At 67.2% G+C, this 230,686-nt stretch carries 205 protein-coding genes, 4 tRNA genes and 5 pseudogenes (2 of these 214 cut by a window edge); 106 read left to right on the top strand and 108 right to left on the bottom strand.

Annotated features, from left to right (window positions below):
• The 10 genes and pseudogenes from AC5Y5Z_RS11500 to AC5Y5Z_RS11455 form a co-directional block, all read right to left on the bottom strand.
• Positions 1-58 carry the start of a PPOX class F420-dependent oxidoreductase gene (locus AC5Y5Z_RS11500; protein ID WP_499925194.1) on the bottom strand. 329 nt of this gene lie to the left of the window's left edge, so only the first 58 of its 387 coding nucleotides appear in the window; the start codon lies at positions 56-58; its stop codon lies beyond the left edge, outside the window.
• 55 nt (positions 59-113) lie between these two features.
• Positions 114-959, bottom strand: coding sequence for a TauD/TfdA dioxygenase family protein (locus AC5Y5Z_RS11495; RefSeq protein ID WP_499925192.1), 846 nt, complete (start codon positions 957-959; stop codon positions 114-116).
• 26 nt (positions 960-985) lie between these two features.
• Entirely contained in the window at positions 986-1,321 is a 336-nt protein-coding gene (locus AC5Y5Z_RS11490) for a hypothetical protein (protein WP_499925191.1), read from the bottom strand.
• A 2-nt stretch (positions 1,322-1,323) separates the two neighbouring features.
• Positions 1,324-2,592: an aromatic ring-hydroxylating oxygenase subunit alpha gene (locus AC5Y5Z_RS11485; RefSeq protein ID WP_499925189.1), complete on the bottom strand. Its 1,269-nt coding sequence runs from the start codon at positions 2,590-2,592 to the stop codon at positions 1,324-1,326.
• A gap of 13 nt (positions 2,593-2,605) precedes the next feature.
• Positions 2,606-3,349: an SDR family NAD(P)-dependent oxidoreductase gene (locus AC5Y5Z_RS11480; protein ID WP_463826050.1), complete on the bottom strand. Its 744-nt coding sequence runs from the start codon at positions 3,347-3,349 to the stop codon at positions 2,606-2,608.
• Positions 3,346-3,621: pseudogene (locus tag AC5Y5Z_RS11475) on the bottom strand (2Fe-2S iron-sulfur cluster-binding protein); the annotation flags it as partial. The gene AC5Y5Z_RS11480 and the pseudogene AC5Y5Z_RS11475, both read right to left, overlap by 4 nt.
• 98 nt (positions 3,622-3,719) lie before the next feature.
• Positions 3,720-4,166, bottom strand: a complete 447-nt coding sequence (locus tag AC5Y5Z_RS11470) for a MarR family winged helix-turn-helix transcriptional regulator (RefSeq protein WP_463826415.1) — start codon at positions 4,164-4,166, stop codon at positions 3,720-3,722.
• Between the two features lie 23 nt (positions 4,167-4,189).
• Positions 4,190-5,434, bottom strand: a complete 1,245-nt coding sequence (locus AC5Y5Z_RS11465) for a metal-dependent hydrolase family protein (RefSeq protein WP_499925187.1) — start codon at positions 5,432-5,434, stop codon at positions 4,190-4,192.
• Entirely contained in the window at positions 5,431-5,766 is a 336-nt protein-coding gene (locus AC5Y5Z_RS11460) for a hypothetical protein (protein ID WP_499925186.1), read from the bottom strand. The genes AC5Y5Z_RS11465 and AC5Y5Z_RS11460 overlap by 4 nt, the downstream gene beginning before the upstream one ends.
• Positions 5,766-7,034: an aromatic ring-hydroxylating oxygenase subunit alpha gene (locus AC5Y5Z_RS11455; RefSeq protein WP_473138577.1), complete on the bottom strand. Its 1,269-nt coding sequence runs from the start codon at positions 7,032-7,034 to the stop codon at positions 5,766-5,768. Before AC5Y5Z_RS11455 ends, AC5Y5Z_RS11460 begins: the two co-directional genes overlap by 1 nt.
• 82 nt (positions 7,035-7,116) lie before the next feature.
• Between AC5Y5Z_RS11455 and AC5Y5Z_RS11450 the strand changes: the two genes are divergently transcribed.
• Positions 7,117-8,502 carry an aldehyde dehydrogenase gene (locus AC5Y5Z_RS11450; RefSeq protein ID WP_499925184.1) on the top strand — a complete coding sequence of 462 codons (1,386 nt, stop codon included), beginning with the start codon at positions 7,117-7,119 and terminating at the stop codon, positions 8,500-8,502.
• 4 nt (positions 8,503-8,506) lie between these two features.
• Here the strand turns inward: AC5Y5Z_RS11450 and AC5Y5Z_RS11445 are convergent.
• The 3 genes and pseudogenes from AC5Y5Z_RS11445 to AC5Y5Z_RS11435 form a co-directional block, all read right to left on the bottom strand.
• A pseudogene (locus AC5Y5Z_RS11445) lies at positions 8,507-8,686 on the bottom strand (response regulator transcription factor); the annotation flags it as partial.
• Positions 8,687-8,778: 92 nt separating this feature from the next.
• Positions 8,779-9,807: a non-homologous end-joining DNA ligase gene (gene ligD / locus AC5Y5Z_RS11440; protein ID WP_463826055.1), complete on the bottom strand. Its 1,029-nt coding sequence runs from the start codon at positions 9,805-9,807 to the stop codon at positions 8,779-8,781.
• A 75-nt stretch (positions 9,808-9,882) separates the two neighbouring features.
• A complete protein-coding gene (locus AC5Y5Z_RS11435; RefSeq protein WP_499925183.1) occupies positions 9,883-10,956 on the bottom strand; it encodes an ATP-dependent DNA ligase in 1,074 nt (357 codons plus the stop codon).
• Positions 10,957-11,112: 156 nt separating this feature from the next.
• Here AC5Y5Z_RS11435 and AC5Y5Z_RS11430 point away from each other — a divergent pair, with 156 nt between their 5' ends.
• Positions 11,113-11,544 carry a hypothetical protein gene (locus AC5Y5Z_RS11430; protein ID WP_463826057.1) on the top strand — a complete coding sequence of 144 codons (432 nt, stop codon included), beginning with the start codon at positions 11,113-11,115 and terminating at the stop codon, positions 11,542-11,544.
• A gap of 9 nt (positions 11,545-11,553) precedes the next feature.
• A complete protein-coding gene (locus AC5Y5Z_RS11425) occupies positions 11,554-11,958 on the top strand; it encodes a hypothetical protein (RefSeq protein WP_463826058.1) in 405 nt (134 codons plus the stop codon).
• On the opposite strand, the gene AC5Y5Z_RS11420 is transcribed toward AC5Y5Z_RS11425, so the two are convergent.
• Positions 11,955-13,181, bottom strand: coding sequence for a cytochrome P450 (locus tag AC5Y5Z_RS11420; protein ID WP_499925181.1), 1,227 nt, complete (start codon positions 13,179-13,181; stop codon positions 11,955-11,957). The genes AC5Y5Z_RS11425 and AC5Y5Z_RS11420 overlap by 4 nt on opposite strands.
• Positions 13,182-13,287: 106 nt before the next feature.
• Entirely contained in the window at positions 13,288-13,776 is a 489-nt protein-coding gene (locus tag AC5Y5Z_RS11415) for an NUDIX hydrolase (protein WP_473138583.1), read from the bottom strand.
• Positions 13,777-13,901: 125 nt separating this feature from the next.
• Between AC5Y5Z_RS11415 and AC5Y5Z_RS11410 the strand changes: the two genes are divergently transcribed.
• The 6 genes from AC5Y5Z_RS11410 to AC5Y5Z_RS11385 all read left to right on the top strand — a co-directional run bounded on the left by AC5Y5Z_RS11410 (position 13,902) and on the right by AC5Y5Z_RS11385 (position 18,432).
• Positions 13,902-14,531: a VC0807 family protein gene (locus AC5Y5Z_RS11410; RefSeq protein WP_463826416.1), complete on the top strand. Its 630-nt coding sequence runs from the start codon at positions 13,902-13,904 to the stop codon at positions 14,529-14,531.
• A 119-nt stretch (positions 14,532-14,650) separates the two neighbouring features.
• A complete protein-coding gene (locus AC5Y5Z_RS11405) occupies positions 14,651-15,736 on the top strand; it encodes an NAD(P)H-dependent amine dehydrogenase family protein (protein ID WP_473138584.1) in 1,086 nt (361 codons plus the stop codon).
• Positions 15,733-16,551, top strand: a complete 819-nt coding sequence (locus AC5Y5Z_RS11400) for a glucose 1-dehydrogenase (RefSeq protein ID WP_499925180.1) — start codon at positions 15,733-15,735, stop codon at positions 16,549-16,551. Before AC5Y5Z_RS11405 ends, AC5Y5Z_RS11400 begins: the two co-directional genes overlap by 4 nt.
• Positions 16,548-17,045, top strand: coding sequence for a VOC family protein (locus AC5Y5Z_RS11395; RefSeq protein ID WP_499925178.1), 498 nt, complete (start codon positions 16,548-16,550; stop codon positions 17,043-17,045). The genes AC5Y5Z_RS11400 and AC5Y5Z_RS11395 overlap by 4 nt, the downstream gene beginning before the upstream one ends.
• The gene (locus tag AC5Y5Z_RS11390; RefSeq protein WP_499925176.1) at positions 17,042-17,827 is read left to right on the top strand and encodes an SDR family NAD(P)-dependent oxidoreductase; all 786 of its coding nucleotides are present in this window, start codon (positions 17,042-17,044) and stop codon (positions 17,825-17,827) included. The genes AC5Y5Z_RS11395 and AC5Y5Z_RS11390 overlap by 4 nt, the downstream gene beginning before the upstream one ends.
• Positions 17,824-18,432 carry a TetR/AcrR family transcriptional regulator gene (locus AC5Y5Z_RS11385; RefSeq protein ID WP_499925174.1) on the top strand — a complete coding sequence of 203 codons (609 nt, stop codon included), beginning with the start codon at positions 17,824-17,826 and terminating at the stop codon, positions 18,430-18,432. The genes AC5Y5Z_RS11390 and AC5Y5Z_RS11385 overlap by 4 nt, the downstream gene beginning before the upstream one ends.
• Positions 18,433-18,449: 17 nt before the next feature.
• Here AC5Y5Z_RS11385 and AC5Y5Z_RS11380 read toward each other — a convergent pair whose 3' ends face one another.
• The 7 genes from AC5Y5Z_RS11380 to AC5Y5Z_RS11350 all read right to left on the bottom strand — a co-directional run bounded on the left by AC5Y5Z_RS11380 (position 18,450) and on the right by AC5Y5Z_RS11350 (position 26,598).
• On the bottom strand, positions 18,450-19,433 hold the full coding sequence (locus tag AC5Y5Z_RS11380; RefSeq protein ID WP_499925173.1) for a D-2-hydroxyacid dehydrogenase family protein: 984 nt from the start codon (positions 19,431-19,433) through the stop codon (positions 18,450-18,452).
• A 9-nt stretch (positions 19,434-19,442) separates the two neighbouring features.
• The gene (locus tag AC5Y5Z_RS11375; RefSeq protein WP_499925171.1) at positions 19,443-20,942 is read right to left on the bottom strand and encodes a carboxylesterase/lipase family protein; all 1,500 of its coding nucleotides are present in this window, start codon (positions 20,940-20,942) and stop codon (positions 19,443-19,445) included.
• 20 nt (positions 20,943-20,962) lie between these two features.
• A complete protein-coding gene (locus AC5Y5Z_RS11370; protein WP_499925170.1) occupies positions 20,963-22,327 on the bottom strand; it encodes a flavin monoamine oxidase family protein in 1,365 nt (454 codons plus the stop codon).
• Positions 22,328-22,407: 80 nt separating this feature from the next.
• A complete protein-coding gene (locus AC5Y5Z_RS11365; RefSeq protein ID WP_463826069.1) occupies positions 22,408-23,019 on the bottom strand; it encodes a TetR/AcrR family transcriptional regulator in 612 nt (203 codons plus the stop codon).
• Between the two features lie 133 nt (positions 23,020-23,152).
• Positions 23,153-24,061, bottom strand: a complete 909-nt coding sequence (locus AC5Y5Z_RS11360) for an HpcH/HpaI aldolase/citrate lyase family protein (protein WP_499925168.1) — start codon at positions 24,059-24,061, stop codon at positions 23,153-23,155.
• A 13-nt stretch (positions 24,062-24,074) separates the two neighbouring features.
• Complete coding sequence (locus AC5Y5Z_RS11355) at positions 24,075-25,259, bottom strand: CaiB/BaiF CoA transferase family protein (protein ID WP_499925166.1); 1,185 nt, start codon at positions 25,257-25,259, stop codon at positions 24,075-24,077.
• Positions 25,252-26,598: an LLM class flavin-dependent oxidoreductase gene (locus AC5Y5Z_RS11350; protein ID WP_499925165.1), complete on the bottom strand. Its 1,347-nt coding sequence runs from the start codon at positions 26,596-26,598 to the stop codon at positions 25,252-25,254. The genes AC5Y5Z_RS11355 and AC5Y5Z_RS11350 overlap by 8 nt, the downstream gene beginning before the upstream one ends.
• Positions 26,599-26,659: 61 nt before the next feature.
• Between AC5Y5Z_RS11350 and AC5Y5Z_RS11345 the strand changes: the two genes are divergently transcribed.
• The 3 genes from AC5Y5Z_RS11345 to AC5Y5Z_RS11335 are packed head-to-tail and all read left to right on the top strand — an operon-like array spanning position 26,660 to position 32,542.
• Positions 26,660-27,304, top strand: coding sequence for a GntR family transcriptional regulator (locus tag AC5Y5Z_RS11345; protein WP_463826073.1), 645 nt, complete (start codon positions 26,660-26,662; stop codon positions 27,302-27,304).
• 10 nt (positions 27,305-27,314) lie between these two features.
• Positions 27,315-31,235, top strand: coding sequence for a Pls/PosA family non-ribosomal peptide synthetase (locus tag AC5Y5Z_RS11340; protein ID WP_499925164.1), 3,921 nt, complete (start codon positions 27,315-27,317; stop codon positions 31,233-31,235).
• Positions 31,232-32,542: a M1 family metallopeptidase gene (locus AC5Y5Z_RS11335; protein ID WP_499925162.1), complete on the top strand. Its 1,311-nt coding sequence runs from the start codon at positions 31,232-31,234 to the stop codon at positions 32,540-32,542. The genes AC5Y5Z_RS11340 and AC5Y5Z_RS11335 overlap by 4 nt, the downstream gene beginning before the upstream one ends.
• Here the strand turns inward: AC5Y5Z_RS11335 and AC5Y5Z_RS11330 are convergent, their stop codons facing one another.
• On the bottom strand, positions 32,543-32,929 hold the full coding sequence (locus AC5Y5Z_RS11330) for a DUF2237 family protein (RefSeq protein ID WP_463826417.1): 387 nt from the start codon (positions 32,927-32,929) through the stop codon (positions 32,543-32,545).
• A 115-nt stretch (positions 32,930-33,044) separates the two neighbouring features.
• Here AC5Y5Z_RS11330 and AC5Y5Z_RS11325 point away from each other — a divergent pair, with 115 nt between their 5' ends.
• Positions 33,045-33,434: a hypothetical protein gene (locus AC5Y5Z_RS11325; RefSeq protein ID WP_463826076.1), complete on the top strand. Its 390-nt coding sequence runs from the start codon at positions 33,045-33,047 to the stop codon at positions 33,432-33,434.
• Positions 33,435-33,515: 81 nt separating this feature from the next.
• Here the strand turns inward: AC5Y5Z_RS11325 and AC5Y5Z_RS11320 are convergent, their stop codons facing one another.
• The 3 genes from AC5Y5Z_RS11320 to AC5Y5Z_RS11310 are packed head-to-tail and all read right to left on the bottom strand — an operon-like array spanning position 33,516 to position 36,494.
• Positions 33,516-33,986 carry a VOC family protein gene (locus AC5Y5Z_RS11320; RefSeq protein WP_499925161.1) on the bottom strand — a complete coding sequence of 157 codons (471 nt, stop codon included), beginning with the start codon at positions 33,984-33,986 and terminating at the stop codon, positions 33,516-33,518.
• Entirely contained in the window at positions 33,983-35,179 is a 1,197-nt protein-coding gene (locus AC5Y5Z_RS11315) for an MBL fold metallo-hydrolase (protein ID WP_473138924.1), read from the bottom strand. Before AC5Y5Z_RS11315 ends, AC5Y5Z_RS11320 begins: the two co-directional genes overlap by 4 nt.
• Positions 35,180-35,234: 55 nt before the next feature.
• Positions 35,235-36,494: a sulfotransferase family protein gene (locus tag AC5Y5Z_RS11310; RefSeq protein ID WP_499925159.1), complete on the bottom strand. Its 1,260-nt coding sequence runs from the start codon at positions 36,492-36,494 to the stop codon at positions 35,235-35,237.
• Between the two features lie 79 nt (positions 36,495-36,573).
• Here AC5Y5Z_RS11310 and AC5Y5Z_RS11305 point away from each other — a divergent pair, with 79 nt between their 5' ends.
• The 6 genes from AC5Y5Z_RS11305 (at position 36,574) to AC5Y5Z_RS11280 (ending at position 41,394) form a co-directional block, all read left to right on the top strand.
• The gene (locus AC5Y5Z_RS11305; RefSeq protein ID WP_499925158.1) at positions 36,574-36,948 is read left to right on the top strand and encodes a hypothetical protein; all 375 of its coding nucleotides are present in this window, start codon (positions 36,574-36,576) and stop codon (positions 36,946-36,948) included.
• A 316-nt stretch (positions 36,949-37,264) separates the two neighbouring features.
• Positions 37,265-38,401, top strand: a complete 1,137-nt coding sequence (locus AC5Y5Z_RS11300; RefSeq protein WP_473138598.1) for a glycoside hydrolase 5 family protein — start codon at positions 37,265-37,267, stop codon at positions 38,399-38,401.
• Positions 38,402-38,532: 131 nt separating this feature from the next.
• The gene (locus AC5Y5Z_RS11295) at positions 38,533-38,733 is read left to right on the top strand and encodes a hypothetical protein (RefSeq protein ID WP_463826081.1); all 201 of its coding nucleotides are present in this window, start codon (positions 38,533-38,535) and stop codon (positions 38,731-38,733) included.
• A gap of 10 nt (positions 38,734-38,743) precedes the next feature.
• Positions 38,744-39,973, top strand: coding sequence for a cupin domain-containing protein (locus AC5Y5Z_RS11290; protein WP_499925156.1), 1,230 nt, complete (start codon positions 38,744-38,746; stop codon positions 39,971-39,973).
• Positions 39,973-40,851, top strand: coding sequence for a ferredoxin family protein (locus AC5Y5Z_RS11285; protein WP_499925155.1), 879 nt, complete (start codon positions 39,973-39,975; stop codon positions 40,849-40,851). Before AC5Y5Z_RS11290 ends, AC5Y5Z_RS11285 begins: the two co-directional genes overlap by 1 nt.
• A gap of 18 nt (positions 40,852-40,869) precedes the next feature.
• Entirely contained in the window at positions 40,870-41,394 is a 525-nt protein-coding gene (locus AC5Y5Z_RS11280) for a hemerythrin domain-containing protein (protein ID WP_499925153.1), read from the top strand.
• Positions 41,395-41,567: 173 nt separating this feature from the next.
• Here the strand turns inward: AC5Y5Z_RS11280 and AC5Y5Z_RS11275 are convergent, their stop codons facing one another.
• Complete coding sequence (locus AC5Y5Z_RS11275; protein ID WP_499925151.1) at positions 41,568-41,756, bottom strand: hypothetical protein; 189 nt, start codon at positions 41,754-41,756, stop codon at positions 41,568-41,570.
• Positions 41,757-41,838: 82 nt separating this feature from the next.
• Positions 41,839-42,846 carry an HNH endonuclease gene (locus tag AC5Y5Z_RS11270; protein WP_499925149.1) on the bottom strand — a complete coding sequence of 336 codons (1,008 nt, stop codon included), beginning with the start codon at positions 42,844-42,846 and terminating at the stop codon, positions 41,839-41,841.
• 140 nt (positions 42,847-42,986) lie between these two features.
• On the opposite strand from AC5Y5Z_RS11270, the gene AC5Y5Z_RS11265 reads away from it, so the two are divergent.
• From AC5Y5Z_RS11265 to AC5Y5Z_RS11255, 3 genes are all read left to right on the top strand, one after another.
• Positions 42,987-43,178, top strand: a complete 192-nt coding sequence (locus tag AC5Y5Z_RS11265; RefSeq protein ID WP_499925255.1) for a hypothetical protein — start codon at positions 42,987-42,989, stop codon at positions 43,176-43,178.
• A 613-nt stretch (positions 43,179-43,791) separates the two neighbouring features.
• Positions 43,792-44,190: a hypothetical protein gene (locus tag AC5Y5Z_RS11260; RefSeq protein WP_499925148.1), complete on the top strand. Its 399-nt coding sequence runs from the start codon at positions 43,792-43,794 to the stop codon at positions 44,188-44,190.
• A complete protein-coding gene (locus tag AC5Y5Z_RS11255; protein ID WP_499925146.1) occupies positions 44,187-44,726 on the top strand; it encodes a GvpU-like protein in 540 nt (179 codons plus the stop codon). The genes AC5Y5Z_RS11260 and AC5Y5Z_RS11255 overlap by 4 nt, the downstream gene beginning before the upstream one ends.
• Positions 44,727-45,209: 483 nt before the next feature.
• On the opposite strand, the gene AC5Y5Z_RS11250 is transcribed toward AC5Y5Z_RS11255, so the two are convergent.
• The 3 genes from AC5Y5Z_RS11250 to AC5Y5Z_RS11240 all read right to left on the bottom strand — a co-directional run bounded on the left by AC5Y5Z_RS11250 (position 45,210) and on the right by AC5Y5Z_RS11240 (position 46,314).
• Positions 45,210-45,299: transfer RNA gene (locus AC5Y5Z_RS11250), tRNA-Ser, on the bottom strand.
• 29 nt (positions 45,300-45,328) lie between these two features.
• Positions 45,329-45,796, bottom strand: a complete 468-nt coding sequence (locus tag AC5Y5Z_RS11245; protein WP_499925145.1) for a nucleoside deaminase — start codon at positions 45,794-45,796, stop codon at positions 45,329-45,331.
• Positions 45,793-46,314, bottom strand: coding sequence for a tRNA adenosine deaminase-associated protein (locus tag AC5Y5Z_RS11240; RefSeq protein ID WP_463826123.1), 522 nt, complete (start codon positions 46,312-46,314; stop codon positions 45,793-45,795). Before AC5Y5Z_RS11240 ends, AC5Y5Z_RS11245 begins: the two co-directional genes overlap by 4 nt.
• Positions 46,315-46,390: 76 nt before the next feature.
• On the opposite strand from AC5Y5Z_RS11240, the gene AC5Y5Z_RS11235 reads away from it, so the two are divergent.
• The gene (locus AC5Y5Z_RS11235; protein WP_463826124.1) at positions 46,391-47,350 is read left to right on the top strand and encodes a prephenate dehydrogenase; all 960 of its coding nucleotides are present in this window, start codon (positions 46,391-46,393) and stop codon (positions 47,348-47,350) included.
• Here AC5Y5Z_RS11235 and AC5Y5Z_RS11230 read toward each other — a convergent pair.
• From AC5Y5Z_RS11230 to AC5Y5Z_RS11210, 5 genes are read right to left on the bottom strand one after another with little or no spacing between them, the layout of a single operon-like run.
• The gene (locus AC5Y5Z_RS11230; protein ID WP_463826419.1) at positions 47,313-47,867 is read right to left on the bottom strand and encodes a putative glycolipid-binding domain-containing protein; all 555 of its coding nucleotides are present in this window, start codon (positions 47,865-47,867) and stop codon (positions 47,313-47,315) included. The genes AC5Y5Z_RS11235 and AC5Y5Z_RS11230 overlap by 38 nt on opposite strands.
• 46 nt (positions 47,868-47,913) lie before the next feature.
• Positions 47,914-48,648: an ABC transporter permease gene (locus tag AC5Y5Z_RS11225; protein ID WP_499925143.1), complete on the bottom strand. Its 735-nt coding sequence runs from the start codon at positions 48,646-48,648 to the stop codon at positions 47,914-47,916.
• Positions 48,645-49,313, bottom strand: a complete 669-nt coding sequence (locus AC5Y5Z_RS11220) for an ABC transporter permease (RefSeq protein ID WP_499925142.1) — start codon at positions 49,311-49,313, stop codon at positions 48,645-48,647. Before AC5Y5Z_RS11220 ends, AC5Y5Z_RS11225 begins: the two co-directional genes overlap by 4 nt.
• A complete protein-coding gene (locus AC5Y5Z_RS11215; RefSeq protein ID WP_499925140.1) occupies positions 49,313-50,404 on the bottom strand; it encodes an ABC transporter ATP-binding protein in 1,092 nt (363 codons plus the stop codon). The genes AC5Y5Z_RS11220 and AC5Y5Z_RS11215 overlap by 1 nt, the downstream gene beginning before the upstream one ends.
• Complete coding sequence (locus AC5Y5Z_RS11210; protein WP_499925139.1) at positions 50,401-51,330, bottom strand: ABC transporter substrate-binding protein; 930 nt, start codon at positions 51,328-51,330, stop codon at positions 50,401-50,403. Before AC5Y5Z_RS11210 ends, AC5Y5Z_RS11215 begins: the two co-directional genes overlap by 4 nt.
• Positions 51,331-51,402: 72 nt before the next feature.
• On the opposite strand from AC5Y5Z_RS11210, the gene AC5Y5Z_RS11205 reads away from it, so the two are divergent.
• Positions 51,403-51,771: a LapA family protein gene (locus AC5Y5Z_RS11205; protein WP_473138608.1), complete on the top strand. Its 369-nt coding sequence runs from the start codon at positions 51,403-51,405 to the stop codon at positions 51,769-51,771.
• Here the strand turns inward: AC5Y5Z_RS11205 and AC5Y5Z_RS11200 are convergent.
• On the bottom strand, positions 51,768-52,814 hold the full coding sequence (locus AC5Y5Z_RS11200) for a phosphotransferase family protein (RefSeq protein ID WP_499925138.1): 1,047 nt from the start codon (positions 52,812-52,814) through the stop codon (positions 51,768-51,770). The genes AC5Y5Z_RS11205 and AC5Y5Z_RS11200 overlap by 4 nt on opposite strands.
• Positions 52,815-52,890: 76 nt before the next feature.
• On the bottom strand, positions 52,891-53,499 hold the full coding sequence (locus tag AC5Y5Z_RS11195; protein WP_463826131.1) for a histidine phosphatase family protein: 609 nt from the start codon (positions 53,497-53,499) through the stop codon (positions 52,891-52,893).
• Between the two features lie 49 nt (positions 53,500-53,548).
• Between AC5Y5Z_RS11195 and AC5Y5Z_RS11190 the strand changes: the two genes are divergently transcribed.
• From AC5Y5Z_RS11190 to AC5Y5Z_RS11170, 5 genes are read left to right on the top strand one after another with little or no spacing between them, the layout of a single operon-like run.
• A complete protein-coding gene (locus AC5Y5Z_RS11190) occupies positions 53,549-54,616 on the top strand; it encodes a phosphotransferase family protein (protein ID WP_499925136.1) in 1,068 nt (355 codons plus the stop codon).
• Position 54,617: 1 nt separating this feature from the next.
• The gene (locus AC5Y5Z_RS11185) at positions 54,618-55,382 is read left to right on the top strand and encodes an SDR family NAD(P)-dependent oxidoreductase (RefSeq protein ID WP_499925135.1); all 765 of its coding nucleotides are present in this window, start codon (positions 54,618-54,620) and stop codon (positions 55,380-55,382) included.
• A gap of 16 nt (positions 55,383-55,398) precedes the next feature.
• The gene (locus AC5Y5Z_RS11180) at positions 55,399-56,706 is read left to right on the top strand and encodes an acyl-CoA dehydrogenase family protein (protein ID WP_499925134.1); all 1,308 of its coding nucleotides are present in this window, start codon (positions 55,399-55,401) and stop codon (positions 56,704-56,706) included.
• A complete protein-coding gene (locus tag AC5Y5Z_RS11175) occupies positions 56,703-57,305 on the top strand; it encodes a TetR/AcrR family transcriptional regulator (protein ID WP_499925132.1) in 603 nt (200 codons plus the stop codon). The genes AC5Y5Z_RS11180 and AC5Y5Z_RS11175 overlap by 4 nt, the downstream gene beginning before the upstream one ends.
• Positions 57,305-58,276, top strand: a complete 972-nt coding sequence (locus AC5Y5Z_RS11170) for an NADPH:quinone oxidoreductase family protein (protein WP_499925131.1) — start codon at positions 57,305-57,307, stop codon at positions 58,274-58,276. Before AC5Y5Z_RS11175 ends, AC5Y5Z_RS11170 begins: the two co-directional genes overlap by 1 nt.
• A gap of 70 nt (positions 58,277-58,346) precedes the next feature.
• Here the strand turns inward: AC5Y5Z_RS11170 and AC5Y5Z_RS11165 are convergent, their stop codons facing one another.
• The gene (locus AC5Y5Z_RS11165) at positions 58,347-60,221 is read right to left on the bottom strand and encodes an alkyl/aryl-sulfatase (protein WP_499925129.1); all 1,875 of its coding nucleotides are present in this window, start codon (positions 60,219-60,221) and stop codon (positions 58,347-58,349) included.
• A 152-nt stretch (positions 60,222-60,373) separates the two neighbouring features.
• On the opposite strand from AC5Y5Z_RS11165, the gene AC5Y5Z_RS11160 reads away from it, so the two are divergent.
• Positions 60,374-60,850, top strand: coding sequence for a lipoprotein LpqH (locus tag AC5Y5Z_RS11160; RefSeq protein WP_463826138.1), 477 nt, complete (start codon positions 60,374-60,376; stop codon positions 60,848-60,850).
• Here AC5Y5Z_RS11160 and AC5Y5Z_RS11155 read toward each other — a convergent pair.
• The 4 genes from AC5Y5Z_RS11155 to AC5Y5Z_RS11140 all read right to left on the bottom strand — a co-directional run bounded on the left by AC5Y5Z_RS11155 (position 60,834) and on the right by AC5Y5Z_RS11140 (position 63,624).
• The gene (locus AC5Y5Z_RS11155) at positions 60,834-62,357 is read right to left on the bottom strand and encodes a sensor histidine kinase (RefSeq protein WP_473138614.1); all 1,524 of its coding nucleotides are present in this window, start codon (positions 62,355-62,357) and stop codon (positions 60,834-60,836) included. The two genes, AC5Y5Z_RS11160 and AC5Y5Z_RS11155, sit on opposite strands and share 17 nt — an antisense overlap.
• Positions 62,335-63,039 (bottom strand): response regulator transcription factor, encoded by a 705-nt coding sequence (locus tag AC5Y5Z_RS11150; protein ID WP_463826420.1) that lies wholly within the window; start codon positions 63,037-63,039, stop codon positions 62,335-62,337. Before AC5Y5Z_RS11150 ends, AC5Y5Z_RS11155 begins: the two co-directional genes overlap by 23 nt.
• Before the next feature lie 155 nt (positions 63,040-63,194).
• Entirely contained in the window at positions 63,195-63,350 is a 156-nt protein-coding gene (locus AC5Y5Z_RS11145) for a DUF6131 family protein (RefSeq protein ID WP_463826140.1), read from the bottom strand.
• Positions 63,351-63,360: 10 nt separating this feature from the next.
• Positions 63,361-63,624: a hypothetical protein gene (locus AC5Y5Z_RS11140; RefSeq protein ID WP_463826141.1), complete on the bottom strand. Its 264-nt coding sequence runs from the start codon at positions 63,622-63,624 to the stop codon at positions 63,361-63,363.
• A 355-nt stretch (positions 63,625-63,979) separates the two neighbouring features.
• On the opposite strand from AC5Y5Z_RS11140, the gene AC5Y5Z_RS11135 reads away from it, so the two are divergent.
• Entirely contained in the window at positions 63,980-64,807 is an 828-nt protein-coding gene (locus AC5Y5Z_RS11135) for a hypothetical protein (protein WP_499925127.1), read from the top strand.
• Between the two features lie 8 nt (positions 64,808-64,815).
• Here AC5Y5Z_RS11135 and AC5Y5Z_RS11130 read toward each other — a convergent pair whose 3' ends face one another.
• Complete coding sequence (locus tag AC5Y5Z_RS11130) at positions 64,816-65,754, bottom strand: class I SAM-dependent methyltransferase (protein ID WP_499925126.1); 939 nt, start codon at positions 65,752-65,754, stop codon at positions 64,816-64,818.
• 129 nt (positions 65,755-65,883) lie between these two features.
• On the opposite strand from AC5Y5Z_RS11130, the gene AC5Y5Z_RS11125 reads away from it, so the two are divergent.
• Entirely contained in the window at positions 65,884-66,918 is a 1,035-nt protein-coding gene (locus AC5Y5Z_RS11125; RefSeq protein WP_499925124.1) for a phosphotransferase family protein, read from the top strand.
• A gap of 234 nt (positions 66,919-67,152) precedes the next feature.
• On the opposite strand, the pseudogene AC5Y5Z_RS11120 reads toward AC5Y5Z_RS11125, so the two are convergent.
• A pseudogene (locus tag AC5Y5Z_RS11120) lies at positions 67,153-68,169 on the bottom strand (DUF5933 domain-containing protein); the annotation flags it as partial.
• A gap of 113 nt (positions 68,170-68,282) precedes the next feature.
• Between AC5Y5Z_RS11120 and AC5Y5Z_RS11115 the strand changes: the two are divergent.
• A complete protein-coding gene (locus AC5Y5Z_RS11115) occupies positions 68,283-68,666 on the top strand; it encodes a YchJ family protein (RefSeq protein ID WP_499925123.1) in 384 nt (127 codons plus the stop codon).
• A gap of 15 nt (positions 68,667-68,681) precedes the next feature.
• Here AC5Y5Z_RS11115 and AC5Y5Z_RS11110 read toward each other — a convergent pair.
• Positions 68,682-68,754: transfer RNA gene (locus AC5Y5Z_RS11110), tRNA-Arg, on the bottom strand.
• 32 nt (positions 68,755-68,786) lie between these two features.
• Positions 68,787-68,878: transfer RNA gene (locus tag AC5Y5Z_RS11105), tRNA-Ser, on the bottom strand.
• Positions 68,879-68,961: 83 nt separating this feature from the next.
• Between AC5Y5Z_RS11105 and AC5Y5Z_RS11100 the strand changes: the two genes are divergently transcribed.
• Both AC5Y5Z_RS11100 and AC5Y5Z_RS11095 read left to right on the top strand, forming a co-directional pair.
• On the top strand, positions 68,962-70,032 hold the full coding sequence (locus AC5Y5Z_RS11100) for an aromatic amino acid aminotransferase (RefSeq protein WP_499925120.1): 1,071 nt from the start codon (positions 68,962-68,964) through the stop codon (positions 70,030-70,032).
• A complete protein-coding gene (locus AC5Y5Z_RS11095) occupies positions 70,029-70,490 on the top strand; it encodes a DUF4334 domain-containing protein (RefSeq protein ID WP_499925118.1) in 462 nt (153 codons plus the stop codon). The genes AC5Y5Z_RS11100 and AC5Y5Z_RS11095 overlap by 4 nt, the downstream gene beginning before the upstream one ends.
• On the opposite strand, the gene AC5Y5Z_RS11090 is transcribed toward AC5Y5Z_RS11095, so the two are convergent.
• On the bottom strand, positions 70,472-71,074 hold the full coding sequence (locus AC5Y5Z_RS11090) for a TIGR03086 family metal-binding protein (protein WP_473138621.1): 603 nt from the start codon (positions 71,072-71,074) through the stop codon (positions 70,472-70,474). The genes AC5Y5Z_RS11095 and AC5Y5Z_RS11090 overlap by 19 nt on opposite strands.
• A 23-nt stretch (positions 71,075-71,097) precedes the next feature.
• Between AC5Y5Z_RS11090 and AC5Y5Z_RS11085 the strand changes: the two genes are divergently transcribed.
• The gene (locus AC5Y5Z_RS11085; protein ID WP_463826149.1) at positions 71,098-71,922 is read left to right on the top strand and encodes a crotonase/enoyl-CoA hydratase family protein; all 825 of its coding nucleotides are present in this window, start codon (positions 71,098-71,100) and stop codon (positions 71,920-71,922) included.
• Here AC5Y5Z_RS11085 and AC5Y5Z_RS11080 read toward each other — a convergent pair.
• A complete protein-coding gene (locus tag AC5Y5Z_RS11080) occupies positions 71,909-72,289 on the bottom strand; it encodes a hypothetical protein (RefSeq protein WP_463826150.1) in 381 nt (126 codons plus the stop codon). The genes AC5Y5Z_RS11085 and AC5Y5Z_RS11080 overlap by 14 nt on opposite strands.
• Positions 72,290-72,328: 39 nt before the next feature.
• Here AC5Y5Z_RS11080 and lipE point away from each other — a divergent pair, with 39 nt between their 5' ends.
• Positions 72,329-73,570: a lipase LipE gene (gene lipE / locus AC5Y5Z_RS11075; protein ID WP_499925116.1), complete on the top strand. Its 1,242-nt coding sequence runs from the start codon at positions 72,329-72,331 to the stop codon at positions 73,568-73,570.
• A 1-nt stretch (position 73,571) separates the two neighbouring features.
• Here the strand turns inward: lipE and AC5Y5Z_RS11070 are convergent, their stop codons facing one another.
• The 3 genes from AC5Y5Z_RS11070 to AC5Y5Z_RS11060 form a co-directional block, all read right to left on the bottom strand.
• Positions 73,572-73,721 carry a hypothetical protein gene (locus AC5Y5Z_RS11070; protein WP_463826152.1) on the bottom strand — a complete coding sequence of 50 codons (150 nt, stop codon included), beginning with the start codon at positions 73,719-73,721 and terminating at the stop codon, positions 73,572-73,574.
• Between the two features lie 561 nt (positions 73,722-74,282).
• A complete protein-coding gene (locus AC5Y5Z_RS11065) occupies positions 74,283-74,702 on the bottom strand; it encodes an Hsp20/alpha crystallin family protein (RefSeq protein ID WP_463826153.1) in 420 nt (139 codons plus the stop codon).
• A 167-nt stretch (positions 74,703-74,869) separates the two neighbouring features.
• Positions 74,870-74,956, bottom strand: a tRNA-Ser gene (locus tag AC5Y5Z_RS11060).
• A gap of 33 nt (positions 74,957-74,989) precedes the next feature.
• Between AC5Y5Z_RS11060 and AC5Y5Z_RS11055 the strand changes: the two genes are divergently transcribed.
• Positions 74,990-75,967 (top strand): NAD(P)H-quinone oxidoreductase, encoded by a 978-nt coding sequence (locus AC5Y5Z_RS11055; protein ID WP_499925114.1) that lies wholly within the window; start codon positions 74,990-74,992, stop codon positions 75,965-75,967.
• A 2-nt stretch (positions 75,968-75,969) separates the two neighbouring features.
• Here the strand turns inward: AC5Y5Z_RS11055 and AC5Y5Z_RS11050 are convergent, their stop codons facing one another.
• Positions 75,970-76,899 (bottom strand): FHA domain-containing protein, encoded by a 930-nt coding sequence (locus AC5Y5Z_RS11050; protein ID WP_499925112.1) that lies wholly within the window; start codon positions 76,897-76,899, stop codon positions 75,970-75,972.
• 72 nt (positions 76,900-76,971) lie between these two features.
• Positions 76,972-78,168: a cysteine desulfurase-like protein gene (locus AC5Y5Z_RS11045; protein WP_463826156.1), complete on the bottom strand. Its 1,197-nt coding sequence runs from the start codon at positions 78,166-78,168 to the stop codon at positions 76,972-76,974.
• A 129-nt stretch (positions 78,169-78,297) separates the two neighbouring features.
• Here AC5Y5Z_RS11045 and AC5Y5Z_RS11040 point away from each other — a divergent pair, with 129 nt between their 5' ends.
• The 14 genes and pseudogenes from AC5Y5Z_RS11040 (at position 78,298) to AC5Y5Z_RS10975 (ending at position 95,087) form a co-directional block, all read left to right on the top strand.
• Entirely contained in the window at positions 78,298-80,313 is a 2,016-nt protein-coding gene (locus AC5Y5Z_RS11040; RefSeq protein ID WP_499925110.1) for a DUF6541 family protein, read from the top strand.
• Positions 80,314-80,399: 86 nt separating this feature from the next.
• Positions 80,400-80,870 carry a bacterial proteasome activator family protein gene (locus AC5Y5Z_RS11035; RefSeq protein WP_473138925.1) on the top strand — a complete coding sequence of 157 codons (471 nt, stop codon included), beginning with the start codon at positions 80,400-80,402 and terminating at the stop codon, positions 80,868-80,870.
• Between the two features lie 3 nt (positions 80,871-80,873).
• Complete coding sequence (gene wzt / locus AC5Y5Z_RS11030; protein WP_473138626.1) at positions 80,874-81,701, top strand: galactan export ABC transporter ATP-binding subunit Wzt/RfbE; 828 nt, start codon at positions 80,874-80,876, stop codon at positions 81,699-81,701.
• Positions 81,694-82,608: a galactofuranosyltransferase GlfT1 gene (gene glfT1 / locus AC5Y5Z_RS11025; protein ID WP_499925109.1), complete on the top strand. Its 915-nt coding sequence runs from the start codon at positions 81,694-81,696 to the stop codon at positions 82,606-82,608. The genes wzt and glfT1 overlap by 8 nt, the downstream gene beginning before the upstream one ends.
• A complete protein-coding gene (gene wzm, locus AC5Y5Z_RS11020; protein WP_463826160.1) occupies positions 82,605-83,435 on the top strand; it encodes a galactan export ABC transporter permease subunit Wzm/RfbD in 831 nt (276 codons plus the stop codon). The genes glfT1 and wzm overlap by 4 nt, the downstream gene beginning before the upstream one ends.
• 104 nt (positions 83,436-83,539) lie before the next feature.
• Positions 83,540-85,350: pseudogene (locus AC5Y5Z_RS11015) on the top strand (PE family protein).
• Positions 85,351-85,416: 66 nt separating this feature from the next.
• On the top strand, positions 85,417-85,884 hold the full coding sequence (locus tag AC5Y5Z_RS11010) for a GTP cyclohydrolase I (RefSeq protein WP_473138628.1): 468 nt from the start codon (positions 85,417-85,419) through the stop codon (positions 85,882-85,884).
• Positions 85,881-86,411, top strand: coding sequence for a 6-carboxytetrahydropterin synthase (locus tag AC5Y5Z_RS11005; protein ID WP_463826163.1), 531 nt, complete (start codon positions 85,881-85,883; stop codon positions 86,409-86,411). Before AC5Y5Z_RS11010 ends, AC5Y5Z_RS11005 begins: the two co-directional genes overlap by 4 nt.
• A 111-nt stretch (positions 86,412-86,522) precedes the next feature.
• Entirely contained in the window at positions 86,523-87,008 is a 486-nt protein-coding gene (locus tag AC5Y5Z_RS11000; RefSeq protein WP_473138631.1) for a GreA/GreB family elongation factor, read from the top strand.
• A gap of 77 nt (positions 87,009-87,085) precedes the next feature.
• Positions 87,086-87,451 carry a GtrA family protein gene (locus AC5Y5Z_RS10995; protein WP_463826422.1) on the top strand — a complete coding sequence of 122 codons (366 nt, stop codon included), beginning with the start codon at positions 87,086-87,088 and terminating at the stop codon, positions 87,449-87,451.
• Positions 87,452-87,538: 87 nt separating this feature from the next.
• Positions 87,539-88,921, top strand: coding sequence for a decaprenylphosphoryl-beta-D-ribose oxidase (dprE1, locus tag AC5Y5Z_RS10990; RefSeq protein ID WP_499925107.1), 1,383 nt, complete (start codon positions 87,539-87,541; stop codon positions 88,919-88,921).
• On the top strand, positions 88,922-89,704 hold the full coding sequence (gene dprE2, locus AC5Y5Z_RS10985) for a decaprenylphospho-beta-D-erythro-pentofuranosid-2-ulose 2-reductase (protein WP_463826166.1): 783 nt from the start codon (positions 88,922-88,924) through the stop codon (positions 89,702-89,704).
• A gap of 2 nt (positions 89,705-89,706) precedes the next feature.
• Positions 89,707-91,803 (top strand): galactan 5-O-arabinofuranosyltransferase, encoded by a 2,097-nt coding sequence (locus AC5Y5Z_RS10980; RefSeq protein ID WP_499925106.1) that lies wholly within the window; start codon positions 89,707-89,709, stop codon positions 91,801-91,803.
• Positions 91,803-95,087: an arabinosyltransferase domain-containing protein gene (locus AC5Y5Z_RS10975; RefSeq protein WP_499925104.1), complete on the top strand. Its 3,285-nt coding sequence runs from the start codon at positions 91,803-91,805 to the stop codon at positions 95,085-95,087. The genes AC5Y5Z_RS10980 and AC5Y5Z_RS10975 overlap by 1 nt, the downstream gene beginning before the upstream one ends.
• A gap of 6 nt (positions 95,088-95,093) precedes the next feature.
• Here AC5Y5Z_RS10975 and AC5Y5Z_RS10970 read toward each other — a convergent pair whose 3' ends face one another.
• Positions 95,094-96,143 (bottom strand): GGDEF domain-containing protein, encoded by a 1,050-nt coding sequence (locus AC5Y5Z_RS10970; protein WP_499925103.1) that lies wholly within the window; start codon positions 96,141-96,143, stop codon positions 95,094-95,096.
• 196 nt (positions 96,144-96,339) lie between these two features.
• On the opposite strand from AC5Y5Z_RS10970, the gene AC5Y5Z_RS10965 reads away from it, so the two are divergent.
• Positions 96,340-99,666: an arabinosyltransferase domain-containing protein gene (locus tag AC5Y5Z_RS10965; RefSeq protein WP_499925102.1), complete on the top strand. Its 3,327-nt coding sequence runs from the start codon at positions 96,340-96,342 to the stop codon at positions 99,664-99,666.
• The gene (gene embB / locus AC5Y5Z_RS10960) at positions 99,663-102,875 is read left to right on the top strand and encodes an arabinosyltransferase EmbB (RefSeq protein ID WP_499925100.1); all 3,213 of its coding nucleotides are present in this window, start codon (positions 99,663-99,665) and stop codon (positions 102,873-102,875) included. Before AC5Y5Z_RS10965 ends, embB begins: the two co-directional genes overlap by 4 nt.
• Positions 102,876-102,984: 109 nt before the next feature.
• On the opposite strand, the gene AC5Y5Z_RS10955 is transcribed toward embB, so the two are convergent.
• Positions 102,985-104,421, bottom strand: a complete 1,437-nt coding sequence (locus AC5Y5Z_RS10955) for an arylsulfotransferase family protein (RefSeq protein ID WP_499925099.1) — start codon at positions 104,419-104,421, stop codon at positions 102,985-102,987.
• Positions 104,422-104,521: 100 nt separating this feature from the next.
• Between AC5Y5Z_RS10955 and AC5Y5Z_RS10950 the strand changes: the two genes are divergently transcribed.
• The 3 genes from AC5Y5Z_RS10950 to AC5Y5Z_RS10940 all read left to right on the top strand — a co-directional run bounded on the left by AC5Y5Z_RS10950 (position 104,522) and on the right by AC5Y5Z_RS10940 (position 107,972).
• The gene (locus AC5Y5Z_RS10950) at positions 104,522-105,394 is read left to right on the top strand and encodes an SGNH/GDSL hydrolase family protein (protein WP_499925098.1); all 873 of its coding nucleotides are present in this window, start codon (positions 104,522-104,524) and stop codon (positions 105,392-105,394) included.
• A 425-nt stretch (positions 105,395-105,819) separates the two neighbouring features.
• Positions 105,820-106,164, top strand: a complete 345-nt coding sequence (locus AC5Y5Z_RS10945; RefSeq protein ID WP_463826174.1) for a hypothetical protein — start codon at positions 105,820-105,822, stop codon at positions 106,162-106,164.
• 35 nt (positions 106,165-106,199) lie between these two features.
• Positions 106,200-107,972, top strand: a complete 1,773-nt coding sequence (locus AC5Y5Z_RS10940) for an acyl-CoA dehydrogenase family protein (protein WP_499925097.1) — start codon at positions 106,200-106,202, stop codon at positions 107,970-107,972.
• A gap of 25 nt (positions 107,973-107,997) precedes the next feature.
• On the opposite strand, the gene AC5Y5Z_RS10935 is transcribed toward AC5Y5Z_RS10940, so the two are convergent.
• Both AC5Y5Z_RS10935 and AC5Y5Z_RS10930 read right to left on the bottom strand, forming a co-directional pair.
• Positions 107,998-110,865 carry an MMPL/RND family transporter gene (locus AC5Y5Z_RS10935; protein ID WP_499925253.1) on the bottom strand — a complete coding sequence of 956 codons (2,868 nt, stop codon included), beginning with the start codon at positions 110,863-110,865 and terminating at the stop codon, positions 107,998-108,000.
• Complete coding sequence (locus AC5Y5Z_RS10930; RefSeq protein WP_499925095.1) at positions 110,862-111,290, bottom strand: MmpS family transport accessory protein; 429 nt, start codon at positions 111,288-111,290, stop codon at positions 110,862-110,864. Before AC5Y5Z_RS10930 ends, AC5Y5Z_RS10935 begins: the two co-directional genes overlap by 4 nt.
• Positions 111,291-111,615: 325 nt before the next feature.
• On the opposite strand from AC5Y5Z_RS10930, the gene AC5Y5Z_RS10925 reads away from it, so the two are divergent.
• From AC5Y5Z_RS10925 to AC5Y5Z_RS10915, 3 genes are read left to right on the top strand one after another with little or no spacing between them, the layout of a single operon-like run.
• Positions 111,616-112,914, top strand: coding sequence for an aminotransferase class I/II-fold pyridoxal phosphate-dependent enzyme (locus AC5Y5Z_RS10925; protein ID WP_499925094.1), 1,299 nt, complete (start codon positions 111,616-111,618; stop codon positions 112,912-112,914).
• A gap of 15 nt (positions 112,915-112,929) precedes the next feature.
• A complete protein-coding gene (locus AC5Y5Z_RS10920; protein ID WP_499925092.1) occupies positions 112,930-114,585 on the top strand; it encodes a fatty acyl-AMP ligase in 1,656 nt (551 codons plus the stop codon).
• Complete coding sequence (locus tag AC5Y5Z_RS10915) at positions 114,582-114,833, top strand: acyl carrier protein (RefSeq protein ID WP_463826179.1); 252 nt, start codon at positions 114,582-114,584, stop codon at positions 114,831-114,833. Before AC5Y5Z_RS10920 ends, AC5Y5Z_RS10915 begins: the two co-directional genes overlap by 4 nt.
• Before the next feature lie 8 nt (positions 114,834-114,841).
• Here AC5Y5Z_RS10915 and AC5Y5Z_RS10910 read toward each other — a convergent pair whose 3' ends face one another.
• The 11 genes from AC5Y5Z_RS10910 to glf form a co-directional block, all read right to left on the bottom strand.
• Positions 114,842-116,416, bottom strand: coding sequence for an acyl-CoA carboxylase subunit beta (locus AC5Y5Z_RS10910; RefSeq protein ID WP_463826180.1), 1,575 nt, complete (start codon positions 116,414-116,416; stop codon positions 114,842-114,844).
• A gap of 34 nt (positions 116,417-116,450) precedes the next feature.
• A complete protein-coding gene (pks13, locus tag AC5Y5Z_RS10905) occupies positions 116,451-121,775 on the bottom strand; it encodes a polyketide synthase Pks13 (protein ID WP_499925090.1) in 5,325 nt (1,774 codons plus the stop codon).
• Positions 121,776-121,783: 8 nt separating this feature from the next.
• The gene (gene fadD32, locus AC5Y5Z_RS10900; protein WP_463826182.1) at positions 121,784-123,673 is read right to left on the bottom strand and encodes a long-chain-fatty-acid--AMP ligase FadD32; all 1,890 of its coding nucleotides are present in this window, start codon (positions 123,671-123,673) and stop codon (positions 121,784-121,786) included.
• Between the two features lie 277 nt (positions 123,674-123,950).
• The gene (culp6, locus tag AC5Y5Z_RS10895) at positions 123,951-124,964 is read right to left on the bottom strand and encodes a carboxylesterase Culp6 (protein ID WP_473138643.1); all 1,014 of its coding nucleotides are present in this window, start codon (positions 124,962-124,964) and stop codon (positions 123,951-123,953) included.
• Between the two features lie 154 nt (positions 124,965-125,118).
• A complete protein-coding gene (locus AC5Y5Z_RS10890) occupies positions 125,119-126,030 on the bottom strand; it encodes an esterase family protein (protein WP_463826184.1) in 912 nt (303 codons plus the stop codon).
• 152 nt (positions 126,031-126,182) lie between these two features.
• Entirely contained in the window at positions 126,183-127,217 is a 1,035-nt protein-coding gene (locus AC5Y5Z_RS10885; protein WP_463826185.1) for an esterase family protein, read from the bottom strand.
• Positions 127,218-127,573: 356 nt separating this feature from the next.
• Positions 127,574-129,565 (bottom strand): terminal beta-(1->2)-arabinofuranosyltransferase, encoded by a 1,992-nt coding sequence (gene aftB / locus AC5Y5Z_RS10880; RefSeq protein WP_499925087.1) that lies wholly within the window; start codon positions 129,563-129,565, stop codon positions 127,574-127,576.
• The gene (locus AC5Y5Z_RS10875) at positions 129,552-130,487 is read right to left on the bottom strand and encodes a decaprenyl-phosphate phosphoribosyltransferase (RefSeq protein WP_499925085.1); all 936 of its coding nucleotides are present in this window, start codon (positions 130,485-130,487) and stop codon (positions 129,552-129,554) included. Before AC5Y5Z_RS10875 ends, aftB begins: the two co-directional genes overlap by 14 nt.
• Positions 130,487-131,041: a phosphatase PAP2 family protein gene (locus AC5Y5Z_RS10870; RefSeq protein ID WP_499925083.1), complete on the bottom strand. Its 555-nt coding sequence runs from the start codon at positions 131,039-131,041 to the stop codon at positions 130,487-130,489. The genes AC5Y5Z_RS10875 and AC5Y5Z_RS10870 overlap by 1 nt, the downstream gene beginning before the upstream one ends.
• A complete protein-coding gene (locus AC5Y5Z_RS10865) occupies positions 131,034-132,932 on the bottom strand; it encodes a glycosyltransferase (RefSeq protein ID WP_499925081.1) in 1,899 nt (632 codons plus the stop codon). The genes AC5Y5Z_RS10870 and AC5Y5Z_RS10865 overlap by 8 nt, the downstream gene beginning before the upstream one ends.
• The gene (glf, locus tag AC5Y5Z_RS10860) at positions 132,929-134,128 is read right to left on the bottom strand and encodes a UDP-galactopyranose mutase (protein WP_499925080.1); all 1,200 of its coding nucleotides are present in this window, start codon (positions 134,126-134,128) and stop codon (positions 132,929-132,931) included. The genes AC5Y5Z_RS10865 and glf overlap by 4 nt, the downstream gene beginning before the upstream one ends.
• Before the next feature lie 229 nt (positions 134,129-134,357).
• Between glf and AC5Y5Z_RS10855 the strand changes: the two genes are divergently transcribed.
• The 3 genes from AC5Y5Z_RS10855 (at position 134,358) to AC5Y5Z_RS10845 (ending at position 139,058) form a co-directional block, all read left to right on the top strand.
• Positions 134,358-135,380, top strand: a complete 1,023-nt coding sequence (locus AC5Y5Z_RS10855) for a hypothetical protein (protein WP_499925079.1) — start codon at positions 134,358-134,360, stop codon at positions 135,378-135,380.
• Between the two features lie 156 nt (positions 135,381-135,536).
• On the top strand, positions 135,537-137,132 hold the full coding sequence (locus tag AC5Y5Z_RS10850) for an N-acetylmuramoyl-L-alanine amidase (RefSeq protein ID WP_499925251.1): 1,596 nt from the start codon (positions 135,537-135,539) through the stop codon (positions 137,130-137,132).
• Positions 137,133-137,141: 9 nt separating this feature from the next.
• Positions 137,142-139,058 carry a spermine/spermidine synthase domain-containing protein gene (locus AC5Y5Z_RS10845; RefSeq protein ID WP_499925077.1) on the top strand — a complete coding sequence of 639 codons (1,917 nt, stop codon included), beginning with the start codon at positions 137,142-137,144 and terminating at the stop codon, positions 139,056-139,058.
• On the opposite strand, the gene AC5Y5Z_RS10840 is transcribed toward AC5Y5Z_RS10845, so the two are convergent.
• A complete protein-coding gene (locus AC5Y5Z_RS10840; protein WP_499925076.1) occupies positions 138,997-140,424 on the bottom strand; it encodes an HNH endonuclease signature motif containing protein in 1,428 nt (475 codons plus the stop codon). The genes AC5Y5Z_RS10845 and AC5Y5Z_RS10840 overlap by 62 nt on opposite strands.
• A gap of 62 nt (positions 140,425-140,486) precedes the next feature.
• A complete protein-coding gene (locus AC5Y5Z_RS10835) occupies positions 140,487-141,503 on the bottom strand; it encodes an AraC family transcriptional regulator (RefSeq protein ID WP_499925075.1) in 1,017 nt (338 codons plus the stop codon).
• A 73-nt stretch (positions 141,504-141,576) separates the two neighbouring features.
• Here AC5Y5Z_RS10835 and AC5Y5Z_RS10830 point away from each other — a divergent pair, with 73 nt between their 5' ends.
• Complete coding sequence (locus AC5Y5Z_RS10830; RefSeq protein ID WP_499925074.1) at positions 141,577-142,887, top strand: cytochrome P450; 1,311 nt, start codon at positions 141,577-141,579, stop codon at positions 142,885-142,887.
• An 83-nt stretch (positions 142,888-142,970) separates the two neighbouring features.
• Positions 142,971-144,479, top strand: a complete 1,509-nt coding sequence (locus AC5Y5Z_RS10825) for a PE family protein (protein ID WP_499925072.1) — start codon at positions 142,971-142,973, stop codon at positions 144,477-144,479.
• Here the strand turns inward: AC5Y5Z_RS10825 and AC5Y5Z_RS10820 are convergent.
• The 7 genes from AC5Y5Z_RS10820 to AC5Y5Z_RS10790 all read right to left on the bottom strand — a co-directional run bounded on the left by AC5Y5Z_RS10820 (position 144,476) and on the right by AC5Y5Z_RS10790 (position 150,135).
• Positions 144,476-144,934, bottom strand: a complete 459-nt coding sequence (locus AC5Y5Z_RS10820) for a DUF350 domain-containing protein (protein ID WP_463826196.1) — start codon at positions 144,932-144,934, stop codon at positions 144,476-144,478. The two genes, AC5Y5Z_RS10825 and AC5Y5Z_RS10820, sit on opposite strands and share 4 nt — an antisense overlap.
• Before the next feature lie 13 nt (positions 144,935-144,947).
• The gene (locus AC5Y5Z_RS10815; RefSeq protein ID WP_463826197.1) at positions 144,948-146,114 is read right to left on the bottom strand and encodes a glutathionylspermidine synthase family protein; all 1,167 of its coding nucleotides are present in this window, start codon (positions 146,112-146,114) and stop codon (positions 144,948-144,950) included.
• The gene (locus AC5Y5Z_RS10810; protein ID WP_499925071.1) at positions 146,111-146,893 is read right to left on the bottom strand and encodes a hypothetical protein; all 783 of its coding nucleotides are present in this window, start codon (positions 146,891-146,893) and stop codon (positions 146,111-146,113) included. The genes AC5Y5Z_RS10815 and AC5Y5Z_RS10810 overlap by 4 nt, the downstream gene beginning before the upstream one ends.
• 61 nt (positions 146,894-146,954) lie before the next feature.
• On the bottom strand, positions 146,955-147,773 hold the full coding sequence (locus AC5Y5Z_RS10805; protein WP_473138654.1) for an HAD family hydrolase: 819 nt from the start codon (positions 147,771-147,773) through the stop codon (positions 146,955-146,957).
• 16 nt (positions 147,774-147,789) lie between these two features.
• The gene (locus AC5Y5Z_RS10800; RefSeq protein WP_463826200.1) at positions 147,790-148,575 is read right to left on the bottom strand and encodes a lysophospholipid acyltransferase family protein; all 786 of its coding nucleotides are present in this window, start codon (positions 148,573-148,575) and stop codon (positions 147,790-147,792) included.
• A gap of 15 nt (positions 148,576-148,590) precedes the next feature.
• On the bottom strand, positions 148,591-149,352 hold the full coding sequence (locus AC5Y5Z_RS10795; protein WP_499925070.1) for a lysophospholipid acyltransferase family protein: 762 nt from the start codon (positions 149,350-149,352) through the stop codon (positions 148,591-148,593).
• Between the two features lie 3 nt (positions 149,353-149,355).
• Positions 149,356-150,135 (bottom strand): lysophospholipid acyltransferase family protein, encoded by a 780-nt coding sequence (locus tag AC5Y5Z_RS10790; RefSeq protein ID WP_463826202.1) that lies wholly within the window; start codon positions 150,133-150,135, stop codon positions 149,356-149,358.
• Positions 150,136-150,324: 189 nt separating this feature from the next.
• On the opposite strand from AC5Y5Z_RS10790, the gene AC5Y5Z_RS10785 reads away from it, so the two are divergent.
• Both AC5Y5Z_RS10785 and AC5Y5Z_RS10780 read left to right on the top strand, forming a co-directional pair.
• On the top strand, positions 150,325-151,875 hold the full coding sequence (locus AC5Y5Z_RS10785; protein WP_499925067.1) for a Rieske 2Fe-2S domain-containing protein: 1,551 nt from the start codon (positions 150,325-150,327) through the stop codon (positions 151,873-151,875).
• A 5-nt stretch (positions 151,876-151,880) separates the two neighbouring features.
• A complete protein-coding gene (locus tag AC5Y5Z_RS10780) occupies positions 151,881-152,210 on the top strand; it encodes a hypothetical protein (protein WP_463826425.1) in 330 nt (109 codons plus the stop codon).
• On the opposite strand, the gene AC5Y5Z_RS10775 is transcribed toward AC5Y5Z_RS10780, so the two are convergent.
• Positions 152,207-153,775, bottom strand: a complete 1,569-nt coding sequence (locus AC5Y5Z_RS10775; protein WP_463826204.1) for a phytoene desaturase family protein — start codon at positions 153,773-153,775, stop codon at positions 152,207-152,209. The two genes, AC5Y5Z_RS10780 and AC5Y5Z_RS10775, sit on opposite strands and share 4 nt — an antisense overlap.
• A gap of 47 nt (positions 153,776-153,822) precedes the next feature.
• Entirely contained in the window at positions 153,823-154,455 is a 633-nt protein-coding gene (locus AC5Y5Z_RS10770; RefSeq protein WP_463826205.1) for a TetR/AcrR family transcriptional regulator, read from the bottom strand.
• A 69-nt stretch (positions 154,456-154,524) separates the two neighbouring features.
• Here AC5Y5Z_RS10770 and AC5Y5Z_RS10765 point away from each other — a divergent pair, with 69 nt between their 5' ends.
• Positions 154,525-155,019 (top strand): DUF2834 domain-containing protein, encoded by a 495-nt coding sequence (locus AC5Y5Z_RS10765; RefSeq protein WP_463826206.1) that lies wholly within the window; start codon positions 154,525-154,527, stop codon positions 155,017-155,019.
• Here the strand turns inward: AC5Y5Z_RS10765 and AC5Y5Z_RS10760 are convergent.
• A complete protein-coding gene (locus AC5Y5Z_RS10760; RefSeq protein WP_463826207.1) occupies positions 155,016-156,119 on the bottom strand; it encodes a GGDEF domain-containing protein in 1,104 nt (367 codons plus the stop codon). The genes AC5Y5Z_RS10765 and AC5Y5Z_RS10760 overlap by 4 nt on opposite strands.
• A gap of 62 nt (positions 156,120-156,181) precedes the next feature.
• A complete protein-coding gene (gene serS, locus AC5Y5Z_RS10755; protein ID WP_463826208.1) occupies positions 156,182-157,438 on the bottom strand; it encodes a serine--tRNA ligase in 1,257 nt (418 codons plus the stop codon).
• Between the two features lie 110 nt (positions 157,439-157,548).
• Between serS and AC5Y5Z_RS10750 the strand changes: the two genes are divergently transcribed.
• The 3 genes from AC5Y5Z_RS10750 (at position 157,549) to AC5Y5Z_RS10740 (ending at position 159,573) form a co-directional block, all read left to right on the top strand.
• Positions 157,549-158,940 (top strand): septum formation family protein, encoded by a 1,392-nt coding sequence (locus AC5Y5Z_RS10750; protein ID WP_499925065.1) that lies wholly within the window; start codon positions 157,549-157,551, stop codon positions 158,938-158,940.
• Between the two features lie 5 nt (positions 158,941-158,945).
• Positions 158,946-159,296, top strand: coding sequence for a metallopeptidase family protein (locus tag AC5Y5Z_RS10745; RefSeq protein ID WP_463826210.1), 351 nt, complete (start codon positions 158,946-158,948; stop codon positions 159,294-159,296).
• Positions 159,297-159,360: 64 nt separating this feature from the next.
• The gene (locus AC5Y5Z_RS10740) at positions 159,361-159,573 is read left to right on the top strand and encodes a hypothetical protein (protein ID WP_473138660.1); all 213 of its coding nucleotides are present in this window, start codon (positions 159,361-159,363) and stop codon (positions 159,571-159,573) included.
• Here AC5Y5Z_RS10740 and AC5Y5Z_RS10735 read toward each other — a convergent pair.
• A complete protein-coding gene (locus tag AC5Y5Z_RS10735) occupies positions 159,550-160,260 on the bottom strand; it encodes a histidine phosphatase family protein (protein WP_473138661.1) in 711 nt (236 codons plus the stop codon). The genes AC5Y5Z_RS10740 and AC5Y5Z_RS10735 overlap by 24 nt on opposite strands.
• Entirely contained in the window at positions 160,257-161,186 is a 930-nt protein-coding gene (gene pheA, locus AC5Y5Z_RS10730) for a prephenate dehydratase (protein ID WP_499925064.1), read from the bottom strand. Before pheA ends, AC5Y5Z_RS10735 begins: the two co-directional genes overlap by 4 nt.
• Positions 161,187-161,284: 98 nt before the next feature.
• Here pheA and AC5Y5Z_RS10725 point away from each other — a divergent pair, with 98 nt between their 5' ends.
• On the top strand, positions 161,285-162,070 hold the full coding sequence (locus tag AC5Y5Z_RS10725; protein ID WP_463826214.1) for a DUF2470 domain-containing protein: 786 nt from the start codon (positions 161,285-161,287) through the stop codon (positions 162,068-162,070).
• A gap of 50 nt (positions 162,071-162,120) precedes the next feature.
• Positions 162,121-163,245, top strand: a complete 1,125-nt coding sequence (locus tag AC5Y5Z_RS10720) for an LCP family protein (protein WP_499925062.1) — start codon at positions 162,121-162,123, stop codon at positions 163,243-163,245.
• Positions 163,246-163,267: 22 nt separating this feature from the next.
• Here the strand turns inward: AC5Y5Z_RS10720 and AC5Y5Z_RS10715 are convergent, their stop codons facing one another.
• Both AC5Y5Z_RS10715 and AC5Y5Z_RS10710 read right to left on the bottom strand, forming a co-directional pair.
• The gene (locus AC5Y5Z_RS10715) at positions 163,268-164,086 is read right to left on the bottom strand and encodes a glycerophosphodiester phosphodiesterase (RefSeq protein WP_463826215.1); all 819 of its coding nucleotides are present in this window, start codon (positions 164,084-164,086) and stop codon (positions 163,268-163,270) included.
• A gap of 4 nt (positions 164,087-164,090) precedes the next feature.
• Entirely contained in the window at positions 164,091-165,122 is a 1,032-nt protein-coding gene (locus AC5Y5Z_RS10710) for a DUF4328 domain-containing protein (RefSeq protein ID WP_499925060.1), read from the bottom strand.
• Positions 165,123-165,508: 386 nt separating this feature from the next.
• On the opposite strand from AC5Y5Z_RS10710, the gene AC5Y5Z_RS10705 reads away from it, so the two are divergent.
• From AC5Y5Z_RS10705 to dinB, 10 genes are all read left to right on the top strand, one after another.
• Positions 165,509-165,661 carry a hypothetical protein gene (locus tag AC5Y5Z_RS10705; protein ID WP_463826217.1) on the top strand — a complete coding sequence of 51 codons (153 nt, stop codon included), beginning with the start codon at positions 165,509-165,511 and terminating at the stop codon, positions 165,659-165,661.
• A gap of 138 nt (positions 165,662-165,799) precedes the next feature.
• The gene (locus AC5Y5Z_RS10700) at positions 165,800-166,423 is read left to right on the top strand and encodes a superoxide dismutase (RefSeq protein WP_499925059.1); all 624 of its coding nucleotides are present in this window, start codon (positions 165,800-165,802) and stop codon (positions 166,421-166,423) included.
• Positions 166,424-166,628: 205 nt separating this feature from the next.
• Positions 166,629-167,162: a peptidase gene (locus AC5Y5Z_RS10695; protein ID WP_463826219.1), complete on the top strand. Its 534-nt coding sequence runs from the start codon at positions 166,629-166,631 to the stop codon at positions 167,160-167,162.
• Between the two features lie 561 nt (positions 167,163-167,723).
• A complete protein-coding gene (locus AC5Y5Z_RS10690) occupies positions 167,724-168,122 on the top strand; it encodes a transcriptional regulator (RefSeq protein WP_463826220.1) in 399 nt (132 codons plus the stop codon).
• A gap of 100 nt (positions 168,123-168,222) precedes the next feature.
• Positions 168,223-168,879, top strand: a complete 657-nt coding sequence (locus tag AC5Y5Z_RS10685) for a DUF6474 family protein (protein WP_463826221.1) — start codon at positions 168,223-168,225, stop codon at positions 168,877-168,879.
• Positions 168,880-168,884: 5 nt separating this feature from the next.
• On the top strand, positions 168,885-169,118 hold the full coding sequence (locus AC5Y5Z_RS10680; protein WP_463826222.1) for a hypothetical protein: 234 nt from the start codon (positions 168,885-168,887) through the stop codon (positions 169,116-169,118).
• Positions 169,119-169,200: 82 nt separating this feature from the next.
• Positions 169,201-169,629, top strand: a complete 429-nt coding sequence (locus AC5Y5Z_RS10675; protein ID WP_463826223.1) for an Rv3852 family protein — start codon at positions 169,201-169,203, stop codon at positions 169,627-169,629.
• Between the two features lie 8 nt (positions 169,630-169,637).
• Positions 169,638-170,132: a ribonuclease E activity regulator RraA gene (gene rraA, locus AC5Y5Z_RS10670; protein ID WP_463826224.1), complete on the top strand. Its 495-nt coding sequence runs from the start codon at positions 169,638-169,640 to the stop codon at positions 170,130-170,132.
• Positions 170,133-170,214: 82 nt separating this feature from the next.
• Positions 170,215-170,862: a TetR/AcrR family transcriptional regulator gene (locus AC5Y5Z_RS10665; RefSeq protein WP_463826225.1), complete on the top strand. Its 648-nt coding sequence runs from the start codon at positions 170,215-170,217 to the stop codon at positions 170,860-170,862.
• A 54-nt stretch (positions 170,863-170,916) separates the two neighbouring features.
• A complete protein-coding gene (dinB, locus tag AC5Y5Z_RS10660) occupies positions 170,917-172,116 on the top strand; it encodes a DNA polymerase IV (protein ID WP_499925055.1) in 1,200 nt (399 codons plus the stop codon).
• A gap of 246 nt (positions 172,117-172,362) precedes the next feature.
• Here dinB and AC5Y5Z_RS10655 read toward each other — a convergent pair whose 3' ends face one another.
• The 3 genes from AC5Y5Z_RS10655 to AC5Y5Z_RS10645 all read right to left on the bottom strand — a co-directional run bounded on the left by AC5Y5Z_RS10655 (position 172,363) and on the right by AC5Y5Z_RS10645 (position 174,030).
• On the bottom strand, positions 172,363-172,491 hold the full coding sequence (locus tag AC5Y5Z_RS10655; protein ID WP_463826227.1) for a hypothetical protein: 129 nt from the start codon (positions 172,489-172,491) through the stop codon (positions 172,363-172,365).
• 109 nt (positions 172,492-172,600) lie between these two features.
• Positions 172,601-173,605 carry a PHP domain-containing protein gene (locus AC5Y5Z_RS10650; protein WP_499925054.1) on the bottom strand — a complete coding sequence of 335 codons (1,005 nt, stop codon included), beginning with the start codon at positions 173,603-173,605 and terminating at the stop codon, positions 172,601-172,603.
• Positions 173,605-174,030 (bottom strand): hypothetical protein, encoded by a 426-nt coding sequence (locus AC5Y5Z_RS10645; protein ID WP_463826229.1) that lies wholly within the window; start codon positions 174,028-174,030, stop codon positions 173,605-173,607. The genes AC5Y5Z_RS10650 and AC5Y5Z_RS10645 overlap by 1 nt, the downstream gene beginning before the upstream one ends.
• A gap of 39 nt (positions 174,031-174,069) precedes the next feature.
• Here AC5Y5Z_RS10645 and AC5Y5Z_RS10640 point away from each other — a divergent pair.
• Positions 174,070-174,916: pseudogene (locus AC5Y5Z_RS10640) on the top strand (LLM class F420-dependent oxidoreductase).
• A 333-nt stretch (positions 174,917-175,249) separates the two neighbouring features.
• Here AC5Y5Z_RS10640 and AC5Y5Z_RS10635 read toward each other — a convergent pair.
• Positions 175,250-176,716, bottom strand: coding sequence for a glutamate synthase subunit beta (locus AC5Y5Z_RS10635; RefSeq protein WP_463826231.1), 1,467 nt, complete (start codon positions 176,714-176,716; stop codon positions 175,250-175,252).
• A complete protein-coding gene (gene gltB, locus AC5Y5Z_RS10630) occupies positions 176,709-181,292 on the bottom strand; it encodes a glutamate synthase large subunit (RefSeq protein WP_499925052.1) in 4,584 nt (1,527 codons plus the stop codon). Before gltB ends, AC5Y5Z_RS10635 begins: the two co-directional genes overlap by 8 nt.
• Positions 181,293-182,018: 726 nt before the next feature.
• On the opposite strand from gltB, the gene AC5Y5Z_RS10625 reads away from it, so the two are divergent.
• Positions 182,019-183,434 carry a MinD/ParA family ATP-binding protein gene (locus AC5Y5Z_RS10625; protein ID WP_499925051.1) on the top strand — a complete coding sequence of 472 codons (1,416 nt, stop codon included), beginning with the start codon at positions 182,019-182,021 and terminating at the stop codon, positions 183,432-183,434.
• A 15-nt stretch (positions 183,435-183,449) separates the two neighbouring features.
• Here the strand turns inward: AC5Y5Z_RS10625 and AC5Y5Z_RS10620 are convergent, their stop codons facing one another.
• Positions 183,450-183,740 carry a WhiB family transcriptional regulator gene (locus AC5Y5Z_RS10620; protein WP_463826234.1) on the bottom strand — a complete coding sequence of 97 codons (291 nt, stop codon included), beginning with the start codon at positions 183,738-183,740 and terminating at the stop codon, positions 183,450-183,452.
• Between the two features lie 514 nt (positions 183,741-184,254).
• Between AC5Y5Z_RS10620 and AC5Y5Z_RS10615 the strand changes: the two genes are divergently transcribed.
• The 14 genes from AC5Y5Z_RS10615 (at position 184,255) to eccD (AC5Y5Z_RS10550) (ending at position 201,154) form a co-directional block, all read left to right on the top strand.
• Positions 184,255-185,112 carry an ESX-1 type VII secretion system transcriptional regulator EspM gene (locus AC5Y5Z_RS10615; RefSeq protein WP_463826427.1) on the top strand — a complete coding sequence of 286 codons (858 nt, stop codon included), beginning with the start codon at positions 184,255-184,257 and terminating at the stop codon, positions 185,110-185,112.
• Between the two features lie 205 nt (positions 185,113-185,317).
• Positions 185,318-186,556, top strand: a complete 1,239-nt coding sequence (locus tag AC5Y5Z_RS10610; protein WP_463826235.1) for an EspA/EspE family type VII secretion system effector — start codon at positions 185,318-185,320, stop codon at positions 186,554-186,556.
• 90 nt (positions 186,557-186,646) lie between these two features.
• Positions 186,647-186,955: an ESX-1 secretion-associated protein gene (locus tag AC5Y5Z_RS10605; protein WP_463826236.1), complete on the top strand. Its 309-nt coding sequence runs from the start codon at positions 186,647-186,649 to the stop codon at positions 186,953-186,955.
• A 2-nt stretch (positions 186,956-186,957) separates the two neighbouring features.
• Positions 186,958-187,806 (top strand): ESX secretion-associated protein EspG, encoded by an 849-nt coding sequence (locus AC5Y5Z_RS10600; protein ID WP_463826237.1) that lies wholly within the window; start codon positions 186,958-186,960, stop codon positions 187,804-187,806.
• Between the two features lie 44 nt (positions 187,807-187,850).
• Positions 187,851-188,402 carry a DUF2694 domain-containing protein gene (locus AC5Y5Z_RS10595; RefSeq protein WP_463826238.1) on the top strand — a complete coding sequence of 184 codons (552 nt, stop codon included), beginning with the start codon at positions 187,851-187,853 and terminating at the stop codon, positions 188,400-188,402.
• Complete coding sequence (gene eccA, locus AC5Y5Z_RS10590; RefSeq protein ID WP_499925048.1) at positions 188,399-190,129, top strand: type VII secretion AAA-ATPase EccA; 1,731 nt, start codon at positions 188,399-188,401, stop codon at positions 190,127-190,129. The genes AC5Y5Z_RS10595 and eccA (AC5Y5Z_RS10590) overlap by 4 nt, the downstream gene beginning before the upstream one ends.
• A gap of 3 nt (positions 190,130-190,132) precedes the next feature.
• On the top strand, positions 190,133-191,578 hold the full coding sequence (eccB, locus tag AC5Y5Z_RS10585) for a type VII secretion protein EccB (RefSeq protein WP_463826240.1): 1,446 nt from the start codon (positions 190,133-190,135) through the stop codon (positions 191,576-191,578).
• On the top strand, positions 191,575-193,818 hold the full coding sequence (eccCa, locus tag AC5Y5Z_RS10580) for a type VII secretion protein EccCa (RefSeq protein WP_473138672.1): 2,244 nt from the start codon (positions 191,575-191,577) through the stop codon (positions 193,816-193,818). The genes eccB and eccCa overlap by 4 nt, the downstream gene beginning before the upstream one ends.
• Positions 193,815-195,563 (top strand): type VII secretion protein EccCb, encoded by a 1,749-nt coding sequence (gene eccCb, locus AC5Y5Z_RS10575; RefSeq protein ID WP_463826242.1) that lies wholly within the window; start codon positions 193,815-193,817, stop codon positions 195,561-195,563. Before eccCa ends, eccCb begins: the two co-directional genes overlap by 4 nt.
• 212 nt (positions 195,564-195,775) lie before the next feature.
• On the top strand, positions 195,776-196,879 hold the full coding sequence (locus AC5Y5Z_RS10570; protein ID WP_463826243.1) for a PPE family protein: 1,104 nt from the start codon (positions 195,776-195,778) through the stop codon (positions 196,877-196,879).
• 91 nt (positions 196,880-196,970) lie between these two features.
• Positions 196,971-197,273: a type VII secretion system ESX-1 WXG100 family target CFP-10 gene (gene esxB / locus AC5Y5Z_RS10565; protein ID WP_065144405.1), complete on the top strand. Its 303-nt coding sequence runs from the start codon at positions 196,971-196,973 to the stop codon at positions 197,271-197,273.
• Positions 197,274-197,313: 40 nt separating this feature from the next.
• Positions 197,314-197,601 carry a WXG100 family type VII secretion target gene (locus AC5Y5Z_RS10560; protein ID WP_463826244.1) on the top strand — a complete coding sequence of 96 codons (288 nt, stop codon included), beginning with the start codon at positions 197,314-197,316 and terminating at the stop codon, positions 197,599-197,601.
• A 116-nt stretch (positions 197,602-197,717) separates the two neighbouring features.
• Positions 197,718-199,622: a MinD/ParA family ATP-binding protein gene (locus tag AC5Y5Z_RS10555; protein ID WP_499925045.1), complete on the top strand. Its 1,905-nt coding sequence runs from the start codon at positions 197,718-197,720 to the stop codon at positions 199,620-199,622.
• Positions 199,619-201,154, top strand: a complete 1,536-nt coding sequence (eccD, locus tag AC5Y5Z_RS10550; protein WP_499925043.1) for a type VII secretion integral membrane protein EccD — start codon at positions 199,619-199,621, stop codon at positions 201,152-201,154. The genes AC5Y5Z_RS10555 and eccD (AC5Y5Z_RS10550) overlap by 4 nt, the downstream gene beginning before the upstream one ends.
• 3 nt (positions 201,155-201,157) lie before the next feature.
• On the opposite strand, the gene AC5Y5Z_RS10545 is transcribed toward eccD (AC5Y5Z_RS10550), so the two are convergent.
• The 6 genes from AC5Y5Z_RS10545 to mycP (AC5Y5Z_RS10520) form a co-directional block, all read right to left on the bottom strand.
• On the bottom strand, positions 201,158-201,949 hold the full coding sequence (locus AC5Y5Z_RS10545) for a hypothetical protein (protein ID WP_499925041.1): 792 nt from the start codon (positions 201,947-201,949) through the stop codon (positions 201,158-201,160).
• A gap of 114 nt (positions 201,950-202,063) precedes the next feature.
• Positions 202,064-204,355, bottom strand: coding sequence for an EspK C-terminal domain-containing protein (locus tag AC5Y5Z_RS10540; protein ID WP_499925039.1), 2,292 nt, complete (start codon positions 204,353-204,355; stop codon positions 202,064-202,066).
• A 299-nt stretch (positions 204,356-204,654) separates the two neighbouring features.
• Complete coding sequence (locus AC5Y5Z_RS10535; protein ID WP_463826428.1) at positions 204,655-204,987, bottom strand: YbaB/EbfC family nucleoid-associated protein; 333 nt, start codon at positions 204,985-204,987, stop codon at positions 204,655-204,657.
• Positions 204,988-204,992: 5 nt separating this feature from the next.
• Complete coding sequence (gene espB, locus AC5Y5Z_RS10530; RefSeq protein ID WP_499925037.1) at positions 204,993-206,393, bottom strand: EspB family ESX-1 secretion system-associated protein; 1,401 nt, start codon at positions 206,391-206,393, stop codon at positions 204,993-204,995.
• Positions 206,394-206,472: 79 nt separating this feature from the next.
• Complete coding sequence (gene eccE / locus AC5Y5Z_RS10525; RefSeq protein ID WP_499925035.1) at positions 206,473-207,861, bottom strand: type VII secretion protein EccE; 1,389 nt, start codon at positions 207,859-207,861, stop codon at positions 206,473-206,475.
• A complete protein-coding gene (gene mycP, locus AC5Y5Z_RS10520; protein WP_463826251.1) occupies positions 207,858-209,210 on the bottom strand; it encodes a type VII secretion-associated serine protease mycosin in 1,353 nt (450 codons plus the stop codon). The genes eccE (AC5Y5Z_RS10525) and mycP (AC5Y5Z_RS10520) overlap by 4 nt, the downstream gene beginning before the upstream one ends.
• Positions 209,211-209,519: 309 nt before the next feature.
• On the opposite strand from mycP (AC5Y5Z_RS10520), the gene AC5Y5Z_RS10515 reads away from it, so the two are divergent.
• Positions 209,520-210,695, top strand: a complete 1,176-nt coding sequence (locus AC5Y5Z_RS10515) for a thiolase family protein (RefSeq protein WP_473138680.1) — start codon at positions 209,520-209,522, stop codon at positions 210,693-210,695.
• Between the two features lie 35 nt (positions 210,696-210,730).
• Here the strand turns inward: AC5Y5Z_RS10515 and eccA (AC5Y5Z_RS10510) are convergent, their stop codons facing one another.
• The 10 genes from eccA (AC5Y5Z_RS10510) to AC5Y5Z_RS10465 form a co-directional block, all read right to left on the bottom strand.
• Positions 210,731-212,572 (bottom strand): type VII secretion AAA-ATPase EccA, encoded by a 1,842-nt coding sequence (gene eccA / locus AC5Y5Z_RS10510; RefSeq protein WP_499925034.1) that lies wholly within the window; start codon positions 212,570-212,572, stop codon positions 210,731-210,733.
• Entirely contained in the window at positions 212,569-214,107 is a 1,539-nt protein-coding gene (gene eccE, locus AC5Y5Z_RS10505) for a type VII secretion protein EccE (protein ID WP_499925032.1), read from the bottom strand. The genes eccA (AC5Y5Z_RS10510) and eccE (AC5Y5Z_RS10505) overlap by 4 nt, the downstream gene beginning before the upstream one ends.
• Positions 214,104-215,744 carry a type VII secretion-associated serine protease mycosin gene (gene mycP, locus AC5Y5Z_RS10500; RefSeq protein WP_499925031.1) on the bottom strand — a complete coding sequence of 547 codons (1,641 nt, stop codon included), beginning with the start codon at positions 215,742-215,744 and terminating at the stop codon, positions 214,104-214,106. The genes eccE (AC5Y5Z_RS10505) and mycP (AC5Y5Z_RS10500) overlap by 4 nt, the downstream gene beginning before the upstream one ends.
• Positions 215,741-217,243, bottom strand: a complete 1,503-nt coding sequence (gene eccD, locus AC5Y5Z_RS10495; protein WP_499925029.1) for a type VII secretion integral membrane protein EccD — start codon at positions 217,241-217,243, stop codon at positions 215,741-215,743. The genes mycP (AC5Y5Z_RS10500) and eccD (AC5Y5Z_RS10495) overlap by 4 nt, the downstream gene beginning before the upstream one ends.
• Complete coding sequence (locus AC5Y5Z_RS10490) at positions 217,243-218,256, bottom strand: MinD/ParA family ATP-binding protein (protein ID WP_499925027.1); 1,014 nt, start codon at positions 218,254-218,256, stop codon at positions 217,243-217,245. Before AC5Y5Z_RS10490 ends, eccD (AC5Y5Z_RS10495) begins: the two co-directional genes overlap by 1 nt.
• A gap of 36 nt (positions 218,257-218,292) precedes the next feature.
• Positions 218,293-219,126 carry an ESX secretion-associated protein EspG gene (locus tag AC5Y5Z_RS10485; protein WP_499925025.1) on the bottom strand — a complete coding sequence of 278 codons (834 nt, stop codon included), beginning with the start codon at positions 219,124-219,126 and terminating at the stop codon, positions 218,293-218,295.
• Positions 219,127-219,188: 62 nt separating this feature from the next.
• Complete coding sequence (locus tag AC5Y5Z_RS10480; protein ID WP_463826259.1) at positions 219,189-219,479, bottom strand: WXG100 family type VII secretion target; 291 nt, start codon at positions 219,477-219,479, stop codon at positions 219,189-219,191.
• A 56-nt stretch (positions 219,480-219,535) separates the two neighbouring features.
• A complete protein-coding gene (locus AC5Y5Z_RS10475; RefSeq protein ID WP_463826260.1) occupies positions 219,536-219,862 on the bottom strand; it encodes a WXG100 family type VII secretion target in 327 nt (108 codons plus the stop codon).
• A gap of 199 nt (positions 219,863-220,061) precedes the next feature.
• Positions 220,062-220,571 carry a pullulanase gene (locus AC5Y5Z_RS10470; RefSeq protein ID WP_463826261.1) on the bottom strand — a complete coding sequence of 170 codons (510 nt, stop codon included), beginning with the start codon at positions 220,569-220,571 and terminating at the stop codon, positions 220,062-220,064.
• A gap of 146 nt (positions 220,572-220,717) precedes the next feature.
• On the bottom strand, positions 220,718-222,169 hold the full coding sequence (locus AC5Y5Z_RS10465) for a CCA tRNA nucleotidyltransferase (RefSeq protein WP_473138686.1): 1,452 nt from the start codon (positions 222,167-222,169) through the stop codon (positions 220,718-220,720).
• A 299-nt stretch (positions 222,170-222,468) separates the two neighbouring features.
• Between AC5Y5Z_RS10465 and AC5Y5Z_RS10460 the strand changes: the two genes are divergently transcribed.
• The 6 genes from AC5Y5Z_RS10460 to trxB form a co-directional block, all read left to right on the top strand.
• Positions 222,469-223,203 (top strand): NUDIX hydrolase, encoded by a 735-nt coding sequence (locus AC5Y5Z_RS10460; RefSeq protein ID WP_499925022.1) that lies wholly within the window; start codon positions 222,469-222,471, stop codon positions 223,201-223,203.
• Positions 223,200-225,590, top strand: coding sequence for a DUF6049 family protein (locus AC5Y5Z_RS10455; protein WP_499925020.1), 2,391 nt, complete (start codon positions 223,200-223,202; stop codon positions 225,588-225,590). The genes AC5Y5Z_RS10460 and AC5Y5Z_RS10455 overlap by 4 nt, the downstream gene beginning before the upstream one ends.
• 164 nt (positions 225,591-225,754) lie before the next feature.
• Entirely contained in the window at positions 225,755-229,222 is a 3,468-nt protein-coding gene (locus AC5Y5Z_RS10450; RefSeq protein WP_499925248.1) for a lipid II flippase MurJ, read from the top strand.
• 36 nt (positions 229,223-229,258) lie between these two features.
• The gene (sigM, locus tag AC5Y5Z_RS10445) at positions 229,259-229,870 is read left to right on the top strand and encodes an RNA polymerase sigma factor SigM (protein ID WP_463826265.1); all 612 of its coding nucleotides are present in this window, start codon (positions 229,259-229,261) and stop codon (positions 229,868-229,870) included.
• A complete protein-coding gene (locus AC5Y5Z_RS10440) occupies positions 229,833-230,540 on the top strand; it encodes an RsmA family anti-sigma factor (protein ID WP_499925019.1) in 708 nt (235 codons plus the stop codon). Before sigM ends, AC5Y5Z_RS10440 begins: the two co-directional genes overlap by 38 nt.
• 100 nt (positions 230,541-230,640) lie before the next feature.
• Positions 230,641-230,686, top strand: the 5' portion of a protein-coding gene (gene trxB / locus AC5Y5Z_RS10435) for a thioredoxin-disulfide reductase (RefSeq protein WP_463826267.1). The gene runs 944 nt beyond the window's last position; 46 of the gene's 990 nt are visible here — the first part of the coding sequence; it begins with the start codon at positions 230,641-230,643; its stop codon lies off the right edge, out of view.

Below are 230,686 nucleotides of genomic sequence, written 5' to 3'. Positions count from 1 at the left end.
TGAAGGTGGTCAACAGCAAGTACTTGGACTGGATCACGTCCTTGAATCCCAGAGACATGCCGAGACAATTCCCGCTGATCGAGCTGTCTAACCGTGCTGTCGGCCACATGGCCTCACTGAATAGGTTCGTCACCCAGGACGGTGGTACGCAACATCTCGCGGGGCGAATCCGGGTCGTACGGCGCGGCCCGATGCAAGACGCCGCGGTTGTCCCAGATCACGGTGTCCCCGACCGACCAGTTGTGGCTGTACACCCGCTCGGGCACCGTGGCCCGTTCCAGCAGCTCCGCCAACAGATTTCGGCCCTCATCAAGATCCATACCGACCACATAGTCAGCAGAAGCGCCGAGCACCAACGACTTTCGGCCACTGCGATGCGTCCACACCAACGGGTGTTCGTGGGTGCGCCGGGACCGCCAGCGCGCCAGCTGCTCCGGGGTGGGGTCGGGTGTCACCCGCCGTTGCGAGGCCTCCAGCGAGTGGACCACCCGCAACGCGCCGTAGCGCTGTTTCTCTTCTTCGGTCAAGGCATCATATGCCGCATAGGAATTGGCGAATTCGGTCTCACCGCCCCACTCGGCAACCTGGACGGCCGACAACACGGTGGCCTTCTGTGGGCACTCGTCCCCAATGGGGGTGCACCCGTCGATGTGCCAGTCGAAGGTCGCCTTCAGGTAGGCGGCTGACGCGTTCTTGGCCGGGTCCAATGTGATCGGATAGATGCCGGCGACGGGGTGGTGGCCGTCGGAAGAGTGGTCGACCTCGCCGAGACGACGGCAGAAGGCCACCTGCGCCTCCGGGTCCAGTCGCAGATCCCGGAAAACCAGAACTCCGTTGTCCTCCAACGCATCCAGGATCGCCTCGGCGCTGGTGTCGTCGGAGGCCAACCGACCCGGGTCCAGGCCGGTGACTTCGGCGCCGACCGATTGGTTGAGCTTGGTGATGGTGAGCAGACTCATGTCGGTGTTCCCCTCGGAGTACGTGATCAGGGCGTTGGTTCGCCGGTGCGGACCATCACCGCGTCCGCGGCGTCGGTCGGGGCAGGTTGATGCATGATCTCCACGGCCATGGCGACCATGATCAGCGAATAGATCAGGTGGAGCAGATTCAGCACGTCCTCGGGCAGGTCGTGGAGGGCGAACTTGTCGCAATACTCGATCGCCTCTTCCAGGCGCGGGAAGAACGCGTCGTAGAACTGACGCATCTCGGGCATGGTGCTGGCCAGTCGCTGGTTCCACCGTTCGGTTTCGGTGGCCAGACACCAAATCTTGGCGTAGTCCTCCAGCTCGGCAAATGCACTGGGCAGCAATGGTTCCGGCACGATCACACCCCTGCCGGCGCCGGTGCGATTTCGCGCTGATACGACTCCACCCAGTCCACCACGACCTTGTGCAGATGGCGTACCAGGATCTCCTGGTCGTTGAGCGGGAAGTCGTCGACGATCCCGTATTCGAGCGCGGCCTGGGTGCCGCCGAGCATGCCCGCGTCCTGCAACGCGAATTCCTTGAGCACCACCGAGGCGACTTCGTGCTCGATGCGTTCCCGCACCGTGCTCGCCGGAGAGAAGTAGGTGTAGGCCTCGAATCGATGGGTGTTGTAGGAGGTCGGCCAGTACCGGTAGAGCAGATACCAGCCGCCGTAGATCAGGATCTCGGTGTTGGGGAAGATCTGGAAGTTGCTGATCCCCCACGGGTCGATGCCACCCGGGTTCAGACCGGCGGGTAGTTCGCCGATGTCCGGGGTGCGCCAGGGACCGACCAGCCCGCTGCGGGTGGCGCGCTCGATCGGGTACATGTACTCGGGCGGCAGCAGCCAGCGACGCCGCCCCGCCGTCGACACCAGCCGGTGCGGTCCGTCGAGTTGGAAATGACCGCAGGTGAATCCGGCGTTCGGGTCGCGAACCTCCGGGGGCACCTGCTGGGTGTGCAGCGAGGGCACGTGGTAGTACTCCTGGAAGGCGTCGGCGAAAATCTTCCAGTTGCTGTTGTTGTGCGCGACCCACTCGTAGCGTTCGGTCAGCTTGCCGAAGGGGTAGTCGTCGAGGCCGGTGATCATCGGGCCCAGGAATTCGCGCAGGGTCTGTCGCGGTTCGGGGTCGAAGTTGATGAAGACGAACCCGTTCCACACCTCGCAGTGCACCGGGGCCAGACCGTGCTCGGCGGGATCGAGGTCGAAGAACTCCGAGGACTGCTGCACGTATTTCAGCGCACCGTCCAGGCCGTAGCGCCAGCCGTGATACTTGCAGGTGAACTGGCGGCAGGTGCCGCGGGTCGGTTCGTTGGGAAAGTCGTTCCACACCAGCTTGTTTCCGCGGTGCCGACACACGTTGTAGAAAGCTCGGATGACCTCGTCACGACCCTTGACCAGGATGATCGAGACGCGCGCGACCTCGATCTCCTTGGTCAGGTAGCTGCCGATCCGGGGCAGTTCCTCGACGCGGGCCACGTTGAGCCAGGCCCGTTTGAACACGGCTTCGCGTTCCAGCTCGTAGAACTCCGGCGACGTAGAGTCAGCGAAAGAGACTGGGCCGGTGCCCAATTCGGGATAGTGCTCGGTCCAGGAGCCCTCAGCCGGTCTGCCTTCTCGCGTCATCGGTCCACCTCTCTCACATCACCGCTCCGCCATTGACTCCCAACACCTGCCCGGTGATGAAGCCGGCTTGTTCTGAACACAGGAATCCGACGGCCGCGGCGATGTCGGCGCCGGCGCCCAGCCGGCCCATCGGGATATTTGCGGCGATCTCCTCGTTGGATTTGAGGTATCCGGCCGCCTGCGCGCGATGCTGCATCGGCGTCTCGATGCCCGACGGCGGAATGTTGTTGACGGTGATTCCCTGCGCTGCGTATTCGCGCGCCAACGCTTTGGTGAGCGTGATGACCGCACCCTTGGACGACGCGTAATGCGCGGCGAAGGGAGTGCCCCGCTGGGCGCTGGACGACGAGATCATCACGATGCGGCCCCAGTTGGCGGCCAGCATGTCCGGCAGGGCCACCTGGCAACAGTGGAAGGTGCCGTTGAGGTTGACGTCGACGATCTGGTTCCAGGATTCGGGGGTGATTTCGAGGAACGGTGCCAACCCGAACAGGCCGGCGCTGGTCACCAGGACCGAGACCGGTCCGAGTTCGCTGCGTACCTGGGCGAATGCCCGCTCGACGGCGGGTCGGTCGGTGACGTCGGCCTGCACCCCGAGGGCGGTGCAGCCTTGTGCCCGTAGGTCTTCGGCGACGCGGTGCGCCGCCTGCTCGTCGATGTCGAGAACGGCGACCCGGTGCCCCAGCCGACCCAGTTCGTGGCAGGTCGCTTCACCCATGCCCGAGGCTCCGCCGGTCACCACCGCCACCCGGCTCACTCGTACACCACCCGCACGGTGGGAGTGGTGGGCAAGGCCTGGCAGGTCAGCACCCAACCTTCGGCCACCTCGTCGTCCTCGAGCGCGTCGTTGTTGATCATCCGGGCGCACCCTTCGGTCAGTTGGGCCATACACGTTCCGCAGGAACCGATTTCACAGGACGACGGCGGTTGCAACCCGGCCATGCGGGCGGTCTGCAACAAGGTGTCCCCGGCACTGTAGGAGACGGTGGTGGAGCGTCGGTTCAGCTCGATGGTCACCTCTTCGGTGACTGTGCTGTCGGCTACAGCCGGCGTGGGATCAGGCATGATGCTCCCACAGTATCAAGTACTTGCGATAGGTATCAAGTACTGAAGACACTGACGGCCGATCAGACGTGGTCTTTGACGAGTTCGTGGCCGGTGCCCTTCTCGACGACGCGGCTCAGCAGGTCACGCAGGGTTTCCTGCTCGTCGCCGGTAAGCACGCCGAACACCTCCTCGTGCGCGGCCACCGCGTCGCTGACCACCGTGGTCACCACGTTTTTCCCCTGGTCGGTGAGGTGCGCCCGCAGGATGCGCTTGTGTTGCGGATCTTGGCGGCGCTCCACCAGTCCGCGGCGTTCCAGCGCGGTCAGCGCGAGCTGCACTCCCTGCGGCGTGATCAACAACCGTCGGGCCAATTCGGCGCCGGACAACCCCGGTTCGTTGAGAAGCTGACGCAGCACACCGATCTGGGCGGTGCTGACGCCGTGCGAACTCACCGCGTCGTTGACGGTGGTGAGCGAGAAGTAGAACGCCTGTTTGAGCAACCACAGCAGGTTCTCGGTGAGCTCCATCGCCGGATCCTGGTCCTGGGCGATCATGTCGGCACCTTGACCAGCTGGCCGTCTTTCATCACGAATGACACCTCCAGGGTGGTAGCGATGTCGCGGGACGGGTCGCCGGGCACCGCGATGATGTCGGCGAGGTAGCCCGGCGCGAGGCGGCCGAGTTCGTGGTCGGCCTCGACGAGTTCGGCGGCCACCACCGTGGCCGACCGGATGGCCTGCATGGGCGTCATGCCGCGCGAGACCAGCGCCCCGAGTTCCTTGGCATTCTGGCCGTGCGGGATGGCTGGTGCGTCAGTGCCGCAGGCGATCCGGACCCCGGCGGCAATCGCCCTGGGCAACATGGCCTTTGCGCGGGGAAAGACTTCTTCGGCCTTCTTGCGCAACTCGGGTGCGATCCGGTCGATCGCCATCGCCTCGGTGAGGTAGGTGGTGGAGACCAGAAAGGTGCCGTGGTCGACCATCATCTGGATCGTGTCGTCGGAGGCCAGGAAGCCGTGCTCGATGCAGTCGATACCGGCTCGGATGCACGCCCGGATCGCACTGTCCCCGACCGCATGCGCGGCCACCCGCACCCCGGCGCGGTGCGCCTCGTCGGCGATCGCGGCGAATTCGGCATCGGAGTACTGCTGGGCACCCGGAGCGGTGCTGTGCGACATCACTCCACCGGAGGCCGAGACCTTGATCAGTTTGGCGCCGTGCCGGACTTGGTAACGCACACAAGCGATCACGTCGGGCACGCCGTTGGCGATGCCCTCGGCGATCGAGAGCGGCATGATCCCGGGCGCCAGGCGCTGAAAGACGGTCGGGTCGAGGTGCCCGCCGTAGGGCGTGACGGCGTGGCCGGCCGGATAGATCCGCGGGCCGGCGTGCCACCCCTGCTCGACGGCGCGCTGCAGAGCGACGTCGAGCAGGTAACCGCCTGTCTTGACCATGAGCCCCAGGTTGCGCACCGTGGTGAAGCCGGCTTCCAGCGTGGTGCGCGCGTTGACCGCGGCGCGCAGCGTGCGATAGGCAGGGTCATCCTGGACGCCGTGCATCGGGGCCGGCAAACCCTCCGGGCCGCCGGGACCGCCGATGAACAAGTTCAGTTCCATGTCCATCAGCCCGGGCAACAGCGTCACGTCCCCGAGGTCAATGACCTCAGCCGAATCCGGCAGTGCGCCTTCGGGATTGACGGCCAGGATGCGATTCCCGTCGACCACCACCACTGCGGGTGAGCGGACCTGCCCGGCATCGACGTCGGCCCAGCGCTCGGCCCGCAGGACGGTGCTCACGGGTAGGGCTCGGACACGCAGTCCAGGGTGGAGGCACCCGAGTCGGGCACGCGTGGCTGCTTCCAGCACTCCACCGGGAACGACACCATGATCATCGAGTACAGCAGGTGCATCAAGTTCAGGACGTCCTCGGGCAGGTCGTCGAGCGGGAACTTGTCGCAGTAGCTCAACGCCTCTTCGGCGCGCGGGGTGATCGCGTCGTAGAACGCCTTCATCTCGGTCATCGAACTGGCGAGCCGTTTGGCGTAGCGCTGCGGTTCGGTGGGCAGACACCAGTCGACGAAGGGTTCCAGATCGGCGAATTCGACTGGCAGAACCGGGGACTCGATCATCAGACGCGCACCCCGGCACGCTGTTGGTAGTCCTGGATCCAGGCCGCGGTCTCGGTATGCAGATGCCGGATCAGGATCTCCTGATCACAGAGCAGGAAGTCGTTGATGACGTTGGACTCGATCATCGACTGAGTCGCTTCGAGCGTGTTGGCGTCCTGCAGCCCGTACTCCTTGAACGACACCGCGGCCAGCTCTTGCGCGACCCGCTCGCGCGGGGTGCGCGGCTGCGGAAAATACAGTGTGCCTTCGAAGATGTGGCTGTTGTACGACGTCGGCCAATAGTGGTAGGTCAGATACCACCCCTGCCCCCAGAACAGGATGACGAAATTGGGGAACAGCTGGAACGAGTCCAGGCCCCACGGTTCACATTTCGCGGGATTCAGACCGGCCGGCATCTCACCCAGATCCTGCTTGTCCCACGGCCCGAACAGCCCACTCTGGCAGATGTCCTCGATCGGCTTGCGCATTTCTTCGGCCATCTCCCAGGCCCGCACCCCCGAGGTGCTGACCAACCGGTGCGGACCCTCCAGCCGATAATGCGGGGCCTCGAATCCGGCTTCGGCCGCGGCTTTCGAGTACGCGGTGGGCGACTGGTTCGCATGCAATACCGGTGCGTGGTAGAACTCCTGGAACGCATCCATGTAGAGCTTCCAGTTCGCCTTCACCTCTGAGCGGTAGTACCAGCGCGAGGTCATCAAATCGAATGGATAACCTTCCAGCGCCGTCACCATCGGACCCAGGAACTCGCGCAACGACTGTTCGGGCTGCTTGGCGAAGTTGACGAAGATGAAGCCTTCCCAGACCTCGCAGTGCACCGGCACCAGGCCGTACCGACTCTTGTCGAGGTCGAAGAACTCCTCCTCCTGCTGGACGAAAGTCAGGTTCCCGTCCAGGTCGTACCGCCACGCGTGGTACTTACAGGTGAATTGGCGACACACCCCGCGGGTCTCCTCCAGCGGCATGTCATTCCACACCAGCTTGTTACCGCGGTGCCGGCAGACATTATGGAAAGCGTTGATCTCACCGGACGTGTTGCGCACCAGGATGATCGAGGTGTTGGCTACCTTCAGTTCTTTGGTGAAGTAACTGCCCTTACGTGGAAGTTGTTCTACCCGACCGACATTGAGCCAGGCGCGTTTGAAGATTGCGGCGCGCTCCAGGTCGTAGATCTCGGGGCTGATCGAGTCCTCGTAGGACACCGGACCGGTGCCCAAGTCGGGGTAGTGCTGGGTCCAGCTGCCCTCCGGGGGCTTGGGGAATCGGGGCATAACGGCTCCTGTCCATACTCCGTCGGGCCGACGGTATATGCTCGTCCCGGTAATCGCAAGTAGTTGATACTGGAGGGTCTGGATGGGATCGCAGGTTTTCGAGGTCATCTCCCCGCACACCGAGAAGCCGATCGCCGAGCTGACTGCCGCCGGGGCCGCCGACGTCGACGCCGCCGTGCAGGCAGCGCGGGAGGCCGCCGACGCATGGGGACGCACCGAGCCGTCTCAGCGCATCGCCGCCGTGCGCCGGCTCACCGAGATCTACCAGGAACGGCGCAAGGAGATGGCCCAAACCATCAGCTCCGAAATCGGCGCTCCCATCACCTTCGCCAAGCGTGCGCAGGTAGGCCTGCCCGCGATGATGATGGGTGCGTTCTGCGACCTGGCCGAGCGTCACCCGTGGGAAGAGGCCCGCGCCGGCTACTTCGGGGCCGACGTGCGCGTCCGCAAGGAACCGGTGGGTGTCGTCGCCGCCATCGTGCCGTGGAACATGCCGCAGTTCCTGATCGTCACCAAACTGGTGCCCGCACTGCTGGCCGGTTGTGCGGTGGTACTCAAGCCGGCACTCGAATCACCCTTGGACGCACTACTTTTGACTGAAATGCTGGGTTCGGTCGACCTACCGCCCGGTGTGGTCAGCGTCGTCCCCGGCGACCGCGAAGTCGGCGAGCTGCTGGTCTCGCACCCCGGTGTGGACAAGGTGTCGTTCACCGGATCCACCGCGGCCGGGCGCGCTGTCGCGGCCGCGTGCGGTGCCAACCTCACCAAGGTCAGCCTCGAACTCGGCGGCAAATCCGCAGCGGTTGTCCTCGACGATGCGGCACCCGACAAGGTCGCCGCCGGAGTGCGATCGGCCAGCCTGGCCAACAGCGGCCAGATCTGCAACGCGTTGACCCGGGTGCTGGTCCCCGAGCACCGCCAGGACGAGTACGTCGACGCGCTTGCGGCCGAGATGAGCGGGCTGCGGGTGGGCGACCCCGACGACCCCGAAACCCAACTCGGCCCGCTGGTCTCCCAGCGCCAGCAGAGCCGCGTGCGCGATTACATCGAGCTTGGCCAACAGGAGGGCGCGCGACTGGTCATCGGCGGTACCGAGATGCCCGACGGCCTCGACACCGGCTGGTACGTCAAACCCACCCTGTTCGCCAATGCCGACAACAGCATGCGCATCGCGCGCGAGGAGATCTTCGGTCCGGTCATCACCGTCATCGGATACCGGGACGAAGACGATGCGGTGGCCATCGCCAACGACTCCGACTACGGCCTGGCCGGCTCGGTCTTCACCGGCGACACCGACCGGGCGCTGGCGATCGCGCGCCGCATCCGCACCGGAACCCTTGGCATTAATCAGGGCTACACCATGGACCCGTTCGCGCCGTTCGGCGGCGTGAAGGGCAGTGGCTACGGGCGGGAGCTGGGCCCGGAGGGCCTGGACGCCTACCTGGAGACCAAGTCCATCGCCATCTGAGCACTCAGGGGTGGCGGGCGGCTTCTTGCACCAGTTGCACCCGGGAGCTCAGGCTCAGCTTCTGGTAGACGTGCGTCAGGTGGGACTGGACCGTGCGGGGTGAGACGAAAAGCCTTGCGGCGATGTCGTTGTTGCCCAGTCCCTCGGTGACCAGTCGCACCACGTCGCGCTCGGTAGGGGTCAGCTATTCCCGCCCGCTGGCCGATTGGAATACCGCGCGTAAAACATCGGCGCAAACGCGGAGATTGCAGACTCAGGGACGCGGAGGTTCGGGCTCTAGGCCTTCTTCCGGTCGGTATCCCGACTGGGCTGGACGCGTTTGGGTTCGCCCGGCATCTTCGGATAGTTGGGCGGATACGGCATATCCCCCAGGCCGCGCTCTTCGTCGGTCTCGACAAGCTCGAGCAACGGCGTCAGCGACTGCGCGTGATCGTCCATGCCGGCCCACGGATCGTCCCGGGCGGCGACGAAATCCGGCACCGTGGCCATGGTGTAGTTATCCGGGTCCGCCTCGGCCAGTTCGTCCCAGCTCAGCGGCATCGACACGGTCGCGATCGGGGTGCGCCGCACCGAGTACGGCGACGCCATGGTGCGGTCGCGGGCGTTCTGGTTGAAGTCGATGAAGATCCGCTCCCCCCGTTCTTCCTTCCACCAGGACGTGGTGACCGCGTCCGGCGCACGCCGTTCCACCTCGCGGGCCAGTGCGATGCCGGCGCGGCGCACCTGAATGAAATCCCAGTCGGTGGCGATGCGCAGATAGACATGCACGCCGCGGCCTCCGGAGGTCTTCGGATAACCCACCAGCCCGAGTTCGTCCAGCAGCGGCCGCAGCACGTCCACCGCCACCGTGCGCGCCTCGACGAAACCGGTGCCGGGCTGCGGATCCAGGTCGATGCGCAACTCGTCGGGGTGCTCGGTATCGGGGCAGCGCACCTGCCATGGATGCAGCGTGACGGTACCCATCTGCGCCGCCCACACGATCGCCGCCGGATGGGTCACCTGCAACGCATCGGCCGTGCGTCCGGACGGGAAGGTGATCCGGCAGGTTTCCAGGTAATCGGGATGGTGTTGCGGCACCCGTTTCTGGTAGATCTCTTCGCCGTCGATGCCGTCGGGAAAACGTTGCAGGTGCGTGGGGCGGTCACGAAGCGCCGCCAGCATCGGCCCCCGGGCCACCGCCAGGTAGTACTCGACGAGTCGGCCCTTGGTGCCTTCCGTCCCGAGTTCGGGGAAGTACATCTTGTCCCGATTGGTCAACCGCACGGCGATGCCGTCGACATCGAGCTCTTCTGCCTTGGCCGCCATGAGTCGATTCCAGCACGCCGAGTTAGCAGCAGACCATCCCGCGGGGGTCGAAGCAGCTTCACGCCCCCGGTTCGCCTAGCCGAGGCCCGGCACAATGTCCCCCAGGCTGAAGGTCAGTGGCTGCTCCAGCTGTTCGTAGGTGCACGACCGTGGGTCACGATCGGGGCGCCAACGGTTGAACTGCGCGGTGTGGCGGAACCGTCGGCCTTCCATGTGGTCGTAGCGAACCTCGACGACTCGCTCCGGGCGCAGCGGCACAAAGGACAGGTCCTTGCCCGCGTTCCAGCGGGAGAACTCGTTCTTGCGGGGAGTGCGTTCACCCGCCTCATGTGCCGCCCAATTCCAGGGATGGCCATCGAAAGTGGTGACCAGCGGCTGCAATTCGGTGAACAACCGTCGACGCTCGGCCATCGGGAACGCACCGATCACGCCGACCGAGGCCAGCTGTCCTGAGGGGCCACCATCCTCGTAGAGTCCGAGGAGCAGCGAACCGATAGCGTCACCGCCGGACTTGTGCACCCGGTAGCCGGCGACGACGCAGTCGGCGGTGCGTTCGTGCTTGATCTTGAACATGACTCGCTTGTCCGGCAGGTAGGTGCCGGCGATCGGCTTAGCGATGACGCCGTCGAGGCCGGCTCCCTCGAATTCTTCGAACCACCGCTGAGCGGTGGCCGGATCCGTGGTGGCCGGCGTGACGTGGATCGACGGACCCGACCCGGCCAGCGCCTCGACCAGGGCGGCACGCCGCTCGCTGAACGGCCGCTTCGTGTAGTCCTCATCGTCAAGGGCCAGTAGGTCGAACGCGATGAAAGACGCCGGAGTGCGCTCGGCCAGCATCCGCACCCGCGACTCGGCCGGATGGATGCGTTGTTGCAATGCTTCGAAATCCAGGCCCTGTGCGCCGGCGATGACTATCTCGCCGTCGATGACGCAGCGTCGCGGCAACTCGGCTTTGACTGCCGCGATTAACTCCGGGAAGTAGCGGGTCAACGGCCGTTCGTTGCGGCTGCCCAGCTCGACCTCGTCGACATCGCGGAAACAGATTGAGCGGAAACCGTCCCATTTGGGCTCATACGAGGCCCCGGGCGGAATCGACTTCACCGACTTGGCCAGCATCGGCGAGACCGGCGGCATCACGGGTAGCTCCATCAGTTCATTGTGTTCACGCCGGCCAGCGCAGGACGCGCCGGGTCTTGTCGGATGAACGACCTGGCGCCGCTGAATGTTCGCGCGCGGTACGCCGGTCGGCGACGGGTACTGCATCGCGATCGCGGACCTGGCCTGGCCCGCACTTAGGATGTCGTGATGCTGCACGTGTGTGCGTTGTTCGTTGCACGTACTGCCGCGTTCGACGAACACGGCGCGATCAATGCCACGTCCATTCCGATGGCGTGGTTTCAGGTTGACCAAATGCCCTTGTGGGCAACAGTTCCCGTGGTCTTGGTGGTGCACGCACCTGCAGGTGGCGACTACGACCCTGACCTGCACGTCGTGTGCAAGGATCCATCCGGGCAACCGCTGGGATCCCTGCGGGCGACGTGGCACTGGCCCGATGACGCAAAGCTCGCGTCGAAGTACCGGTGTTTCACCCAGGAACTCTCGTTCCAGGTGGCGTCCGAAGGCGAGTACACGGTCGGGGCGTACTACGACGCCGACGGGAAATTCGAGTTGTCCACGCCGGTGCCGATTTCTATCGTTTTGCCCGATGCCACCCCAGACGCCGACAGTCCCGAATAGGCTGGCGCGATGCACGTTGCCGCATTGCTCGTGGCGGGCTCCGCCAACATCGACGACTCCGCTATCGACGCCACCCGTTTGCCGATCACCAGCTACGACGTCAACCAGGTTCCGATTTGGCTGACGGTCCCGCTGGTGCTGGTGGTCCATGCACCGGCAGGTGGGGATTTCGACCCGCAGTTGTTCATCGTCTGCAAAGATCCGGGCGGGACGATCCGCGGCACCGTCCGGTCGGCCTGGCAGTGGCCGGACGAAGAGGGCAAGCCGTCGAAGTACCGGTGCTTCACCCCGCAACTGTCGTTCGCCATCGAGACCACCGGTGAATACACCATCGGCGTCTACCGCGACGCGGAAGCCCTCGATCCGGTAGGCACTCCGATACCGCTGTTGATCAGCCTGGCCGGGCGCCGTTAAACCTCGACCCGCAGTGTCGACAGACCCCGCAAGTTGATGTTGGGTTTGTAGAGCGGTTCGCCGGCGAGCCGGGCGTTCGGGAAGCGGGCCGTCACCGCTGAGAGCGCCACCGTCGCTTCCAACCGAGCCAGCGGGGCCCCTAGGCAGTAGTGGACACCGCGACCAAATCCCAAGTGCCGCAACGAGGTTCGGTCCGGATCAAAGCTGTCCGGTCGATCGAACTCGTCGGGATCGCGATGCGCGGCGGCCAGCAGCAACAGCATCACGTCACCCCTGGCGACTTCGGTATCGCCAATCCTGATGTCGTCCAGGGCAATTCGACTCAACTGCTGCACCGGCGGGTCGTAACGCAGGGTTTCCTCGACGATCGCCGCGGCCCGACCGGGATCAGCGCCGAGCGCACCCCACTGGCGGCCGTCGCGCAACATCGCCAGGATCGCATTCCCGATCAGGTTCACCGTGGTCTCGTGTCCGGCCACCAGCAGCAGCAGGCAGGTCGAGACGATCTCCTCCTCGGTCAGTTGATCGCCCGATTCGTTGACGGCCACCAGCGCAGACAACAGGTCGTCACCGGGTTGGGCACGGCGACGGTCGATCTGGCCGTGCAAGTACTCGCGCAAACTCGCCCCGGCATCCAGCGATTCTTCGACACCGTCGTCTTGATCGTCGACCAGGAACGGGTCCAACGCCCTGGCCACCACCGCGGAGGCGCGGCTGAATTGCGGCTCATCCGCCAAGGGCACCCCGAGCAACCGGCAGATGACTGCCACCGGCAATGGGTAGGCGAAGTCTGCGACCACGTCGAAACTCCCCCGCTCGGCGATCCGGTCCAGCATGCCATCCACCAACGCGCTGATCTCGGGTTGCAGCGCACTCACCACCCGGGGCGCGAACGCTTTGCTGACCAATTTGCGCAGCCGGGTGTGATCGGGTGGGTCCAGGAACAGGAAGCCCGGCGGCACTTCCCGGCGCATCGCCTGGTCCGCCTCGATCATCTGCTGCGCCGCGGTCGACTTGAACTGGTCGCTGCTCGAGGCCGGATGCCGCAGCACCTCGTCGCAGTCGCGGTAGGTGGAGAACAGGACGAAGTTGCCGCCCGGCAGCTCGATGGGTCCGAGCTCGCGCAGCTCCGCGCACACCGGATACGGATTGGCGCGGTTTGCCTGGTCCAGCAGCCTTAGCAGCAGCGTCTGCGAGTCGGCCTGGGTTGGCGTCGATGGCATGCTGCCCATTGTGCACGGGGCGGCCGCGCCGCCCGGCGCACGTTGCATCAACGGGCTGTCGCGCGCCGCTGGCTGACCCGCGAAAGTGGTTGTCCGACACAGTCGCTCACGGAGCATCCTGACCCGACCCGGGCAGGCCGGGTTGGGCCAGCAGGCGATCGAGGAAGACCCGCTGCCCCTTGAGTAGCTTGCTTCGGGCCTGGGCCACCGGAAACCAGCCGACGCGATCGACCTCGGGGAACTCGCGAATCTTCCCCGACCCGCGCGGCCACTCCATTTCGAAGGTGTTGCTACGCGCATCGGTGATGTCGAGGTCCCCGCGGACGGCGAAGGCGGTGACCACTTTGCCACTGGGTTGTCGCACCGCACCGAGGTCGGTCCGCGGTCCGTCGGGCACCGGCAGCCCGATCTCTTCGGTGAACTCGCGCTGCGCCGTGGCCCACGGATCGTCGGAGTCTGCGTACTCGCCTTTCGGGATCGACCACGCGCCGTCGTCCTTGCGCGCCCAGAACGGGCCGCCCGGGTGCGCTATCAAGACGTCGACGACCCCGGCTCGTGTCCGGTACAACAGCAGACCGGCGCTCAGCTTCGCCACCCGCTCGATGTTAGGTGTACCTAACGTTCGGCTACCCTCGAACCGTGTCTCACCAATCCGAGCCCGTGACCATCGAAGCCCCCAACGCGGGGTTCGATGCACCGAAGAGCTTGCGCGAGTACGCCATGACCACCGTCGTCAACATGGTCCCGCCGGTGTTGGCTTACTACGGCCTGCGCCTCTTCGGCGTCACGCCCTACCTGGCCCTGGTGGGTGCGATCGTCGTCGCGACCCTGCAGGGTCTGTACTCGGTGGTCCGCAAGCGCAAGGTGGAGTTTCTCAACGTGGCTGTGCTGGTGTGCGCCGCCGTCTCCCTCGCGGTCGCGTTCACCACTAAAAATCCGCGCATCGTCCAGGTCACCGAGCTCATTCCGGCCACGTTCCTGGTGTGGTCGGTGGTCGTCAGCGGTGTGCTGCGCAAACCAAGTTCCAAGGTGATCACCGGTGCGATCGTGCCCAGCCTCGCGGAAGCGGCGCTACCGCAGCGCGGCTGGTCGGAGCGGGAGATCCGCGACTGGCACAGCCTGCACACCCGCCTGTGCGTGCAGCTCGGACTGGTCTGCGGGATGTTCCCGATCGCCGCGGTCGCGTGCATCTTCGCTCTGCCGGTCGACATCTCGCAGATCCTGATCGTCACCACCGGCCCGATCCTGCTGGTCGCCTGCATCGGGACCGCCACCACCCTGCTGCGCCGATTCGTCCGCCGCACCGATCAGGCGGCTGCCGAGCGCGCCGCCGTCACCCCACAGGCGTAACACCGCGGTCGGGTTCGGACCGTCCAGTAGCGGCTGGTTTGTGCCGACGGTATTGACAGTCACTGCCATATCGTCATACATTGCCACCACTGCCCTCAGTTCCGTCGGAAAGGTGTCCCATGATCGCTGCGCCCACACTTCGCGTCATCCAGTGGGCGACCGGGGGCGTCGGGAAAGCCGCCGTCCAATGCGTGCTGAACCATCCGCAACTCGATTTGGTGGGTTGCTGGGTCCACTCCGCGGACAAGAACGGCCGAGATGTCGGCGAGATCGTGGGAGTCGACCCCATAGGTGTCACCGCCACCACCAACGTCGACGAGATCCTGGCTCTGGACGCCGACTGCGTCGTTTACAGCCCGCTGATCCCTAACGACGACGAAGTGCTGGCGATCCTGCGGTCAGGTAAGAACATCGTCACCCCAGTCGGCTGGGTCTACCCGGACCTGACCCATCCCCGACACCGGGCCGTCGCCGACGCCGCACTCGAGGCCGGGGTCACGTTGCACGGGTCGGGGATTCACCCCGGCGGGATCACCGAGCGCTTCCCGCTCATGCTGTCCGGGCTGTCCTCGGCGGTCACCCACGTGCGCGCCGAGGAATTCTCGGACATCCGCACCTACAACGCCCCGGACGTGGTGCGACACATCATGGGATTCGGCGGCACCCCCGAGGAGGCTGTGCAGGGACCGATGGCCGCGCTGCTGGAGCAAGGCTTCAAAATGTCGGTCCGGATGATCGCCGACCACATGGGTTTCCGCATCGATTCCGGCATCCAGACGCTTCAGGAGATCGCGGTAGCCACCGCCGAGATCGACTACGAGCCATTCGCCATCACTGCGGGAACCGTTGCCGCACGGCGGTTTCGGTGGCAAGCGACCGTCGACGGCGAACCGGTCATCACCGCCGCGGTCAACTGGCTGATGGGCGAGGAGAACCTGGAACCCGCCTGGAACTTCGGCGGCGAAGGCGAGCGGTTCGAGGTCGAGATCACCGGTGACCCCACCGTGAACCTCACCTTCAAGGGGCTGCAACCGCCCAGCGTCGCCGAGGGTCTGATCCGCAATCCCGGCGTGGTCGCCACCGCCAACCACTGCGTCAACGCCATCCCCGACGTGTGCGCGGCCGAGCCCGGTATCAAGACCTACCTGGACCTGCCGTTGTTCGCCGGACGTCCGGCGCCGCACCTCGCGGGCGGCAACCGATGATCCTGGACTCCTTTCGCCTGACCGACCGCGTCGCCATCGTGACCGGCGCCGGCGCCGGGATCGGTCGCGACATCGCGGTCGCGTTCGCTGAGGCGGGTGCGGACGTCGTCGTGGCCGCGCGCACCAGGTCCGATCTGGACGAAACCGTGCGGCTGATCGAAAAGACCGGTCGCCGTGGCCTTTCCGTCGTCACCGACGTGCTGGTCGAGGACGACCTGGAGCGGCTGGTCGCAGTGACCGTCGAGCACTTCGGCCGACTGTCCATCCTGGTCAACAACGCCGGCGGAACCCAGCCGCGCCCGGCCATGCAGACCTCCTCGCGGTACCTGAGCACCGCGCTGCAGTTCAATGCCGTCGCACCGTTCGTGTTGAGTCGCCTAGCCGCGCAGGCCATGGTGGACACCGACGGATCCGGATCGATCGTGAACATCTCATCCCGGTCCGGTGACATGGCGATGCGCTGCATGACGGCCTACGGCGCGGGCAAGGCGGCGCTGAACATGATGACTCAGGACATGGCGGCCGACCTGGCGCCCCTGGTGCGGGTCAACGCGATCGGTGTCGGTGGGGTGGCGACACAGTCGATGGATTTCGTGACGACCAACGACGCGCCGCGCACCGAGTTCGTGGCGAACACCCCGATGGGCCGTATCGGGACCCCACGCGACATCGCCGCCGCGGCGCTCTATCTCGCCTCGCCCGCCTCGTCCTGGGTGACCGGGGTGATCCTGCGGGTCGACGGCGGCACCACCAAGCCCTCGTTCGATCTGCCTGCGCCACCGCTGGTTTCGGCTCGCGCGCGGGAGAAGCCATGAGCGTGCTCGAGGATGTTTCGTTCTGTCACCTGGTCGTCGGGGTGACCGACATGGACCGCGCGCTGGGGTTCTATCGCGACCTGCTCGGCCTCGACGTGGTGTTCGACCAGACCATCTCCGGCGAGCCGTTCGACGCCGTCCTGCATTCCACCCGCAAGCAGCAGGGCCGGGTGGTCGGTGGGCTGCTGGGCGGGCTGATGATCGAACTGCTCTCGCTGGGGCCGGCCGCGCCGCACCACCAGCCGGCCCGTCCCGGCATCGCCGGCATACACAACCTGTCCCTGTCGGTCACCGATTTGGACGACACCCACCGCCGGGTTCGGGACGCCGGCTATGCCCCAGAGCAGGAGCCTTTCGAAATCAGCGGTGTGCGAATGTTTTTCGTCAAGGACCCGGACGGTACCGCGGTCGAGTTCATCGAACTGCCGGGCGCGGTACGCAGCACCTACGAGTTGCATCGTGGGGTGCCCCTGCGATTGGGCCCAGCCGGATGAGTTACTCGCACCCGGACTCGCTGCGCGGGCAGGTCGTCGTCGTCACCGGCGCCGCGCAGGGCATCGGCAAAGGGGTGAGCGCCGCACTGCTGGAACGGGGTGCCTCGGTGTTGCTGGTGGACATCCAAGACGACAAGCTCTCCGCGACCGCGGCTGAACTGCGAGCGGAATTCGATTCCGGAGAACGGGTTTCGACGCTATCGGCCAACCTGCGGGACGTGGACAGTGGGCCGCAGATCGTGGCCGCCGCCGTCGGCACATTCGGCGCCGTGCACGGCCTGGTGAACAATGCGATCGCCAGCAACGAGCCCAAGCCGTTCGTCGACATCACCCCCACCGACCTGGCACTCGGCTACGACGTCGGTCCGCGCGCCACGTTTCTGCTGATGCAGGCGGTATACCCGGTGATGGTCGCTGCCGGTGGCGGCTCGATCGTCAACCTCGGCTCGGGTTCGGGCACCGGCGGCGAACCCAAGTTCGGTGGATACGCCGCCGCCAAGGAAGCGATCCGCGGCCTGTCGAAGGTCGCGGCGCTGGAGTGGGGCCGCGACAACATCCGGGTGAACGTCATCTGCCCGTTCGCCGAATCCGACGGCGTCAAGCTGTGGAAGCAGCTCGCTCCCGACGACTACGCCAAGGCAGTCGGACGGGTCCCGATGAAGCGGATCGGGGACGTGCGTACCGATGTGGGTGCACTGGTTGCGTTCCTGCTGGGCGCCGATTCGACGTTCCTCACCGGGCAGACCATCCATGTCGACGGTGGGATCGGCAGCTTCCGGTGAGTGTCTCGGGGGAGTCGCTGCGGGACCGCCAGCGTGCCCAGATCCGCGCCGACATCCGTCGCGCTGCGTTCAGATTGTTCGCCGAACGCGGCTACGACGGTGTGACGACGGATCAGATCGCTACCGCCGCAGGCGTTTCCACGCGCACCTTGTTCCGGCACGTGACAACCAAGGAGGATCTGCTGCTGGCGCCGGCACGGCATGGCGGAGCCGAAGTGGTAAGCCTGCTCGAACAGCAGCCGGCCACCGAATCACCGGATGTCGCACTGGCCAATGCCATCGTCGGTCGCACCCGATCCTTCGGTGCGGCCGATACCGAGGAGTGGCGGTCGGCGCTGCTGGTGGCACCCGAAGTCCTGGAGCGGCTGCAGTTTCACACCGCTGATGACCGGCAGCGAGCCACCGGAATCACCGCGCACCGGATGGGTGTGGATCCTGACACCGACATCCGGCCAGGTCTGTTGGTGCATTTGAGTTTTGCCGCCGCCGATTTCGGGTTCCAGCGCTGGGTGCGGCAAGACCCGGCTCGGCAGCCGCTGGATCGCTGCGTAGCTGAGGCCCTGGAGGCGGTGCGAAGCCCCCGCTGGATTGCTGGTCGGGGCTGACGGCGTGGCCGCACCGTCTAGCACAGCGCTTCGGGATTCGCGATCCGCGTCGGAGTACCGTCCAGCCAGGCGGCCACGGCTTCGATGGCGTCGGAATAGAACGCGCTCAGCATTTCTCGCGTGACGTAGCCGAGATGGGGCGAGAGTGTCACGTTCGGCAGCGTCCGCAGCGGATGGTCGACGGGCAGCGGTTCGGTGTCGTAGACGTCCAGGCCCGCTCCGGAGAGTCGGCCCCGGCGCAGGGCTTCGACGAGCGCTGTGTCGTCGACGATCGGCCCGCGAGACGTGTTGACCAGGAACGCCGTCGGCTTCATCAGGGCAAGCTCGGGCGCACCGATCAGCCCGCGGGTGCGCTCGGATAGTACGAGGTGGATGGACACCACGTCGGACTGTTCGAACAACGCCCCCTTCTCGACCCACCGTGCGCCCGCTTGCGCGGCGGCATCCGGGGTCAGGTTCTGACTCCAGGCCACCACGTCCATACCGAATACGGTTGCATATTCGGCCATACGTTTACCGACTCGGCCGAGTCCGAGCAATCCCAAAGTCTTGCCGGACAATGTCATACCGGTGGTGCTCTGCCATCCACCACCGCGCATGCGCCGGTGCTCTTCGGCCAGATTCCGCACGGTCGCGATCATCAGTCCCCAGGCCAGTTCGGGTGTGGCGTCGCGCACCGCGCGGAATCGCGGATGCGCGAAGTCGGAATGGGCGACCAGTATCCCGTGCTCGGTAGCGGCGGCCAGGTCGAGGTTGGGCAGGCTGCGACCGACGATGGTGATGAGCTTCAGATTCGGCAACCGTGCAATGAGGCCGCGCGGGAACGCCATTCGCTCGCGCATCGTGCACAGCACGTCGAACGGCAGCAGCTCCTCGGCTGCCTCGTCTTCGGTCAGGTGCCGATCGAAAACCGTTATCTCACAGTGTTTCTGAATCTCCGACCAGTCAGCCAGCTGCAGAGCAAGACCCGCGTAATCATCCAGTATCGCTACCCGGCGCATCGGTGCCTGCTAATGCGCTGCAGTAGGTTTCGCGTCCCGCTGCGGTCCACGGTAATGACACCATGCGTCGCGGGTCGCGCTGTAGAGTCCGTCGACCATACGCGGTTCCGGGCGATCAATCACCATGGCGGCCTCCCCGTCGGCGTAGGCGGGCCAAGCGGCGCTGCCGGTCCGCGCGAACTCGACCCAGTGCTGTTGTACCCAGTCGCCGATGGCGCGGTGTTCGCGGCGTCCTCCGACCGCCAGCGCCACAGCACCCGCGCTGCCGAACAACAGCGGTACATCGGTGGCGTGGATGGCGCCCATCCCGATCCGGCGCAGCACCGGCGGGGCGTAATCGATCCGATAGAGGTAGGTCGGCGCGTGTCGGGCGTGGCCCTCGGCCGCGGCGATCATCGGCCGGACGAAGAAGCAATCCGTGGCGAGCCGGGTCAGCGTCGCCGCGCTGGGATAGTCCGGATAGTGCGCCAACACGTTTTTCCGGGCGGCGGGATCGGTTGCCGCGAACATGCGGTCCACCCGTGCCGGGGTGGTCGGGAACAGATCGACGAACGGCCGCACCGGCACCCAGCCGGCGTGCCCCATCTCGTCGCGCATCGACCCAATGATGAGCGGGACGCGGTGGGCGCGGCCGGCGCCGATCGCCGCCGTCGGATCTTCGGGCAGGAAGTCCCCGTCGATCACCGGTGCCAGCGCCATCTGACACGGGACGGTGCGCGCGGTCCGCAACATCACCCGGATCGCGGCCCGGGTGATCGCGGTGGGAGGCGCCGTGCGCAGCAGGGTGTGATCACCGCCGAGCACATCGACGACCTGACGCGCGGTGTCTGCGGCCTGCTCCGGCGTGCGCACCGCGTCGGGTATCGGACTCTGCGCGATCGCCCGCTGGAACAGACCCTGCGCAGCGGGCACGGCGAGGTGGGTCAGGACGGCGCTCGCACCGGCGGACTGGCCGCAGGCGGTGACGCAGTCGGGATCACCGCCGAAAGCTGCGATATTGCGCCGCACCCAACTCAACGCGGCCACTTGATCGCGTAGCCCCAGGTTGGACTCGAATTCCGTTGCGTAGCGGGAGAAATCGACGAAGCCCAAACCACCGAGCCGGTAGTTGATGGTGACGAGCACAATCCCGAAGCGCCGCACCAGCGGCGTCGGATCGTGCACCGGCAGCGCGGATGTGCCCTCGAAGTAGCCGCCGCCGTGGATGAAGACCAGGACCGGAAGCGGACCGTCGGTGCGTTTGGCGGGTGCGCACACGTTCAGCGTCAGGCAGTCCTCGTGCTGAATCTGCCGCTTGACGACGCCGAGTGGCGAGCTGAACCGGTGCGAGTGCGCGGCATAGGCGAACTGGGTCGCATCGCGCACGCCGGACCAGGGCGTGACGGGCTGCGGCGCCCGGAAGCGTAGCGGGCCGACCGGCGGTGCCGCATAGGGAATCGCCCGCCACATCTCCACGTCGCCGTGCCGTCGTCCGCGAACTACGCCTGACTCGACGGCTACCTCGACCACCGACCCAGTGTGCCGCATTGTCACCTGGTGTCGAGGATCTCCCCGGCTGCGCGGCGACCCGACGTGATGGCGCCGTCCATGTAACCGCACCACTGCTGGGCAGTCTCGGCGCCGGCCCAGTGGATCCGGCCGACCGGAGCGGCCAGCGCCTTGCCGAACTGGGTCAGCGCGCCGGCGGTGAGGCGTCCCCCGTAGCAACCACGGGTGAATTCTTCTGCCGCCCAATCAAGTTCGATGATGTCGAACGGCTCGGCGGCCTGTGGCCCGAAATATTTCACCAGCGCATCGATGATCAGCTTGCGGCGCTGCTCAGCCCGCAACCCGGCCGCATCCCGGGCATGGGCGCCGTCCATGAACCCGACCAAGACCCCGCAGGATGCGTCGGGCGGTGAGTTGTCCATGACAACACTCAACGCATCGTCGAGGCTGGTCACGAAGCCGCTCAGCCCGGCATCGCGCCAGAACGGTGTCGAGTAACCGACCTGGACCTTGATCACCGACCCGGCCGGGAACTGCTGGGTCAACGCGTCGCGAGCGGAAGGCAGCGGCGGCACATACCGAATCCGGCCGGCCAGGGTCGGCGGAATCGCGACGACCACGTGGCTGGCCGTCACCGTGCCCGAGCTCGCCGCGTCGGCGTCCTCGTAAGTGACCGTGACCCCATCCGGATCCTGCACGATGGTCCGGACCACCGCTCCCAACTGGACTCGGTCACCGAGTTCCGCGGCCAATCGCTCGGAGATCTGGTGCGTCCCACCCAGTACTCGCAGCTCCTGCGCACCGCCGGTCACCGCGAGCATTCCGGCCAAGCCGCTACCCGACCGCAGGTAGAACAACAGATGCAGCAACGAAAGTTCCGGCGTCTCCGCACAAAACAAGGTGGGCACCACGAGCCGGAAGAATCGGAGCGCGATCCGGTCGGAGGTTTGGGCCGTCAACCAGCCGTCGAAGGTCTGCCGATCCAGATCGGCAGCGTCCGCCGCCTGCCAGGGCGAGGCCGTCGGCACCGTGGCCGCCAGCGTCTCGAGCTCGCCCCAGACCCGGCCGATCTCGGCAAGGTTGTCGGCCGGAAGTCCGAACGATGCGTCGCTATAGCGCAACGTCTCACCATCGATGGCAGTGATCGCCTCACCGGTGTCATAGGTGGGGAACGTCTCGAGCCCGAGCTCGTCGATCAGCGCCAGCACCGTGTCCTGGCCTGGCCCGACCCACTGACCGCCCAATTCGACGGGAACCCCGTTGCTGAGAAACCCGCCGCGGTTGCGGCCTGCGACGCGATCCCTGGCTTCCAGGACGCACACGGACTTCCGGGCGGCGACCAGCTCGCGGGCCGCCGACAGCCCCGCGAGTCCAGCGCCGACGATCACCACATCGACATCCACCATTGCCTTCACCTTCCCAACTCATACAGTCGTATGACTTAGTTGGGCTTAAAACTAAGGCACTGCAGAGCCGTGGGCAAGAGTCAGTTGGAGGGGGACCGGACCACCGCGAGAGACACGACCGTCTCGACCAGCGCGTCGAGATCGGCCCTTGACCGGTCCGCGTCCGCGCTGATCACGTGCTGCAGGATCAGGCCGTCGATACCGGCGACCAGCAGCCGGGCCAGCCGATCAAAGGGAATCGTCGTGGTCTCCCCCGCCCGCGTCGCGGCCGACTCACACCACTGCGCAACGATTTCGATGTACCGCTCGTACTGCCAGCGCGGCAGTTCCTCCAGACCGGCCGTCCGCAACGCATGGGTGACGAGTTCGAGCTGTACCAACTGCAATTCGCGATGGTTGACCACCAACTCCGTCCAGAAGTTGCGCAACCCCACCCGAATCGCATGCTCCAGACCGGCTTCGAGTTCCGCCGAAATCCGCAGCAGTTCGGCGATCTCTTCCACGATGTCTTCGAACACCGCCCGCAGCAGACCCTGCTTGGACGGGAACACGTACTGCAGGGTGCCCAGCGGGACGCCGGCTTCAGTCGCGACTGCGCGCATGGTGGTGCCGCCCACTCCGTCGCGCATCAGCACTGCGCGCGCAGCGGCCACTGCCTGCTTGGTGCGTACCGCGGATTCGACGTACGGCACCGTATCTCCCATCCAGAACGACTGCGAGACATCCGCAGCGGTAAGTGGCCACTTCACCACATGCGTAGCAGATCGCTGCCATCGTGGTATGTCAACCATCCCCGCAAGGGATCTTCGCAATAGTCATCACAATCTAGGACCCGTTGATCAGTGTGGCGCGTGCCAGCGTCTGCTCGGCCATCTTCACGTGGGCAGCGTCGACGAGCACCCCGTTCACCCCGACCGCGCCGCGACCGTTGGCTTCTGCTTCCCGGTAGGCCGCGACATTACGCTTGGCTACAGCGATTTCGTCGGCGGTCGGCGCGTAGACACCGTTTGCGACCGGCACCTGGCTGGGGTGGATCGCCCACTTGCCGGTATACCCCATCAGCGAGGCCCGGCGCGCGTCCCGCTCATAGCCGGCGAGATCCTGATAGTCCGGGTACGGCGCGTCGATGGCATCGATGCCCGCGATGCGCGCCGCCACGATCACCTTGTTGCGCGCGTAAGACCAAAAGTCGCCGGGGTATTCGCCGAGCGGGACGAAGTTGGTGTCCACCCGCGCGCCCTGGGACAGCGAGAAGTCGCCCACCCCGAAAATCAACGCATCCAACCGCGGGCTGGCTACCGCGATGGCCTCGGCATTGGCCAGGCCTTCCACTTCCTCGATCAGCACTTCGAGGCGAATTTGCTTGTTGAGTAGCAACTTTGATTCGAGCTGTGTGAGCAACACGTCGACCCACCACACGTCGCGGGCGGTGCGCGGCTTGGGGACGATGATGGTGTCGAGATTCCGTCCGGCCTTGGTCACCACCTCGATCAGATCGTCATGGCACCACGGGGTGTCCAGGCCGTTGATCCGGATGGCACGGGCGGTGCTGCCCCAGTCGATGTCGTTGAGTGCCGCGATGGCTTTGGCCCGCGATTGTTCCTTGAACGCCGCGGGTACGGCGTCTTCGAGGTCGAGGAACACTAGGTCCGCGCCGCATCCCGCGGCCTTCTCGAACATGTTGTCGTTGCTGGCGGGCACGGCGAGTTCCGAGCGACGAAGCAGTCCAGTCATCAATGTCCTTCTCTCACAACACGCCACGGGCGTGCAGGTCCTCAATGTCGTTGGCACTCAGACCGAGTAGTTCGCCGTAGACCTCGGCGTTGTGCTGGCCCAGGCGTGGACCCAGCTGTCCGACGGTGCCGGTGGCCGCCGAGAACCGCGGCACCGGAGCCTGCACCGTCATCGCGCCTAGTTCGTCGTCGTCGACCGAGATGAACACGCCGCGATGGGTGAGTTGCTCGTCGTCGACCAGATCGGTGATGTCATACACCGGTGCCGCCGCCACCTCATGGGCCTGGAAAACCTCCATCGCTTCTGAAAGTGTCTTGCCGGCAACCCAATCCGCCACCACGGTATCGACCTCACGGGCCCGGGCCAGCCGGCGCTGCGGGTCGGAGAAATCCGCGTCATGCACCAGATCATCTCGCCCGATCGCCCGGAACACCCGCAGCGCCAACGCTGGTGAACTGCCCGACATCGCCAGCCACCGGTCGTCAGCGGTGCGATAGGTGTTGCGTGGAGCCGAGATGTCCCAACGGTTGCCCGACCGTTCCGGCACCAGGCCCAGCTGGTCATATCCCAGCAACGTCTGTTCCAGTAAACGGGCCAGGGGGTCAATGAGATTGACGTCGATGAGCTGTCCGGGACCACCGTGCACGTCGCGGTGGTAGAGCGCCATCAGCACCGCATACGCCGCGTTCAGCGACGCGACACCGTCGGCCAGCATGAACGGCGGCAGGGTCGGCGGCCCGCCGGCCTGTCCGGTGATATGGGCGAAACCGCTCATCGCCTCGCCGAGGGTGCCGAACCCGGGCCGTTCGCTCTTGGGTCCGCTCAGTCCGTATCCGGTGATGTGCAGCATCACGATTCGCTCGTTGACCGCCCGTAGACTCTCGTAGTCCAGCCCCCACTTGCGCAACGTTTGCGGCCGGGTGTTGACGATCACCACGTCGGAGTGCGCCACCAACCGGCGGGTCAGTTCCTGGCCTTCGGTGCACCGCAGATCCAGCGTGACGGACCGTTTGTTGCGCGACAACGACTTCCACATCAGTCCGACGCCGTCGCGCTGGTTGCCCCACGTCCGGATGGGATCACCGCACCCTGGTTGCTCGACTTTGATCACGTCGGCACCGAACTCGCCGAGATAGGTGGCCACCAGTGGCGCGGCCGCCAGGGTCGCAAGGTCCAGCACCCGCAGACCGTCAAGCATGGGCGCCCACCGGTCGTTGCAGGCCCAGGTGTCCCCGCAAGGTCGACGACTCGTAGGCGGTGCGAAACAGCCGACGTCGCTGCAGTTCCGGCACCACCATGCGCACCACGTCTTCGAAGGCGCCCGGCAGATGCGTTGCCGCCAAAACGAATCCGTCGCAGGCGCCGCTTTCGAACCAGTCCGCCATCTGATCGGCAACCTGCTCGCCGGTGCCGACAAATCGCGGCCCCTGCAACAGCGTGGCGCGGTGGCCGGCCAGATCGCGTACCGTCACGGTGTCGCCCCCGATATGGGTGCGCAGGTTCTGCACCAGGCCGCGGATTCCGGACGCCGATGCGATGAGTTCGTCGGTGACCGGGTCGTCGAGGTCGTGCCGGGCGAAGTCGTAGTTCATCAACTCGGACAACAGGGTCAGCGACGCCATGGGGTGCACCAGGTCGTTCAGGAACATCGCCTCGCGGTCCTTGGCGTGCGACTCCGACTCCCCCACCACGGCGTAGGCCATCGGGCAGATGCGCACTGAGGCGGGGTCGCGCCCGGCGTCTTCGATGCGTTGTTTCTGATCGGCGTAGTGGGTACGGGCCACGTCGATGCCCGGGTCGCCGGTGAAGATCAATTCGGCCCAGCGCGAGGCGAATTCGCGGCCGCGACCCGAGGACCCCGCCTGGATGATGACCGGCCGGCCCTGCGGCGTGCGGGGCACCGTCAATGGCCCGCGGGCGGCGAAGTACTGCCCGACATGGCCGAGTTCGTGCACCTTGGCCGGGTCGGCGTACCGACCGGAGCCGCGGTCGTGCAGGATCGCGTCGTCCTCCCAGGTGTCCCACAGGCCGGTGACCACGTCCATGAACTCGTCGGCACGGTCATACCGTTCGTCGTGACCCAGATGCGCATCGACACCGAAGTTCTGCGCCTCGCTGTCGTTGACCGAGGTGACGACGTTCCAGGCGGCCCGCCCGGCAGAGAGGTGGTCCAGCGACGCGAAGGTGCGGGCGACGTGGAACGGCGCGTAGTAGGTGGTCGAGTAGGTGGCACCGAGCCCGATGTGGGAGGTCGCCTGCGCCAGTACGCCCAGCACGACGCCCAGGTCGAGCTTGACCGGCCGCGCGCCGTACTTCACCGCCTCGTCCACCGACCCGCCGTACACCCCGGGCATGGCCAACCGGTCGTCGAAGAACATCAGGTCGAAGCAGCCCTCTTCGAGCTGGCGGCCGATCTTGGCGTAGTAGGACGCGTCGAGATAGCGGTGCTCGGTCGCGGGGTGCCGCCACGATCCGGCATACACCGAGGTGCTGCCCGCTTGCATGAAGGCGACGAGGGACATCTGATCGGTTCGCATAGTTCGGAATGTAACATCTGATATATTAGATTTCAAATGTCACGTTTGGTATGCTCGCTGGGTGGTAGGGATCGACATCTCCGGCACCGTGCGGGAGCGGGCGGCCCGCGAACTGCGCGACCGCATCATCACCGGCGCGCTACCCGCCGGAGCTCGTATCGACCTCGACGCCATCACCGAGGAGTTCGCCACCAGTCGGACCCCGGTCCGCGAGGCCCTGCTGGAACTGTCCTTCGAGGGCCTGGTCCGGGTCGCCCCGCGCAGCGGCGTCACGGTGATCGGCATCAGCCCCGACGACGTGCTGGACAGCTTCACCATCCTGGGCGTGCTGACCGGGCAGGCAGCAGCCTGGGCCGCGCAGCGCATCGAACCGGACGAACTGGCCATGCTGCGCGAACTCGCCGCCGACGTGGCCGCCCGGTCCGGCGACGACAGCATCGGCGAGGCCAACTGGCATTTCCACCAGAAGATTCACCGCGCCGCACACTCACCGCGCCTGATGGCCCAGATCAAGCAGGCCGCGCGGGTGGTGCCCACCAACTTCCTCACCCTATTTCCCGACCACGAGAAACACTCGCTCGACGACCATCAGGCATTGCTCGACGCGTTCGGCGACAAGGACTCCGAGCGGGCCCGCGCCATCGCCGAACGACACGTGCTGGACGCCGGACGCTCGCTGGTCGAGTGGTTGGAGCGGCGCGGCTAGGGTTCCTAGCGTGCCCGAGATTCCCGCGCAGTATCTGCTGTCGGCTGACGCGCCGAACCCGCGCACCCTGATCGACATCGTCGAAGAGACCGCCGCGCGCTACCCGGACGCAGTGGCCATCGACGACGGCGAGGTGCAACTCACCTACAGCGAGTTGCTCGAGGACATGAAGGCCAGCGTCACCTGGCTGGCCGGCCGCGGTGTTGGCCGCGGTGACCGGATCGGCATCCGGATGCCCTCGGGCAGTTATTCGCTGTACGTCGCGATCCTGTCGGTGCTGGCCGCGGGGGCCGCCTACGTGCCCGTCGACGCCGACGATCCCGACGAACGCGCCGAGTTGGTGTTCGGTGAAGCTGACGTGGTCGCGGTGATCACCGACAAAGGCATCCACCGCACCCAGGGCGCCTCGCGTGGCTGGCGGGCCGCGGCCCCGCTGGCCCGCGACGACGCCTGGATCATCTTCACCTCCGGGTCCACCGGCACTCCCAAAGGCGTCGCGGTCACCCATCGCAGCGCCGCGGCATTCGTTGATGCCGAGGCACGAATGTTTCTGCAAGACAACCCTATTGGACCCGGTGACCGGGTGCTGGCCGGGCTGTCGGTCGCGTTCGACGCGTCGTGCGAGGAGATGTGGCTGGCCTGGCGGCACGGCGCCTGCCTGGTCCCGGCGCCGCGGTCGCTGGTACGCAGCGGGATCGACCTGGGACCCTGGCTGGTGACCCGCGACGTGACCGTGGTGTCGACGGTGCCCTCGCTGGCCGCGTTGTGGCCGGCCGAAGCGCTGGAAGCGGTGCGCCTGTTGATCTTCGGCGGGGAGGCCTGTCCCGCCGAGCTTGCCGAACGCCTCGCCGTCGAGGGCCGCGAGGTGTGGAACACCTACGGGCCCACCGAGGCCACGGTGGTGGCCTGTGCTGCCCGCCTGGACGCGGCGGGACCGGTCAGCATCGGGCTGCCGCTGGCCGGTTGGGATCTGGCGGTGGTCGACGCCGACGGCGAACCGGTCGGCTACGGCGAGACCGGCGAATTGGTGATTGGCGGGGTGGGTCTGGCTCGCTACCTCGACGAGGACAAGGACGCCGAAAAGTACGCGCCAATCCCGACTTTGGACTGGCCGCGGGCCTACCGCAGCGGCGATCTGGTCCGCCTCGAGCGCGACGGGCTGTACTTCTGTGGACGCAGCGACGACCAGGTCAAGGTCGGTGGCCGGCGCATCGAGCTGGGTGAGGTGGACGCGGCGCTGATCAGCCTGCCCGGGGTCAGCGGCGGGGCGACAGCGGTCCGGCGCACCGCCGGCGGCGCCGCGGTACTGGTCGGATACGTCGTCAGCGCCGACCCGGACTTCGACATCGCCGAGGCGCGCAACCGACTTGCCCAGCACCTACCGGCCGGGCTGGTGCCCCGGCTGGTACGGATCGAGGAGTTGCCCACCCGGACCTCCGGCAAAGTCGACCGCGACGCGTTGCCGTGGCCCGCGCCGGGTAGCGCCGAGGACATCCCGGAACTGGCCGGCACCGCGGGGCGGCTGGCCGAACTGTGGCGAGACCTGCTGGGCGCCACCGTGACCGGCGCGCAGGCCGACTTCTTCGAGCTCGGCGGCGGCTCGCTGGCCGCCGCTCAGCTGATCGTCAGCCTGCGACAGCAGTACCCGCAGCTCACCGTCGCTGATCTCTACGATCATCCGCGGCTGGGCTCGCTCGCCGGTTTCCTCGACGAGCTCGACGCGCCGCCGCAGGTCACCGAACGGGTGGTGCGACCGACCCCGCTGCGCGCTCAGATGATTCAGCTCTGTGCAGCGCTCCCGCTGGCGACGCTGGCCGCCCTGCAGTGGATTACCTGGCTGGCGTTGGGGAACAACATCGCCCGTGCTCTTCATCTGGTGCCGTGGACGGCCACGGTGAGCTGGTGGCTGGTCGGCATCGCGTTCATCCTGTTCGTCACCCCGCCGGGACGGATGGGGATCGCGGTGCTGTTCGCTCGTCTGCTGCTGGGCAATGTCGAGCCGGGTACCTATCCGCGCGGTGGCTCGGTGCATCTGCGGGTGTGGTTCGTCGAGCGGCTGGCCGCGGCCAGCGGTGCCGAAAACCTGGCCGGTGCACCGTGGCTCGTGTACTACGCACGCGCGCTGGGCGCCGAGATCGGCAAGGGGGTCGACCTGCATTCGATGCCGCCGGTGACGGGTCTGCTGACTGTCGGTGAACGCAGCGCGATCGAACCCGAAGTGGATCTGTGCGGGCATTGGATCGACGGGGACGCCTTTCACCTCGGCGCCATCACGATCGGCAACGACGCGACCATCGGTGCCCGGACCACGCTGCTGCCCGGCGCGGTCGTCGGCAAGAACGCTGACGTGGCACCCGGCTCCGGCGTGATCGACAAGATCAAGAACGGCCAGTACTGGAAGGGGTCCCCGGCGACCAAATCCGGCCGGGTCAAGCACCCGTGGCCCGACGAGCGGCCCGCCCGTCGCTCACACTGGGTGGCGGTATACGGGGTGACGTCACTGCTGCTGGCCGGCCTGCCGCTGCTCGCAGTGGCGAGCGGGCTGGCGGTCATCGCGTGGGCCGTCCACGGCACCCGCAGCCTGGCGCAGGCGGCGGTGCCCGCGCTGCTGTGGACGCCGGCGGCCACGCTGGTTGCGGTCATCGTCTATGCGGTGGTGACGGTGGCGGCAGTGCGGGCGCTGTCGCTCGGATTGCGGGCCGGATACCACCCGGTGCGCAGCCGGTCGGGGTGGCAACTGTGGACCACCGAGCGGCTGATGGACGCCGCCCGCACCTACCTGTTCCCGGTGTACGCGAGTCTGCTGACGCCGGCCTGGTTGCGGCTGCTGGGCACGCAGGTCGGCCGCGGCACCGAGATCTCCACCGTGCTGCTGACGCCCACGTTCGCCGTCATCGAAGATGGGGCGTTTCTGGCCGACGACACCATGGTCGCTTCGTATGAGCTTGGCGGCGGCTGGATTTACGCCGCCGAGACGACCGTCGGGAGACGCGCGTTCCTCGGCAATTCGGGCATCACCCAGCCGGGCCGACGGGTGCCCGACGAGGGTCTGGTTGCGGTGCTGTCGGCCACGCCGCCCAAGGCCAAACGCGGCTCGTCCTGGCTGGGCAGTCCGCCGATGCGGTTGCGTCGACGCCCCGCCGAGGCCGATGACGAGACCACCTACCACCCGCCGACACGGTTGAAGCTGAAGCGCGCGGCCGTGGAGGGTTGCCGGCTGCTGCCGATGGTGGTGACCGCCGCCATCGGGCTCGCCGTGCTGGGCGTACTGCAGGCTCTGGCAACGGAATGGGGGATCTGGTGGACCGCCCTTTTCGCCGGACTGGTGCTGCTGGCGGCAGGTGCGGTCGCCGGCGTGGTGAGCGTGGTGGCCAAGTGGTTGCTGGTTGGCCGGATCAAGGCCAGTGAGTACCCGCTGTGGTCGTCGTTCGTGTGGCGCAACGAGCTGGCCGACACCTTCGTGGAAACCGTTGCAGCGCCGTGGTTTGCGCGGGCTGCGGCCGGCACGCCGGTGCTGAACGTGTGGCTGCGGGGGCTGGGGGCGACGGTAGGGCGGGGCACCTGGTGTGAAACCTACTGGCTGCCCGAGGCGGACCTGGTCTCGCTCGGCGCGGGCAGCACCGTCAACCGCGGCTGCGTGGTGCAGACTCACCTGTTCCACGACCGGATCATGCGGATGGACACCGTGGTGCTGGAGTCGGGTGCCACGCTGGGCCCGCACTGCGTCGCACTGCCGGCAGCGCGGTTGGGGGCCGGGGCGTCCGTCGGCCCGGCGTCGCTGGTGGTCCGTGGTGACGAGGTGCCCGGATCGACTCGCTGGCAGGGCAATCCGGTCCGGCCCTGGCAGGCGGACGGGAAGTCGGCCCGCAAAGCCGGCCGCAAGAAGTCGGCCCGCAAGAACGCGTCCCGCGTCGAGGACACCGCGGCGTGAAGTCCCCGGCGAAGAAGGCTGCCCTGGATCCGTACCTGCCGCGCAACGGCAACGTCGGTTACTCGGTGTCGCGGTACGAGTTGGACCTGGAATACAAAGTCGGCGTCAACCGCTTGACGGGGACAGCGACCATCACCGCGGTGACCCTCACCGAACTGCAGGCGTTCGCCCTCGATCTGTCCAGCACCCTCTCGGTGTCGAAGGTGACGGTGAACGGCAAGCGCGCGCAGCGTTTCAGCTGCCGCGGCGGCAAACTGCGCATCACGCTGGCCGAGAAATTGGCGTCCGGTGCCGGGTTGACCGTCGTCGTGCGTTACAGCGGCAACCCCAAGCCGTTCCGAACACTGTGGGGCGACGTCGGTTTCGAAGAGTTGACTGAGGGCGCGCTGGTCGCCGGACAGCCCAACGGCGCCGCATCCTGGTTCCCCTGCAACGACCATCCCAGCGCCAAGGCCGCCTTCCGTATTCAGGTCAGCACCGAAAGTGCTTACCGCGCAGTGGCCAACGGCAAGTTGATAGCGCACCGCACCCGGTCCTCGCAGACGGTGTGGACCTACGAACAGTCCGAACCGACGTCGACGTATCTGATCACCCTGCAGATCGGCGTCTACGAGATGGCGCGGCTGACAAGGACACCGGTGCCGATCCGCGCCGCGCTCCCCCAGCGGCTGCGCAGGGACTTCGACCACACCTTCGGCCGTCAACCCGAGATGATGAAGGTATTCATCGACCTGTTCGGACCCTACCCGTTGGCCGACGGGTACACGGTGGTGGTCACTGACGACTCACTGGAAATTCCGCTTGAAGCACAAGGGATTTCGATCTTCGGAGCCAACCACTGCGATGGCAGCCCAGACAGCGAGCGGTTGATCGCCCATGAACTGGCCCACCAGTGGTTCGGTAACTCCGTGACCGCACGCCGATGGCGGGACATCTGGCTGCACGAGGGATTCGCCTGCTACGCGGAGTGGTTGTGGTCCGAGCACAGCGGCGGTCCCAGCGCCGACGAACTCGCCCACCAGTATCACGCCGAGTTACGCCACCAGGCACAGGACCTGCTGTTGAGCGATCCCGAACCGCGGCGGATGTTCGACGATCGGGTGTACAAGCGCGGCGCGCTCACGCTGCACGCCCTGCGCGGTCGGCTCGGTGACACGAATTTCTTTGCACTGCTGAAGGATTGGACGAATCGCTATCGGCACGCAACGGCCGACACGGACGACTTCACCGGCTTGGCGGCGAGCTACACCGACGAGCCACTGCGGCCATTGTGGGAGGCCTGGCTGTATTCGACCGAGGTGCCGTGATCACAGGCTGGCCAGGTCGTCGGGCACGTCCACAGCATGCTCCTCGAGGACTTCGAGCGGCACCACGTCCAGCGTGCGCTGATGGGTGGACGCCAGCACCACTGGCGCTGCGCACCCGTCCTGGTGAGCCCGCAGCCAATTTCGGGCGGTGACGCACCACCGGTCGCCGGGCAGCAGCCCGGGAAACCGGTACTCGGGCACGGGGGTGGACAGGTCGTTGCCGATGGAGCGCTGATGCTCGAGGAACTCGGCGGTCACGACCGCACAAATGGTGTGCAAGCCGCGGTCCTCGTCGCCGGTGGAACAGCAGCCGTCCCGGTAGAAGCCGGTGACCGGCTCGTTGCCGCACGGTTCCAACGGGCCACCCAGCACGTTGCGATCAGGCAAGCGATCAGACATGTGCCCAGTATTGTCCCTCGGTGCCGGGTTGGACGGAGCTTTCGCATCTGCCGCTTCGAGGGGCATCTGCAGTCCGCCGCGCCTATGGGCTAGGTTCAGCGGCGTGATACTTACGGGCGCATTCCTGGCCGACGCGGCCGCCGTCGTCGACAACAAACTCAACGTATCGGGCGGGGTGTTGTCCCGCTTCGGGCTCGGACCGGATCGGTCGGCCCGGTTCGTCTTGGTGGTGCTCACCCAGGCGGAGCCCGGTAACACCGACCGACAGGTCAAGATCGAGATGCGTCCGCCCAACGACGACGATCCGATCCGGTTGGAATTCGAGGTACCCGAAGCCTCCGTCGCAGAGTTTCCCGGGTTCGCCTTCTTCGAGCTGCAGTTGACCCTGCCCGCGGACGGGCGCTGGGTGATGGTGGTCACCGGTGGCACCGGAGCGATCTCGCTGCCGGTGCTGGTGACCGAAATGCCGCCGCCGCCGTCGTTCGGTCTCTAAGCGCGGTGTGCGGCCAGCACAGGGGCGCCAGCCGTCACCATGAGCGGATGATCGATATGGGCGACGGTCAGCTCGTCACGGCTACTGGGCCTGGGACCGCACGAACGCGGGAAAGTCGGGGAACAGGGCCCGGTCGACGACCTCGATGCGGGTGCCATCCGGGTCCACGTAGTAGGCGAACATCGCCAACTCCGAACCGGGCACATCAGCGGTCATTTCGAAGGTGAGGCCGTTGTCCTGCAGCAGCCGGGCGGTGTCGGCGAGGTTGTCGGTGAAGTAGCCGAGGTGATGGACGGCGTTGCCGGGCGCGGCCACCCATGGCGTGCCTGGAACCTCTTGAATGAGTTCGAGATACGGCGCCTGCACCGAGTATGTGATGGTCGAGGTCAGGTCCCGGGTTGCGTCGGCGGTGCGGAACGGCAGGGTGTAGCTCATCGGACTGATCCACCGGTAGCCCGCCAGCGCGGTGAATCTGATCATCGCCGCCTCGAGGTCGGGAACCACGATGCCGGTGTGGTAAAGGTCTTCGGCTTTCAATGCCGGCGTGGTCATGAGTTGCTCGCTATCTGTCGGGTGAGCCAGGCGGTTTCCCAGAAATTTGTGCTGTCGGCGAGCAGATTTTCGTGGGCCGCCCTGAGCACCGCGCGCGCCTCCGGATGTTGTTCGGCCACCAGCTCGGCCAAGTGGATGGCGTGCACCGGGCGTCCGGCGTCCAGATGCATCCGGGCCCGCGCGACCAGGGCATCGGCGCCGGCGAGTTCGACCACGTCGGCGGCGACGGCATCGAACCGCACCGGATAAAGCTCGGTGGTCGAGCGATGATGGAACCAGCCGGAGTAGTTCTCCCAGATGGCCCGGACGTCCCAGGCGACCTTCCCGTAGCCTTGGCCCACTTCGCATTCCGCGGGCAGCCTGATCTCTTGCATCAGCGTCTGCACATCCTTGCCGGCGTTCATCCCGGCCACGGTCTGGTCGTGAATGTGGGCGATCGCATCGCGCAGCCGCGTCAATTCGGCGTGGATGCGTTCTGCTCCGGCGATCGGTTCGAAGTGGCCGGTAACCAACAGCTCGGGCCGCAGGTCACGCACCCGGTCGACGGAGGCGATCGCCGACAAGGCGTCGCGGTACCGGTCGCCACGCATGGTGACGAGATTGGGAATGTGGCCGAAAATCGGGCCGAAGGTGTTGCCGCACAGGCATATCCGCTCGTCGGGTAGCCACACCACCAGTGAGTCGGTGGTCTCGCCGCCGGGCACCGAGATCAGCTCCAGCCGTCGCTCGCCGATCTGTAGCGTGAGGGTCTCGTCGAAGTCGAGGTCGACCACCGGCACACTCTGCCCGGGCAGTCGTTTGGTGCCGAGGCGGTGTTGGATGGCCTGAATACCGTCGGCCAGGGTGTCTTTGAAGGCGAACGCGCTGCGGCTGGCCCGGTACGGGATCAGGCGTTCGTTGTCGTCCCGCCACAATTTCCAATTCGCTTGCGCGACAACGGTGGTTTCGGGGTCGCGGACGCTGTCCAGTCCCCCGACATGGTCGACGTGCCCCTGGGTGAAGATGATGTAGCGCACCGGGCCGGAGTCGACCGCATCGAAGTTGGCGCGGTGCACTGGGCCTTCGAATCCCATGCCGGTGTTGACGATCACCCGTCCCTCGTCGGTGGTCAGCAGGTAGGTATTCGACAGTCCGGGCGAGCACCAGAGTCCGGGGGCGATCGGCTCGGCGTGTTCGGCGCAGGCGGGGCGCATCGCGTCAGCGCCGGGCCGGTTGCGGTACACCGGTTCAAAACTCACTGACCCTCCTTCATTCGGCGCGGACGTCGAATCTGTCGAAATAGAAGGCGAATCGGGCACGCAGTTCGTCGGCCGAGACTCCGAAATGCCGGCGTAGGTCATAGCGGATGCGGCCGTGCTTACCGCGGGGGTTGCCCTCGAGGTACTTCTGGAAACGGTCACGGACCTTGGCGGTCAGTTCGACGCCGCCGCAGCGGTAAAGCTCTTCCAACAGCGGCATTTCGTTGCCGTTGAGGTGGTGGAAGCTGATGTCGATGCTGCGCTCGGCCGGGACGAGACCGCGGTCGCGTACGCAGGTGCTGAGCAGCCGGTGCACCCGGTCACTCCAATACTCCAGTAGCCAGTCCGGGTCGATGCTGTTGCGGCGCAACCGATCCGAATACGCCATCATGGTGATCGCGGATTGGATCACCGCGGCGGGATCGCGGTGGGTGAACGCCACCGTCGCATCGGGGAAGGTGGCCACCAGCGGCCCGAGTTGCTCACAGTGCTGCGGGCTCTTCAATATCCAGGTTCGCGGTCCGCGCAGGAAGGTCAATGCCTGCAACACCTTCTTCAAATACGCATAGTGGTGATGCTGATCCAGCGACAGGTAATAGTCGCGCCAATCCGGAACGCGGGCATGCCATTCCAGTACGTAGGAGGCCAGGTCGAGGTCGAGCAATTCGACCTCTTCCTCGATGGCTTCGGGATAGCGGTCGTGCATGGCGGCCACCAACGGCGCGCTGGCCATCAATGCGTCGTGTTCGGCCTTGGTGCGCGTGTAGCGCGGGTCGACGCCGTACGCGTCGGGACCTTGGCCCGGCAGCGGCATCGGATCCTGGCTCTCCCAATACGGCAGAGCACGCCGACGCGGGTCGGCCGCAATCAGGTTGACCAGATGCGTGGTGCCCGATCGCGGCATGCCGACCACGATGAAGGGCTTCTCAATAGGAATCGATTCGATCTCCGGATATCGCTTGAGCAGTTCGGTCAGCGACATCCGGTTACGCAGCAGCCGCACGACCCGCTGCCGCAGACTCGACCGGGTGAGCTGGCGCAGTCCGTCGTCCGCTTCGATCGCGGCCACGTGCGCGGTGAGGCGATCGGTGAAGCCGTCGGTGTCGTCGAGGTCGGTCACGCCGGCTTGTTCGCCGGCCTCAGCGCGCATCTTCCCGATGTCGAATGCGACCGGCTTGGCCTCGGTGAACTCCAGGATCTGCCGTTGCACATCGGTGAGCTGCGGCGACGTCAGATCGTCAAAGTCGACGGCCGGACCCGCATCATCCACGCTCACCCTCCTCGGCCGGTGGTCAGTCGAATATATCGAGGTATGGGCTTACCGCAGGTCGCGGCGTAGGTTCAGCCAGGTGATAGTGGGGGCGTTCCTGGCCGAAGCAGCTTCGGCGGTGGACAACAAGCTGAGCGTCTCGGGCGGGGTGTTGCTGCGGTTCGCGGTGGAACGAGATCGGCTGGCCCAGTTCCTGCTAATGGTGCTAACGCAGTCGGAGACCGGCAGTCCGGATCGGCGGATCGAGGTCGAGATCAGGCCACCTGCCGAGGACGTTCCGTTGAACATCGAATTCGCATTGCCCGAGGCCGCCACCGCTGCCGAGCTCGGTTTCGCCATCTTCCCCGTCGAGGTGACCCTGCCGGTGAATGGTCGCTGGGTGCTGATGGTTACCGGGGGCGCCGGGATGATCTCGCTTCCGCTGATTGTGAGCGGGGAGCTTTCGCCGGCGTAGGGCCTGGTGGACCGACCACCACCATTGCGCGACTTTCCCACCTACCCGCGATATTGCGCCAGCAGGTCCGGCCACGGCTCCATATTCCGCTACATCACGTGCGACGCCGGATTGTCGCGCTCTGGTGCAAATATCGCTGGGAGTTGGGCAGCCCCGGCAGGCCCGCCCGAGCGGTGACCGGTGGGGCTCGTGTGGCCCGGGCCCCGCCACGGTATCCGCGCTCAAGATGACAGCGCGATAACAATTTCCAACCGCAAAGTGTCGCACCCCGGTGGGCCGCACCCGACACACCGTCGCGAAAAACTACCGTCGCGTCGTGGACCGTCGAACCGCCCTCAAGCTGCCGCTTGCGCTGGCCGTGGGCACGGCTCTGGCTCGGGTACCGCGTGCCTCCGCCGAGGCTGGCCGCTGGCCGGCCGACCGTGCCCACAACTGGTATCAGGCACAGGGCTGGCTCGTCGGCGTCAACTACACCACCTCCACCGCCATCAACCAGCTGGAGATGTTCCAGGCGCAGACCTTCGACGCACGGCGCATCGACAACGAGCTGGCTGCGGCTCGTTTCTATGGGATCAACTCGGTGCGGGTTTTCCTGCACGACCAGCTGTGGGCGCAGGATCGACAGGGCTTCCAGACCCGGTTGGCACAGTTCGTCGGCATCGCGGCGCGCCGCGGCATCAAGCCACTCTTCGTGTTGTTCGACTCCTGCTGGGACCCGTTCCCCCGACTCGGTCGCCAGCGGGCGCCCACCCCTGGCGTGCACAATTCCGGCTGGGTGCAGAGCCCGGGCGCCGAACGCCTCGACGACCCCCGCTACTTCCCCGTGCTGCAGGACTACGTCACCGGGGTGTTGAGCCAGTTCCGCAACGACGACCGCATCCTGGGCTGGGACCTGTGGAACGAACCGGACAATCCCGCCCGCGAATACCGCAAAGTGGAACGCAAGGACAAACTGGACAAGGTTGCCGCGCTGCTGCCACAGGTATTCCGCTGGGCACGTGCCGTCGACCCGGCTCAACCGCTGACAAGTGGGGTGTGGCAGGGCAATTGGGGAGACCCCGGCAGCCGCAGCGCGATCGCCGGCATCCAGCTGGACAATGCCGACGTGATCACCTTCCACAACTACGGGTCGCCGTCCCAGTTCGAAGGCCGCATCACCGAACTCGCTCCCTTGGGGCGCCCGATCCTCTGCACCGAATATCTGGCGCGATCGCTGGGCAGCACCGTGGAAGGTGTGCTGCCAATTGCCAAGCGGCACAATGTGGGTGCGCTCAACTGGGGTCTGGTGGCCGGCAAGACGCAGACGTATCTGCCGTGGAGTTCCTGGGATCGACCGGTCACCACACCGCCGAAGCAATGGTTCGCCGACCTACTGCAGCCCAACGGCCGGCCGTTTGCCGATGGCGAGATGCAGCTGATCAAGAAGCTGGCCAGTGGGCAGAATCAAGAATGACCTTCTGGCCGATCATGGGTTTGACCGGCGCCGCGCGCGTGAACACCCCCTGATGCGTGGCCGCTGATAGGTTGCGACCGGCGCAAGCCAGCAACAGTCCGGCATTCCGGAATCAAGAAGAAGGGATCATCATGGCACTCGACGATGACGACATCACGACATCAGGCGGCGGTGGCGAAGGTACGGCCGACGGCGGCTCCAACCCCGAAGGTCACGACGGCGGCGCCGACGGGACTGCCGACGACTCCAAGGGCGAATCCGCGGGCGAAGGCCCAGCCGACGGCGGCTCCAACCCCGAAGGCCACGACGGCGGAGCCGACGGAACCGCCTAACCGTTAGTCGATGCTCAGTCGCTGCATAGCCACCGATGCTGGGTTGTTCGCAACCCAGTATTGGGGGCGCAGACCGTTGCTCAGCCGAGCTGGTGCGTTGCCGCGTGACTTCAACGATTTGCTGTCGCCGTCGGCAGTCGACGAGCTGATCAGCGAGCGCGGAGTGCGGACGCCGTTCATCCGCATGGCCAGGGCTGGGGACCTGCTCGCCCGTGGCTGTTACACCGGACCGGCCGGTTTCGGCGCCGAGATGCCGGACCAGGTGGATTCGGCAAAGGTGCTGGCGGAGTTCTCATCTGGTGCAACCATCGTGCTACAAGGGTTGCACCGGCTGTGGCCGCCGCTGATCGACTTCGTGCGGTCCATGGTCGACGATCTGGGTCACCCGGTGCAAGCCAACGCCTACGTGACCCCGCCGGGCAACCGCGGATTCGATCCGCACTACGACGTCCACGACGTGTTTGTCCTGCAGACGTCGGGCCGAAAGCACTGGACGGTGCACGAGCCCGTTCACCTGCACCCGCTGCCCTCCCAACCGTGGACCGATTACCGCGACGAGATCACCGCACGGGTGGACGACGACCCGGTCATCGACACCGTCCTGGAAGCCGGCGATGCGCTTTACCTACCTCGAGGTTGGGTGCACTCCGCACAATCCGAGGACGCCACATCGATTCACATGACCATCGGGGTGTCCGCGCTGACACATCTCGACGTAGTCCGCGCGGTCGTCGACACCCTGGCCGGGGACAGCGAATTTCGAAGGTCGCTGCCGCTGGGTATCGACGCCACCAACCGCGATGAAATGGCGGCGACGACAAGCAAAGTCATGGCTGACTTGATCGACGTCGTGCGGGATCGAGCTGGCGATCTGAGCGACGGTGCAGCTGTCCGACTGTCCGACCGGCACGCCGAACGGACCCGGCCTGCCGCGGTTCGGGTGCTTGCCAACATGCAGGCCGCGGAATCGGCCGGCGCGGTACCGGTTCGCTGGCGCCACGGACTCGTCGGCACGCCGCGACTATCCGACGGCCGTGTTGTATTGCGGTTGCCGGATCGGACCATGACCTTTCCCGAGTCGTGCGCTCCGGCAATCGAAGCGCTCCATCGTGGGCTGGTCGCCACCGATTCGCTGCCCGGCCTCGACCGTGCGGACTCGATCGTATTGATCCGCCGTCTGCTGCGCGAGGCGGTATTGGTTCCGGTCGGAGGCAGTTCGACAGCGCCACAACAGATTTGATGAGCACCCCGAAGCGGACGCCGTGCAGCGACCAGTCGCTGCTACGCAACGACCCCATCTACGGCACCGCGGGCGCGGGACATTCGTGGGCGATGCTCGAATTGTGCGGCGGCTGGGGCAAATCCGCGTTCCTCGACTCGCCGGCAATCATCGATCGCACACTCGGCCGCCAGATCTGCCGCCGCTTCGAGACAGCAGGCATGCGGGTCACCGCGATTCGTCGGCCGGGACGCCGTCCCGAGAAGCCGCGCTGGCGTTGGTTCATTGCACAGTGCGACGAAGGCAGCGAGGCCCTGTACCACGGGGAGGTGAACGAACCCGCCGAATACCTCGACATCGCGCTGGACGGTTCCGACGGCTCGTTGACCACCGGACCGCTCGTCGCGGTGTGTGCACATGGCAAGCACGATCAGTGCTGCGCCGTGCGAGGCCGCGCCGCGGCGGCTACCATTGCGTCACAGTATCCCGAATTCACCTGGGAATGCTCGCATTTGGGTGGCGACCGGTTTGCGGCAACGATGCTGGTGTTGCCTGAGGGGCTCTGTTACGGACGGGTGGATTCGACCGACTCCGCCGGCTTGGTGGCGTTGTATCTCGACGGCCGGTTGGACCACAGGTACCTGCGCGGCCGCACCTGTCTGCCGCATGCCGTGCAAGCCGCGCAGTACTTCGCCCGGGAAGCGATCGGCGAGGACCGGATCAAGGCGTTGTCGCCACTGGGGATCGAACACAAAGAGGACGGAATTCATGTCGAGCTCGCAGGTGCGTCTGGGCCCGTGAAAGTTGTTCTCGCAGAACAGATGTCCGAGCCGCTGCTGTCGATGTGCAGCGCCTCGGTTCCCGGCGCGGTGCGCACATTCGTCCTGGTGTCGGTGTAGGCGGATTAGGCTGGCGCCATGGCGGACATCATCGACCTCGTTTACGCCGACCACGACTGGTTTCGTCGGCAGTTCTTCCGGCTCGACGACGCGAAGTCCCCCGAGGATCTCGCCGCGATCTGGAATATTCTCAGCGCCCGCCTCGACGTTCATGCCGAAGCCGAGGAGGTGGTGTTCTATCCGGCGCTGCTCAAGCACGGCGGGCACGACCATCCCAGCAATCCGTCCGGGGACCCCGAGGACGAGACCGAAGACGCCATCACCGACCACAATGCGATCCGCGATGCGATCCGGCAGTCGCGCCAGCACGAGCCGGGCAGTGACGAATGGTTCGCCGCCGTCCACGAAGCCCGCGAACAGAACGGCAAACACCTCGAAGAAGAAGAGCGCGAGGCGATGCCGGACTTCATCAAGAGCGCTTCGCTCGAGTTGCGGCACGAGCTGGCCATGAAGTGGGCGCAGTTCATCGACGAGCACATGGGGACCTCGGGCGTCGGCAACCGGGAGAAAGACGCGGACGAGTACATCGAGAAGCATTCGTGAGGATCGAGGCAGCGATCTTGGGGCCGCCCTCCGCTGCTGTCATCAGCGCGTTCTCGGCGTTCTCGTTGAGGTGCCGCATCGGGGCGGGTCCGGCGGAGACCTAGTAGGACCTAACGGGTAGGGACTGGCGTTAGATAGCGTTAGGAGTGCTTGCTATGGGGGCCGATCACGAGCTAGAGCATCTGCTTCGGGATCGTTTCGACGTCTGATTCTCGCAGTTCGTTGATGCCCTGAAGCTTCTTCCCGTATCTCGGCCGTGCGCCGCGTCCCTCACTGAGGACGAAGCCCGACTTCTTGACGATGCCGACTTCGGTGCAGATTCCGACGCGTTGCTTGCCGCCGGCACCGAGATCGCCGGCCATACCGCGCACCTGGCGGTCACCGCATTCACCGCCGAGAGGTTGCCACCGGAGGTCTTCCTGGCAAGTTGCCAGCCTCTATAGGTCAGTTCGCCGCAACCTTGTTCGACTTGGTCCTGTTGCACCGCCAGCACAGAGTCTGCAGATTGTCCGGCGTGGACAAGCCCCCTTTTGAGACCGGGATGACGTGGTCGACTTCCAGAAGCAAATGAGGCTCGGCAGCGACCGATACCGAGCACGAGCGGCAAGTGTAATTGTCACGGGACTTGATGAGGCTCCGGAGCTTCGAGGTCATCAGTGCGCGCTGGCCAGCCGCAGTCCTCCTGAATCGAATTTTCTGCGAAATCGTCTCTACAAGCGCGTCAATCGTCGGGGTGTTCAGTGTAATTGTGGTCTCCTGCCCGCTGTTGCCGCCAGCACTGACGTACTGGAACACATACAGAGGGTAGGGAACCGTTATCGGTGACAGTTCGACCCCGACGTTCTGCATGAATTCATCCGGGTAGTACTTCAATATGAATGGCGGCGGATCAAACGACTCGGCAATGCTGGCTTCGCGCTCCCTGAGGTTGCTGATCGCGGTTTCGAGTCGCGAAACGTCCCCACCCAGCTTCTCCACGTGGGCGAGGCTGGACTCGTCAGCAGTGATGCTGAAGTACTTCATTAGATACTTCACGGGGGCCACCTTGGCATTGCGGACGACCTGCAAAGAGCAGTTATGAACGTTCGACGCGCCGTAGTTCGCGACGTTCCGATCCCGGCGGTACCGGTGCTGGCTGGTGTTCTGAAAGGTCGCCAGATGCGCGTGCGTGCCGCTGGCTGATGCGCCCAGACTGAACGACCCCCGGCGGTGGATCCCCGATACGTAGACAGCAATCTCGTTGTGCTCAGCGACCACCATGGCGAGCTTGCTTTTGTGCGCTAAAAACTTCTCGCTACGGAAGTACCGCTCTTTGAGGACATAGCGGCCAACCCGATACAGAGTCCAGGCCAATAGGACGATAGCGCCGACGACTACAGCGATTTTCCAGACCGCCCGAACGATCACGATCACCAAGCCAACAACAAAGAGCACTGCAATCAATTGCGCCATACGGCCCCTCCTGAGAGGGCATCTAACTCGAATGTGTTTTGAAAAACTGTGAAACCAGCGAATTCATCTCCAGGACGGCTGCGCGACGATCCATGAATCATCTACACCCAGTCAAGCATCGAGAGCTGACCCGCAATGCCCTGCCCTGCCCTGCCCTGCCCTGCCCTGCCCTGCCCAAGGAGCTTTTAGCACTGCGGCGGACACTTGGACACAAGAGCGCGAAGGTCACTCTGGACACCTACGCCGACCTCTTTGGCGACGATCTGGACGCCGTCACCGTCGCTTCATGCCTGCTACTCATCAGAGAACGTGGGCAAGAGCCACCTCGGTGAGCGAGGAGACCGAGGCCGAAAGCCACCCAACTGCACAAATGCTGGGAAAGCGTGGCGGTGGCGGAGGGATTTGAACCCTATTCAGCTACCAGGCCCGAGCGATGGTATGGCCCTTACCTGCTAGAACAGGTCCATCTGGTTCGATGCAGTTAACACCAGATTCGGAGACTTTGTGTCAAAACGGTGTCCAACCAGAGGTCGGGCAGCCAGGCTTTGGTTGTCGACCTGCCGGAGACTCGCAGACTGAGTATCCCAGCTCTCCTGCAGGCGTGGCCTGATCCTTTCAGGCGTCGCGCAATCACATGGCAGAATCGTAACGCGACGCGTTACACTTGCTAAGTGTGTGCCCTCCCATCACCTGGAATGACAAAAGTGAGGAGCACATCGCACGTCACGGCGTCACGCCACGAGAGGTCGAGGAGGTCCTCTACTCGCGGCCGCGCCTCACAGCGCGTGGCCGTAACAACACCATGAAATATTTCGGACAGACCAACGCCGGCCGGTTTCTGAAAATCCTGACCGCTCCCGCGTACGACGGCGGGACTTTCATCGTCACTGCTTTAGACATGGACGAGAGGGAAATCAGACAGTTTCGAAGGAGAGGAAAGTAGCCATGGACGAGAAAGAACTCGATGCGCTGCGCGACGAATTCGAAAATTCCGACTTGTCTGACGACATAGGCAAAGCGGAGTGGGACACTGCTGTGGCTTCATCTCCGATGGTCGGAATTACTGTTCGGCTTCCAGCCGAGCTCTTGGAGAAGGTGCGCCAGATGGCCGGGAAGGACGGTCTGAAGACGACGGCTCTCATCCGGCACTGGATCGAGAATGCAGTCGACCAGAATCTCGAAGTGTCTACGAATCAATTTTTCAGCACCAAGTACTCGGTGTCGCCGGGAGACGCCGATATCTTTCGGCAGGTCGTCCTTAATCATATGAGTAAAACGCGAGGCGCCGGAACCCCGCCCGCAAGAAACCCGTACCCGAGAATAACGGATCGAGTTACGGCATGAGCGAACCAGGTGAAGACACGACACCGCCCCAGAGCGAGGCCGAATTCTTACGTGAGGAACGCGAGACAACGCGACCATTTGATCCCACACTTCTGAGCTTGGTCCATCTAATCAATGCTCTCGACGGTACGGAAATCGGCGTGACACTCCACCTGAAGGGCTGTCTTGTGTCAGGAATGCTAATTTCCGTCGCGCAGTACTTCCGGCTACTCGTGCAGGGATTCACCGAACGTTTGAGCCCAGATTCAAGTCGCGAGATCGGCGCAGCCTTTGCAGAATTTTTCCGTCCGACTTTGGAGGCAACCGAGAAGGACGTCGAGGACAGCAAGGCAGAGGTCAAACCGCTTGAGTTCCCCCGTCATATTCACATGCGCCATGCGCAAACTTATTTTGGCGGTGGCCAAGAACCCATTACTCAACCCGTCTGGCGAGGCCGACTGGCGGAGGTGGACGGATGGGGAATAGGTAATTTCGGTTCTATCCCACCTCTGGAGAACGACCCGCGCACTACGGCCAATCCAACACCGCAGGGGTAGCGAGTGGAGGACAAATTACTATCACCATGCCCCGCCGGCCCACCGACGAGCTGCATCGGGTGATCGTTGGGGGCAGCTCTTAGCGTTTGCGGTCCTTGGCGGGATCAGGACACCTGTCGCTTGGATCGATTCCCGCACTCTTCACAAACGAACGCGGTCTGGCCCGCTGGTACAGACTGCATATGCCCGCACGAATGGCAACTGAGCCGACTCACTGATGGCATGCCAGCCTGGCGATCAGTGCCGGAGCCAACGTGCTGGCGGTCAGTCGGATATTGGGTCACGAGAATCCGCAGGTGACGTTGCGGACGGACGCGGACCTTTTCGACACCGATCTGGACAAGGTGGGGAACGCGTGGGACGCGGCCCACCGCAAGAGTGTGTCCAACAAGAGTGTGTCCAGACGGGGTCCCAAAGCGGGTCCAGCCGTTACGGACAGACACCAATTAGAGGCGTCGGCCAGCGCAGATGTGCTGACAAAATTGGCGGTGGCGGAGGGATTTGAACCCTCGGACGGTTTTAGCCGTCACACGCTTTCGAGGCGTGCTCCTTAGGCCGCTCGGACACGCCACCGCCGAGCAGCTTACCGAACTATCCGCGTCTCACCCCAATCGCTGGCGAGCGAAGAATTCCTCGAGCGGCGCGGCGCACTCGTCGGCAAGCACTCCCCCGCGGACCTCTGGGCGGTGATTGAGTCGGCGATCACGGACTACGTCCCACAGCGAGCCGACTGCGCCGGTCTTGGGCTCCCAGGCGCCGAACACCAGCCGGCCCACCCGGGCCAGCACCAACGCACCGGCGCACATGGTGCACGGTTCGACCGTCACCGCAAGGGTCGCGCCCGCCAACCGCCAGCCGTCGCCCAGAACCGCAGCGGCCGCCCGTAACGCCAGCACTTCGGCGTGCGCGGTGGGATCACCCAGTGCCTCGCGCGCATTGACGGCCTGCCCCAACCACGTGCCGTCCGGACCCACCACCACCGCGCCGATCGGAACATCGTGTGGACCGGCCGTCGCAGCCACCGCCAACGCGGCCCGGATCAACGACTCGTCGGAAACGGGAACTTTCACCGACCGAGACGGTCGATCACCGCAGAAAGCTGCTCCGCGAACCCCATCTCCCGGGCAATCCGCCCCAACTGCTCGTCGGCGTAGAGATCGGTCTCGTCGAGGATCACGCCAAGCACCGCCTCGGGCAGTCCGACGTCGGACAGCAAGCCCAGGTCACCCTCGGCGAACGGGTCGGCATCCTCGAGGTCATCCGGATCGATATCGGCGTCCAGGCTGTCGAGCACCTCGTCGGCGATGTCGTAATCCAGGGCCGCGGTGGCGTCCGACAGCAACAACCGGGTCCCCGAGGGGGCCGGGCGCACGATGACGAAGAACTCGTCGTCGACGTCGAGCAGCCCGAACACGGCGCCGGAGCTGCGCAGTTCACGCAACTCGGTCTCGGCCGCCGACAGACTGGTCAGCGATTTGGCACCCATCGCCGAACAATGCCACCGTCCTTCTTCGCGCACGACCGCAACGCCGAAGCCGTCCGGAACGTCCGAGGACGGGCCTGCTGCTGAAGCCCGTTGTGCTCCCATGGGCGCTTACGCTAGTCCCCGACCTGTCTCCCTGGCCAGACGAAGCCCGGTCGGGCGGTTGTGCCAACCTTGGACTGTGAGTGGGACACCGGTTTGTGTACTCGGCCTGGGTCTGATCGGAGGGTCGATTGTGCGGGCTGCCGCGGGCGCGGGCCGCGAGGTCTTCGGTTACAACAGGTCCGTGGCGAGCGCCGCGGGCGCTCGCGCCGACGGATTCGATGCCAGCACCGACCTCGGCGACGTGTTGAGGCGCGCAGCGGACAGCAATGCGCTGATCGTGCTGGCCGTCCCGATGCCCGCGCTGCCGAGCATGCTCGCCCATATCAAGGCACTGGCCCCCGACTGCCCGTTGACCGACGTCACCAGCGTCAAGACCGCGGTGCTCGACGAAGTAGCCAAAGCCGGCCTGTCGGACCGGTTCGTCGGCGGGCACCCGATGACCGGTACCGCGCACTCGGGATGGGCCGCCGGACACGGCGGGCTGTTCAACCGGGCGCCGTGGGTGATCAGTGTGGACGACCACGTCGACCCCGCGATCTGGTCGACGGTGCTGACCCTCGCCCTGGACTGCGGCGCGGTAGTGGTGCCCGCCAAGTCCGACGAGCACGACGCCGCCGCCGCCGCCATCTCGCATCTGCCGCACCTACTTGCCGAGGCGCTGGCCGTCACTGCGGCCGAAGTGCCGTTGGCTTTCGCGCTGGCAGCGGGCTCGTTCCGGGATGCGACCCGGGTCGCGGGCACCGCCCCGGACCTGGTGCGCGCCATGTGCGAGGCCAACACCAGCCAATTGGTGCCGGCGACGAGCCGGATCATCGAGTTGCTCGGCCGCGCCCGCGACTCGCTGGCAGTCAACGGCTCGGTCGCCGACCTGGTCAACCAGGGTCACGCCGCGCGCACCCGCTACGAGAGCTTCCCGCGCTCCGACATCGTCGCCGTCGTAGTCGGCGAAGAGAACTGGCGTCAGCAGCTGGCCGCGGCCGGCCGAGCCGGTGGCGTGATCAGATCCGCTCTGCCAACCCTGGATAGTCCACAATGAACCCGTCGGCGTCGACGGTCACTGTGGTGTTGGCCACCGGCGACCGAAGTTTGATGCCGTCCAGTCGGCCCTCGCTGGCGTAGCTCACGGTCGCCGCGTCAACCGACATGTCCGGCACGTTGACATAGACCATCGGCAACGCGATCACTTCCGCGTTCTGGTGGATGCCGAGACGGCGGATCGGCAGCGCGTTGAAGAACGGACTGAACACCAGGTCGACGTCGAGGGCGCCGTTGTAACCGGCCCGCTTCTCGCCCTGATGGTCGGTCACCAACCACATGTTCTCTTCGTCACGTGCGATGGCGAGCTGGCGCTCCCGCTCGGCCAGCGTGACGGTGAGCCCGAGCCGTTTGGTGGCCCCCGACTCGTCGGTCTGCAATTCGTAGTACGCACCGAACGCCGGACTGGTTTCGGTGGCCGCGGCCACAATGCGGCCATTGGCTTTGATTCGCTTGCCGGACAACTGAATTCGTACTGATTCCATGCGCGAACAATCCTGGGCACGCCAGGTCAACATCGCCGTCAAAGCGCGCGAAGGTTCCGAAGGGGCTGCGTTCACCCTTCTACCGTAGGACCTCCGGGGGAGCCGCGACACGTTTGTCACCAACTGCGGTGTCAATTCGGTCGGTGGGCCTGCTCAGCCGCCCGCTGCCCGGGGCGGAGGCCCATGCCGCGACCGCCAGCAGGCCGTCCAGGAACAACGCCAGCGCAGCCACCAGCACCGCACCGACCAACGCCGTGTGAAATTGCCGCTCCTGGATCCCGTCGATCAGATAACGGCCCAGCCCCCCCAGGCTCGCGTACGCCGCGACCGTCGCGGTCGCCACCACCTGCAGGGTGGCGTTGCGCAGTCCGCCCAGGATCAGCGGCAGGGCATTGGGTACCTCGACGCGCAGCAGCACCTGCGATTCGGTCATGCCCATCGCGCGAGCGGCATCGACCACCAGCGGGTCGACGCTGGCGATGCCGGCATAGGTGCCGGCCAGCAGCGACGGGATGCCCAGCAGCATCAGCGCGACGATCGGTGGCCCCAGCCCCAGACCGAACATCAGTACGCCCAGCAGCAGTACGCCCAGCGTCGGCAGCGCCCGTAACCCGTTGACCGCACCCACGATCAGCACCTGCCCGCGGCCGGTATGCCCGATGATCAGCCCGACCGGGATGGCGAGGACCGCTGATGCCGCCACCGCCAGGGCGGTGTACTCGAGGTGCTCACCGATGCGGGCGGCCACCCCGGTGGGGCCGGCCCAGTTGCCGGCCGTCGTCAGGAACGACCAGGCCTGTCCGATGAAGTTCACCGGGCACCTCCCACGATCGGCCCGGTGATGCCACGATCCCGCTCCCACGGGGTGAGCAACCGGCCGCTCACGGCGATCAGCGCGTCGACGACCACCGCCAGCACGAACATTGCGATGATGCCGGCCACGATCTGATCGCTCTTGTTGGTCTGGAATCCAGCCGTGAACCAGGTGCCCAGACCGCCGATGCCGATCACCGAACCCACCGACACCATCGCGATATTGGTCGCCACCACCACCCGCAAACCGGCCACCAGGACCGGGATAGACAGCGGCAGTTCAACTTTCACCAACCGGGCGATCGGCGCATAGCCGACTGCGATCGCCGCGTCGCGCACCGGGCCCGGCACCGCGTCGAGCGCCTCGAGCACGGCGCGCACCATCAGCGCGGTGGTGTACGCACTCAGCGCGACCATCACGTTGGTCTCGTCGAGAATTCGGGTGCCGATGATCATCGGCAGCACCACGAACAGCGCCAGGGACGGGACGGTGAAAATCACGCTGGCCGCCGCGGTGGTCAACCGCCGCGGAATCGGGGCGCGCTGCACCGCCAACCCCAGCGGCACCGCGATCGCCAGCCCGATCAGCACCGGGACCAGCGACAGTCGCAAGTGGATCACGGTGAGCGCCCACGCGGAGTCCAGGTGCGTCAGCAGGTAATGCATCAGGCCCGCCGGAGCGCTTCGGCCGCGGCCAGCACATCGGTGGCCAGGACGCCGCCGATCACCCGGCGTGCCTCATCGACGGTGACACCTACCGACGCCGGCGAGGACAGCGCCGCATCCAGCGCCTGGCTGAGATCGCCGCCGCGGTGAAACACCGACCCGACCGACGTCATGGCGTGGGCCAGCGGTAGTCCGTCGCGGTGCCGGCGAAATCCGGCGGCGTCGAGCCAACCCTTCGGTGTCCCGTCGTCGACGACCAGGACCCAGCCGTCCGGCGGTTCGGCACGGGCCAGCTCGCCGGTGGTGATCAGTGCGATGTCATGCACGGGCAGCCCGGTCGCGTCCAGGAGTTGCAGCCAGCGGTACCCCCGGCCGGTGCCGATGAATTTCGAGACGAACTCGTTGGCCGGGCGTGCGAGCAACTGCGCCGGCTCGGCATACTGCTGCAGCACGCCACCGGAGCCGAACACCGCGACCCGGTCGGCCAGCCGCAGCGCCTCGTCGATGTCGTGTGTGACGAAGACGATGGTCTTGCGCAATTCGCCTTGCAGCCGCAGTATTTCGTCCTGCAGGGTGTGCCGCACCACCGGGTCGACGGCAGAAAACGGCTCGTCCATCAACAGGATCGGCGGGTCGGCGGCCAGGGCGCGCGCCACCCCGACGCGCTGCTGTTCCCCGCCGGAGAGCTGGGCCGGATACCGGTTCGCGAGTTGGGGATTCAGACCGACGCGTTCGAGCACCTCGTAGGCGGCGGCGCGGGCGGCCTTGCGCGACTGCCCGTTGAGCACCGGCACCGTCGCGACGTTGTCGATCACCCGCTGATGGGGCAACAAACCCGCGTTCTGGATGACATAGCCGATCCCGCGGCGCAACTGCACCGGGTTGACCGCCGACACGTCGGCACCGTCCACGGTGATGGTGCCCGAAGTGGGCTCGATCATCCGGTTGATCATGCGCAGCGCCGTGGTCTTGCCGCAGCCCGACGAACCGACGAAGACGGTGAGCTTGCCGACAGGCACGTCCAGGGTCAACCGGTCGACGGCAGTGGTGCCACCGGCGAATTGCTTGCTGACATCGTCGAATCTGATCATCGGCTGCCGATGGGGTGATCGAAGCCGTTGTCCTTCAGCCAATTTCGTGCCGCTTGATCCGGGTCGACGCCGCCGTTGCCGGATACGGCTGCGTTGAGCTGGGCGATGCCCCGGGTGGTGAGCTTGGCCGACACCGCATCCAGGATGTTCTTGAGCCGGTCGGACTTCTGCCGCGAATTCACCAGCGGCACAATGTTGCCGGCCAGAAAGTTGTGCTCGGGGTCCTCGAGCACCGCCAGATGATCCTGCAGCACGGCCGGGGAGGTGCTGAAGATGTTGGCGGCCGTCACGGTGCCCTCGACCAGGGCACGCACCGTCACCGGACCGCCACCGTCGTTGATGGTCACGAAATTGCCTGCGCTGATGTCGAGTCCGTATTTCTGCTTCAGTCCCGGCAGTCCGGCCGGGCGGGTGGCGAAAGCCGACGGCGCCGCGAACCGCACCTCGGCGGAATGTGCGGCCAGATCTGCGATGGTTTTGAGGTGCCACTTCGCCGCGGTCGCAGCGGTGACGGTGACAGAGTCGGTGTCGGAGGCCGGCGCCGGGGTGAGGATCGACAGGTCCCCGGGCAGGCGTCGGTACAGCTCTAATTCGACGGCGTCCAGGACCGTCGCCTTGGAGTTCGGCTCGAAATAGAGCAGCAGATTGCCGACGTACTCCGGCACCAGGTCCACGGAATGGTCCTTCAGGGCCGGGATGTATGTCTCGCGACTGCCGATACCCATCCGCCGTCCGACCTGAAAACCATTGGCCTGCAACGCTTGCGCATAGATCTCAGCAACGATCTCGGACTCGGGGAAATCGCCGGACCCCACCACGATAGACGTCGGGCCGCCCGCACCCGACCCGAACGGGTCCGGATTGCTGCAGGCAGCGACCAGGCACAGCACTGCCGCGACAAGTGCTACGCGGCGCAGCAGTCTCACCGTGCCGACACTATCCAAGTTTTCCCGCGTGGTTTGGTTTCAATCCGCGTGGAAGGGGAGAAAGATGTAGACATGAGCAGCAACCCTCCCGGCTCGGCGCCCTTCGACAAGAAGGCGTCCGGTGAGCCGCCGGCGCTAACCCCGGAAGAGCGATCCCGTCCGCTACCCAAGGACAGTGCCTCCCGGTTCACCCGCGCCGGCGCTCTGTGGACGTCGCTATTCATGGGCTTCCTGGTCCTGATCCTGTTGCTGATCTTCGTCACCCAGAACATCGAGCCCGCGTCGTTCACCTTCCTTGGCTGGCATTGGAGCCTGCCCAAGGGGGTGGCCCTGCTGCTGGCGGCTGTCGCCGGCGGACTGCTCACGGTGGCCGTCGGCACCGCGCGCATCTTGCAGTTGCGCCGCGCGGCAAAGAAAAACCTGACCGCCGGCATCCGCTAACTCAGCCGGGCGATCTCCGCCAGTCCGCGAGAGATCAGCGGCGCCACCACTTCGGGTGCGTCGTCGACACTGTCCCGGCCGTCGGCCTGCTCAGACATCCGCCGCCGGAAATCAATACCGGCGGCGATGATGGCCAGCTTGAAGTAGGCCAACGCCATGTAGAACTCCCACGGTCCCAGCGAACGCCCGGAGACCAGTGAATACCGGTCGGCCAGTTCGTCGGCGGTGGGCAACAATGGCGACGTCCACGCCGCCTGCGTGTCGATGATCAGGTCCAGCGCGGGGTCGCGGTAGACGCACATCAGGGCGGCGTCGCTGATCGGATCGCCCAGCGTCGACAGCTCCCAGTCCACCACCGCCCGAACGATGGTGGGATCGTCGGCGTCCAGGATGGTGTTGTCAATCCGGTAGTCGCCGTGCACGATCGAGGTCCGACTCTGCTGCGGGATAGCTTGCTGCAGAGCCGAATGCAGCCGCGAGACGTCGCCGTCGCGGCGGTCGTCGGGCAGCCGGACCAACTCCCACTGCGAACCCCACCGTCGCACTTGGCGTTCCAGGTAACCGTTCGGTTTTCCGAAGTCGCCCAACCCGACTGAGGCCGGGTCGACGTTGTGCAGGTCGACCAGGACCCGGATCAGCGCGTCGACGCAACCGTCGATGGCGCGGCGGCCGAGCGACTCGAGTTGGGTGCGCCGCCGCACCACCTGCCCGGCAACGAATTCCACGACCTGAAAGGGTGCGCCCAGCACCGACTCGTCCTGACACAGCCCGATCGTGCGCGCCACCGGCACCGGGGTGTCCTGCAGCGCGGCCACCACCTTGAACTCGCGGTTCATGTCGTGCGCGGAGGGGGTCAGCCCGTGCAGCGGCGGGCGCCGCACCAGCCAGCTCGTCGCGTCGTCGTAGACGCGGAAGGTCAGATTGGAACGTCCACCGGAGATGAACTCGCCACGCAGCTCACCGTCGCGTGCGATGCCGAGCGAACACAGATACCCGTCCAGCGCGGCCAGGTCCAAGCCGTCGATGCGGTCCACCGAAGTCACCGAACTTGTTTACCACGCCTCACCATTGCCTATTGGTTCACTCCTCCGCAGGCCGCACCCAGCCTGCATCGTCGTATCACCACCGCTGATTCCGCGGCAGCAAATCCCACACGTGCTCGGTGCCGTTGACCGCCGCGACGGTCGCCTGGCCGGTCCGGGAGAACAACAGCCGGCTCACCGAGGCGTAATCGATCGGGAACGACAACAACCGAGCCGTGCCCAGCACCTCGTGCAGCACCACGTTGATCACGCCGCCGTGGCTGAACGCCGCGACGGTCTCCTCCGGGTCGGCCGCAGCGACCAGATCGTCGATTGCCGACCGGACCCGGGCGCGAAACGCGTCCTCGTCGACGCCACTGGGCAGGTGGCCCTGGGACATGCGCGCCCACTCGTCGGGGAACTCGGTACGAATCTGCTCGACCGGAATGTAGGACTGCAGGTCGCGGTCATACTCAGCCAACCGGTCGTCGATATCGACCTTCAGCTCGCGGGCCTGCGCGACGGGATCGGCGGTCTGGATCGCGCGGCGCTGCGGACTGCTCACCACCCTGGCGATCGGAAATCGGGCGAGCGCCTCCGGCAGCCGTGCCACCTGCTGAAATCCGGTCTCGGACAACTCCGGATCAGAACCTTCGCCGTGATCGCTACGCAGCGGCAACGCGTGCCGGACCAGGAGCAGTTGCATGGCTCAACCCTTACACGATGGCACTGGCCGCTTCGGTGCAGCGCGGAGAATGCTATTCTCCCTACGGAGATTGGGGTGTGCGGTGACGGCGAGCAGAACTGAATTGGACACCGGCGTGCTGGGTCGTTGGCTCGATACGAATCAGGCGCCCGGCCATGGGGTGGAACCGGTGCTGGAGCAGCTGGGCGGTGGCTCGCAGAACACCCTGTACCTGGTGCAGCGCGGTCCCGAGCGCATGGTGCTGCGCATGCCCGGCCCGCGCGCCGACGCCGCGCGTATCGACGGACTGGTGCGCGAGATCCGGTTGGTGCGGGCGCTGAACGGCACCGACGTGCCGCACGCGGAACTGATCGCCGCCGACGAGACCGGATCGGTGCTCGGCATGCCGTTCTACCTGATGCGCGCGATCGACGGGTGGAGCCCGATGGACGGCGGCTGGCCGGCGCCGTTCGACCACGACCTGACTGCCCGGCGTGAACTGGCGTTCCAACTGGTCGAGGGCGCCGCACGGCTCGGACGGGTGGACTGGCGCGCGCAGGGTCTGGACGGTTTCGGCCGCCCGGACGGTTTCCACGAGCGGCAGGTCGACCGGTGGCTGAGCTTTCTCGACGCCTACAAGGTGCGCGACCTGCCGGGCCTGGACGAAGCGTCGGAGTGGTTGCGCCGCAATCGACCCGCGCATTACCCGGCCGGCATCATGCACGGTGACTACCAATTCGCCAACGTGATGTTCGCGCACGGAGAGCCGGCCCGGCTGGCCGCGATCGTGGACTGGGAGATGACCACGGTCGGTGACCCGTTGCTGGACCTGGCCTGGGCATTGCTCGGCTACGACGGTGAGCAACCCCGTTCGGACGGCTTCTATCTGGATATGCGGGGCATGCCGACCCGCAGTGAGCTCTTGCAGCACTACGAGTCGATCAGCGGATTGTCCACCGAGAACATCGACTACTACCTGGTACTGGCGAACTGGAAGCTGGGCATCGTGCTGGAAAAGACATATGCGGCCGGGGTGCGGACCGGAAAAGTCGATCCGAAGATCAAAGACGCGTTCGGGGCGATGATCCCCCAGCTCATCGCCACCGCGGCAGAGCTGGCGCGGTCGAGCGGGAGGTGAAATGAGTTACGCCGAACAGCTTTTCGACTTGACCGATCGGGTAGTGCTGATCACCGGCGGCAGCCGTGGCCTGGGCCGCGAGATGGCCTTCGGCGCGGCGCGATGCGGCGCCGACGTGGTGATCGCCAGTCGCAACATGGACAACTGTGTGGCCGTCGCCAAAGATATCGAGTCCCAGACCGGTCGCACCGCCCTGCCCTACCAGGTGCACGTGGGCCGCTGGGACCAACTCGACGGGCTCGTCGAGGCGACGTACGACGCTTTCGGCAAGGTCGACACGCTGATCAACAACGCCGGCATGTCGCCCCTGTACGACAAGCTCACCGATGTCACCGAGAAATTGTTCGACTCGGTGATCAACCTCAATCTCAAAGGGCCGTTTCGCCTTTCAGCACTGGTTGGAGAACGGATGGTGGCTGCGGGCAGTGGTTCGATCATCAATGTGAGCACCGCCGGGTCGTTGCGTCCGACACCCGACATCGTTCCGTACGCCTGCGCCAAAGCCGGGCTCAACGCGATGACCGAGGCGCTGGCGAAGGCGTTCGGCCCGTCGGTGCGGGTCAACACACTGATGGCCGGGCCGTTCCTGACCGATGTCAGCAAGGCGTGGAATCTGGATCAGGCGACGCGCAACCCGTTCGAGCACCTTTCCCTCAAACGTGCCGGCGATCCGACTGAAATCGTCGGTGCCGCACTGTTTCTGGCCTCCGACGCGTCGAGTTTCACCACCGGCTCGATCGTGCGGGCCGACGGCGGCATCCCCTAACGAGAGGAAGATTCGTATGTCGTGGGACTTTTCCACCGAACCGGAATTCGAGCAGAAGCTGCGCTGGGTGCGCGACTTCGTCCGCGACGAAGTCGAACCGCTGGAAGTGTTGTTCCCGGGCTGCGAATTCCTGCCGCTCAACGAGGAGCGGCGCCGGATCGTCGATCCGCTCAAGCAGCAGGTTCGCGACCAGGGGTTGTGGGCCCCGCATCTGGGGCCGGAGCTGGGCGGGCAGGGCTTTGGCGCCGTCAAGCTGACGCTGATCAACGAGATCCTCGGACGCAGCCCCTGGGCGCCGATCATTTTCGGCACCCAGGCGCCCGACACCGGCAACGCCGAAATCATCGCGCGCTTCGGCACCCCCGAACAGAAGGACCGCTACCTGCAGGGTCTGCTGTCCGGGGAGATCTTCTCCTGTTTCTCCATGACCGAGCCGCAAGGCGGCGCCGATCCGCGGGTGTTCACCACACGGGCGGTGCGTGACGGCGAAGACTGGGTGATCACCGGACGAAAGTTCTTCTCCTCCAACGCATCGGTGGCATCGTTCTTCATCGTCGTCGCCGTCACCGACCCCGATGTGCCGGTCCACCACGGCGCGTCGACCTTCTTGATCCCGGCCGGCACCCCGGGACTGACCATCGAGGCCAACCACCACCTGGTCGGATCGGACCCGCACGAGCCGGGGCATTCCCTGGTCCGTTACGACGACGTGCGGGTCGGGCCGGAGGCGCTGCTGGGCGAGGCCGGACAAGGCTTCCTGATCCTGCAAACCCGGCTGGCCGGTGGTCGGCTGCACCATGCGATGCGGTCGCTCGGCGTTGCCCACCGCGCGGTCGAGATGATGTCGCGCCGCGCGAAAAGCCGCTTCACCCAAGGCAGTCTGCTCGCCGACAAACAACTGGTTCAGGAGTTCGTCGCCGACTCCTACACCGAGTTGATCCCGTTCCGACTGACCGTCCTGCACGCGGCGTGGTTGATCGACACCGGGGACGAGCGGGCCGCCCGCGCCGAGATCGCGGCCTGCAAGATCCTGGCCTCCCAGGTACTGAAGTCCATTGCGCTGCGCGCCATTCAGGTACACGGCGCACTGGGACTCAGTGACCAGCTGCCGCTGGTGAACGCGTTGCTCGGTGGGATCGCACTCGGCCTGGCCGACGGACCCACCGAGGCGCACAAGGTGAACCTGGCGCGGATGCTGCTCAAAGGCTACGACGCCGAAGACGGTGAGTGGCCCAGCGAGATGCTGCACGTGCGCCGCGAGGCCGCGCTGAAGAAGTACGCCGACCTGATCGATCGCGTTCCCGCGCTGCCCGATTCGCCGTGAACACCAGAGCCGTGGCGGCCGTCGAACGCGCTCTCGACGACCGGCAACACGGCGCCACCGAGGAAGTGGAGCGCATCCTGGCCGCCGCAGTGCGGGTGATGGAACGCGTCGCACCGGATCCGCCCCGCGTCAGCGACATCGTGGCCGAAGCGGGCTCGTCGAATAAGGCGTTCTACCGCTACTTCGCCGGGAAGGACGATCTGATCCTGGCCGTGATGGAGCGTGGGGTGGGGCTGGTGGTGTCCTATCTCGACCATCAGATGGCCAAGGAATTGCGCCCACAGGACAAAGTGACCCGTTGGATCGAGGGCACCCTGGCCCAGGTCGCCGATCCGCACCTGATCAGCATGAGTCGCGCGGTCACCGGGCAGCTGTCCAGCTGGCACGTCGCCGACCAGGAGCTGATGCGGCCACTGCGCGACCTGCTCGTCGAACCGGTCACCGCGCTGGGCAGCGCCGACGTCGATCGCGACGTCGAGGCCGTCTACGGTTGCACGGTGGCGATGATGCGGCGGTACGTGGGATCCTGCGACCGGCCGGGCCATGCGGACATACAGCACCTTTCGCGGTTCTGCCTGCGCGGGCTCGGGGTCGGTTGATGCGCGCGATCGTCTGCCGCGCGTACGGCCCGCCCGAAGACCTGGTGCTGTCCGACATGCCGGACCCGGTTCCGGCGCCTGGTCAGCTGTTGGTGCGGGTGCACTCGGCGGCGGTGAACTTTCCGGACGTGCTGTTCGTCGCCGGCAAATACCAGATCAAAATCCCACCACCGTTCATACCGGGCAACGAGATTGCCGGCGAAGTGGTAGCGGCCGGCCCCGGTGCGGCATCGCGTCCGGGACAACGGGTGTTCGGCACCACGTTCGGAGCGTTCGCCGAACTGGCGTTGCTGGAAGAAGCTATTGCGGAACCGATTCCCGATGGCGTCGACTTCGATTCCGCAGCGGCGTTCGGCGTGACATACCGCACCGCCTATCACGCACTGCGTTCGGTGGCCGAGGTGACGACAGGTGATTGGGTGGTGGTGCTCGGCGCGGCCGGTGGGGTGGGCCTGGCTGCTGTCGATCTGGCGGTGGCGATGGGGGCACGCGTGCTGGCGGCGGCGTCGAGTCCGGCGAAGCTGGCGTTGTGCCGGGAGCGCGGCGCCGAAGCCACCGTCGACTACGACAACGAGGACCTCAAGCTGCGTATCCGCGAACTCACCGGGGACAACGCGGGCGTCGTCCTCGATCCCGTCGGGGGATCGTATGCCGAGCCGGCCCTGCGCGGTCTCGCCCGGGGTGGCATGTTCGTCACGCTCGGCTACGCGGCAGGCTCCATCCCGGCCATTCCGCTCAACCTGGTGATGCTCAAAAACGTGACGGTCCGCGGCATGGAAATCCGCACGTTCGCCGACGATTACCCACAGCAGTGCGCGCGCGACATCGCTGAGCTGTCAAAGTTGTTCGCCGACGGCAAGATTCGTCCGTACATCGGCGCGCGGTTCCCGTTGGCCGATACCGCGGCCGCCTTGCGCTACGTCGCCGACCGCAAGGTGCTGGGCAAGGTGATCATCGACGTCGCCGACTAGGCGTTGACCCTGCGGCTATGGCGGTGAGGTTCGAGTAGCCCACGCCACCAGCGCAGGATGACAAGCGTTGTTACGGCGTGACGATGCCGAAATTCGGGTCGGGCACATCGAGGACCTCGATCAGCGACTGCAGCGCCGTCTGGTCACCGGACAGTTCCAGGCCCGGCGACGTGAAGTCACCGGTCGCGACCAGCAGCAGTCGAATCTTGTTGGCCAGCTTGACCGTAACGTTCGCAGAGGCGGGATCGGCAGACACCTGGCGATGTACCAGCACCCCGTTGCGCAGGGCCAGCCGATAATTCGTGTTCGAATCGGCGAACGTGACGTCGATGGACAGATCGAGGTCCCAGCTGCGCGGACCGTTCACCCGGATGGCCAGGCCGTCGAAGACCTGCTCGGGCGTCAACTGAGACAACAGGGTCGGCGAGGTGACCTGGCCGGCGGTGCCGAATTTGCCAACCCGCAATTCGGTGGCGCCACTGAGGAAGAAATTGCGCCATGTCGCATTCTCCGCGCCGTAGCCCAACTGTTCCAACGTGTCCGCATACAGCTCCCGCGCGGGCCCGTGCTGCTCGTCGGTGAACATCGCGTGGTCGAGTAGCGTTGCCGCCCAGCGAAAATCACCGGCATCGAAGGCCGACCTTGCCAGTTCCACCACCCGGTCGATGCCACCGAGCGCCTCGACGTAGCGGGGTCCCAGCGCCTCGGGCGGATGGGGCCACAGCCGGCCGGGGTTGCCGTCGAACCAGCCCATGTAGCGCTGGTAGACGGCTTTCACGTTGTGGCTGACCGAGCCGTAGTAGCCCCGCGCATGCCAGGCGTGCTCCAAAGCCGGCGGCAGCTGGAATATTTCGGCGATCTCGACGCCCGTATAACCCTGATTGAGCAACCGCAACGTCTGGTCGTGCAGGTAGGCGTACAGATCGCGTTGCAGCGACAGGAACTCGATGATGTGCTCCCGCCCCCACGTCGGCCAATGGTGGGAGGCGAACACCACCTCGGCGCGATCGGCGAAGGTGTCGATCGCTTCGGTGAGATACCCCGACCAGGCACGTGGATCGCGGACCAGTGCCCCGCGCAGCGTCAGCAGGTTGTGCAGGTTGTGGGTGGCGTTCTCGGCCATGCACAGCGCACGGAATTGCGGGAAATAGAAGTGCATTTCGGCCGGCGCCTCGGTGCCGGGCGCCATCTGGAACTCGATCTGCACCCCGTCGATGGTGTGCGTCTCCCCCGTGGTCCGGATATCGATCGTCGGGACGATCAGGGCCACCTCGCCGGTCGAGGCAACCTGTCCGAGACCACACCCCACCTGCCCCAGCGGACCCCGGTCCAACAACGCGCCGTACATATATGTCGCCCGACGCAGCATCGCCGGACCGGCGTACACGTTCTCCTGCACGGCATGTTCGGTGAAGCCTTCGGGCGCCAGGATGGCCACCTTGCCGGCGTCCACGTCGGCCTGCGAGGTGACACCGAGTACACCGCCGAAGTGGTCGGCGTGGCTGTGGGTGTAGATCACGGCGACGACGGGCCGGTCCCCACCACGGTGCGTGCGGTACAGCTGCAGCGCCGCAGCGGCGGTCTCGGTAGAAATCAACGGATCGATGACGATGACACCGGTGTCGCCCTCGATGAAGCTGATGTTGGAGATGTCCAGTCCGCGGACCTGATAGATGCCCGGCACCACTTCGTAGAGGCCCTGTTTGGCGGCCAGTGTCGATTGGCGCCACAGGCTGGGGTGCACCGACACCGGTGCCGAGTCGGTCAGGAATGAATAGGCGTCGTTGTCCCACACCACCCGGCCGTCGGCGGCTTTGACCACGCACGGTGACAGTGCGGCAATGAATCCGCGGTCGGCGTCGTCGAAATCCCTTGAGTCGTCCCATGGTAGGGAATGTTTGCCATGCGCCGCTTCAATGATTGCGGTCGGGGGTTTGTGGTCCACCGTCTCCACCTTGCCACTAGTGCGATTCCACCGGAAGAGCCCGCATGCAGTGCCGATTTTCCTGAGTTGCTAGACCTCAGCTCCGGTTAAGCCGCATACTGCCGAAGCGGTCTTCAACCACGAGGGTCGCTACGACGAGCAAAGGAGCTCAGGTGAAGCGTGGACTGACGGTCGCGGTGGCGGGGGCGGCCATTCTGGTCGCGGGTCTTTCGGGGTGTTCGGATGACAAGCCGAAATCGAGTGGTGGATCCTCCAGTTCGGCTGCAGCCAGCGGAGGCGCCAGCGCCTCCGGGACCAAGGTGCTGATCGACGGGCAGGACCAGCACGTCACCGGCACAACTCTGTGCACCACGGCGGGTGGCACCGTCAACATCGCGATCGGCGGATCGGCGACCGGCATCGGCGCGGTCCTCTCCGACGCCAATCCCCCTGAGGTGAAGTCGGTTGCGCTCGGCAATGTCAACGGCGTGTCGCTCGGGTACGCCCCCGGCACCCCGGACGCCAAAGCCGAAGCCACCAAGAACGGCAACGCCTACAAGATCAGCGGCACCGCCACCGGAGTGGACATGGCCAACCCCATGGCACCGGTCAAGAAGTCCTTCGAAATCGACGTCACCTGCTCGGGCTGACGGGCTGAGCTGAGGACGCGGGCGGTTGCCGACCATTAACCGGCAACCGCACCGCGAACTCGGTACGACCGGGCGAGCTGTGCACGGTGATCATCCCGTTGTGCGCTTTGACGACGGCGGAGACGATCGCCAGGCCCAGCCCGGTGCTGCCGCCCTTCCGGGAACGCGAGGTATCGCCGCGCACGAACCGCTCGAACACCTCGGTCTGCTGCGCCGCCGGAATGCCGGGCCCGTTGTCGATCACCTGCAGCAGCGTGTGCGTCGGCTCAGTGCTCAACCGGGTGGTGACGACGGAGCCGGCGCCGGTGTGCACGCGGGCGTTGGCCAGCAAATTCGCCAGTACCTGGTGCAACCGCGCCTCGTCGCCGATGACCACCACCGGTTCGGGCGGCAGATCCAGTTCCCATTGGTGATCCGGGCCGGCGATGTGGGCGTCGCTGACCGCGTCGACGGCCAGCCGGGACAGATCCACCGGTTCGCGTTCCAGGGGTCGGCCGGAGTCCAGCCGCGCCAGCAGCAACAGATCCTCCACCAGGCGGGTGATCCGTTCGGTCTCCGATGCGACTCGGCTCATGGCGTGCGCCACCGCTTCGCGGTCGTCCCCCATCCGCTGCGCCAGCTCGGTGTAACCACGGATCGCGGCCAGCGGGGTACGCAGTTCGTGACTGGCGTCGGCAACGAACTGGCGCACCCGGGTCTCGCTGGCCTGCCGCGTCGACAGTGCAGCGGAGATGTGGTCGAGCATGCGGTTGACCGCCGACCCGAGCTGGCCGACTTCGGTGTCCGGGTTGGCGTCGGGCTCGGGCACCCGCACCGGCAATTCGACTTCGCCCCGGTCCAGCGGCAGGTCGACGACCTCGGTCGCGGTCTGCGCGACCCGTCGCAGCGGCGCCAGCGCCCGCCGGATGATCATCACCCCGGCGGTGGTCGCGGCGACCAGCGCAACGAAGGTGAGCACGCCGAAGATGACCAGCATCCGTAGTTCGGTGGCATCGATGTTGGCCATCGACAGGCCGGTGACGATCACGTCGGCCCGGTTTCGGCTCGGAGCCGCCACCACCCGGTAGCGGCCCAGTCCGTCGAGGTCCAGCGTCACCGGCGAGCGGCTACCGGCAATCTGTTCCAGTTGGTGTTTCGCGGTCGCGGACAGCGCGGCCCGCGCACCGCTGCTGGTCAGGTATCCGGCGTCCACCGTGGTGCCGTCGCTGACCACGGCGGCGACCATGCCGGCCGGCTGGCCCGGCGCGTCGAGAAATCTGGGTCCGGGCCCGGTTTTGACGTAGCGGGGTTCGTGACGGCGCGGCGGCTCGGGGTAGAGCAGCGAGGAGCGGTAGGAGGTGCCGCTGAGCTGACTGTCGAGTTGGGCCAGCAGGTGGTGCCGTAACGCGAGTTCGGTTGCCGCGGTGATGCCGACGCACACCATGGCCAGCACAGCCACCTGTCCGACCAGCAGCCGCAGCCGCAGCGACCAGACCCGGGGCCGTCTAGCGCGCCGGCTTGAGGACATACCCCGCGCCGCGCAATGTGTGGATCATGGGTTCGCGACCATTGTCGATTTTCTTGCGCAGATAGGAGATATAGAGCTCGACGATGTTGGACCGACCGCCGAAGTCGTAGCTCCACACGCGGTCCAGGATCTGCGCCTTACTCAATACCCGCTTGGCGTTGCGCATCATGAAGCGCAGCAGCTCGAATTCGGTGGATGTCAACGAGATCGGCTCGCCGGCGCGGGACACTTCGTGGCTGTCCTCGTCAAGGACGAGATCGCCCACCACCAGCTGGGCGCCGCTGTCGACCGTGGTGACGCCGGTGCGCCGCAGCAGCGCACGCAGCCGCAGCACCACCTCCTCGATGCTGAACGGTTTGGTGACGTAATCGTCTCCGCCAGCGGTCAATCCGGCGATTCTGTCCTCCACCGCGTCCTTGGCCGTCAGCAGCAGCACCGGCAGGCGCGGATTCTCTTCCCGCAACTTGCGCAGCACTTCCAGGCCACTCATGTCGGGCAGCATCACGTCGAGGACCACGACGTCGGGACGTTCGGTGCGAGCGGTAGCGAGGGCGGTCGTGCCGTCCCCTGCGGTGGCGATATTCCAGCCCTCGTACCGCAGGGCCATCGACACCATCTCCGCGAGAACAGGTTCGTCGTCAACCACCAGCACGTTGACCGGTTGGCCGTCGGCGCGGCACATGACAACGCGCTCGGTGGAAGTTCGGGGGGAGGCCACGGCTTCCAGTATCCGCACAACCCACTAGGGCGGCGCTATGGCCGCACTGTGTGTCGGCTGTGAAACAAGACGGTCGCGTGACCGCACCAGCGATCACGCGACCTTCGGGAAATGACTGATTAGTACCAGTTGCGCCGTCCGGCTACCGGCCGGCCCACCGAACCCATGGCCCACATCACCGCACCGATGACCAACAGCACCACGCCCAGCATCGCCAATAAATGCACGTTGAAGACAAATCCCAGAATGAGCAAGATAGCGCCCACGACAATCATGATGATTCCTTTACATAGAGGGGATGTGGTCAATTGCTTGCATCGCACTCGGCTGCGGTAAACGCGGGGTGCGGCAGTCAGTTACTTTCGGATTTACTCCCATGTAATTCAGCGGACCCGCAATCACCGTTACCGCAACGGTTCCCGCTGACGCACAGCTAGTGGCCTCGCCTTTGAAGTAGTCGCGCTGCCAGGCCGCGAGGACTCCGATGAGCAGCCACACCAGCACAATTGCACCGAGAATTCCGCGACCGCGCACCATAATTTCCTCCATTGATCCCGAAACCAATTTCTGTGTGATGAGCGTTACCCGTTGGACCTGTGTCTAAACATGAAAGGCGGCGTGGCGGAGTACTATCCGGACTGCTCGGCAAGCCACCTGGCAGCCCGCCTTTCGACGCGCGAGACAGCACGTGCCGACCGCCCGGGTAATTCGGTGACGCCGATTTCAGGCAGCCAATTGGCTCGGACACGCACCGACGGATCGCTCCCAGATTCCAGCCAGCTCATGATCACGTCCGCATAGCGCGCACCGGTCTGCGGATAGGCACAATCCGGCTGCGGGGTGCGGAGGAACTGCTCGGTAACATGTCCCGACAACCATTGCGGCCAAGGAGGTTAACGGCACCGTGCCCGACACGTTGTTCGCGGATGTCTCGGAATATCAAGTGCCGGTGGACGACTCGTACCCCTACCAGGTGTTGTCGTTCCGGGTCTGCGACGGCACCTATCGGGACCACAACTTCGCGCGCAATTACGCCTGGGCTCGTGCGGCATTGGACAGTGGGCGAATGACATTCGCGATCATCTACACCTATGTACGCCCGAACTGGTCGGCCAACGCCGACACGGTGCGCTCGATGATCGAAGCCGAGGGTGGGTTGCACCCGCGGGTCGCGTTGATGCTGGACGTCGAATCGGGCGGTAATCCGCCAGGTGACGGCTCGAGCTGGATCAACCAGTTGTATTGGAACCTGGCCGATTACGCGGGTTCGCCGGCCCGCATCATCGGCTATGCCAACGCCTACGACTTCTACAACATGTGGCAGGTGCGACCGGCCGGACTACGGGTGGTGGCTGCCGGCTACGGATCCAACCCCAACCTTCCCGGGCAGGTCGCACACCAATACACCGACGGGCAGGGGTACAGCCCCAACCTGCCGCAAGGCGCACCGCCGTTCGGTCGGTGTGACATGAATTCCGCGAATGGACTGACACCGCAACAATTTGCCGCCGCATGCGGCATCGTGACGAACGGAGGACCGCTGATGGCGCTCAGCGATGAGGAGCAGACCGAACTGCTGACCAAGGTGCGCGAGATCTGGGATCAGCTGCGCGGACCGCAGGGCGCCGGCTGGCCGCAGCTGGGGCAGGACAGCCAGGGCCAGAACCTCACCCCGGTCGATGCGATCGCAGCGATCAAGAAAGATCTGGAACAGGCCGGGCCGACGACGTAGCGAATTCATCACCGCTGCAACGCTGCAACGAACAGCGTCGGCGGAATCGAGTGATCGAGATCGTCCGGAACGCTGCGACCGTAGCGGGCCAGCAGCTCGGCGAAGGTGGTCGCCGACGCGTCCCAGCCGCGCTCACGCAGCCAGTCGGCGACGGCGGTTCTCTCTTCGGCGTACCACAGGTCGTCGTTGTCGTTGACTGCAACGTTGGCCAGCCGCGCCGCGGTGGCGCGCATCTGCGCCATGTCCGCGCGCTGGCGTCGTACCAGGTCCGGATCCAGGAAGCCCGGCCCGGGCACGTTCGTCGCCAGCTGACTGCCGGCCGGACTCAGCACATCGATGCGTTCGAACAACAGATCCTGCGCCCGCGCGGGCAGGTAACGCACCAGGCCCTCGGCCGACCACGCGGTGGCCAGCTGTGGGTCGAAACCGGCTTCCCGCAACGCTTTTGGCCAGTCCTGTCGCAGGTCGACGGCAATGCTCACCAGTTGCGCCGTGGGCTGCGCACCGTGCTCGCGCAGCGCGGCAGACTTGAAGCCGAGCACCCGCGGCAAGTCGAGTTCGTACACGACGGTGCCGTCGGGCCAGTCCAGCCGCCACGCTCGGGAGTCCAGGCCGGACGCCAGAATCACCACCTGCCGAACACCGGCGTCAGCCGCGCCCAGGAAGAACTCGTCGAAGAATGCGGTGCGCGTTGCCATGAAGTCGACCATCAGCCGCACCCGGGCGAGCACCTCGGGTTCCACCTCGACCGCGCCGGAAAGCACCGCCGGGTCGGCATAGACGTTCCACATTCCGGAGCCGGCCGCGTCGAGGAACACCCGCGCGAACGGGTCCTGGATCAGCGGGTCGGCGCTCTCGGTTTCCGCGGCGCGCGCCGCAGCCACGCCCAGGGCGGTGGCGCCCACACTTTCGGTGATATCCCAGGAGTCATTGTCGGTGCGCGGCACGAGGACGATTGTTCCAGCCGGTTGCGCCTCGGGCGGCGGGCCGAGCATCCCCTACGCTTTTTGCCAGACGATCGACAGGCTGCAGAGGGAGCGGGACGTGTCAAACCGGTGCACTGCGCAGGCCGGCGCATGAGCGGCGTCGACTTGGCCGCCGTCGGCCGCTGGATGACAGATCAGGGGTTGGGTGAAGGTCCGCTGCACGACGTCGTTCCGATCACCGGTGGCACCCAGAATGTGATGCTGCGCTTCACCAGGTCAGGCCGGACCTACGTGTTGCGCCGTGGCCCAAGGCACCTGCGCGCCCGCAGCAACAGCGTAATTCTGCGCGAAACCCGGGTGCTTGCCGCGCTGGCCGGCTCGGACGTGCCCCATCCGCACCTGATCGCGACGTGCGCGGACACCAGCGTGCTGGGGGACGCGGTGTTCTACCTGATGGAACCGATCGAGGGCTTCAACGCCGGTGAGGGTTTGCCGCCGTTGCACGCCGGGGATCCCGCGGTGCGCTACGGGATGGGCCTGTCGATGGCGGATGCCCTGGCCAAGCTCGGCGCGGTCGACCACGTCGCCGCCGGGCTGGCGGATTTCGGCAAGCCGGACGGTTTTCTGGAACGGCAAGTGCCACGCTGGCTTTCGGAATTGGCGTCCTACCAGGAATACGACGGCTACCCGGGACCGGACATCCCGGGCATCGACGAAGTCGCCCGCTGGCTGGAAGCCAACCGCCCGACCACCTGGCAGCCCGGCATCATGCACGGTGACTATCACGCCGCCAACGTGATGTTCTCCCTCACCGGCCCCGACGTGGTGGCCATCTGCGACTGGGAGATGTCCACGATCGGCGACCCGCTGCTGGACCTCGGCTGGCTGCTGGCCACCTGGCAGCAGGACGACGGCTCATCGGTTTTCGGTCATGCCCTCGGCCAGAGTGACGGCTTGGCCAGCACCGACGACCTGGTGCGGCGCTATGCCGCCAACACCACCCGCGACCTGTCGCACCTCACCTGGTACACGGTGCTCGCGTGTTTCAAGCTCGGCATCGTGATCGAGGGCACGCTGGCGCGGGCCTGTGCCGGCAAAGCCGAGAAGGCGGTCGGCGACCAGCTGCATGCCGGGACGGTGCACCTGTTCGAACGTGCGCTGGGGATGATCGCAACCCGGCCCTGACCGGGTTGCGTCGCCGGCGGCAAAGAAAGCGGCGTAGAACCCGACGCTGAAAGCCACCGTCGCCCCGCCGATCAGCGAGCCGAACACCAGTGGATACTGCGCCATCACCGGCGCCAGGAACCGGCAACACAACAGCAGCGCCGCCAGCAGCGCCGACCCGGACGCCACCAGCCCGGTGCGCGACCAACGGTTGCCCTGCGCACGCATCGCCGACTCCACCGTCAGGCACAGCACCGCACCGGCCACCAGGTCCACGCCGTAGTGATAGCCGAAGCCCAGCGTGGCCGCGATGGTCCCCAACAGCCAGGTGGTGCCGCCCCACCGTAGCCAGCGCGGCCCGCGGCGGGAGTGGATGAAGGTCGCCAGCGCCCAACTGGTGTGCATCGACGGCATGCAGTTGCGTGCGGTCAGGTCGTCGAACGCGATCGCCCGCGGCGTGCGGATCTGCGGCAGTGCATGCGGCCAGTAGTCGCCCACTTGAAAGCCCTGGCCGGCCGGGCTGAACGCGAATTCCGGGCCGACCACCGGGAACAACACGTAGATCAACGGCCCGACCAGGCCGAGCACCAGGAACGTTCGCACCAGGAAGTGCCGCGGCCAGCCCGCGGAGTTCACGTGGCGTAGTTGGTACACCACGACCACCATCGCGGCCAGCGGCAACTCGATGTAGACCCAGTGCAGCACGGCGGTGAGGATCGGCCCGCCCGCCTCGAACAGCCAGCCCATCACCCACGACGGTTGCCCGAGCGCGTGATCGGCCAGGTAGGCGTACTCGTCGAGGACGGTCGGCCGGACCATCGCCGTGATGCGCAGCCAGGTGTCGCCGACTTTGGTCGCGATGATGACCAGGAATCCCAGCGCGATCCCACGCAGCGCCGTCGCCCGCTGGGCGCCGGTCCAGCGCTGCCATGCCACCAGGACCAGCCCGGTGAGCACGATCATCGGTCCGTTGCCGAACGTCACCGCGGCGCCGCGCACCGCACGTTCGGCGGCGAACACCACGTCGAGCCCCGCGGCCAGCGATAGCGCCCAGATCCGGCAGCGCAACGACACCCCGACGACGCCGATGCACAGGCCGACCCACGACACCGTCGTCGACTTCGGGGTGGCGACATAGTCGCTGATCAAGCTGTGCAACGGCCCTTGGAACCCAGCCGTGCCGGCCACGATCTGCAGGACTACCAGCAGCGATACCCCCACCGCGACGACGGCCGGGACCCAACTGTGGGTCCACCGGGCCCACAGTGGCACCCGGCGCGCGTCGTCAGTGAACACTCGTCGGATATTAGGTGTCCGTCAGGCATCAGAACAGGTAATTCCGGTATCAGATATCGGCGGCCGGCAGCGCTGACTACTTTGGACGGGTGACCGAACTGCTCGGTCCGCCGTGTCCATGCGGCGGCGGCGAGGGTTATCTGGTGTGCTGCGGGCCGCTACACCACGGTGAGCGGCAGGCCCGGTCGGCCGAGGAATTGATGCGGTCCAGGTACTCGGCCTACGCCCACGGCGACGCCGATTACCTGTTCCGGACCTGGCACCCGCGGACCCGGCCGCCCGATCTCGTCCTCGATCCCGGGGTCACCTGGATCGGCCTGCAGGTGACCGAAAGCCTCCACGAAGACGACGAGCACGCGGTGGTGGCGTTCACCGCCCGGTTCGAATCCGCGGGACGGGTCGAGGAAATGCGCGAACGCAGCCGCTTCCAGCGGCGGGCGGGGCGATGGTGCTACATGGACGGTGACGGATGAATCAGCCAAAGAGAGCGCGCCCGAAGGGATTCGAACCCCTAACCTTCTGATCCGTAGTCAGATGCTCTATCCGTTGAGCTACGGGCGCCTGCGTTATTCAGTTGTCCAGCTGGTCTTGCGTGGCGGAGGCGAGAGGATTTGAACCTCCGGTTCCCTTTGAGGGGAACAACTCATTAGCAGTGAGCCCCATTCGGCCGCTCTGGCACGCCTCCATGGCCTTCCAAAGGGTACCCGACCCCGGAAACCCGGAGCCGCCGGAGGCATAGCGTACACAGCCGCGTCATATGCTGTCGAAATGACCGCCCGCCTGCGGCCCGCGCTGGCCGGGCTGCCCGTTTACGTTCCCGGCAAGACCGTGCCCGGGGCGATCAAGCTGGCCAGCAACGAAACGGTGTTCGGCCCGCTGCCCAGCGTCCGGGCCGCCATCGAGCACGCGACCGCGCACATCAACCGCTATCCCGACAACGGCTGCGTGCAGCTCAAAGCCGCGCTGGCGCGTCATCTGGGCCCCGACTTCGCCCCCGAACACGTGGCTGTCGGCTGCGGTTCGGTCAGCCTGTGCCAGCAGTTGGTGCAGATCACCTCCTCGGTGGGCGACGAGGTGGTCTTCGGCTGGCGCAGCTTCGAGCTGTACCCACCTCAAGTGCAGATCGCCGGCGCCACGCCGATCCAGATCCCGCTGACCGACCACACCTTCGACCTGGACGCCATGCTGGCTGCCATCACCGATCGCACCCGGCTGATCTTCGTGTGCAACCCGAACAACCCGACGTCGACCGTCGTCGACCCCGACGCGCTGTCCCGCTTCGTGAAGGTCGTGCCGCCGGACATCCTGATCGTCATCGACGAGGCCTACGTGGAGTACATCCGCGACGGCATGGCCCCGGACAGCCTGGGCCTGGTCCGCGCGCACGAGAACGTCGTGGTGTTGCGCACGTTCTCCAAGGCCTACGGGTTGGCGGGCCTGCGGGTGGGTTACGCGATCGGCCATCCCGACGTGATCACCGCGCTGGACCAGGTTTACGTGCCGTTCACCGCCACCAGCGTCTCGCAGGCCGCGGCGATCGCCTCGCTGGAAGCCGCCGACGAACTGCTGGCGCGCACCGACGCCGTCGTCGCCGAACGGGTGCGGGTCAGCGCCGAACTCCGCGCCGCCGGGTTCACGTTGCCGCCGTCGCAGGCCAACTTCGTCTGGTTGCCGCTGGGCTCCCGCACCGGGGACTTCGTGCAGCAAGCCGCCAATGCGCTGCTCGTGGTCCGTCCGTACGGCAGCGACGGTGTCCGGGTCACGGTGACCGCCGACCCCGAGGAGAACGACGCGATGCTGCGGTTCGCCCGCAGCTGGATCAGAGGAGGACACCCATGAGTCAGGCGCGCAAGCAGTTCACCGAGTTCAAGGAACGTACCGATACGATCCCCGACGCCGAACTCGACGACTTCTGGGCAACACTGGAGCCCGCCACGCTGGACGGCATGCTCGGCGAGTGGAAGGGTGGCGAGTTCGTCACCGCCCACCGCGCCGTCGGCACGCTGGCCAAGATCAACTGGTACGGCAAGACGTTCAAATCGGTGCAGGACGTGCAGCCGCTCGTCTGCCTGGACGCCGACGGCAACAAATACTCCAACACCGAGCGGATGAAGGGCGAAGCCAGCCTGTGGCTGGAGGAGTTCCGCGGCGAAGTGACCGCCACGATGGTCTACGACGGGGCGCCCGTGCACGACCATTTCAAGAAGATCGACGACGACGCGGTGATGGGCATCATGAACGGCAAAGGCGTCGTGGACGACGGCCGCTACTACTACTTCTACCTCGAGCGCGACTGATCCCGGATGGGATCGCGCCCCGTGAAGGCGACCAGCCGGTCCAGCGCTGGCGCGTCGTCGGGCACCTGTACCGGGTCGGCGAAACCGGCCTGGCGGCGCTGTTCGGGGCGGATGATCCGCTGCGCCAACCCCAGCACATACTCGGACAGCGAGTCCGGCGCATGCACGTCGTGCCCCACCGCGATCGCGTAATCCCAGCCGTGCACCAGGAATTCGATCGAGAACACCGCGACCGCGACCTGGGCGGGCATCGCGTTCTCACCGAGCGCGACATCGCCGGCCATCCCGCGTGTGTGCCACGCGTCCAGGGCCGGCCGGGCGGCGGCGACGACCAGACTCTCCACCGAATCGGTGTCGGCGGGCACGTTGATCTGAGCGCCGGCCATGCCGCCGAGCGTGGTGATCGAGTTCAGCAGATGCTTGGTCAGCGCTTTGACGTCGTACTCCCCGCACGGGGTCTGCTTGGTGCTGTCGTCGCGGCTGATGGTGTGCAGCACCTGTAGCAGCACCGCGAGGGTGGCTTCGGCGCTGTCCAGTTCGTCGGTGGGCGGCGAATCCGGTCCGGGTCGCAAATCTGAGGGCATGAGCGCCACGCTACGGTCTCGCTATGGCCGAAACATACGAATCCGTGTCCGTCGAGATCAAGGACCACGTGGCGCGGGTGACGCTGATCGGTCCCGGCAAGGGCAACGCCATGGGACCGGCATTCTGGGCTGAGCTGCCCGAACTGTTTCCGGCGCTGGACGACGACCCCGACGTGCGGGCAATCGTCCTGACCGGGTCGGGCCGAAACTTCAGCTACGGCCTGGACGTGCCGGCGATGGGCGGCTCGTTCACCCCACTGCTGTCCGGTGATGCGCTGGCCGGGCCGCGCGCGGTGTTCCACCGTGAAGTGAAGCGGATGCAGAACGCGATCACGGCTGTCGCCGACTGCCGCACCCCCACCATCGCGGCGGTGCACGGCTGGTGCATCGGCGGCGGCGTCGACCTCATCTCGGCCGTGGATATCCGCTACGCCAGCGCCGACGCCAAGTTCTCGGTGCGCGAGGTCAAGCTGGCGATCGTGGCCGACGTCGGCAGCCTGGCGCGGCTGCCGCTCATCCTCAACGACGGGCACCTGCGCGAACTCGCGCTGACCGGCAAGGACATCGACGCTGCCCGCGCCGAGAAGATCGGCCTGGTCAACGACGTGTATGCCGACGCCGACGCGACGCTGGTCGCAGCACATGCCACCGCCGCCGAGATCGCGGCCAACCCGCCGCTGACCGTGCACGGAATCAAGGATGTGCTGGACCAGCAGCGCACGTCGGCGGTCTCGGAGAGCCTGCGGTACGTCGCCGCTTGGAACGCGGCGTTCCTGCCGTCGAAGGACCTGACCGAGGGCATTTCCGCGACGTTCGCCAAGCGGCCCCCGCAGTTCACCGGCGAGTAACACACAGCCATAGGGCCGCAGCCAGCCATGCGCTCGAGACCGCCAGCCCGGCGAACTCCAGCCAGCCGATCATGTCGCCGGCGCGGTGCCTGGTGTCGACGAGGTGGCTGACGGCATGCAGCACCCAGTGCGTGGTGGCGAATGCCAGCGCCGGCACCCGCCAGGACGTCCACCGCAACGCGCCCAGCAGCAGTAGTCCCAGCGGGAACTCGAACGACGCGTTGTCGAGGATGTAGTGCGTGTTGCGGATGCCGAAGGCGCCCAGGGTGTCGAAGAAGATGCCGGGCGCCAACGCCATGAACAACCCCAGAGCCACCGAATAGAAGCCGAAAACGAGCAGAATCACCTCGACATAGCGTGTGCGCATGACCCCGAGGCTAGGCGCGCTTCACGTACCCTCACGAAGGTGGCGACCACCGAGACCCCCGACGGCAAGATCCGTGTCCCCGCCGATTTGGACGCAGTGACCGCCGTCGGCGACGAAGACCACTCCGGCGTCGATAGGGCCGCCGTGGAACGGATCTGGCGGGCCGCACGGCACTGGTATCAGGGCGGCATGCACCCGGCCATCCAGTTGTGCATCCGGCGCAACGGGCAGGTGGTGCTCAACCGCGCAATCGGTCACGGCTGGGGCAACGCGCCGACGGACGACCCGGACGCGGAGAAGATCCCGGTCACCACCACGACACCGTATTGCGTGTACTCGGCGGCCAAGGGCATCACCGCGACCGTGATCCACATGCTGGTCGAGCAGGGGGTCTTCGCCCTCGACGATCGCGTCTGCAAGTACATCCCCAGCTACACCAGCCACGGCAAGGACCGCACCACGATCCGGCACGTACTGACCCACAGTGCGGGCGTCCCGTTCCCCACCGGCCCGCGACCGGACTTCAAACGCGCCGACGACCACGAGTACGCACAGGAACAGTTGGGCAAACTGCGCCCGCTGTACCGACCGGGACTGGTGCACATCTATCACGCGCTGACCTGGGGTCCGCTGATGCGCGAAATCGTCTACGCAGCCACCGGCAAGGACATCCGCGACATCCTGGCCGCCGAGATCCTCAACCCGCTGGGCTTCCGGTGGACCAACTTCGGCGTCGCCGCGCAGGACGTCCCGCTGGTCGCGCCCAGTCACCCGACCGGCCGGCCGCTGCCGCCGCTGATCGCGGCGATCTTCCGCAAGGCGATCGGCGGCACCGTGCACGAGATCATCCCGTACACCAACACCCCGGCGTTCCTGACCACTGTGGTGCCGTCGTCCAACACCATCTCCACTGCCGACGAACTGTCACGCTTCGCTGAGATCTGGCGGCGCGGTGGCGAACTCGACGGCGTGCGGATCATGAGTCCGGAACGGATGTACGGCGCGGTGCAGCAATCCCGGCGGCTGCGGCCGGACTTCGCCGTCGGGTTGATGCCGGCCCGCTGGGGCACCGGCTACATGTTGGGCACCGACCGGTTCGGACCGTTCGGGCGCCACGCGCCGGCGGCGTTCGGCAATCTGGGCCTGGCCAACATCGCGATCTGGGCGGACCCGCAGCGCGGACTTGCCGCCGGCCTGATCAGCAGCGGCAAGCCCGGCCGCGACCCCGAACTCAAGCGCTACACCGCGCTGATGGACACCATCGCCGCGGAGCTGCGCTGAGTCACGCCCCGAGTAGCTGAGGATTGGCGTACCAGCTCGTCATGGGACTGTGGTCGCCGACGCGCGGGTAGTCGTCATCGGGCAGCGTCACCAGGTCATGTTGTTCCGCCCAGTCGACCGGGTCGGCTTCCAGCGTCATCACATCGATCATGTTCTGGCCTCCTCCTCGAACTCCTCGAACGTCGCGGGTGTGACAGTTGTGGTGGACGGGCCGCCCGCCCCGGTATGCGTCGCCCGACCTGGGCATCGGCGTGCTGGTCACCGGTGGGTGCCGGCTACGCCCATGATGTGGCCCGGGTCGCGGGCAGGCCCGCTGGTATGCGCGGTGATGGCATCACCTCCCTTCCCTGTGGATGCGGTTCACCGGGTAATGCCTGATTCGGCGCCCGGAGGACTGCGCTGCACGGCATCGATTCGACGCTCGGCCCCGCGCCGCGCGGAGGCCGTCAGCGGCCAAGACCGACCAGCACGTCGGGGCTCGTCGATGGCGCATCCGACTGCTGGTGGTGCCGGTGGCTGACAGAGCAGGCGTCGCTCGGCTGCGCACAGAATGGCGTCGACCTCGGCGATCAGCGCGATCAGCGACGAGTCGTCCGGGACCGGCGCCACGGTCGGTGGCGCCGGCGCGGTTGCGCGCGGTGTCTCCCGCGCGGCCCATGTGCTGCACTGCGACATCACTGACCCACTTTCCGTCAGCAATACGACCGGCCACTCAGGCGCTGAGAGCGTGCTGACCGTTTGTCCGGTTGACCGTGATCTTGCGCGGCTTGGCCTTCTCCGCCACCGGGATCTGCAGACGCAGCACGCCGGCGTCGTAGGAGGCCTCGATGCGGTCGGTGTCGAGATTGTCGCCGAGCACCAGCTGCCGGGAGAACACCCCGCGGGGCCGTTCGGCAGCCAGCATCTCCTTGCTCGACTCCACATCCGGGCGTTCGGCGCGGACGGTCACCACGTTGCGCTCGATGTCCAGGTCCAACGAGTCGGCGTCGATGCCTGGCAGGTCGAGTTCGACGATGAACTTTTCGCCCGCGCGCCAAGCGTCCATCGGCATCACCGTCGGACGCGCTGCGGTGCCCAGCGCCTGCTGAGTGAAGCGATCGAGATCGCGGAACGGATCGCTACGTACCAACATGGTCGCCACCTCCAACACTCCAATCATCATTGTTGTGGACAGGAAATCTGTGTCCGTAGACACACTTTTTATATAACTCGGGATGGAGTGTCTGGCAAGTGATGGAGCCAGAATTTTTTGGCCGGTCCGGTAGCCGCGCAAAGGTTCCACCGGCGCCGGCGGACGAGCGGTGGCGGAGGGATTTGAACCCCCGGACGGTGTTAGCCGTCTCTCGCTTTCAAGGCGAGTGCATTAGGCCGCTCTGCCACGCCACCGTCGATAAGGGTAGCGGGCGGTAGCGTGGCCACATGCGTGCCATCGTCGCCGAATCCGCCGAACAACTGACCTGGCGGGACGTCCCCGACGTCACCGCCGGACCGGGCGAAGTGCTGATCAAGGTCGCCGCGGCCGGCGTCAACCGCGCCGACGTGCTGCAGGCCGCCGGCAAGTACCCGCCCCCACCGGGCGCCAGCGAGACCATCGGGATGGAGGTCAGCGGCACCATCGCCGATGTCGGTGCGGGTGTCTCCAAGTGGCCTGTCGGGCACGAGGTTTGCGCGTTGCTCGCCGGCGGCGGTTACGCCGAGTACGTCGCCGTACCGGCCGGGCAGGTGCTGCCGATTCCAGCGCGCGTTGACCTCATCGACGCCGCCGGGATACCGGAGGTCGCCTGCACGGTGTGGTCGAACCTGGTGATGACCGCCCGGCTGGGTCCCGGTCAGCTCGTGCTGCTGCACGGCGGCGGCAGCGGCATCGGCACCCACGGCATCCAGGTGGCACGCGCCCTGGGCGCCCGGGTGGCGGTCACCGCCGGCTCAACCGAGAAGCTGGACTTCTGCCGGGAACTGGGCGCCCAGATCATGATCAATTACCAGGACGAGGACTTCGTCGCGCGTCTCGCCCAAGAGACCGAGGGTGCCGGGGTCAACGTGATCCTGGACATCATGGGTGCGGCCTACCTGGACCGCAACATCGACGCGCTGGCCACCGACGGATGGTTGATCGTGATCGGCATGCAGGGCGGGGTGAAGGCCGAACTCAACATCGGCAAACTCCTGGCCAAGCGCGCCCGCGTCGTCGGCACCACGCTGCGCGCCCGTCCGGTGACCGGCCCGAACAGCAAGAGCGCGGTCGTCGACGCGGTCACCGAATCGGTCTGGCCGATGTTCGCCAACGGCGCGGTCCGCCCGATCATCGGCGCCCGGTTGCCCGTCCAGCAGGCCGGCGAGGCCCATCAGCTGATGGTGTCGGGCAAGGTGACCGGGAAGATCGTCCTGACGGTCTGACACTACGAGCCCGCCGGCTCCTTGCGCGCGGTCACCGGGTACACCGTCGCCGTCCCGTGCCGCCCCTTGATCTGCACGTTTTCACTTGGGCCCCAACTGAACTGGTCTACGACAGCAGCTTGCACACCGCTGGCCGCCAATACCGGTGCCCGACCCTCGCGCCCCGCCATCGAGGCCAACCGGAAGGCGACGTTGGTCGCATCGCCGATGACCGCGTCGGTCGACCTGGTCATCGCGGCCGTGGCGGCCACCCCCTGCACCACACCCCAGCCCATGCGAATCGGAGATCCATCCGGCGTGCGTAACGGCCACTCGGGCGCGAGATCGTCGACGAGCCGGTTCGCGGCGAGCGCGAAATCGATGGCCAACTCGGCGGCGTCGGGAAATCGGCGCACCTCCCAGACCGCGAACAGGGCGTCACCGGCGTAATGGCTCAGCGTGCCCTTGTGCGCGCGCAGCACACCGCCCACCTGGCGCCACAGTGTGTACAGGCTGCGCGCCATCAATTCCTCGTCGGTGACCTGCGAGATCGTCGAATAGTTGACGATGTCACCGACCACCATCACCATGGCGGACTTGCCGATCCGCGCCAGCGTGCTCTTCACCACCCGCCGGGGCACCCCGTTGAACCGCTCAGCGTGAAATGTCAGCAGCACATCGCCGATCTGGATCTCATCGGCCGGCCTGATCAGCAGCGCCACCGCTCGTTCCACCCGGACACCGTTGAGCGAGGTGCCGTTGCTGCTGGTGTCGATCAGGAACGCCTGGTCGGACTCGGGGTCGAGGCGGATCTCGAGATGGGTGCGGGAGATCTCCGGGTCGGGTATGACCAGCCGGCGGGAAGCCCTGATCCCGGCGCATTCCCGCCCGACGAACAGCTGATCGAAGATGGGCACGCGGCGCTCGGCGCCGGTTGCATCGATAACGGTCAAGTGCCCCAACGGTTCATCGGACCCCGGCCCCGTCGGCGCACCGAACCTATTGTCAGACAACACGTTTCGGAATCAGCCCAGCGACGCCAGAGCCCGCACCAGCTGATCGACTTCAGCCATCGTGGAGTAATGCGCCAGTCCCACGGTGACCGCGCCGCCGATGTCGTTGACGCCGAGCGCATCGAGCACCCGCGAGTTGGCGTTGGCCATCGCCAGGATGCCGTTGTCCGCCAACCGCTGAACCACCCGGTCTGCGGGCACCTCGTTGACGGCGAAGCTCACCACCGGGATCCGCGCCTCGGGAACACCGAGCAGGATCACCAGCGGCAGCGACCGCAGCGAAGCCATCAGATAGTCGTAGACCCGGTTCAGGTAGGCGGCCGCGGAGTGCATCGACACTGAGAGCCGCTCGCGTCGGCTGCCCCGGGCCGCCTCGTCCAGTGACGCCAGATATTCGATGCTGGCGACGACGCCGGCCAGCAAACCGAACTGGTGGGCACCCACCTCCAGGCGCGCCGGGCCGGTGGCGTGCGGATTGGTTGACACCGAACCGAAGGTGTTCATCAGCGACGCGTCGCGGAAAACCATGGCACCGATCGGCGGCCCTCCCCAGCCCACCGCGTTCACCGTCACCACATCGGCGTCGGTTTCCTTGATGTCGAACAGCCGGTACGGCGCGGCCGCCGAGTGATCGACCACCACCAGGGCGCCCACATCGTGCGCCAACTTGGTCATCGCGCGCAGGTCGGTGGCCGTGCCCAACGTGCCGGACGCCGACGTCACAGCGACCAGCCGGGTCGATTTGCCGATCAGGCTCTCCCACTGCCACGTCGGCAGCTCACCGGTCTCGATGTCGACCTCGGCCCATTTGACCTTGGCGCCGTACCGGTGCGCCGCACGCAACCACGGCGCGATGTTGGCCTCGTCGTCCAGGCGGCTGACGATCACCTCGTAACCCAGGCCGGACCGCGCCGACGACGCTTCCGCCAGAGACGACAACAGCACCGCGCGGTCGGCGCCCAGCACCACTCCGCTCGGATCGGCGTTGACCAGGTCGGCGACCGCCTCGCGGGCCGCCTCCAGCACCGCGGCGCTGCGCCGGGCCGACGGGTGCGCCCCGACCGCAGTCGCACCGGACCGGCGGAAGGCTGTCGACACGGTGGTCGCGACGGAATCAGGGATCAGCATGCCGCCCGGCGCGTCGAAGTGCACCCACCCGTCACCGAGCGACGGGTGCAACCCACGCACCCGGGCGACGTCGTAGGCCATGCCAGCCACCTTAAAGTCCTCAAGAACATTCGCCGTTTTGCGAACGGATTGTCGGTAGCGGGTGCGCCATTGACGTTCCAGCCGTTACGGCTTCCCGAGTGAGGACACCCGGCCAGCCATACTAGTCGAGTGAGCTTGTGGTTCGGAACGCTGATCGCATTGATCCTGCTGATCGCGCCGGGTGCCATCGTCGCACGTATCGCGCAGTTGAACTGGCCGATCGCGATCGCGGTCGGACCGGCGCTGACGTACGGCGTGGTGGCGCTGGCGATCATCCCCTACGGCGCCCTCGGCATCCCCTGGAACGGTTGGACGGGCCTGGCGGCGCTAGCGGTCGTCTGCGTAGCGGCGACGATCCTGACGCTGCTGCTGGCCCGTTTCCGGGACAAACCGGCCGAGGCGTGCGCGGTCCAACCCGGCCCCGGCCTGCTGGTCGCGGCCGGAGTGCTGCTGGGGGTCGTGTTGATCGGCTGGGCGGCGTTCAGCGGCATTCCGCACTGGCAGACGATTCCCAGCACCTGGGACGCGGTCTGGCACGCCAACGAAGTCCGCTGGATCCTGGACACCGGCCAGGCGTCGTCCACCCACATGGGCGAACTGCGCAACGTCGAAACACACGCGCTGCTGTACTACCCGTCGGTGTTCCACGCGCTGGCCGCGGTGTTCTGCCAGCTGACCGGAGCGGCCGCCACCACCGGGTACACGTTGAGCTCGCTGGCCGCGGCCATCTGGCTGTTCCCGGTCAGCGCCGCGGTGCTCGCCTGGAAAGTGTTGCGCAGCCACACCACCGAGTGGCGCACCGCGGCGATCTCCGCGACGGCCGCCGCGCTGTCGGCGTCCTTCACCGCGGTGCCCTACGTGGAGTTCGACACCGCGGCGATGCCGAACCTGGCGGCCTACGGCGTCGCCATCCCGGTCATGGCGCTGATCACCTCGACCCCCGGCCACCGAGACCGCATCCCGGTGGCGGTGCTGGCCCTGGTCGGCGTCTTCTCGGTGCACATCACCGGCGGCATCATCGTGCTGTTGCTGCTGGGTGGCTGGTATCTGTTCGAGCTGCTCTGGCGTCCGGTTCGGGGCCGGCTCGCCGACCTACTGACGCTGCTGGGCGTCGGCGTGCTGGCCGGGCTGATCCTGTTGCCGCAGTTCCTGAGCGTGTCGCAGCAGGAAGACATCATCGCCGGGCACTCGTTCCTCACCTACCTGAGCATGCGGCACGGTCTGTTCGACGCGGTGTTCATGCATTCCCGGCACCTCAACGACTTCCCCTACCAGTGGGCGCTGAGCTTCCTGTGCGCTGTGGGCGGGCTGATCATCCTGGTCGACGGGATCAGGCGGAACCGCCGGGTCCTCAAACTCCCCTGGCGGCTGGCACTGCTGAAGGTGCCGTGGCCGCTGGCGGTCTGGCTGCTGCTGATCGTGATCAACGTCGACGCGGGCACCCCGCTCTGGGGCCCGTTCGGCCGGGTCGCCGGCGCGTTCGGTGAGTTCTTCTACAAAGACCCGCGCCGGATAGCGGCCGCGACGACCCCGCTGTTCACCCTGATGGCGGCCGTCGCGCTGGTCGCGATCGTCGGCGGAGTCGTCACGCTGGTCCGGCGTCGCGTTCCCCAAGCCATGCCGCCGGAACTGTGGCGGGCGGCCGCCGCGGTGGTGATCGTGGGCATCTGCGTGGGCGGTGCCTGGCACTACTTCCCACGGCACCGGTTCCTGTTCGGCGACAAGTACGACCAGATCATGGTCAATCAACAGGATCTCGACGCCATGGCGTACCTGGCGACGCTGCCGGGCGCGCGGGACACCCTGATCGCCGATTCCAACGTCGACGGCACCGCCTGGATGTACGCGGTGGCCGGATTGCATCCGCTGTGGACCCACTACGACTACCCGGTGCAGATGGGCCCGGGGCCCAACCGCTACATCATCTGGGCCTACGCCCGAAAAGGCGACAGCGACGAGCGGGTCCCCAAAGCCATCAAAGCCCTCAACATCCGTTATGTGCTGGCCAGCGGCCCCACGGTGCGCGGGTTCAAGATTCCCGAAGGGCTAATCTCACTGGACAAGTCGCCGTACTGGACACTGATCTACGACAACGGCGGCGCCCAGATCTACGAATGGCATGACTACGCGGCGACGCACCGCTGACAGCACGCGTGAAGGACGGTGATGGGGTGAGCACGGGCCCGGAGGACGACGGTATCGAGGTCATCGGCGGTGTCGATCCGCGGTTGATGGCACTGCGTCAGGCTGAGGACGCCGACGACTCCGACGAACGCTCGCTGACCGACCTGGTCGAGCAGCCGGCGAAAGTCATGCGGATCGGCACGATGATCAAGCAGCTACTCGAAGAGGTGCGGGCCGCACCGCTCGACGACGCCAGCCGCACCCGGTTGCGCGACATCCACGCCACCAGCATCCGTGAACTCGAGGAGGGTCTGGCCCCGGAACTGCGCGAGGAGCTGGAACGGCTGACGCTGCCGTTCAACGAGGACACGCCCCCGTCCGACGCCGAGTTGCGGATCGCCCAGGCGCAGTTGGTCGGTTGGCTGGAAGGGCTCTTCCACGGCATTCAGACCGCGCTGTTCGCCCAACAGATGGCAGCGCGCGCACAACTGGAGCAGATGCGCCAGGGTGCGCTGCCGCCCGGGATGGGCAAACAGGGCCACCCCGGCGGGGCGCACGGCACCGGACAGTATCTGTAAGCCGTGTCGAGCGGGCCGCACATCGAGACACGCGACGCGTGGGTCGAATTTCCCATCTTCGACGCGAAGTCGCGATCGTTGAAGAAGGCCTTCCTGGGTAAGGCGGGCGGCACGATCGGCCGCAACAGCTCCAACGTGGTGGTCATCGAGGCGTTGCGGGACATCACCATGTCGCTGGAACTCGGCGACCGCGTCGGCCTGGTCGGCCACAACGGTGCCGGGAAATCGACTCTGCTGCGCCTACTTTCGGGCATCTACGAACCGACCCGTGGCTGGGCGAAGGTGACCGGTCGGGTGGCGCCGGTGTTCGACCTGGGCATCGGGATGGACCCGGAGATCTCCGGCTACGAGAACATCATCATCCGCGGCCTGTTCCTCGGGCAGACCCGCAGGCAGATGCTGGCCAAGGTGAACGAGATCGCCGAATTCACCGAATTGGGCGATTACCTGTCGATGCCGCTGCGCACCTATTCCACCGGGATGCGGGTGCGGCTGGCGATGGGCGTGGTCACCAGCATCGACCCGGAGATCCTGCTGCTCGACGAAGGCATCGGCGCGGTGGACGCCGAGTTCCTCAAGAAAGCGCAGTCACGGCTGCAGAGCCTGGTGGAACGCTCCGGAATCCTGGTATTCGCAAGCCATTCCAACGAGTTCCTGGCTCGGTTGTGCAAGACCGCGATGTGGATAGACCACGGCGTCATCAAGCAGCAGGGTGAAATCGAAGATGTGGTGCGCGCCTACGAAGGCGAGGACGCGGCGCGGCACGTGCGCGAGGTCCTGGCCGAGACCCGCCGCGATGACCTGACCCAAAGAGCCTCTGGCGGTGAGTGATTCCGTCTTCGCCGTGGTCGTCACCCATCGGCGCCCTGAGGAACTCGCTCGCTCGCTGAACGCCCTGAGCGGTCAGACCCGGCAACCCGACAAGCTGATCGTCATCGACAACGACGACTCCGCCGACAGCCGGGTGCGCCGCCTGGTGGACAGTCAGCGGATTCCGCAGCTTTACCTCAACTCTGCCCGAAACCTCGGTGGCGCAGGCGGTTTCGCACTCGGCATGCTCCTTGCGTTGGCGCACGGCGCGGACTGGGTGTGGTTAGCCGACGACGATGGGTACCCGCACGGACCCGACGTGCTGCAGACCCTGTTGGCCTGCGCGGAAAAGCACCGGCTGGCCGAAGTGTCACCGATGGTATGCAATATCGACGACCCCGACCAGCTGGCCTTTCCGCTGCGCCGCGGTCTGGTATGGCGCAGGCGGACAAGCGAATTGCGCACCGCGCCGGGTCAGGACCTGCTGCCCGGTATCGCGTCGCTGTTCAACGGCGCCCTGTTCCGGGCCTCGACGTTGGAAGCGGTCGGGGTGCCGGACCTGCGGTTGTTCATCCGCGGCGACGAGGTGGAGATGCACCGTCGGCTGGTCCGCTCCGGCCTGCCGTTCGGCACCTGTCTGGATGCGACCTATCTGCACCCGTGTGGATCCGACGAGTTCAAACCGATCCTGGGCGGGCGCATGCACACCCAGTACCCGGACAACCCGAGCAAGCGGTACTTCACCTACCGCAACCGCGGCTATGTGTTGTCCCAGCCGGGTCTGCGCAAGTTGCTGCCCCAGGAATGGGTGCGGTTCGCTTGGTTCTTCCTGGTGACCCGACGCGACCCTGAGGGTTTGCTGGAATGGTGTCGGCTGCGCCGCCTGGGGCGGCGCGAACAGTTCGGACGGCCCGGAGGTTCGGCATGACGTTCATCGACGCGGCGGCGCAGTCCAAGACGTTCGCCCGGGCCCGCGGCGATCTGGCCGCCGGCTTCCACCGCCGCGAACTCTGGTTGCACCTGGGCTGGCAGGACATCAAACAGCGCTACCGCCGCTCGGTGCTGGGACCGTTCTGGATCACCATCGCCACCGGCACCACCGCAGTCGCCATGGGCGGGCTGTATTCCAAGCTGTTCCATCTGGACCTGTCGGTGCACCTGCCGTACGTCACGCTCGGCCTGATCATCTGGAACCTGATCAATGCCGCCATCTTGGAGGGCGCCGACGTGTTCGTCGCCAACGAAGGGCTGATCAAGCAGTTGCCGACGCCGCTGAGCGTGCACGTGTACCGGCTGGTGTGGCGGCAGATGATCCTGTTCGCACACAACATCGTGATCTATGTCGTGGTCGCGATCATCTTCCCGAAGCCGTGGTCGTGGGCGGACCTCTCGGTCTTTCCGGCGCTGGCGTTGATCATGCTCAACGCGGTGTGGGTGTCGCTGTGCTTCGGCATTCTGGCGACCCGCTACCGCGATATCGGCCCGCTGCTGAACTCGCTGGTGCAGTTGCTGTTCTTCATGACGCCGATCATCTGGAACGACGACACGCTGCGCCACCAGGGTGCCGGCAACTGGTCCAAGATCGTCGAACTCAATCCGCTGCTGCACTATCTGGACATCGTGCGGGCACCGTTGCTGGGCGCACACCAGGAGTTGCGGCACTGGGCGGTGGTCGTGGTCCTGACGATCGTCGGCTGGGCGCTCGCGGCGATCGCGATGCGGCAGTACCGCGCCCGGGTGCCCTACTGGGTCTGAGCGTCAGATCGGCTTCGCCAAAACGCCGGACATGGTGTCGCTGCACCGGTTACGATCCGCCACATTGTTGCGGGGTGGGCAGAACACATCGGATTGGAGATGCGGTGTCCTACTTGGTCGCTGTCCCGGAAGCGTTTTCCTCGGCCGTCACCGGACTGGCCGACATCGGATCGGCACTCCAGTCCGCCAACGCGGCAGCGGCCGGCCCCACCACCCGCGTACTGGCCGCGGCCGCCGACGAGGTGTCTGAAGCGGTCGCGGTGTTATTCGGCGCACACGCCCAGGGCTACCTGTCGTTGAGCGAACAGGCCGCGGTTTTCCATAGCCAGTTCATGCAGGCACTCAATGCGGCCGGCGGGTCTTATGCATTAGCCGAAGCCGCTAGCGCCGCGCCGCTGGACGCCGCCGGACAGGCGGTCTTCGGGGTGATCAACGCCCCCACCCAGTTACTGCTCGGCCGTCCGCTGATCGGTGACGGCGCCGCCGGCGGAACGGTCAACGGGGTCGGGCAGGCCGGCGGTGCCGGTGGCTTGCTGTTCGGCAACGGCGGCGCCGGCGGAGACAGCACTGCCACCGGAGTGGCCGGGGGCTCGGGTGGCAGCGCAGGTCTGCTGGGCAACGGCGGAGCCGGCGGCCGGGGCGGGCTGGGTGCTGTGGGCGGCGCCGGCGGCGCCGGCGGCTTGCTCTACGGCAACGGGGGCGCCGGCGGCACCGGTGGGGCCGCGGTTGCCGGTTTCAACGGCGGTCTGGCCGGGATGGGCGGCAGCGGCGGCAACGCCGCGGTGTTCGGCAGCGGGGGTCACGGTGGTCAGGGCGGCCAGGGACTGGCCGGAACCAGTGGCGTGAACCCCACGCCCACCGGACAGACGGCAGCGACCGGCGCCTTCGGCACCTTCAATTCAACGACGGCGGAACGACCATCATCAGCGGCGGCGGCACCGGCGGCACCGGCGCAGCGGGAGGCCCCGGAGTCGGCGGCGGCACCGGCGGAGAGGGTGGTCGAGGCATCGCCACGAGCAGTTCAGGCAGTGGAAAGGTCATGATCGGGCTAGGCGGCGCCGGTGGTAACGGTGGCGAGGCTGGCGCCGGTGCAGCTGGCGGTGCGGGGGGCGACGGTGGCCTTGGCTTCATGAATGACAACGCCGGCACGTCGGGTCTCGCCTTGGCGACCGGCGGTCGGGGCGGATTCGGCGCACCGGGCGGGGTATACGGCGGCCAAGGTGGTGACGGCGGGGCCGGCGGCGACGCGACGGCTACGGCGAATTACTTCACGCGGCCGACCGGCGGCGACGGCGGTGACGGCGGTTTCGGCGGGACGGGCATGTCCGGCAGCGCCGGCGGCGTCGGCGGCACCGGAGGCAGTGGCGGTCGCGGCGGACTGTTGATCGGCAACGGTGGCAACGGGGGTGCGGGCGGCCTCGGCGGTAGCGGAGGTGGTGGCGACTTCGGCGGCAACGGCGGCAACGGTGGCAACGGCGGTGCCGCCCAAATCAGCACCACCGGCAACCCGGTGGCAGGTGACGGCGGCGATGGTGGTGACGGCGGCGCCGGTGGAGCGGGCGGCGACGGCGGTGCCGGCGGAGCGGGAGGTCAGGGCGGTGGCGCCGGACTGCTCGCCGGCAGCGGCGGCGCGGGCGGAATCGGGGGCGTTGGCGGTAATGGAGGAACCGGCGGGGTGGGTGGCGACGGCGGCAACGGTGGTGCCATCGGCACCAACGGCACCGGCGCAACCGCCGGAAGTGGCGGCGATTTCGGCGCGGGCGGTCGCGGTGGCGCGGCGGGTGCGGCCGGCAGCGGCGGCAGCGGCGGAGCCGGTAGCGCCTTGAGCGGCAGCACCGGCGCGACGGGCGGCACGGGTGGGCCGGGTCAGGTCGGCGGCGACGGACAGAATGGCTCGCCTGGCAACAACGGCTAGCCAAGGGCCGCCGTCGCCAAGAATCCTTTGAGGATCCGCCAAGGATGCGGTCCGAGGCTATGCCGCATGCTGCGTCATGACCACGGCACCTCGCTCGCCGTCGACACCTTGTTGCACTATCCGATCGGTGGTGACGTTGCACCACCCGCCGAAGTCGATCTCGAACTGGTGCGCCCGATCCCGTTTCATTCCCTGTGCGAAGAGCACCTGTTGCCGTTCCACGGTGCCGTGCACATCGGCTACCTGCGCAGCGGAAAGCCGTTGAAGCATCCGGAATTCACCCGGATCGTCGATGCGTGCTCGAGTGGGATCCAGGTCCAGCAGCGCATGGCGACGCGGATCGGCCTGTGGGTGCACCACGAACTCGCCCCGTACGGGGTGGGCGTGTTGGTCGAGGGCGCCTACGCGTGCGCCGCGCCGCACGCCGACACCACCACCCTGGCGTTTTACGGCGCATTGCGGCACAGCGCCGAGCGCCAGCGCGACTTCCTCACCCGCACCAGACAAGAGCTCGTCAAATTAGCGGCCGAATGACCATGACCGATCTAGCTGTTGCTGAAACCGTCCATACCGCCACGATGCATCGTGACGACGCCCCGATCGGCAGGGTGGCGCGGTCTCATCTGCGGAAGCGGTTCGGTGCCTTGTCGTGCTGCCGTCGTTCCTGGTCCGACGACGGCAAGCACCTGTTCCTGCACGGTTTCGAGCTCGCGTTCGACATCGAATTCGCTTGCGCTGGAACCGAACCGGCACTTGACTGGCAGGTGCTCCAACACATCCGCGCCGCGCTGCGACGGCAGTTCGGCCACACCACCCTGATCGCCGCCAACGACCCGCAACGCGACTTGTTCGAACTGCTGGCCGACCGCGGTGTGGTCGACATCCGGATCGTGGAAAGCACCGCCACCGAAGCCTCGGCAGCCTGGACGTTCGACACCGTGGAGCGGACCCTCGCGCACGCCACCGGCGGCCGGACCTGGGTGTCGCGCATCGCCGCCCGGGAGAGCGGCAACGAGGTGATCACGCTGACGGCGCTGCCTGCTCAGAACGCTCAGCGCTAGCCAACGGGGTCCCTGCCGCGCGGAATACCAGTGACGGCCGGGATAGTTGTGGTGTATCACTGAAAGCCACAAATCTCCGACGGCACTTCACAGGGCGAAAAGGCGGCGCAGGTGAGCGAGGAAGCCCAGTCAACTGACCTGGCAGCAGCGGCGCGCGACAACCTCGCTGCCGAACTGGACCGGCTCAGGCAGCGGCGCGACCGGCTGGAGGTCGAGGTCAAGAATGACCGCGGCATGGTCGGTGACCATGGCGACGCCGCCGAAGCCATCCAGCGTGCCGACGAACTGGCCGTGCTCGCGGATCGGATCAACGAACTGGACCGACGGTTGAAGGCCGGGCCGGCCGACACCGATCCGTCGGATGCGTTGCCGGCCGGAACCGAGGTGACCCTGCGGTTCGCCGACGGTGAGGTGGTGACGATGCACGTCATCTCGATCGTCGAGGAGACGCCGGTGGGTCACGAAGCCGAGACGTTGACCGCCCGCAGCCCGCTGGGCCAGGCACTGGCCGGCCACCAAGCCGGCGACACGGTGACTTATTCCACCCCGCAGGGCCCCACCCAGGTGGAGCTGATCTCGGTGAAGTTGCCCAGTTGACGACGCTCCCGCCCGAACCTGACGCCGTGCCGGCCGGTGAGGACCAGCACAAATATCTGCACCTGACCACCCAGGCGCTGCGCTTTGTCATCACCGGCGTGTTCGCGGCCATCGTCGACTTCAGCGTCTACGTGGCGCTCTACAAGGGTGTGGGTCTGCAAGTTGACCTGTCCAAGTTCATCAGCGTGGTGATCGGCACCATCACCGCCTATCTGATCAACCGGCGGTGGACGTTCCAGGCCGCGCCGAGCCGTTCCCGGTTCGCCGCCGTCATGGCTTTGTACGGAGTCACCTTCGCCGTGCAGGTCGGTCTGAACCACCTGTGCCTGGCGCTGCTGCACTACCGCAGCTGGGCGATCCCGGTCGCGTTCGTGATCGCCCAGGGTGTCGCGACGGTCATCAACTTCGTGGTGCAGCGCACCGTGATCTTCCGCGTTCGCTGAGCCGGCTTCAGCGTTCGATTCGCCGCCGCACCCGGACGCTCGCGTCCCGCATCGTCGTCACCCGGGCTCGCGGTACCCTCTTGGACGATGTTCAGCGCTGATATACCGACCACCCCGACCCGGCTGACCGGGTTCGGCCGCACCGCGCCGTCGGTGGCCGATGTGCTTTCGACCCGTGATCCCGAAGTGGTGGCCAAGGCAGTCGCCCGCGTCGCCGAAGCCGGCGGCCGCGGCGTGATCGCCCGCGGCCTGGGTCGGTCCTACGGCGACAACGCACAAAACGGCGGCGGCCTGGTGATCGACATGACGGGGCTTAACCGCATCCACTCGATCAGCGCCGACACTCGGATCGTCGACGTGGAGGCCGGCGTAAGCCTCGATCAGCTGATGAAGGCGGCGCTGCCGTTCGGGCTCTGGGTCCCGGTACTGCCCGGAACCCGACAGGTCACCGTCGGCGGGGCGATCGGTTGCGACATCCACGGCAAGAACCATCACAGCGCGGGCAGCTTCGGCGACCATGTGCGGTCGATGGACCTGCTCACCGCGGACGGGCAGATCCGCCGCCTCACTCCCGACGGCGAGCAGGCCGAGCTGTTCTGGGCGACCGTCGGCGGCAACGGCCTGACCGGCATCATCCTGCGGGCCACCATCGAGATGACACCGACCGAGACGGCGTACTTCATCGCCGACGGCGTGGCGACCAAGGACCTCGACGAGACCGTCGCCGTGCACCTCGACGGCAGCGAGAACAAGTACACCTATTCCAGCGCCTGGTTCGACCTGATCAGTCCGCCGCCGAAGCTCGGCCGGGCTGCGGTCAGCCGCGGCAGTCTGGCGACGCTGGATCAACTGCCCCCGAAGCTGGCCAAGAATCCGCTGAAATTCGATGCACCGCAACTGCTTACGGTGCCGAACGTGTTTCCGGTCAGTGCGATGAACAAGCTGTCCTTCATGGCGATCGGCGAGGTGTATTACCGGCTGGGTGGCACCTACAGCGGCAAGATCATGAACCTGTCGCAGTTCTACCACATGCTGGACCTGGTCAGTGGCTGGAACAATGCTTACGGGCCAATGGGTTTCGCGCAGCATCAGTTTCTGGTCCCACCTGATGCGATGGACGAGTTCAAAGCGATCATCCGCTGGATCCAGACCCAGGGCCACTACTCGGCGCTCAACGTGTTCAAGCTGTTCGGCCCCGGCAATCGCGCACCGCTGAGCTTCCCGATGGCCGGCTGGAACGTCGCGATGGACTTCCCCAACAAGCCCGGCATCAATGAGTTCCTCAACGAACTCGACCGCCGGGTACTGCAATTCGGTGGCCGCGTCTACACCGCCAAGGATTCCCGCGTGAGCGCCGAGACGTTCCACGCCATGTATCCGCGCATCGACGAATGGATTGCGGTGCGCCGCAAGGTTGACCCGTCAGGGGTGTTCGCCTCTGACATGGCCCGACGTTTGGAGCTGCTCTAGATGGTGCTGGACGCTGTCGGTAATCCGCAGACCATCCTGCTGCTCGGAGGCACCTCCGAGATCGGGTTGGCCATCTGCGAACGCTATCTGCGCAACGCTGCCGCGCGAATCATATTGGCGGACTTGCCCGACCATCCCCGCAAGGCGGAAGCCACCGCCGCGATGACGGCGGCCGGCGCCAAATCCGTCGAATGGATCGACTTCGACGCCACCAGCACCGACAGCCATCCCGGAGTCATCGACCGAGCCTTCGCCGGCGGCGACGTCGACGTCGCCATCGTGGCGTTCGGCCTGCTCGGCGACGCGGAGGAGCTGTGGCAGAACCAGCGCAAGGCGGTTCAGATCGCCGAAGTCAACTACACCGCAGCGGTTTCGGTGGGTGTACTGCTGGGCGAGAAGATGAAGGCCCAGGGCTTCGGCCAGATCATCGCGATGAGCAGCGCCGCCGGGGAGCGGGTGCGGCGGTCGAACTTCGTCTACGGCTCCACCAAGGCCGGCCTGGACGGTTTCTATCTCGGGCTCGGAGAAGCACTGCGCGAGTTCGGCGTCCGGGTGCTGGTGATCCGTCCCGGCCAGGTTCGCACCACCACGACGATCGCATACTGGCAGGCGACCGGCGCCAAAGAAGCGCCGCTGACCGTCGACAAGGAGTACGTCGCCGACCTCGCGGTCACCGCTGCCGCTAAAGGTAAGGAATTGGTTTGGGCGCCGGCAACATTCCGCTACGTGATGATGGTGTTGCGGCACGTCCCGCGGAGCATCTTCCGCAAGCTGCCCATCTGACCATGCGCAATGCGCTGGCCACCGTGGGCCAGATGGCCGCTGCGGCCTTCGTGGCGATTGTGATAGCGGTCGTGTCGCTGTCGGCCATTTCGCGGGTGCAGTGGCCGGCGTTCCCGTCGTCCAACCAGCTGCACGCGTTGACCACCGTCGGCCAGGTCGGCTGCCTGGCCGGGCTGCTTGCCGTCGGGCTGGTGTGGCGGCACGGCCGGTTCCGCCGGCTGGCCCGGTTGGGCGGATTGGTGTTCGTCTCGGCGTTCACCGTTGTCACGCTCGGCATGCCGTTGGGAGCCACCAAGCTGTACCTGTTCGGGATCTCCGTCGACCAGCAGTTCCGCACCGAATACCTGACCCGGCTGACGGACAGTCCGCAGCTGCGCGACATGACCTACCTCGGGTTGCCGCCGTTCTACCCGCCGGGCTGGTTCTGGATCGGCGGACGGGCGGCGGCACTCACCGGGACGCCGGGCTGGGAAGCGTTCAAGCCGTGGGCGATCACCTCGATCACTGTCGCTGTTGCTGTCGCGCTGGTGTTGTGGTGGCGGATGATCCGCTTCGAGTACGCGCTGCTGGTCACCACCGCCACCGCGGCGGTGACGCTGGCCTACAGCTCCCCGGAGCCCTACGCCGCGATGATCACCGTGCTGCTGCCGCCGGTGCTGGTGTTGACCTGGTCGGGATTGCGGGCGGCTGCCCGCCCCTCGGTCGAGCGTCACGCTGGCGTGACGTTCGACGACGACAGCCACGCTGGCGTGACGCTCGGCGGGACAGCTGGCGGGGCAGTCGATGGGAGCCACGCTGGCGTGACGCTCGACGACGACAGCCACGCTGGCGTGACGCTCGGCGGGACAGCCGGCGGGACAGTCGACGGGAGCCACGCTGGCGTGACGCTCGACGACGAGAGCCACGCTGGCGTGACGCTCGGCGGGACAGCGGGCTGGGCGGCCGTCGTCGGCGCCGGATTGTTCCTCGGCTTCACCGCCACCTGGTACACCCTGCTGTTCGGCTACACCGCATTCGCGGTCACGCTGATGGCGCTCGGCCTGGCCGCTGCGCGATGGCGCACCGACAAGAGAGCCGCCCTGGACCCGCTGTACCGACTGGCCGTCATGGCGGTGATCGCGGCGGTGATCGGATCCATCACCTGGCTGCCCTTCCTGTCGCGCGCGCTGCGCGACCCGGTCAGCAACACCGGCAGCGCCCAGCACTACCTGCCGCCTGACGGCGCCCAGCTGACCTTCCCGATGCTGCAGTTCTCGCTGTTGGGCGCGATGTGCCTGCTGGGCACGCTGTGGCTGGTGATCCGGGCCCGCAGCTCGGTGCGGGCCGGCGGGCTGGCCATCGGCGTGCTGGCGGTCTACCTGTGGTCGCTGCTGTCGATGCTGACCACCCTGGCGCGGACCACCCTGCTCTCGTTCCGGCTGCAGCCCACCCTGTCGGTGCTGTTGGTCGCGGCCGGAGTCTTCGGATTCATCGACGGCGTGCACGCGCTGACCAGGCGCCGTCGCGCGTGGTTCCCGGTCGCCGCGGCGATCGGGCTCACCGGGGCCATCGCCTTCAGCCAGGACATTCCCGACGTGCTGCGGCCCGACCTGACCATCGCCTACACCGACACCGGCGGCGACGGCCAGCGCGGCGACCGGCGCCCGCCCGGCGCGGAGAAGTACTACGCGGCCGTCGACGCCGCCATCCAGCACGTGACCGGCAAACCGCGCGATCAGACCGTGGTGCTCACCGCCGATTACAGCTTCCTGTCGTTCTATCCCTACTGGGGCTTCCAGGGTCTGACGTCGCACTATGCGAATCCGCTGGCGCAGTTCGACAAGCGGGCCGGCGCGATCGAAAGCTGGTCCCAGCTCAAGACCGCGGACGAGTTGATCCGGGCACTGGACACGCTGCCCTGGCCACCACCGACCGTCTTCCTGATGCGCCGCGGCGCCGGCAACACCTACACGCTTCGCCTGGCCGAGGACGTCTACCCCAACCAGCCCAACGTCCGTCGCTACACCGTGGACTTCAAAGCGGCGCTATTCAGCGATCCGCGCTTCGCCGTCGAGACCATCGGCCCGTTCGTGGTGGCCGTCCGCAGGCCGAGCGGCTGATGGCGACCGACACGGCACCCGCCGCCGCTCAACAACTAGCATCTACCTCCGTGAGCGAACCGGGAGCAAACTACCGAATCGCTCGGCTCGTCGCCGTCGTCGCGGGTCTGCTGGGAACCGCCCTGGCCCTGGCAACGCCGCTGCTACCGGTCAAGCAGACCACCGCCCAGCTCAACTGGCCGCAGAACGGCACCTTCGGCAGCGTCGATGCGCCGCTGATCAGTTACGTGGCCACCGACCTGAACATCACCGTGCCCTGCCAGGCCGCCGCCGGGCTGGCCGGTCCGCAGAACGCCGGCAAGACGGTCCTGCTGTCCACAGTGCCCAAACAGGCCCCCAAAGCCATCGACCGGGGGCTGCTGCTGCAACGCGTCAACGACGACCTGGTGCTGATCGTGCGCAACGTGCCGGTGGTCACCGCCCCGATGAGCGAGGTGCTGGGACCGTCCTGCCAGCGCATGACGTTCACCGCGCACGCGGACCGGGTCATCGCCGAATTCGTGGGACTCAAGCAGGGTCCGACGACCGAGCATCCCGGACGGCCGCTGCGCGGCGAGAAAAGCGGGTACGACTTCCGGCCGCAGATCGTGGGGGTGTTCACCGACCTGTCCGGGCCGGCGCCCCCGGGTCTGAGCTTCTCGGCGACCGTCGACAGCCGCTACAGCACCAGCCCGACGACGCTGAAGATGGCCGCGATGGTCCTGGGGCTGCTGATGACCGCGGCCTCGCTGATCGCGCTGCACATTCTGGACACCGCCGACGGCACCCGCCACCGCCGGTTCCTGCCGTCGCGGTGGTGGTCGGTCGGCGGGCTGGACGTGCTGGTCATCGCGGTGCTGGGGTGGTGGCACTTCGTCGGCGCGAACACCTCCGACGACGGCTACATCCTCACCATGGCCCGGGTGTCCGAACACGCCGGCTACATGGCGAACTACTACCGCTGGTTCGGCACGCCCGAGGCGCCGTTCGGCTGGTACTACGACCTGCTGGCGATCTGGGCGCACGTCACCACGGCCAGCATCTGGATGCGGCTGCCGGTCCTGGTGATGGCGCTGACCTGCTGGTGGGTGATCAGCCGGGAAGTCATCCCCCGACTGGGTCACGCCGTCAAGAAGAGCCGGGCCGCGGCGTGGACGGCGGCCGGGATGTTCCTGGTGGTGTGGCTCCCGCTGGACAACGGCCTGCGGCCCGAGCCGATCATCGCCCTGGGCATCCTGCTGACCTGGTGCTCAGTGGAACGCGCGGTGGCGACCAGCCGGCTGCTGCCGGTGGCGATGGCGTGCATCATCGGCGCGTTGACGTTGTTCTCCGGACCGACCGGTATCGCCTCCATCGGTGCGCTGCTGGTGGCGATCGGCCCGCTGCGCACCATCCTGCACCGGCGCTCCAAGCAGTTCGGGATCCTGCCGCTGGTGACGCCGATCCTGGCCGCCACCACCGTCACCGTGATCCTGATCTTCCGCGATCAGACGCTGGCCAGCGAGATGCAGGCCAGCCTGCTCAAGCAGGCGGTGGGGCCGAGCCTGAAATGGTTCGACGAGCACATCCGCTACGAGCGGTTGTTCATGCCCAGCCCGGACGGTTCGGTGGCGCGCCGTTTCGCGGTGCTGGCGCTGCTGGTCGCGCTGGCGATCGCGGTGGCGATGTCGCTGCGCAAGGGCCGCATCCCCGGCACCGCGGCCGGCCCGAGCCGCCGCATCATCGGCATCACCATCATCTCGTTCCTGGCGATGATGTTCACCCCCACCAAGTGGACACACCACTTCGGGGTGTTCGCCGGGCTGGCCGGTTCGCTGGGCGCGCTGGCCGCGGTGGCGGTGACCGGTGCGGCGATGCGGTCTCGGCGTAACCGCACCATGTTCGCGGCCGTGGTGATCTTCGTGATGGCCATGTCGTTCGCCAGCGTCAACGGCTGGTGGTATGTGTCGAACTTCGGTGTGCCGTGGTCGAATTCGTTCCCGAAGTGGCGCTGGTCGCTGACCACCGCGCTGCTGGAACTCACCGTGGTGGTGTTGCTCATCGCCGCGTGGTTCCACTTCAAAACCACCGACGACGACCGGCCCGGCAAATTCCAGCAGACCCGTGTCGGCGCTCCGATTTCGCGAATCCTGCAGTCCCCGTTGGCAGTTGCGACGTGGTTGCTGGTGTTGATGGAAGTCGCCTCGCTCACCTCGGCGATGATCTCGCAGTACCCGGCCTGGACGGTGGGCCGCTCCAATCTGCAGGCGCTGACCGGCCGCACCTGCGGATTGGCCGAAGACGTACTGGTGGAACTCGACCCCGTGGCCGGGATGCTGGAACCGGTGAGTGCGCCGGTCGCCGACGCGCTGGGTGCGGGTCTGTCGGAAGCCTTCACGCCCAACGGAATTCCCGCCGACGTCTCTGCCGACCCGGTGATGGAACGGCCGGGCGACCGTAATTTCGCCAGCGACGACGGTGTGGTCACCGGCAGCGACCCCGGCACCGAGGGCGGCACCACCGCCGCGCCGGGCATCAACGGTTCCCGGGCGAGCCTGCCGTTCAACTTGGAACCGGCCCGCGTCCCGGTGCTGGGCAGTTGGCGCTCCGGAATCCAGGTGCCCGCCACGTTGCGCTCGGGCTGGTACCGGCTGCCACCGAAGGATCAGCGCAGCAAGACGCCGCTGCTGGTGGTCACGGCGGCCGGCCGGTTCGACCCGCGCGAGGTCCAGGTGCAGTGGGCCACCGATGAACAGGCTGCCGCCGGAAAGCACGGTGGCTCAATGGGATTCGCGGATGTGGGCGCGGTCCCGGCCTGGCGCAACCTGCGTACGCCGTTGTCCGCGATCCCCGACTCCGCCACGCAGATCCGCCTGGTGGCCGACGACGACGACCTGGCCCCGCAGCACTGGATCGGCCTGACCCCACCCCGGGTCCCGAAGCTGCGCACGCTGCAGGACGTGGTGGGCCCCAACGATCCGGTGTTCCTGGACTGGCTGGTCGGGCTGGCGTTCCCGTGCCAGCGGCCGTTCGGCCACCAGAACGGCGTCGTCGAGGCGCCCAAGTGGCGCATCCTGCCCGACCGGTTCGGCGCCGAAGCCAACTCCCCGGTGATGGATCACCTCGGCGGCGGCCCGCTGGGCATCACCGAACTGCTGGCCCGCGCGACCACGGTGGCCAGCTATCTCAAGGACGACTGGTTCCGGGACTGGGGCGCGCTGCAGCGGCTGTCGCCGTTCTACCCCGACGCCGTGCCCGCCCGCCTCGAACTCGGCACGGTCACCCGCAGCGGCCTGTGGGATCCGGCGCCGCTGCGCAAGAGCTGACCGCGGTCACGCCCTCGCGCTGTCGGCGGCATCGGACGGCTTCGGCTGGGCCGCACGGTGCAGGTGCAGGCTTCCGCCGCCGGCCCGCTTCGCTTCGTACATGGCTGCGTCGGCTTTCCGCAGCAGATCATCGAGGGAGAAGTACGGATCCTGGGCGGCCGCGTGCGCCGCGACGCCGACGCTCGCGCTCAGGGAGACCGCGTCGATCCGGGTGAACGTCATAGCGTCGAGCCGGTGCAACAGCGCAGCCATGTCGTCGGTCTCGTTTCCGAAAACGACGAGTACCAGCTCGTCGCCGCCAATCCGTGCGGTGATCTCCTCGGCACGTGCGATCGACCGCAGCTTCAGAGCCAACGCGATCAGGGCGGCATCGCCGACCGAGTGGCCGTGCGCGTCGTTGAGGGCTTTGAACCGGTCGATGTCGCACACCGCGACGGCCACCGTGGCGCCCGGCGGCTGTCGTCGAACCGCGACCTCGAACGAGGCATTCAGTCCGCGTCTGTTGCGCAGCCTGGTCAGCGGATCGTAGTGCGCTGAGCGCGCCGTGCGGCGGATCGCCCGGCGACCACCTTCGATCAACACCACGCCGGTCAGGGGCACAACGACCACCCAGGTCAGCGCGGGCATGTAGTAGACGAACAGGCCGAAGGCGTCGGCGTCGTCGACGATCACCGCCCAAACGGTGATCCCCCCGATCACCCCGGTGGCGAATCCGCAATGCCATAAGAGCGCAGCCGTACCCAGCAGGAACGCGGCGAAGACAGCGATCAGACCCAGATACAGCGTGGCGCACAGGCGCGATTCGGGCGTCGCCATGGTCGCGGCCGCAACGGCAATCGCCACGTCCCCCCACATCGCGAAGGCCAGCGCCTGCCGGTATCTCGGCCAGTGGCCGAGCAGCCACACCACGCCGTAGGCGACACCGGTGCAGGCGATACCGAGTTGCACCCAGCTGGCGAGCGGCCCCGCGGGACCGCTCGGCACGAATTGAACCGCCACGACCAGACCGGCCAGACAGAAGCAGCACGCCGCGGCGGCCGCTCGGAACGGCCTCATCAAGCGTCCTTCACGCAGCGCACGCGTGGCGAAACGGTATTCGCTCCTGCCCACGTCGTCCCCCAGGGTGCTCTGCCGGTAACCGAAGACTAGCGGTTAGCCGTCGACGACGAGGCCGCATTGGCGTCAGGCACAGAGCCCCCCAGCGGCCCTGCATCCTCAACGCACTGACCGGCGTCGCCTACGATCGAGCCTCGTGTCCCCCGACGGTAATGAGCGATCCCACCGGATCGCCAGGTTGATCGCCGTCGTCGCCGGGGTCACCGGTCTGCTGTTGTGCCTGCTGGTCCCGCTGCTGCCGGTGCGGCAGACCACCGCGACCATCCGGTGGCCGCAGGGCACCCAGGACGGCAACATCAGCCAGATCACGGCGCCGCTGGTCTCCGGCGCACCTCGGGCACTCGACATCTCCATCCCCTGCTCGGCGATGGCCACCCTGCCCGCTGACGGCGGGCTGGTGTTGTCCACCTTGCCGGCGGACGGCTTCCAGACCGGCAAGCACGGCCTGTTCGTCCGGGCCAACAAGGACACCGTCGTCGTCGCGTTTCGCGACACCGTGGCCGCCGTGGCGCCGCGGGCGGCCATCGCCGCCGGCGGCTGCCAAGTGCTGCATGTCTGGGCCGACGCCGGCGGCGCGGGCGCGGACTTCGTCGGAATCCCCAACGCGGCGGGCAAGCTGCCCCCGGAGAAGAAGCCGCAGGTGGGCGGTATCTTCACCGACCTGAAAGTGCCGCCCCAGCCCGGTTTGTCGGCCCGAGTGGACGTCGACACCCGGTTCATCCTGGCGCCCACCGCGCTGAAAACCGTCGCGATGGTGTTGGGAGTGCTGGCCGTCCTGGTAGCCATCGGCGCGCTGGGCGCGCTGGACCGGCTCGGCCGCGGCGATTCGGTACGGCATTGGCGCTCGTCGGTCGCCTGGTTGGCGCGCTACCGCCCACGCGGGCAGCGGCCCCGGACCGGGCGGGTCGGGCTGGCCACCTGGATCGCCGATGCCGGGGTGATCGCGACGCTGCTCGGCTGGCATCTGATCGGTGCCATCACCTCCGACGACGGCTACAACCTGACCCTGGCCCGGGTGGCGCCGAAGGCCGGTTACGTCGCCAACTACTACCGCTACTTCGGGACGACGGACGCGCCGTTCGACTGGTATCTGAGCGTGCTGTCCACGATGACGCAGGTGAGCACGGCGGGGGTCTGGATGCGGCTGCCCGCCACCCTGGCCGGCATCGCCTGCTGGCTGATCATCAGCCACTGCGTGTTGCGCCGGCTCGGGCCGGGCGCCGGCGGACTAGCCACCAACCGAGTCGCGGTGTGGACCGCGGGCGCGGTGTTCATCGCCGCGTGGTTGCCGTTCAACAACGGCTTGCGGCCCGAGCCGCTGATCGCCTTGGGTGTGCTGATCACCTGGATGATGGTGGAACGGTCGATCGGCCTGGCCCGCCTGGCGGCGGCCGCGGTGGCCATCATCGTCGCGGTGTTCACGGTGACGCTGGCCCCCCAGGGGTTGATCGCGGTCGCACCGCTGCTGACCGGAGCCCGCGCCATCGCGCAGACTATTCGCCGGCGCCGCGCCGTCGACGGCGTGCTGGCCCCGCTGGCAGTGCTGGCGGCGGCGTTGTCGCTGATCACCGTGCTGGTGTTCCGGTCGCAGACGTTGGCCACGGTGGCCGAGTCCGCCCGGATCAAGTACACGGTCGGGCCGACGATCGCCTGGTACCAGGACTTCCTGCGCTACTACTTCCTCACCGTGGAGAGCAACGCCGACGGTTCGATGGCGCGCCGGTTCGCCGCGTTGATCCTGCTGCTGTGCATGTTCGGGATGTTGTTCGTGCTGTTGCGGCGCGGCCGAGTGCCCGGACTGGCCTCCGGACCGGCCTGGCGATTGATCGGCAGCACGGCGATCGGCCTGCTGCTGCTGACGTTCACCCCGACCAAGTGGGCGATCCAGTTCGGCGTCTTCGCCGGGCTGGCCGGCGCGCTGGGTGCGGTCACCAGCTTCAGCGTGGCCCGGATCGGCCTGCACAGCCGCCGCAACCTGGCCCTGTACGTCACCGCGCTGCTGTTCGTGCTGGCGTGGGCTACGTCGGGCATCAACGGCTGGTTCTACGTCGGCAACTACGGCGTGCCGTGGTACGACATTCAACCGGTCGTGGCCAGCCACCCGGTGACGTCGATGTTCCTGACGTTGTCGATTCTCACCGGCCTGCTGGGCGCCTGGTACCACTTCCGGATGGACTTCCGGAAAGTCTCAGCCGGACACACCGAGGTCAAGAACAACCGGCGCAACCGGGTGCTGGCCTCCACACCGCTGCTGGTGGTGGCGGTGATCATGGTGCTGGGTGAGGTCGGTTCGATGGCCAAGGGCGCGGTGTTCCGCTATCCGCTCTACACCACGGCCAAAGCCAACCTGCGGGCCTTGGAGTCGAGCAGCAGCTGCGCGATGGCCGACGACGTGCTGGCCGAACCCGACTCCAACGCCGGCATGCTGCAGCCCGCGCCGAACCAGCAGTTCGGGCCGGACGGTCCGCTGGGCGGGGTCAACCCGTTCGGCTTCAAACCCGACGGCGTGGGCGAGAATCTGCAATCCGACCCCGTGGTCAGCAAGCCCGGGGTGGTCAATTCCGACGCCTCCCCCAACAAACCCAACGCGGCCATCACCGACTTGGCGGGCACCGCCGGCGGCAAGGGACCCGTCGGCGTCAACGGCTCCCACGCCGCGCTCCCGTTCGGGCTGAACCCCGCGACCACCCCGGTGATGGGCAGCTACGGCGAGAACAACCTGGCCGCGCGCGCCACCTCAGCCTGGTACCAGCTGCCGGCACGCAGGCCGGACCGGCCGCTGGTGGTGGTCTCGGCCGCCGGGGCCATCTGGTCTTACAAGGAGGACGGCGACTTCATGTACGGCCAGTCGCTGAAACTGCAGTGGGGTGTGGCCAAACCCGACGGCAACATCGCTCCACTCGGTGAGGTGTTCCCCATCGATCTCGGGCCGCAACCGGCCTGGCGTAACCTGCGCTTCCCGTTCGCCTGGGCCCCGCCGGAGGCGAACCTGGCGCGCATCGTGGCCTACGACCCGAACCTGAGCTCCGAACAGTGGTTCGCGTTCACCCCGCCCCGGGTGCCGGAACTGCAGCCCCTGCAGCAGCTGATCGGTTCGCAGCGGCCGGTGCTGATGGACATCGCGACCGCCGCCAACTTCCCCTGCCAGCGGCCGTTCTCCGAACATCTCGGCATCGCCGAACTCCCGGATTACCGGATCCTGCCCGACCACAAACAGACCGCGGTGTCGTCGAACCTGTGGCAGTCCGCCCAGACCGGCGGGCCGTTCATGTTCACCCAGGCGCTGCAGTGGACGTCGACGATCTCGACGTACCTGAGCGGTGACTGGTATCGCGACTGGGGATCGGTGGAGCAGTTCCACCGGCTGGTCCCGCCGGACCGGGCGCCGGATGCCGTCGTCGACCAGGGTGTGGTCACCGTCCCCGGCTGGAGCCGGCAGGGACCCATCAGGGCGCTGCCATGACCGCCGCGAACCCCGGCGCAGACCCGGGCGCGAGCCACGTGAAAGCGACCCGGTGGGTGGCGACCATCGCCGGGCTGATCGGGTTCGTGTTGTCCGTCGCGACACCGCTGCTGCCGGTGGTGCAGACCACCGCGATGCTCAACTGGCCGCAGAACGGTCAACTGAATAGCGTCACCGCACCGCTGATCTCACTGACACCGGTCGACTTCAAAGCCTCGGTGCCGTGCAGCATCGAACGCGACATGCCAGCTGAGGGCGGCGTGATCCTGGGCACCGCGCCCAAGCAGGGTAAGGACGCCAACCTCAACGCGCTGTTCGTGGTGGTCAGCGCCAAGCGGGTGGACGTCACCGACCGCAACGTGGTGATCCTGTCGGTGCCGCGCGAGCTGATGCGTTCCCCCAACTGCGAGCGCATCGACATCTCCTCCACGCACGCTGGCACCTTCGCCCAGTTCATCGGGCTCAAAGATCCCGGTGGCGGGCCGCTGCGCGGCGGTTTCCCCGACCCGAACCTGCGCCCGCAGATCGTCGGGGTGTTCACCGACCTCAGCGGGCCGGCGCCGCCGCAGCTGAAACTCTCGGCGACCATCGACACCCGGTTCTCCACCACCCCGACCACCTTGAAGCTGCTGGCGATGGTCGGGGCCATCGTGGCCACCATGGTCGCGCTGATCGCGCTGTGGCGCCTCGACCAGCTGGACGGCCACCGGATGCGGCGCTGGATACCGGCGAACTGGCGCACGTTCACTCTGCTCGACGGCGTGATGATCTTCGCGTTCCTGCTGTGGCACGTGATCGGGGCCAACTCCTCGGACGACGGTTACATCCTGGGCATGGCCCGCGTCGCCGACCGGGCCGGTTACATGTCCAACTACTTCCGCTGGTTCGGCAGTCCGGAAGACCCGTTCGGCTGGTACTACAACCTGTTGGCGCTGATGACCCACGTCAGCGACGCCAGCATCTGGATGCGGCTGCCCGACCTGTTCGCCGGGCTGGTGTGCTGGCTGCTGCTGTCCCGCGAAGTGCTGCCCAGGCTCGGTCCGGCGGTGGCGGCCAGCAAACCCGCCAACTGGGCCGCAGCGATGGTGCTGCTGACCGCGTGGATGCCGTTCAACAACGGCCTGCGGCCGGAGGGCATCATCGCACTCGGCTCGCTGGTCACCTATGTGCTGATCGAGCGGTCGATGCGCTACAGCCGGTTGACCCCGGCGGCGCTGGCCATCATCACCGCGGCGTTCACCCTGGGTGTGCAACCCACCGGGCTGATCGCGGTAGCCGCACTGGTGGCCGGTGGCCGGCCGATTCTGCGGATCCTGGCCAAACGCCGGCGCATGGTCGGCGGCACCCTGCCGCTGCTGGCGCCGATGCTGGCCGCCGGCACCATCATCCTGACGGTGGTGTTCGCCGACCAGACGCTGTCAACGGTGTTGGAAGCCACCAGGGTTCGCAGCAAGATCGGACCGAGCCAGGCCTGGTACACCGAAAACCTGCGCTACTACTACCTGTTCCTGCCGACGGTGGACGGGTCGCTGTCGCGTCGGTTCGGGTTCCTGATCGCCGCGCTGTGTCTGTTCACCGGGGTATTTATCATGTTGCGCCGCAAGCGGATTCCCGGTGTGGCCCGCGGGCCGGCCTGGCGGCTGATGGGCGTCATTTTCGGCACCATGTTCTTCCTGATGTTCGCCCCCACCAAGTGGGTGCATCACTTCGGCCTGTTCGCTGCGGTGGGTGCCGCGATGGCCGGGTTGACGACGGTGCTGGTGTCGCCAACGGTGCTGCGCTGGTCGCGTAACCGGATGGCTTTCCTGGCTGCGGTGTTGTTTGTGGTGGCCCTGTCCTTCGCCACCACCAACGGGTGGTGGTATGTGTCCAGCTACGGTGTGCCGTTCAACAGCACCATGCCCAAGATCGCCGGAATCACCGTCAGCACAATGTTTTTCGTGCTGTTCGCGCTGGCCGCGGTGTACGCGGCGTGGCTGCATTTCGCGCCCCGCGACAGCGGCGAGGGCAAGCTGGCCCGGTTGCTCACCACCGCTCCGGTGTCCCTGGCAGCCGGCTTCATGGTGCTGGTGTTCGTCGCGTCGATGGGCATCGGGATCGTGCGCCAGTACCCCACGTACTCCAACGGCTGGTCCAACCTGCGTGCCTTCACCGGCGGTTGCGGACTGGCCGACGACGTACTCGTCGAGCCGAATCCCAACGACGGTTTCATGACGCCGCTACCCGGCGACTACGGACCGTTGGGTCCGCTGGGTGGCACCGATCCCGTCGGCTTCTCGCCGAACGGGGTGCCCGAACACACCGTCGCCGAGGCGGCGGTGATGAAGCCCAACCAGCCCGGCACCGACCATGACTGGGACGCGCCCACCAAGCTCAAGACCCCCGGCATCAATGGTTCGACGGTGCCGTTGCCCTACCAACTCAATCCGGCGCAGGTGCCGCTGGCCGGCACCTACACCACCGGCGCCCAACAGCAGAGCAAACTCGCTTCGGCGTGGTACTCGCTACCCAGACCCGATGACGGTCATCCGCTGGTGGTGATCACCGCAGCGGGCAAGATCACCGGCAACAGCGTGCTGCACCACTACACCACCGGCCAGACGGTGGTGCTGGAGTACGCCCGTCCCGGCGCCGGCCCGCTGGTCCCGGCCGGGCGACTGGTGCCGGACGACCTGTACGGGGAGCAGCCCAAGGCGTGGCGCAACCTGCGGTTCGCCCGCGACAAGATGCCCGCCGACGCCATCGCGGTGCGGGTGGTGGCCGAGGACCTGTCGCTGACCCCGGAGGACTGGATCGCCATCACTCCGCCGCGGGTGCCCGAACTGCGCTCCCTGCAGGAATACGTCGGCTCAACGCAGCCGGTGCTGCTGGACTGGGCGGTCGGGCTGGCGTTCCCCTGCCAGCAGCCGATGCTGCACACCAACGGCGTCACCGAGATCCCGCGGTTCCGCATCACGCCGGACTACAACGCCAAGAAGCTGGACACCGACACCTGGGAGGACGGCACCAACGGCGGCCTGCTCGGCATCACCGACCTGCTGCTCAACGCGCACGTGATGGCCACGTACCTGTCCCGGGACTGGGCGCGGGACTGGGGGTCGCTGCGCAAGTTCGACACTCTGGTCGACGCGCCGCCGGCACGGCTGGATCTGGGGGAGGCGACGCGCAGCGGGTTGTGGTCGCCGGGACAGATCCGGATCAAGCCGTAGCCCGGACTGATCCACCGAGCCTGTACTCAGGTCATGCACCGTCCGCGTGTCGGCACCGTGAATTCAGGCTCGGCGCCGTGCATTCAGGCTCAGCGCCAGACCAACGCGCCTAACGTCCCCGCGGGAGCGGCGGCGACTCGCCGACGACGGCGCCGGCCGCGTCCAGCGCCTGCAGCCGGTAATACCCGTCAGCCTTGGCGCCTAACGGAATCGGTGTGTCGTAGCCGGTCCAGTCCACGGTGGCCACCTCCATCATCGCGTCACTCAGCGGCCCGTGCAGCAGTCGCCACCGCGTCACCCCGGTGGCGCCGTTCCAGCTGGCGCGGACGCCGCTGTCGGTGAAGATCAACTGCGGCGGGCCGACGGGGTCGCCCACCCAGACGTCGAGGAAGGCGCGATAGGTGCCATCCAGCAGCGTGGCGTCGTAGATCAGCTCCCCGGTCGGCCCGAACTCGGCGAGGTGTCCGGCGGTACCCCAACCGGAGAAGGTGTTGCCGCCGGGCAGTTGCTGCAGGTTGCCCATGGCGCCGGCGCTGAGGTTGCCGGGGTGTGGCTGGGCGCGGATCAGGCTGGCTTTGCGCGCGGTGAAGTCCAGGTGGATCCACTTGAGGCTGCTCGGGACCGATCTCCCGCCGGGTTGGGCGCGGCTACCTTCGAAGTGGTTGTCGAACAAGGTCAGCGTCTCCGCGTCCGGCATCTCGGCGTCGTGCTGGAAGGCGAACTCGACACCGTCGCCGAGTTCGAAACTCGAGTGCTTGCCGCCGAGTTGCCAGTTGATCGCCCCGGTGCGCGGGTCGACGTTGAATACGGTGGACAGCGCCCGCATGCTGAGCAGCAGGTTGCCCGCGGGATCCAGCGCGATCGAGTTCAGGTGGTAGGGGTCCAGCACTTGGCCGGCGGTGTATTTGGCGGGTGAATCGGCCACCGGCACGCGGCTGAGCGCGTCCCACCGGAACAGCGTCCGCTTGGACGCCACGTCGACCACTGCGGCGACGCAGTTGTAGATCCTGCCGTCTTTGGGACCGCCGATGGCGGTGTGGTCGGTGGTCACCTCCTGGTAGCAGCTGATCAGGGCATGGCCGTCCGGGGTGAGCCGAAATTCGTGAATGTCCGACGCGAGGTCTCCGCCGGGGGTGAGAGTGTCGATTACGTTGTAGTGCTCGTCGGCGATGTAGTTGACGCCGGCACCGTGGCTGCCGACTCGGGTGCCCTGCCACCAGGTGAGCACCGGCCGCCCCCGCCAGGTCTGCACCCGTAGGTTGCCCGCGGTCTGGTCGGGCGGCAGTTCACGGTGCCAGACCACCTTCCCGCTGCGATCGGCGACGACGAGCACCACGGTGCGGCCGGCTCGGGCGCCCGGGTCAGCGGCCGTGGTGCCGGCGACGAAGAACAGGTAGCCGGGTGCGCCGCCGGGCTTGTTCACGGTGACGGTGTAACCCAATGATCGGGCCGAGACCTCGGCGCCGCCGGGCGGCGGTGGCGTGGACGGTGTGGCCGTCGGCTCGTCCTGATCGGACCCGCACGCTGCGACGCTGCCGGCGGCCATGACGCCCGCCGCGACACCGAACCGCCGCCTCGATATCCCGTAGCGCACCCGGTCATTACACCAGGGGTGTTGATCGGGTCCGGATGTAACACTGGGCTGCATGTGGTCCGCTCGCCTGGTCATCGCCGCACTGGTGGGCTGCGTGTGCCTGGGTTGCGCCCCGCCGCCGCCGGCCGGCCCCGGTTCGGCCGCACGGTCGCGGTACGTGGCTTTGGGCGACTCGTTCGCGGCGGCGCCCGGCGTGCCGGAGCAGGCCGCACCGCTGCGCTGCCACAAATCGACCAACAATTACCCGGCCGTGTTGGCGCGACGGCTGCGTGCCGCCACATTTCGCGACGTCACCTGCAGCGGGGCGACGACCGACGACATCTACAGCCGGTCCCAGCAGACCGCCCAGGGTCCGGTCGACCGTCAGCTCGATGCCGTCGCCCCCAATACGGAACTGATCACGATCACGGTGGGCGCCAACGACGTCGGACTGGCGGGCGACGCGGAATCCTGCGAGGCGACCGGCGCGAATCCGAGTCCGTGTACCGGCAAGTTCGTCGTCGGCGACGTCGACCGCATCTCCGGTCTGATCGACGCCCAGATACCGGTATGGGCGGCGATGATCGACGCGGTGCGGACCCAGGCGCCCCGAGCGCGGATCATCCTCGTCGGATACGGGCTGTTGATGCGGGCCGGTGGTTGTTATCCCGAACAGCCCATCCTGCCGCACGACGCCAACTATCTGCAGGCCAAAATCGACGAACTCGGCGACCGGCAACGACGCCTCGCGGCGGAGAAAAGAATTGAATATTTCGACACCCGTCAACTTTCGGCCGGGCACGACATGTGCGCAGTGCCGGCCGAACGATACGTCGAGGGTTACGTGACCCGGAATCGGGCGGTGCCGCTACATCCCACCGCCCTGGGCGCCATGACGGTGGGGAATGTCCTTACCGATTATCTGGTGCTGTCCGAAAATCGTTAAATTGACGGACCCGGCAAAAAAGCCACATTAAGTTAGTTTTGTAAAGCAAATTCCAGGGACCGTTTACCTATCGAAGCCGCAGTTCAGCGCCCTGATTTTGCTCGAAAAACGTTGAGATCCCACTGAATTGGATATGTGCGACGCCGGAAAATCAGGACCGCTGCCACAATTGCGCCGAACCGCCAGAAATTGCAGGATTGAACTGGACGAATCTGGTCAATAGATAAGTCCTGGATCGGGCTCATCGGGTACGACATGGTGGTGGCAAATTGCGCATACTGAACCGGTTGGGTTTTTCCGCCGCGACAATAACGGTTCTGGGCGCTTCGCTCGTGTCGCTGGGGACAGGAACGGCGTCGGCCGCCTCACGCGTACCACTTAACCCTGACCTGCGTAATTGCGATTTCAGCCTCATCTCGACCGCCTTGATCAGGCCGAAGACAATACTCGGGCACGGCGTCGCCAACTTCAAAACCTCCGGGTCCACCACGGTCGCCGATATCGACATGGTGATCGCGACCGCTCCGGGCACACATTTCGACGTCGGCCTGATCCAGGCGCCGAGACCGTCGTCGGCTACCTGCGGTCCGGGCGACCCCGGCACCACATTCGCCGGTCTGGACACCGACGCATCGGGTCAGGGGCACGTGACCATCACCGCTCCCCTGCGACCGGGCACCACCGGCGTGTGGGTCATCGTCGAGACGGCGAATCCGCACGATCAGATACCAGGCGAGTTCTACACCAGCGAGTTCGTGTCACCCGTGTAGGCGGCGCCGGCGAGTTTCTGTAATACGGTCGCGGCATGACCGAATACGACCTCGAGGCCGTGGACCGGCTGCCGTTCTGGACATCGGAGAAGTCGCAGCGGTATCGGACCGAAAACTACAGCGGGGCAACCGGACTCAACTGGTATCTGACCGACCCCACGCTGCAGTTCACCATGGCGTACTACCTCACGCCGGACGAACTGGCGATCGCCGAGCCACACCTGGCGAGCATCGGCGCGCTGATGGGCGGCCCGGTGACCCGCTGGGCCGACGAAACCGACCGCAACCCGCCGCGGCTGGAACGTTACGACCGGTGGGGCCACGACGTCAGCCGGGTGGTCATGCCCGAATCGTTCCTGCAGTCCAAGCGGGCGGTGCTGGATGCCCAACGGGCACTGCGCACGGCCTCGCGCGGGGCGGGGTTCAATTCGTCGCTGCCGATGTTTGCCGCCAACTACTTGCTCGACCAGGCCGACATCGGCATGGGTTGCGCGCTGGGCACCGGCGGCGGGATGGTGCAGTCGTTGGTGGCCGCCTTCGCGCCACCGGATGTGCGCGATCATGTGCTGGCCAAGTTCGACTCCGGTGAGTGGGCCGGCGAAACCGCGCAGCTGCTCACCGAACGCACCGGCGGCTCGGATCTGGGCGCGCTGGAAACCACCGCCCGCCGGGCCGGTGACGCCTGGCTGCTGAACGGTTTCAAGTGGTTCGCGTCGAACTGTGCCGGCGAGGCGTTCGTGGTGCTGGCCAAGCCCGACGGCGCACCCGACTCCAGCCGGGGCGTCGCCAACTTCCTGGTGCTGCGCACCCGTCGGGACGGTTCTCGCAACGGGGTCCGGGTGCGGCGACTGAAGGACAAACTCGGCACCCGGTCGGTGGCTTCGGGCGAGGTCGAGTTCGTCGACGCCGAGGCCTTCCTCCTGTCCGGGGAACCCGCCGATCACGCCGGCCCATCCGACGGCAGGGGCCTCGGCCGGATGATGGAGTTGACCAACGCGGCCCGCCTCGGCATCGCACTGTTCGCGCTCGGCAACGCCCGTCGCGCCCTGGTCGAATCCCTGTGTTACGCCACGCAGCGCCACGCCTTCGGCGGCCCGCTGATCGACAAGCCGCTGATGCGCCGCAAACTCGCCGAACTGATCGTCGATGTCGAAGCCGCTCAGGCGCTGGTGTTCGACGGCATCGGCGCCGCCAATCACCGCCAGCCCCGCCGCATCCGGCAGCGCATCGCGGTACCGGTCACCAAACTGAAAGTCAGTCGGCTGGGCATCACCGCCGCCTCGGATGCCATCGAAATCCACGGCGGCAACGGCTACATCGAAACCTGGCCGGTGGCAAGGCTCTTGCGCGACGCGCAGGTCAACACCATCTGGGAGGGCCCGGACAACATCCTGTGCCTGGACGTGCGGCGCGGGATCGTGCAGACCCGCGCCCACGAAGCCCTGCTGACGCGGCTGCGCGACGCGGTGTCGGTGTCCGACGACGATGCGACGACGGGTCTGGTCGCCGAGCGGATCGACGACCTGGACGGCGCGATCACGGCGTGGGAGAAGTTGGACGCGCCGGTGGCCGAGGCGCGACTGTTCCCGCTCGCGCAGTTCATGGGTGACGTGTACGCGGGTGCGCTGCTCACCGAGCAGGCGGCCTGGGAACGGGAGACCCGCGGCGCCGAGCGCAAGGCACTGGTGGCGCGGTTGTACGCGCAGCGCTACCTGGCCGATCGAGGGCCGCTGCGTGGCCTCGACGCCGACACCGACGAAGCGCTGGACCGCTTCGACGAACTGGTGGACGGCGCCCTGGCACGCTGAGCCGTTGCCGGGTCCGGCATGTCGCTCAGCTGGGCAGCCCAGCACCCACTGGCTGCTGCTCGGGCGAGGGCGCGCGCCGGGTCTGAACCGCTCGGGAGCGGACCACCTGCGGCCACCAGAACCACCGGCCCAGCAGCGCCGCGATAGCCGGCGTCATGAACGACCGGACGATGAGGATGTCCGACAGCAGCCCGATCATGATCGTGGTGCCGATCTGCCCGATGACGCGCAGATCGCTGCTCACCATCGCGCCCATGGTCACCGCGAACACCAGTCCGGCGGTGGTGACGACCCGGCCGGTGCCGGCCATCGATCTGATGATGCCCGTGTTGATGCCGGCACCGATTTCTTCCTGGAAGCGCGCCACCAGTAACAGGTTGTAATCGGAGCCGACCGCGAGCATGACGATCACGGCCATCGCAAGAACGAACCAGTTGAGCGGCATGTGCAGGATGTGTTGCCAGACAAGGACAGAAAGTCCACACGATGAGGCCAGCGAGAGCGTGACCGTGCCGATGATGACCGCGGCGGCCACGACGCTCTTGGTGATGGCCAGCATGATGATGAAGATCAGGCACAGCGACGCCACCACGACGATGAGCAGGTCGTAGGTCGAGCCGTCCCGAATGTCCTTGTAGGTGGAGGCGGTGCCGGCCAGGTAGAAGTCGGCCTCGGCCAAGGGAGTTCCCTTCACGGCTTCGGTCGCGGCCTGCATGATCGGGTCGATGTGTGAGATGCCCACAGCCGTTGCGGGGTCACCCTGGTGGGTGATGACGAACCGCGCCGCGTCACCGTCGGGCGACAGGAACAGGGTCAGACCGCGCTGGAAGTCCGGGTTTTCGAAGGCCTCCGGCGGCAGATAGAACGAGTCGTCGTTCTTGGCGTTATCGAATGCCTCGCCCATCACGGTTCCGTTGCGCGCCATCTTCTCCATCTGGGTGACCATCCCGGAGAAGCTGCTCGTCAGAGTTTGCGCAAGGTCTTTGACCAGTCGCATGGTCGCGATCATCGGAGCAACCTGGCTCAGCAGCTGCGGCTGGAGAGTGTCGAATTGCGCGAGACTGTCGGCGAAGCTCCCGAGGTCTTCGGTGAGCTTGTCGACGCCGTCGGTGGCGTCGTAGAGAGAGCGCAGCGACGAGCACACCGGGATGTTGAAACAGTGTCGGTCCCAATAGAAATAGTTGCGCACCGGCCGCCATACGTCATCGAAATCGGCGAGCCGGTCGCGCAATTCGTTGGCGGTTGCCCGCATCCGCTGGCTGCGCAGGTTCATCTCGTGGGTGGTGTCGGCAAGCTGGCGCTGCAAGCTTTCGGTGCGCTCAGTGATCTCGATCATCTGCTGCATCGCATCGGTCAACTTGGTCATGTCGGCCACCCGGTCTTTGAGCCCCTTCAGGTTCTGCTGCGTCATCGCGCTTTCCATGCCGATCTGGAACGGGATCGAGGTGTGGTCGATCGGTCCGCCCAGCGGCCGGGTGATGCTTTGCACGCGAGCGATACCGGGCAGGTGAAAGACGTTCTTGGCGATCCTGTCCAAAATCAGCATGTCAGTGGGATTCCGGAGGTCGTGATCGGCTTCGATCATGAGGACCTCCGGTTCCATGCGTGCCTGCGCGAAATGGCGGTCCGCCGCGCGGTAGCCGACACTGGACGGCGCCGCCCCGGGGATGTAATAGCGGTCGTTGTAGTTGGTCTCGTATTTCGGCAGCGCGAGCAGTCCGACCATCAACATCAGCACCGTCGCCACCAGAACCGGCCCGGGCCAGCGGACCACGATGGTGCCCACCCGGCGCCACCAGCGGGTCCGGTTCGTCGTTCTGGATTCGAATGCCCCGAAGCGGCTGGCTATCCAGACCACGGCGGGAGCCAGCGTCAACGACGCCACCACCGCTACCAGCAGCCCGATCGAGCAAGGCCATCCGAGGCTCTGAAAGTAGGGCAGCCTGGCCAGGCTCAGGCAGAACAGTGCTCCGGCGACCGTGGTGCCCGATCCCAAGATCACGTAGACAGTCCCGCGAAACATGCTGTGATAGGCCGCTTCTCGGTCCGCGCCGGCAGCCCTGGCCTCCTGATAGCGCCCGACCAGGAAGATGACGTAGTCGGTGGCGGCGGCGATCGCCACCGGGATGAGCAGACTGGTCGCGAACGTGGTGAGGGCGAAGAATTTATTGCTGGCCAGCACAGCAATGACGCCGGTGACCGCCGCCAGTTCGATGCCGACCGTCGCGAGTATCAGCACAACGGTGGAAATGGAACGGTAGACCAGCAGCAGCATGATCGCGATGACCACGACGGTCGCGATGGTGATCTTCTGCAGGCTGCGGTCTCCGTACGCGTCCAGATCGACCGACAGCGGAGCCGGACCTGTCACGTAAGCCCGCAGCCCCGGCGGCGGCGGTAGGCCGTCCACGATTTCGCGGACGGCCAGGATGGAATCCCGGGCCCGCGATCCACCGATATCGCCGGCCAGATACAGCTGCGCATAGGCGGCTTTGCCGTCGACGCTCTGCGAACCCGCGGCAGTCAGCCGGTCGGCCCAGAAGTTGTCGATGTGTTCGACGTGAACACGGTCCTGCGACAGTCTGGCAATCAACCGGTCGTAGAACCGGTGCGCTTCGTCGCCCAGCTTCTGCTGGCCCTCGATCACGACCATAGCGGTTGCGTCGGAATCGAATTGGCGGAAATCCCTGCCGATGCGCTTCATGGCGATCATCGACGGTGCGTCGGGGGGATTCAGCGACACCGACTCCGTCTTGGACAGCTCCTGCAACTCGGGTGCCACGACGTTGGCGACAGCGGTCAGGGCGATCCAGAACAACACCACCGGCACGGCAAACCGGCGAAGGATCCGCGCGAAGGCATCCAGTCGGCCGGGCGAACCGTCGCCGCTCACGCCGATTTCACCAGGCAACTGGCCTGAGCGTGATGAGCGGAGACCATCTGTTGATCTCGAATCTGACCATTGACCGTGATGCGACAACCGATGTTGTCACTGTCCCCCTGCGCAACCACATTGGCCACCACCGCGGTCAAGGTGGTCACGATCGGCAACGACCACGGCAGCGTCGCGTCGTCGACCTCATGTGAGTGGCCGCTGGCATCCAGATAGTTGACCGTCACGGTTCGCCCTGTCGGACCGAGGATTTCATACAGCACGTGTTTCTGGTTGAACTCGACGATTGCGTCGACGTCGCCGGCTTTCGAGACGCGGTGCTGCGACCCGAAAACACCGTGCAACCGAAGGACCGTGGCCGTCCCGGCGACCGCCACCAGCACCACAACGATCGGTATCCACATGCGTCGGAGGAAGCGGATCATCGAGGCCCCTATCGATAACTACACGTAACCACTCGTGCGCTGCGCGGACGAATCACGACTCCGGACGATCCTTTATACGCAAAACAACCGTGAAATGTTGCGCATTGGCGCAGGGACCTAAATCATTTGTTTCTCGGCGAAAGAGATACGAATCCATGCTGAAGCTCGTACAGTCCTTCATGCTTGCACGGACGGCAATCCAACCGACCAGATTGGATGGGTGAGTGGCATACAGGAGTAGGCGTCTCAGGTTCGGTTTCCCCCAAACCGGCTTCGACGGTGCGGGTTTCGACGGTGGACGGCTGCCCGACACCGGGCACTGGTCGTGACCGGCAACGTCGGGTCCGCCGCCGCGGCCCCGGACCGCCCGCGTGCCGGCAACGAGCGTCAGAGTTCGCGACTCGGTATTCATCCGCGCGCCGAACGAGATAGCCGATTGGCCAGTATGCGGTCCTACGAAGCAGGTAATAGGCTGCCGTTCTTTCGGCTGATGGAATCCACCCCGGGTGCCACGTCCACCATCGGGGGAAAGTCCCGGATCATGCTCGGCTCGAACAATGCGCTGGGCCTGGGCGGTGACCCCCGCTTGATCGAAGCCGCGAATCGGGCGACGGTGAAGTACGGCTCCTCGTGCGGCGGTGCCCCGCCCTTCTGCGGCACGCTGGGCGTCAAGGTCGAGCTGGAAGAAGTGCTGGCCGACTGGTACGGCACCGAAGCGGCGCTTGTCTACAACAGCGGCTTTCTGGCCAACGTCGGTGCGATCACCGCGCTGGTCGGTGCCACCGATCTGGTGTATCCGGACAGTGAGGCGCACACCTCTATTCACGCCGGTATCCGCTTGTCCGGAGCCAGTTCCCGGTTCTTCGACCACAACGACCTGGGTTCGCTGGAGAAGAACCTCATTCGCACCGCGGACCGCGGCGGAACGAAGATGATCGCGATCGACGGCTTGTACTCCATGCGTGGCGATGTGGCGCCGATGGCAGAACTCGTCGCCCTGGCCGACCGGTACAACGTCGGACTCTTCGTCGACGAAGCGCACAGCCTCGGTGTCTTCGGGCCACGGCGCACCGGCATCGCCGAGGAGTACGGCTGCCTGGCAGACGTCGACGTGGTGATGGGCAGCATGTCGAAGGCGATCTCGTCCACCGGTGGTTTCATTGCCGGCTCACGCGACCTGATCGATTTCCTCCGATTGCACTCCAGCTCACACACATTCACCGCCACAGCCGCCCCGGCGGCGCTGGCGGCGAGCCTGGCCGCAGTGGAGATCATTCGCAGCCCGGAAGGCGCCCAGCGCGCCGAAGCTGTCCTGGCCAACGCCCGTCGGCTGCGCGACGGCCTGATGTCGCACGGCCTGTCGGCGGGCAGCAGCATCACGTTGTCGGACGGGTCGCAGGCGGTGGCGCCACACGTCTCGGTCTGGATCGGTCGCGAGGACCACGCCATCGCGGCGTGGAACGAGGTGTACGACAACGGCCTCTTCTGTGCGCTCGCGGTCGCCCCGGCCGTGGGCGAAAACGACAGCCTGCTGCGCTGCAGCGTGTCGGCGGCGCACTCGCCCGCTCAGATCGACCGGGCGGTAGCTGTCATCGCCGCGGCGGTACTCGGCGCCAAGAGTTAGGGACCTGGAGCCGACATGAGCAGATTCACCGACCAGATCGGTGCGGTGGCAGCACATTCCACAACTGGATTGCGTTCCGGCACCGTGACCGATCTGAGGTTCACGAGCTGGCGCGATATCCATCGCACGGCAGGCAACGTGGCGGGCATGCTGGCCGCCGCAGGGGTGACGCACGGCAGCAGGGTCAGCGTGCTGGCTGCCGACCCGCTCGACGTCGCCGCCATCCTGCAGGGCGTCTGGCGACTCGGCGCAGCGGTGACCATGCTGCAGCAGCCGACTTCCCAAGCCGGCCTCGCCGACTGGCACGCCGGTATGGAACGTGCCTTGAGCATGCTCGACTCCCAGTGCGTGCTCGTCGGCGAACCTTTCGGCATGGCTGCCGCGACGCTGCGTGCGGCGGGCTTCCGGGTGGTCGAGATACCGCCGCAATGGCCGGATTTCGAATTCCGCGACGAAGACGGCCTACCCGGCGAGGACGACATCGGCCTCTACCAGCTCACCTCCGGTTCCACCGGTGAACCGAAAGCTGTTGCCATCACCCATCGCAACCTGTACGCGAACATCGCGTCGATGGTGGCTGAGGTGAAGTTGGATGCACAGTCCGACACCACCGTGAGCTGGCTGCCGCTGTCGCACGACATGGGTCTGATCGCCTACCTGCTGGCGCCGATGTTCTTCGGCACCCACGCCGTCATCCTGCCGCCGACCGAGTTTGTGAGATCGCCGTTGAACTGGCTACGGGTCGCGAGCGAGCAGCGGGCCACCGTCACTGCGGCACCGAACTTCGCCTACCTCATCGCCAGTCGCCGACTGAACGCCGTTCCGGACGGTACCTACGACCTGAGCAGCCTGCGCTGCGTCGTCACCGGGGCGGAACCAATCGACCCCGAGACCATGGTGGAGTTCGCGCAGCAAGCGGGACGCTTCGGCATGCCCGCCTCGGCGGTCGGAGCAGCCTACGGGCTCGCCGAAGCCACAGTGGCGGTGTCATTTTCGCCGGTCGACGAACCGCTGTCCTACGACACGGTGTCCTCCGAAGAGCTGGAGAATCGTGGGCTGGCCGTACCGGCGGATGCCGGTGACACCGCGACCAAGCGACTGGCGGTGCTGGGACCACCGATCAGCGGTATGGAGGTCCGGATCGCCGGCGCGGCCGGGACCGCGCGGCAACCGCGCGAGATGGGCGAGATCGCGATCCGCAGCGAGTCCGTCACGCGGCACTATCTCACCGTGGCCGGTGAAGTCGCCGCGGTGGACGACGACGGCTGGTTCCACACCGGTGATCTCGGCTACCTGACCGAGGACGGCCAGATCGTGGTGTGCGGCCGGCTCAAAAACGTCATCATCGTCGCCGGGCGCAACATCTTTCCCGCCGACATCGAGCGTCTCACCGCATCGGCCGAAGGCGTCCGGCGCGGCGGCGTCGTCGCGTTCGGCGTGACGCTGCCCGACCGGCGGGAGGAGATCCGGATCGTCGCCGAGACCGTCGCGGACTACCCCGAGGACATCTGTCAGAACATTCGTCGGCAGATCACTCAACGAGTGCGCGGCGCAACGGGTTTGAGCCCCACGGTGCTGCTGGTCGGCAAGGGCCGGGTACCCAAGACACCGTCGGGCAAGATCCGCCACGTCGCCGCCCGGGAAATGTTCGGAGAGGTCGTACCGCTATGAGTGTGCTGGAACAACAGATCATTTCGGTGGTGGCATCGCTGGCCCCGGACCGCCTGGCGCCGGTGACGATCGATTCGCACCTCGTCGACGATCTGGGCTACGACTCGCCCCGCAAGATGGAACTCGTTGCCACGCTGGAGAACCACCTGCAGACCCCGCTGGAAGAACCCGATGCCCCCATCGAGACAGTGCGCGAGGTCGTCGACTGGGTGTCGCTGCACATCAACGGCGCGCGTTCATCGGGCTGATCGACCCACTAGATCGGGATCAGGCCGTGCTTGCGCGCCAGCCGCGCCCAATTCTGCTTGTCCCGCAACAGATGTAGCGACCGGCGCAGCAACAGCCGCGTCTGGTGCGGGTCGATCACCGCATCGATGAAGCCGCGTTCGGCCGCCGTCCACGGAATCGCCATGTTGAGGTTGTAGCCCTCGATGAAGTCCTTCTTGATCTGCTGCGCCTCGGGCGTGGTGGGGTCGGGGAAGCGCTTCATCAGCAACTGCGCGGCGCCCTCGGCGCCGATCACCGCGATGCGCGCGGTGGGCCAGGCGTAGTTGAAGTCGGCGGTCAGCTGCCGCGAGCCCATCACCGCGTACGCGCCGCCGTAGGACTTGCGGATCGTGATGGTCACCTTCGGCACGTCGGCCTCCACCACGGAGTACAGGAACCGGCCGCCGCGCTTGATGATGCCCCGCTTCTCCTCCTCGGCGCCAGGCAGGAAACCGGGGGTGTCCACCACGAACACCAGCGGCAGCTGGAAGGAGTCACAGAACCGGATGAACCGCGCCGCCTTGTCCGAGGCCTCGTTGTCGATCGCGCCGGACAGGTGCATGGGCTGGTTGGCGATCACGCCGATCGGGCGACCGTCCACCCGGGCGAACCCGGTGATGATGGCCGGCCCGTGCTGGGCCGCGACGTCCAGGAAGTCGCCGTCGTCGAAGATCCGCAGCAGGATCTCGTGCATGTCGTAGGCCATGTTGTCCGAGTCCGGCACGATCGCGTCGAGCTCGAGGTCGGTCGAGGTGACCTCCGGTTCCAGCCCGGGATTGATCACCGGCGGATTGTCGAAGCAGTTGGACGGCAGGAACGACAGGAACTCCCGCACATACTGGAACGCCTCGGCCTCGGAGTTCACGACCTGGTGAATGTTGCCGTACCGGGCCTGCGCGTCGGAGCCGCCGAGCTCGTCGAGGGTGACGTCCTCCCCGGTCACTTCGCGGATCACGTCCGGCCCGGTCACGAAGAAGTAGCCCTGGTCGCGCACCGAGACCAGCAGGTCGTCCTGGATGGGCGAATAGACCGCTCCCCCAGCGCATTTGCCGAAGATGAGGGAGATCTGCGGCACCACCCCGGACAGCGCCTCATGCCGCTGGCCCAGCTCGGCGTACCAGGCCAGCGAGGTGACCGCATCCTGGATCCGGGCGCCGCCGGAGTCCTGGATCCCGATGATCGGGCAGCCGACCATCGCGCACCACTCCATCAGCCGGGCGACCTTGCGGCCAAACATCTCCCCGACCGTGCCCTGGAACACGGTCTGGTCGTGCGAGAACACCCCGACCGGGCGACCGTCGATCAGCGCGTGTCCGGTGACCACACCGTCGCCGTACAGGGCGTTGGGATCGCCCGGGGTCTTGCACAGCGCGCCGATCTCGAAGAACGTCCCCGGATCGACCAGGGCATGCACCCGGGCGCGGGCGCTGGGGATGCCCTTCTTGTCCCGCTTGGCCACGGCCTGCTCGCCGCCGGGTTCCTTGGCCAGCTCCAGCCGTTGGTGCAGTTCCGCCAACTTCTCCGCGGTCGTGTGTATCACCGGAGTCGGTTCTGTACCCGTCACTACGCGCCTACCTTGCTCGTCCGGCTGGATCTCGTCAGATCTCTTTCAGGGCGCGACTCATGTGCTCGCCCACCTTGGCGATGATCGGTTCGTCGATGGCCTGAATGTGCTCGCCACCGATCGGCACGACCTCGAGGTCGGAAACGAACTCGCCCCAGCCACCGTCTGGTTTGCGGACGGCATACCGCGGCTCGAACATGATCGCGTCGTCATGGTAACGATCGGCCATGTAGAGCGTGACGTGGCCGTCGAAAGGCTGGATCTCCGCGGTGTCGATCGCGCGGTTGTCCAGGTACGACGTGCGCTGGTGCTCGATGATCCCGGCCGGGATCTGCACGCCGCTCTGGCTGATGGCTTCGAGCACGAACCGCACCTGGCCGTCGTCGTCGAGTTCCTCGAGGTGCTCGTAAGGGATCGCCGGGATGGTGACGTTGAACGTCTTCTCGGCGAATTTGGCGTAGCGGTCCCAGCGCTTGCGGACCTCTTCCTTGGTCTGCGGGATCTCCTCACCGGCGCGCACCGCGTCGATCAGGCCCACGAACCGGACGTCCTTGCCCGCCCGTTTGAGCCCGATCGCGCACGCGTAGGCCAGCACCCCACCCAGCGACCAGCCGACCAGAATGTAGGGCCCGTCGCCCTGCATCTCGATCAGCTTCGGCACGTACTGCGCGGCACGCTCTTCGATGGACCCTTCGACGCGCTCGAACCCGTACATGGGGGTGTCGGGAGGTAGCCGGTTCAGCAGCGGCTCGTAGACCACGGTGGAACCTCCGGCCGGGTGGAAGACGAACACCGGCGGGGTGGAGCTGCCCTCGGGCCGCGCGCGCAGGGTGCGCACGAAGCCGTCGATGACCCCGGCCTCGAGGTAGTTACGCACCTTGTCGGCGAGCTCTTCGATGTTCGCCGAGCTCAGCACGTCCTCGACGGTGATCGGGCCTTCGGCCCGCTCGGACAGCCGCTGCGCCATCTTGGCCGCTTTGTCCTCGTCGAGCTTGGGCAGCGGGTTGAAGATGCCGCCCGCGGACTTGCCGGTGACGATCGCCCACGTGGCGAAGGTGACCCGCTCGGCGGCGTCGCGCGGCGGCACGTCGGAGTTCAGTGCTTTGGCGACGGCTTCCTGGCTCAGCGCCTCCGACACCGCGGCCACGTTCGCACCCTTCGGTCCCGACGGGTCGGTTGGGGGCGGCGGGATGGGCACATCCGACGGCGGCGGGACCGATGCGGCCTCGGCCTGGGTCGCGGGCTCGGCCTGGGGCGCGGGCTCGGCCGGGGTTGCGGGCTCGGCCTGCGTCTCGGGCTCGGCCTGCGGATCCGGCGCGGGCGCCGTCACCGACATCGGCGTCGCGCCGCTGAGCATCTCGGCCTGCGCCCGGGCGATCTCCTCGGCCGTCTGCGACTTCTGATGCTCGTGCAGCGCCGCGACCTCTTCGCGGTGCTCGATCGCGTACTCGATCAGCTTCTCGACGTTGTACAGGTTGGCGTCGCGCACCGCCGTCAGCTGGATCGGCGGCAGGTCGAAGTCGTACTCGACGCGGTTCTTGATCCGCACCGCCATCAGCGAGTCCAGGCCGAGCTCGATCAGCGGCACCTCCCACGGCAGGTCCTCGGGCTCGTAACCCATGGCCGCCGCCACGATGGTGCCCAGGCGTTCGGCGATGGTCTCCCCGGAATCCGGCGACCACCGGCCCACGGTCGACGGCAGGTACCGGTTGGTCAGGCTGTCCGTCAGCGTCTCGGCGTCCTCGTCGGCCGGCGCCTCCGGGACCGCGGTCTCCGCGGCCACCACGGCCGTGCCCGCGCCGACCGCCGCGGGCAGTACCGACTGCGCACCGCCGCGGGTCACCAACGCGTCGTAGACCAGCGTGAACGACTCGTCGATCCGGGCGTGCACCTGCACCGAGGCACCGCCGGGATGGCGGGTCAAAGTCGTCACCAACCGGGCACCCGGACCGGGTACCGCACGCTGCTCCGAGGCGGTCAGTTGCGCATCCGGCAGCACCGCCGTCGCGGCGGATCGCACCAGCGCGGCCAGATCCGTCGTGTCGCGCGGCGCGTACTCCCAGACGTGCCGACCGTCGGGCAGCGCGACGTGGTTGCCCGGCATCAGCACCGAACTGTCGCCGGCGAAGTGCGCATCCAGCCAGTGTTCCTTGCGCTTGAACCGCGTCGGGGGGATGTTGGCGAAGTCGTCGGGTCCGGCGGGCCCGGCCGGCCGCGGGAACAGGGTGCGCACGTCCAGGTCGTGGCCGTACACGTAGAGCTGGGCCATGGCCGAGATCATCGACTCGACCTCGTCCTGCTTGCGGGCCAGCGTCGCGATCAGCTGGGCGTCGTGCAGACCCGCCACGGCGGTGGTCAGCCCGATCTGCATCAGCGCGACCGGGTTGGGGGCCAGTTCCAGGAAGGTGGTGAACCCGCTGTCCACGGCGTTGCGGATGCCGTGGGTGAAGTACACCGAGTGCCGCATCCCCTTCATCCAGTACGCGACGTCGTGCACGGGTTCGCCGCCGGGCTTGATGAAGGTGCCCTCGTGCACGGTGGAGAAGATGCCGACGGTCGGCGACATCGGCGTGATGCCCTGCAGCTCCGCGGCGAACTCACCGAGCAGCGGATCCATCTGGGAGGTATGGCCCGCACCCTTGGTCTGCAGCTTGCGGGCGAACCGGCCCTCGGCTTCCGCCCGGGCGACGATCTCGTCGATCTGCTCGGGCGGGCCGCCGATCACGGTCTGGCTGGGGGCGGCGTACACGCACACCTCCAGGCCGGGGAAGTCGGCAAACACCGTCTTGAGCTCGTCGGCGGAGTATTCGACGATCGCCATGAACCGGATGTACTCGCCGAACAGCATGGCCTCGCCCTCGCCCATCAGGTGCGAGCGCGAACAGATCACCCGGGTGGCATCCGCCAGCGACAGACCGCCGGCGAAGTAGGCCGACGCGGGCTCGCCCAGCGACTGGCCCACCACCGCGGCGGGCTTGGCGCCGTGGTGCTTGAGCAGCTCACCCAGCGCGATCTGGATCGCGAAGATGGTGACGTTGCTGGTCTCGATGCCGTACTCGTGCGAGTCGTCCAGGATCAACTCGAGCACCGAGTAACCCCGCTCGTCCTGGATCAGTGCGTCGACCTTCTCGATCCACTGGGCGAACACCTCGTTGCGCAGGTACAGGCTCTTGGCCATCTTGCGGTGCTGCGCACCGAAACCGGCCATCGCCCACACCGGACCGTTGGTCACCGGCCCGTCGGCGCTGAACACATTCGGCTTCTGTTTGCCTTCGGCGACCGCGCGCATGCCCTGGATCGCCTCGTCGTGGTTGCGGGCCAGCACCACAGCCCGGGACCGCCCGTGGTTGCGCCGCGACAGCGCACGACCGATGGACTCCAGCGACGACGCCTGGCCCTCGGGCGATTCCATCCAGTCGGCCAGTTCGGCGGCGGCCGCCTTCTTGCGCGAGGTCAGGAACGCCGACACCACCAGTGGATAGAGCGGCTCCGGAAGGTCTTGTGCCGCAAGCTCTTCCAGCGCGGCCGCCTTGAGCGCCAGCGCTTCCTCGGTGATGCCCGGCAGTTCGTACTCCACCTCGGCGGCCGACGTTTCGTCGGAGATGATCTCGCCGAACTCGTCGAAACGCAGCGCGTGACCCTCACCTTCGGCGAGGTCGCCGCCGGCGGAGACGACGGGAACCTGGGGCGCGGCCGGCTCCGGCTCGCGCGACTCCCGTTCCATCACGTCGCGGGGCAGGACTTCGCGCACCACCAGGTGCGCGTTGGCGCCGCCGAAGCCGAAGCTGGACACCCCGGCCAGGGCATACCCGCCGTACCGCGGCCAGTCGGTCGCGGTGTCGACGAACTTCAACCGCATCCCGTCGAAGTCGATGTACGGGCTGGGACCGGCGAAGTTGATCGATGGCGGCAGTTTGTCGTGCTGCAACGCGAGCACGACCTTGGCCATGCTGGCCGCACCGGCCGCCGACTCCAGGTGTCCCACATTGGTTTTGATCGCACCCAACAGGGCCGGACGGTCCGCCGGACGTCCCCGGCCGACGATCCGGCCCAGCGCCTCGGCCTCGATGGGGTCGCCCAGGATGGTGCCGGTGCCGTGCGCCTCGATGTAGTCGACGGTGCGCGGATCGATGCCCGCGTCCTTGTATGCGCGGCGCAGCACGTCTGCCTGCGCGTCCTGGTTCGGCGCGATCAGACCGTTGGACCGGCCGTCGTGGTTGACCGCGCTGCCGGCGATGACGGCCAGGATCTGGTCACCGTCGCGGCGGGCGTCGTCGACCCGCTTGAGCACCAGCATGCCGCCGCCCTCGGACCGGGTGTAACCGTCGGCGTCGGCGGAGAACGACTTGATCTTGCCGTCGGGCGCCAGCACCGCGCCGATCTCGTCGAAGCCGAGCGTCACCGCCGGGGTGATCAGTGCGTTGACACCTCCGGCGACGACGACGTCCGCCTCACCGTTGCGCAGCGCCTGCACGCCCTGGTGCATGGCCACCAGCGAACTCGAGCAGGCGGTGTCGACGCTGACCGAGGGGCCGCGGAAGTCGTAGAAGTACGACACCCGGTTGGCGATGATCGCACTCGAGTTACCGGTGATCGCGTAGGGGTGGGCGACGGTCGGGTCAGAGATGGCCAGGAAGCCGTAGTCGTTGTTGGAGACGCCGACGTACACGCCGACGGACTCGCCGCGCAGGCTGGACGCCGGGATGCGGGCGTGCTCGAGCGCCTCCCAGGTCAGTTCCAGCGCCATCCGCTGCTGCGGGTCGATGTTGTCGGCTTCGGTCTTGGCGACGGCGAAGAATTCGGAGTCAAAGCCCTTGATGTCCTTGAGGTAGCCGCCGCGGGTGCGCGCCTTGCCGATGCGCTCGGCCAGCCGAGGCTCCTCCAGGAACTCCGACCAGCGGCCTTCGGGCAGGTCGGTGATGGCGTCGCGGCCCTCCATCAGCGCCGCCCAGGTCTCGTCGGGCGAGTTCATGTCGCCGGGCAGCCGGGTGGCCAGACCCACGATCGCGATGTCGACGCGCTCGGCGGGTCCGTTACGCGTCCAGTCCGCGTCGTCGCCGCCCTGGTCAGCGGTCTCGGGCTCGCCTTCGATGATCCGGGTCGCCAGCGACTCGATAGTGGGGTGCTGGAATGCGACCGCGACCGACAAAGTGACACCGGTCAGGTCTTCGATGTCGGCGGCCATGGCCACGGCGTCGCGCGAGGCCAGCCCCAGCTCCACCATCGGCACCGACTCGTCGATGTCGTCGGGAGACTTCCCGACGGCCCTGCCCACCCATTCGCGCAACCAGCGGCGCATTTCGGGGACGGTCATTCCTGCGGCAGGCGTGTTCTCCTGAGACTCGTTCAGATCAGACATGGCTACCTTCAGTCGGAGGTGGCGAACGCCGTCGGCGATCCGACGCCGCTGCGCAGGCTGCCGTCCAGGTAGGCGGTGCGGCACGCGCGGCGACCGATCTTGCCGCTCGAGGTTCGGGGGATGGTTCCGGCCGATACCAGCAGCAGGTCACGCACGGTCACGCCGTGGCGCACCGCGATGGCCGCCCGGATGTCGTCGGCGATGGGCTGGTAGTCGAGCTTGTGCGTCCCGGCGGCACGCTCCGCGACGATCACCAGCTGCTCGGAGGTGTCCTCGGGGTCGGCGGTCAGGCCGGTGTGCGGGTCGTCGAACACTTTCTGTGGCAGCTGGTTGGCGGGGACGGAGAACGCGGCCACGTAGCCGGTCCGCAACGCCTTGCTGGCCTCCTGCGCGGAGTACTCGAGGTCCTGCGGGTAGTGGTTGCGGCCGTCGATGATGACCAGGTCCTTGATCCGGCCCGCGATATAGAGGTGCCCGTTGTGGTAGGTGCCGTAGTCACCGGTGCGTACCCAGAGCCCGTCGTCGGCGGCGCCCTCGGCGTGGGACTGGCTGATCCGCGACTTCAGGATGTTCTTGAACGTCTCGGTGGTCTCGGCTTCCTTGTTCCAGTAGCCGATGCCCAGGTTCTGGCCGTGCAGCCAGATCTCGCCGATCTGGCCGTCCGGCAGCTCACTGGCGGTGTCGGTGTCGACGATCACCGCCCACTCGTCGACGCCGACCTTGCCCGCGGACACCTGGGCGACGGCGCTGGGAGCGTCGGGAGACACCTCGACGAAGCGCTGGTTGTTCAGCTCGTCACGGTCGACGTGGATGATCGTCGGCGGCTCGTCGCTGGGGGTGGTGGAGACGAACAGCGTCGCCTCGGCCAGGCCGTAGGAGGGTTTGACGGCGGTCTCGGGCAATCCGTACGGCCGGAAGGCGTCGTAGAACTTGCGCATCGACGCCGGCGACACCGGTTCGCTGCCGTTCAGGATCGCCTTGACGTTGCTCAGGTCCAGCGGCGGTTCGCCTTCCTTCGGCAGCCCGCGGACCGCGGCGTGCTCGAACGCGAAGTTCGGTGCGGCCGAGAAAACACCGCCGGTCTCACCGGGCTTGCGGGCGAGTTCGCGGATCCAGCGGCCGGGACGCCGCACGAATGCGGCCGGCGTCATGAAGGTGAAGCTCTGCCCCAGCACCGGCGCGCACAGCGCGGTGATCAAGCCCATGTCGTGGAAGAACGGCAGCCAGCTCAGACCGCGGTCGCCTTCTTCGCCTTCCAGGGCGACCAGCGTCTGCAGCACGTTGGTCGGCAGGTTCAGGTGGGTGATCTGCACACCGGTCGGGGTGCGGGTGGAACCGGAGGTGTACTGCAGGTACGCGATGGTGGTCTCGTCGGCCTCGGTCTCCTGCCAGGTGGCGGCGACCTCGTTCGGCACCGCATCGACGGCGATGACGCGGGGCCGTTCCTTGGCCGACCGGGCCCGAATGAACTTGCGCACTCCTTCGGCGGCGTCGGTGGTGGTGAGGATGGTCGAGGGGGTGCAGTCGTCCAGCACCGCGTGCAACCGGCCGACGTGCCCGGGCTCGGCCGGGTCGAACAGCGGTACCGCGATGCGGCCCGAGTACAGCGCGCCGAAGAACGCGATCAGATAGTCCAGGTTCTGCGGGCAGAGGATGGCGATGCGGTCACCGGGCTGGGTGACCTGTTGCAGCCGGGCCCCGACGGCGCGGTTACGGGCACTGAACTCCGACCACAAGATGTCGCGTTCGACGCCGTCGCGCTCGGTGGAGTAGTCCAGGAAGCGGTACGCGAGCTTGTCGCCGCGCACTTTGGCCCACTTCTCGACGTGCCGAACCAGGTTGGTGTTCTGGGGGAACCTGATCTTGCCGTTCACCACGAAGGGGTTGTGGTACGCCATGCCGCACTCTCCTGTCGAAAACCTTCTAAGGTCGGCCAAGCCGACGAACTGTTCTCGGCCAACTACGCCGACTATCGCTACGCGCGCGGGCCGGCACCGACTGACGCTTGGGCGCTCGTCGTTGCCCACTCTGACCCGATCGGGTCAACCACATGCTCTTAATTTTCTCTTAATGTTAAGGGGCGGCGCACAGCTGACCAAATCACAAGGTACGCCTTATCCTGCTCGGTGCCGCCGCACTAGAGAGTGTGTCTAACTGCCCGCCGTGCGGGACCGGTCAGCCGTGCTTGGGATGGGGTGCTTTGTCCAGCACACCCTGCGCCCAGTTCAACGTCCACTGGGTGGCCGACAGACCGTCGGAACTCCAGAAATCGGTGGTGGCGTACATCGCGTGGACGGGCTGCCCGGCGCCGCCAGCCAGCGTATTCAGCGTGGTCGGGAGGTTGGCCGGGCTGAACGCCTCCTTCGGCGCCGCGCAGATCAGATCGCCCTGAGCGCAGATCTCATTGGTCCGGGCGTTGAGTGCACCGAAGCCGCCGGGCCGCGCACCGGTCATGGTCAGGCCGAGCCCGGCCAGCACCGGGACCTCGTGCAGGGTGACCTCGGCGCCCACCCCCGGTGGGGTGGGCGGAATGTTGTTGCCAACATCACCCTGACGCCGGCCGTCGGCGATCAACGTCACACCCAGGACCAGGTCCTCGTCGACGGGTCCCAGCCCGTTGCCGATGTCGCCGGCCACGTCGCCGGCAATCACCGCGCCCTGCGAGAAGCCGATCAACACATAACTGGTCAGCGGGCATCTGTTGTTCATGTCGGTCAGCGCCTTGACCGTCGCGCGGGTGCCTTCGGCGCGGCTGTCGTTGTAGGTCATCTGACCGTCGTTGCTGAGCGGATTGCGGAACTGCGCCGTGTACGGGACGGTGTACGCCTGCACCCGGCCGGCCGGGAGCTGCTGGCTGATCGGGCCGGTCACGTTGAGCAGCAACGCCCGCGGAAACTGCACCGGGTTCAGCGGGTCATCGGTCGGCCACGATTCCCAGGTGCCCGGCACCGACACCAGCTGCACGTCGGGGCACGACGCGTCCTGCGTGGCGGGCCGGGGTTTGCGGTGCTGGGAGGTCGTCGGACCGGTCGGCAGCACGCCGGGCGGGACGGCGCTGGGCGCGGTGTCCCGATGACGCAGCAGCATCACCCCGGCCACGATGACCAGCGCCACCACCAATGCCATCGAACCCGCAGCCAACCAGGCAAGGCGGCGGTGTCGGCGGCGGCGGGCAGCGTTCTTGGCCATGTTCTCCTGCTAACAGAGTCCGGGTCGGGGCTGGGTGAGTCTGCGCGCGGCATGCGCAGCGTCGCGCTCTACCAGTCACCCGCGCGGCGTGCGGAACGACCGCCCTCCGCCGCGCTCCCTACACGGTACCGGCTGCCCTACGGCCCGAAGATCGTCAGCGAATGGCGCCGACGATGTCGCCGGACATGGCGCCCAGCTGGCCCGCCCAGGAGCCCCATCCGTTGTCGCCGCCGCCCGGGAAGTCGAAGTGCCCGTTGTGGCCGCCGACCTCGCGGTAGTGCTGGTAGAAAGACCGGCTGTTGCCCATCGCTGCATCCTGGGCGCCGAGCATGGCTGCGGGGTTGCTGGCGCCGCCCATGGTCGGACTCCAGACCCACACGCGGGTGTTGTTCGCGGCGAGCAGCGCCTCGTGCACCCACGGGTCGTGCCACTTCCACCGACCCAGCTGCGGGGCTCCCCACATGCCGTTGCCGTCCACGCCACCGAATTGCTGCAACCCGGCCAGGATCGCGCCGTTGGTGAAGGTCTCCGACGGGTAGAGGAACCCGGACAGCGAGCCGGCGAAGCCGAAGCGATCGGGGTGGAAGGCCGCCAGCGCCATCGCGGCGTACCCGCCCTGAGACGCGCCCACCACGCCGTGTCCGCCGGGCGCCAGGCCCTTGTTGGCGGCCAGCCAGTCCGGCAGCTCACTGGACAGGAAGGTGTCCCACTGCTTGCTGCCGTCCTGCTCCCAGTTGGTGTACATGCTGAACGCGCCACCGGCCGGGGCCGCCACCGAGATGCCCTTGCCGGCCAGGGTGTTCATCGCGTTGCCCGCGGTGACCCAGTTGCTGACGTCGGGGTGGGCGTCGGCGGCGTCCAGCAGGTACACCGCGTGCGGTCCACCGGCCAGGAACGCCACCGGGATGTCGCGGCCCATCGCCGCCGACGGCACCATCAGGGTCTCGTACGGGGCGGCCGTGGCCGGGCCCACCGGGCCCAGTGCCCCTCCTGCCGTCAGACCGCCGAATGCGATTGCCAACACGGCAACGCAGAGCAGCCTCAGCAGCACCGACAGACCCCTCATGTCCACCTCCATCGAGTACGCGACAGCCAGACAGCCCGCAAGGTAGCTAACCACACCGGTATCGATCGGATAAAGGGGCGCTGACTGGCCAACGACCAACGGCGGCGACCCGGGTGGGTCGCCGCCGTCAGTTGCGTTTCGATCAGCGCGGTTTAGGTGCCCGCGGTGGGGGCGGGGGCCGCAGTGGCCGGACCCGCTCCGGGGGTGGCCCCCAGCGTCGACTGGAGGTCGCCCTTCATCGCGTTCAGCTGCGCACCCCAGTACGGCCAGTCGTGCGTGCCGTTGGCGTCGAAGTTGAACACCGCGTTGTGACCGCCGGCGCCGTTGTAGGCCGTCTGGAACTTGATGTTGCTGTCGCGGACGAAGCCCTCGAGGAACTTGGCGGGCAGGTTGTCGCCACCCAGCTCGGACGGCTTGCCGTTACCGCAGTAGATCCAGATGCGGGTGTTGTTGGCCACCAGCTTGCCCACCTGCAGCGTCGGGTCGTTGCGCGCCCAGGCCGGGTCGCTCGTGGGACCCCACATGTCGTCCTTCTTGTAGCCACCGGCGTCGCCCATGGCCAGGCCGATCAGCGACGGGCCCATCCCCTGCGACGGGTCCAGCAGCGCCGACAGCGAGCCGGCGTAGATGAACTGGTTCGGGTGGTAGGCGGCCAGGATCAACGCGGACGAACCAGCCATCGACAGACCCACCGCAGCGCTACCGGTCGGCTTGACCTGCTTGTTGGCGGCGAGGTAAGCGGGCAGCTCGCTGGTCAGGAAGGTCTCCCACTTGTAGGTGGTGCAACCGGCCTTACCGCAGGCCGGCTTGTACCAGTCTGAGTAGAAGCTGGACTGCCCGCCGACCGGCATGACGACCGCCAGGCCGGACTGCAGGTACCACTCGAACGCCGGGGTGTTGATGTCCCAGCCGTTGAAGTCTTCCTGGGCGCGCATGCCGTCGAGCAGGTACAGCGCCGGGGCGTTGGCGCCACCGCTCTGGAACTGGATCTTGACGTCGCGGCCCATGGCCGCCGAGGGCACCTGCAGGTATTCCACCGGCAGGCCGGGCCGCGAGAACGCACTCGCAGTCGCCGAGCCGCCAACGAAACCGACCAGACTCGCCAGCATGGCGGCGCCGACAGCACCCACCGCGAGTCGGCGCGGCATACCTGTCACGGCGCCACGAAACTTGTCAACAAGCTTCATCCTTGCTTTCCTCATCCTCATCCTTGTGGCACGTCCTTACGCATCGATGTGCTTGGGGGCGCGTCCCGAATTGGGTCAGACTGCACGCACGCGGCGCTGCAGTGCTTCTGTAGTCAACCACACGTTGCGGGAGACGCTCTCCTCCGGGACGCCGCCACCGGCCCCTTTCGGAGCGGTTTTGACATCGTTGACGCCACTGAATCCGCGTCGGACAGCGGGGTTCACCCGTGTGCCAACTGTCGAGTGCGTGCTGGTAACGGCTCTGATTCGATTTAGCTGTCGGGTTCGGGCCCGGGGCGCCGGCCGCCGGAGTGGGGGCGGGCGAAAAAAATTCTCGGTGACCTCTACTACCGCGGTCAATCACGGGGTGGATCGGGCGGCACCTGCGGCACCTCGAGCCCGCACTTGATCAGTTCGTTCAGCGGGATCCGATCGATGCGGTACTTGGTGAACTCGTAGGCGTGCAGCACGTTGGACGCGAACCGGCGCACACTCATCGGTGCGCGGACCGAGTTCAACACCGCCTGGGTGGCCGGACAGCGCAGCGCCGCCTCCGCCTCGGCCACCCACTGCCGGCTGAGGTAGCCCGGGATCCCCGGCGGCCACTTCACCCACGGCCCGTCGGCCACCACCCAATCGGGGAACAAATTCTTGTCGTGACCGATCCTGCCGTGCTTCAACCGCTCGGTGTGCGCGGCCAACGGGTTCGCCAGTCCGATCTGGTCGAGCACCCGGACGTCGAGTCCCACGTTCATGCCCAGCATGCCCAGGTTGGTGAAGAACACCGCGTGCTGCGGTTTCTGGGTCGCCGGGATGCCCGGGGCGCTGCCCGGCGGAATCATCGGCACCAGGTCCCACTGCGTGTAGTTGCCCGACGGCAGCAGCAATGCCCCCTCCGGGGTGTTGTTCAGCGCCACCAGCACGGCGGCCATCCGCGGGTAGTCCAGGTAGTCGGCCGCGGTCAACGGGTGCGCACGACCGGTGGCCTGGGCGTAGAAGCGACGCTCGTCGACGATGCCGGAGTAGGTCACGTGGGTGGCGTCGTCGCCCATGCCCGGCGAGTTCGCCGCCCACAGCGACCACCCCGCCACGCCCAGCCACAGCACGCTGACCACCCCGGCCAGCCAGTACCCGGTCTCCCGGCTGTCATCCTTGCCGTCCGGGATCACCACCGGTATCACCGCGACCGGAGCCAGCAAACAGAACAACGGCGTCAGCAGCACTCTGGCGTGCATGAAGTCGCCACCCTGGCGGATCCAGTAGAACCCCTGCAGCAGGCCGCTGACGACGATGAAGATCACTACAGCCGTCGGGCTCTGCACCGCCCGGGCGACCCGGCCGTAGTCCGGCGCCAGCGTGGGCCGCAAGAACGACGGCCGCCGGCGCGCGCCCGCCAGCACGACAGCGAGCGGGACCAGCAGCAGCAGCGGCAGCCAGAGCAGGTAGGGCTGGTTGAAATTGTCCAGATAGATCATGCCCTGGGACCATTTGTCGCCGCCGGCGTCCTTGGCGAGCGCGGTCCCGGGCACCAGTAGTGCGTAGTACCCCATCCGGAAGATCTGGTAGCCCACCGGCAGCAGGCCGCCGGCGATGACGATCAGGGCCCGGCGACGCCAGTTGCGGGCCGCGATCAGCATCATGATCAGCGCCGCCCCGCCGATCAGTGCCAACTCCGGTCGCACCAGCACGCTGCACCCCGCGACCACGGCCAGCGCCAGGATGAAGGCCCGGCTCTGCGGGCGGACCCGCAGCGGTTGAGCCCAGCAAACCATCATCCACCACAGCAGGCCCAGGTATGCCAGCACCAGCCCGTTCTCCAGACCGGAGGTGGCGAAGTCACGGGCCGGTGGCACCGCGATGTAGACCAGCGCCCCGGCCGGCAGCAGGATCGCCTGGCGACCCCGCAGGCTCGGCGCGTACAACCGGGCCGTCCCCAGCATCAGCAGCACCACCCCGAGCACCGACAGGGTCAGCGCCGCGGCCAGCGCGACGTACTCCAACCGCAGCGGCCCGCCCACCCAGCTCAGCAGGTAGAGCAGGTAGGTCCAGACCGTGGAGGTGTTGGCCTCCACCCGCTCGCCCATGTTGAACACCGGCCCGTTGCCGGCCAACAGGTTTCGCACCGTGCGCAACACGATGAGCCCGTCATCGGCGATCCAGCGGCGCTGCCAGGCCCCCCAACCGAACAACACCGCGACGACCGCGACGCTGATCCACAGGCTGACCCGCACCGTGACGGTGTAGGGGAACACCGGCCACCTGACCCGACGGACCGCAGGCCGACGGAGCTCTCCCGTCTGCCGCGCTGCGGCCTGGATGGCCCGGAAACGTTGACTAGCCGAAAGCAACAGCAGCACCCACTGTTGCGATCCACGCCAGCGCCAGCAGTTGCAGCACCCGGTCGCGCAACGCGATGTCCTCGGGTTCCCCGGCCAGACCGCCGTCGACGTCCACGGCGTAACGCAGGATCGCGATCGTGAACGGGATCATCGACACCGCGTACCAGGAGCCCTTGTCGCCGTCCCGCTCGAACGCCCACAAGCCGTAGCAGAGCACCACTGCGGTGGCCGAGAGCGTCCAGACGAACCGCAGGTAGGTACTGGTGTACCTCTCCAGCGACTTGCGGATCTGCGCCCCGGTGCGTTCGGCCAGTTGCAGTTCGGCGTAACGCTTGCCGGCCACCATGAACAGCGACCCGAAGGCGGCGGTCAGCAGAAACCATTGCGACAGATGGGTGTTGGTGGCCGCGCCCCCGGCGATGGCCCGGATCAGGTACGCCGACGACACGATGCAGACGTCGAGCACCGCCTGGTGTTTGAGGCCGAAGCAGTAGGCCAGCTGCATGGCGAGGTAGATCGCCATCACCACAGCGAGGTTCGAGGTCAACCAGTACGAGATGCCCAGGGATGCGGCGCCCAACACCACCGCCAACGCGTAGGCCAGCCATTCGGGCACCACCCCGGCCGCGATCGGCCGGTACCGCTTAGTGGGGTGTTCGCGGTCGGCTTCGACGTCGCGCACGTCGTTGACCAGGTACACCGCCGAAGCGGCCAGGCTGAACACCACGAAGGCCACCCCGACCTTGCTGCCGATGTCCGCCCAGTCGTAGCGCTGGCCCCGGCCCGCCGCCGCCAGCGGCGCCGCGAGCACCAGCACGTTCTTCACCCACTGCCGCGGGCGGATCGCCTTGATCACTCCGGTGACCAGGTTGCCCGGCGGTCCGGCCACCTTGGTCTGCTCGCTGGTTTCGTCGGCTACGTCTTTGCTCATCACAGCCACCTCTGTTGCGCCGCGCTGTCCAGCCGGACGGCCGTCGCGGCAACGCCGGCGCCCAGTGCCACGCCGACGGCCACGTCGCTGGGATAGTGCACGCCCAGCAGTATTCGGGACAGCGCCATGGGCGCCACCAGGGCCACGCTCACCACCGCCGCCGGCAGACCCGCGGCCCGGGCCAGCAGGATTGCCGCGGCCGTCGTCGAGGTGGCGTGCGCCGACGGGAAGCTGAGGTTGCTGGGGGTGGCGACGTTGACCGCGACGGCCGGATGCCGCGGTCGTTGACGCCGCACCACCCGCTTGACCACTACGGCCGCCGCATGTGCGGCGAATGCGCCTGCCCCGGCGACCAGCCACTCCCGGCGCCGGCGCGGCGACCGGAAAGCCCCGAGCGCAGATACGATCAGCCAACCCAGGCTGTGTTCACCGAAATACGACAGCGCGCGCGCCGTGCCGAGCACTCCGGGCCGCTGCGCCAGCATCGACTGGACGGCCACCATGGCGGCGATCTCGCCGGACGGCGGCTCCCCTGGCGGCAGGGCTTCAGCCATGGTGCGCGGCCGCGTCCGACATCGGGAACAGCACCGACTCCCACTTCTGCTTGCTGGACAGCACCGGCAACGCGTCCCGGTACACCCGCCGCATCTCGTCGAACCGGCGAGCCAACCGACGTTGGCGGCGCAGCGACTGCCGCAGCAGCGAGAACATCTTGGCCCGGTCCCGCTGCCGGTAGACCACGCCGCACCCGTCCGCGGTGGTGACGGTGACCCCGTCGACCGTGCACAACCGGAACCAGCGCGCGTCCTGGGTGGGCACGTTGTACTGCGGACGCCGATGGGTCTGGGGGTCGGCGGCTTTCAGGTTGTGCAGGATCCCGCGGGTCAGCCGGTAGCCGATGGTCACCGGGTTCACCGGCGGCTTCATCGCCGCGGTGCGGTACATCGCCGGGGGCAACTCGGTGGCCGCCGGCAGCACCACCGCGTCGGGATACTCCTTGCGCAGGCGATGCACTTCCGGCAGCCCGGATTCCAGGATGGAGAAGATGTGTTCGGGCCCGGCCAGGAAGTCGTCGATGGCCCTGTTCTGGATCGCGACCGTCGAATATTCAAGGCAGGCAAGATGTTTCAGCGTCGCCTTGAGGTGGCTGCGGATCAGACCGGACACGTCGCCGTCCCAGTGCATCGCGGCGACCACCAGCCGGTTGCGCAGATGGAAGTAGGCCTGCCAGTCGATGGCGTCGTCCTTGTCGCTCCACGCCATGTGCCAGATCGCCGCACCGGGCAGCGTGACGGTGGGATAGCCGTGCTCGGCGGCACGCAGCCCGTAGTCGGCGTCGTCCCATTTGATGAACAGCGGCAGCGGCTGACCCAGTTCCTCAGCGACCTGACGCGGGATCATGCACGTCCACCAGCCGTTGTAGTCGACGTCGATGCGACGGTGCAGCAGTTTGCTCTTGTCCTCGTCGTCGTTGAGCGGGTATTCGGCGAAGTCGTGGTCGTAATCGGTGTGCGGCGCGGCGGTCCACATGAAGTTCGTCCGATCCACCACCTCGCCCATGATGTGCAGGTGCGAGGGCTCCTGCAGGTTGAGCATCTGACCGCCCACCAGCATCGGCGCCTTGGCGAACCGGTTCATCGCCAGGATCCGCAGGATCGAGTCCGGCTCGATGCGGATGTCGTCGTCCATGAACAGGATCTGTTGGCAGTCGGTGTTTTTCAGTGCCTCGTACATCACCCGGCTGTAACCGCCGGAGCCGCCCAGGTTCGGCTGATCGTGGATGGACAGCCGGCTGCCGAGGCGCTGCGCGGCGGCGGGGAAGTCCGGGTGGTCACGGACTTTGCGGGTGCCCTGATCCGGCACGATCACCGCGCCGATCACCTCGTCCACCAACGGATCAGAGGTGAGTTCGCGCAGCGCGTTGACACAGTCGGAGGGCCGGTTGAACGTCGGGATCCCGACGGCGACGTTGGCGATTCCCGGCGCCTGCGTCGCGGCGTGCCAACCGCCGCTCAATAGCGTCACCGCGGTGTCGGTGGTGATGTCGAACCAGATCCAGCCGCCGTCCTCGAACGGCTTGAGCGCCACCTCGATCTCCAGCAGCGCGGGGGTGTCCTCAGTGCCGGCGAACGGGTGTCCTTCGATGAAGATGCGCGCCCCGGTGGCCTTGGTGCGGTAGAGGTCGACGCGGCCGGCGCCGGTCAGTTCGACGCGCAGCACCACGGTTTCGCAGACAGACCAGCGCCGCCAGTAGCTGGCCGGAAAGGCGTTGAAGTAGGTCGCGAACGACACCTCGGACTCCGGGCCGATCTGCAGCGAGGTGCGGCTGGTCGCGTGGGCACGCCGCGCGTTGGTGGTGGATTCCTCCAGGTACAGCTTGCGCACGTCGAGGGGCTCCCCCGGGCGCGGCAGGATGATGCGGGACAGCAGGCTGGCGGCACTCATACCGACGCTCCCTCCAGGGGTGCGCCGTCGCGCAGGTGCGGCGCGAGGACGTTGTCGTACATGCTCAGAGCGCTGGCGATGGCCATATGCATATCCAGATACTGGTAGGTGCCCAAGCGTCCGCCGAACAGCACCTTCGCTGCTGCGGTCTCGGACTTCGCCCTGGTCCGATAGGCGGCCAACAGGGCGCGGTCGGCCTCGGTGTTGATCGGATAGTAGGGCTCGTCGTCGTCTTCGGCGAACCTGGAGTACTCCCGCATGATCACCGTCTTGTCGGTCGGGTAATCGCGCTCGGCGTGGAAGTGGCGGAACTCGTGGATGCGGGTGTAGGGGACTTCGGGGTCGTTGTAATTCATCACCGGGGTGCCCTGGAAGTCGCCGATCGGCAGCACTTCCAGCTCGAAATCCAGGGTGCGCCAGCCCAACCGGCCCTCGGCATAGTCGAAGTAGCGGTCCAGCGGCCCGGTGTAGACCACGGGCGCGTCGGGGCTGGCCGCGCGCAACTCGTCGCGCACGTCGAACCAGTCGGTGTCCAGCCGCACCTCGACCCGCTCGTGGACGGCCATGTTCTGCAGCCATGCGGTGTAACCGTGGACCGGCAGACCTTCGTAGGTGTCGCTGAAGTACCGGTTGTCGAAGGTGTAGCGCACCGGCAGCCGGGTGATGTTGGCCGCTGGCAGTTCCTTGGGGTCGGTCTGCCACTGCTTTGCGGTGTAGCCCTTGACGAACGCCTCGTAGAGCGGCCGGCCGATCAGCGAGATGGCCTTCTCTTCCAGGTTCTGCGCGTCGGCGGTGGCTATCTCGGACGCCTGCTCGGCGATCAGCTCACGCGCTTGCTGCGGGGTGAAGTAACGCCCGAAGAACTGCGAGACCAGGCCGAGCCCCATCGGGAACTGATAGGCCTGCCCGTTGTGCATCGCGAACACCCGGTGCCGGTAGTCGGTGAACTCGGTGAACTGCCGCACGTAGTCCCACACCTTCTTGTTGGAGGTGTGGAACAGGTGCGCACCGTATTTGTGCACCTCGATTCCGGTCTGCGGCTCGGGTTCGGAATAGGCGTTGCCGCCGATGTGCGGGCGCCGCTCAACGACGAGAACCCGCTTGTCGAGTTGGGTGGCCACGCGCTCGGCGATCGTCAGGCCGAAAAATCCGGAGCCGACGACGAAGAGGTCGTAGCGACCGAAAGGAGAAGTCATCGGTTGCCTAGGGTATCCGACCGTGCCGCCGAAACTTGCTTTGGCGGGTCCTGCAGGCGCGGGTTTCCCAGGTACGGCCGCGCCGCACGGCGAGCCGTCGGTTGAACGTCACACCTGTGAACCACTCACCTCACGATTAGGTCTCGTCACACCAGTCACATCAATCCCACTCGTACCATCAGTGGTGCGGGTTTCATGCCTGCACCCCGATCACATTGAGGAGACTTCCGTGCCGAACCGACGCCGACGCAAGCTCTCGACAGCCATGAGCGCAGTCGCCGCCCTGGCGGTCGCGAGTCCGTGCGCGTACTTCCTTGTCTACGAATCGACCGCCACCACCACGCCGGTGGAACACCACGAGTTCAAGCGCGCAGCCAGCGTCGCCGACCTGCCCAGCGAGCTGATATCGGCGCTGTCGCAAGGGCTCTCGCAGTTCGGGGTCAACCTGCCGCCGGTTCCTGCGCTGGGCGGCACCTCCGCCAGCAGCGGGCTGGGCACCACGCCCGGTCTGGCCAGTCCCAGCCTCGGTGGCACCGGTCTGAGCCCGGGCCTGTCACCGACCACACCCGGATTGCCGGGCACCTCGTTGTCACCGGCCACCGGTTTGGCACCGACCCTCGGTGCAACCGGAGCGGGCGCCAACCCGGCACTGAGTGACCCGGGGCTGACCAGCCCGACCGGGGTGGCACCGGGACTGTCCGGCACGACCGGTCTGAGCCCGGCCACCGCCGCCGGCACCGGTGAGGTGCCGATCGCGGCACCGGTCGGGTTGGACCCCGGCGCCGACGGCACCTATCCGATCCTGGGCGACACCTCGGGCCTCGGCGGCGGCGGCAGTGGGACCGGCCTCTCGCCGGTCAGCCCGGCGGCCACCGGCAGCAGCGGAGGCGGCGGACTGGTCAGCGACCTGATGCAGGCGGCCAACCAGCTGGGTGCCAGCCAAGCCATCGACCTGCTCAAGGGCCTGATCATGCCGGCCATCATGCAGGGTGTTCAGGGCGGCGCCGCTGGCGCTCCGGCGGCCGCCGGCGCCACACCCGCACTTCCCTCGATTCCCGGCATTCCCGCCGCTGCCGCTATTCCCGGTGCCGCGTCTGCGATTCCGGGGGCGGCATCGGCGATACCTGGCGCCGCATCCGCGATACCCGGTGCCGCGGCGGCCGTGCCCGGTGCAGCGGCTGCCGTGCCTGGCGCGGTAGCAGCGGTGCCCGGCGCCATCCCGGCAGCGGCCGCCGCCGTACCACCGGTGTAACAACCGTCCGAACCTGTCACCAGACGACACCGCAGAGTCCCACCCAATCCTCTGCGGTGTCGTCGACAGTTTCTGGCGGGTAAAGCCGTGTCGCCTCAGTAGAAACATTCGTCACACACGTAACATCGCCTGGTGGCCCGCAGTCACGCACCGACCATGCTTGTCACCGCATTCGCGGCGACGGTCGTCATCGTGTCCTGGGTCTTGCTCGGGATGCCCACCCGATCTCCCGTCGAACCACCCGCCGCGGACACCCGGCTGGCCGAGCAACCGTTGATCGGGCTCGGCGGCGGGGTGACGGTCCGCGAACTCACCCAGGACGTGCCGTTCGCCATGGTCGCCTTCACCGGCGACCTGGCGGGCACGTCCGCCCGGGTGCGGGCGAGGCGAGCCGACGGGTCCTGGGGGCCCTGGTATCAAACGGAGTACCAGACTGCGGCGCCCGCCGGATCGGGTTCGGCCGACGACCCGCGCAGCACCGACCCGGTCTTCGTCGGCACCACCACCGCCGTGCAGATCGCCGTCACCAGGCCGGTCGACGCACCGGTGACTCAGGCGCCGCCGGCGCCCGCCGACCGAACCGGGCTGGGCTACCGGCCGGTCACCAAGGAACAACCGTTCGGGCAGAACATCACCGCGGTCCTCATCTCGCCGCCGCAGGCGCCCGCCGAGCAGCACTGGAATCCCCCGGCGGGAGTGCTGATGCCGGGCCAGGCGCCGCCCATCACTAGCCGTGCCCAGTGGGGCGCCGACGAATCGTTGCGCTGCGGCAGCCCGCAATACGACCGCGCGGTCCGGGCCGGAGTAGTGCACCACACCGCCGGTAGCAACGACTATTCGCCGCTGGAATCGGCCGGCATCGTCAAGGCGATCTACACCTACCACAGCAAAACCCTGGGCTGGTGCGACATCGCGTACAACGCACTCGTCGACAAGTACGGTCAGGTGTTCGAGGGCAGTGCCGGCGGCCTCACCAAGGCGGTCGAAGGATTCCACACCGGCGGTTTCAACCGCGAGACCTGGGGCGTGGCGATGATCGGCAACTTCGACGACGTGGCACCCACCCCGATCCAGCTGCGCACCGTGGGCCGACTGCTCGGCTGGCGGTTGAGCATGGCGGAAGTCGACCCCAAGGGCACGGTGGACCTCGAATCAGAAGGCGGCTCCTACACCGTCTTTCCGGCCGGCGCGGTGGCGAAACTGCCTGCCGTCTTCACCCATCGCGACGTCGGGAATACCGACTGCCCCGGCAATGCGGCGTATGCGTTGATGGACGAGATCCGCGACATTGCAGCACATTTCAACGATCCGCCCGAGGAGCTGATCAAGGCTCTGGAGGGTGGCGCGATCTACCAGCACTGGCAGCAGATGGGCGGCATGAGCAGCGTGCTGGGCGCCCCGACATCACCGGAGGACGACGGGGCCGGCGGATCGCGGTTCGCCACCTTCGTCAAGGGCGCGATGTACTGGTCGGCCGCCACCGGCGTGCAGCCGGTCACCGGCGCCCTCTACGACGCATGGGCGGCGCAGAGTTACGAGCGCGGGCCGCTCGGTCTGCCCACCAGCGCCGAGATTCACGAACCGCTGCAGATCACGCAAAACTTCCAGCACGGGACGCTCAACTTCGAGCGCCTCACCGGCAACATCACCCAAGTGATGGACGGGATCACCACGCCGCTCTCGACGCAACCGCCGAGCGGTCCGAACGTTCCGCCGGAACACTTCTCCCTGCCCGCCCATCCGCCCAACTAGTCTGACCGGGTGCCCGAGACCCCGTACCTGACGATCGATCTGGATCGGGTACGCGACAACTTCCGGGCGCTTCGGGTGGCGTTGCCCGATGCGCAGATTCGCTACGCCGTCAAAGCCAATCCCGCCGCACCGATTCTGCGGGCACTGGCCGGCCAGGGCGCCGGGTTCGACGTCGCCTCCACGGGGGAGATCGACGCCTGCATCACAGCCGGAATCGAGGGTGCGCGGCTGGCGTTCGGGAACACGATCAAGAAGTCGGCCGCGGTGGCCCGCGCACACGCGCGCGGGGTCCGTCGGTTCGCGTTCGACACCGCAACCGATCTGGTGACGATCGCCGAGCACGCGCCCGGCGCGGAGGTGGAATGCCGTATCGCGCCGGTCTTTCCGCCGTCGGTGACGCCATTCGGTGACAAGTTCGGGTGTGCGCCGGATGCCGCGTCTGACTTGCTGCATCGCGCCGGTGAACTGGGGTTGGCGGCTCGGGGTGTCTGCTTCCATGTTGGTTCACAACAACTCGACGTCGGTGCGTGGGAACTTGGGATTGCTTGTGCTGCTCAGCTATTCGATGAAGTCCCCGGTCTCACGACGATCAATGTGGGCGGCGGGTTTCCCATCGGTTACCTGGCGCAGGCACCCTCGCTCGAGGCTGTCGCGCTCGGCATCAGATCGGCGGTGCAACGACACTTCGGTTCGCGTGCAGTACAACTCGTCGTGGAACCGGGGCGTGGAATCGTCGGGACCGCCGGCACCCTCGAATGCGAGGTGGTGTCGGTGCGCACCGGTACCGACGGACGGCGCTGGGTGTATCTGGACGTGGGCCGCTACGGCGGACTCGCCGAAACCGAGAACGAGTACATCCGCTACCGGTTCCGCACCGTGCGTGACGGCGACCCGGTCGAGGATGCCGTGGTCGCGGGCCCGACGTGCGACGGCGACGACGTGCTCTACCAGCGTTGTCCGCTACCGGTCACGCTCGAGCCGGGTGATCGGGTCCGCATCGAGCACGCCGGTGCGTACACCGCCAGTTATGCATCGGTGAACTTCAACGGATTCTCGCCGTTGCCAACCTATTTCGACGCCGCTACCGAGGTGGGCCAGACGATCGTGGAGCCACTGGCGCCCGGGCTGACTCGCCACTGGCAGCTGTCCGGCGTCGTCTGCGACGTACACACCGATTATCAGCATCTGGTGATCGGCCGCACCCGGCAGGGCATCGCGTTGTTCAGCGACGGTGACCGGCAGAGCACCGAATTCAGTCAGCTGGTCTATCACGAGGCGCTCCTGGTGCCCGCGCTGTTGCTGGCCGACAAGATCGATCGGGTGCTTGTCGTGGGTTCCGGCGAGGGGGTGGTGAGCCAGCTGGCCGTCGCCGCCGGTGCTACCCAGGTCGACCACGTCGATATCGACCGTGCGGCGGTCCGGCTATGCGCGCAGCACCTACCCTACGGCTACTCGGTGGACGAATTGCGCAGGGCAGAGCGAGGACTGGGCCCGATCGCCGTTTACTACCGGGACGGCTGGGACTTCGTGGAGCACGTCACCGAGCCGTACGACATTGTGGTGATCGACCTTCCGGACGAGCACGCCGAACCCGCCCAGCACAATCGGTTGTACGAGCAGAGCTTCCTGCAGCGGTGTCGCGAGATCGGCCGTGTCGTCGTCGGTCAGGCCGGCTGTCCGACGCTGTGGCGCGACGAGACGCTGCGGCAGTCCTGGCGGCGGTTCCACGAAACGTTCGGCACAGTGGTCTATTTCGGCAGCGTCGAACACGAGTGGGCATTCCTGACCGGCTTGTCCGGGCCCGTTCAGGACGATCTTGTCGCGACGATGACAGCGCGGTTGCCGACGCTGGGTTACCGACCGCTTACCATCGATGCAGCCTCCTTGGTGACTTCCACGATTCCGCCGAAGTCTCTGCGCGGGTAGGTTTTTCCGCGTCTTCAGGGTCAGGTTTTCGTTCGGCATGATGCATGCAGTTGGTGCGGGGTTGGCCGTAGTCGAGGTGTTCGGGTGGGTGCCATTCGGTGTCGCCGAGTTTGTTTTTGCAGGTGTAGTAGTTGAGTAGTTCGACCATCCTGTTGTGCGGCCCACAGGCCAGCGTGAGATTGTCGATTTCGGTGCGTCGGGTTTCCAGCCATGATTCGACATGGTGGACTTGGGTCCAATATCCGGGCACGGTGCAGCCGGGTGCGGTGCAGCCGCGGTCTTTAGCGAGCAGCACCAGGCGTTGTTCCGGGGAGGCCAGGCGCTTGCCGTGGTAGAGCGCCAGGGTCTTGTCCTTATCGAACACCGCGAGATAGTCGTGTGCGTGCGAGGCCAAGCGGATCACGTCGGCCATCGGTAGCAGGGTGCCCCCGGCGGTCAGGGCGCGTCCGGCGCCGGCCTCCAACTCGGCCAGCGTGGTGGTGATCACGATGCTGGTCGGCAGACCGTGATGTTGACCTAAGGTCTTGGACTCCAGCAAGATCCGCGCCGCGGTCTGCAGGGCGTCGTGGTAGCGCTGGTCGCGGTTGCGGGCGTCGCGGCCCACCGCCTCTTCAGAGGCTCGGCCTTCGATGATCGGGGACGCGTCGTCGGGGTTGCACATTCCCGGAGCGCCGAGTTTGGCCAAAACCGGTTCCAGGGTGGCACGGCATTCCGGGGTGATCATGCCGCTGATCTTCGACATTCCATCGGCTTGTTGGCGGCCGAGAGTGATGCCGCGTTTGCGAGCGCGTTCGGGCTCGTCGGGCATGAAGTCGCCGTCGGGTTTGAGGCAGTCTTTGTAGACGCGGGCGTAGTCGGTCAGTTGGTCGGGGCGAAACCCCGTGGCGATCACCACCAGTTTGTATTCGGCTTCGGTGCGCGCGGCGGCATCGACGCTAGTGGGCAGTTTGGTGAAGAACTTCTGAATGATCTCCACCTGTTCGGTCCCGATCAGCCCTTTACGTTCGGCGGTGGCAACCTCGGGCAGCGCCGGCCCCAAGGGTTCACCGGTCAGCGCCCGGCGCGGACCCAGATCCGCGGCTTGGTTGATCATCCGATTGGCTTCAGACTTGCTGACCCGCAGCCGGTTGGACAACGCCTGACCCAGCGTGCCGCCGAGTTCAGCGTTGGTGGCCACCACCGCCAACTGGTTGATGACGGCATGCCCGGGCACCCGCAACTTTCGGGTGATGCGCTCCAGGCGCTCCCGGGTCACCAACAGCTCCGTGGTACCTGGCGCCTCAAAGGTCAACTCACACAGTCGATCCGCGAACGATTCGAGACCGTCGAGAGCCTCGACGATCTCCGTACACGTACTGCCCGACATACCCCGCATTCTATGGAGGGGCACCGACAACAACTGGCCAAGATCAAGCAGCGCAGCCGATTTCACCTATGCCGACTAGGCGGATGCCCACACCACCGGGTATGGGCGCGGGTGAATGCGGCCGTCTCGGCATAGCCGAGGCGGCGTGCGGTCTCCCCGACCGTCAGCCCAGACCGGAGCAATTCAGTCGACAACGCGGCACGGACCTCGTCGAGCAGCGCGCGGTAACTCGTACCTTCCGCGGCCAACCGACGATGCAGGGTTCGCTCGGTGATGCACAGATCCTTCGCGACGGCACTCATCGGCGGAATTGCTCTGGAGTCCTGAATGATTCGCGTGCGGACGGCCGCGGAAACCCCGGTGCGGACACGACGCCGGTTCAGCAGGTCCTCACACTGCCGGATGCAGATCGCCGCGGTCTGCGCGTCGGCCGCTGGCATCGGCAGATCGATGAGGGCCGCCGGCATCACCAAGGCACTGCGCGAGGTGTTCTCCACCATTACGGTCAGCTTGTCGAGTTGCACCGTCTCGACCGGCAACTGCAGGTCCGCGAACTCCACTCGCACGGTGAAGGGCGGGTGGTTGACGCCCAGCAGAAGTGGCAACAGCCGCAACATGATCGCGAAGTCCCGCTCCAGCATGAATCGCCGAACGTCCCGGGGCACCCGCGCGTCATCGAAGACGAGGACCGCCTCGACGTCATCGACCGCCGGGGCGACCAGGCGCAGATAGGTATCCGTGAGGGCGGCGTAGCGGCACGCGACGTCGATCGCGTCCCCGAAGGTCGGACTGGCCATCAACGCAAAGCCGAAGATGCCGGTGTCGGCCAAGTTGTACTGCATTCCGGTTTCCATGCCGAGACCGGGTTGGTCACCCAATCGCGCAATCAGATTGCGGATCATCGTCAGCTCCTGGGAGGCGTACACCTCGGCTGCCGGATCGGCGAGGTCCGCAGCGGTGAGTCCGCTACCCGCCAGACAGACGGCCGGGACAAGTCCGTGCCGTCGTGCGGTTTCCAGAACGTGCCGCCCCGTAGCGGAGGACAGGGCGACATCCCAGTTCGCCGACGAGGTCGCCACGTGTCTGAAAATATCAAATACTTGTCCGGTTCGGGCCTTCCCGCACTGTTGAGCTGGGCATAACGTCGTCGTTGTGGCAACCGATCTCCTCAGACCTAGCCCGCGCGCCCTCGTGTCGGCTGCGTACAGTTCCGTCGGCGATCTGTGGCGTCCCGTCGCCACCGGTGGATACCGGGACCTGCGGCGACCGCGGCCGAATTCAGCGCCTGCCGCGGTGCCGCGCACCTCGTTCGATCCAACCCTGCCGGCGAACATCGCCGACCCGTACCCTGCACTGGCGCGTCTGCGCGAGCATCCTGTTGTCGTCAACGAGCGGCTCGGCGTCTGGATGCTCGGGCGTTATGACGACGTGCACTCCGCGGTGCGGCGCAGTGACATCTTCTCGTCGCGGGATGGCATCATGTTGCGCTCGTTCGTAGCCAACATGGTGATCTTCAGCAACCCCCCGGATCACACCCGACTGCGGCACGTCGTCGCGCCCTTATTCAGCAAACGTGCCGTTCAGACCTGGACGGCCGAGATCCGTGCGTTGGCGAATGAGGCGGTCGCCGGCCTGAATGCGGGACGAACCGTCAATCTGGTTCCGGCACTGACGGTTCCGATGCCGATCAACGTGATCGCCAGAATCCTGGGCATCCCGCGGGAGCAATGGCCCGGATTTCGGGCGGTCTCGGAAAAGTTCGCACAGATCTTCGGTCCCCAGAGTCTGTCGGAGATCGTGCGCTTGATGGGATCGGCGATGCAGGCCTATCTGCGGCTGCGCTGCTTCTTTGACACCGAAATGCGCAGTCGGGCAACGCAACCCGCTGAAGATTTGATGACCCTCCTGCAGGCGGCGACGGCCGCCGGTCAGCTGTCCGAACAGGAGGCGTTCCTCTACGTGCTGGTCCTGCTGGTGGCCGGCAACGAAACGACGACCAACCTGCTCGGCATGCTGCTCGTGAGGCTGGCCGAAGAACCAGACCTGTTCGCCGAATTGAAGGCAGATCGCAGCCTGCTACCAGCCGCCGTGGAGGAGACAGCGCGGTGGGGATCGCCGGTGCAGTGGGTGACCAGAACCGCCACCGTCGACTATCAGGTGGGCGACACGTTAATACCCAGAGGCGCAAAGACATTGCTGTTCTACGCTTCAGCCAATCGGGGTCCGGAGAAGTTCGCGGACCCCGACCGATTCGACCTTCATCGCAACACGACGGGGCATCTGGCATTCGGCCACGGTCTGCACTTCTGCCTGGGCGCACATCTCGCCCGGCTCGAAGCCGTCACCGCCATCGACTGCCTGCTCGACGAGGTCGACGGGCTGGAGTTGGCCGGACCGGTGCGGTGGTGCACCACCCCGTCGCTTCGAGGTCCGGTGTCGGTGCCGTTGCGCCTACAACGCTGAGGTATCGCGAATTCGCACCGTAGGCAGGCGCCGCGACATAGGCTCCGTTCAACGAGCGCGAGTGGTCTGCGGGAGGAAGCCTGATGTCAGTCGTCTACACAGTGCCGGACTTGATGGTCGCAGCGTCCGACAGTCTTGCTGACCTCCGCTCCAGTCTGCAGGCAGCAACCGCGGCCGCCGCCGGCCCCACTGCCGAGGTTGCCGCCGCGGCGTCCGACGAGATCTCGGTGGCCGTCTCGGCCCTGTTCGGCGCCTTCGGCCAGGAGTTCCAGGCCGTCAACACCCAGGCGGCGGCCTTCCATGCGGACTTCGTGCGGTTGCTGAACACCAGCTCGGCCGCATACCTCAGCACCGAAATCGCCAATGCCGAACAGACTTTGGCCGGTGCGGTCAATGTGCCGTTCCAGTCGCTGCTGGCCGGTGGTGCCGCTGCAGCTCCGGGCGGGGCCTATGCGCAACTGTTCACCAATACGGTCACCAACCTGCAGTCCCTGGGTAGTGCATGGGCCGCGAACCCGTTCCCGTTCCTGCGGCAGTTCCTCGCCAACCAGCAGGGCTATGCCCAGCAGATCGCGGCTGCCATTGCGAACTTCCCGGCCAACCTGCCGAATCTGCCGGCAACCATCGAGGCCGCCATTCGGCAGGCACTGTCGTTCAACCCGGCGGCCTTCCTCCAGCAGTTCATCGCGGTACAGACCGGGTTCGCTCAGACGTTCGTCAGTGCGGGCATCAGCGGGATCACCGGGCTCGTCACGGGCTTGCCGAACTTCGTATCGGGCTTGGGGGTTGCGACGCAGAGTTTGTTGGCAGGCAACTTCACCGGTGCGGTGAGCGACTTCGGCAAGGCCGCCTTGGGGCTACTGGTCACGGGTGTCGCCCCCGGCCAGGTCGTGATCGGCGGCACTGTTCCCGACATCACTGCGACGTTGCATCCCACGCTGCTCGGTCCGCTCGGGGATCTGTTCACCATCATGAACATTCCCGGACAAGAGGCGCAGTACCTGACCGATCTGATCCCGCCGTCCATTCCGCGGCAAGTGGCGCAGAACATCACCAACGTGATCAATACGCTGACCGTCCCGAGCATCTCGGCCGAAGCGGAGTTGCATCTACTGAACCTGCCCGCATCAACGCTTGAAGCATTCTTCGGATTGCCGCTCGTCGCTACCTACGCCGCGGCAGGTGCACCGCTGGCGACGCTGAATGCGGTAGCGACCAGCGCAGAGACTTTCGCGCAGGCACTGGCAGCGGGCGATTATCTCGGGGCGGCAGCCACGCTGTTCGATGCGCCGGCAACGGCCTTGAACGGCTTCCTCAACGGCCACACGGCTATTGATACAACGATCAACGTCCCGATACCGCTGCTCGGCATCGACGTGAGCGTCGTGCTGCACTTGCCGTCCGACGGGCTACTCGTTCCGCCCCATCCGGTCACTGCGTCCATCAATGTGCCCGATATCCCGACGCCTCTGCTGACCATTCCGGGGACCACCATTCCAGTCACCATTTTCGGCACACCGTTCTCCGGCCTCATACCGCTGCTGGTGAACTACGCGCCCCAGCAACTCGCCCTGGCCATCACACCGTCCTAGATAATCGCCACCGACACCACAATGCCGAGTGCGAACTGCGCGGCGGCGACCATCAACGCGTCGTAACTGAACGCGTCGTCGTAGAACAAGCCGTGCATGTCGATGCCGATCACCAGGGCCGCGATGCGCATCATCACCACCTGCGCCGTGATTCCGACGAGCCCGAAGACCGCCGAGGCGAGCAGACCTCCCGCCAGATTGCCCGACGACGAGTAGATCGCCACCACCACAATGAATGCCATGCTGACCATTCCGGCCGCCGACACGATGATCGCGTTGGGCTTTCCCGCATTGACCATCTTTCGCAGCGGCCCCGGCGTGGTCAGATCGATCGCGTAGAACCCGATGATCATCAGCACCAACCCGAGGATCGAGTACAGGATGATGGCCGCGGCACCACTACCGAGCCAGCTCCAGTAGTCCGAATGCGGCAACGCCACAACGCTTGTCGTCATCGGTGATCTCCGTTCACTTCAGAGGGATTCGGTGGGGGACGAAGGCCGCGCCGTCGTCGGTGATCAGGCCGGCGGTCTCCCGGATGCCGAGCCCCGCCGAGGTGTCACCGACGACCCACGCGCCCAGCGCGGGCCGCATGTCGTCGAATTCCGGTAGCGGGTCCAGCAACTGGTAGACGAAGCCCTCTTCGCCGTAGAAGCCGCCGGTGGCGGTCTCCATCCCGGCGCCGACGACGGTGACGTTGGCGCCCTCCCGACCCAGCTTGGGCTTGCGCACATACTCGGTGAGCTCGTGCGGATCATCGAGGTAGGCGGGCAACAGGTTCGGGTGCCCCGGATACATTTCCCACAGCACCGCCAGGATCGCCTTGTTCGACAACAGGGTCTTCCACAACGGCTCTATCCACATCGTCTGCGGCAGGCTGGACACCACGTGCTTGCCGAATTGGTCGTCGAGCACCCACTCCCAGGGATGCAGCTTGAAGATGGCCCGGATCGGATCCTCCGCCAAGTCCACGAACCGTTCCAGCGCCGAATCCCAGCCCACGTCCTCAACCAGCAGCCCGACCGCCTGGAAGCCGGCTTCGGCCGCTGTCTCCATCATGTAGGTTGTGGTGATCTGGTCCTCTCCGGTGGCCTCGACACCGGACCAGGCGAAGTGTAATTCGTTGCTGGGCAACAGATCCCGGACTGTCTTCCAGCGGTCGACCAGTTGTTCATGCAAGGAATTCCACTGGTCATCCTGGGGGAATTTGTCTTTGAGCCAATACCATTGCACGATCGCCGCTTCGAGCAGCGTGGTGGGCGTATCGGCGTTGTATTCGAGCAGCACCGCCGGCCGTCGTCCGTCGTATCGTAAATCGAAGCGGCCGTAGACATGTGGGTCGGAACGACGCCACGACTCGGCCACATGCGGCCAACTCCATTCCGGCAGGCCGAAATCCGAGTACCGCTCCATCAGCACCACTTGCTCGACGGCATTCAGGCACATCGAATGCAGCAGTTCGACATCGGCTTCCAGTGCCAGGATCTCGTCCATCTCGAATTCGTAGTAGACCGACTCGTCCCAGTACGGCCGGTCGGCACCTCCCGCGTCACGCGCCGGCGTCCCATAGACCAGGCCCTGCGATTGCACCGTCTGCTGCCAGTTCGGGCGCGGCTGCGTCCTGCCGCGCTTCACGAACCACCGCTCCCGGCCTTGCCGCCGCTGCCACCGATTCCGCCACGCTGAATTGTGCTGCCCGACTTGGTGGTGACGTGCGCCCCCTTCGGAATGCTGGTGGTCCCACCGGTGGGCCGCTGGCCGACCGAACCCGAGCTGCCGTAGTAGTAGCGGTACTGGTGGCCACCCCAGAAGAAGAAACCGTTCAGGCCGGCGGTGTGACCGGTGCAATAACTGTCCGGGACGATCACGGGCTGACCGCTCGGATCGTCCTGAACACATTGAGCTGTCACGTGATCCGGCGTCAGCAGCCAGTAACCGACACCCGCGACGAGTCCCACCACCCCGACGGCGGCCGCGGAACCCATCAGAATGCGCTTCTGCCGCTTGCGCTTAGCCTCGGCCGCCAGCCGTACCTGTTCCGCTTCGCGCTGCTGGTCTTCGTATTTCTGGCGGGCCCGCAGTTCCGCCGGGGTCGGTGGTCGGGGCTTCGCGGTGGCCGCGTCCTGGAAGTGCATGCCGCCGACGGGTTTCGGCGGCATGGCGGGCCGCTCCCGCGGCGGCTTGGCCGGACGGTTCGCACCGAAGGCGCTCTTGCGCGGCCCGTCCGGGGGACTCGGCGGGGTATTCGGCAGCAACTTCGGCGGCCCTGGCGGCTTACCCGCCGCAGGCAGCTCAATCTTCCCGTGCGGCAGCAGCTTTGGCGGCGGCTGCGGGTTCGGCTCGTCGGGTCCGAGCGGACCGGATTCGCGTTCTTCGGACCCACCGCCGTCCGGTGGGTCTGCCTCTGACCCCACTAGCTGCCCTCCGGTCCCCGAATCGCGACCACGCGGGCAGTCTCCCACATCGCAGCGGAAATCAAGACCACCAACGTTCCAGCACGCGGGCGACACCGTCGTCGGTGTTGGGCGCGGTGACTTCGTCGGCCGCGGCCAGCGCTTCCGGATGCGCGTTTCCCATGGCGATACCCCGGCCGGCCCGCAGCAGCATCGGTACGTCGTTGGGCATGTCGCCGAAGGCGATCGCGTCCGCGACGCTGATTCCCAGCGGCTCGGCCACCGCGGCCAGGCCGGTGGCCTTGCTGATGCCGCGCGGCACCACCTCGAGCAGACCGTTGTTGGTGGAATACGTCAGGTCACCTTCGTCGCCGACGTGCCCGGCCAGCGCGGCCGCCATCTCCGCGCTGGACGCGCCGGCCTTGCGGATCAGCAGCTTGACCGCGGGCGCGCTGAGCAGGTCCTCGAACGAGACCTCGGTGTTGTCCGGGTTGAGCCACGCGTGTTCGTAACCCGGTGAGCTGATGAACTGCGGGGTCGCCGAGTCGTGTGCGCGTTCGCCGATCCGCTCGACCGCGAGCCCGGCTCCGGGTATCACCCGTCGGGTGATGTCGGCCAGCGCCGCCAGCGTCTCGACGGACAGCGTGCGTGCCGAGATAACCCGATCGTGTTCGGGGTCGTAGATGACGGCGCCGTTGGCGCACACGGCGGTCGGCGCGAAACCGAGGGCCTCGACGACCGGCCTGATCCAGCGCGGCGGACGACCTGTCGCCAACACGAAGTGGGCGCCGCCGGCGACTGCGGCCTGCACCGCGGCACGGGTGCGGGGGGTGAGGGTCTCGTCCTCGTTGAACAGGGTGCCGTCGACGTCGCACCCGATGAGCCGGGGTGGGTTCAGCAAGGGGATCCGGGTGTCGTCAGCGTGGTCCGCCTTCTTTGCGCTTCTTCGACGCCGCACCGCTCTGCTCGCGCTTCTGTGCGCGCTCGGCCAGTTCGGCGATGCGGAATTCTTTCGATTCGTCCGGGGTCGGCGCACTGCCGCCGAGGCGCCGCGGCACCCAGTACTCGCCTTCGGGGTGCGGATACTGCTCTTGCACCCAGTACAGCATCGACTCCATCGCCTGCCGCAGCGTGGCGTTGTATTCATCGACACTGCCCATCGGCCACAGCGGCGGGCCGATCGCCGCGGTGATCGGGACCTTACTGCGCACCAGTTTCTTGGGGTGGTCCTTGGGCCAGATCCGGTGGGCGCCCCACACGATCATCGGGATGATCGGCACGTTCGCCTCCATCGCCATCCGCACCGCGCCGGTCTTGAACTGGCGCAGTTCGAAACTGCGGCTGATGGTCGCCTCGGGGTGCACCCCCACCAGTTCGCCTTCTCGCAACCGCTGCACCGCCACCGCGTACGCCTCAGATCCCTGGCTACGGTCCACCGGGATCAGGTGGATGTGCTTGATCACGTAGTTGACTGCCTTCACTTCGGCCATCTCGGCCTTGATCATGAACCGCAGCCGACGTTTGCGCTCTTTGGCGGCCAACGACGCGGGTATCCAGTCCACGTAGCTGGTGTGATTGAGGGCGATGATCGCACCGCCGCGTTCGGGAATGTTCTCCAGGCCGTAGTAGGTGATCTTGTTGCCGTTCAGCGCCATGGCCGACGGCACGAGATACTCAAGAAACCGGAAGACTGGCTCAGCCATGATCGACTTCTCCCTTCACCCCGAGCGCGGCCGCTGGGACTTGCGCCCGGCGGCACGCGCCGCGTCGTCAGCATCCATCTGCGCAGCCTCCTGCAAGGTCGGCGCCGTACCGCCGAGGCGGTGTGGCACCCAATTTTCGCCAGTTGGATGAGAATAGTTCTGCTGCACCTGGTGCAACAGTGACGTCATCGCCTCGTGCAACAGTTCGGTGGTTCCGGTGACGTCCGGCAACGGCTGCAACGGCGGGCCGATCGCCACGGTGATAGGCACCTTCTTGCGGCCGATCTGCCTCGGCAGGCCTTTGGTCCAGATGCGCTGGGAACCCCAGACGACGATCGGGACGATCGGCACGTCGGCCTCGATGGCCATCCGGGCGGCGCCGCTCTTGAAGTCCTTGAGCTCGAAGCTGCGGCTGATGGTGGCCTCCGGGAAGACGGCAACCGCCTCACCCTCGCGCAACCGTTCCACCGCGGCCGCGTAGGCGTCGGCACCGGCGCTGCGGTCCACCGGGATGGCTTTGTTGTGCTTCATCATGAAGCCGACAATCTTGACCTGCTGCAGTTCGATCTTGACCATGGGCCGCACCCGCCGCCCCCCGGGCCTGCGGAAAGCCAGCGCGGCCAGCGCCCAGTCGATGTAGCTGGTGTGGTTGATCGCCACCACACACCCGCCCTGGGCCGGCACGTTCTCGTCGCCGAGGTAGGTGACGCGGCTTCCGGTGAGCCGGAGGAACGTCCTGGCTACGAATTCGCTGGCGCGGTAGACGGGTTCGGCCACGGGTCAGTGCTCTGCGGAACCGGTGGGATGAGCTCGCTCTTCCCGGCGCGCCGCCTTCATCGCCGCTTCTTCGGCATCCAGCTGCGCCGCCTCGGCCATCGAAGGGGCGCCACCGCCGAGCCGATGCGGCACCCAGAACTCACCCGCCGGGTGCGGCCCGTACTGCTCCTGGGCCTGCATGAGCAGATGCTGCATCCGGGAATGCAGCAGGGCAGTCAATTCGGCGGTGGGCAGGGTGGGTTCGATCGGTTCGCCGACGATGACCTGGATCGGCACCTTGGGCCGGAACAGCTTCTTCGGGTGGTCTTTGGTCCATATCCGCTGGGCGCCCCAGATGACGTGCGGAACGATGGGCACCCCCGCTTCCACCGCCATGCGGGCCGCTCCGGACTTGAACTCCTTGATCTCGAAACTGCGGCTGATGGTCGCCTCGGGATACACCCCGACCAGCTCGCCGGCTTTCAGGTTCTCGACGGCCGCGGCATAGGAGGCGGCCCCGCTTTCCCGGTCCACCGGAATGTGGCGGAAGGCACGCATGAGTGGCCCGGTGAACTTGTGGTCGAACACTTCCTGCTTGGCCATGAACCGCACCTTGCGGCCGAGCTTCTGCCGATAGGCCGGGAGGCCCGCCAGCGTGAAGTCCAGGTACCCGGTGTGGTTGATCGCAACGACGGCGCCCCCGGTGGTCGGTAGATTCTCCACCCCGGTGACTGTGATCTTCAGTCCCTGCACTCGGAATATCAGGCGGGCAATCGTGATGGCAGTGCCGTAAGCCGGTTCCACAGCAATCCAGCCTAGTGCGCCGAGCTGGCACAGAGGTGGCGAGCCCTGACTTGGGACGCGCACTCCTGACCGGCCACGGCGGTGCCGCCGACCCGCTGCGCATCCACTACCACTAACGGCTGTGGCAGGACCCGACCCGGTGATTCACGTAAGCTCGTGACGAAAGAAACCGCCCCCCGAGAGGTATCTGTGCAGGTCACAAGCGTCGGCCACGCCGGCTTTCGGATCCAGACCCGCGCGGGCAGCATTCTGTGCGACCCGTGGGTCAACCCGGCGTACTTCGCGTCGTGGGTGCCGTTCCCGGACAACAGCGGGCTGGACTGGGACGCCCTCGGCGACTGCGACTACCTGTACGTGTCGCACCTGCACAAAGACCACTTCGACGCCAAGCTGCTGACCGCCCACGTCAACAAGGACGCGGTGGTGTTGCTGCCCGACTTCCCGGTGCCGGACCTGCGCAACGAGTTGGAGAAGCTGGGCTTCCGCCGGTTCTTCGAGACCACCGACTCCGTGCAACACCGATTGTCCGGGCCCAAGGGTGACCTCGACATCATGATCATCGCCCTGCGGGCCCCCGCCGACGGTCCGATCGGCGACTCGGCGCTGGTGGTCTCCGACGGCGACACCACCGTGTTCAACATGAACGACGCACGCCCGGTCGATCTGGACGTGCTGGCCGCTGACTTCGGCGACATCGACGTGCACCTGCTGCAGTATTCCGGCGCGATCTGGTACCCAATGGTCTACGACATGCCGGCGCGCGCCAAGGAGGCGTTCGGCACCCAGAAGCGGCAGCGGCAGATGGACCGGGCGCGCCAGTACATCGCCCAGGTGGGAGCGACCTGGGTGGTGCCGTCGGCCGGCCCGCCATGCTTCCTGGATCCGGAACTGCGTCACCTCAACGACGACCGCGACGATCCGGCCAACATCTTCCCGGATCAGATGGTGTTCCTGGACCAGATGCGCCGCCACGGGCACGACGGTGGTCTGTTGATGATGCCCGGGTCGGTCGCGGATTTCACCGGCGCGACCCTCGATTCGCTGACTCATCCGCTGCCCACCGAGCAGGTCGAGGCGATCTTCACCACCGGCAAGGCGGCCTACATCGCCGACTTCGCCGAGCGCATGGCGCCGGTGCTGGCCGCCGAGAAGGCCACCTGGGCGCCGCCGACGGGTGAGCCGCTGCTGGAGCCGCTGCGGGCGCTGTTCGAACCGATCATGTTGGCCAGCAACGAGATCTGCGACGGTATCGGCTATCCGGTGGAGCTGGTGCTCGGCCCCGAGACCGTGGTACTGGATTTCCCGAAACGTGCGGTGCGAGAACGCATTCCCGATGAGAAGGTGCGCTACGGTTTTGCCATCGCGCCCGAACTGGTACGCACCGTGCTGCGCGACAACGAACCCGACTGGGTGAACACCATCTTTTTGTCCACCCGGTTCCGGGCCTGGCGGGTCGGCGGCTACAACGAATACCTGTACACGTTCTTCAAGTGCCTGACCGAGGAGCGGATCGCCTACGCCGACGGCTGGTTCGCCGAGTCGCATGACGACTCCGCTTCGATCACCATGGACGGCTGGGAGTTTCAGCGCCGCTGCCCGCACCTGAAGGCAGACTTGTCCAAATTCGGTGTGATAGAAGGCAATACGCTGACCTGCAACCTGCACGGGTGGCAGTGGCGGCTGGACGACGGTCGCTGTCTGACCACGCGCGGTCACGAGCTGAGGAGTTCTCCGGCATGAGCACGATGGCGGACCTGTGCTACGACGACGGCGTGGTGCAACTGGACGAAATGGCGATCGCGTTGCGCCGCTACCATTTTCCGTCCGGCACCGCCAAGGTGATCAGCCTCGACCAGATCCGGTCCTACAAGGTCGAGTCGCTGGGCCTGTTCACGGTGCGCTTCAACGTGTGGGGCAGTCCGGACTTTCGCCGCTGGTTGCCGTTGGATCTGTACCGGCCGCTGAAGTCGGTGTTGATCACGCTGGACATACCGGGCTCGAAGCCGGCTTTCACCCCGGCGCGTCCTGAGGAGTTCCTGGCCTGCTTCGAGGAACTGCTGAACGCTCGCGGCTAGCGATCGGCCAGGGCTGCCCGACCGGCGTTGTAGCCGGGGGTGAAGGTGATGCCCGGTCCGCCGTGGCAGCCGGCGCTACCCAGGTACAGCCCCTCGACCGGAATGGGTTGCCCGATGAATCCTCTGGGTCCGGGCCGGTTCTGCCCCACCTGATCCGAGTGCAGCAGCCCGTGACAGTAGTCGCCGCCGGGTGCGGAGAACATCACTCCCATGTGCCTGGGCGTGAAGGTGGTGTGCCGGATGATGCTGCGTTCGAAATTGGGCGCCAGCCGGGTGATCTTGTCGATCACCCGCTGCCCCATCTCGACCTTGGCCTGCCCGTAATCGACGCCGCCCTCGATCGGGAACCACAGCGCGAACGCCGACGCCGCGTGCTTGCCGTCCGGCGCCAGGTCGGGATCGTGCACCGACGGTATCTGCAGCACCAGCGTGGGATCGGCCGGCACGATCCCGCGACGGCAGTCCTCCCATTGCTGCTGAACCTCTTCCGGCGTACAGAAGATGCCGATCGATGCCTGCAGGCTCGGGTCGTTGAGCGCCTCGTACGGCGTCGCGAACTGTGGCGCCTCGTCCAGCGCGAAGTGCATCTGCAGATAACTGCCCCGGTGGTCGATGCGCGCATACCGGTCCCGGATGTCGGCGGGCAGCAGTGCGGGGTCGATCAGGTCGTTGACCGTGGCGTCGGGTGCGATGGACGAGACGACGATCGGGGCGGACAGCGTATCGCCGGACTCGGTGCGCACGCCGGTCACCCGGCCGGCTGCGATGAGGATCTCGGTGACCTTGGTCCGCAACCGCACTTCACCGCCGGCCGCCTCCAGCACGTGGGCCAGATGCGCGGTGAGCGCGCCGATGCCGCCACGCAGCTTCTTCATCTGCACGAAGTCGCCCTCGGGGATGCCGAGCCCGAAGGCCAGCGCGGCGGCGCTGCCCGGGGTGGACGGGCCGCGATACAGGGTGTTGACCGCCAGCATGGTCATCGAACCCCTTATCGCGCCGTGCTTTTCGCGATCCGGGAAGTAACGGTCCAGCACCTCGGTCACCGAACCGAACAACATGTCGTCGATCGCGGACCGCTCGAATTCGTTTGTGGCGCAGGCGTACATCTCGTCGAAGGTCTTGGGCAGGGTGCCCGCCTCGAACCGGCCCAGCGCCCGCGTCGGCGCCTGGGCCCACATCAGCAGTCCCCCCATCCCGGCGACGGCGTCGGCGCCGTGCACCTCGTTGAGGTGGGCGAACATCTTCATCGGGTCGGAATACTGGACCAGCGGATCGTCGCCGATGCCACGCAGCGCGACCGACATGACTTCCAGGTCGACGGTCGGGAGGGCATCCAGCCCCAGTTCGCTGATCACCTGCGCCGAAGTGGGGAACTGCACCGAACCGGCGATCTCGAACTGATACCCGTCGAACAGTTCCACGGTGGCGGCCATCCCGCCGGCGTAGAGCTTGCCGTCCAGGCAGACCGTCCGCAGCCCGGCCCGCTGCAGCAGCACCGCCGCTGTCAGCCCGTTATGCCCGGCGCCGATCACGATCGCGTCGTAGTCACTACCCGTGTCAGACATGGCGACCTCCCGCACCGGAGGCTGTCACGCGGACAAAGTTTTGTCAATTATGACGAAACAGACGGTAACCAGGACGCCCAGGTGTCGTCGAGGCCGGCGCGCACCGTCGCCAGCGCCAGTTGGCTCATCCTGGCGAGTTCGCCGAGCGACCGGTCGTCCCCGACCATCCAGGCTTCCATCGCGCCGAACACCGCGGCGGCGATGCAGCGGGCGGTCACGGTGGTCCGCAGTTGAAAATCACGCGGCTGGTCGGCGGCTCGGCTGCGGCGCTGTAGCTGCACCTGGATGGCGTCGGCGAAGTCGGCCTGGACCTCGCGGATGTGGCGCACGATGCGGCCGGGGTCGATCTCGCCACCGCGCAGCGCGGCGATTTTGGTCACCGCTTCCACGTCGTAAGGGAACGCGAAGATGGCTGCCTGCACGGAGTCGATGACGGGTTCGTCGACGGGCCGGGCGTCCAGGGCCGAGCGGAACCAGTTCAGGCCGGTGTAGTCGGCGAACAGCAGGTCGTGCTTGGAACTGAAATGTCGGTAGAAGGTGCGTAGCGAGACACCGGCGTCCGCGGCGATCTGTTCGGCGGAGGTGTCCTGCACGCCCTGGGCCAGGAAACGCACCATTGCGGCCTGGCGCAACGCTTCGCGGGTGCGCTCGCTGCGCACCGTCTGCGCGGGTCTCACCATTTGAGCAAGATACCTGAATTGGTTCTGTCAATATTGACAAAACTTTGACGGCGGGGTGAGACTGCGCCCATGGTGTCGCTCCTCGCCCACGCTGTCCTCGGTATCGCCGTCATCTGGTGGATCGTCAGATCGAATCCTGCGGTCTACGCCAGACCGGCCGCCGGGCCGTCCTTATCGCCCCTCGAAATCGTGTACTACGTCGTCGGTATCGCCTCGATCGCGCTGGGCTGGTACTTCAACTTCCGCTTTGTCCAGGGTTACGCCCCGCACGGGATCACCGGAGTGCACAACCCCCTCTGGGGTCCCGGCAGCTGGACCCAGTACATCCAGTTGATGTTCGTCAACCCCGCCGCGGGTTCGGCCGGGCAGGACTACACGATCGCCAATGTCATTCTGCTGCCGCTGTTTTCGATCATCGACGGTTACCGGCGCGGCCTCAAGCGGCCGTGGCTGTATTTCGTCAGCAGCCTGTTCACCAGCTTCGCGTTCGCCTTCGCGTTCTACTTCGCCACCATCGAGCGCCAGCACCGCCACCAGCGCGCCGCGGAAAGAGTAGCGGTCTAGGCACTGAGTTCGTCGCTGCGGTATTGGGTGCCGTGGTGACAGATCTGATTGCCCCCACGGCGTTTCGCGACATACATGGCGGCGTCGGCCGCACAGATCAGCTCGTTGATCCGGGCCGGAATGTCCAGGGCGGCGGGTACCCGCCGTGCGGTGTCGACCGCAGCCGTACCGAGGCTGGCGGTGATGCCGAAGGGCAGCGCGGCGATGGCGTCGCACAACCGCTGCGCTCGGCGGTCCACTTCGGCCGGCCGCCAGATATCGGCGATGACAAATTCTTCACCGCCCACTCGTGCGATGACGGCGGTGTCGTCGGTGTGCGCCCGCAGTGCCTGTGCCACCGCGACCAGTGCGGCGTCGCCGGTACTGTGCCCGAACCGATCGTTGAGCTGTTTGAAGCGATCCAGATCGATCACCGTGATCACCAGCTGGCCGGGCAACGGACGGCCTCCTTCCAAGTGTCGCCGGGTGCGCCGATGAAAAGCGCGGCGATTCAACAGCCCGGTGAGCTGGTCGTGCTCGGCCCGCATCGCATCGATGCCGAGCACATGCGCGACGGCCTGGATGCCGAACGGCACCCCGAGGTTGAGCATGATCACCAACGAGAACGCGCCCGCAGCCGAGACAACGCCGTAGATCGGGACCATCAGCCACGCCTCGACGATCCCGGTGGCAGCGGCGACCACGAAGTTGTAGACCATCAGCGGCGCTGCATGGAACAGCGCGATGTAGCCGGCCATCGTGACGAAGGTGGTGCAGGCCAGCATGGCGCCGAGGGGCTCGCTCTGGGCCAGCACGGCCAGCGCGATGCTGGCATTGGCCACCAAGGTGAAACACACCGCCTGGGTGCGGGTAGGCCATCGCCACACCCAGAGCAGCGCCCCCGTGGCGGCGGCGGCGGCCGCGACCAGCGCACAGGTTGTCTGAACTGGCCCGCGCGGTCCAGTCGTGCTGAAGAAGGTCACGAAAATCGCGGCGACCAGCGCCAATCCGATCGCCGCGATCGCGGCCCGGGTACGGCCAGCCATCCCGCGCACCTGCAGAAGGAGTCCGAGCTGGTCGTAGTGATCCGGCTGCCGCCACCACGCAGTCAACCAGCCCATGCCGCTCACCTCCCCGCGGATCATAACGACATATCCGCAGCTAGCTGAGGGGTTTGCGCAGTTTAGGCAGGCTCCAGCAGCTCGACCCCGACGTAGGGCACCAGCGCCGCCGGCACCCGCACGCTGCCGTCCGGCTGCTGGTGGTTCTCCAGCACCGCAACCAACCACCGGGTGGTGCCCAACGTGCCATTGAGGGTGGCGGCCACCTGGGGTTTGCCGTTCGCGTCCCGGTACCGAGTCGCCAACCGCCGCGCCTGAAAGGTGGTGCAGTTGGACGTCGACGTCAGTTCGCGGTAGGTGCCCTGGGTCGGTACCCACGCCTCGCAGTCGAACTTGCGCGCGGCCGAGGAGCCCAGGTCGCCGGCGGCCACGTCGATCACCCGGTACGGCACCTCGATGTGCGCCAGCATCTCGCGCTGCCAGCCCAGCAGGCGCTGGTGCTCGGCCTCGGCCTCCTCGGGCCGGCAATAGACGAAGCCTTCGACCTTGTCGAACTGATGTACCCGGATGATGCCGCGGGTGTCCTTGCCGTAGCTGCCTGCCTCCCGACGGAAACACGACGACCACCCCGCATAGCGCAACGGACCGGCGCTCAGGTCGAGGATCTCGCCGGCGTGGTACCCGGCCAGCGGCACCTCCGAGGTCCCCACCAGGTAGAGGTCGTCGGCTTCGAGCCGGTACACCTCGTCGGCGTGGGCACCCAGGAATCCGGTGCCGCTCATCACCTCCGGACGAACCAGCACCGGCGGGATCATCGGGATGAAGCCGTTCTCCACCGCCACCCGCAGTGCGAGTTGCAGCAGACCCAGTTGCAGCAGCGCCCCGCGACCGGTCAAAAAGTAGAACCTGGACCCGGCGACCTTGGCGCCGCGCTGCATGTCGATCAGGCCCAACGACTCGCCGAGTTCCAGATGATCCCTGGGGCTGTCCAACGCCGGGGTTTCGCCGACGACGTCGAGGACGGCGAAGTCGGCCTCGCCACCGGCCGGGACACCGTCGATGACGACATTCGAGATGGCCATGTGGGCCGCGGTGAACGCCGCCTCGGCCGCGACCTGGTCCGCCTCGGCGGCCTTGACCTGCTCGGCGATCTCCTTGGCACGCTGCAAGAAGGCGGGGCGTTCCTCCGGTGACGCCTTGCCCACCGATTTGCTGGCGAGCTTCTGTTCGGCGCGCAACGCGTCCGCGGTCGAGATCGCCGCCCGGCGGGCCGCGTCGGCATTCGCCAGAGCGTCCACCAGCGCGGGGTCTTCACCCCGGCTGAGTTGGGAACGGCGGACGACGTCAGGGTCTTCCCGGAGCAGCTTCAGGTCGATCACGGCCGCAAGACTACTTTTGCCGGCACACCGCGGTCGCAGCAGATCGTCGCAGTTCGCCCCGGGTCTCACATCTGCAACATCGGTAACAGTCCCAGCGCAGTCCTGTCAGAATGGAGCCGATGCTCGATCTGCGAAAGAAACAACCGCCACCCGCCGACGGGCTCGAGGAGTCGCCGGCCGACGAACCGGCGGCCGTCGAGGACTCCGAGGAAGCGGCACCTGCCAGCGAGTCGCCGGAGTCGTCCAGGGGCTTCCGCTGGCCGCGCGGCTTGCAGGCGACCGCGACCCGGCGGGCCCTGCTGCTCACCGCGCTGGGCGCCCTGCTGATCGCCGGACTGGTGACCGTACTTCCGTCAGTGGGCAGCGGGGGACGCCTCGCCGGTTACCTCAACAGCGATCCCGCCCCCAGCACCGGCTCCAAGAGCAACGGGGCGTTCAGCCGGGCCGACAGTGGCGACTGCCTGAACTGGCCGGACGGCACTCCGGAATCCGCGTCCATCGTCAGCTGCGCCCAGGACCACCGTTTCGAGGTCGCCGAAGCCGTGGACCTGCGCACCTTCCCCGGATCGGAATACGGGCCCAGCGCCGCTCCCCCGTCCCCGGCGCGGATCCAGCAGATCAACACCGAGCAGTGCGAGCCGGCGGTGCGCCGCTACCTGGGCCCCAAGTTCGACCCGAACAGCAAGTTCACCGTGAGCATGCTGTGGTCGGGTGACCGGGCCTGGCGTCAAGCGGGCGAACGCCGCATGCTGTGTGGACTGCAATTGCCCGGCCCGAACAACCTGCAGGTCGCGTTCAAGGGCAAGGTCGCCGACATCGACCAGTCCAAGGTCTGGCCCGCTGGCACCTGTGTGGGCATCGACTCGGCCACCAACCAACCGGTCGACGTTCCGGTCGACTGCACGGCGCCGCATGCCATGGAAGTCACCGGCACCGTGAACCTCGCCGAGAGGTTCCCCGACGCGTTTCCCGCCGAGGCCGACCAGGACGGGTTCATCAAGGACACCTGCACCCGGATGACCGACGCCTACCTGGCGCCGGTCAAGTTGCGCACCACCACGTTGACCCTGATCTATCCGACCGTGTCGTTGCCCAGCTGGGCGGCCGGCAGCCGCGAGGTCGCCTGCAGCATCGGCGCCACGCTGGGCAACGGCGGCTGGGCGACGCTGCTCAACAGCGCCAAGGGCCCGCTGCTGATCAACGGTCAGCAACCGGTGCCGCCACCCGACATCCCGCAGGAGCGACTCACCCTCCCGCAGATCCCCGTGCAGGTGCCCAGCCAACCGTCGTCGGCACCCGCGCAACAACAGCAGGCACCCACCGCGCCGCCGGGCAACCAGCACCTGCCCAACCAGCAGCCCGTGGTGACGCCCACCCGGGCGCCCTCCTCACCGGCCACCCAGGCTCCGCCGGCCCAGGCTCCCCCGCCGGTGGACGGAGGCGGACCGCCGCCGGCCCCGGCACCCGACGGTCCGGCGCCCGCCGAGCCGCCCCCGAGCTGACCGACGTGGCCGTCCGGATGGACCCGCAGCGATTCGACGAACTGGTCTCCGACGCCCTCGACCTGATTCCCGCCGAGCTGACGGCGGCGATGGACAACGTCGTCGTCCTGGTCGCCGACCGCCATCCCGACGACGACGACTTGCTCGGCCTCTATGAAGGGGTGGCGCTGACCGAGCGGGATTCGGACTACGCCGGGGCGCTGCCGGACACCATCACGATCTACCGCGACGCGCTGCTGGACGTCTGCGAATCCGACGACGACGTGGTCGACCAGGTCGCGATCACGGTGATCCACGAGATCGCCCACCACTTCGGGATCGATGACGACCGGCTCGACGAGCTGGGCTGGGCTTGATTTTCTGGCCGCTGATTCGGCGGGGTGTCCGACGTTTGTCGGCACCCGGTGTTATGAACGACGTATGACCGCTGGCTGCCGCGACTGCCGGGCAGGCTTGGACCACTGCCACGGCACCTTGATCGTCCACTCACTGGCCCGCTCGGAATGCACCGAGAACGACTGTGCGATACCCGAGTTGTTCACGCACGCCTTCGTGGTCGACTGCGATGCGGTCGGCTGCGCCTGCGCGCAGGCCGACGATGTCGGCAGATCAGCCCATTGGATCGGGGCCTGACGCGGTACTGGCCTGGCAGGCCTGCCCGACGGGCGTGTCCGGCGTCTCCGGGTAGAACGGCGGGGTGCTCACACCCCACTGCACACAGCTCCACCGCCCGTCGGTGATCGGAGTCAATACCACCGACTCGGCGTTGTTGAGCGGATTGTCCAGCACGAACGAGCCGTCCACGCCGGCCAGCACAGCCGCGGCCAGCCGGATCGCCGCGCCGTGGCTGACCACCACGATGTCGCCGTCCCAGGCGTCGTCGTCCAGATAACGCATTCGCAGATCGGTGAGCACCGGCACATACCGGTCCAGCACGTCGTGGGCGGTCTCGCCGCCGGGCAGCGCCACGTTCAGCTCGCCCCGGTGCCAGCGCCGGTAGGTGGCGTTGAATTCGGCGATCGCCTCGTCGTCGCTGCGATTCTCCAGTTCGCCGACCTGTACCTCGTGGATGCCGGTCAGCTCGAGCGTGGCCAGGTCGAGTTCAGCACCGATCACCGCGGCTGTTTCCGACGCCCGGACGGCGACCGAGTGCGCCAGGATGGCCGGGGGGCGCCGCGCGGCCCAGCCGCTGCGCGCGAATGCGCGCGCCTGGTCGCGGCCCAGCGGGGTCAACGCCGCCCCCGGGGGCAGCGTGTCCAGCCGGCGCTCGACATTGCCGAAGGACTGGCCGTGGCGCACCAACACCAGCCGGCCACTCATGGTGCTCCCTCGCCCCGGCCGTCGCGCAATCGCGCGAGCCAGCGCGACGCCTCGTCCGACACCGGTGGCAGCACCCCCGCAGGCTGGCCCGTCGGCCAGGAACCCAGATAGCGCACATCAGCACAACGGCGGTGCAGCGCCTTGAGTGCCTCGGCGACGGCGTCGTCTTCGAGGTGACCCACACAGTCGACGAAGAACATGTAGGTGCCCAGCCCGGTACGGGTGGGCCGGGATTCGATGCGGGTCAGGTCGATGCCGCGAATCCCGAACTCGGTCAGCGCCATCAGCAGGGCGCCCGGCGCGTTCTGCACCCGCAACACCACCGACGTCCGGTCGGCCCCGGTACGGGCCGGCGGCGGCCCCGGCGGTCCGATCAGCACGAACCGGGTGCGCGCACCGGCCTCGTCGACCACCCCGTCCGCCAGGGTCGGCAGTGACCAGTGCGCGGCAGCCAGCGGCGAGGTCACCGCGGCGTCGACCCCGCCTTCGGCCACCTGCCGGGCGGCGTCAGCGTTCGAATACGCGGGTCGCTGGTCGACGCCGGGCAGCTGCGCGGTGAGCCATCGCCGCACCTGCGCCGCGGCGACCGGGAACGCCGCCAACGTCCGGACGTCGGCCGCGTCCAGGCCCGGCCGGACCACGATGGAGAAGGCCACCTCCAGCGTGGTCTCGGCGAAGATCTGCAGCGGCGATCCGATGGCCAGGCTGTCCAGGGTGGGCGCCAGGGATCCGTCGATCGAGTTCTCGATCGGGGCGCACGCATAGTCGGCGGTGCCGTCGCGCACCGCGTCCAGCGCGGCCGGGGTGCTCTCGACCGGCAGCCTCGTTGCCCTGTCAGACCCGGGGATCAACCCGGTGTCGGCGATTCGGAGCAGCGCGGCCTCGGTGAAAGTTCCTTCCGGTCCGAGGTAAGCGATGCGGGCCACAGAGACAACCCTAACGGCGCGTCGGCGTGGGCCACCGACTCTTGCGAGTTACCCGACCCTAAGTTACCTTAGGCTTACCTAAAACTACGGAGGTAACTGTGCTACCGGTCACACACCCTACGCCCACCACGGCAGAGCGCATTCGCAGCGCCTGCGTCCGGGCCGGGGGCGCGCTGTTGGCGGTCGAGGATGCCGATCCGGTGTCCACGCCCATGCACCACCTGCTGTACGACGGCACATTCGCCGTCGCAGTTCCCAGCAGCATGCCGGAATGCCAGGTGGAGTCCGGGTCGCAGGCACTGCTGGAACTGACCGACTACGCGCCGTTGCCGGTGCGGGAGCCGGTCCGGTCGCTGGTCTGGGTGCGTGGCCGGCTGCACCGGATCCCCCCCGGCGCGGTGGCCAAACTGTTGGACCTGATCGCCACGGAAAATCCGAACCCCGCGCTGCTGCAGGTCCAAACGCCGAAATCCGCTCCGCCCAGTGCGGACGATGTCAGCTACACCCTGCTGCGCCTTGAGATCGATTCGGTGGTGGTCACCGACGCGACCGGCGCCGAGCCCGTGAGCGTCGCCGATCTGCTGACGGCACGCCCCGACCCGTTCTGCGAGATCGAGTCCACGCTGCTGTGGCATCTGGCCACCGCCCACAACGACGTCGTCGCGCGGCTGGTGTCGCGGCTACCGGCGCCATTGCGGCGCGGACATGTCCGTCCGCTGGGACTGGACCGTTACGGCGTACGGTTCCGCGTCGAAGGCACCGACGGGGACCGCGACATCCGGTTGCCGTTTCACAAGCCGGTGGACGACATGAGCGGTCTCAGCCAGGCAATCCGCGTCCTGATGGGCTGTCCGTTCGTCAACGGGTTGCGCGCGCGCCAGTAACGCCGCCGGTTCGCTACCCCCGCGGGTGCCCGCCCCGTAAGTTGTCCCGGGTGAACGGGGATCGACCAGCGCAGCGACCGATTCAGCCGGAAGCTGCCCCGGTGTTGCGCCGCCGACCCCTGCCGCCCCCGGTGACGCCGCCCCCGCCGGCCGCGCCGCGACGGCCCCCGCCGGCCGCGCCCAGCCCCCCGCGACCACGCCGCACATCCGGACGCCGCTGGTTCCGGACGCTGGCGCTGGTCCTGCTGATCGTGTCGCTGCTGGTGGTTGCCGGTGTGCTGGGCCTGACCCTCTGGTTCGACTCCGCAGTGCACCGCGCGACCGTGCTGGTCGACTACCAGGAGCGGCCGACTCCCGGCCGCGGCACCAACTGGTTGCTCGTCGGCTCCGACAGCCGCCAGGATCTGACCGCCGAACAGCAGCAGGACCTCGCCACCGGAGGCGACGTGGGCTCCGGCCGCACCGACACGATCATGCTGGTCCACCTCCCCGGCTTCGGGTCCGGGAGTCCGGCCACGCTGATCTCCATCCCGCGCGATTCCTATGTGCCGATTCCCGGCCACGGCCGCGACAAGATCAATGCCGCATTCGCGATGGGCGGTGCGGCGTTGCTGGCGCAGACGGTCGAACAGGCCACCGGCCTGCGCCTCGACCACTACGCGGAAGTGGGTTTCGGCGGATTCGCCGAACTGGTCGACGCGCTCGGTGGCGTGACTGTGTGCCCCGCCGAGCCGATCAGCGATCCACTGGCCGGCCTGGACCTGCCGGCCGGGTGCCAACAACTGCACGGCCGCAGCGCGCTGGGCTACGTGCGGTCCCGGGCCACCCCGCGGGCGGATCTGGATCGAATGGTCCATCAACGGCAGTTCATGTCCGCGGTGCTGCAACGCGCTGGTAGCCCGGCGGTGTGGCTCAACCCCTGGCGCTGGTACTCGGTGCCGCGCGCCGCAGCCGCCGCCCTGACGGTGGACCGCGGCGACCACGCCTGGGACCTGGCCCGACTCGGCTGGGCGCTGCACGGCCGCACCACGGCCACGACCGTGCCGATCGGCGAGTTCAGCGACAGCGGTGCCGGCTCGGTGGTGGTGTGGAATCGCGACGCGGCCCGCGCCCTGTTCGACGCGCTGTCCACCGATGCACCGGTGCCGACGTCCGCGCTGGACCCGCAGCCGTGAATCCGTCCGGCCGAACCGGGGTTCAGCCGCCGTTGTCGGCCGCGGTGTCCAGCCACGCCTTGGTGCGCCCGGGATGGTTGGTGGCGATCCAGGCCACCCCGACCTCCCGGCAGAACTCGACGTCGGCACGCTCGTCGACGGTCCAGCAATACACCGAGCGGCCTTGCGCGGCCGACCGGTCGACCAGCTGGGGGTAGTCGCGCAACGCCGCCAGCGACGGTCCGACCGCCGTCGCACCCACCGCGGTGGCCGCGCTGCTCGTCAGGTAGCGACCCGTCTTGCCCAGTAGCACCGTCGGCAACATCGGTGCGGCGCGCCGGATCCGCCACACCGCGGCGGCAGAGAACGACATCACCACCGCCCGGGACCGGTCCGCGGAGGCTGGGGCGGCGATGCCGAAGCGGTGCAGCAGCGCCAGCAGCTTGCTCTCCACCAGCGAGCCGTAGCGCACCGGATGCTTGGTCTCGATGAAGATCTTCACCGGCCGGTGCCAGTCCAGCACCAGCCCCACCAGCGCGTCCAGGGTCAGCAGGCTGGTGTCGCCGTGCGCGCCGTCCGAGCGCCAGCTGTCGTGCCAGGCGCCGTAGTCGAGCTCGCGCATTTCGGCCAGCGTCGCAGTACTCACCGGGCCCTCCCCCGAGGAGGTGCGGTCCAGACGGCGGTCGTGCACGCAGACCAGGTGACCGTCGCGGGTCAGCCGCACGTCGCATTCCACGCCGTCGGCGCCCTCTCTGAGGGCCTGATCGTAAGCGGCCAGCGTGTGCTCCGGACGGACAAATGATGCGCCGCGGTGGGCCACCACGAAGGGGTGCCCGGCGAGGACCTCATCCGCCCGCGTCATGCGCTTATGCCGCCGGTTCCTGTCCCTCTGGCTCGACCGCTGCGGGCTGGTGCGGTGGATCGGGTTCGACGATCAGCCAGCGGTGGATCGGTCGCTCGACCGGCTTGCGCTCGAAACCTTCGAACACCCGCGCCACCGCGGCCACGGTGATCGCCGCGACGAGGTAGCCGACCACCACCATGATGTTGTTGTTCGCGATGCCCTGGGCGTCGCTGGAGAGCGATGTCGCGATGGTGAACACCGAGACGGCGTAACTGACGACCCAGGCCAGCCACCAGAAGGTGAGCGGCTTGCGCACCCGGTCGTAGTGATCCTCGACCAGGGCGAGTTCGATGACGTACACCGGCGCCAGCACCAGGTTGGCGAACGGCAGCAGGCAGCCGGCCCAGATCCGGCGCGGCGAGCGGTGCTCGGTCAACCCGTGGTGGGCGAACGCCGCAGCCCGGCGGGCGATCAGCCAGCGGACCAGCACCGCGAAGCAGCCCGACAGCGCGACCAGGGCGGCCACGCTGGCGGCGATGCCCAGCCAGTCCGCGGCACCGGCCACCAGGGAGTTGAGCAGCGCGTTGCGGTTGTAGATCAGCAACCCGTAGCGCACCGCGTACATCAGCGCCGCGCCGGCGAGCACCAGTTGCGTGGCGAACATGACCACGCGCACCACGTCCGCCTTCGGGCCCGCCTTGGCCGGGGCCTCGGACGTAGCCGGGACCAGCTGCGGCACCCGGTCGGTCAGGCCCCAACGGGGAATCGCGGTATAGCGCGGGGTGGGACCGAGCGGGCGGCGGCCCCTGCGCATCGGGGGCGCGGCGCCCGGACGCACCGCTATCCAGCGGAAACCGGGTGGGAGGCGGGGTGGAGTGCGCGGCGCGACGGGAGCGGCGGGCAGCTGCGGTGCGACCGGCGGACGCCACCCGGAATCCGCGGCTGCCGCGTCCGGCAGCGGCGCCATCAGGGCACCTCGACAACGGGGGCACCACATGCGCTGGCGTTCGCGCACGTTCCACCGGGTGCCGCACTGGGAGCACACCTGAATCACCGCACCAGCGTAACCGGGGGGCTGCGGGGTCGCCGCCCGGTGAGTGACGCAGGCCACAGCTAAAAATGGCTATCCACAGTTTCCACAGGTTTATCCCCAGCTGGGCGGACCGGCAGCGGGCGCTTCTATCGGCCAGCTTTGGCCGTGACTGTGGATAACATTGCGATAACAACGGGCGCGATAGACAGGCCCGGAAGTGGTCAGAGCGAATACACCGACGAGTACTGGTACCCGGATGCGCGACGGTCCAAACGTGCCTCTTCGCATTCGCGTAGGTTTTGCTACCTGTGCGCGTGGCGTATGATCGCGAGCGCGACAATGATTGTGACTCACCTCACTGACGGTTCCGGCAACGCGAGGTGAACATGCAGTTTGGAAGGCGTTCGATGGCGACACATTCGTTCGGCCCGGGCTCTACCCAGTCGAGTTCGTACTCGGGGTCACCCGTGTGGAATCACGCCTACGTCGTCGCTGCCCTGCGTGCCGGTTTGATCGCGCTGGCGCTGCTCAGCATCTTGGCGCTGATCGCGCTGTCCTGAGCCCGGGATCCGCAGAAACCGTTCGGGCATCCTTGCGGCATCCGCAGTCTTGGAGCAGGGTTGAATGGGTGAGGCCGCCGCGCGGCGGGATCGCGCGAACTACACGTCAGATGAGTCGCTCATCGAGGAAGGAATGCCGTGGCTGAATACACCCTGCCCGACTTGGACTGGGACTACGCAGCACTGGAACCGCACATCTCGGGTCAGATCAACGAGATCCACCACAGCAAGCACCACGCCACATACGTCAAAGGTCTCAATGACGCGGTCGCCAAGCTCGAGGAGGCCCGCGCCAAGGACGACCACTCCGCGATCTTCCTGAACGAGAAGAACCTCGCCTTCCACCTGGGCGGTCACGTCAACCACTCCATCTGGTGGAAGAACCTGTCCCCCAACGGCGGTGACAAGCCGACCGGTGACCTCGCCGCGGCCATCGACGACCAGTTCAGATCGTTCGACAAGTTCCGTGCCCAGTTCAGTGCAGCAGCCAACGGTCTGCAGGGATCCGGCTGGGCGGTGCTGGGCTACGACACTCTGGGTGGCCGGCTGCTGACCTTCCAGTTGTACGACCAGCAGGCCAACGTGCCGCTCGGCATCATCCCGCTGCTGCAGGTCGATATGTGGGAGCACGCGTTCTACCTGCAGTACAAGAACGTCAAAGCGGACTACGTCAAGGCGTTCTGGAACGTCGTGAACTGGGCCGACGTTCAGGACCGGTACGCCGCTGCCACCTCGAAGAGTTCGGGGCTGATCTTCCCCTGATCGGCTGACACCACGGCAGGGCGTCGCGCGGCAACGCGCGGCGCCCTTGTCGGTGCGGCTGCGCAGTTGCGCGCCGTGTCGAGTTGCACGGCGTCAAAACCCCGCGCATCCTTGGATATTCGAGCTACATTTCAGCTGCGGTGCTGTTGCGATTTTTCGAGCTACCAACGTGGTTACTTCGGGTGGAGGCGGTTCGGAGGACAAGATGGACGCTGGGTCCGGTTCACCTATCGGGGTTGCCCCCTTTCATTCTCGTGGCGACCTGAAGGGGTTCGTGATCTCAGGGCGATGGCCCGATTCCACCAAGGAATGGGCGCAGCTGCTGATGGTCGCGGTCCGGGTCGCGTCATTGCCCGGGTTGCTGTCCACCACAACCGTTTTCGGCGCACGCGAAGAATTGCCCGACGAACCCGAACCGGGCACCGTCGGCTTGGTCCTGGCCGAGGGTACGGTTTTCGGCGACAAGGCCATCCAGCCGGGCTATTTCGCGGAACACCAGCCGCCCGCCCTGCTGATGTTGCACCCGCCCTCGGAGACCATGCCGTCGTTGCCGGAGTGCAAAGGCGCCGCGTCCGGCTGTGTGCTGCTGCCCGGGCTGCCGTACCTGGGGTTGGAACACCGGGCGGCATGGGTCGAGGCGGAGGCCGACGGCACCGTCACTTCGATGGTGAGCCGGGTCGGGGTCGACCCGATCAGCCACCCGGACACCGCCATCCTGGCCATGCTGCTCGCCGCCTGACGGCGCGGCCCCGGCGTCGCGGGACCGCGGCGCAAACTCTGCGGCGCTGACCGCACCCGTCCCGGCGGTTCCCCGAACAGACGCGCACGCCGACCACCCGGGTCCGGTGCGTCGAGGCCCGGGCGCGGACCGCACCGGTGGTCTTGCCGCGGCGTCCCGCGGCCCTGCCAGCAGGTGTGTACCGGGCGCCCCACGCCCCTGCGCGGCACCGGGCAGCAAAGTGATCAGCTGAAACGTTCGCGCCGGCCGCTGGTTGCCCGAGATCGGCGGGGCGCGTCGCTGCGGGACTGATCGCGCTGTACTTCGCGCGCGCGCGGACGGCAGCGCTGCGCCCGTTCTGAGCGTGTATTCTGCGGATAACCTGTGAAATCCGGTCAATTCATGGACACCTGACCCAATCGTTTGGATGCTCGTCGGGGGTGTCCTGCATGGTCGCCCGGAGTGCTGGTTCCGAATACGCCCACGTTTGCACTTGGTTGTTGGCTGACAACGTCGCTACCATGATCAGCAAATACCTAGTGATAACCGATTGGTCCGATTGCCCCGGTGGAGGTCATATCGATGAGCACGACGTTCGCTGCCCGCCTGAACCGCCTGTTCGACACGGTGTATCCACCTGGCAGGGGGCCGCACACCTCCGCGGAGGTGATTGCCGCGCTCAAGGCGGAGGGCATCACGATGTCGGCTCCCTACCTCTCGCAGCTACGTTCCGGCAACCGCACGAACCCGTCGTCCGCGACCATGACAGCGCTGGCCAACTTCTTCCGCATCAAGCCGGCCTACTTCACCGACGACGACTACTACGAAAAGCTCGACAAGGAGTTGCAGTTCTACGCGTCGGTGCGGGACGACGGTGTTCGCCGTATCGCGATTCGCGCGCACGGCCTGCCGGTGGAGGCTCAACAAAAGGTGCTGGACCGGATCGAGGAGCTCCGCCGCGCCGAAGGCCTCGGCTCCTAGCTGACCTGGCGGACCGCCGGCAGCCTGCTCGGATTAGGGTTGGCCCAGAGCTCGCGCGCACACGCGATAGCCCACGAGAGATAGCGGGAGGCGGCCGGGAATGGGCCTGTTCGGCAAGCGAAAGAGCCGCGCGACACGTCGCGCCGAAGCCCGCGCCATCAAGGCCCGCGCCAAGCTGGAAGCCAGGTTGGCGGCCAAGAACGAAAGACGCCGCATCAAGACGGCCCAGAAGTCCGCCGACAAAGCGTTCAAGGCCCAACTGAAGGCCCAGAAGGATAGCGACCGGGCGGCGTTGAAGGTCGCCGAAACCGAGTTGAAGGCAGTGCGCGAAGGCAAGCTGTTGTCGCCCACCCGGATTCGCCGCACGTTGACGGTGTCTCGCCTACTGGCCCCGATATTGATGCCGCTGATCTACCGCGCGGCCGTCGCGGCCCGCGGGTTGATCGATCAGCGGCGTGCCGACCGGCTCGGGGTCCCGCTGGCGCAGATCGGGCAGTTCTCCGGCCACGGTGCCCGGTTGTCGGCGCGCATCGCGGGCGCCGAGCAATCGCTGCGCAGCGTGCAGGCTAAGAAGCCGAAAGATCCGGAGACCAAACAGTTCGTCGCGGCGATCAGTGAACGGCTCGCCGAATTGTCGTCGGCAGTCACCGCCGCAGAGCACATGCCGACGCAGCGGCGCCGCGCTGCGCACGCTGCCATCTCCTCGCAACTCGACGGCATCGAGTCCGACGTCCTGGCCCGTCTCGGGCTGGGCTGACCCCGGTGGTGTCGATATTGTCGCGGCTGAGTCTGCTGTGCGCCGTGCTGGCGGCCATCGCGATGTTGACGGCCGGCGGTGCGGCGGCCCAGCCCGCTCTGACCACGGCCACCGCTACCGACCCGAGTTGGGTGTCCGCCCGTGACCCCGACGCCGACATGCCGATCTGGCCATTTGCGGCCGGGACGGTCGCGGCCGTCGGCGTCGCCGCCATCTGGGCGACGCGGCGCAGGCCGTAGCCGGTCCCGGCCCGGCTGGCATGATGGGACCCTGAGCGACCCCGTACGCGTACGCAACGAAATGCTGCAAAGGAGCGGCCGCATGGCAGATCCGCAGGACCGACCCGAGGGCGAAGCCGCCGCCACGCCACCGGCCAAGAAGCAGCCGGCCAAGAAGGCACCCGCCAAGAAGGCACCGGCCAAGGCCACCAAGGCGCCCGCCAAGAAGGCGCCCGCCAAGAAAGCCCCGGTCAAGAAGGCGGCCGCCAAGAAGATCGCACCCGCGCCGGAACCGGTCGAGGCACCGGCGGCGCCGCCCGTGGACCTGCCGCAGCACGCCGAAACCAACGGACAGCTGGCCGCTGCGAAAGATGTTGCGGCGCAGGCAAAGTCGACTGTCGAGCGGGCCCGTAACCCGCTGCCCGCCGACGAGCCCGCACCGTCGTCGCTGCAGTCGCCCGTCCCGTATGCGGTGGCGCTCGCCCTGAGCCTGCTGGCGCTGTTGTTGGTCCGCCAATTGCGCCGCCGTTGACAGCGCCCGTGTCCTTTCAGCCGACGGCCGATCTGGTGGACGACATCGGTCCCGATGTGCGGAGCTGCGACCTGCAATTCCGCCAGTTCGGTGGCCGGACGCAGTTCGTCGGTCCGATCAGTACGGTGCGCTGCTTCCAGGACAACGCGCTGTTGAAGTCGGTGCTGTCGCAGCCGGGCGCGGGCGGGGTGCTGGTGGTCGACGGCGACGGTTCCCTGCATACCGCGCTGGTGGGTGATCTGATCGCGGAGCTGGCCCGATCCAACGGCTGGGCGGGGCTGATCGTCAACGGCGCAGTGCGCGATTCCGCCGCGCTACGCGGGATCGACATCGGCATCAAAGCGCTGGGCACCAACCCCCGCAAGAGCAGCAAGAACGGCACCGGTGAGCGCGATGTCGAGGTGACGTTGGGCGGGGTGACTTTCGCGCCAGGTCACCTGGCCTACAGCGACGACGACGGCATCGTCGTCGTCGCAGCAGGAGAACATCCGCTGCCGGGTTGAGGCCGTCGCCAGGTGTGCGGCCGGCCGGAATCCGCTGCGTCGACATGCTGTCGACTATCTCAACGCGGTGTAAGCTGCCCGCGTGGCGACCTTCTCCGGCACCAAGACTGCGCTCCCCCGCGGCCGGCGCGGTGCACGACCCTCGGGAGACGACCGCGAACTGGCCATCCTGACCACCGCCGAGGGACTGCTGAAGGGCAGGTCGCTGGCGGACATCTCTGTCGACGATCTGGCCAAAGGCGCCGGAATCTCCCGCCCGACGTTCTATTTCTACTTCCCGTCCAAAGAAGCTGTCCTGCTGACGCTGCTGGACCGCGTGGTCAAGAAGGCCGATACCGCGCTGCAGGGACTCTCCGACAAGTTGGCCGAGGACGGGGACAACCGGTGGCGGACCGGCGTCGCCGTGTTCTTCGAGACGTTCGGTGCGCACAAAGCGGTGACGCGCGCCAGCATGGCCGCCCGCGACACCAGTCCTGAGATCCGGGAACTGTGGTCGACGTTCATGCAGAAGTGGATCACCTTCACCGCGCTGGGCATCGAGGCCGAACGCGATCGCGGAGCGGCGCCCCGAACTCTGCCCAGTGACCAACTGGCTACCGCGCTCAACCTGATGAACGAGCGGACATTGTTCGCGTCGTTCGCCGCCGAGGCGCCGTCGGTGCCGGAAGAGAATGTGCTGGACACGCTGGTCCACATCTGGGTCAGCAGTATCTACGGCGAGCGCCGGTAGCCCGGCTCCGCCGGCGCGCGGGCTCACCACCCTGTCGGTGCCCCGTGCGAACATATGTTCGTGCGGTGTGAGGCGTCCATCCTGCATGCGGACCTGGATTCGTTCTATGCGTCCGTCGAGCAGCGCGACGACCCGGCACTGCGGGGCCGCCCGGTGATCGTCGGGGGCGGCGTGGTGCTGGCCGCCAGCTATGAGGCCAAGGCCTACGGAGTGCGCACCGCGATGGGCGGGGCGCAAGCCCGGCGGCTGTGCCCACACGCCGTGGTGGTGCCGCCGCGGATGCGCGCCTACTCCCAGGCCAGCGACGACGTGTTCCGAGTGTTCGGCGATTGCAGCCCGATCGTGGAGCCGTTGTCGGTGGACGAGGCTTTCCTCGACGTCCACGGGCTCGGCCGGGTCAGTGGGACCCCGGTGCAGATCGCGGCGCGACTGCGCGCCGATGTGCGCGAGCGGGTGGGTCTGCCCATCACCGTCGGGATCGCGCGCACCAAATTCCTGGCCAAGGTGGCCAGTCAGGAAGCCAAACCGGACGGGCTGCTCCTGGTGGCACCCGATCAGGAGCTGGCCTTCCTGCATCCGCTGCCGGTGCGGCGACTGTGGGGTGTGGGCACGGTGACCGCGGACAAGCTGCGCGCGCACGGCATCACCACGGTGGCCCAAGTGTCCGAGCTCAGCGAATCGATGCTCGGGTCCATGGTCGGGCACGCGATGGGCCGCCAGCTCTACGCGCTGTCCCGCAACATCGACCGCCGCCGGGTGAACACCGGGGTGCGGCGGCGATCGGTCGGCGCCCAACGCGCGCTGGGCCGCGCCGGTGCCACCATGTCACCCGCCGAGGTCGATGCTGTGGTGGTCAATCTGATCGACCGGATCACCGGCCGGATGCGCGCCGCCGGACGCACCGGACGCACGGTGGTGCTGCGACTGCGTTTCGACGACTTCGGTCGGGTGACACGGTCCCAGACCATGCCGTGGGCTACCGCCGCCACGCAGCCGATCCTGGCCACAGCGCGGCGACTCGTGACGGCAGCGGATCCGTTGATTGCCGAAAAGGGTTTGACGCTCATCGGTTTCGCCGTTTCGGGCATCGACCGCAACGGCGCCGAACAACTGGCCTTGCCCTTCGCCGGCGATTCTGTGTCAGTCGATGCCGCGGTGGACGAAGTCCACCGTCGCTACGGCAAGTCCGCACTCACCCGCGCGGTGCTGGTCGGCCGCGATCCTGGGCTGGAAATGCCGCACCTCCCGGATTGACGGCCGGGCGCCGGCGTTTGTATTCGTTCCGGCCATGTCACGCGTCGCCGGTAAGTTGCCGGGCATGCGCATTGCTTCGATTCTTCAGGTCGGCGTGGTTCTCGCCGGCAGTGTCGCGGTGTGGTTCGCGGTCCCGGCTGCCCGCGCCGACTGTCAGGATGGTGCGGTCACGCCGGCATCGGGCGGCACGTATTCGCTCTGCTCCGGGGGTCAATGGACGCATGTGGACCGGCAACTTTGCGTCGACTATCCACAGTCGCAGTATTGTCCGGCGGCGTCGCGCACCCCGTCGTCCACTCCGTCCTCGTCGACATCGGCCAGTCCGTCACCCGCCGCCACGCCACCCGCGGTTCCATTGCCGCCGACCGATGTCAATCTGCCTAATCCGCCGAATGCACCCGGAGTCGGTTGCACCTGGGTCAACGGTTACACGAAGAAGAACGGGACTCACGTGAACGGCTATTGGCGATGCTGAGGACCAGCTTCAGGACTTAGTCCACTCCAGTAATCGTTCCACTGGCCAGGTGTTGACGATGCGCTCGGCGTCGATACCGGCGTCCAAGGCCCGCTGCGCGCCGTAGCCGAGGAAGTCCAACTGGCCGGGTGCGTGCGCGTCGGTGTCGATGCTGAACACACAGCCCATGTCCCGGGCCAGCTCGAGCAGCCGCGTCGGTGGATCCCGCCGTTCGGGTCGCGAGTTGATCTCAACGGCGGTGCCGTGCTCGAGACAGGCAGTGAACACCTTCTCTGCGTCGAACTTCGATTCCGGCCGGATCCCGCGCCCGCCGGAGACCAGTCGCCCTGTGCAGTGGCCCAGTACGTCGGCGTGACCGTCGGACACGGCACGCACCATGCGCCGGGTCATCGCGCCGGCATCCATGGACAGCTTCGAGTGCACGCTGGCCACCACGATGTCCAGGCGGTCGAGCAATTCGGGCTCCTGGTCCAGGCTGCCGTCGTCAAGGATGTCGACCTCGATGCCGGTCAGGATTCGCATCGGCGCGAACCGGTCCCGCAGTTCGTCGATCACATCGAGCTGCTTACGCAACCGGTCCGGGGACAGCCCGTTGGCGATCGTCAGCCGCGGCGAATGATCGGTCAGCGCACAGTATTCGTGGCCCAGCGCCGCGGCGGCCGCCATCATCTCCTCGATCGGCGCGGAACCGTCCGACCAGTTCGAATGCAGATGCAGATCTCCCCGGAGCGCCGCACGTATCTCGCCACCGCCGAGATCCTCTGCGCTAGAACGCAATTCGACGAGTTGTTCGGGTACATCGCCGGCCCAGGCCTGCGCGATCACCTTGGCGGTTTTGGGCCCGATTCCCGGGATCGACTGCCAGCTGTTGTCCTGGCCGTGGCGCTCCAGCGTGGCCTCGTCGAGCTTCTCCAGAATGTCGGCGGCATTGCGGTAGGCCATGACCCGTCGGGAATCCTGACGGCTTCGGTCCTTGTAGTACGCGATCTCGCGCAGCGCGGCCACCGGGTCCATCAGAGCAGTTGCTTCACCACAAAGCCGGCGAGTACCACGGCGAAACCGCCCATCTCCCCGACGATCAGCAGGGTCATCGCCAATCGTGTACCCGGCACGGGCGGGTCGAACTGGTTCTCCGTGTCGCGTCGCGCGCCGTGCAGGATGTAGCTGGCTATGGCGGCCACGAAGAAGAACACCGCCACGCCGGTCGCGGCAAGGTTCACCCAGGCCGGCCACGCGCTGAGTTCGACGAACACCGCGAACAACAGCGTGGCGAAGCTGTACAGCAGCGCCGCGCGGTGCGCGATGTCGACGTACGGGTGCGCGCGGTGCTCTTCGGACACCATGACCTGCTGGTACTTCCACACCCCGAGGCCCAGTGCCAACAGGAAGATCAGGCCCGCCGCTAGCAGGGTGAGTGTGGTGTCGAGTCCGAGGGTCATCGTTCGGACGAGTCTAGTTGCCGGACTACCTTCGGACTCATGCGATTCGCCTTCAAGACCTCACCGCAGAACACCACCTGGTCGGACATGCTGGCTGTCTGGCAGGCCGCCGACGACATCGACGTCTTCGAGTCCGGCTGGACCTTCGACCACTTCTATCCGATCTTCTCCGACTCCACCGGTCCGTGCCTGGAAGGGTGGACCACGCTGACGGCGCTGGCCCAGGCCACCACGCGGCTACGGCTGGGCACCCTGGTCACCGGTATCCACTACCGCCACCCCGCGGTGCTGGCCAACATGGCCGCCACTCTCGACGTCATCTCCGGTGGGCGGCTCGAGTTGGGTATCGGCGCCGGCTGGAACGAAGAGGAATCAGGCGCGTACGGGAGAACTGGGCGGTCTCAAAGAACGTTTCGACCGGTTCGAGGAGGCCTGCCAGGTGCTGGTCAGCCTGCTCAGTCAGGAGACGACCACCTTCGACGGCAAGTTCTACCAACTCAGGGACGCCCGCAACGAGCCGAAGGGACCGCAGCGGCCGCACCCGCCGATCGCCATCGGGGGCAGCGGAGAGAAGCGGACCCTGCCGATCACTGCGCGCTATGCGCAGCACTGGAACTTCGCCGGCGGCACCGCCGAGGAGTTCGCCCGCAAACGCGACGTGCTGCATGCGCGCTGTGCCGACATCGGACGGGACCCGACAGAAATCACGCTCTCGGCGCACCTGGGATTGGGGTCCGACCGCGACTACCACCAGGTGATCGAGACGGCGGCCGCGCTGGGTGCCGAGGGGTTGGATCTCGGCATCGTCTACATCGCTCCGCCGCACGACCCCGCCGTGATCGAGCCGCTCGCCCAAGCTATCCGGGAGTCCGGGTTGCTGAGCTGAGCAAACACTCGGCGGCTAGACAGCGAAGCGCAGCAGATCCTCGGTGGTCACCAGCCGCTCACTGCGCGCCGGAAACTCGCGGCTCTTGACGGGGTGGCGAAACAGCGACCACGCGATTCGACCCATCTTTGACCTGGGAACTGGGTTCATATGCACGATAACTACTCCTGCGATCGGGTTAACGCGATAGGGGCTCAAGGCGACCCGAAATGTGCCTTATGTATTGGGACTGTGTGATGCGGCCCACAGTCAGTTATTAGACACCTGAGGCTCTGGCAAACGCCGGAAGGCACGCCGACGATTTATCAAATGTTTCAGATGTGACTAGTGTGGTTAGCGCAATGGCGCAGCGGTCGGCTTGATGGGTGCCGGCAGGGCGGTGGATCCCATCAGGAACCGGTCCACCCCGGCCGCTGCGGCACGACCCTCGGCGATCGCCCAGACGATCAGGGACTGACCCCTGCCCATGTCGCCGGCCACGAACACACCCGGCACCGAAGTGTCGAAATCGTCGCCGCGGGCAACGTTGCCACGCTCGGTGAGCTTGACCCCGAGGTCGGTCAGCAACCCCGGCTGCTCGGGGCCGACGAAACCCATCGCCAGCAACACCAGGTCCGCTTCGAGCACGAAGTCGGAGTCCTCGACCTTGACGAACTTGCCGTCCTGCATCGTCACCTCGTGCACCTTGAGCGCGGTGACGTGCCCGTCCTTGCCGATGAACTCTTCGGTGTTGACCGAGAACACCCGTTCGCCGCCCTCTTCATGGGCTGAGGCGATCCGGTACATCAACGGATAGGTGGGCCAGGGCGTCGACTCGGCGCGGGTCTCCGGCGGACGCGGCATGATCTCGAACTGGTGGATGCTGGCCGCGCCCTGACGGTGGGCGGTGCCCAGACAGTCGGCACCGGTGTCGCCGCCGCCGATGATCACCACCTTCTTGCCCTTGGCGGTGATCGGCGGCTCGCCGTCGGGGCCTAGTACGTCGTCCCCCTCCTGGACCCGATTGCCCCACGGCAGATACTCCATCGCCTGGTGGATGCCGTCCAGGTCCCGGCCCGGCACCGGCAGGTCGCGCCAGGCGGTGGCGCCCCCGGCCAGCACGACCGCATCGAAATCGGCCAGCAACTGCTCGGCGGTGAGGTCCTCCCCGACGTTCACGCCGGCCTTGAACTCGGTGCCCTCGGCCGCCATCTGCTCCAGCCGCCGGTCCAGCACACGCTTTTCCATCTTGAACTCGGGGATGCCGTAACGCAGCAACCCGCCGATCCGGTCCTCCCGCTCGAACACCGTGACATGATGCCCGGCCCGCGTCAGCTGCTGAGCCGCCGCCAAACCGGCGGGGCCCGAACCCACCACCGCAACGGTTTTGCCGGTATCGCAGTGCGGCAGCAGCGGTTTCACCCAGCCCTCGTCGAAGGCCCGGTCGATGATCTCCAGCTCGATCTGCTTGATCGTCACCGGCTCCTGATTGATGCCGAGCACGCACGCCGGTTCGCATGGCGCCGGGCACAGCCGACCGGTGAAGTCGGGGAAGTTGTTCGTCGCGTGCAGGCGCTCGATGGCATCGCGGAAGTGGCCCCGTCGTACCAGGTCGTTCCATTCCGGGATCAGGTTGCCCAACGGACAACCGTGGTGACAGAACGGAATTCCGCAGTCCATGCAGCGAGTCGCCTGATGCCGCAAGGTGTCGACGTCGAACTCCTCGTACACCTCGTGCCAGTCCTTCAACCGCAACGGGACCGGCCGCCGCTTGGGCAGCTCGCGGTGCGTGTACTTCAGGAAGCCGGTCGGGTCAGCCATGAGCCGCCGCCATGATCGCCTTGTCCACGTCCACACCGTCGCGTTCTGCTTCGGCGATCGCCGACAGCACCTTCTTGTAGTCCCGCGGCATCACCTTCACGAAGTGGCGCTGCTGGCCCCGCCAGTCAGCCAGAATGCGTTGGCCCACAGCGGAATCGGTGGCATCGACGTGCGCCTCGATGATGCCCTTCACGAACTCGGCGTCCTCGTCGTCCAGTGTTTCCGGGTCCACCATCTCGATGTTCAAGTTGTTCGGCAATTCCTCGTCGGGATCGTAGACATAGGCCACACCACCGGACATGCCGGCGGCGAAGTTGCGGCCGGTACGGCCCAGGATGACCACCCGCCCACCGGTCATGTATTCGCAGCCGTGGTCGCCCACACCCTCCACCACGGCGTGCGCACCGGAGTTGCGGACAGCGAACCGCTCGCCGACCACACCGCGCAGGTAGACCTCGCCGCTGGTGGCACCGAACAGAATCACGTTGCCCCCGATGATGTTGTCCTCGGCCACATAGCCCTCGGGCGCGTTGTCCGACGGCCGCACCACGATCCGGCCGCCGGAAAGTCCCTTGCCCACGTAGTCGTTGGCGTCACCGTAGATGCGCAACGTGATGCCCCTGGGCACGAACGCGCCGAAGCTGTTGCCGGCGGACCCTTCGAAGGTGATGTCGATGGTGCCGTCCGGTAACCCTTGGCCGCCATAGGCTTTGGTCACCTCGTGGCCGAGCATGGTACCCACCGTGCGGTTCACGTTGCTGATGTTGGTGGAGAACCGGACCGGCTTCTGCGAATCCAGCGCCTCGCGGCTCATCACGATCAACTGCTGGTCCAGCGCCTTGTCCAGGCCGTGGTCCTGGCGCGAACTGCAATACAGATCCTGATTCATGAACGCCGACTCGGGCTCGTGCAGCACCGGGGTCAGGTCCAGTCGGTGCGCCTTCCACAGCGCGCGCGCCAGGGTGGTGTCCAACGCCCCGGCCTGACCGACGGCCTCGTTGATCGTGCGGAAACCCAACTGGGCCATGTACTCCCGCACTTCTTCGGCGATGAACATGAAGAAGTTCTCCACGAATTCCGGCTTCCCGGCGAACCGCTCCCGCAGCAGCGGGTTCTGGGTGGCCACCCCCACCGGGCAGGTGTCCAGATGGCAGACACGCATCATGATGCAGCCCGCCACCACCAAAGGCGCTGTGGCGAAGCCGAACTCCTCGGCGCCGAGGAGCGTCGCGATCATCACGTCGCGTCCGGTCTTGAGCTGGCCGTCCACCTGGACCACGATGCGGTCACGTAAACCGTTGAGCAGCAGGGTCTGCTGAGTTTCGGCCAGACCCAACTCCCACGGGGCACCCGCATGCTTCATCGACGTCAGCGGGGTCGCGCCGGTACCGCCGTCGTGCCCCGAGATCAGCACCACATCGGCGTGCGCCTTGGAGACTCCGGCCGCAACGGTGCCGACGCCGTTCTCGGACACCAGCTTGACGTGCACGCGCGCCGACGGGTTGGCGTTCTTCAGGTCGTGGATCAACTGTGCGAGATCCTCGATCGAATAGATGTCGTGGTGCGGTGGCGGCGAGATCAAGCCGACGCCGGGTGTGGAGTGCCTTACCGACGCGACCCACGGATACACCTTGTGCCCCGGAAGTTGGCCGCCCTCACCGGGTTTGGCGCCCTGAGCCATCTTGATCTGGATGTCGGTGCAGTTGGTCAGGTAGTGCGAGGTGACGCCGAACCGCCCGGAGGCGACCTGCTTGATCGCGCTGCGTCGCCAATCCCCGTTGGCGTCGGGGTCAAAGCGCTTGACGTCCTCGCCGCCTTCGCCGCTGTTGGACCGGGCACCCAACCGGTTCATCGCGATGGCCAGCGTCTCGTGCGCCTCGGCGGAGATCGAGCCATAGCTCATGGCCCCGGTCGAGAAGCGCTTGACGATCTCACTGGCCGGTTCCACCTCCTCGATCGGTATCGAAGGACGCACGCCCGCACGGAATTTGAGCAGCCCGCGCAGCGATGCCATCCGCTCGCTCTGGTTGTCGACCAGCCGGGTGTACTCCTTGAAGATCGAATACTGGCCGGTGCGAGTGGAGTGCTGCAGCTTGAAGACGGTCTCCGGGTTGAACAGGTGGTACTCGCCCTCGCGGCGCCACTGGTACTCCCCGCCCACCTCGAGTTCGCGGTGCGCACGCTCGTCGGGGCGGTCCAGATAGGCCAGCGCGTGCCGGGTCGCGACATCGGCGGCGATGTCGTCCAGCGTGACACCGCCGGTCGGACAGGCCATACCGGTGAAGTACTCGTCGAGGACATCCTCGGAGACGCCGACCGCCTGGAACAGTTGCGCACCCGTGTAGGACGCCAGCGTCGAAATGCCCATCTTGGACATCACTTTGAGCACGCCCTTGCCGGCGGCCTTCACGTAGTTGTTCAGCGCCTTGTTGCGTTCGATGCCCTCGATGACGCCGCGGTCGATCATGTCCTCGATCGACTCGAACACCAGATACGGGTTGATCGCCGCAGCCCCGCACCCGATCAGCAGCGCCATGTGGTGCACCTCGCGGGCGTCAGCGGATTCCACGACGAGACCCACATGCGTACGGGTCCGGTCCCGCACCAGGTGGTGGTGCACGCCCGACACCGCGAGCAACGACGGAATCGGTGCCATCGCCTCGTCGGAGTTGCGGTCGGACAAGATGATCACGCGTGCCCCGTCGGCGATGGCCGCCGACGCCTGCGCCCGCACCTCGTCCAGCGCGGCGGCCAACCCGGCGCCCCCTTCGGCGACCGGGTACAGACAGCGAATCACTGTGGACCGCATGCCATGTGGCCGCCCGTTGACTTCGTCCTCCGGGTTCAGATTGATCAGCCGGGCCAGCTCGTAATTGCGCAGGATCGGCTGCGGCAGCGCGATCTGGCGACAGGAGTTCTCGTCCGGCGTGAGCAGGTCGCGCTCGCCGCCGGTGGTGCCCTGCAGACTGGTGACGACCTCTTCCCGGATCGCGTCCAGGGGCGGGTTGGTCACCTGGGCGAATAGTTGGTGGAAATAGTCGTAGAGCATCTTCGGACGCTTGGACAGCACCGCGATCGGCGTATCGGTACCCATGGAGCCCAGGGGCTCGGCGCCGGTGCGGGCCATCGGCGCCACCAGCAGGTTGAGTTCCTCATAGGTGTAGCCGAAGGCCTGCTGCCGCATGACGAGACGGTGATGCGGCATGCGCACGTATTTGTTGGCCGGCAACTTGTCGAGCGGAACCAGACCTTTGTCCAGCCACTCCTGATAAGGGTGCTCGGCGGCCAGCTGGGCCTTGATCTCCTCGTCGGCCACGATCCGGCCCTGGGTGGTGTCCACCAGGAACATCCGGCCCGGCTGCAACCGCATCCGCTTGACCACCTTGGACGGGTCGACGTCCAGCACACCGGCCTCTGAGGCCATCACCACCAGGCCGTCGTCGGTGACCCAGATTCGCGACGGGCGCAGACCGTTTCGGTCCAGCACCGCGCCGACGATGGTGCCGTCGGTGAACGTGATCGACGCCGGGCCGTCCCACGGCTCCATCAACGAGGCGTGGTACTCGTAGAACGCCCGCCGGGCGGGATCCATCGACTCGTTGCGTTCCCAGGCCTCGGGAATCATCATCAACACGGCGTGCGGCAGCGACCGGCCGCCCAGGTGCAACAGCTCGACCACCTCGTCGAAGCGCGCGGTGTCGGACGCCCCGGGGGTGCAGATCGGGAACAGCTTCTCCACGTCGTCTTCCGAACCGAAGACGTCGGTCTTGATCAGCGCCTCTCTGGCCCGCATCCAGTTTTCGTTGCCGGTGACGGTGTTGATCTCTCCGTTGTGCGCCACCCGCCGGAACGGGTGCGCCAACGGCCACGACGGGAACGTGTTGGTGGAGAACCGGGAGTGCACGATGCCCAATGCGCTGGTCACCCGGTTGTCCTGCAGGTCGAGATAGAAGGCCTTGAGCTGCGGGGTGGTCAACATGCCCTTGTAGACCAGCGTCTGGCCGGACAGGCTCGGGAAATACACCGTCTCCCGGCCCGGTCCGTCCTGGCCGGGGCCCTTGGTGCCGAGTTCGTGTTCGGCCCGCTTGCGGACGATGTAGGCGCGACGTTCGAGCGTCATGCCCGAGGCGCCGGCCATGAAAACCTGGCGGAAGGTGGGCATCGCATCGCGTGACAACGCGCCCAGCGACGAGTCGTCGGTGGGCACGTTGCGCCAGCCGAGCACCTGCAGACCCTCGGATTCGGCGATCTTCCCGACCGCCGCGCAGGCGGTGGCGGCGTCCTTGGCCGACTGCGGCAAAAACGCGATGCCGGTGGCATAGCTGCCCGCCTCCGGCAGTTCGAAGTCCACCATGTCCCGCAGGAACGCATCGGGCACCTGGATCATGATCCCCGCGCCGTCACCGCTGCGCGGTTCGGCGCCGGCGGCACCGCGGTGTTCGAGGTTGAGCAGCGCGGTGATGGCCTTGTCCACGATGTCGCGGCTGCGCCGGCCGTGCATGTCCACGACCATGGCGACCCCGCACGAATCGTGTTCGTATGCGGGGTTGTAAAGCCCGACGCGCCTGGGCGTCATACCCACCTAACCCTTCAGCAGACTTTCTGCACCGCCGCTTTGCGGATCGACTTTTCCTGATCGAGGAGCCGCACCCGGAGGTTGCGGGCTAAGCCCCTGCGCTCTGGTCGATAGGCTGTCCGCCTAGCGGAGATAATCCGGTCAGGACTTCGTCCGTGCAGCGCTGAACGGTCGTCCTGTACCTGGTCTCGACAAGTCTTAAAACGATAGGACAAAAACCGCCTGACATGCCAACTTACCCATACTAACTTGCCTGCTCGCAGGGCCGTAAATTCGCCGTTACCAGCATTTGACAGCCGTGCGACATCCGGTGTCGATGGTGGACCGCTCCGGCGGCCGGCCCGGTCGCGCGTCCCGGTTTGCTGAGTGCGCGGGTTGGGCTGGCGATCCGTCGTTGTCGGCTGCCGGACCAACAGTCACACCGGCAACACCGTAGCCGAAAAGGCGTGGCAGCCAAGTCGGCCGAATCGAGATCGGCCGCGTCCGCGCCGGGCGGGAGCGGTCAACCCGTCGGGTAGGCGAGTTTGCGCAGATCTGGTTGTTGCCCACGAGCGGCCGGTTGCGTCCCGGTGTGGGAGTCACCCGGTTCAGCCCGAGCTGTGGGTGGTCGATACTGGAGTGAAGCGTCCGGCACCGGCCGATCGGACCGTGGGGTTCATCACGCGGGAATCGGAAATGGCCAGGCACCGGCGTGCCGATCCGCCGCCGTCGCACCCCGAGGAGCCCATGAACGAGCCCCAGGAATTCCTGCGCAACCGCGTCCGGCCCGACCAGCCGGTGGCTGCGCGTCCGCCCGAGGCACCGCCCGCCTCCCCGCGTCCGGCGCCGACCACGGGTTTCCGGCCGCCGGTCCCGCCCCGTCCGCCGCACCCCGCCCCCAGCCCGCCGGCAGCGACCGAGACCCCGCGAGCGACATTCGCCCCGCCGCCGCCGGCCGAAGACGCCACCCCACCTGCTGCAGTGCCCGAGCCCGCGCCGCGCGCCGTGCCGCCCCCGCCCCCGCCCCCACCAGCCATGCCCGCCGCGCCGCCCGGCCCGGTGCAGCTCCGACCGCCCCCGGCACCGCATCCGACGCCGAGCCCGCACCGAAGCCCAGCGCCGCCGCAGCGCAGTGACGTTCCTCCGCCGATCTCCTGGCCGGGTACCGGGGCGGCGCCGGCGCGCCGATCCCAGCCCGCACACCGCGGCTGGCGACGCGTGGTGCAGGTGGCCACCTTCGGGCTCGTTGACCCCGGCCCATCGGCCGCGCAACGCAGCGCCGCGCAATTCGAGGCGGCCATCCGAGTTGCGCTGCACGGCAACCACAAGGTCGGCGTCCTGGGCAAGGGTGGTGTCGGGAAGACCTCTGTCGCCGCCAGCGTGGGCTCGATCCTGGCCGAGCTACGCCAGCAGGACCGTGTGGTCGCGATCGACGCCGACACCGCGTTCGGCCGACTGAGCAGCCGCATCGATCCGCGTACCACGGGCTCGTTCTGGGAGTTGACCGCCGACAAGAACCTGCAGACCTTCGCCGACGTGACGTCGCGGGTGGGCCGCAATGCCGCCGGCCTCTATGTGCTGGGCGGTGAGCCGGCGGCGGGTCCCCGCCGGGTGCTGGATCCGGCCGTGTACCGCGAGGCTGCGCTACGGCTGGACCGCCACTTCGCGATCTCGGTCATCGACTGCGGCTCCACCATGGATGCTGCCGTCACGCGGGAAGTGTTGCGCGACTTGGACGCGCTGATCGTAGTTTCCTCGCCGTGGGCGGACGGCGCCGCCGCTGCGGCCAAGACGGTCGAGTGGTTGGCCGACCATGACCTTCGGGATCTGCTGCAACGCAGCGTGGTCGTGCTCAACGACTCCGACGGCCACGCCGACAAACGCACCCGGTCATTGTTGGCTCGCGAGTTCGTCGACCACGGCCAGCCGGTGGTCGAGGTTCCCTTCGATCCCCACCTGCGACCCGGTGGCGTCATCGACGTCACCGAACAGCTGGCGGCGGCGACGCGCCTGAAGTTTCTCCAGGTCGCGGCGATGATCACGGGCTATTTCGCATCGCGGAACCCGGCCGCGCCGACGGATCGCTTTCGTGACCAGCCGGTCCCGAATCGTCAGCCCGATCCGGCGAACGTCAGCACACCCCCGGGCCGGCAGGACCGCTGACCAGCATTCGTCGCATCACGCCGACTGGGCGGCGATCCGCTCCCGGACCGGGAAACCGTTGCGCTCGGCCAGCGACCGCAGTTGGTTGAGCGCGAACGTCCGCGCCCGGCCGGAGTCCGGGATCACCACGCCGGCCCAAAGGCCTTCCGCGCCAGGCAATTCCACCGCTTCCTTGGCACACAGCCACCGGCGCGGGCACGCCCGGCACAGGGTCTTGGCCTCGGCGTCGGGCGTCGTGGTCCAACGGTCGGGGTCTTGGGTGCACACGCCCAGCTGCGGGACCGAAGAGAGAGTCGTTGCGGTCATGTCTTTACGTTCCTCCATAAAGCGTTGCAGGTTGTGCCCCTCTGCCGCAGAACGGTATAGCAAGAACCGTCGCAGTGCAACAGTTTGTTTATGGCCATGCTGAGGACGGCGCTACGTTTTGCGGAGGCAGCCCCGGCCTACTCGACGAAACCTGGTATCACCAGGGGTTTTTTCCTGCCAATTTGCTGTGGGTTTGCTCGTGAACGGCTGGTCCCAGCGACCACTGCCAAAGAAGTGCGCCCGACATGTGTGCTTGGCGTTAGGCTTAACCGTAGCGGTAGACCGGTTATAGCGGGATGCGCCGCACCATCTGACCGCTGAGAAAAGCGTAGCGAAGGTATAGCAATGAAAGGGTGCAACGGTTACGATGTTGGCTAGCGGAAGGTGCGTGCGGCCGGCCGCTCTGGAATCCACGAGCGAGGACTCTCCGCAGATGCCTGACACCGAGTCGACCGTCGGTCCAGCTGCGCTGGCCGCGCTCAAGCTCGACGCCGCGCGACCCGCCAGGATCAATATGCGCACCGTGTCCCACATCCGGTTCGGCCAACTCACTGGAGGCAAGGCGTTGACGTTCGAAGCCGTCAGGCCGTCCAATTCGCCTGAAGAGCACGCTCGGGACCGTCCGGCAGGACACGAGCCGGTCGACCAGTCCCCCGAAGTCGATCCCGGGCTGGCCCGGGCCGGCGCCGCCGCGGCGGCGCGTCGGCGCGAGCTCGACATCAGTCAGCGCAGCCTCGCCGCCGACGGCATCATCAACGCGGGTGCGTTGATCGCCTTCGAGAAGGGCCGTAGCTGGCCCCGCGACCGGACTCGCGCCAAGCTCGAAGAGGTGCTGCAGTGGCCGGCCGGGACGATCGAGCGCATCCGTGACGGCGAGGCGGTCGCCACCCAACCCGCGCCGGCCCCACCGGTGCCGCCACCACCCCCGCCGACGGCCGACGGCCCGGCATCGCTGATCGCCCAGGCGGTGGCCGCCGCCGTGGACACCTGCAGTTTGGCGATCGCCGCATTGCCCGCGCCGGAGGATCCCGAATTCACCGAGCGCGCAGCGCCCATTCTGGCCGATTTGCGCCAGCTCGAGGGAATCGCCGTTCAGGCCACGCGGATCAGTCGGATAACGCCGGAACTCATCAAAGCCATGGGCGCCGTGCGTCGCTATCACGACGAATTGATGACCTTGGGTGCCACGGCTCCCGGCGCCACGCTCGCGCAGCGGTTATATGCCGCGCGCCGGCGTGCAAATCTTTCCGCCCATGAAACGGCCCTCGCAGCCGGAGTCAGCGAAGAAACGATCGTTCGTGCCGAGGCGGAGGAAGTGTTGCCGCCGGACGCCGCCGCTGCGATCGAAGCACTTATCAGCCAGATCAATTGAAATGAGCGGGATGGTACGGGGAACGTCGTTGTTGCCCCGGTACTCCGTGGTGCGCGGGTACCTGCTGTGCCCGCGAAACATCCACTCCCACCAGAAAATTCGTGCATTGAGCTCGGTCGCAGCGCTGTTAAGCTCGACACACGATGCGAAAGTGCATAACGAAAACGTCCGTGCACGCCAACAGCCAACGTAAGGAACCACGCAAATGTCGGGTAGCGCGATTTGCAAGACCACCAGCAACTTCATTTACACGCAGTTGTTTCTGCTGGGCGACGGCATTCCCGACCCGGGCGACGTTTTCAACGCCGGCTCCTCACTGTTCAAAGGCGTGGCCGACAAGATCGGCCTCGCCATTCCGGGCACCAACTGGATCGGCCAGGCCGCCGATGCCTATTTGAACCAGAACACCGCGCAACAACTGCGTGCCAAGCTGATGGGTGAAATCGACGATTTGACCGGCAACCTGATCTCGAATCAGGCCGAACACGTCGAAAGCACGCGCAAGGTGCTACGCGCGATGAAGAGCATGGTCGACGGCGTGTACAAGGCCTGCAAATGGTGTGAAGACAACCTCTGGATCGTCGGCGACGCCCTTTCGGTGGCGATGGCGATCCCGGCCTGCGCACTGGCGATGACGGTTGTCGGCGGCGCCCTGCTCTACCTGACGATCATGACCGCCATGAACGCGTTCAACATGATCGGACTCGGCGGCCGGCTACTCGACATCTTGACGAACCTGCCCAAGCTGGCCGGGCTGATTCCCGACATCATCGGCGGCATCATCGACACCATCTGGCCGCCGAAACTGCCCGACCTCCCGATCCCCGGCCTGCCCAACATCCCGGGCCTGCCCGAGTTCACCTGGCCGCCGCAGGTCGGTGTCCCGGACTTCAACCTGCCGATCCCGGGGCTGCCCGAATTCCAGTGGCCGTCCATCCCCGGCCTGCCCGACTTCGGCGGCGTCATCCCCGACCTCGGCGGCCTCATCCCCGGCTTCCCCAATCTGCCCGGCCTGCCCAGCATCCCCGACGTGTTCCCCGGCCTGCCCGGGCTGGGCGACCTCTTCCCGGGCGTGGGCAACTTGGGCAAACTGCCCACCTGGACCGAACTGGCCGCGCTGCCGGACTTTTTGGGCGGCTTCGCCGGCCTGCCCGTGCTGAGCTTCGGAAACCTGCTCAGCTTCGCCCAACTGCCGGGCGTCGGGCAGATCAGCTCGACCATGGGCCAGCTCCAGCAACTCATGGCTGCCGGCGGCGGCCCGGGTCAGATGGGCAACATGGCCAGTCAACAGGCGCAGATGATCTCCTCGCAGGCCCAGCAAGGGGGCCAGCAGGACGACCGGGACGACCAGGGTGCGGGCGCGGCGGCCGGGGTTGCCGGCGGCGAGCGTGCGCCCGTCGATGTGGGAACCGGCGGCCAGAGCCAGTCGGGCACCGTCCTGTAGTCCAAGCAGTCGGCCTCAACTCGGCCAAACCCCTAACAAGCCAATGCCATAGCGAGTAAAAAAGTTAAACGTAGAGGAAGGTTCTGCCCCATGTCAGTTCTCGAAGTCGTACCTTCGTTTCTGAAGGTGCTCTCCGGCATGCAGACCGAAATCGCCGGACAATTCGGCACCGCCACCAATTCGGTCACCGGGATCAGCGGACGCGTCTCGATGACCCACGGTTCGTTCACATCGAAATTCAACAACGCGTTGCGTGACCTGGAAACCAGCCGCAGCAACACCGGTAAGGGTGTGCAGGGCGTCAGCACCGGGCTGGCGACCAACCTGATCTCGGCTGCGACCGCCTACCTCAATTCCGACCAGGGGCTGGCCGGCGTCATCGACAAGATCTTCGGCTGATCATGTCCGGTCCGCTCGCTTCCGGCCGCGCGGGCCTCGTTGACGATGTCGTCGGCGTGGAGGTCACCATCGACGGGATGCTGGTCATCGCCGATCGGTTGCACCTGGTCGATTTCCCGGTCGCACTTGGCATTCGGCCCAACATCCCCCAAGAGGAGCTGCGGGACGTGGTCTGGGACCAGGTGCGGCGCGACCTCACCGCGCAGGGGGTGCTGGACCACAACGGGCAACCGCACCCGGGGGTGGCGTCGATGGTTGAGACCATCAGTCGCGCCGACCGCACGCTGGAATGCCGTTGGTGGCGCCGCGACAGAGCCGGCGCGGGTGCCGCCGGCGTGATGGTCCGATTTGTGGTGTGCCGCAAGGGTGATACCCACGTGGTCGCGGCCCGCGACGACGACATGCTGGTGTTGCAGTTGGTGGCGCCGCAGGTCGGGTTGGCCGGCATGGTGACGACCGTGCTGGGCTCAGCGGAGCCGGCGCCCGTCGAGCCGCTGACCGGGGTCGCCAGCGAGCTCGCTGAGTGCACGACGGCCGCACACCTGACGCGGCACGGCGTTCCGCCGGCGCAGGCGCGCATCTATAGCGAGATCGTCAGTAACCCGACCAGCTGGGTCGAGATCGTCGCCAGCCAGCGCCATCCCGGGGGGACCACCACCACCACCCCCGCAGCCGCAGGCGTTCTGGACTCCGAGCACGGGCGTCTGGTCTCGCTGCCCCGCCGGGTGGGCGGCGAGCTGTACGGGAGTTTTCTCGCCGGCACCCAACAGAATCTGCAACGCGCGCTGGACGGCCTGCTCGAGCTGCTGCCCGCCGGATCTTGGTTGGACCATGCCGAAGCCTCCGCGTAACGCCCGCGAACTTTCCCGATACCAGTCCAGAAAGGGACGCCACAGTGGACCTGCCCGGTAACGACTACGACAGCGACGACCTCGGGGCGCTGGATTTCTCCGGCGGTGCCGTCGTCGAAGAGTCCTCGCTCGACGTGCTCGGTGACTATGCCCCACCGACCGAAACCGACGGCTCCGGAACCGAACTCGATGCACTGAGCGGGCTGACCGAGCAGGAGGAGGAACCCGAGCTGGCGTTGTTCACCGTCACCAATCCGCAGGGTTCGGTGTCGGTGACGGCGTTGATGGACGGCCGCGTGCAGCAGATCACCGTGACCGATAGGGCATCGAGCATGTCCGAATCGGGGCTTGCCGAAGAAATTTTCGTCATCGCCGACCTGGCCCGGCAGAAGGCGCGGGCCGCCCAACACACCTTCATGGTCGAGAACATGGGCGAGATGACCGGCGGCGACGCGCAACAGAACGCGCTGCTGCACGAATTCGTCGGCATGACACTGAATCTGCCGACGCCAGAAGAGGCGGCCGCCCGGGAAGCAGAGGTGTTCGCCTCCCGCTACGACGTGGACTACACCGCCCGGTACAACGGTGATCAATGACTGATCGCCTGGCCGGTCTGTTCGACAGTGCCGTCGGCATGCTGCCGTTGTCGGAGGCACGGTCACTGGACCTGTTCACCGAGATCACCAATGACGACGAGTCGGCGTGCGATGCGTGGGTGGGCAGGATCCGCTGCGGTGACACCGATCGCGTGACGCTGTTCCGGGCCTGGTACTCGCGCCGCAATTTCGGCCGGCTTTCCGGGGCCGCGCAGATTTCGATGAGCACGCTCAACGCCAGGGTCCCGATCGGGGGTCTGTACGGCGACATCACCTATCCGGTCACCTCACCACTTGCGGTGACGATGGGCTTCGCGGCATCCGAAGCAGCGCAAGGTAATTACGCCGACGCGCTGGAAGCTCTGGACGCCATGGCCCCCGGGGCGGCGGGCGGGTCCGAGCATCTGGTCGCGTGGCTCAAGGCGGTGATCTACGGCGCGGCCGAACGCTGGACGGACGTGATCGACCAGGTGAAGGGCGCCGGCAAGTGGCCGGACAAGTTCCTGACCGGTGCCGCCGGGGTGGCGCACGGTGTGGCGGCGGCGAATCTGGGTTTGTTCACCGAGGCTGAACGCCGGCTGACCGAAGCCAACGACTCACCGGCCGGTGAAGCGTGCGCCCGGGCCATCGCGTGGTTCCTGGCCCTGTCGCGGCGCAGCCAAGGCAACGAGGACGCCGCGGTGGCGCTGCTGGAATGGCTGCAGACCACCCATCCGGATCCGAAAGTCGCAGCGGCACTAAAGGATCCGTCCTACCGGTTGCAGACCACCACAGCCGAGCAGATCTCCTCCCGATCGGATCCGTGGGACCCGGCCAGTGTGGTGACCGACAACTCCGGCCGCGAGGCGCTGCTGGCCGACGCCCAGGCCGAGTTGGACCGTCAGATCGGGCTGACCCGGGTCAAGACGCAGATCGAGCGCTACCGCGCGGCGACCCTGATGGCGCGGGTCCGCGCCGCCAAAGGCATGAAGGTGGCCCAGCCCAGCAAGCACATGATTTTCACCGGTCCGCCGGGCACCGGCAAGACGACGATTGCGCGCGTTGTCGCGAACATGCTTGCCGGGCTCGGGGTGATCTCCGAACCCAAGCTGGTCGAGACCTCACGCAAGGACTTCGTCGCCGAGTACGAGGGTCAGTCGGCCGTCAAGACCACCAAGACCATCGATCAGGCCCTGGGCGGGGTGCTGTTCATCGACGAGGCGTACGCCCTTGTGCAGGAACGGGATGGCCGCACCGACCCGTTCGGGCAGGAGGCGCTGGACACCTTGCTGGCGCGAATGGAGAATGACCGCGACCGGCTGGTGGTGATCATCGCCGGCTACAGCAACGACATCGACCGGCTGCTGGAAACCAACGAGGGCCTGCGGTCGCGCTTCGCCACCCGCATCGAGTTCGATACCTACAGCCCCGACGAACTCCTCGAGATTGCGAAGGTCATTGCCGCCGCCAATGATTCGACGCTCAGCGGGGAAGCGGCCGATGCCTTCCTGGCGGCGGCCAAGGTGCTGCACGATCGGACTTTGCGTGGCCGGCCGGCGCTGGACATCGCCGGAAACGGCCGTTACGCACGGCAACTGGTCGAGGCTGCCGAACAGTGCCGGGACATGCGCCTGGCGCAGGGCCTGGACATCGAAGCTCTTGATGTGGACCGACTGCAGGAGATCAACAACGCGGACATGGCCGAGGCAATCGCCGCGGCGCATGCCCACCTCAACATGAGAGAGTGACACATGGGGCTTCGCCTGACCACCAAGGTTCAGGTCAGCGGGTGGCGCTTCCTGCTCCGCCGCGTCGAGCACGCGATCGTGCGACGCGACACCCGCATGTTCGACGACCCGCTGCAGTTCTACAGCCGTTCGGTGTGGCTCGGCGTCGTCATCGCGGTGGTGATCCTGGTGGGCGCGGGGCTGCTGGCGTACTTCAAACCGCAGGGAAAGCTCGGCGGCACCACACTTCTCACCGACCGCGCCACCAACGAGCTCTATGTGATCGTCTCGGGGCAGTTGCACCCGGTCTACAACCTGACCTCGGCGCGGCTGGTGCTGGGCAATCCGGCCAACCCGGCCACCGTGAAGTCCTCCGAACTCACCAAATTGCCACTGGGCCAGACGCTGGGCATCCCCGGGGCGCCGTACGCAACGCCGGTGTCCGGGGACAACAACTCGGTGTGGACGTTGTGCGACACGGTCTCTCGCGCCGACACCGCCACGCCGCTGATCCAGACCTCGGTGATCGCGATGCCGCTGAAGATCGATCCGACGGTGGACCCGGTCGATGCGAACGAGGCGCTGCTGGCGACCTATCAGGGTCAGCAATGGATTGTCACCGAAAAGGGCCGTCACTCAATTGATCTCAACGATCGTGCCCTGACTTCGGCGATGGGCATACCCGTCACCGCCAAGGCTGTGCCGATTTCGGAGGGCATGTTCAACGCACTGCCCAGCCAGGGCACCTGGCAGCTGCCACCGATACCCGGGGCGGGCGAACCCAATACCGTCGGGCTGCCCGATGAACTGGTGATCGGGTCGGTGTTCCAGATCCACGCCGAAAAAGGTCCGCAGTACTACGTGGTGCTGCCGAACGGCATCGCGATGGTCAACGCCACCACCGCGACCGCGCTGCGCGCCACCCAATCGCACGGGCTGGTCGCTCCTCCCGCGGTGGTGCCGAGCGTCGTGGTCCGCATCCCCGAGCAGGTGTACCCCTCACCGTTGCCCGACCAGCAGCTCAAGATTCTGGCCCGCCCCGACGAGCCCACCCTGTGCTGGACCTGGGAACGGGCCGCCGGGGACCAGGCGCCCAAGCAGACCGTCCTCTCCGGGCGGCATCTGCCCATCGCACCGTCGCTGATGAACAGCGGTATCAAGCAGATCCAGGGGGCGGCAACCATTTTCATCGACGGCGGCAAGTTCGTCCGGTTGCAGTCCCCGGATCCGCGCTACGGGGAATCGATGTATTACGTCGACCCCGAGGGGGTGCGTTACGGGGTGCCCAACGCCGATTCGGCCAAGGCGCTCGGTCTGAGCTCACCGAAAACCGCGCCGTGGGAGATCATTCGGCTGCTGGTCGACGGGCCGGTGTTGTCCAAGGACGCCGCAATGCTCGAGCACGAGACGTTGCCGGCCGATCCGACTCCCCGAAAAGTTCCCGGCGGCACCCCTGGAGCGCCCTCATGACGACGAAGAAGTTCACCCCGACCATCACCCGCGGGCCGCGGCTGACCCCCGGTGAGATCAGCCTGACCCCGCCCGACGATCTCGGCATCGAGATTCCGCCGTCGGGTGTGCAGAAGGCACTTCCGTACGTGATGGGCGGCTGCATGGTCGGCATGATCGCGATCATGCTGGCCGGCGGGACCAAGCAGTTGTCGCCGTACATGCTGATGATGCCGTTGATGATGATCATGATGATGGTCGGCGGCATGGCCGGCGGCACCGGCGGTGGCGGCAAGAAGGTGCCGGAAATCAACGCCGACCGCAAGGAGTATCTGCGCTATCTGGCCGGGCTGCGCAGCCGGGTCACCTCCTCGGCCAGTTCGCAGGTGGCGTTCTTCTCTTACCACGCACCACATCCCGAAGATCTGCTGTCGATCGTCGGGTCCCAGCGGCAGTGGTCGCGGCCGGCCAACAGTGACTTCTATGCGGCCACCCGCATCGGGATCGGTGACCAGCCCGCGGTGGACCGGTTGCTGAAGCCGGCGGTCGGCGGCGAGCTGGCCGCATCCACGGCGGCGCCCCAGCCGTACCTGGAGCCGGTCAGCCACATGTGGGTGGTGAAGTTCCTGCGCACCCACGGTCTGATCCACGACTGCCCGAAGCTGCTGCAGCTCCGCACATTTCCGACGATCGCGATCGGTGGTCACCGGCCCGGCGCCGACCGGCTGTTGACCGCGATGCTCTGCCATCTCGCGGTGTTCCACCCGCCGGACCTGTTGCAGATCCGGGTGCTCACCGAGGATCCCGACGACCCGGACTGGTCCTGGCTGAAATGGCTTCCGCACGTCGCGCATCAGACCGAGACCGACGCGGCGGGCCCGGTCCGGATGATCTACACCCGTCCCGACGGGCTGGCCGATCTCGCCGCGCGCGGACCGCACGCCCCCGACACGCTGCCGACCGGTCCCTACGTCGTCGTCGTCGACTTGACCGGCGGCAAGGCGGGATTTCCGCCCGACGGCCGGGCCGGAGTCACGGTGATCACGCTGGGCAACCACCGCGGGTCGGCCTACCGCATCCGGGTCAACGACGACGGCAAGGCCGACGACCGGCTACCCGGCCAGCAGTTCCGGCTGGTGGTCTCGGCCGCGGACGGGATGTCCCCGGCCGAGGCCAGCCGGGTGGCCCGGAAACTGGCCGGCTGGTCGATCACCGGAACCATCCTCGACCGGACACAACGCGTCCAGAAGAAGGTGGCCAGCGAGTGGCACCAACTGGTGGGCGCCAAGAGTGTCGAGGAGGTGACTCCGAGCCGCTGGCGGATGTACACCGACACCGACCGGGACCGGTTGCGGATTCCCTTCGGCCACGAACTCAAGACCGGCAATGTGATGTACCTAGACATCAAAGAGGGCGCCGAATTCGGTGCCGGACCGCACGGGATGCTGATCGGCACCACCGGCTCGGGCAAATCGGAGTTTCTGCGCACGCTGATCCTGTCGCTGGTCGCGATGACCCATCCCGATCAGGTGAACCTGCTGCTCACCGACTTCAAGGGCGGGTCGACTTTCCTTGGTATGGAGAAACTTCCGCACACCGCCGCTGTCGTCACCAACATGGCCGAAGAAGCCGAGCTGGTCAGCCGGATGGGTGAGGTGTTGACCGGCGAGCTGGACCGGCGGCAGAACATCCTGCGTCAGGCCGGCATCCAGGTCGGTGCGGCGGGCGCCCTGTCCGGGGTGGCCGAGTACGAGAAGTACCGCGAGCGGGGTGCGGATCTGGCGCCGCTGCCAACGCTCTTTGTGGTCGTCGACGAGTTCGCCGAACTGCTGCAGAGCCATCCCGACTTCGTCGCGCTGTTCGACCGCATCTGCCGGGTGGGCCGCTCGCTGCGGGTGCACCTGCTGCTGGCCACCCAGTCGCTGCAGACCGGCGGCGCCCGCATCGACAAACTCGAACCGAACCTGACCTATCGAATAGCGTTGCGCACCACCAGTTCTCACGAATCGAAGTCGGTGATCGGTACGCCCGAGGCGCAGTACATCACCAATAAGGAAAGCGGCGTCGGGTTCCTGCGGGTCGGCATGGAGGATCCGGTGAAGTTCAGCACCTTCTACATCGGTAGTCCGTACATCCCGCCGGCCGCCGCCGACACCAACGGGGACAGCGGGCGTGCCGGCGCGCAGGTCGGCAGGCAGTCCATGCGGATCCGCCAGTTCACCGCGGCGCCGGTTGTCGAGGAAGAGGTGGTGAAGTCATGACGAACACCGAGACGCGGGCCCTGCGCGAAGTGATCCTCGACCAACTGGGCACCGGCGAATCCCGGGCGTACAAGATGTGGCTGCCGCCGTTGACCGATCCGACGCCGCTGGACGAACTGATCGCCCGGGACCGGCGACAACCGTTGCGATTCGCCCTGGGGATCATGGACGAGCCGCGCCGGCACCTGCAGGAAACCTGGGGTGTCGACGTGTCCGGTGCCGGCGGCAACATCGGCATCGGCGGCGCACCGCAGACCGGAAAGTCCACCCTGCTCCAGACGTTGGTGATGTCGGCGGCCGCCACCCACTCCCCGCGCGACGTGCAGTTCTACTGCATCGACCTCGGTGGCGGCGGGCTGATCTATCTGGAGAACCTGCCGCACGTGGGCGGCATAGCGAGCCGCTCCGAACCCGACAAGGTCCACCGCGTGGTCGCCGAGATGCAGGCCGTGATGCGGCAACGCGAGCAGATGTTCAAAGAGCACCGGGTCGGCTCGATCGCGATGTACCGGCAGCTACGCGCCGACCCGAATCAGCCCGTCGCGGCCGATCCCTACGGCGACGTGTTCCTGATCATCGACGGGTGGCCCGGTTTCGTCAGTGAGTTCAACGAGCTGGAAGCGCCGGTGCAGGATCTGGCCGCGCAGGGCCTGGCGTTCGGCGTGCACGTCATCATCTCCACGCCACGGTGGACGGAACTGAAGTCACGTGTCCGCGACTACCTGGGCACCAAGATCGAGTTCCGGCTCGGCGACGTCAACGAGACCCAGATCGACCGCATCACCCGGGAGATCCCGGCCAACCGGCCGGGCCGCGCGGTGTCCATGGAGAAACACCACCTGATGATCGGGGTGCCCCGCTTCGACGGGGTGCACAGTCCGGAGAATCTCGTCGACGCGATCACCGCCGGGGTCGAACGCATCGCCTCGCAGACCACCGAGAAGGCGCCCCCGGTCCGGGTGCTGCCCGAACGCATCCACCTCTACGAGCTCGATCCGAACCCGCCCGGGCCGGCTGCGGATTACCGCACCCGCTGGGAGATTCCCATCGGGCTGCGCGAAGCGGACCTCACGCCGGCCTACAGCCACATGCACACCAACCCACACCTGCTGATCTTCGGTGCGGCCAAGTCCGGCAAGACGACCATCGCCCACGCGATCGCGCGCGCCATCTGCGCCCGCAACAGTCCCGACCAGGTGCGGTTCATGCTGGCCGACTACCGCTCCGGCCTGTTGGACGCGGTCCCGCAGAGTCACCTGCTGCAGGCCGGTGCGATCAACCGCAACAGCGCGAGCCTGGACGAGGCGGTTCAGGCGTTGGCGGTGAACCTCAAGCGGCGGTTGCCGCCGACCGATTTGACGACGGCGCAATTGCGTTCGCGTTCGTGGTGGACCGGATTCGACGTCGTATTACTGGTCGACGACTGGCACATGATTGTCGGTGCCGCGAGCGGCATGCCACCAATGGCTCCGCTGGCACCACTATTGCCGGCGGCGGCCGATATCGGGTTGCACATCATTGTCACCTGCCAGATGAGTCAGGCATACAAGGCCACGATGGACAAGTTCGTCGGCGCCGCGTTCGGGTCGGGTGCGCCCACCATGTTCCTCTCCGGGGAGAAACAGGAGTTCCCGTCCAGCGAGTTCAAGGTCAAGCGGCGGCCTCCTGGCCAGGCGTTTCTCGTGTCGCCCGACGGAAAGGAGGTCATCCAGGCGCCCTACATCGAACCCCCCGACGAGCTCTGAGAATAAGTGTGCGGAGCACCCCTCAACCCCGGTTAGGATTATTGCAACGCACGAAGAAAGCCTCCGAGGAGAACGAGAAATCGGGCCTACGGAATTCCGGCGGTGACGACGAAGTTTGGGTCCGGAACGCAAATATTCGCGGGCCCGTCCAACCAAAATAGAAAACTATTTCCAGCAATTGGCCGAATCGGGAACAGAGGGGAGTTGACCACATGTTCTGGCACGCAATGCCACCGGAGTTGAATACCGCTCGGCTGATGGCCGGCGCCGGCCCCGCCCCGATGTTGGCAGCGGCCCTCGGGTGGGAGACGCTGGCAGCCGCGCTGGACGCCCAGGCCGCGGAATTGACCGCCCGGTTGAACTCACTCGGCGAGGCCTGGACGGGCGGCAGCAGCGACAAGGCGATCGCGTCGGCCCTCCCGATGGTGACCTGGTTGCAGACCGCCTCGACCCAGGCCAAGACGCGCGGGATGCAGGCCACAGCACAGGCCGCGGCCTACACCCAGGCGATGGCGACCACACCGTCGCTGCCCGAGATCGCGATGAACCACATCACCACCGCGGTCCTGACTGCGACCAACTTCTTCGGCATCAACACCGTCCCGATCGCGTTCAACGAGATCGACTACTTCGTCCGGATGTGGACCCAGGCGGCGGTGGCGATGGACATCTACCAGGCCGAAACGCTCGCCAACACCATGTTCGACAAGATCGAGCCGATGACGGCCATCCTCGACCCGGGGGTGAGCCAGGGTGCCATGGCGACGAACCCACTGCTGGGGATGCCCGCCCAACTCGGCAGCGTGACGCCGGGCCAGTTGTCCGCGACGGCCGGCCAGGTCGCGGAGTTGAGCGGCCCGATGCAACAACTCGCCCAGCCCGCTCAGCAGATGACCTCGATGTTCAGTCAACTGGGCAGCAGCTCAGGCACCGGTACGGGTCTGGGTGACGAGGAAGCGCAGATGGGTCTGCTCGGTGCCAGCCCACTGTCGAACCACCCCCTCGCCGGCGGCTCGGGCGCCAGCGTTGGCTCGGGATTGCTACGCGGGGAAGCACTCCCGGGCGCGGGTGGGACATTGACCCGCACGCCGCTGATGACCGGGTTGATCGACAAGCCCGTGGGTCCGGCGATGATGCCGGCGGCCGCTGCCGGCGAAACCGCGACCGGAGGTTCGGCGCCGGTGGGTGCCGGCGCGATGGGCCAGGGCGCCGGCTCCGGCGGCGGCACCAGGACCGCGCTGGCGGTCCCGGCCGCGGCGAGCGACGAACACGACGAACCAGAAGAACAGCTGTGGGATGACGACGACGAATGGTGATCGCACCACAGCCACCAGGAACTTCCCGGTCAACCGGGCCGGAAGACTTGCCAACCACGGCGAGGATTGGAAAGAGAGAAAGTAGTCCAGCATGGCAGAGATGAAGACTGATGCCGCTGCCCTCGCGCAAGAGGCAGGTAACTTCGAACGGATCTCCGGTGATCTGAAGACTCAGATCGACCAGGTCGAATCCACCGCAGCGTCGCTGCAGGGTCAGTGGCAGGGTGCCGCCGGCCAGGCCGCCCAGGCCGCCGTCGTGCGCTTCCAGGAAGCCGCCAACAAGCAGAAGGCCGAACTCGACGAGATTTCGACGAACATCCGTCAGGCCGGCGTCCAGTACTCCCGGGCCGACGAAGAGCAGCAGCAGGCGCTGTCCTCGCAAATGGGCTTCTGAGCCGATCCCCCCACATACCACCAGAAACGGAGCAAACGACATGACAGAACAGCAGTGGAATTTCGCGGGCATCGAGGCCGCGGCCAGCACCATCCAGGGAAACGTTTCCAGCATCCACTCCCTGCTCGACGAGGGAAAGCAGTCGCTGACCAAGCTCGCGGCGACCTGGGGCGGCAGCGGTTCGGAGGCCTACCAGGGCGTTCAGCAGAAGTGGGACAGCACCGCGCAGGAGCTGAACAACTCGCTGCAGAACCTGGCCCGGACCATCAGCGAGGCCGGTCAGGCCATGCAGTCCACCGAGGGCAACGTGACCGGGATGTTCGCCTGACAAAGGGCGCTCTGCGCGTAGAATCTGCAAGCACGAGATCGGGCGAGCTCACCCCTTCGGGGGGATCTCGCCCCTTCTCGTGCTTCTTTCATGTGACGAACTTCTGAGAGGTTCTGATGCCGGCCGACTACGACAAACTCTTTCGGCCCGTGCCAGAATCCGGTTCCCCCCCGGACGAGACCGGGCAAACATTTTTCGATCCGAATTCGTTGTCCACACCCGGCCGTTCAGCAACCGGCAATGGCGACGCCGGAAATACCCCGCCCGTCGACTGGTCGCAGCCCACCGGTCCGGCCCCCGGCGCACCGCCGCCCCGCATGCCGATCGGGGCACCTCCGCCAGAACCACCTGAACCCCCACCGCCACCGCCCGCGATGCCGGCCGCGCCGCCACCGGCGTCGGCCGCACCGGCCGCACGGCCCACGTCACCGTTGCCGCCCATGCCGATCGGCGGACCGCCGCCGCCACCGCCCCCCGAGCTCCCGACGTACTCGGCCAAACCGCCCCCGGTGGCGCCCGAACGCATCGCAGCACCCGAACCGCCGCCGGCCGCGCCACCGCAAGAGGCCGCTCCGGTCGAGCGGCCGCCGGCACCTCACCCGCCCATGCCGATCGGCGGGCCGCCGCGCGCGCCGGAACCGCCGCAGCCCGAGCCGGAGCCGGAGCCCAACCCACCGCCGCCCCCGGTTCGCGTCGCCGGCCCCCCTCCCCCGCCGCCCGGCCCGGCACGGGTCCCGCCCGACCGGCCCGACGCAGGTTCGAATCCTCGGGTGCGGCTCGGCACCCACCAGCGCCCCCCGCAGCCACCGAGCCCACCGGCGCCCGAGCAGCCGCCGACACGTCGCAGACACCGGTACCTGCCTGACCCGGAGTCCGGCGAGCCCGACCCGGTGGGCGCCACCTACTTCCGGGTTCCGATGCCCGAGGCTCGCCCGGCCGCGTCACCCGGACAGCCCGGCCAGACGGGTGACCGCCCCGGCAAGCGGCGAGCGCCATCAGGGCCGTTGCCGGCGCAGCCGCCGCCCGCGCCGGCCGACCCGCCACCGGCAGCGTCGCAGCGGGCACCCGCGCCCCCACCCGCTACCCCGCAGCAACCTCCACCTTCAACGCCGCCCCGAGCGCCGTCACCGGCCGCCGCCAAGCCGATTCCGCAACGGGGCTGGCGGGGGCTGGTCTACAGGTCGACGCGGATCAATCTCGGCCTGTCCCGTGACGAGCAGTATGAATTGGACCTGCGCACCCGAGTTGCGCGCAAACCGCGCGGGTCGTATCAGATCGGAATGCTGGGTCTCAAGGGCGGCGTCGGCAAGACGACGACGACGGTCACGTTGGGCACCATGCTGGCGCAGGTGCGCGGCGACCGGATCCTGGTCCTCGACGCCGACCCCGGCTGCGGCAATCTGGCCGAGCGGGCGGGCCGCACCTCGTCGTCGTCCATCGTGGACCTGGTGGCCGACAAGAACCTGTCGCACTACAACGACGTCCGCGCGCACACCAGCGTGAACGCGGACAACCTGGAGATCCTGCCGACCGCCGAATACACCACCGCGGCACGCGGACTCAGCGGCGACGACCTGCGCGCGGCAGTGGATACGGTGTCGAAGTTCTACAACCTGGTGCTGGCCGACTGTGGGCCGGGGCTGTTCGATCCGGTGACGCGGGGTGTGCTGGAGACGGCGTCGGCGATCGTGATCGTCACCAACGTGTCGCTGGACAGCGCCCGCCAGGCCGAGAGCGCACTGGAATGGCTGCACCGCAACGGTTATCAGGACCTGCTCGGTCGCGCCGTCGTCGTGATCAATCATGTCGCGGTCGGCGAAACCAACATCGCGGAGAAGCAATTGGTGCGACAGTTTCAACAGCTGGTTCGACCCGACCGGGTGGTGCTGCTGCCATGGGACAGGCACATCGCCACCGGGACCGAGATACGACTCGATCAGCTCGGCCCGGTCTACCGGCGCCGGGTGCTCGAGCTGGCCGCGGCATTGTCCGACGATTTTGAAAGGGCGGGACGTCGTTGAGCGCACCTGCTGTTGCTGCCGGCTCGACCGCGGCGGGCACCGCCCCCGCCCGACCCGCGACCACACGCGTCACGGTGCTGACCGGCAGACGGATGACCGACCTGGTGTTGCCGGCGGCGACACCGATGTCCACCTACATCGACGAGACCGTCGCGGTGCTCGCCGAACTCCTCGAGGACACCCCGGCCGACATTCTGGGCGGGTTCGACTTCTCCGCGCAGGGCGTGTGGACGTTCGCCCGCCCCGGCTCGCCGCCGTTGAAGCTCGATCAGTCCCTCGACGAGGCGGGCGTCGTCGACGGGTCGCTGCTGACCCTGGTCTCGGCGAGCCGGACTGAGCGGTATCGACCGCTGGTCGAAGACGTCATCGACGCGATCGCGGTGTTGGACGAGACACCCGAATTCGACCGGACGGCGCTCGACCGTTTCGTGGCCGTCGCAATCCCGATTCTGGCCGTCCCGGTCACCGCGGTCGCGTTACGGGCGTGGTGGCTGACCGGGCGGAGCTGGTACTGGGCGCTGGCGATCGGCCTGGTGGGGATCGCCGTGCTGGCCGCCTCGTTCGTGGCGAACCGCTTCTACCAGAAGCCCCAGCTTTCCGAATGCCTGCTGATCGCGGCGGTACCGCTGATCGCGGCCGCTGCGGCCATCGCCGTTCCGTTGCCGCGCGGGGTGAGCTCGCTGGGGGCACCCCAGCTCGCCGCCGCCGCCACCGCGGTGCTGTTCCTGACCTTGCTGACGCGCGGCGGGCCGCGCCGGCGACATGAACTGGCGTCGTTCGCCGTCATCACCATGATCGCGGTGATCGGCGCGGCGATCGCCTACGGCTACGACTATCAGCGCTGGGTCCCGGCCGGCGCCATCGCATTCGGCCTGTTCGTGGTGACCACCGCGGCCAAACTGACCGTCGCCGTCGCCCGCATCGCCCTGCCGCCGATCCCGGTGCCCGGTGAAACGGTGGACAACGAGGAGCTGCTCGACCCGGTCACGGCCGACGAGGCCACCAACGACGAGACCCCCACCTGGCAGGCGATCATCGCCTCGGTACCGGCGTCGGCGGCTCGGCTGACCGAACGCAGCAAGCTGGCCAAGCAACTGCTGATCGGCTACGTCACGGCAGGCACGCTGATCCTGGCCACCGGCGCCGTGGCGGTGGTGACGCGCGGACACTTCTTCATCCACACACTGGTGATCGCGTCGCTGCTGACCGTCCTCTGCGGGTTCCGGTCGCGGCTCTACGTGGATCGCTGGTGCGCGTGGGCCCTGCTCGCGGCGTCGGTCGGCATCCCGACGGGTCTGACGGTCAAACTCGTGCTCTGGTACCCGCAGTGGGCGTGGCTGATCCTGACCGGCTACCTCGCGGTTGCCCTCATCTCGCTGGTGATCATCGGCGCGATGGCCCCGGTCCGGCGCATTTCGCCGGTGGCCAAACGGATTTCGGAACTGGTCGACGGGGCGGTGGTGGCGTCGGTCATCCCGCTGTTGCTGTGGGTGACGGGCGTCTACGACATGGTCCGCAACCTGCGGTTCTGATCGCTAGATCGGCGCGACGACCGAGCCTTCAGCGGGTTTCGGGCCGGATGCGCCGGAGGCGGCCACCGGAGCGCTGACCAACGTCGCCTGGCCCGCGGCGGCTCCGTCGGTCGGCTGACCGACGGCCTGGTCCTGGTCGTCCTTGTTGTCCTCATCCGGCTTGGTGTCACTGGCAAGCTGTGCCCCGCCGCCGCCCTGCGACGCCTGCGAGGCGGCCTGCTGCACGCTCTGGCCGACCTGTTGACCCATCGGCGCCATCTGCTGCGCCAGCGGAGCCAGTTGCACCAGCTGCGGAACCGTTGCGGCGATTTGCGGCGACAGCGCCGCCGCCTGCGCGCTGACCTGCGCCGCAGCACCTGCGGCCGCACCCCCCAGCACCTCCTGCGCAGCGGCCACCGGCCCGCCCAGCATGGCCGCACCCAGCCCCGCCCCGCCCGCGGCGGCGCCGAGCAGCCCCGCCGACTGACCGGTCATGGCGCCCATCACGTTGGCACCCGGCGCTTCGCCCCCGACTCCGAACTGCGTCAACGCCTGACCCAGAGACTGATCAGCCTTGGTGTAGACATCGGCCGCGGTACCCATGCTGGTCGCGGTGCGTTTCAGCGCCGCGGTGACACCGGGCAGGCCGTCGGTGACCAGCGACTCGATTCCCGGCATGGTCTGGTTGATCGCTGCCGACACCGCATCCGATCCGGGCACCGTCACCGGCGCCGGGGGCGTCGGGAAGACGAGTTCGGTGAGCTTGCTTGCGGCGGCGATCAAGCGAGCGGGATCCACGGTCAGCGGTTCGGCCATCGCAGCATCCCTTCTCTGTGTGGGGTCTTACCGTTCACAATTTTACCGGCCTTCACCGGGCCCTCTCTGCAGCAATTCCCGACCGTCCCGGCATCGGCGGGCCGGCGGATCGGACTAGCGCCCGCCCTGGGCGTGCGCCAGCGCGCTGTCGAGCAGACCGCTGACATACCGCCAGTACAGGAAGTCGACGACGGCCGGGCGTTGCGTTTCCGGGTCGGCTGCGTGGTAGGCGGCGTGCAGCGCGATGTCCTGACAGTGCGCTGCGTAGGTGTGGAACCGGCGCAGGTGCGCGACCTCGCGGCCGATCGCCGTGCTGGTCATCGGCTTCATCAGGTCGAACCACAGCATGTGCCGCTCGTCGTCGGGCGCGTTCGCGTCGGCCGGCGGGGGCGGCAGCAGGTCCAGTAGGTGCAGGTCGTCGGTCTCCTGCAGTTGAGCGGCCGCTGCCGGGTCGACCACCTCGAGGCGGGGCCGGCCGACCATCTTCCCGCTGTCCGGAATGTCGTCGTCCTCCAGGATGATCTTGGCGACACCCGCATCCGAGTTGGCCAGCTGTTCGGCGGTTCCGATCACCGCCCGCAGCTGCAGGTCGTGGTAGGCCGCCCAACCCTGTACCGCGAGCACCGGATACGTTGCGGTGCGGGCCTTTTCGTCGATCGGAACGTTACGGTCGGCGCTGGCCATGTGCACCTTGGCGGGCAGCTGGACGCCGTCGGGGAGGTAGGCCAGCCCGTAGCTGTTGGCCACCACGATCTCGCCGTCGGTGGTGACGGCGGTGACCCAGAAGAAGCCGTAGTCGTCATCGCCGCCGCTGTCCCGCGCGTTGAGCGCCGCCGCGACCCGCCGGGCCAGTCGCAGCGGATCCTTCTTGGCACCCCCCGCGCCGGATGCTGCGGCCATCGCGTCGCGCGCGGCCCGCGCGGCCGAGACCGGAACCGACGGCAGTGCCGTCACGTCAACCGCCGGTTCCTTGCGGTCCTTCTCGTCGTCCTTGCGGTCCGGTGGTGCCGGACGTGTGGGTGCTGCGTGTCGCGCGGCGGCAGCGCGGGTGGTCGCACCGGCCGGTGCCTTGCCCGCCCCGCCCAGCGGGGCGCGGCCGCCCGCGGCACGCGATCCGGCACCGGATGCGGCTGGCGCACCGGCGGTTTGGCCCGCGCCTGCGGACGACGACGAACCGGCTGCTGCTGCGGAGCCGCGCGTGGCTGCCGGAATGCCGCCGGCCGCGGCGGGAGTCATCGCCGGCGACGCGTCATCACCGCGGTGCGACGGTCCGGCCTGCTGGCCGGTGTGTCCGGGTGACACGTCGGTCGCGGCGGCGGGCTTCACGTGCGCCGGTTCGGTGCTGGGCGTGCTCGGCGTGGCAGGCGTGCTCGGGTCGACCGGCAGCGACGGCTGGTTCGGCGTGGGGCCGACCGGGGTCGGCGACGGGCTCGGCGCGGGGTGGACCGGGGTCGGGTTGACCGGGGTCGGCGCCGGGCTGGGCGCCGGAGTCGGGTGGACCGGTTTGGCGGGTGCCACCGGCGTCACCGGGGTGACCGGCTGCTCCGGATGCGGCTTGACCGGCGTGACCGGGGTGACCGGCTGGTTCGGATTGACCGGGATCACCGGCGGCACCGGAGTCACCGGCGTGACCGGGTCGGCGGGGGTCACCGGAGTCACCGGAACACCCGGCCCGACCGGGTCATACGGGTTGGCCGGGGTCGGCTCGAACGGCGTCGGCGTGATCGGGGTGACCGGGACACCGGGGCCGATGGGCTCATAGGGGTTAGCCGGCGTCGGCTCGAACGGCGTCGGGGCCGGCCCCACCGGTACGGGCACGTCTGGCGTCGGCGCGACCAGCGTCGGCACCTCCGGGGCGGGGGGCGTCACCTGGTGCAGCAGTTCTTCCAGCGCGTTGTGCGGCGGCTTCCAGTTCCTCGACGCCAGCACCTGTTCGGCGGTCTCGGCGACCAGGCTGGTGTTGGCCTGGTGAGTTGCCCGAACCAGCGCATTGATCGCGTTCTGCCGCTGCTCGGGTTCCAACTCGGTGTCATTTTCCAGCACAATGATTTCACGCTGAGCGCTGTCCACATTGTTGCCGATTTCTGACTTGGTTTGCTCGATCAGATTGGCGATATGACGGTGCCAGGTAATGACCGTGACGAGATAGTCCTGCAGCGTGCCCATTTCGTCGATATTCGCACCGAGCGCGCCATTGGCGGCGTTGGCCGCACCGCCCGACCAGACGCCGCCGTCGAACACCTCGAGCCGCTGCTGCCGGGTGGCGTCGATCACATCGGTGACGTTGCGCAGGACGCTGTTGTACTGCTGGGCGCGCTCGTAGAACGTGTCCTCGTCGGACTCGGGCCAGCCGCCCGGCTCCAGCATCTGACCGGTGTATTCGCCGGTCGGCCGCGGAATGCCCATCGCCTACTCTCCTCCCCGCAACTGCCGGGTTGCAGCAGGACGGCGGGCCCGGATCGTGGCGCCGCATCGCCGGACCGGCAGGCAGCCGCGGCAGCCCGCAGGCCAGGTGAACCGCTCACTGCTACCGGATGTCATGGTTACCAAGCCTAACCGAGGTGAATGCCTGCCACATGCAGCAATTTGATGATCGGGACGGTGCCGGAACGCCCCGCTGCAGCGAAATTCACACTGCAAAAAGAAACGACGAGTCGACGCAAAAAATAACGACTCAGAGCCATTTACGAGAAGCCGCGCCGGGCTTAGCCGGCACCTGCTGCTTTCCCCATCGCTGCCAGTGCGGCGGTGAGTTGCTCCCCGGCGGCGTCGTTGTATTTGCTCGCCGCGGCTTGCGCGTTCTGCAGCGCTTCGTTCACCCTGGCGCCGACGGCCTCGGCACCCAGTTCCTTGATCAATCCGTCGTTGATGCGCACCCCGGTGAGCCACTGGTGTCCGTTGATGGTCACCTCGACGCTCTCGGCTTCGTCGGTGCCGCGGAACGCTCCGCGGTTCATCTGGTTCAGCGTGCCCTCGAGGGCCTGCTGAAACCGCGCCGCCAAGGCCAACGCCGCCGCGACGTGCGGTTCCATCTCCATGTCGGTCACTTCGACTCCTTCATGTCTTGCCGGCGGCGTTGGCCGATGACGGCCTCGGTCCACTCCCTGTCCTCGGTGTAGAGCGCTTCGTCATCCTGTTGTGCGCCCTTGGATTTCGATCCACCCCCGCCTTGGCCGTGACCGCCCATCGGCATGCCCATGCCGCCACCGCCCATGCCGCCGCCGCGGCCCGCACCGGCCTGACCGATGCCGCCGAAGTCACCGGCCCCGGCGGGCCGCATGGATTCGCCAGGAATGCCGGTGCCGGCGCCGGTCGAGGGCGCCAGCGGCATCGACGGCATACCGCCGCCACCGCCGCCGCCCAGCGACATCGGCTTGACGCCAGGGTCTTTGGACAGGCTCGCCGCCGCGTCACGACCCGCCGCGCCCAGCTCTGCGCCCACTCCGGACGGCATCCCGCCGCCACCCGCGCCTGCGCCGGTGGGCGGCATCATCGGGGGCTGCATCCCGGGGGATCCTGAGCCCCCGCCCGCCATGCTCGCCACCTGCATCACCTGGTTCGGGATCAAACCGGGGGTCTGCGCCGGGGGTGGCGGGTCGATCTTGATGGCCGCCGGCGGCTTCGGTGGGTTGACCGGCTCCAGCTGAGCCTTGGAGTTGTACTCGTTGAGCACCTGCTCGGACTTGGACTGGTACTCCGCGTAGAGCTTGATGGCCTGGTCCTTGTAGGCGGGATCTTTGGACAGTTCTTCGAGTTTGGTGATGTCGGCCAGCGTCGGGTGGGAGCGCCGGGCCCACACCTGCAGCTGCGCGATGTACTGGGCCTGCTTGGCCAGCGAGAGGGCCAGCTTGGCCATGTGGGTGATCCACTCCCGCTGCTGATCCAGCGACGCCTCACACGCGGTGGCCGCGTCACCAGTCCAGTTCTCGAAAATGCGGAACCGCTTGACGTCACCCTGCAGTGCGAAGCTGAGTTGATTCCAGCCGTCGGCGAACCCGGCCAGCGACGCGCCCTGGTCGCCCGATTCGAGTTTGGTTGCCGCGGCTTTCAGATCGGTGAAGCCGTCGTCACCTGCGGCCGCCACCTGTTCGGTGTCGTGCAACCCGGCGGAGCTGTCGCCGCCGACGCCGCCGGCCGATTCACCGGCCACCTCGCCACCGTCGCTGTTCAGCGCCTCCGCACCCTCCTCGTCGACCTCGCCGTAGGCCTTAGCGGCATTGCGCAGCGAGGTCGCCAGCCGGGTGCGTTCCCGGGCCCCGGCGGTCAGGAAGTCCCGCATGTTCTGGGCGGACAACGTGAGCTGCTCGGCCGCGTTCCGTGCCGCCGTCAGACCACACGGCGTCTGGGCAACATCGTTGGGTGGCGTCGCCATGGGCGCTTCCACCTCGTCTGCCCGCGACAGAATCTCCTGCTGATCCACCGTCACGGTCTGCGGCTGAGTCATATCGGATCGTCCTCCTTATGCTCTAACCATTATCGTGGCTGGCGACAGACCCGCCTGCACCAATATTCGGCGAATAGGCCTACTTCGGCAGGGCCAGTTGGAAGCGGCTTTCCTCCGGCGGCGAGACTCGACGGATCGGCAGCTCACGGTGTCGCGGGGTGCCGACCATGTTGTGGCGCAGGATCACCTTGTCGACACCGGGATGCGGACCCAGATATGTGGTCGCGTTCGGCCACACCACCTTGGTCACCGGTCCCACCTGCGCACCGATCAGCCGGGCGAACTCCTCGAAGTGCGCACCGACCGTCACCGCCGCGCCCGCGGCCGCCGAACGCACCGCGAACTGGGTGAACGTCTGCGCGTCACCGAGGTTGAGGCTGACGTCGACGTCGTCGAACGGCAGGTACACCGGGCACCGGTTCACCGTCTCGCCGACCAGGATTCCAGCCGAGCCGATCGGGATCTGGCAGTGCCGGTCGGCGACCAGATCCTGCCCGGTCAGCGCGGGCCGCTGACCGCCGAACAGCCGGGTGAAACCCCGCGGCGTCTTCGGTTTGCCCGCCGTGGTGAGCAGCACGGTGGCCTGCGGGGCGACGCCGGGAGCGATCCGGACCCGGGTGATGGTGTGGTCGGCACGAGCCGACCACCACAGGTCCGGGCCGCCCGGCGCGGTGTAGGCGGCGGTGTAGGAATCGCGTCCCTGGATCATCGACCACTTCTCGCGGGCGAAGCCGATGTCGATGGCGTGGTCGTAGTCGTCGAAGCTGCGCCCGCAGACCGCGTCGACACCGTGGCTGGCCAGGGCGTCGGCGATGCGGGTCGCCGAGGCCACCAGGTAGCGCGCCAGACCGGCGACCCCTTCGTCGCGGCGCTGCGCCGACCGGTGGGTCTGCTCGGGGTCGGCCCGCAGCATGATCCAGGTCCGACGGTTGGCCGGTGCCGGGTCGGCGCCGATCACCTGCTGGTACAGGTTCACCACCTCCGGGGTGGCGGTGCGGCCTACCCGGAAGCCGGCCGAGACCACGTCGGCTTCCATATCCGGGCAGTGCACCGACAGCAGTTCTTCGAGCAGGCGGGTGTCCAGCACGTCGTCGGTGTGGGCCTGGCCGTCGACGATGACCGTCGGTGTGAACGGGCGCGGCTTGAGTTCGATCACCGCGATCAGATGGTCGCGGCGCCAGCGCACCGCCACGTGATCGCCCGGCTTGACCGTGGCTCCCACCACCGGCTCGGACGGAACGTCGGGCGGGTTGCGGCGCCGGCGCAGCCACGCGAACACCGTCGCCACCCAGCCGGTGACCCGGCGGCCGGAGAAGGTGACGAATGCGACCACTGCGCCCAGCGCCACCAGCACAATGCCGGCCCACCAGTACCGCGTCTGCAGGAAATACAGAATGACCAGCGGTGCCAGCACCGCCAGGAGCAACGTGTGCCCGGTGCTGAAGCGCAGCCTGATGGGATTTCTCATCGGCGCCTCAACGCCCGCGCGGCGAGTGCCCCGAGGACCAGGGCCAGCGCCAGGCCCCCGACGGCCAGCGCCACCACGGTGATCGGCCGCCGGTCGGGACCCGGTGTGATCACCGGCGGCGGCATGCGCCGGACGCTGTAGGGGATCTGCCCCGGCCCGGGCGTGATGTCCCAGGTCAACGCCGCGACCGCATTGACGACGCCGTCGCCGACCAGGTTGTCGGTGCCGCCGCCAGGGTGCCGTGCGGTGGCCTGGATGCGGTTCATCACCTGCGCGGGCGTCAGCTGCGGAAAACGCTGCCTGATCAGCGCGGCCAGGCCCGAGACGTAGGCCGCGGCGAACGAGGTGCCGGCGATCGGCACCGGGCCCTCCTTGCCTTGCAGCGCATTCACCGGCTCGCCCTGACCGCCCAGGGAGATGATGTTCTCAGCCGGGGCGGCCACGTTGACCCACGGCCCGTGCATGGAAAACGTGCTGGGTACACCGGTCTGTCCGATGCCACCGACGGTGATCACCAGGTCTCCGTACCACGCGGGCGTGACGACGGTCTGCACTTTCGTCCAACCGCGCGAGTCCTTGGGGTTCGCGGCGTCCGGCAGCGGATTCTGCGCGCAGTCGCCACCGGTGTTGCCGGCCGCAACCACCACCACCACGTTCTTGACGTTGACCGCGTAATCGATGGCAGCGCCCAGGCTGGCCTCGTCGATCGGTTTGGTCACCTTGTAGCAGGCGGCCTCGCTGATGTTGATGACGCCGGCACCGAGGTTGGCGGCGTGCACCACCGCCCGCGCGAGGCTGCGGATCGACCCGGCTGCCGGCGTCGAGTTGGGGTCGTTCGGGTTGGGTTGGGAGCCGACCGGCTCGAACGCTTCCGAGGTCTGCCGGATCGAGAGCAGACGGGCGTCCGGGGCGACGCCGACATACCCGTCGGTGGGCGCCGGCCGCCCCCCGATGATGGCTGCGGTCAGGGTTCCGTGCGCGTCGCAGTCCGACAACCCGTTGCCGGCCTGGTCGACGAAGTCGCCGCCGGGTTCGGCCGGAACCCGCGGCGAGGCGTTGACGCCGGTGTCGATGACGGCGACGGTCACCCCTGCCCCGGTCGCGAACTTATGGGCTTCGGTCACCCCGATGTAGGAGTTGCTCCACGGCGGGTCGTGGAAGGTGGATTCGGGCAGGACGGTGGGCCCGGAGCACTGGACGCGTTGCTCGGTCGGCTGGTCGGGGCCCGTCACGTCCGGCGGCAGCGCTCCCGGGTCGATAGCGGGCGGAGTGATTGCCGATGCGGGCGGCGCGAGCAACGGCGCCGTCATTACGGCCAGCGCCACCGCCATCAGCAAGATCCGGTGCACCCCCGAATCACTCCGTTCATTCAGTTCGTTCGGCGTGGCAAATCCTGGGAGCAGTTTAGACGTAGCGGTTGCGTAAACGGCGCTATTCGGACGGGGTTGGGCGGACGTGTGCCCGGGTCCCGTGCTGCTCGTCGGAGGCATGGTGTGGACAGTCCGGGCCTACCGCCGCCATTCGGAGGGGGCACCCCGGCATCCGCCCTCGCACGACTGCGGGCTCGACAACGCGAGCGTTACATAGCTCACTACTATTGTAAATACGGTACTTGCTACGATTGGGCCGGACTCCCCACAGAAAGCTCGAGGTTTGTCATGGCCACACCCGTCATCGTCGGCGCTGTTCGGACTGCGATCGGTCGGTCCTTCAAGGGCACGCTCGTCAACACCCCGCCCGAGACGCTGATTACCGCTGTGCTGCCTGAGGTGGTGCGCCGCTCCGGGGTGGACCCGGCGGCCATCGACGACATCATCTTCGCCGAATCGCATTACGGCGGCGGCGATTTGGCGCGCTACGCGGCCACCGCCACCGGTTTGGAGCATGTGCCCGGACAGTCGGTGAACCGGCACTGCGCGGGCAGCCTGACCGCGATCGGCAACGCTGCCGCGCAGATCGGCTCCGGCATGGAGCGGGTGCTGATCGCCGGCGGGGTGCAGTCGCTGTCCATGACGCCGCTGACCAACTGGCGCATCCCCGGTCCGGAGCTCAAATTCGAGGAGCGGTGGATGCCGCCCACCCACGTCGAGACGCCGGACGCGCCGGCCAAAGACATGTCGATCACCGTTGGCTGGAACACCGCGCAGTCGGTCGGGATCACCCGGGAGGAGATGGATGCCTGGGCGGCTCGGTCGCACCAGCGCGCGGTCGCCGCGCAGGACGCCGGCAAGTTCACCGACGAGATCCTGCCGTTGAAGATCACCGTGCACGACGGGTCGGTGGTCGACTTCTCCGTCGACGAACACCCACGCCGCGACACCACGGTGGAGAAGCTAGCCGGCCTGAAGGTGCTGCATCCCGAGATCGAGGGGTTCTCGATCACCGCGGGCAACAGCAGCGGCACCAATGACGCGGCCGCCGCGGTCGCGCTGGTGGAGGCCGACTATGCCGCCGCCGAGGGGCTGAACGTGATGGCGAAGGTCCGGGCCTGGGCAGCTGCCGGCGTGCCGCCGCGCGACTGCGGGCTCGGTGCGGTTAAGGTGATCGGCAAAGTGCTGCAGCGGGCCGGGTTGTCCGTCGAGGACGTGGCGTTGTGGGAGATCAACGAGGCGTTCGCCTCAGTGCCGATCGCCGCGTGCCGCGAGTACGGCATCGACGAGGAGAAGGTGAACTTCTCCGGCAGCGGCTGCAGCCTCGGTCACCCGATCGCGGCGTCCGGTGCCCGGATGATCACCACCCTGACCTACGAGCTGGCCCGGCGCGGCGGCGGGATCGGGGTCGCGGCCATGTGTGCCGGCGGCGGGCAGGGCGGCGCCGTCGTCATCGAGGTGTAGGCGTCAGACGCTGCCGCTGCGGCGCGGTCGCTCCATCAAATATCAAGCCCCACATGCTTTTCCGCGCAGGCTTCCCGTACCGCGGTGATCACGTCGGCGCTGCGTAGGGTTTGCAGGTCGTCGATCGTGACCGACCCTTTCGCGCTGCGGTGTTGGGCGGCCACCCGCGAATCCCGCAGTCGTTCGGCGCGTTCGACGACGTTGCGCGCGAAGCGCCCGTTGTGCATCGCATCGATACCGTGCGTGCCGTCGGGCGCGCGATACGCACGCAGCTTCGCACACGCAGCGTTCAGCGCGTCGGCCGCCGCCGGCTCGATCACAGTGGCACGCGGACTGCCGTAGCGCACCGCGATCTCGACCAATTCGTCCGGAGTGTAGGACTCGAAACGCAACTTGCGATTGAAGCGGCCCGCCAAACCCGGGTTGACCGTAAGGAATTCGTCGACTTCCTTCTCGTAACCCGCCCCGATGAAGCAGAAGTCGAACCGGTGCACCTCCAACGCGACCAGCAGCTGGTTGACCGCCTCCATGCCGATCATGTCCGGTCGGCCATCTTGGTGACGTTCCACCAACGAATAGAATTCATCCATGAACAGGATCCGGCCGAGCGAACGGTTGATCAGCTCGTTGGTCTTCGGCCCGGACGCTCCGATGTGCTCGCCGCAGAAGTCCGCCCGCTTGACTTCCACGATCTCCGGGTGACGCACAATCCCCAGTCCGGCATAGATCTTGCCCAAAGCTGCAGCGGTCGTGGTCTTTCCGGTTCCGGGCGGTCCCACCAACAGCATGTGATTGGTCTGGTTGGCGACCGGTAGCCCGGCCGCCAACCGCAACGCACGTACCTCGATCTGGTCCTCCAGTTCGGCGACCGCCCGCTTGACTTCCGCCAGGCCCACTTGGTTTTCCAGCAGTGCCCGCCCCTGCGTCAGCAGTTCGTTGCGGCGCTCCTCGTGTTCGGCCTCGGTGCGCTGCTGAGCCGAGCGCTGGGTGCTGACGTCCCACTTGTCCGTCCGGGTGCCGATCGTTTCCTCGTCGGTGATCACCAGCTGCAGGCCGGAATCGGCCAACGCGTGCTTGGCGGATTCCATCAGCGCACCGTTGATCGTCGCCTTGGACAACCACACCTGCGCCTGGTGTTCGTCGCCGAGTTGACGGTGCGCCATCCCCCGGACGTAGGCCAGATCCGCGGCAATCAACGGGAAATCGGCGGCATCGATCGCGGCGGCAGTGAGGTGCCGGCTGGTTTGGGTGGGCATCGCCTGGCCGGTTCGCACCTCGACCCGGTCCGCCCACTCCAGTGCGACCCGCGCCTGGCCCAGATGTGCGGCGGCATGCGCAGCCAGGGCGCAGGTGGCCGCCGTGACGACCGACCTGATGATCGCCTGCGGCGGCAAGATCGCCGCCGCCACTGCGATCACATCCGGCCAGCGTTGCGTGGCGAACATCAGGTAAGCCTCAAGATGCTGCCGCCACTGGTGGTTCTCCCACGAATCCAGCAGCGCCGAATCCGCCAGCAGTGCTTCGGATTTCTCGTACTGACGGTCGTCGACGAGCGCGCTGGCCAGCGCCAGCCCGGCATGCGAGGCCTCGGTCACCGATATGGACAGGTACGGCCCGGCTTTGATCGGCGCCGACAACCGCACCCCGAGCCGGTTGGTCTCCCGATGCAACCGCGACCCGTACGTGTACAGCTGCTGGACTGTCGTTAAGGATTCATCGCCCGCGGCGATCCGGCCCAGCCACGCATCCGCCATCGAGGGATCGATCTCGGTGGCTTCCGCGAACCGGGCCCTGGCACCGTCAACATCTCGGTCCAACAACATCATTGCCTGATCGAACCGCTTGCGGGCGGCGGCCGTGCTGGTGCTGCTGGTCATGGCGATTCCGCTGCCGCAAGCTCGCCGCTGCGCACGTTCGTGGGTTCAGAAGAGACGTAGCGATTCTCGGCCCGGAACAGCTCGATCTCCATGGCGTGCACCCCGGTGACGGTCGCCACCTCGACCGTCGCCTGCCCCTGCTGGGTGATCACGACGCTCGCGGCGCCACGGTAAGGGGCACCCGGATCCCCCACGGAGATCACCGTATTCGGGCGGGGACCGGGTGTGACAGTGCCGTCGACGACACTGACCGTGGTTCCTGCGATCGGTTTGGTCGCGTCAGTGACGGCCACCTCCGGCATCCGGACGCTGGCCCAGCGTTCGGCATCCCGGGTGTGCACCGTCACCCGGTCACCGGAGCCGGCCAGCCGCACCACCAACCGCTTGACCAGTGCGTCGTCGGCGGCGACGTGGACGCGGCTGAATTCACCGGGATCATCCAGCGGGAGCATCATCCGTTGTCCTGCAGCGGTTTTGCCGAGCAGCACCCCGGACGGACCGATCGGAATGACGAGCGGACCGGTCAGCGATCCGCGCCGGACGCCGCGTAGCGCCGGCATCGGGCCACACAAGTTGGCGGCGACGGCGCACGCCTGCTCACCAGGCAACGTCCGCAGCACCGTGCTCGGCGGTACGGTCAGCGGGTGGGCGCTGCGTACCGTCAAGGTGGCGGTAACGCTTCCGTCCCCGAAAAGTGTGACGTTCTGGGTGATTCCGTCGGCACGCATCGACCACGCCTGCGCCAGCGCCTCTTCGGTGATGGCGGTGGGGGGATACCAGTAGGTGCTTAGCCAGCCACCGTCGCCGCGGACCGATCGCCAGCGACGGTTCGGAACCGCCAGCGCCGATTTGCCGAGCCGACGCTCCAATTCGACGATGTCGGTGGCGGTCGCGACTTTCGCGCGGATCCCTTGTTGGCGCATGGCCGCACTGACCCGCTGCGCGGCGGCCAGCGTCGCGGTGCCGATCGAGGAACGGCATTGCAGCGCTTCGGCATTGGCGAGCGCGCTGACGCGCACGACCACCCAGGTCTCACGCTGCCCGGCATACGGCGGGGTGCCGATCAGCGTGTCGTACACCCGCGGGTAGTCACCGGTGGCCCGCCGCCGGGCTCCACTGCTCACCACGCTGAGCGAGTCGATGGAGAGACCGAGACTCTGCTGCATCAGCGGCTGCAAATCAGCGATGTCGACAGCGTTTTCGGTGCGGGCGGAGGTCGAGCCGGTGAACAGTGTCGGTGCGTGCGCCTTGCCCAGCAGTTGCACCGCCGCGACCGCTACACCATCCTGGAATCGGACACCGCCCCCGGCCCGGTCATTGGCGACGGTGCGCGGCGCGGTCCACGGAATCGGCCGATTCCGCCGGTGCCACAACAGCAGCCACGACCACGCGGTATGACCGCGCCACGGGACAGAGGTTGCCAGCACCGAGCACGCCAAACCTGTTGCGGCACCCCAGTACCCGCCCAGCGCCAAGCCGAGGACAGCTGCGCTGAACACGACCGCGATGACGGCGAGCCTGCTTGCTGCCGTCATCGTCGCCGCCGTGCCCGGGCGATCAGCGCCACCGCCCCGACTGCGGCCACCACCAGCCCGGCGAATACCAGAGCGACATTGCGGGCACGGTGGTCCGGCGCAGGCGGCGGAGCGGCAGGGGTGATGATGCGGCTGTGCGCGGATGGTGGTAGTCGTTCTCCCGCAGGCACATCGAATGTCAGCGCGGCTACCGGATCGACCACGCCGTAGCCGACTTGGTTGTCCACGCCCCGGGGCGGGTTGTGGGCCGTCTGCACGATGCGGTTGATGATCTGGTGTGCGGACAACGCCGGGTACTTCGCCCGCACCAGCGCCGCGACGCCGCTGACATAGGCTGCCGAGAAACTGGTACCCCAGATGGGCATGTTCTTCTCGCCCGGATGGATCGGCGGATAGGCGTTGACAGGCCCTCCGGTCTGCGGCGACAGCCCCATGATGCCTACCCCAGGCGCCGCGGCGGCCACCCAGGGACCGGCCAGGCTCTTGCTGATCGGTGCGCCGGTATTGTCCACGGCCCCAACCGATAACACGTAGTCGGAGAACCACGACGGCGAGGAGACGGTCTTGACCTGGTGCCAGTCGCGCGGGTCGGATGTGATCAGCGGATCGAAGCTGGGATTCTGCGCACAGCCGTCCTCGCTGTCGTTGCCGGCCGCAGCCACGATCAGCGCGTCCTTGACGGTGGCCGCATACCAGACTGCCGCGCCGATGGCGGCCTGATCAAGCGGATCAGCGGCCGAAACACAGGACGTCACACTGATATTGATGACCTTGGCACCCATGTTGGCGGCGTGCACTATCGCGCTGGCCAGGGTCGCGATCGAACCCGCCTTCTTGCGCACTTCCGAGTCGCCGGGTCCCGGGTTCACCGGTTCATAGGCGCGTGATGACTGCCGGATGGAAATGATGACAGCGTGCGGCGCGACGCCGACCACCCCGTCGGGGGCGCCGGGCGCGGGGCCCGGCACCTCTGGGACATCGGTGGTTCCGGTGCCGGGATCCCCTGGGGCGTTGGACGGTTCGTCGGACGGCGGCGGAGGCGGCGGCGGTGCCGGCTTGGTCTCGGTCACCGTCACCGGCGCGGGCGGCGGCGGCGCGGCCGGCGGTGGCGGCGGTCCCCCGGGGGGCGGTGGCGCGGCGTCGCCAGCCGGCGCCCCGGCCGGCGGTGCGAACGCGGGGGTGCTGGGCATGGGAGCGGGCATCGGGCTGCCCTGCGGCGCAGCCCCGATGACCGAGGCCACGATGGTCCCGTGCGAATCGCAGTCCATCAGGCCGTCACCGCTCATGATGTAGTCCCCGCCGGCGACCACCCGCAGCCGGGGACTGGGATTGATACCGGTGTCGATGATCGCCACCGGAACCCCGTTGCCGGTGGAGTACTGCCACGCTTTGCTGATGTTGAGCATGGTGAAACCCGGTGCGGTGACCGACACGTTGGGGTCCGCCACGGTGATGGTTCGGGCGCACATGTTGCTCTGCCGCATCGGCTGATCGGGACCGGGTTTGCCATCCGCCGGCACCCGGGCGGGATCGATGACCGGCGGTGGAATTGCATGTGCTGCAACAGGGTTCGCTGAAACCGCGAGCACTGCCCCGGTCAGGACCACGCCGCTGAGTCGGGCCGCGAGCCGTCTCATCGCATGCGCACCCAGGTGAACAGCCCACCGATCCAGGCGGCCAGCGGCAGCGCCGCGATGATCGCCACGATCTCCAGCCATTCGGCGGCCATTCGCACCAGCGGCGTGAACCTGGTGACCGGCACCAGCAGCGCCGCCAGCAGTCCCGCCCCGGCGAAAATGGCCAACACCACCGACCCGGGCACCAGCGCATGTCCCGACGACGCCGGTTCGCGCACCACGTATTTCACGACACCGACACATGTTGCGGCCGCGGCCCCGCAGACCAGGGCGATCGCTTGATGTTTGTCGGCGAACGCCCGACCCCGGCTGATGAAGATCACCACGAACAGCGCCGCGAGCACGGCGGCCGGCGTACCCCGGTCCCGGCCCGGCATCAGGGTGGCCCACACCGCAATCGGCAACGTCGCTCCGGCGCCCACGCATATTCCGGTGAGCACACTGTTGGCTCGTTTGGCCGCGGCCGCGATCTGGGCGCCGCGCGGGGTGGTGTCCGGATTCGCACCGTCCTCAGCACCCTCGACCGCGTCACTGACCGGCGAGACAGCATCCACCGGCATCCCGTCGCTGCGCCGGAACAGGTCGCGTCCGGTGATCGAACCGAAGTACGGCGGCCGGATCCGGGCGACCCACAGCGCAAACGTCGGGGCAAGGGTCAGGGTCAACAGCAGCGCCACCAGGGTGGTCATGCCCAGCCACTGGGCCGGCACCGGCCACCACATCCGGGTGGCCGCTACGAGGGCGCCAAGTGCGCACAGCGTCACCGCTGCCGCTGCGGCGCTGACATGGCGCCCGGTGGCCGTGGCCATTCCGCAGGTCAGAACTCCGGCCGCCAGCGCGGCGATGAACAGGTGCGCGGATCCCGGTCTGCCCGGCGCGCCGGCGCCCAGTGCCGCCGCGGTCAGCGGTACCGCCAGCCAGCCGAGCCCGTCGAGCATGTCGATGCGGTCGGGCCACCATCGCCAGACGGCCAGGGCGCCACCGCCGCAGCAGAGGGCCAGCGCTGCAACGACGCAGCTGGACATCAACGAATCGTTCGAAATACGGTGCCGCACAGCCAGTCCGAGAACGGTAATGACGACCATCGCGACGATCGACAGGGCGGTGTGCGCGGCCGTCTGCATCGTGACCGGTTCGAAGAGTTTCTTGCCGACCCGGGCCAGACCGGTGGACAGCGACTCGTACTGCGGCTCGAAGGACTCGCCTTCGGCAGCGGGTACCAGGATGAGAGTGGCGCCGTCTTCCACGCCGAGTTCGTCGAGGGTCTTGGTGATGTCGAGGCGTACCCCGTTGGCCTTGTGCAGTTCGTATCCGACGCCGGGTTCGAGTCCGGGCAGGCCCCGTCGTTTGAGCTCGTCGTTGAGCAGTTCGACGATGTTGTCGATGAAGACCTCGATCGGGACCGAGGCCGGGTACACCTGTGAGAGCAGGTGGTCGCCGCACACCACGGCGACCGCGCAACGGGCCGGAAACGAGACCTTGCCAACCAGAGCGGCCATTAGCGCGGCCTGTCGGCGTCCGGAATGTATTTGTCGGCCAGCGCCGCAGCGATCTCGAACAGCCGCAGCCGGGTCTTCTTGGTCAATTCGTGGCGGGTATCGATGATTCCGCCCTTGGCGAGGTACGGGTCGTACGGCATGAATTCGACGGTCGCGCCGGATTGGCGGAAACGTTCGGTGAGGTAGTCACGCGCATCGGGGTCGTAATTGTTGCGACTGTCGTTGAGCACCACGGTGCTGCGGGAGACCAGTTCGTGGTAGCCCATCGACCTCAGCAGGTCGATGGCGCGGGTCACCGGCAGCGAGGTGTCGGCGGTCAGACCGGAGACGAAGACCAGCGCGTCGCAGGACTCGAGCACGGCCTTCATCACGGGGTGTTCGAGGTCGTCGGAGGTGTCCACCACGATGACGGTGTGGGTGCGGCGCAGCCGTGACAGCACGCCGGTGAACATCGACGGGACCAGGGGCCGCGGTTGGTCGGAGGCCCGGTTGCCGGCCAATACGTCCAGACCGATGCTGTTCTGCCCCAAGTGTTCTCGGATGTCGGCGTAGCCCTGCACGTCGGTGTCGTTGAGCACTGCCGAATAGTCGCCCGGCGGTGATTCGTCGATGCGGCCGGCCAGGGTTCCGAATCCGGGCGCCGCGTCGATCGCGACGACGTTGTCGGGCCGGCACTCCCGGAAGACACCGCCGATGCACGCTGTCATGGTGGTCTTGCCGACACCTCCCTTGCCCGAGACCACTCCGATCACGTACTGCTTACGGATGTGCCGGCGGATCCGCTCCTGCAGTTCCCGGTAGTGCCGTTCGGCCGGTGACTCGCCAAGGTTGAGGGCCTTGAAAGTCGCGTGGTAGAGGAACTTCCGCCAACCCGAGCCGGGCGGAATTTTGCGGGGCGCCACCATGTCGGAGATCCGCAACGTCCCCGACACGGACTCCTGGTGTTGGTAACGCCCGGCGGACGCACCGACTGGTTCCGCGGTGTTCGCGGCTGCATTCCACGAATTCGTCACGACGCCATCGCTAAACACTCGACCTATACCTCTCGACTACACGACTTTTCGGTACGAATACCATTCCTGATCGGCGGGCAGCCGCCGCACCATGCGATTGATCGCAGCGGCGATGTTGCTCTTGGTTCCCGGTGCCAGGATCGTCCACGTCTTGCCCGCTGAGTAGACGTTCTCGGCGACCAACCGTCCCTCGGGGATGTCGATCACCGTCACAGCGCTCGCGTCGACGTGAGTTCGACGCGAGGTCCCCGTCGCCACCCCGGACTGCATGGCCACGATCGACGCCTGGGCGGACCGGTCCGGATCGGCGGCCAGTGTCAGGCTCTTGCGCTGATCGGCATCGAGCCCCTGACCGGCCAGGAACCTGACCACCGCAGCGTGGTCCGCCGACGCCGCGCGCAACGCGGCGGCGTCCAGCGTGACCGGCCGTAGCGCCGCCGGTGTGTTCTGACCACATAGGCGGGTGATCTCGGCATCAAGCACGGTGCTCGCCGCGCCTTCCGCACTCGAGATGCCGGCGCCGCTGATCCGGATCAGGTCCCCGGAACGTTCCACGGCAACCCACCACTGCGCGAATCGGGCCAGGAGTGCTCGATCGGGCGTCGCCTGGCCAGGGGTGCGCATCTGCATGAACAGCGCGATGTCACGTCGATGCAGGACGGTCAACCACTCCACCACGGCACTGTCCACGGTGCCGGCGTCGTCGAGCACGCCGGCCTCGCGCAACTCCGCGATGACGGGGTGTTCCAGCGCCAGCCGCCGCGACTCCACGCTGGGCAGATGCGGGCGCAGCCCGAGCTCAGGGGCGATGGTCTCGATGCCGGTGAGCACTTGCAGGGCCCAGAGCCCGTCGAGGGTGGTGGTTAACACGATGGTCCTTGACATAGGTCCGGGGCGCACGCAATGCATGCGCCCCGGGCCGATCAATGTGGCTAGAGGAACAAGTTGCCCATTTGGGCGTCGGTGGCCTGCGCCATCTCGTCGACGCTGTGCACGGTGTGGGCATGCCGGCTGACGGTCTGGATCAGGTCCTCCAGGCCGTGCAGCATCTGCTGCTGGGCGTCGAAGAACGCGGTGGCGCCGTGGCCCTGGAAGAAGTCGCCCAGTGCCTGGGTGAGGTTGAGGACGTCGCTGTGAATCTCCATCAGCTGCGCGGCCTGCCCCCCGACCTCGCCGGCGAAGCCGACGACGGCACCGTGGTTGTAAACGATGTGATCTGCCATGACGGTTGCTTCCTTACTCGAGAGTGGTTAGCGGGATGTGACTGGGACGACTCGGGCTAGACCGCCTGCGTCCCTCCCCCGAACACCCCGTTGAGGTTGTGCGCCGCGTCAGCTTCGTGGTTTTCCATCAGCACCGCCGCCTGGCCGAGGCCGTGCGCCAACCGCTGCCCGCCCGTCATGATCTGCTGCAGGTCGTGGTGAATGTGGCCCGCGGTGCTCAAGGAGGTGTTGCCGGCATCGCCCGCCCAACCCGTGCCGCTGATGATGTTCTCGTGGCCACTCAGGTATTGATTGGCGATCGCGGCCGCCTCCTGCAGGCGCGTCTCGATCCGCTGCTGCGTACTACGCAGTAGTTCTGGAGTGACAACTGTTGCGTTTGCCATCTATATGTCTCCCTAGTTATTTGCACTCGCTGAGTCAGGGTCGGCGTAAAACTAAACCGGCTGCCTCCAGCTGTCACTTCACCCCGGCTGCCTGGGCTTGAGTGCACGGAACAGGCTGACAGTGCACACCAGAAACGACCTTCTGTCAAAACGAAAGTGGGCGGCCCCCGATAGTTAGCTATGCTCACGGCGTGGGGGCTCACAGGCTGCCTGCGGCGTCGGCTGTGCCGTCGCCGTCGACGTCGGTGAGCCGGATATTCCAGCGCCCGTCACCGTCGGTGTCGACGTACCCGGTGACGCCCTGCGGGCCGGTGCACAGCACCTGGTCGGCCAGACCGTCACCATCGGTGTCCAACAACCGGTCGTCGGGCTCACCGTGGCCGTCGAAGTCGACCAGGGGCCCGCCGGTGTGTTCGACCCCGTCCAGGCCGAACCACCGCAACTGCCCGCCCCGGTCCACAGCGACCCGCCACGTCCCGGACCCGTCGTCGACGAAATAGCTTTCCGGGCTGCCGTTGTCATCGACGTCCAGCACACCGTGGTCGACGATCCCGTCGCCGTCCAGATCGGCCAGCACGTCGTCACCGATGCCGTCCCCGTCGAGATCGAGCTTGATTGCGTCGGGAGTGCCGTCGCCGTCGAGGTCGAAGTCGGGGGTCCGATTCCAGATCGCGGCGGTGCCGTCCTCGCCGCTCAAGCAATACTCCACGTCGGGTTGGACGCGGTGGCACCGCCAGCGGTTCCGCCGCAGTTATCTGGACTGCCAGCATGGGCAGCTGGCCGAACCTCCGGTGCCGGAACCACCGGAGACACTATGGCGACTGGAAGCCCAGCGTGTTTTCTCCGGACCTAGAACTAGTCCGATTGGTCAGCTGTCCGCGCTGCCCACCACGCCAACAGCTCCGCGGTGGCCTCCTCGTGCGACAGCGGCCCGCGGTCCAACCGCAGCTCCTTGAGGTATTTCCACGCCTCCCCCACCTGCGGGCCGGCCGGGATGTCCAGCAGCCGCATGATCTCGTTGCCGTCCAGGTCCGGGCGCACCCGGTCCAGGTCCTCCTGCGCGGCGAGTTCGGCGATCCGCTCCTCCAGCCGGTCGTAGGACGCGCGCAACCGGGCGGCCCGGCGCTTGTTGCGGGTGGTGCAGTCGGCGCGCACCAGCTTGTGCAACCGCGGCAACAGCGGACCCGCGTCGGTGACGTAGCGGCGCACCGCCGAGTCGGTCCATTTGCCGTCGCCGTAGCCGTGGAACCGCAGGTGCAGGAACACCAATTGCGCTACGTCGTCGACCAGCTGTTTGGGGTACTTCAGCGCCCGCATCCGCTTGCGAACCATCTTTGCCCCCACCACCTCGTGGTGGTGGAAGCTCACCCCGCCGTTGGGCTCGTGGCGCCGGGTGTCGGGCTTGCCGATGTCGTGCAGCAGCGCGGCCCAGCGCAGCACCAGATCCGGTTCCCCGTCCTCGAGTTCGATGGCCTGGCGCAGCACGGTCAGCGAATGCTGGTAGACGTCCTTGTGCTGGTGGTGTTCGTCGATGGCCATCTGCATGCCGCCGATCTCGGGCAGCACCACCGCGCCCATCCCGGACTGCACCAGCAGCTCGATGCCCGCGACCGGGTGCTTGCCGAGCAGCATCTTGTCCAGTTCGGCGGCCACCCGTTCGGCGCTGATCCGAGCCAGCTGCGGGGCCATCTCTTCGATGGCGGCCAGTACCCGCGGCGCCACGGTGAACCCGAGCTGGGAGACGAACCGGGCGGCGCGCAGCATCCGCAGCGGGTCGTCGCCGAAGGAAACCTCCGGGGACGACGGGGTGTCCAGCACTCGGGCACGCAACGCCGCGAGCCCGTTGAGCGGATCGAGGAATTCCCCTGCCCCGGTCGGCGTGACGGCCACGGCCATCGCGTTGACGGTGAAGTCGCGGCGCACCAGATCGTCTTCGAGGCGGTCCCCGAACCGCACCTCGGGGTTACGGGACACCTGGTCGTAGGTGTCGGCGCGGAACGTGGTGATCTCCAGCCGGTGCCCGCGCAGGCCCACCCCGACCGTGCCGAACTCGATGCCGGTGTCCCACAGCGCCTCGGCCAGCGGGCGCACGATCGCTTGGATCTGTGCGGGCCGGGCGTCGGTGGTGAAGTCCAGATCCGGGCTCAGCCGGCCCAGCAGCGCGTCGCGCACCGAACCGCCGACCAGATAGAGCTGATGACCGGCGCCGGTGAATGCCGCACCCAGTTCGCCCAGTACCGGCGCGTACTGGTGCAGTGCCACCGCGGCCGCGGTCAGCAGTTCGGCGTCTTGGGCGGGTTCGGCCACGTTCGGTGAGCCTAATAGGAATGCCGCGGTGACTCAGCGCACGTCAGCACCCCGAGCGTCATGGCGGGCCCCCGAGGGTCATGGCGGGCCCCCCGAGCGTCATGGCGGGCCCCCCGAGCGTCACGCCAGCGTGGCGCTCGACGCCCAGCGTCGCGCTGGCGTGACGCTCGGCGTCACGGCCACCCAGCAACCCCGCCACCCACGGGGCTATTGAGGCTAACGCGACGAATGTGACCAAAGGTACTCGCCAACGGCGAGTGCGTCCGGGAGAATAGCCCGTGCCAGCTAATATCGCTTGGGTGTCGGAGGGCGAACAGGCCAAACCACGTCGGCGCCGGGGCCGGCGTCGCGGTCGTGGCGGCGCCCGTCCGGCGGAAAGCATGACCGACAGCCCTCCCGCCGACGCCCCACCCACCCCGGCGACCGCAGCCAAACGTCGCGCCCGCCGCAACAGCGACCGGCTGCGAACCGTGCACGAGACGTCGGCCGGCGGGCTGGTCATCGACGGCATCGACGGTCCACGCGACGAGCAGGTCGCCGCGCTGATCGGCCGGGTCGACCGCCGTGGCAGGATGCTGTGGTCGCTGCCCAAGGGTCACATCGAACTCGGCGAGACCGCCGAGCAGACCGCCATCCGTGAGGTCGCCGAAGAGACCGGGATCCGCGGCAGTGTCCTGGCCGCGCTGGGACGCATCGACTACTGGTTCGTCACCGACGGCCGACGGGTGCACAAGACCGTGCACCACTATTTGATGCGGTTCCTGGGCGGTGAGCTCTCCGACGAGGATCTGGAGGTCGCCGAGGTGGCGTGGGTGCCGCTGCAGGAGTTGCCGTCCCGGCTTGCCTACGCCGACGAACGCAAACTGGCCGAGGTCGCCGACGAATTGATCGACAAGCTGCAATCCGACGGCGAGCAGGCGCTGCCGCCGCTGCCCCCGAGTTCGCCCCGCCGACGACCGCAGACACATTCGCGCACCCGCCACGCCAACAACTCCGCGCTGGGCCGCAAGAACGGCCACGGGCAGGGGCCGTGAGTTCACCGCGACTTCGGTGGACCGGGTTGGTGCGTCTCGCCGCGGTGATCGGCATGGTGGCCGGTTTCGGCGGTCTGCTCGCCGCCCCCCCGCTCGCCGGCGCCGGCGAGCCCACCGCGACGCCGTTCGTCCAGGTGCGCATCGACCAGGTGACCCCGGACGTCGTCACCACCACCAGTGACCCCGTCGTCACGGTCAGCGGCATGGTCACCAACATCGGCGACCGCCCGGTGCACGACGTCATGGTGCGCCTCGAGCACGCCGGCGCCATCTCGACGTCGGCCGCCCTGCGCACGTCGCTGGACGGGGACACCGACCAATTCGAGCCGGCCGCGGACTTCCTGACCGTGTCCCCGGAACTGCAACGCGGCCAACAGGCCGGGTTCATCCTGTCCGCCCCGCTGCGCTCACTGACCAAGACGTCGCTGGCCGTCGACAAACCCGGCATCTTCCCGGTGCTGGTCAACGTCAACGGGACGCCCGACTACGGCGCGCCCGCCCGTCTGGACAACGCGCGGTTCCTGCTTCCGGTGGTCGGCATCCCGCCCGACAAGGGCGCTGACATCGAAGCGGCCGTGGCGCCCGAAACCGCCAAGCCGGTGTGGCTGACCATGCTGTGGCCGCTGGCCGACCGGCCCCGGCTGGCCCCCGGCGTCCCCGGCGGCACCATTCCAGTGCGACTGGTCGACGACGACCTGGCCAACTCGCTGGCCACCGGCGGGCGCCTGGACACCCTGCTCGCCGCTGCCGAGCTCGCGACCAGCCGCGATGTGGATCCCGACGGGGCGGTGGGCCGGGCGTTGTGCCTGGCCGTGGACCCGGATCTGCTCGTCACCGTCAATGCGATGACCGCCGGCTACGTGGTGTCCGACTCGCCGGACGGCCCCGCGCAGCTGCCGGGCAGACCGACCCATCCGGGCACCGGCCAGGCGGCAGCGAATCTGTGGCTGAGCCGGTTGCGGGCGCTGGCGCACCGCACCTGCGTGGTGCCGCTGCCCTACGCCCAGGCCGACCTGGACGCCCTGCAACGGGTCAACGACCCCGGGCTGAGTTCCACCGCCACGGCCGGGACCGCGGACATCGTGGATCGGATCCTGGACGTCGCCTCGGTGCGCGGCGCCGCCCTGCTGCCCGACGGCCCGCTCACCGGTCGTGCGGTCACCCTGCTCGACGCCAACGACAGCACCGTCGCGGTCGCCGCCGCGGATCCGCCCGAACAGGACGCCAACACCGCGACCGGCAGCGTCGACATCACGCCGCGCCGACTGGCGACCCGGGTGGTGACCGCGCCGTTCGACCCGGCGATCGGTGCCGCGCTGGCCGCAGCCGGCAGCAACCCGATCGTGCCCACCTATCTGGACCCGTCGTTGTCGGTGCACATCAACCACGACTCGGCCACTGCGCGGCGCCAGGACGCGCTGGGCGCGATGCTGTGGCGCAGCGTGTCGCCCGACATCGCACCGCGCACCCAGATCCTGGTTCCCCCGGCGTCGTGGACGCTGCCCGGCGACGACGCGCAGCTCATCCTGACCGCGCTGGCCACCGCGATCCACTCCGGGCTGGCCGTGCCGCGGCCCCTGCCGGCCCTGATCGCCGAGGCGGCCGCACACACCGAGCCTCCTCAGCCGCCGGGGAACTACCCGTCGGCGCGGGGCCGGATCGGCGACGACATCACCGTCCAGGTCGCCGGCCAGGTCACCCGGCTCTCCAAGCTGACCTCGGCATTGATGACCGACGAGCGCACCGGTCTGACCGGCGTGCAGTACACCGCGCCGCTGCGCGAGGACATGCTGCGCGCCCTGAGCCAGTCGGCGCCCCCGGACACCCGCAACGGGCTGGCCCAGCAACGGTTGCTGGTGGTGGGCACCACGATCGACGACTTTTTCCGGGCCGTAACGATCGTCAACCCCAGCGGCTCTTACACGCTGGCAACCGAGCACAGCCCGCTGCCGCTGGCGCTGCACAACGACCTCGCGGTACCGATCCGGGTGCGGCTGCAGGTCAACGCCCCGCCCGGGATGACTGTCACCGACATGGGTCAGATCGAGCTGCCCCCGGGGTATCTGCCGCTGCGGGTACCGATCGAAGTCAATTTCACCCAGCGGGTCGCCATCGACGTCGGGCTGCGCACCCCGGACGGCACCGCCCTGGGCGAGCCGGTGCGGTTGTCGGTGCATTCCAACGCCTACGGCAAGGTGCTGTTCGCGATCACCCTCACCGCGGCGGCCGTACTGGTGCTGCTGGCCGGCCGGCGGCTGTGGCACCGGTTCCGCGGCCAGCCCGACCGCGCCGACCTGGACCGCCCGGACCCGCCCCCGCCCGCGCGCCGCCCCGAACCCCCACCGCAGGCGATCGATCGTCGGGTCCACGAAGAGCATCGCGTATGAAGCACGCACCCCGGCGGGTGCAACCACCGCCGCAGCGGTCGCCGCTATCTCAGCCACGCTCCCCGGTGCCGCCGCCGGGTCTGCCGCCGCGCCCCGGATGGACCCCGACCCAAGCGCCCCGTCCGCAGCCGCGCCCGCGACGCGAAGAACTGTCCGACGCCGCGATGGTGAAGCGGTCCTGGGGCATGGCGTTCGCGACGCTGATCAGCCGCCTCACCGGCTTCGCCCGGATCGTGCTGCTCGCCGCGATCCTCGGCGCGGCGCTGTCCAGTTCGTTCTCGGTGGCCAACCAGCTGCCCAACCTGGTCGCCGCGCTGGTGTTGGAGGCGACGTTCACCGCGATCTTCGTGCCGGTGCTGGCCCGGGCCGAACAGGACGACCCCGACGGCGGTGCGGCGTTCGTGCGCCGGCTGGTCACGCTGGCCACCACCCTGTTGATCCTGGCCACGGCGCTGTCGGTGGCGGCCGCCCCGCTGTTGGTGCGGCTGATGCTGGGCCGCAATCCCGAGGTCAACGCATCCCTGACCACTGCCTTCGCCTACCTGTTGTTGCCCCAGGTGCTGGTCTACGGGCTGTCCTCGGTGTTCATGGCCATCCTGAACACCCGCAACATCTTCGGCCCGCCGGCCTGGGCGCCGGTGGTGAACAACGTGGTCGCGATCGCCACCCTGGGCATCTACCTGGCCGTCCCCGGTGAACTCTCGGTCGACCCGGTCGAGATGGGCAACCCCAAACTGCTGGTGCTCGGCATCGGCACCAGCCTGGGGGTGTTCGCCCAAACCGCGGTGCTGCTGGTGGCGATCCGGCGCCAGCGGATCAGCCTGCGACCGCTGTGGGGAATTGACGAGCGACTCAAACGGTTCGGCACCATGGCCGCCGCCATGGTGCTGTACGTCCTGATCAGCCAGCTGGGCCTGGTGGTCGGCAATCAGATCGCGAGCACCGCGGCCGCGTCCGGCCCGGCGATCTACAACTACACCTGGCTGGTGCTGATGCTGCCGTTCGGCATGGTCGGGGTGACGGTGCTGACGGTGGTGATGCCGCGGCTGAGTCGCAACGCCGCGGCAAACGACACCCCGGCGGTGCTGGCCGACCTGTCGCTGGCCACCCGGCTGACCATGATCACGCTGATCCCGACGGTGGCGTTGATGACGGTCGGCGGACCTGCGATGGGTAGCGCACTGTTCGCCTACGGACACTTCGGCCAGGTCGATGCGGGCTACCTGGGTGCGGCGATCGCGCTGTCGGCGTTCACCTTGATCCCGTACGCGCTGGTGCTGCTGCAGCTGCGGGTGTTCTACGCGCGCGAGGAACCGTGGACACCGATCGTGGTGATCATCGTCATCACCTCGGTGAAGATCGCCGGCTCGGTCCTTGCGCCGCACCTGACGAGCAACAAGGAACTGGTCGCCGGTTACCTCGGGACAGCTAACGGGCTGGGGTTTCTGGCCGGCGCGCTGGTCGGTCACCTGCTGTTGCGCCGCAGCCTGCGACCCGAGGGCGGCCGGCTGATCGGTCTGGCCGAGGTGCGCACCATCCTGGTGACGATTGCGGCCTCGCTGCTGGCCGGCCTCATCGCACACGTCGCCGACCGGCTGCTGGGCCTGGACCAGCTGACCGCGCACGGTGGCATGGGTTCGCTGTTGCGCCTGGTGGTGTTGACGATGATCATGGTCCCGATCCTGGCCGCGGTCATGCTCGGCGCGCAGGTCCCCGAGGCCAGGGCCGCGTGGGACGCGATTCAGCGCCGGACGCGGCGACACCGCGTCAAGGTGCCTCCGGGCAAGGCCGCAGTGTCGTCTGGGCGTCCCCCGGTCACGTACCCTGAGCAAAGAAATCTGTCCCGGCCTGGGAAGAATGCGGTGCCGATCCAGCGCAAGCCTCCGGCGACCGGGGCCGGCCTGGCGAAAGGAGTGGGGGTGACCGACCGCACATCGGAGAGTTCCTCGGCCGGCGCTCCCCTCGGTTCGAAGGCGGGGCCCCAGGCTGCCGCCCCACGGGCCGACGACTTTCAACCCGACATCCCGCCCAGCCGCGACCGGGGTCCCGCCCGCCACCAGGTCAACGGCGACGTCGGCGCCGAGTCCCGCGGACCGATCCCCTTCGACGCGCCGCGCGAACGTGGGCCAGAACCATCGACGGCGCACGACGACGCCAACCTGGTGCCCGGGGCGCGGATCGCCAACGGCCGCTACCGGCTGCTCATCTCGCACGGCGGTCTGCCGCCGCTGCACTTCTGGCAGGCGCTGGACACCGCGCTGGACCGGCAGGTCGCGCTCACGTTCGTCGACCCGGAGGGCGTGCTGCCCGAAGACGTGCTGCAGGAGATCCTGTCGCGCACCCTGCGGCTGAGCCGGATCGACAAGCCCGGCATCGCCCGCATCCTCGACGTCGTGCACACCGGGTCGGGTGGTCTGGTGGTCGCGGAGTGGGTCCGCGGCGGCTCGTTGAAGGAAGTCGCCGACACCTCGCCGTCCCCGGTCGGAGCGATCCGCGCCATGCAGTCGCTGGCCGCGGCCGCCGACGCCGCGCACCGCGCCGGTGTCGCGCTGTCCCTGGATCACCCCAGCCGGGTGCGCCTGTCCGTCGACGGCGATGTGGTGCTCGCCTACCCGGCCACCATGCCCGACGCCAACCCGCAGGATGACATCCGCGGGATCGGCGCATCGCTGTATGCCCTGCTGGTGAACCGCTGGCCGCTGCCGGAGGCCGGGGTGCGCAGCGGACTGGCCCCGGCCGAACGCGACGCCACCGGGCAGGCCGTCGAACCGACCGTCGTCGATCGGGACATCCCGTTCCAGATCTCCGCCGTCGCCGCCCGATCGGTGCAGGAGGACGGCGGAATACGCAGTGCCTCCACGCTTTTGAACCTGCTGCAGCAGGCGACCGCGGTGGCCGACCGCACCGAGGTGCTCAGTCCCATCGAGGACCTGCCCGCCCCCACCGCGCGGCGGCGCAGCGCCGAACCCGGCAGCGAAGCCTACGCCCGCCGTCGGCGCAACCTGCTGATCGGCCTCGGCGCGGGCGCGGCGGTCCTGCTGGTGGCGCTGCTCGTGCTGGCGTCGGTGGTGAGCAAGATCTTCGGCGACGTCGGCAACGGGCTCAAGGGGGACCAACTCGGCCTGAACAACAACCAGCCGACGTCAGCCCCAGAGTCGCCCGGCAGCGCCGCGCCGTCGGGCAGCACCGTCAAGCCCACCAAAGTCACCGTGTTCTCCCCCGAAGGCGACGCCGACGACGTCGCCGGGGCGATGAACGTTATCGACGGCAACCCGGGCACGTCATGGCAGACCGATCCGTATTCCGACCCGGTGCCGTTCCCCGGCTTCAAGAACGGTGTCGGACTGTTGCTGCAGCTGCCCAGAGCGACCGTAGTCGGCACCGTGACGATCGATCTGACCAGCACCGGCACCAAGGTGGAGATCCGCTCCTCGTCGTCGGCGAACCCGTCGAAGTTGAGCGACACCACCGTGCTGACCCCGGCCACCGCGCTCAAACCCGGCCATAACACCATTCAGGTCAACGCCGCCGCTGCCACTTCCAACGTGCTGGTGTGGATCTCCACGCTGGGCACCACCGACGGCAAGAGCCAGACCGCCATCTCCGAGATCACGATCCAAGCCGCTTCCTGAAGTGCCCGGCCGACGCCGATTGGTTACTGTCCGGCGGTGGGATTCGGCAGGGAGCGCAGCGACGCCGAACTCCTGGCAGCTCATGTCAACGGCGAGCGCCGCGCCTTCGATCAGCTGTTCCGCCGCCACCATCGCCGGTTGTATCAACTGGCGCGGCTGACCAGCGCGACTCGTGAGGACGCCGACGACGCGTTGCAGGACGCCATGCTGTCTGCGCACCGCGGCGCGGGCTCGTTCCGGCACGACGCCGCGGTCAGCTCGTGGCTGCACCGCATCGTGCTCAATGCCTGCCTGGATCGGCTGCGCCGCGCTCAGACCCGTCCGGCGGTGCCGATGCGCGACGAATACCCGGTCGCCGACCGTACGGCCCAGGTCGAGACAGCGATCATGGTGCAGCGGGCCCTGCTGCGGCTGCCGGTCGAGCAACGGGCCACGGTGGTCGCGGTCGACATGTTGGGCTACTCGATCGCCGACACCGCGCGCATGCTCGGGGTGGCTGAGGGGACCGTGAAGAGCCGGTGCGCCCGGGCTCGGGCCCGGCTTGCCCGCCTGCTCGGGTATCTGGACACCGGCCCGGGCGCCGAATTGGCGATGACGGACACTGGGGCGGATGAACGACGCCGACCCGGACCCGCCGCTGACGGTTGAGCTGCTCGCCGACCTGCAGGCGGGTCTGCTCGACGACGACACCGCCGCTGCCCTGCGCCGCCGGATCCGCACCGACCCGCAGGCCGCGGCGACCTTGCAGGCCCTGCACCAGGTGCGCCACGATGTTGCCGCGGTCGGTGACCAACCGGCACCCGAGGCGCCGGCCGAGACCGTCGACGGTGTCGCAGCCGCCCTGCGCTCAGCCCGCGCCGCGCACGCGGCGCGGCCCGCTGTGCCCCCCGCCCGCGTCGTCGCCGGGATTCTGGGGGGGTGCGCCCTGGCCGCCGCGATCGGCGTCGGCACCATGGCGCTGCTCGACGACCCCGCGTCGGAGTCCAGCGTCGGTGCCACCATCAACCGCGTCACCGTCTCCACTCCCGCGCCGGTGATCCCGCTGTCGGACGCGCAGATCGTTGCGTTGCTGAACAGCCCGCCCGATTTCGGCGCGCTCGGCAACCCCGCCCAGCGCGCGTCCTGCCTGAGCGGCCTCGGCTATCCGGCTGCCGCGGAAATCCTGGGCGCCCAGCCGATCGAGGTCAACGCCCGCCCCGGGGTACTGCTGGTGCTGCCCGGGGACACCCCGGCGACTGTGACGGCCTACGCGGTGGCGCAGAACTGCAGCGCCGCCGACACCGGGCTGCTGGCCGACACCGCTGTGCCGCGCGGGTAGGTGTCGTGCGGGAGCTCGGGAACAGCACTGCCTAGGCTGGCGTTCGTAAACTTTGCAGATCCACTTCGTCTTTTGATCGGCTCGCGCTGGAAAGGCCCGCATGACTGCCTCCGCTAACACCATTCACGACGTAATCGTCATCGGTT

The organism is Mycobacterium sp. NGS29, assembly GCF_059812965.1.
This window is presented reverse-complemented; position numbering and strand designations above follow the sequence as displayed.

Coding starts and splice junctions, on each gene's coding strand:
- eccE (WP_499925032.1), bottom strand. CDS start 214,107: ATGACGGCAGCAAGCAGGCTCGCCGTCATCGCGGTCGTGTTCAGCGCA.
- AC5Y5Z_RS10535 (WP_463826428.1), bottom strand. CDS start 204,987: ATGGAGATGGAACCGCACGTCGCGGCGGCGTTGGCCTTGGCGGCGCGG.
- AC5Y5Z_RS11290 (WP_499925156.1), top strand. CDS start 38,744: ATGCTCAGTCGCTGCATAGCCACCGATGCTGGGTTGTTCGCAACCCAG.
- AC5Y5Z_RS11150 (WP_463826420.1), bottom strand. CDS start 63,039: ATGTGCCGCGCCGACGGCCAACCGGTCAACGTGCTGGTGGTTGACGAC.
- AC5Y5Z_RS10780 (WP_463826425.1), top strand. CDS start 151,881: ATGGCGGACCTGTGCTACGACGACGGCGTGGTGCAACTGGACGAAATG.
- AC5Y5Z_RS11145 (WP_463826140.1), bottom strand. CDS start 63,350: ATGATTGTCGTGGGCGCTATCTTGCTCATTCTGGGATTTGTCTTCAAC.
- AC5Y5Z_RS10715 (WP_463826215.1), bottom strand. CDS start 164,086: ATGACGCGGGCGGATGAGGTCCTCGCCGGGCACCCCTTCGTGGTGGCC.
- dinB (WP_499925055.1), top strand. CDS start 170,917: ATGTTCGTGCGGTGTGAGGCGTCCATCCTGCATGCGGACCTGGATTCG.
- AC5Y5Z_RS10975 (WP_499925104.1), top strand. CDS start 91,803: ATGGCGACCGACACGGCACCCGCCGCCGCTCAACAACTAGCATCTACC.
- eccCb (WP_463826242.1), top strand. CDS start 193,815: ATGACGAACACCGAGACGCGGGCCCTGCGCGAAGTGATCCTCGACCAA.
- AC5Y5Z_RS11065 (WP_463826153.1), bottom strand. CDS start 74,702: ATGTTGGTACGTAGCGATCCGTTCCGCGATCTCGATCGCTTCACTCAG.
- AC5Y5Z_RS11100 (WP_499925120.1), top strand. CDS start 68,962: ATGACCGCCCGCCTGCGGCCCGCGCTGGCCGGGCTGCCCGTTTACGTT.
- AC5Y5Z_RS10605 (WP_463826236.1), top strand. CDS start 186,647: ATGTCAGTTCTCGAAGTCGTACCTTCGTTTCTGAAGGTGCTCTCCGGC.
- AC5Y5Z_RS11315 (WP_473138924.1), bottom strand. CDS start 35,179: ATGCGCCCCGCCTGCGCCGAACACGCCGAGCCGATCGCCCCCGGACTC.
- AC5Y5Z_RS10620 (WP_463826234.1), bottom strand. CDS start 183,740: ATGACCGCAACGACTCTCTCTTCGGTCCCGCAGCTGGGCGTGTGCACC.
- eccB (WP_463826240.1), top strand. CDS start 190,133: ATGGGGCTTCGCCTGACCACCAAGGTTCAGGTCAGCGGGTGGCGCTTC.
- AC5Y5Z_RS10450 (WP_499925248.1), top strand. CDS start 225,755: ATGGTGAAGCGGTCCTGGGGCATGGCGTTCGCGACGCTGATCAGCCGC.
- eccCa (WP_473138672.1), top strand. CDS start 191,575: ATGACGACGAAGAAGTTCACCCCGACCATCACCCGCGGGCCGCGGCTG.
- AC5Y5Z_RS10675 (WP_463826223.1), top strand. CDS start 169,201: ATGGCAGATCCGCAGGACCGACCCGAGGGCGAAGCCGCCGCCACGCCA.
- gltB (WP_499925052.1), bottom strand. CDS start 181,292: ATGACGCCCAGGCGCGTCGGGCTTTACAACCCCGCATACGAACACGAT.
- AC5Y5Z_RS11125 (WP_499925124.1), top strand. CDS start 65,884: ATGAGCGGCGTCGACTTGGCCGCCGTCGGCCGCTGGATGACAGATCAG.
- AC5Y5Z_RS11395 (WP_499925178.1), top strand. CDS start 16,548: ATGAGCGTGCTCGAGGATGTTTCGTTCTGTCACCTGGTCGTCGGGGTG.
- AC5Y5Z_RS10685 (WP_463826221.1), top strand. CDS start 168,223: ATGGGCCTGTTCGGCAAGCGAAAGAGCCGCGCGACACGTCGCGCCGAA.
- AC5Y5Z_RS10820 (WP_463826196.1), bottom strand. CDS start 144,934: ATGACGACAAGCGTTGTGGCGTTGCCGCATTCGGACTACTGGAGCTGG.
- AC5Y5Z_RS11285 (WP_499925155.1), top strand. CDS start 39,973: ATGAGCACCCCGAAGCGGACGCCGTGCAGCGACCAGTCGCTGCTACGC.
- AC5Y5Z_RS11275 (WP_499925151.1), bottom strand. CDS start 41,756: ATGGCCGGCGATCTCGGTGCCGGCGGCAAGCAACGCGTCGGAATCTGC.
- AC5Y5Z_RS10635 (WP_463826231.1), bottom strand. CDS start 176,716: ATGGCTGACCCGACCGGCTTCCTGAAGTACACGCACCGCGAGCTGCCC.
- AC5Y5Z_RS10475 (WP_463826260.1), bottom strand. CDS start 219,862: ATGGCAAACGCAACAGTTGTCACTCCAGAACTACTGCGTAGTACGCAG.
- esxB (WP_065144405.1), top strand. CDS start 196,971: ATGGCAGAGATGAAGACTGATGCCGCTGCCCTCGCGCAAGAGGCAGGT.
- AC5Y5Z_RS10625 (WP_499925051.1), top strand. CDS start 182,019: ATGAACGAGCCCCAGGAATTCCTGCGCAACCGCGTCCGGCCCGACCAG.
- AC5Y5Z_RS11170 (WP_499925131.1), top strand. CDS start 57,305: ATGCGCGCGATCGTCTGCCGCGCGTACGGCCCGCCCGAAGACCTGGTG.
- AC5Y5Z_RS11405 (WP_473138584.1), top strand. CDS start 14,651: ATGATCGCTGCGCCCACACTTCGCGTCATCCAGTGGGCGACCGGGGGC.
- AC5Y5Z_RS10650 (WP_499925054.1), bottom strand. CDS start 173,605: ATGGACCCGGTGGCCGCGCTGCGCGAGATCGCGTACTACAAGGACCGA.
- AC5Y5Z_RS11295 (WP_463826081.1), top strand. CDS start 38,533: ATGGCACTCGACGATGACGACATCACGACATCAGGCGGCGGTGGCGAA.
- AC5Y5Z_RS10705 (WP_463826217.1), top strand. CDS start 165,509: ATGGCGACACATTCGTTCGGCCCGGGCTCTACCCAGTCGAGTTCGTAC.
- AC5Y5Z_RS11360 (WP_499925168.1), bottom strand. CDS start 24,061: ATGACTGGACTGCTTCGTCGCTCGGAACTCGCCGTGCCCGCCAGCAAC.
- AC5Y5Z_RS10915 (WP_463826179.1), top strand. CDS start 114,582: ATGAGTGTGCTGGAACAACAGATCATTTCGGTGGTGGCATCGCTGGCC.
- AC5Y5Z_RS11045 (WP_463826156.1), bottom strand. CDS start 78,168: ATGGCCTACGACGTCGCCCGGGTGCGTGGGTTGCACCCGTCGCTCGGT.
- AC5Y5Z_RS11155 (WP_473138614.1), bottom strand. CDS start 62,357: ATGTCCTCAAGCCGGCGCGCTAGACGGCCCCGGGTCTGGTCGCTGCGG.
- AC5Y5Z_RS11410 (WP_463826416.1), top strand. CDS start 13,902: ATGACCACCGTCGTCAACATGGTCCCGCCGGTGTTGGCTTACTACGGC.
- AC5Y5Z_RS10800 (WP_463826200.1), bottom strand. CDS start 148,575: ATGGCTGAGCCAGTCTTCCGGTTTCTTGAGTATCTCGTGCCGTCGGCC.
- AC5Y5Z_RS11195 (WP_463826131.1), bottom strand. CDS start 53,499: ATGCAACTGCTCCTGGTCCGGCACGCGTTGCCGCTGCGTAGCGATCAC.
- AC5Y5Z_RS10560 (WP_463826244.1), top strand. CDS start 197,314: ATGACAGAACAGCAGTGGAATTTCGCGGGCATCGAGGCCGCGGCCAGC.
- AC5Y5Z_RS10480 (WP_463826259.1), bottom strand. CDS start 219,479: ATGGCAGATCACATCGTTTACAACCACGGTGCCGTCGTCGGCTTCGCC.
- dprE2 (WP_463826166.1), top strand. CDS start 88,922: ATGGTGCTGGACGCTGTCGGTAATCCGCAGACCATCCTGCTGCTCGGA.
- AC5Y5Z_RS11400 (WP_499925180.1), top strand. CDS start 15,733: ATGATCCTGGACTCCTTTCGCCTGACCGACCGCGTCGCCATCGTGACC.
- AC5Y5Z_RS11390 (WP_499925176.1), top strand. CDS start 17,042: ATGAGTTACTCGCACCCGGACTCGCTGCGCGGGCAGGTCGTCGTCGTC.
- AC5Y5Z_RS10940 (WP_499925097.1), top strand. CDS start 106,200: ATGACCGAATACGACCTCGAGGCCGTGGACCGGCTGCCGTTCTGGACA.
- AC5Y5Z_RS11435 (WP_499925183.1), bottom strand. CDS start 10,956: ATGGAGCTACCCGTGATGCCGCCGGTCTCGCCGATGCTGGCCAAGTCG.
- pks13 (WP_499925090.1), bottom strand. CDS start 121,775: ATGTCTGATCTGAACGAGTCTCAGGAGAACACGCCTGCCGCAGGAATG.
- fadD32 (WP_463826182.1), bottom strand. CDS start 123,673: ATGGCGTACCACAACCCCTTCGTGGTGAACGGCAAGATCAGGTTCCCC.
- culp6 (WP_473138643.1), bottom strand. CDS start 124,964: ATGGCCAAGAACGCTGCCCGCCGCCGCCGACACCGCCGCCTTGCCTGG.
- wzm (WP_463826160.1), top strand. CDS start 82,605: ATGACGTTCATCGACGCGGCGGCGCAGTCCAAGACGTTCGCCCGGGCC.
- AC5Y5Z_RS10765 (WP_463826206.1), top strand. CDS start 154,525: ATGGTGTCGCTCCTCGCCCACGCTGTCCTCGGTATCGCCGTCATCTGG.
- AC5Y5Z_RS10600 (WP_463826237.1), top strand. CDS start 186,958: ATGTCCGGTCCGCTCGCTTCCGGCCGCGCGGGCCTCGTTGACGATGTC.
- AC5Y5Z_RS11010 (WP_473138628.1), top strand. CDS start 85,417: ATGCTGCGTCATGACCACGGCACCTCGCTCGCCGTCGACACCTTGTTG.
- AC5Y5Z_RS10540 (WP_499925039.1), bottom strand. CDS start 204,355: ATGGGCATTCCGCGGCCGACCGGCGAATACACCGGTCAGATGCTGGAG.
- eccA (WP_499925048.1), top strand. CDS start 188,399: ATGACTGATCGCCTGGCCGGTCTGTTCGACAGTGCCGTCGGCATGCTG.
- AC5Y5Z_RS11080 (WP_463826150.1), bottom strand. CDS start 72,289: ATGCGCACACGCTATGTCGAGGTGATTCTGCTCGTTTTCGGCTTCTAT.
- AC5Y5Z_RS11005 (WP_463826163.1), top strand. CDS start 85,881: ATGACCATGACCGATCTAGCTGTTGCTGAAACCGTCCATACCGCCACG.
- AC5Y5Z_RS10770 (WP_463826205.1), bottom strand. CDS start 154,455: ATGGTGAGACCCGCGCAGACGGTGCGCAGCGAGCGCACCCGCGAAGCG.
- AC5Y5Z_RS11425 (WP_463826058.1), top strand. CDS start 11,554: ATGCACGTTGCCGCATTGCTCGTGGCGGGCTCCGCCAACATCGACGAC.
- AC5Y5Z_RS11035 (WP_473138925.1), top strand. CDS start 80,400: ATGGCACTGCGTCAGGCTGAGGACGCCGACGACTCCGACGAACGCTCG.
- AC5Y5Z_RS10865 (WP_499925081.1), bottom strand. CDS start 132,932: ATGAGTGCCGCCAGCCTGCTGTCCCGCATCATCCTGCCGCGCCCGGGG.
- AC5Y5Z_RS10825 (WP_499925072.1), top strand. CDS start 142,971: ATGTCAGTCGTCTACACAGTGCCGGACTTGATGGTCGCAGCGTCCGAC.
- ligD (WP_463826055.1), bottom strand. CDS start 9,807: ATGGCGGCCAAGGCAGAAGAGCTCGATGTCGACGGCATCGCCGTGCGG.
- AC5Y5Z_RS11455 (WP_473138577.1), bottom strand. CDS start 7,034: ATGCCCCGATTCCCCAAGCCCCCGGAGGGCAGCTGGACCCAGCACTAC.
- AC5Y5Z_RS11495 (WP_499925192.1), bottom strand. CDS start 959: ATGAGTCTGCTCACCATCACCAAGCTCAACCAATCGGTCGGCGCCGAA.
- AC5Y5Z_RS10750 (WP_499925065.1), top strand. CDS start 157,549: ATGGAGCCGATGCTCGATCTGCGAAAGAAACAACCGCCACCCGCCGAC.
- AC5Y5Z_RS11230 (WP_463826419.1), bottom strand. CDS start 47,867: ATGTTGACCTGGCGTGCCCAGGATTGTTCGCGCATGGAATCAGTACGA.
- AC5Y5Z_RS10775 (WP_463826204.1), bottom strand. CDS start 153,775: ATGTCTGACACGGGTAGTGACTACGACGCGATCGTGATCGGCGCCGGG.
- AC5Y5Z_RS10870 (WP_499925083.1), bottom strand. CDS start 131,041: ATGGCTGAAGCCCTGCCGCCAGGGGAGCCGCCGTCCGGCGAGATCGCC.
- AC5Y5Z_RS11280 (WP_499925153.1), top strand. CDS start 40,870: ATGGCGGACATCATCGACCTCGTTTACGCCGACCACGACTGGTTTCGT.
- AC5Y5Z_RS11420 (WP_499925181.1), bottom strand. CDS start 13,181: ATGCCATCGACGCCAACCCAGGCCGACTCGCAGACGCTGCTGCTAAGG.
- AC5Y5Z_RS11140 (WP_463826141.1), bottom strand. CDS start 63,624: ATGGAGGAAATTATGGTGCGCGGTCGCGGAATTCTCGGTGCAATTGTG.
- AC5Y5Z_RS10890 (WP_463826184.1), bottom strand. CDS start 126,030: ATGAGGGGTCTGTCGGTGCTGCTGAGGCTGCTCTGCGTTGCCGTGTTG.
- AC5Y5Z_RS11070 (WP_463826152.1), bottom strand. CDS start 73,721: ATGATCGATGTGATGACGCTGGAAGCCGACCCGGTCGACTGGGCGGAA.
- AC5Y5Z_RS10615 (WP_463826427.1), top strand. CDS start 184,255: ATGCGCACCGTGTCCCACATCCGGTTCGGCCAACTCACTGGAGGCAAG.
- AC5Y5Z_RS10740 (WP_473138660.1), top strand. CDS start 159,361: ATGACCGCTGGCTGCCGCGACTGCCGGGCAGGCTTGGACCACTGCCAC.
- glf (WP_499925080.1), bottom strand. CDS start 134,128: ATGACTTCTCCTTTCGGTCGCTACGACCTCTTCGTCGTCGGCTCCGGA.
- AC5Y5Z_RS11090 (WP_473138621.1), bottom strand. CDS start 71,074: ATGCCCTCAGATTTGCGACCCGGACCGGATTCGCCGCCCACCGACGAA.
- AC5Y5Z_RS10735 (WP_473138661.1), bottom strand. CDS start 160,260: ATGAGTGGCCGGCTGGTGTTGGTGCGCCACGGCCAGTCCTTCGGCAAT.
- AC5Y5Z_RS11255 (WP_499925146.1), top strand. CDS start 44,187: ATGAGCGAACCAGGTGAAGACACGACACCGCCCCAGAGCGAGGCCGAA.
- AC5Y5Z_RS11430 (WP_463826057.1), top strand. CDS start 11,113: ATGCTGCACGTGTGTGCGTTGTTCGTTGCACGTACTGCCGCGTTCGAC.
- eccA (WP_499925034.1), bottom strand. CDS start 212,572: ATGACCAGCAGCACCAGCACGGCCGCCGCCCGCAAGCGGTTCGATCAG.
- AC5Y5Z_RS10970 (WP_499925103.1), bottom strand. CDS start 96,143: ATGAGGCCGTTCCGAGCGGCCGCCGCGGCGTGCTGCTTCTGTCTGGCC.
- AC5Y5Z_RS11450 (WP_499925184.1), top strand. CDS start 7,117: ATGGGATCGCAGGTTTTCGAGGTCATCTCCCCGCACACCGAGAAGCCG.
- AC5Y5Z_RS11215 (WP_499925140.1), bottom strand. CDS start 50,404: ATGATCAGATTCGACGATGTCAGCAAGCAATTCGCCGGTGGCACCACT.
- AC5Y5Z_RS11270 (WP_499925149.1), bottom strand. CDS start 42,846: ATGGCGCAATTGATTGCAGTGCTCTTTGTTGTTGGCTTGGTGATCGTG.
- AC5Y5Z_RS10515 (WP_473138680.1), top strand. CDS start 209,520: ATGGCCACACCCGTCATCGTCGGCGCTGTTCGGACTGCGATCGGTCGG.
- AC5Y5Z_RS10645 (WP_463826229.1), bottom strand. CDS start 174,030: ATGACCCTCGGACTCGACACCACACTCACCCTGCTAGCGGCGGGCCTG.
- espB (WP_499925037.1), bottom strand. CDS start 206,393: ATGACTCAGCCGCAGACCGTGACGGTGGATCAGCAGGAGATTCTGTCG.
- AC5Y5Z_RS10440 (WP_499925019.1), top strand. CDS start 229,833: ATGAACGACGCCGACCCGGACCCGCCGCTGACGGTTGAGCTGCTCGCC.
- AC5Y5Z_RS10980 (WP_499925106.1), top strand. CDS start 89,707: ATGCGCAATGCGCTGGCCACCGTGGGCCAGATGGCCGCTGCGGCCTTC.
- AC5Y5Z_RS10930 (WP_499925095.1), bottom strand. CDS start 111,290: ATGATCCGCTTCCTCCGACGCATGTGGATACCGATCGTTGTGGTGCTG.
- AC5Y5Z_RS11260 (WP_499925148.1), top strand. CDS start 43,792: ATGGACGAGAAAGAACTCGATGCGCTGCGCGACGAATTCGAAAATTCC.
- AC5Y5Z_RS10760 (WP_463826207.1), bottom strand. CDS start 156,119: ATGGGCTGGTTGACTGCGTGGTGGCGGCAGCCGGATCACTACGACCAG.
- AC5Y5Z_RS10610 (WP_463826235.1), top strand. CDS start 185,318: ATGTCGGGTAGCGCGATTTGCAAGACCACCAGCAACTTCATTTACACG.
- AC5Y5Z_RS11180 (WP_499925134.1), top strand. CDS start 55,399: ATGTCGTGGGACTTTTCCACCGAACCGGAATTCGAGCAGAAGCTGCGC.
- AC5Y5Z_RS11470 (WP_463826415.1), bottom strand. CDS start 4,166: ATGGAGCTCACCGAGAACCTGCTGTGGTTGCTCAAACAGGCGTTCTAC.
- AC5Y5Z_RS10695 (WP_463826219.1), top strand. CDS start 166,629: ATGGACGCTGGGTCCGGTTCACCTATCGGGGTTGCCCCCTTTCATTCT.
- AC5Y5Z_RS11460 (WP_499925186.1), bottom strand. CDS start 5,766: ATGATCGAGTCCCCGGTTCTGCCAGTCGAATTCGCCGATCTGGAACCC.
- AC5Y5Z_RS10955 (WP_499925099.1), bottom strand. CDS start 104,421: ATGGCCGCCGGCAGCGTCGCAGCGTGCGGGTCCGATCAGGACGAGCCG.
- AC5Y5Z_RS11185 (WP_499925135.1), top strand. CDS start 54,618: ATGAGTTACGCCGAACAGCTTTTCGACTTGACCGATCGGGTAGTGCTG.
- mycP (WP_499925031.1), bottom strand. CDS start 215,744: ATGAGACGGCTCGCGGCCCGACTCAGCGGCGTGGTCCTGACCGGGGCA.
- AC5Y5Z_RS10850 (WP_499925251.1), top strand. CDS start 135,537: ATGCTTGTCACCGCATTCGCGGCGACGGTCGTCATCGTGTCCTGGGTC.
- AC5Y5Z_RS10840 (WP_499925076.1), bottom strand. CDS start 140,424: ATGTCGGGCAGTACGTGTACGGAGATCGTCGAGGCTCTCGACGGTCTC.
- AC5Y5Z_RS11205 (WP_473138608.1), top strand. CDS start 51,403: ATGAGCAGCAACCCTCCCGGCTCGGCGCCCTTCGACAAGAAGGCGTCC.
- AC5Y5Z_RS10885 (WP_463826185.1), bottom strand. CDS start 127,217: ATGAAGCTTGTTGACAAGTTTCGTGGCGCCGTGACAGGTATGCCGCGC.
- AC5Y5Z_RS11095 (WP_499925118.1), top strand. CDS start 70,029: ATGAGTCAGGCGCGCAAGCAGTTCACCGAGTTCAAGGAACGTACCGAT.
- AC5Y5Z_RS10545 (WP_499925041.1), bottom strand. CDS start 201,949: ATGGCCGAACCGCTGACCGTGGATCCCGCTCGCTTGATCGCCGCCGCA.
- AC5Y5Z_RS11320 (WP_499925161.1), bottom strand. CDS start 33,986: ATGACCACGCCGGCATTGAAAGCCGAAGACCTTTACCACACCGGCATC.
- AC5Y5Z_RS11485 (WP_499925189.1), bottom strand. CDS start 2,592: ATGACGCGAGAAGGCAGACCGGCTGAGGGCTCCTGGACCGAGCACTAT.
- embB (WP_499925100.1), top strand. CDS start 99,663: ATGACCGCCGCGAACCCCGGCGCAGACCCGGGCGCGAGCCACGTGAAA.
- eccE (WP_499925035.1), bottom strand. CDS start 207,861: ATGAGAAATCCCATCAGGCTGCGCTTCAGCACCGGGCACACGTTGCTC.
- AC5Y5Z_RS11220 (WP_499925142.1), bottom strand. CDS start 49,313: ATGCATTACCTGCTGACGCACCTGGACTCCGCGTGGGCGCTCACCGTG.
- AC5Y5Z_RS11190 (WP_499925136.1), top strand. CDS start 53,549: ATGCTATTCTCCCTACGGAGATTGGGGTGTGCGGTGACGGCGAGCAGA.
- AC5Y5Z_RS11085 (WP_463826149.1), top strand. CDS start 71,098: ATGGCCGAAACATACGAATCCGTGTCCGTCGAGATCAAGGACCACGTG.
- AC5Y5Z_RS10875 (WP_499925085.1), bottom strand. CDS start 130,487: ATGAGCAAAGACGTAGCCGACGAAACCAGCGAGCAGACCAAGGTGGCC.
- AC5Y5Z_RS10555 (WP_499925045.1), top strand. CDS start 197,718: ATGCCGGCCGACTACGACAAACTCTTTCGGCCCGTGCCAGAATCCGGT.
- AC5Y5Z_RS11355 (WP_499925166.1), bottom strand. CDS start 25,259: ATGCTTGACGGTCTGCGGGTGCTGGACCTTGCGACCCTGGCGGCCGCG.
- AC5Y5Z_RS11240 (WP_463826123.1), bottom strand. CDS start 46,314: ATGGGAGCACAACGGGCTTCAGCAGCAGGCCCGTCCTCGGACGTTCCG.
- dprE1 (WP_499925107.1), top strand. CDS start 87,539: ATGTTCAGCGCTGATATACCGACCACCCCGACCCGGCTGACCGGGTTC.
- AC5Y5Z_RS11370 (WP_499925170.1), bottom strand. CDS start 22,327: ATGGTGGATGTCGATGTGGTGATCGTCGGCGCTGGACTCGCGGGGCTG.
- AC5Y5Z_RS10570 (WP_463826243.1), top strand. CDS start 195,776: ATGTTCTGGCACGCAATGCCACCGGAGTTGAATACCGCTCGGCTGATG.
- AC5Y5Z_RS10950 (WP_499925098.1), top strand. CDS start 104,522: ATGTGGTCCGCTCGCCTGGTCATCGCCGCACTGGTGGGCTGCGTGTGC.
- AC5Y5Z_RS10920 (WP_499925092.1), top strand. CDS start 112,930: ATGAGCAGATTCACCGACCAGATCGGTGCGGTGGCAGCACATTCCACA.
- eccD (WP_499925029.1), bottom strand. CDS start 217,243: ATGGCCGCTCTGGTTGGCAAGGTCTCGTTTCCGGCCCGTTGCGCGGTC.
- AC5Y5Z_RS11055 (WP_499925114.1), top strand. CDS start 74,990: ATGCGTGCCATCGTCGCCGAATCCGCCGAACAACTGACCTGGCGGGAC.
- AC5Y5Z_RS10690 (WP_463826220.1), top strand. CDS start 167,724: ATGAGCACGACGTTCGCTGCCCGCCTGAACCGCCTGTTCGACACGGTG.
- AC5Y5Z_RS11380 (WP_499925173.1), bottom strand. CDS start 19,433: ATGCGCCGGGTAGCGATACTGGATGATTACGCGGGTCTTGCTCTGCAG.
- AC5Y5Z_RS11350 (WP_499925165.1), bottom strand. CDS start 26,598: ATGCGAACCGATCAGATGTCCCTCGTCGCCTTCATGCAAGCGGGCAGC.